This window comes from Thalassospira alkalitolerans, from assembly GCF_002115745.1.
Lineage (GTDB): Bacteria > Pseudomonadota > Alphaproteobacteria > Rhodospirillales > Thalassospiraceae > Thalassospira > Thalassospira alkalitolerans.
This window is the reverse complement of the sequence record NZ_JFKB01000005.1, coordinates 1-230686: the sequence shown is the minus strand read 5'-3', so window position 1 is coordinate 230686 and position 230686 is coordinate 1. Positions and strand designations below refer to the sequence as shown.

Below are 230686 nucleotides of genomic sequence, written 5' to 3'. Positions count from 1 at the left end.
AGACTGTGGCCGTCCGGCATGACAAATTCCGACATTTCGCCACCATGATCACCATCATGATCAAGAACGTCGCCGTCATCGTCAGCATTACGCTGCCAGAATTTCAATTTCAAGACACATACTCGCTAAACGGTTCTTAAGGGCTAAGGCCAATTGCAGACCGATTGCAGATCAATTACCGATCATTTCTTGCAAAATATGGCAAATACGCAAAAGTGACAACGTGTTAAGATTTGAACCATATGATCCCTGCCTCAGAATGAATATAAACGGAATATGATTTGAGCCCCCGGTTTCGGGATGTTTTTACGCGCAGGATGCCTATTCACGAATGAACCAAGATCATCTCGGGATTTATTATCGCCTGTTAAACATTGCGCCGGATGCCGGTGCAAAGGAAATCAAGCTCGCCTATCGCAAGCTTGCCTTTGAATACCATCCAGATCGAAATACAGATATTGATGCCGAAGAAAAATTCAAGGACATCACCGAGGCCTATGAAATCCTGATTGGCGAACGCAAGGCACCGGCCAGTTCACCACGCAACGCAAAATCCGGTGCATCGGCGAATGGTAAAAACACCGGCAAACAGCAAAGCGGCGCCTATGGCCCACAGGCCGCAGGCCCTGGCAAAGCAGACGCACACCGTCAGGGATTTGCAGGATCGGGCCGCAAGGCCGAAAACAACCGCGAAAGCGAAGAAGACCGGTTTGCTCGCGCCAACGAGGCCTATCGCCAGCAGCAGGAACGCAACGCAGCCCGCAAGTCAAACATTCACCCCGGCGCCAAACGCCACGCCAAACCCCGTGCCACCCCGGATCAGGCGGGCTTTATCCGCTGTGCAATCACCGAAGTCGTCTCCGCACAACCCCGGCAGGTCGAATTCACCATTGTGCGTGGCTTTCTGCATTCCCTGAAAATAGAAAAAATCCGTGCAAACCTTGCCCCCAAAGGGGCACGGCGCATGGCATTAAAGGCCAGCTTCAAAACATGGTTCCGGGGGTTCTGGGGCTGGCGCAGCTTCATCCCGGCATGGCGGGCGATCATTGGCAATATGCGCGGCGGCGTTTTCCCGCCAGAAGGCAATGCAAAACTGCTGTTTACACAAGCCACCGCATTTGAACGCAGCGGCAACAAACCCCTGGCGCGTGCCGTCCTGTTGCAGGCCAATGATTTCATCGGATCAAACCGTTCTGTCTTGGCCGAACAAATCCGCGCAAACCTGCGACGTCTGGATGACGGAAAACCGCCAAGACGTGTGCGTGATGAATGGAAACAGATCGGGATGCTTGATGCCCTGATGCATCTAAGCCCGATTTTCATTGTGATATTCTGTCTGCTGGTTGCCTTTGGCCCCGGCCAGGGATTTCTCACCCGTGACATCCCCGAACTGATTGCCGAAAAAACAGATACATTAACCCGCAAGGTCGAACAGATCATCGGGGTGGAACGTGATCCTTATTATATCGACCGCGATCTTTTGAATATGCGCAAAGGTCCGGGCATTGAATTTCCGGTCATGCGTCGATTGGCGCGGTTTGAAACCGTCTATATTGATGGTGCAAGCGACGCTTTTTGGATTCCAATCGAAACCAGCCTTGGCGAAACCGGGTTCGTCAATCTGGATGCCCTGGTGCCGGGCAGCGGGACCAAGGCGCGTGACGCATGGTGTGCCACAAACAGTTGCGACTGACCGCAAACACACGATCAGTCGCAACAAAATCTTGTTCTTTGGGTGCCAGATCCGATTGATCAGTTCTTGACCGGGACCGCCTTCAACGCCGCCAAAAGATAATCCCAAAACCGCAGAACACTTGGCACATGGACGCATTCATCGGGGCTGTGTGCGCGTTTGATTGTCGGCCCGAACGAAACCATATCCCAATGCGGATATTTTGAACCAAGCACACCGCATTCCAAACCGGCATGAATAACGCGAATTTCCGGGTCTTTGCCAAACATGTCGCGATGAACGGCTTTCATCATATTAACGACTTCGCTATCGGCATTTGGCTTCCACCCCGGATAGGCATCGCCCCAGGTAACCGTTGCACCGATATTTTCAAACACTGCCGTTGCCGTTTCACGGATGGCATCACGTGCCGAATTGATCGAACTGCGTGCGGATAAGGTCACATTGGCCTTGCCATCCGCAAGTTTGACAATGGCAAGATTGATCGATGTTTCAACCACGCCTTCAACGCTGGTGCTCATGGCGTGAACACCATTCGGTGCCCCGGTGACGGCATTATTGAAACGCTTGGAATCACCCGCACTCATTGCTGCCTTCGGAAGGTCCGCATCCTTGGCAGCAATGGCGAAATTGGGTTCAATCGTACCGATTTCGTCTTTTACTTCCGCGCCAAAACGCGCAACTGCGGCATCAAAATCATCGGCCTTGTCTGATGGCAACACAACGGTCGCAAATGATTCACGCGGGATCGCATTACGTGCCGTACCGGCATTGATTGTCACAATCCGAACACCGAATTCACGAATGGCTGTGCGCAGAAAGCGCGCCATCAGCTTGTTGGCATTGCCAAGGCCCAGAATAATATCGATGCCCGAATGACCGCCCTTAAGACCGGTCAACGCGATGTCACGCGCCACCTGTCCGCCGCCAACGGCTTCGGGCGTATAGGCAAAGCTTGCGACCAGATCGCCACCACCGGCACAGCCAACGCAAAGCTCGTATTCATCCTCGGTATCAAGGTTCAGAAGGATATCACCCTTAAGACGGCCCGGCTCAAGGTTCATCGCCCCGGTAAGGCCGCGTTCCTCGTCCACCGTAAACAGCAATTCCAGCGGACCATGCTCCAAACTGTCATCCGTCATAAAGCCCATCATGGCCGCAGCGCCAATACCGTTATCGGCCCCCAGCGTCGTATTATCGGCCGTGATCCAGTCACCGTCCATCACCATACGGATCGGGTCGGTATCGAAATTATGCGATGAACCGCTATTGGCCTGGGTGACCATATCGACATGGGATTGCAGGATGACCATCTTGCGGTTTTCAAATCCCGGCTTGGCCGGGACGGAAATCACAAGGTTGCTGCCGCTGTCGCGGAAATGACTGAAACCCTTGGCATCGGCCATCTTTTCCAAAAGCTGCAAAACAGCTTCTTCCTTGGTCGAGGGACGCGGGGTATCGCAAAGCTTCTGGAAATTATCCCAAATTGCGACCGGCGCAATTTTGCTGATCTCATTCACGGTGGCGCTCTCCTGTGTGGTTTATTTGCTATGCATTTCGTGGGCGTTCTTGCTGCTTAGCGTATCGGCGGGCGAATTTCCAGATGATCCAAGGGTTTTTACGCAGATTTCCGGCGATTTTCAGGCGATCCGCCAATGTAGCCCGGTTCAAGACCTAGTCGATGCCAACAAGCTTGCTGCGCCGTTCCAACAACAAGACATCACGCCACTGCCCCTGCATCGAACCATATGTCATGCGACCAAAACCATGGCGTCGGCACAGAATTTCAAAGCCATGCTTTTGATGAAGGGCAACACTGCCGCTGTTTTCCGGAAAAATACCCGCCTGCAACGTCCAGATGCCATGCTGTTCTGAACCTTCGACAAGCGCAGCTAATAACTGGCGGCCAATTCCCTGCCCCTGACAATCAGGATCGACATAAACCGATATCTCGGCCACACCGGCATAGGCACAGCGCCCTGATACGGAAGATAACCCGGCCCATCCAAGGACTTTTCCACCGCCATCATCCGCAACATAACGACAATGCAACAGGTGCCCCCCATCCCACTCCGACCACGTTCCGCCATTTTCCTGAAAGGATGCATGTCCGGAACGCAACGCCCGGTTATAGATATCAATAACCGCACCGCCGTCCGCCAATACCATTTCACGAATGATCATTGTTTGCCCGCCATATTACGCAAAGCAAAACGGTAATTCAGTCCGGATCAGTTGTCGACCTGATCATCGAATATCAGGAATTTAATGCCGTCTCGCCCCGCATCCTTGGCAGCATACATCGCCCGGTCGGCTGTCAAAAGTGCCTGATCAAGTTCGACAAACTGCCCACGCAATTCACCACCGACGGTAACGCCAAAGCTCGCCGTAATACTGACAGCTTGATCTTCAGATGCCTCGGCCGACACTTCGATGGCCCTAATCATCGTTGCCAGACGATCTGCAATGCGCTTGGTAACGGCCGCTGTTGCGGATGGCAAAAGAACGGCAAATTCCTCGCCGCCCAGCCGGACGACAAGATCGTCATCACGCAATGCCTGACGCAAAGTCAGCGCAACCTTTTCCAGAATACGATCCCCGGCGGAATGGCCATGGGTGTCGTTGACATTCTTGAAATGGTCAAGATCAAGCACCACCAGACCAAATTGCCAAACCTTGCCTTTCAACTGGCGAATTTCGCGCAGGCGACTGACCGCAGATTCAAACCCGCGCCGGTTCAAGGCACCGGTCAGCGGATCGGTCGATGCCAAAGTATCAAGGTGCTGTTCCTTGCGCTTGTGGCTAGAGATATCAAGTGCCGATACCATCACCCCGCCATCTTCCATCAAATTCATGCGGATATCGGCATGGCATCCAGATGGGGTTTGCGCACTTTCAATATTGGCATGCCCATGGCCACTTTTGATCATCAAGGCATACATGCCCCGCAGAATATCAATTTCAAATGTCAGCGGACCGTCGCCGTCCATATCCCCCGCCCCGAACAGGCGGGCAAATTCACGATTGTAATGGGCAACGTCCTGACGGGTATCAAGCATCCCGACGGCCGAGGGCACCATGCGGATGACTTCGGTAACCGCTTCTTCCAACCCGGCCTTGCTCCGCATCAATGCCTTGTTCATTTCGACTTCATCGCGCACATCATGCGCCGTGGTCAAAATAGCGGCTTGGCCATCATGCCAAAGAATACGTTCGTCGGTTAAATCACGCCAAACGGCACTGCCATCATCCAAAATGTCCTGCACCCGGTGACGCTCCCCTTCGCGATCGCCGTGCAGGATTGCCGCCACATGTTTAAGGGCGCGTTCCTTGTCGACTTCGGGGATAAAACGCAGGACATCGGGCTTTTCCATAAAGGCGCTGGCATTTTCAGCCCCCATCAAATGCGCAAAGGCATCATTGACATAAAGGGCCGTCATATCGCGATGAACCATCACACCGATAAAGGACCGACCCAGCATATGATCAACCTGCATGGCCGTTGTCCCGTTATCGATCAATTGGGCTGTGGTCAGGACCGCGTTGGAATCGCCCCATTCAACGGTTTCATCACTGATTTCCATCCAGACCGGTTTTCCGTCAGTCCGGATATTGTAAACCTTTTTCCAGCCGTGAAACCCGTTGGCGTCCTGAAACTCATAGGCCAGTTTTCCAGCTTCGAAATGGAAACTCGGGGGGATGTATTGCCGCAAATCAGGTTCGGACATGAAATCCTTCGTGTCCTTGCGGCCCAGCATATTCGCATAGGCATCATTGACGTACACAGCTATCAAATCCCTGTGTACGACAACTCCCACCCGCGATCGTCCATAAAGACGCGCAATTTCTGTCGGTTCGAATCGCATCAAAACCTTATTGTCCCCGGTAATGCGATTTAACGCGCCCCTTAAATCAGTTTAGCTTGCGGTCGCTCTGCGCGATATCTAATCAAAGGTTACACTATATTAAAAATGATTAAAATACGCACTTGCCCGGTCGCCTCGCTATTTGATTGCATCATTTTTGCCAAATGACTTTTGGCACGATATCCTGAAAGTCATCGGTTACCTGCGATGCAGAACTGCCCTCTTATCTTCACAAACCTGTTGTGAAACCATGATCTATATGTTGTCAACAGAACTGAAGTTCCAATAGCTTAGCCGGATAGAATTTATGGATCACATGGATTACGAAATCATCAGCCGCAAACGCGGTTGGGACGGACATTTCAAACTTGATGTCTATAAACTTCGGCATCGGTTGTTTGACGGCGGCCAAAGTGCGGTCCTTCAACGGGAAATCCTTGAACGCGGTCATGCGGTCGCGGTGCTGCCCTATGATCCAATCCGCGACGAGGTTGTCTTGATCGAACAATTCCGCCCGGGTGCTATTTCGGTCCATCAACACTTTCCCGACATGCCGCTTTGGTTAAACGAAATCGTCGCTGGCATTGTTGAAGACGGCGAAGAAATGCAAGACGTCGCCCATCGCGAAACGATGGAAGAATCCGGTTGCACGATCAATGGCCCGCTTGAATTGATTTCGCGCTACTATGTCACACCGGGTTGCTCAACCGAAACCGTCACCCTGTATTATGGCCCGGTGGATGCGACAAAGGCCGGTGGTCTTCATGGCCTTGCGGATGAAGGCGAAGACATTCGGGTTTATACGGTTTCAGCCGACGAATGCTTTGCCATGTTGCAAAAGGGGCAACTCTGCAATGCAACGGCGATGATTGCCATTCAATGGCTGATGCTGAACCGCGACCGATTGCGCGGAAATGCTCCGAAAAACACAAACAACACATGATTTGTGTTTATATAAAATTTGACACAATTTTTACGTGGTAATTTTTAAACCATATTGACTTTTGTGTATAAATAGCCCACTCAACAGGCAACAGAATTTAAATTTAACCACGCTTGGAGTCTGTCATGGACATTCGCAATGGCACCATCGAAGCCATTGGTCGCACCCCGCTTGTGAAACTTAAAAAAGTTTCCGAGCTGACGGGCTGCACCATTCTGGGCAAGGCGGAATATGCCAATCCGGGCGGATCGGTCAAAGACCGCGCTGCTCTTGCCATCATTCGTGACGCGGAAAAACGCGGTCTTCTGAAACCCGGCGGCGTCATCGTCGAAGGAACCGCTGGCAATACCGGCATTGGTTTGGCCGTTGTCGGCAATGCGCTGGGTTATCGCACGGTGATTGTCATCCCGGAAACGCAAAGCCAGGAAAAGAAAGACCTTTTGCGTTTGCTGGGTGCTGATCTGCGCGAAGTCCCGGCTGTGCCCTATCGCGATCAGAACAACTATGTCCATGTGTCGCGACGTCTGGCCAAAGAACTGGCAAAATCTGAACCAAATGGTGCCATCTGGGCCAACCAGTTCGATAACGTCGCCAACCGTCAGGGCCATATCGACACCACCGGCCCTGAAATCTGGGAACAGACCGACGGTACGGTGGATGGCTTTATCTGTGCGGTTGGCACCGGCGGCACGCTGGCCGGTGTTTCCATGGCACTTAAAGACCGCAACAAAAACATCCAGATCGGCCTTGCCGATCCGATGGGGGCGGCGCTTTACAGCCACTATAAATTCGGCGAATTGAAATCCGAAGGCAGCTCGATCTCCGAAGGGATCGGTCAGGGCCGCATTACCGCCAACCTTGACGGCATCACGATTGATCATCCGTTCCAGATTTCAGATGATGAAATGCTGCCGATCGTCTTTGACCTGCTAAAGGAAGAAGGCCTGTGCATGGGCGGATCAACCGGTATCAACATTGCCGGTGCGGTGCGCCTCGCCCGTGAACTTGGTCCGGGTAAAACCATCGTCACCATTTTATGTGACCTTGGCACACGTTACCAAAGCAAACTTTGGAACCCGGAATTCCTTAAGGAAAAAGGCCTGCCAAGCCCGGATTGGCTTTAGGTTCGGTCCCAGACAACAACCGAAATAAATCCCCGTCCAGATTGGCGGGGGTTTATTTTTGATATCCTTTTGACCCGCGGCAAAATCACCGATTACGCCACGGCCCCTTCCCGGCGTGCCGCACGCCAAAGATAAAGCCCGCAAATCGCAGCCCCGACCAAAAGCGTACCGGCAAAACCCGCCACCGCATTCCACCCGCCATGCGACCAGAACCAGCCCCCCACCGATCCCATGATGCTGGAGCCCAAATAATACGCCAGCAAATACAACGACGATGCATGGCCCTTGGATTGTTTGGCCATGCGCCCGACCCAGCCACTCGCCACCGAATGGGCAACAAAAAATCCACTGGTCAACACCATGATCCCGCCGATCATGCCCCAAAGACTGCTTAGCAGCGTTATCGCCACCCCGGCCCCGGCAATCACAATCCCGCCCAGCAAAACCGGCCCGCGCCCGACACGGTCTGACATCGCCCCGGCAATCGATGACGTCACCATGCCACACAGATAAACCACGAAAATCAGGCTGATCTGCCCCTGGCTAAGGTTAAAGGGGGCCTCGGACAACCGAAACCCGGCATAGTTATAGATCGTGACAAAGCACCCCATGGCAAAGGCCCCGATCAGGAACACAAACGGCAAACCGGGATGGCGCAAATGCTGTTCCCAGGCCCGAATATGATAGCGCAATTGAAAACCGGGCCGACGGACAAAATTACGCGATGGCGGCAACAACACGGCAAAACCAATCGCTGCGGCCAAACCAAGCGCCCCCATCGCGCCAAGTGCTAAATGCCAGCCAACCATATCGGTTAACAGTCCAATCACCACACGGCCACTCATACCGCCAAGGGCCGTGCCGCTGATATAAATCCCCATGGTGGTGCCAAGGCCGCGCGGGTGCATTTCTTCGGCCAAATAGGCCATGGCAACCGCCGGAACACCACCTAAAATCAGGCCTTCCAGCGCACGCACCACCAAAAACGCATGCCAATCCGATAACACCGGCGCGATCAGGTTTAACAATGACGCCCCGCACATCGACGCAAACATCAATTGTTTGCGCCCAAACGCCTCGGACACCGCCCCGGCCAGCAAAATGGCAAAAGCCAAAAACCCGGTGGCAAGCGACAGCGCCAGCGAACTTTCCGCCGGGCTGACGGCAAAATCCCGCGCCAGTTCCGGCAACAAAGGTTGCACGCAATAAATCAACGAAAACGTCGCATAACCCGCCAAAAACAGCGCCAGACTGATCCGCCGATATTCGGGGGATCCCGGCTCGGTATAGATCGGCTCGGCCATTGCGGGCGGTTGCACGCCATCAACGGTTAAAGGCTGCGCTGCGGGGATCTTTGCCCGATCTGCACACATGAAAAGGCCTCGTTCTTTTTTTATACTCGGATATGGCCACATGGTTGCAGCTTTGCCGATATCCGTCCAATATATACCACAGTCATTCATGATATGTTTTGGATATACCGGATGGAATTGCGCCATATTCGCTATTTTCTCGAAGTTGCCCGCGAAGGCAACTTTACCCGTGCCGCCGCCCGGATCGGCATCGGCCAGCCACCGCTTAGCCAACAAATCCGCGATCTGGAAAAAGAGATCGGCACACAATTGTTCCACCGTGTCCCCCATGGCGCGAATTTGACCCAGGCCGGGCTGGCCTTTCGCGAAATTGTTCAACATTTCCCCGAAATGGCCGAACGTGCGATCCGTGCCGCCCAGCGCGCCGGGCGCGGTGAAATCGGCTCGATCCGGGTCGGGTTTACCGCATCGGCAGCGTTTAGCCCCAGCGTCCCGCGCGTCTTCCGTGATTTCCGCCGGTCCTATCCCGGCGTTGACATGACGCTGGAAGAAAACAATTCCGCCCGTCTTTTGAACGCGATCCAGGATGAACAGCTTGATGCCGTCTTCCTGCGCCAAGGAACAACCCCCAATGATAATATCCGCCTGCACCGGTTAAAATCAGAACCGATGCTGATTGTTCTGCCCGCCGGTCATCCGGCCGCACTTGACGATACGGTCGCCTTGGAAACCTTGCGCGATGACGCCCTGATCCTGACACCGCGCCACGTCGGGCCAACGCATTTCGATATTGTCGTTGCCGCCTGCCGTGCTGCCGGATTTGAACCGGTGATGGGCCAAAGCGCGCCACAACTGGGATCGGTGATCAATTTTGTTGCGGCTGAACTTGGCTTTTCACTGGTACCTGCCGCCATGGCGCAATTACAGGTCAATGGCGTGGTCTATCGCAAGATCGCGGGCGATGTTCCGATGGCGCATCTGGCACTGGCCTATCGCGCCAGTGATATTTCAACGGTTCTTCGCAATTTCGTCAGCCGTACTCTGAACGAACACCGCATTGCCAGTGAACCCCCATCCGCCCCCGTCAACAACGCCGATTAACCAATTGGCAGGATCAATCTTTCTGACACCAAATCGACAAAGCATAAGCACGATAGAACATGGCGGAATGCCCCCATTTGGCGAAACAAAACGCAAAACCCGCTGTCATGGACTGGCAAGCATCTGATTTTAGGCTAGATTAGTCGTCAACGATGCAATCTGGCGCGCCCATATGTGGCCTGCGCCCAACAGGATATGGTTCATGATCCCCTTTTCCGTTCTCGACCTTTGCCCGGTCAACGAAGGCGAACATCCGCGCGATGCGTTGCGCAATACGCTTAGCCTGGCGCAACATGCTGAAAAACTTGGCTTTCACCGTTACTGGCTGGCCGAACATCACAATATGCCCGGCATCGCCAGTGCCGCAACCTCGGTCGTCATGTCCCATGTGGCCGCAGGCACCAAAACCATCCGCGTTGGATCGGGCGGTGTGATGTTGCCCAACCATGCCCCGCTTGTGATCGCCGAACAATTCGGCACCCTTGATGCGCTTTATCCCGGCCGTATTGATCTTGGCATTGGTCGCGCACCGGGGACCGATCAACGCACCGCCGCCGCCCTGCGCCGTGACATGCATGGCAGCGAAGACCGCTTTATTCAGGACGTGCTTCAGGTTCAGCAATTCCTTGCCCCGCTTGAAGGCAATCCGCCGATCCGGGCGGTGCCGGGATATGGATCACAAGTCCCGATATGGCTTTTGGGCAGCAGCCTGTTCTCGGCCGATCTTGCCGCCCGTCTTGGCCTGCCCTTTGCCTTTGCCTCCCACTTTGCCCCTGACATGCTGATGGACGCGCTGAACCTGTATCGTCATCGGTTTGAACCCAGCGATCAGCTTGATAAACCTTATGCCATTGCGGCGATGGGATTCTTTGCTGCCGATACCGACGAGGAAGGCGAATATCTCGCAACCTCGATGCAGCAACAATTTTTAAACCTTAGGCGCGGCACACCAGGCCAATTGCCCAAACCGGTCAAATCGATGGATGATATCTGGAACCGGGTTGAAAAGGCCGGGGTCGATCATGCCATGCGCTATGCCGCGATTGGCGGGCGCGACACCGTGCGCAAAAAACTGCGCGATTTCATCGATATGACCAAGGCCGATGAAATCATGGTGACGGCCAATATCTTTGACCAAGAGGCACGGTTGAAATCATTTTCAATTGCCGCCGAGTTACACAAAGACCTAAGCAGTGACGAAACCGGCCAACACAACGCCTGAAAACAAGCCCCTTGGGCATTCGTACGATGATTAAATCAAAGCCGGGCCGCCCATATGGCCCGGCTTTGTATTTCATCATACGAAATGCCATCACTGTTTTCTTGCGCTTGATCATCGGCTGGGACAAGATAGCGACCCGGTTGGAAACAACCTGCAACTTATTGTTCCAAAAGGTTTTGGTTCGCCCCGATGACAGATTTCCTTCTGGCTGCCCTTCCGATTGCCACCATTTTATTTCTGATGATCAAAGCCAATTGGGGGGCGGCGCGCGCCGGGGCAGCCGCATGGTTTGTCACGGTCGTCATTGCCATTTTCACCTTTGGCGCGCCGATCGATATGCTGATCATTGCCCAGGCCAAGGGCGTGATGCTGGCCCTGTATATTCTTTATATCGTCTGGGCTGCGCTGATCCTGTATTTCGCCGCTGACGAAGCCGGTGCGATCAAAACCATCGGGCGCGCCATCCGGCAATTAACCGATGACCGTCCGTTGCAATTGTTGATCTTGGGCTATGTTTTCGCCACCTTCCTGCAAGGGGTCGCGGGCTTTGGCGTACCGATTGCCGTGATTGCGCCGCTTCTGCTCGGCATGGGGTTCTCGCCGGTTCTGGCCGTTGCGGCCCCGATGATCGGGCATAGCTGGTCGGTTCTGTTTGGCAATATGGCGACCTCGTTCGAGGCCCTGATCGGTGTCACCGGCATTCCGGGCACTGAACTGACCCATTATTCCGCAATCCTGCTTGGCCTGTCGGGCTTTACCTGCGGGGCGGCTGTTTTGTGGCTGGATGGTGGTTTTCGCACCGTGCGCCGCCGGATCGTGCCGCTGGTGATCATCGCCGGTGTGATGGGGGTTGTTCAATATCTGATGGCCAATTACGGCGTCTGGACGCTGGGCGGATTAACCGCCGGGATTGCCGGACTTGTCACATCGATCATCGTCACCCGGTTCTGGAAACCCCATCCTGATGATGTCGCCGATCCTTCCGATGTCCATGATGATCATCACCATATGCCCTTGATCGAAGCCCTGACCCCCTATCTGGTGTTTATGGTGATTGTTGGTCTGGCCACCTTTGTTCCCCCGGTCGAAGATTTCCTGTCGGGCATTCGTCTGACATTTGATTTCCCGGCGGTTTCAACCGCACTTGGCTGGCAGATCAATGCCGAAAGTGCCAAGGCCATCGCCATTTTCGGCCATCCCGGCGCGCTACTGCTGTATACCGCCCTGATCAGCTTTACCTTTTTCAAAATACGTGGCCGTTATGACAACGGCATCGCCAAACGCATCTGGCAACGCACGCTTAAAAGCGGCCTTCCGACCAGCGTTGGCATGGTGCCGGTCATCGGCCTTGCCCTGATCATGGATCATGCAGGCATGACCTATGCCCTGGCCGAGGGCGGTGCCGCATTGTTTTCCGGCTCCTTTGCCATTGCCTATCCGGTGCTGGCCCCGGCAATTGGCGCCCTTGGCGCGTTCATGACCGGCAGCACCAATAATTCCAATGTCGTTTTTGGCATGTTCCAGCGCCACACCGCCGAACTTTCGGGTATTTCAACCGCCCTTGTTCTGGCGGCACAGGCCACCGGCGCATCACTTGGCAGCATGTTGGCCCCGTCGAAAATCCTTGTCGGCTGTTCCACCGTTGGCCTGTCGGGCAAGGAAGGCCCGGTACTTTCGGTCGTGCTTAAAACCGGTGTGATCCTGACCGCGCTTTGCGGTTTCATGGCGCTGGGTCTGTTGCTGATTTCAATGATGAACGGGGGTTAAGGCCATGAAACAGAAATTGCTGAACCCGGCCTTCCTGTTTATCGCATCGCTTTTATTGCCACTTGCGGCCTATGAAGCATTAATCAATGAAACCGCCGCCCTGTTCGGGGTTCCGATAAGCAGCGTTTTATTTGCATTGTTTGCCGCCGTCATGATCCTGATCATCGCCAGGAAATAGGCATCAAGCCATTGGACGGATCGTAACCGGGGGCACGCCAAGGTTACGGGCGGAACATCGCCAGTTTGATCCCAAAGACAATAAACACACTGCCCGTCACCGCCTTAAGGGCGCGCTGGAACGATCCATTGCGCGCCATCCCTGTTAACCGCGACAACAGCACAATCATGGCCGTAAACCAGATAACATTGATGCTGGCATGCACACAAACCAGCATAAAGGCCGATGTCATCGCCCCCTCGCCCACGGGCATGAATTGCGGAAATGCGGCAAGGTAAAAGATCGACACCTTGGGATTAAGCACATTGGTCAAAAACCCATCGCCATAGGCAACGGCAAGGGTGCGCCGACGTTTGGCCGGGGCGACTTCGGCAACGGTTTTGATCCCGCGCCAGGCATCACGCAACGCCTTGAACCCGACCCAGCACAAATAGGCCGCACCCGCGATTTTGACCATCAAAAACAATTGGGCGGATTGCACAAGGATCACGGAAATCCCCAAAATCGACAATGTGCCATGAACATAAAAAGCCGTCACAAACCCGGCAACATTGGCAAAGCCTGCTGCACGGCCCGATGTCGGGACGGTCTTGGCAATCAGAACGCCATTTGGTCCGGGCGACATCACCAAAAGCGACGTCACCAGCATAAAACTGACAAGCTGTGTCCAATCCATCCCAAAGGCTCCGCATCGGTGAAGATCGGGCAACTATAGATGGATTTCAAAAACCGGCAAGCACGCGAATGTATCGATACATTTTCCATTTCAGCACCGCTTCGCCCCGGGAACAATCATTCCCAAATCAAAACAGCCCCAGATGACAATTAAGCGTCCGCAGCAATAACGCTTGAATGTTCCTATTTTGTTCTATATCTTGAACTCATGCAAAACACCCCCTTACATCCGCCTGAAATGGCACCCGGCAATGCAACGGATTTTCCGGATCAGGATCAGATGGATCCCTCGTCTTTGGATCCCAACATCTTGCCAGCGCGCAAACAAAAGGGCCGCGGTGCGATCTCAAACAGTGATGGCCGTTACGAGAAATTCAGCCATCAGGCCTATGACGATGGCTGGATATCCGGCCTGATGGAAGATGCCGATACACCGCGCACCAAAACCACGCTTGGCATCGACGGCGCGCGCAGCGTCATCACCAGAAACCAAAGCCCGGATGTACCGTTTGACCGATCCATCAACCCCTATCGCGGCTGTGAACATGGCTGTATTTATTGCTTTGCCCGGCCGACCCATGCCTGGCTTGGATTATCACCCGGCCTTGATTTCGAAACCAAATTGTTCTGGAAACCCGATGCCCCGGAATTGCTGCGCAAACAACTTGCCGGGCGCAGCTATCAGCCCGCCCCGATTGTCATTGGCACCAACACCGATCCCTATCAACCTGTTGACCGCGACAAGCAATTAACCCGATCCCTGATCAAGGTGTTAAGTGACTGCCAGCATCCTTTTTCAATCATCACCAAAAGTGCGCTGGTTACCCGTGATATCGACCTGATTGCCCCGATGGCCCTTAAAAACCGTGCCTCGGTCGCGGTATCGGTCACCAGCCTTGATCACAGGTTATCAAACCTGTTGGAACCGCGTGCATCGGCCCCGCACCGTCGGCTTGATGCCATTCGAAAATTGTCCGATGCCGGTATTGCGGTAACGGCCCTCTGCGCGCCGATTATTCCCGGCCTCAATGATATGGAAATCGAAAATCTGGTCGCCGCCGTTCATGACGCCGGGGCAACATCGGTTTCCCATATCGTTCTGCGTTTGCCGCTTGAAATCGCCGATTTGTTCGAAGAATGGCTTGAAACCAATTATCCCGACCGCAAGGCAAAGGTCATATCCCTGATCAAACAGATGCGCGGCGGGGCAATCTATCAATCGGAATTTGGCACCCGCATGCGCGGCACCGGCCCGATTGCCGATCTGATTGCGCGGCGGTTTGATGCCGCCCGCAAAAAACACGGCATGACCGGCCGATCCCTTAACCTTGATAGCAGTGGCTTTATCCGCCCCAATGCCAATGGTCAGATGCAGTTACTTTAAATCCCATTGATCTGCTTGATGAAAGATGCCGACACGGCATAAGCCCCCGGCCTTGTGATCCTTTACAAGGCAAACAGCAAAACACCCGCCGGGCAAAGCCAAAGGCGGGTGTTGATAACGCGATATAAATACAGTCTGATAGCCTGTGGCCCCGATCAGCCAACCACCCGATACCGCGCGTGGGGGGCGGGGTCCGCTGTGATCGACGGATCGATCTGTTGCAAAACCCCGCCTTCCTCCGCGCCTCGGTATTTTGTCAGGTCGCCATTTTTTGCATCCGCATCGCTTATGGCCATCACACGCGCACTTTCAAAGAACCGAAGCCCGCGTTTTTCAAGCACATAAAGCGTTTCACCGCCCCATGCCCCGGTCCAGACCAGCCCCGAAAGCAATTCCATTTCGTCTTCAATCCGTGCAGGCGAAATCGGCCGTCCAAGACAGGTCGTCAGCAAAAAGGAAAGCTCGGCGGCGGTAACGCCATCTTCGCAGCATTCCTCGGCCAGAACCGCCATAACAGCCATGGTCACAACCCGAAGCGAAACCTTGCCGGGTTCCAGCCCCGGAAAACGGCTTTGCTGCAATCCGGCAATATCATTGGCGATGCGATCAACGCCCCCACGGATCACATATCGACCACGCCAAACCCTGCAGCTTGTCCGTACTTCCCATTCCCGCATTTTGTCCCCGCCTGTTTTCTTGTCCCACGTCAATAAATATACATTACCTATACATAACGTCAACCCATATATCGACTTTTTGTATCATTTAATACAAGCATTGCGAAACCATTGATAACCACCCCGGGCCACAACGTATCCCCCGTCATCGGGCACAGCTTCGACATAGCCGCGCGCAATCGCGGTCTGAAAATCACGGCCAAAATTCTTTGGCATACGCAGATGCTCCTGACGACGCAGAAGGCGGCGAAGATCATCACGGGTCACAACACTGCGCCCATCGCGGTAATGCAGCCAAATTGCTCCGATCAGGATCGTTTCGGCAAAGCCACGCGGCTGAAGCCGGGCCACCAAATCCCCCAAACTGCCAATATACCCCGTCAGGAAACTGGCCGGATCCGCCATATCCATCGGATCGAAATCGGCCATACCGCCCGATTGAGAAGCACCATCATCCGTACGGTCACCCGCCCCATCCACCGCCGGAACAAAAGATTGCGGCAAGCCTGTCCCTGCCCCCCCGGCAGCACCACTATGATCAACATCATGGGCCTTTGCCGCGGCACCGCCCCTTGGCAACGATGCCCCCGCAAGGTCGCCCGCCCCACCGGCCCGCAAGGCATTCGGGGAACCAAACAGGGCCGCCATCACAAAAGGCAAACGCGCAGGCGGGATCGCACATTCAAGATCGACCGGTCCGAAATCGCCCTCGCCCGTAAGTTTGACGTGAATAATAGCAGCCAAGTTTCAATAACCCCCAATTTTGCCCAATGAAATACCATACATTTCGTACATAAATCAACATGATTTACAATTATATGTACCAATACATACAAACCAGAAAAGCAAAAAGCCCTCGACAAAACACCACCATGCGCAGCACCATGATTTTCCCGCATGGTTTTCCCGATGGATATCAGGCGCAACCACGCATTGATCGCGCCTGCCCCGGCAAAGGCCGATCATCTGCCGCCGGATACCACACGCAGAAAACGCTCCGCCGATCTGAACGCCACCAAAAATGACCGAGAATGGAGAAACCCTTGACCCGCCTTTTGTTTCGCGAAGATGCCTATCGCCAAAGCTGCGACGCCAAAGTCACGGCAGTTTCGGATCGGGGCATCGGCCTTGATCAAACCGTTTTCTATGCCACTGCTGGCGGACAGGCCGGTGATATCGGCACCCTGAAAATATCAGACGGGCGTATCCTGCCGATTGCCACCACGGTCAAGGACCGCGAAACCGGTCAGGTTCTTCATATCATTGCAGATGGCCATGACTTGCCGACCGTCGGTGATACGGTCACGGTCGATCTGGATTGGGATACCCGCCATCGCCTGATGCGGTTTCACACCTGCCTGCATTTGCTATGCGCGATTGTCGAAGGCGATGTGACGGGCGGCAACATTGCCGCACACAAGGCACGGCTTGACTTTAACCTGCCCGATGATGCCCCGGACAAGGACGAGCTGACCGATAAACTAAACGAATTAATTGCGCGCAATGCCGACGTTTACGACGGCGAAATCAGCATTGCAGAGCTTAAGGCAAACCCGGAACTGGTGCGCACCATGTCGGTTCAGCCGCCGATGGATGGTCATTCCATCCGCACAGTCACCATCGAAGGCATCGATTATCAGCCCTGCGGCGGAACCCATGTCAAACGCACGGGCGAAATCGGCAAGGTTCTGGTGTCCAAAATCGAAAAGAAAGGCCGCCAGAACAGACGTATCAATATTGTCTTTGATGAATAGCGGCTCATTTCATTCCTGTTCATATCTGGCCCGAACATATCCACAATTTCAGTCAGGATATTGCCATGTGCGAACAGGAAGGCTAAAAAATAAAACAAGAAACATTTGAAACAGATCTGCGGAAACGCCCCGGATCGCGCAATACCCACCATTGCAAACCGGAGTCCTTTGATGACCAACACTTCTTCAGACGCACTGGTTTCCACCCAGTGGCTTGCAGATCACCTTGACGCACCCGACGTTCGCGTTGTCGACGCCAGCTATTATATGCCCGCCCAAAACACTAATGCGCGCGCGATTTACAACACGCAACACATCCCCGGTGCGGTCTTTTACGATATCGACGACATTGCCGCCGATGACAGTGCGCCGCTTCCCCATATGGTGCCCGATGCCATCAAATTTTCAGCCAAGGTTCGCAAGCTTGGCCTTGGCGATGGTGTGCGGATCGTTGTTTACGGCCAAACCGGGTCGGCCCTTGCCGCCTGCCGGGCATGGTGGATGCTGCGTCATTTCGGGCATCACGACGTTGCTGTGCTTGATGGCGGCCTGCCGAAATGGCTGGCGGAAAACCGCGCCGTTACCGATACACCAACATTGCCGCGCGAACGCCACTTTACCGCGCGCGCCAACAGTTTCCTGTTACGCGAATACGATCAGGTTCTGGCAAACGTCAAAAGCCATCGCGAACAATTCGTTGATGCCCGCGCCACCGAACGCTTTACCGGGCAAGGCAATGAACCATGGGGCAAGGCCGGGCATGTGCCGGGCTCATACAACCTGCCCTTTGACAGACTTCTGAACGCCGATGGCACCTTTAAAGATACCGATGCCATTCGCACGGCCTTTACCGATGCCGGTGTCAGTTTGGACAAACCGATTGTCACATCGTGTGGATCGGGTGTTACCGCCTGCGTTTTGGCGCTTGGCGCCTATATTGCGGGCAAAAAAGAAGTCGCGGTCTATGACGGATCCTGGGCCGAATGGGCCACGACCGAAGGCAGCCCCATCGATCAGGGCCCGGCATAACAGCCCGCATCATCAGATATGAAAACGCCCGGCTCATCCCCATCGCCAGAAAACAATCCCGTCCATGAACTGGATGCGGTGAATGGCAGCGGGGATAAAAGGCCGGGCGTTTTTCTGGAACGCCTGCAAAATCCAACATCCGGGAACATTGCCGCCATCAATACCCTTTGGCGCGATTGCAACCTGATCGCGGCCGATGACGATGCCGGGCGCGACATCGCAAATTGCCTGAATTCCGGGCGTGGCAGCGTGATTTTGGCCCGCATCAAAAACACAGGAAACGACACCACGATCATCGGCACGGTCATGGCCGGTCATGATGGTAACAATGGCTGGGTGCATTATCTCGCCGTTGCGCCCGCAGCACGCGGCACAGGCCTCGGGGCCGCTCTTTTGGCCCTGGCCGAAGACATCTTGACCGCAAGCGGCCAAAATACATGCAACGTCACGGTCGAAGACCCGACAATACGTGATTTTTACCGGCGTTTTGGCTATAAAACAGAAAAGCCCGTCTCACCCTCCAAACCGCAAACACCTGAAACCCAAACGGATTTCGTCGTGATGCGAAAAAGGCTGAAGTCATGAGTATATCCAATCCGCGCAAGCTGGAAGTTGTCGTCACCTTCCTTGAAATGCTTGAGCCACCCGAACGCCCTGCGGCCATCATCCCGCCGGGCAAGGTCGCCATCGTCCGGGCCGAAAACCCGACCCTGTCGTTTTACCGTTACCTGTATAATACAGTCGGTGAACCTTGGCTGTGGTGGTTGCGCCGCCTGATGGACGACGAAGACCTTACCCAGACCCTGGCAAGGCCCGAAACCCATGTTTATGTGCTCTATGTTGGCGGCGTCCCGGCGGGCTTTGCCGAACTTGACCTAACCGACCTTGAAGAAGACGGCGTGATCGACCTGCATTACATGGGCCTGATCCCCGATTTTATCGGCAAGGGCTTTGGCAAATACCTTTTGAACTGGACGGTCGACACCGCCTGGGCCCTTAAACCGCAACGCATTACCGTTAATACTTGCTCGTTGGATCATCCAAGTGCTTTGGGGGCTTACCAGAAGGCTGGCTTTGGTGTATACGACCAGCGAACAGATATTGTTGACGATCCGCGTGATACCGGCCTGATCCCGCCCATCGACCATCATGTTGATCATGATGCCAGTTCGGGCAACGGCAGAAATGCCGACAGGCTGCAGGAAAATGAAACTTCCGACACTTTGATCGTTGACTTTCCCGAGCGCGCACGGTAACAAGCGCGCCTGAGTTTACCCAAAGCCAGAGGATTATGACCCATGGCAGTGCCAAAGAAAAAAGTGACCAAGTCCCGTCAGGGCATGCGTCGCTCGCATGACAAGCTCGCCAAGGGCTCGTTCCGCGAAGACAAAGAAACCGGCGAACTGCATCGCCCGCACCACATTGATCCGAACACCGGTATGTACCGTGGTCGTCAGGTGGTCGAGCCCAAGATGTAATTCCGTTCCAAAGGGCCTTGGCTCTTTGGCGGTTTGCGACGCGACAAGTTTCCACGCCATCCGTTTTTCGGATGGCGTTTGGTTTAAAAAAGGACGAAGCCCAACGGCTTCGTCCTTTTTTATTTTATGCACAAGGCGAACCAAGCAAAATCAGCTCATCCCATCTGCACCGGTCCCACAGATAATCACACCAACCTTGCCGGGATTCTCAACACCAAGACGGCCTGCCATAATCGCCGCAATCCCGGCCGCGGCCGAAAGTTCGACCGAAAGTCCCAATTCCCGCCACAGCCAGCGCGCGGCATCACGCATCTCATCATCACTGACCAGCACAATACGATCAACATTCTTGCCGATCAGATCGACATTCAAGGCCGATGACTGACGCGGCGCCAAGCTGGTTGCGGCGGTATTGACACTTGGCAGTGTCGCGACCGTATTATTTTTCAGGCTTTCAAACAGGGTTGGCGCGCCTGTCGGCTCGACCCCGATCACCCGGATCGACGGGCGCAGCATCTTGGCCGCCGTCGCCACACCGGAAATCAGCCCGCCGCCGCCAATCGCCACCACCAGCGTATCAAGATCAGCCTGCTGTTCCAGCATCTCAAGCGCGATGGTGCCTTGGCCCGCAATCACGCGCGGATCCGCAAACGGATGGATATAGGCCATGCCAGTTTCACGCGCATGATCCATCGCTGCCCGGTTGGCATCATCCCAAACCGCCCCGACAAGCGCGACATCAACGCCCTGCTTGCGCAGTTTTTCGATCTTTGGCTTGGGCGTATTGGTCGGCAAAAAGATTTTGACCGCAACGCCCAGCACGCGCGCGGCATTAATCACCCCCATGCCATGATTGCCGCCCGATGCGGTACAAAGCCCGTTTGCCCGCTTGTCTTCATCAAGGGCCAGCGCGGCATTCATTGCCCCGCGCGCTTTGAACGATCCGGAAATCTGCATATTTTCAAGCTTAAGATACAAATCCGGAAGACGATCCCGATCCGGGAAAACCGATTTATCGCTATAATTTTTCGGCGCAAAGACCGGGGTCAGGCGCATATGGTCAGAAATGGCGCAGCGCGCCGCACGGAAATCCTGAAGTTCAAGCACGGGGCCTCCTTGATCATCAAATGTATGTCGATCTTTTGTAACTCGGCGCGAAATCCGATGCGAGGAATTCAGATAAGAACCTTGCACTCAAATATCGCAGAATGACGATTTCACAACTCTTTACGGTGAAAAAACCTTGAACCGGATGGGCTGAGATGCTTTGACTTATACATGAAATTCAAGGCGCCACGCCCAAGGAGAAAAGCCCCTAATGTCAGGTAATCGCCCCCAAAAGCCCGCAACAAAACTGGTGCATGCCGGTCGTCGTTCCAGCCAGTATCACGGTGTCGTCAACCCGCCGGTTTTGCATGCCTCAACCATCTTGTTTGAAAGCCTTGCCGAACTTGAACAGGCCGGGGCATCCAAGCCGGGCAAAGTCACCTATGGCCGCCACGGCACGCCAACGCGCTTCCTGCTCGAAGAAGCCGTTGCCGAACTTGAAGGCGGCTTTGGCACGCTCTGCGTTTCATCTGGCGTTGCGGCGATCACCAACACCATCCTCGCCCTTGTCAAACCGGGTGATCATATTCTGGTCACTGACAGCACCTATTTTCCAACGCGCAATCTGTGCGACACGTTTTTGAAAAAATTCGGCGTTGAAACACAATATTACGATCCGACCATCGGTGGCGATATTGCCGGTCTGATCCGCGATAATACTGTGCTTGTCTGGTGTGAAAGCCCCGGCTCGCTAACCTTTGAAATGCAAGATATCCCCGCCATCGCCAAGGCAGCCCACGCACGCGGGGTCAAGGTCTTGCTTGATAACACCTGGGCATCGCCAATTTTGTGCCGCCCGTTTGACATGGGGGTCGATATTTCGATCCAGGCCGGGACCAAATATATCGTCGGTCATTCCGATGTGATGATGGGCACGATCACCACCGCCACCGAGGAAGACCTGCTCACCTGCAAAAAACAGGTCGTTCTTTCCGGCGATGCGATTGGCCCCGATGATTGCTATTTGGCGCAACGCGGCCTTCGCACTCTTGGTGTAAGACTGCGTCAGCATCACGAAAGCGGCCTTAAAGTCGCCAAGTGGTTGCAAGGCCGCCCCGAAGTCAAACGTGTGCTGCATCCCGGCCTGCCCGATGATCCCGGCCATGCCATCTGGAAACGTGATTTCACCGGCGCATCGGGCCTGTTTTCCTTTGTCCTGCATCCGATCACCAAGCCACAGCTTGCCAATATGGTCGATCACATGGATTTGTTTGGCATGGGCTTTAGCTGGGGCGGCTTTGAAAGCCTGATCCTGCCCTCTGACCCGAAAAAGATCCGCACCGCGACCAAATGGGATGAAGACGGCCAGTTGATCCGCCTGCATATCGGCCTCGAAGACACCGATGATCTGATTGCCGATCTTGAGGCCGGGTTCGAACGGCTAAAAACCGTCTGACGTATTACCCTGTATCGCGCAATATGACCCTAATTGATGAGCTTGAGCGCGATATAGGGAACCACATTAAACACAATCACCAGCACTTTGAAAAACGCGAGATAGTTCACATATATCCGCTTAAGATCATCGGGTGCCAGCCCCAGTATCCGCCCATGCAGCGACACCATCGGTCGGCGAAAAACCGTCACACAGATGGTCGCACCTAACAACATCACCAGATTAAGAACGGTGCACCAACCCAGAAATTCGGTAAGGTTTTCCATCATCGGCTCCTTTTCACGTCTTTTTCCAGATAGGCGCTAATAACAGACCGTATCCAGTCACATCCGGCCGGCTGTCCCGTAGACCATCAACCTGCCATCAAACGAAAAGAAACCTGATATCTGTAAAACGATATATTATTGGCAACACTTAGGGCTCGCCGCAATCGAAGATCATCCTCAAGAGCAATGATCACGCCCTGAACACTTTGCCCCACTTCGGCAAGCTCACCTTTGACGTACCCCATATAACGTTGAATTTGACCAACAACGACGTCACTTGCTCGTCCGCGCTTCAATTCAACCACCAGCAAAGTTTTTCTATCCTTACTGATTGCCAGTATATCAAGCGGTCCCGTATCACTCGGATACTGTTGACCGACCAATTCACCATCCTCGCTATATATCTCGAAATTCGCCCCCAATTCAGTGTGTTGCCAGTTTGAAACAAGAAAATCTTCCAAATGTTTTTCCAAAGCAAAAACAGCAGGATCTTCTACATCAGCATCACTGTGAATAAGGGATGGGGGTTTCTTCCCCGAAAGCAAGATCTCAAGCTCCTCTGCATGCTTGGTTATGTTGCTAACAGTTCCAATCGAACCGGCAGAAGCCCTGAGTGGCTGACTTAACTCATCGCGTGACAAGCCATGGTCAAACCACTTTATCCGCCTTCTATGAGGCAGTATCTGACCTTCAACGTAATAATAATCTGAAACGATTTCGCCAACATAATACTGCCCTGCACCCGTCGGGCACAAAATCACATCACCAACAAGCATCCCCTTGCTGATCGTATAAAGCATGCCACACGCCAAACCAGCAGCGACCCGCGTCTTCTCTGGATTTTCCACCAGATAAACTGGAATGAATTCTCGATTAAAATCACGCCATTGCTCTGGCAGGAAACCTTCTAAATTCTGATGAATCCCCCAGTCACCACCAATGAACCCTCCCTTAAAGCACTCGTTTGCAAAAGCGCTCTTTGCGCCAGCCATAACACGGTAATAACTTCTATTAGGCACCATTGATTGCATCCATTTTAAAGCGAGAATTATGTTTTATGCATACACCTTAAAATGGGAGATACACAACAACACACCAAAAACAACATCGCCGCCGAAATCACAATACTTGGCCCGGCCGGGCTATCGATATGCCATGAAAGGCTGATCCCGCCCATCACGGCACCGGCCCCGAACAAGGCCGCACCAATCGCCATTTGTTCCGGCGTTCTGGCAAAGAACCGCGCACTGGCGGCAGGAACAATCAAAAGCGCTGTAATCAAAAGCACCCCGACAATCTTGATCGCCATGCCAATCACAACCGCCATCAGCAACATGAAAATCAGGCGCAGCCGTTCAACCGGGATACCTTCAGCCGCGGCAATTTCCGGGCTAACCGTCACCGCCAGCAACGGCCGCCACATCCAGATCAGCATCAACAATGCCGAACCACCGCCCAGCGCCAAAAGCCAGATATCGGCAACATTCACCGCCAGAATATCGCCAAACAAATAGGCCATGATATCAACCGCAACACCTTGGACAAAGGCCAGCGCCACCATGCCAAGTGCCAGGGTCGAATGGGCCAGCATCCCCAAAACCGTATCATTGCCAAGTCGGCTTTGCCGTTGCCCGATGGCAAGGATCAATGCCGCCGCCAAACAGGTCGCAATCATGCCGATCCGCACATCAACCCCAAGCAAAAGGCCAAGTGCAACCCCCAGCAAGGCTGAATGCGCCAGCGTATCGCCAAAAAACGCCATCCGACGCCAAACGATAAACGCCCCGAACGGCCCGCACACACAGGCCAGCAAAATACCGCCGATCACGGCACGGGTCAGGAAATCATCCATCATTTTACCTGTCCCACCCGTTCTTTTACACCCGCACCAGAATGCGCATGATGATCATGAGAATGGTCATGGTCGAGAGAATGATCATGGCCACATCCGTCCACCACATGCCCCGAAAGATCATGTTCGTGATCATGGGCATGATGATAAATGCCAATCGCATCGGCCGCCTGATCGCCAAACAGCGACCGGTATTCCGGGTGCTGGCGCACGGTTTCGGGAATGCCAGAGCAACAGACATGCCGGTTAAAACACACAACATGGTCGGTCTTGGCCATCACAAGATGAAGGTCATGCGAAATCATCAGGACCGCACAATTAAATTCGCGCCGGATATCATCGATCAGGCGATAAAGTTCCGCCTGCCCGGTCACATCCACCCCCTGGGTCGGTTCATCCAGCACCAGCAATTCCGGGCGCAGCAAAAGAGTGCGCGCCAACATCACGCGCTGGGTTTCCCCGCCCGAAAGGCTGCTCATCTGATTGTCAATCACATGGCTTGCCCCAACCTGAGCCAGAACTTTCTCGCAATCCGCACGCGATGCCGCCCGCGTTAGTGTCAGGAAACGCTTTGCCGTCATCGGCAGGACCTGATCAATCGAAAGCTTTTGCGGTACATAGCCAATGCGAAGGCCGGGTTTTCGAATAACCTCGCCCTCATCGGCGCGTTGAAGCCCCAAAAGGGTCTTTACCAGTGTCGATTTCCCCGCGCCATTCGGCCCGATCAGGGTCATGATCTCGCCGGCCGCGATAGACAATGTAACGTTATCAAGCACCCGTTCATTGCCAAAGGAAAGGCTCAGTCCCCGTCCTTCAATGAGTGGTGCAGTCATGGCACAGGCCTTTGATTTCAATGGTGGTGGCTTCGATTTTAAACGCGACCTGCTTGGCGGCCTTGCGCACCGCGATGCTCATATCTTCGTCCACGGCCTCGGCAACACGGCCACATTTTGTACAGATGAAATACTGCCCCAGATGATCACAATCAGGCTGATCGCAGCCGAAATAGGCATTCAGCGATTCAATCCGATGCACCAATCTAAGATCGGTTAAAAATTCCAGCGCCCGATAAACCGTTGGCGGCTGTACGCGCAGCCCTTCGGATTGCAAAATATCAAGCAACTCATAGGCCGTAACCGCCTTGTGCGATTGCCATATCAGGCTAAAAACCTTGCGGCGCATATCGGTAAATCGCGCGCTTTCCGCTTCACAGACTTTCTCTGCCTGCGCGATTGCGCTATCGATACATCTGTCGTGATCGTGGCCCTTTTTCGGGAAAAGGTCGGTCATGTCGCACATCCGAAGTCAGGCCATGGCATATAAAAGTACAAAAAGCCGTGGCACAGGGTGATATGTTATAATATATCATTTCTTGACGCGCCCGCCGCGAAAAGTCAACAACCATCGACCGGAGCCCCCCATGACCGCCGCCAATGCACAGATTGCCGACAAACTGAAATTCAATGAAAGCGGCCTGATCCCGGCAATCGCCCAACAACATGACAGCGGCGAAATCCTGATGATGGCATGGATGAACCGTGATGCGGTGATTGAAACGCTTGATACCGGGCGGGTTTGCTATTTCTCGCGCTCGCGGGGCAAGCTGTGGCGCAAGGGGGAAAGCTCCGGCCAGGTTCAAAAACTGATCGATTTTCGCTATGACTGCGATCAGGACACCGTGCTGGTGCAGGTCGATCAGCTTGGGGTTGCTTGCCATACCGGGCGGCGCAACTGTTTCTATTTCGCCGCGCGCGATGGCGTCGAAGTGGTGATTTCCGAACCGGAAGTTTCCGTCGAAGACCTCTATGGCAAGAAATAATCACATGTCGATTGCAAACGAACAGGCCGAACGCATCGCCACCACGGTCATCACCGGCTTTCTTGGCAGTGGTAAAACAACCCTGCTCAACGCCCTTCTTTCCCATGACGGCATGGATAAAACCGCCGTCCTGATCAATGAATTTGGCGATATCGGGCTGGATCATCTTTTGGTCCGCGAAGTCTCCGAAGATGTGGTTTTGTTAAATTCCGGCTGCATTTGCTGTTCGGTGCGCGGCGATCTGATTTCCGGCCTGCGCGATTTATTTGTCAAACGCACACGCGGTGAAGTTCCCGCATTTGACCGGGTAATCATCGAAACCACCGGTCTGGCTGATCCCGCCCCGATCCTGCACACTCTGATGACCGACCCGCTTCTCACCAGCAAATTTCGCCTCGATAGCGTCGTCACCACGGTTGATGCCCTGCACGGCGAAGGGCAGCTTGATACCCATCCCGAAAGTGTCAAACAGGCCGCCGTTGCCGACCGCATCCTGATCACCAAATCCGATCTGGCCGATAACGCCACCCGTTCATCGCTTGAAACCCGCCTGCGCCACCTGAACCCGGCCGCGCCGATCCATGTGGTATCCATGGGCGATATTGACCCCTCCAAACTTTTCAACGCCGGACTATATGATCCGACGACCAAAAGCATGGATGTGCAAAAATGGCTGCATGACGAGGCCTATGAGCAGCATGGCGATGAAAGTCATGAACATGAACACGATCATAAGCACGATCATGAACACAGCCACAATCACCCGCCCCATGACGTGAACCGCCATGATGATCACATCCGGTCCTTCTGCATTACCTTTGACGAACCGCTGCATTGGGATGCCTTTGTGACCTGGGCTGAAATCTTTACCCAGATGCGCGGCGAAAGCCTTTTGCGGGTCAAGGGCATCTTAAACCTTGTCGGGGAAAGCAACCCGGTTGCCATTCACGCCGTGCAGCATGTTTTCCATCCCCCCGCCACCCTGCCCGGCTGGCCTGATGATGATCATCGATCAAAGATCGTTTTCATCACCAAAGACCTTGGGCCGCAAGTCATCCGGGACTCACTTTATCATTTAAATGCCGCGGCTTCTGAAACAGCAGAAACCGCGACAACGCCGGGTCACGGCAAAAACCTGTAAAACTTTTGGGTCTTTGAGCCACATCAAGGCATTCAACCTAAAATTGGACCAGATTGGGTCTTGGCTTGATACAGCCTCACTCTAAGTCCTGAACTTTGGGCGGCCCATTTCTTGTGGCCGCTCTTTTTCTTGTTTGTTTTCAGGGCAATGTGCTACCGATCCCCTTCAAAAGAGGCATACCTCATCCAACCGTACAGGTTGCGATGCTCTTGTGGCGCACTAAATTTGGCGCAGGTTGGGAAAACTGTCTTTCGTTTTCCAACGCTCTCAAAACAATCAAACAAAGCAAAAGGGGGTAGAACATCATGATTTTCCGAAATTGGCAGGATACGAGCATTCCAGCCCTTGGGTTTGGCACCTACGAACTTGATAACGCAGCGGCTGAAAAAATGGTCGTTGCGGCGGCTGAAATTGGCTATCGCCATTTCGATACCGCCCAGATGTATCACAACGAAGAAGGCGTTGGTCGCGGCCTCAAATCATCGGGTCTTGCGCGCGATGATTATTTCCTGACGACCAAAATCTGGCCCGATAACTTCCAAAGTGGTGATTTGCAGACCTCGGTTGTTGAAAGCCTGCGCAAGCTTGACCTTGATCATGTTGATCTGCTGTTGCTGCATTGGCCGACCGAGGATGTCCCGCTGCGCGAAACCATTGCCGCCTTAAACGAGGTCAAAAACCTTGGCATGACGCGCCTGATCGGGATTTCCAATTTCCCGACCGAGCTGATCGAACGCGCCGTTGGTCACAGCGCCCTTCCGCTGGCCGTCAATCAGGTCGAATATCATCCCTATCTTGATCAGTCGAAGGTACTCGAATGCTTGCGGGCAAATAACATGCTGCTAACCGCCTATTGCCCGCTGGCCCGCGCCAAAGTTCTAAACGATCCAACACTTCGCGCCATTGGCGATGCCCATGGCAAATCCGCGGCCCAGGTCACCTTGCGCTGGCTTTTGCAACAGGATGACGTGATGGCGATCCCGAAATCGGGTTCCCCTAAAAACGCCAAGGCCAATTTCGAAATCTTTGATTTCAATCTTTCCGAAGCTGAAATGGCCGACATCACCGAATTGGCCATTTCAAACGGTCGCCTGATTGATCCCGATTTCGCCCCGAAATGGGATTAGACGGCCCGGTCCTTAAACTCCCTCGCGCATGAAACCACCAAGACCGGCTCTTATGGGGCCGGTCTTTTGCGTTTGCGCCCCCGCGCCCGCCACAAACCGGCGAATGATGCGCCCGTTTTGCACGCGACTTGTTTCGCACATGCGAAAAGCGTAATTTGACTTAATATTCAGTCATGAACCGGCGGTTTCGCAATGAACAACCCACCTGCAAAAACCACTCCTGACACTCAGAACGCACCCGACGGCATAAAACCGGATGCAAAATCCGATATTAGCCACCGCCTGTACGAAGACGTTCTGGCCCTTTTGCTGGGAACCATGGTGGTGTCACTCGGAGTGATGCTGTACAGCGAAAGCGTGCTGGTCACCGGCAGCACGGCGGGGGCTGCCCTTTTGATCGAACATGCAACGGGCTTTGGCTTTGGCGCGGTGTTCTTTGTGATCAATCTGCCATTTTACTGGCTGGCGCTCAAACGGATGGGCAAGGCATTTACGATCAAAACCTTCATTGCCGTTGGTCTTGTCTCGGGTTTCTCAAAACTGATGCCGATGTGGATTGATTTCTCGATGCTCAATCCGATCTTTGCCGCCATCGCGGGCGGTGCCTTGATGGGGATCGGTTTGCTGATGCTGTTTCGTCACCGCGCCGGGCTCGGCGGGATCAATATCCTGGCGCTATATTTACAGGAATATAGCGGGATCAGAGCCGGTTATTTCCAACTTGCCGTCGATCTGGTGATCCTCGCCTGCGCCTTTTTGGTCCTGCCGTTCGACAAGGTCCTGCTGTCGATCCTTGGCGCGGTCGTGCTGAACATGATCATCGCCCTTAATCACCGTCCGGGTCGGTATTTGGCAGCACGGTAAAAGCCTCAGCTTACAGCCTCCAACACAAACCAAATACACGTTGCATCAAGGCCATATTTATCTGTGCTATTACAATAAACCGTGACTTTCATCTCTCCCTTTGGCCAAGGAAAAGCAACGACAGATGCCGTTGTAACATTGCCCGTTTGCAATCCTTGTTCACCAACTAAAATCGTCGCCTCTGCAACGATATGCGCCCCTTCGTCATCGGGATCTTCGCCGGTAAGAACCTGTATCTCGACTTCGGTGTCATTGCGTGCCGCAACGCATATACCCTTTGCGCCCATCCACGGAAGTGGCCCATCGGTGGCGGGATAAGAATTTTTGTCTTCCCGATCCCAAAGGGCCACTTGGCCGTAGTGAACCAAACATTTTCCTCTATATATTTCGCTCACCCGACCCTCCGTTTACATGTTCAATAATAACACTGACGATTGCCACTCGGCAGGACCACGATGGTCAACTGGCCCGGTCCGCCCCCAATCGCAGGAACATTACTTGTCGTCACATTGTAGGCTGTGCCATTTACGATCCCATTGGCCAGATAGAACTGAGCCAAAGCACCCCCTTGGGCGTTATTTTCAAAGGCAGGGACGATAAGAGCCTGCGCACCTGCACCGCCTTGCAGCGAACTTGCGAACGGATATTCATCACAGGACGCTGGCGTGCCGGGGCCACCGGCAACATTAAGGGCCGCAACATCAGCAGCCGTCCCGCCGCAAGACGCTGCGCGGTTAGCGGCGATTGTAGCCGCATTTGTAGTCCGCGTCAGCGTGACCGGTCGCCCGGCGGCCTGTGCCGACGCAATATTGTAGGAAATACAAGGGAAGTTCAGACCATCAAAATTGATTGCAGCCTGAGCAAAGGCGTTGGACGCCACAAAACACGACAGTAACGCGGCAAAGCCCAATAGCTTGTTCATATCTTTCGTCCTTTTCTGTTGAAGCGTTATTCACGCGCTTCAGGACGAAAGACCTGCGTGGGATGTGAACTAATATTGCTCGTCACAACGGCCAGACACGCATTAACAAGGACTGGTTTATTGATACTGTTGCGCCATCGTGCCTGACTTGGCCGGACCAGAAACGATCTTTGACGGTATGCCGATCACAACAACAGCACAGCAAAACGGGGCGGAAAACCGCCCCGTTGTCGTAAATGCCCGAAATCCTGATATTTTAGAACGCGACGCTGGCGCTCAGCACCGCCTGAAACGGTTCGCCAATCTGGTTGCCCAGATTGTTCGTCCCGATTGAGGATGTGTAATAGACCTTGTCAAAGATGTTTTTCAGGTTGAGCTGGAAGGTTACCGGGTTGTCGGCATCAATGGTATAGGATGCAAACAGATCGGTGACGGCATACCCCGGCAAATCATAGGTATTGGTGTTTGTCCCCGGACGTTTGCCAACTGCACGCACACCACCGCCTGCGCGGAAGCTGCTTGCACCGGGCACGGCATTGCCAAAATCATAGGCAAGGAACAGCGATCCGGTATGACGCGCGACGTTGGCAAGACGTTTGCCTTTAAGCTCGGGATCATCGGTGACGCGCGTATCGGTCAGGCCATAGCTTGCGATGACGTCAAGATTGTCGGTCAGCGCACCGGCAATATCAACCTCGAAACCGCGTGAACGAACACTGCCAGCGGCTTTGACAACCGTTTCACCGCCAACCTCTTCGGAATAGGAAACGTTATTCTTGTCGCTGGTATAAACGGCGATATTTGATGTCAGGCCATGGGCAATCTGGATCTTGGTCCCGACTTCATAGGAAATGCCTTCTTCCGGGGCAATATTGCCGACATAACTACCAATCGACGATTGCGGGCGGAATGTTTTGGCGACATTGCTATAGATCGAGATTTCCGGCGTTGCCTTGTAAACAACCCCGCCATTGGGAATAAGTTCCTGCCCGTGACGTTCGGTATTGGTTACGAACGGACGCCCCTTACCCGCCAGAATATCATAATATTCAACGCGCATGCCGCCGACCAAAATCCACTGATCGTTCAGATGCAGGGAATCCTGTGCATAGGTCGAAACGGTTGACAATTTTTCGGTCTGATCACTGTCCTTCGCCGAAACACTCGTACATTCTGCAAGGTTGCCATAAACCGGACTGTAAACATTGAAATTCGAGTCATTGCTGCAACGGATCATGTCGGTGCGCAGGGTATCACTATGGTCAAACGACGCCCCAAACAGCACTTCATTTTTAAACCCGGCAATATCAACATCGCCCGTCAGATCGGTCCGCACCGCATGCTTGGTCAGGGTTGATTCCTGTGTGGCATCAGCACGGCGCGTCACAACGCCGGTTGCCGCATTATATGATCTTACACGGGCCTGATTATCGGCATATTGATTGCGGCTAAAGCTGTAATCAAAACCAAGCTGCCAATTATCCCCAATATCTTGATTGATCTCGATCTGGGCCGTATCGGTTTTGCCCTTGGTCACGTTATAGGGTTCGTCAAACCGGGTTTCCGGATCAACATTAACCGCTTTGCCCGTCGTCAGATCAAAGATGGTACCGCGATCAAACGGCACGCTGTATTTTTCATGGAAATAACTCAGCGTAACATCGGTGCTATCACCTTCCCACCGCAAAGACGGTGCGATCTGCTGGCGTTCGGTTTCGCCGAAATTGCGCCAGTAATCGGTTTTCTCGTAATCGCCAAGCAGACGGAATGACAAAGCGCCGCTTTCGACCAGCGCACCTGTCACATCAAATCCGGCACTGCCGCCGCCAAAGCTTGTCATGCTGCTGTTTACTTCGCCGCTAAATTCGGCTTCGGGCTTTTTGGTGACAATATTGATCATCCCGCCGGGATCGAGAATGCCATAAAGCGTCGATGCCGGCCCTTTGACGACTTCAACATGATCGGCGGTAATATTAAAACTGCGTGGGGTCGCTATTTTCATGCCGTTAACCAGGATCGAATCATCGCGGTTGGCCCCAAAGCCGCGCCGGATGATCGCATCCTGTGTTGCCCCCAGGTTGTTAGCCTGGGTGACCCCACTGATATTGCCCAACACATCATCAAGCGAGCGTGCGTTCTGATCTTTGATAACCTGCGATCCAACGATATTGACCACCTGTGGCACATCGATCAACGGCGTGTCGGTCCGGGTCGCAATGGATGTTGAAACCGGTTGATACCCATCAACATCCGTTTCCCCGGCACCAGAAATCGGACGGGCCGTCACGGTCAGCGGATCAAGTACGATTTCCGCGTCATCATCATCATCATCATTAGCACTGGTTTTCTTGGTTTGATCCGTTTGCGGGGCATCTGCGACTTGCGCCAATAACAAAGAGCGATCTGCATCCGCATCCGCCGCCGCCGCCTGATTGATCATAACCCCGCCCATCGATACCGACGCCAGCAACAAGGCCCCAAATTTGCTGTACCGCACCTTCATTCCTACCACACTCACGACTCCAGTTAATAACAATTCTTATTTAATTTGAGAGTGGTTATCATTGTCATTAATGTAGTAGTCAAATCCGCAAGCCATTACCAGCCCGAAAAACACCCCAGATTTCGGCTATATCCCGCCACAAATTGGCATCCAAACCGGGCATATTCGGGTATCTCGCCCTAAAATCAAAAAATAACACAGACGATTTCTTGACTACTACAGTCGCAAATGTTTCTCATTTGCTTCTATTTTCTGCGGCATAGCAAAGATCCATCCAATGATCGAAGACGGCCCTGACGGGGATATTGCCCCATTGGCAGCAAAAAAACTGCATGCTGCGTTCCGCGACACGACGGTTTTGCATGATATATCGGTCGAAATCCCCCGAAACCGGCTGACGGTTCTGGTCGGCCCGAACGGATCGGGCAAATCAACCTTGCTGTCGGCCTTGTCGCGCCTGATCACCCCGACCAATGGCACGGTGTATCTTGATGGCAAGAATATCCACACCCACCACACCCGCGATGTGGCGCGCAAGCTGGGCATTCTGCCGCAAACCCCGGTCCTGCCGGAAAATCTAAGCGTCTATGATCTGGTGTCGCGCGGCCGCTATCCGCATCAGGGCCTGTTCAAACAATGGACCAAGGCCGATGAGGATGCGGTTCAACATGCGCTGGCAATCACCAATACCGCCGATTTTGCCCAACAATCGGTGCAAAACCTGTCGGGCGGGCAACGCCAAAGATGCTTTATCGCCATGGCCTTGGCCCAGGAAACCGATATCATTCTGCTTGATGAACCAACCACCTATCTTGATCTGCGCTATCAGGTCGATGTGATGAATTTGATCGCCCGCCTGTGTCAGGATCACGGGCGGACAATCGTTGCCGTACTGCACGATCTGAATTTTGCCCTGCAATATGCCGATCACATGATTTTCCTCAAAGACGGCAAAATATATCAAACCATCGACGATCCCCGATCCTGTTCGGTGGATCTGATATCGGATGTCTTCGCCACCGATGTCGTGCGTCTGATCGAACCTGTATCGGGCATTCCCGTCTTTATGCCGCTGCATTCAAAAAGTGCGGATGTGCCTTGCCCATCCCGTGTTGCGATTTGATGAGCACCAAACGGCGGGGCGCGCCAAATGCGCCCATGGCTTTGCTGCTTGTCGCGGCATTGGTCATTGCCGCCTTGCTGTATCTGATTTCAGGGCCGCGCCTCATCCCCCCGTCAACAATCCTTTCTGCCGCAAACGCGTTTGACCCGAATAATTTTGACCACCGCATCCTGCAAAGCATCCGGTTTCCGCGCCTTTTGGCTGCGATCACGGTCGGGGCCTGCCTTGGTCTTTCGGGGCTTTTGCTGCAAGGATTGCTGCGTAATCCACTGGGCGAACCACATATCCTGGGCCTGAATGCCGGTGCAACACTTGCCGTTGTCGTCGCAACCGCCCTGCCGACTATTCCCATGTTACCCATGTTACCCATGTTACCCATATTCCCCATATTCCCCACCGGCATTTCCCTTGATGGCATGGCGCGACCGATTGTTGCGGCCTGCGGCGGGGGGGGTGTTTTTCTGGCGACCATCAGTTTTGCCTCTGCGGGCAAAAGCGGCATGACGCTGCTTAAAGTCACATTCTGCGGCATCGCCTTTTCCGCCCTTGCCGGGGCTTTGACATCGGCCATCCTTATTCTGGACGATGATACACTTGATAAAGTGCGTCTTTGGCTGGTCGGGGATTTATCGGGCACCCGCCTTGATACACTGGGCGCCTCGATGGGGCTTTTGGCCGTGGCGGTCGGGGCGGCATTTTATGTCTCGGCCCGGCTGAACGCCTTGGCCCTTGGCGATGTTGTCGCGACCAGCCTGGGGGTTTCGGTTCGCAGGGTGCGCTTTATCGGCATTATTGCCGCCGCCCTGTTTGCCGGTATTGCGGTATCGATTGCCGGTCCGATCGGATTTGTCGGGCTGATCGTTCCCAATCTGGTGCGGCGTTTTGCCCCGGATTATCGCGCATCCGTGCCCTTAACCGCCCTTTGCGGCGCGGTGTTATTGGTTTTGGCCGATCTGGCCGCACGTTTGATCATGCTGCCCCATGAAATCCCGACCGGCCTTGCCACTGCATTTGTCGGCGCCCCGGTTTTCATCGTGCTTGTGGCAAGGACAATCCGATGATCGTAAAAACCGGCACGTTAAACACATCTGGCTATTACCATATCCAGATTGGCCCGCTTGAATTTCGCCTTCATACCCGCCGCACAGCCATCCTTTGCCTCCTTGCCCTGACCGTTTTCGGGTTGGGCATTTTCGCATTGGGGCTGGGCAGTCAGGATATCGCACCCGCCGATATGCTGTCCGCGCTGTTTGGCGATATGAACCTGTCGCCATCCAACCATGCCATTTTATTTGAATTGCGCTTGCCGCGTCTGATCCTTGCCGCCCTGTGCGGTGCGATGCTGGGGCTTTCCGGGGCGGCGATGCAATCGCTAACCCGTAATGGCCTTGCCGATCCGGGGTTACTTGGCGTGCGCGAAGGATCCATCCTTGTCATCTTGCTTCTGATCCTAAGCTTCCCGGCCTTGCCGATGGTATTGCGCCCGGTGCTTGGCACGATTGGCGGATTGGCCGTTGCCGCGGCAACCGTTGTGATTGCCCGATCAACCTCCAGCCTGCGCTTTGTGTTGATCGGCATCGGGATTTCCTGGTTGCTCTCGGCCCTTGTTGCCATGATTCTTGTGTCGCTTGATAACAGTGACGCACAGCCGCTTTTGCTGTGGATTGCCGGAAGCCTGTCATCCGTGACATGGAAAATTGTTCCGGTCGCGCTTGGCCTGTTTTTGGTAAATAGCCTGCTGCTTTTTCTAACATCGCGATCATCCGAAATCCTGTCCCTTGGCGGGCAAAGTGCCGCCGGACTTGGCGTTAATCTGCGCAAAACATCCTTTATTCAGCTGGTGGCCGCCACCATGTTATCGGCAACCTGTGTATCGACCATCGGCGGCATCGGCTTTATCGGCCTGATCGCACCGCATCTGGCCAAACTGGTCACCGGCAACAGCAGCCAGATTTCCGCCCTAAGCGGATCGGCACTTTGGGGGGCTTTGCTTTTACTGGGTGCCGATACCATCGGCCGTGTGGCTTTTCTGCCATTACAATTACCGGCCGGAATTGTTCTGGCGGTTATTGGCGTTCCGGTTCTTTTAATCTTGCTATGGAAACGGCGTGATGAACTCTAGGGTCAGGACTCATTAATTTGATTGGAATGGCAGGTGTTATATTTGCGAAATCCAAGGAAAAGCCCGCTGATCGGGTCGGCATCCCGAACAAGGGATTTGACGCCGGAGTTCGCAAATATAACACCTGTCCTGTGGATCAATCGGATTTGCACGGGATACTTTGTCGCAAGACCTTGAAAGATAAATATCTTCCTGCGGTTTTGCTTCGCGTATCCGCACAAATCTGATTGACCATTTCAAACAAATTAATGGGTCCTGACCCTAGGAGCAATAGCGTGCCCAATTTCCGTTCTGTCATCATGATGATAACAACGATTTTGACCCTCTCGGCTCTTTGGTCCAACGCACAGGCCAAACCCTTTGTCGATGATCTGGGCCGCGAAGTTGACGTGCCCGACACGCCAAAGCGCATCGTGTCGCTTTATGATGTTGATGTAACCATCCCCCTGATCGAACTGGGCATCTTTCCAATTGCCAGTCACGGACGGATGGGGCTGGATGGCAAACCGCACCTGCGGTCATCACGTCTTTTGACCGGGGTTGATTTTGATAATTCCGATATTCGCTATATCGGATCGACCGAGATTGACCTTGAAACAATCACCGCCCTGGCACCTGATCTGATCATCACAGCCCCCAGTCGCGCCAGCGCGATTGAACCGCTGCAATCGATTGCGCCCACCGTATCGCTAGATGCCGCACGGCTGGGCGGGCCGCATATTTATCAAAAACTTGCCGAGCTGACCGGCACGCAAAACCGCCTTGAATTCCTAAAGGCGCGCTACCTTGCCAGTATCGATGCGATCAAAAACACGATGGACCCTGCGACCATAACTGTAAGCGTCTTTCAGCCCCTGAACGGCAAGATCAACATCTATCACACCTATCGTTCGCTGGGCCGTGTGCTGCGCGATGCCGGGTTCAAATTTCCCGATTTGATCGAAAACATGCCACCGGCCGGTCGCATGGAAGTCAGTGCGGAATATCTTCCCAAACTGGATGCCGACTTTATTTTCGATCCCTATCGCGATGACAAACCCGGTGGTGCCAAGGCAGAAATCAACGCCATGGAAGGCGTTTTTCCCGGCTTTTGTCGCTTTTTGCGCGCCTGCCAAGAAGGCCGCTTTATCCTGATATCGCGCGAAATCGCGATTTCGAATTCTTACGCAGCATTGGCAATGATGGCCAATCTGGTAAAATCACATATTGTTGCGCATATCCGCGTGACATCGCCGACACTGCAATAAGCCGCCAACCATCGCCGCACATCTGACCCCGGACATCGCCCGTGCACAAAAACTTTGTCGAAAACCCTGTTGATCGCTTTGCCGAACGCATCAATGCACGCGCAGATCGCCTGTCGCCCAGCATGCAATCGGTTGCCGAATATATTCGCGATAATCTAAGCGCCACCCTGTCGCAATCCGCCCTTGAAATCGCCCATATCACCGATACATCCGATGCCACGGTTATCCGCACGGTTCAGGCCTTGGGCTTTTCCGGCCTGCGCGACCTCAAAGACACCATCGAAGGCTTCTTTATCGCGACAAATTCGCCCACCGCAAAAATGGCATCCACCACCAGCGACATCGCAAGTGACGTTAATAACGCGATTGATTTCATGGTCGAAGACCAACTCAATGCATTGCGCGAACTGGCCGAACCTCACAACCGTTCAGGCATGCAAAATGCGGTAACCCTTTTAACCAAGGCCAACCGCATTGGTGTTTCCGGGATCGGGGCATCTGGCATCATTGCATCCTATGCCGCACGGTTATTTTCACGCAGCGGCTATCCGGCCTATGAACTGACCCGCACCGGCATTTCACTGGCCGAACAACTGATCCAAATGGCAAAGGGCGATGTGCTCGTCATGCTGGGCCATGGCCGACTTCATCGCGAAGCCAGCGCAACCCTGGCCGAAGCCGAAAGACTTTCCATTCCCTTGATTGCCATCGTGACATCGGATCAAAGCCCGCTGATCAAAATTGCCCAGGCATCCCTGATCCTGCCACGGTCAAAAAGCGATCAGGTCGCCCTGCATGCGCCGCTGATGTGCTGTCTTGAAACCATGATGCTGGGGCTGGCATCAACCGATCCGACACGACCGCTTCAAACGCTGGAACGCATTGTCGAAATCCGCAACCGCATCCGCCCCAAAAAATAACCGCCAGCTTCAAGGCTGAGGCGCGGTTAAAATCTTGGCGCTATATTTACAGGAATATAGCGGGATCAAAGCCGGTTACTTCCAACTCGCCGTCGATCTGGTGATCCTCGCCTGCGCCTTTTTGGTCCTGCCGTTCGACAAGGTTCTGCTCTTAAATAAAAGGGGACAGCCCCCCTTTTCTACACTTTTACCTGCACAAGAATAAACTTCATTAATGATCCTTTTTAGTCACCCCAAATGGATCATCAACAAACGGATGAACTTGCAGTATCTCTTCCTGCTCCGTTTTCATCCTCTCAGCCCATTCAGGAGATATTTTTGATATCTCCTCTACCGCTTTTGGGAACCATATTCTTCGAGGATCATTTGTCGAATGACGATGTTCAAATTCATACGCTTGACCACGAGAAAATGCAGCACCTTTGAATATCCAATACATTAGCTCGCATACGTCGTAAGTCTCATATCGACAGGTATCCCTGCCGCGATCAGTTCCTACAAAGCTAATTTTGCCAGAATCGTTGTATTCGATATGGTAGTAACCAGCATCATCACGGATGAAAAATTCAAAAGGAAACTTACCCGATTTTCCACTGAGCCGCTTGTTCAAGCGCGCGTAACATTCCTTAATTCTTTCTTCTAGATCGTTCATTCACCAAACTTCTCTATATATCCGCCTGCAATAAATCCTTTTATGCTCATCGGCAATTTAGATCATAAAAAGGGGACAGGTGCCTTTTACACGAAAACAGCACCACAGAAAATCACCGCAAGCTCAGAGAAGTCATAAAGAAAAAAGCAAGTGTAAGCAAAAAGGGGACAGTCCCCTTTTTGCTTACACTGATTAAGGCGGATTTTTGCTTTCTGTGGTGTATAGTCAACACAGTATTCAACCAAAAGTCACAGATAAGGCAAAATGGGCAATCTTTTAAAGCTGATCGCTGTTATCGAAATGCTTGGGGCAGTTGCGCTCGTGGTATTTCTATCGAAACAAAATGCGCAAAGCGGGAACTGCAAGGCAATCGAGGATATACTGGCTCGTATCAGGTGCGAGGAAATCGCTAACAATATCGCCTCGGGCCAAACCATGATCAATGTCTACATTATCGCGTCGGGTGCAGTTGGTGCTTTGATCTTCTTCTCACTCGGGCACATCGTCACAATGGTTGAGGAAATCCACAAGCGGACCTGTGAGAAATAGGAAAGCCCTTTTGGTGGTAGGTTCTGACGGGGTATTGCCTAGGTAAAAGACTAACACGGAACTCATTCCATTTTGTTACCTATACGCTACCTAAAACCGATGATTGCAAAATAGATATACCTTCAAGAAAAGAGAATTCCTTGCAAGTATCTGTTTTTGTTAAATAAAAATGGCGATCCCTGCAGGACTTGAACCTGCAACCTACAGATTAGAAGTCTGTTGCTCTATCCAGTTGAGCTAAGGGACCGCGATGGGGGCTGGTTGAGGCCCCGGGGCAATGGCATTGGACGCCTGCCCGGCAAAATCATATCAGTGTTTAACGTCTTGGGTCAGACAAACGGGGCGGAAACCGCCCCGAGTACATCGACCATCACATCAATGGCCGGAAAATCAGCTTACGCGTTTAAACGCGAAGTTATCGGCATAGGCCTGAACGCGGCGCACACGTGATTTCGGCTGTTCGATATCCGCAATCAGTTTGTGCTTGGCGGCAAAGGCCTGTGCTTCTTCAAGGGTATCAAATTCCATGCGAACCTGATCACGGGTATCGGTCGAACCGATCCAGCCCATAAGCTGATCAGCGACTTTTCGTGCACCCGGTTCAAATTCCATCACCCAGTGCTTGGTCGCAGCGCGACCGGACTGCATGGCGTTTTTGGCTGGCTTGTAAACACGGACCTTCATCGGGACCCTCGTCTTGACGCAGATAAGATGATTAACGATGCGGGGCTCTCTCAACACCCGCTGTCAGTTCATCTTTTACACCTTTTACAAGCACATGAAAACGTATCCGTGATGCAAAAGGGAAAGATGGTCGGGAAGGCGAGATTCGAACTCGCGACCCCCTGCTCCCAAAGCAGGTACGCTACCAGACTGCGCTACTCCCCGACACGGACGTGGATTTAGCACCATAATTCCAAGGGGGCAAGACCGCATTGCAGCTTTTTTGCTCTGGTTTGAAATAAAATCGACTTCAAAAACCAAAGGCCGCAGAAATCATCCGCGGCCTTGCTATTGCAGATTGAAAAAAGCGATCCCCGCCCATGCGGTTAACGCGGCAGTCCTTCAACCTTTTCCCCAACCTCAAGCCCGAAATGATCCGCCGAGCCCCCATTAAGTTCCAAAACAAAGCGCACAGGTCTTGGTGTTGGAATAATGGTTTCGGATTTTGGCACCGTGCGTTTTTCAATCCCGACAATCACGCCGTTTTTGTCAATAAACAGCATATCAAGCGAGATGAAGGTGTTTTTCATCCACATGGAAATGTCATGCGCACTTCCGAAATCAAACAGCATCCCCGCATCCTGGGCCATTTCAGTGCGGAACATCAAACCGCGTGACCGTTCATCGGGCGTTGCCGCCAATTCAACGCTAAAAACCTTGCCATCCACCAAAAGACGGGATCGTTCAAACCCTGATGCCTTTGCATTCAGCCCGGCAACAACCGCCGCGCTGATAAAACAAACCGCCAGAATCATCTGAATGATCGATTTCATAATCCATACCCCCTCAGTCTTCGAACACGTGTCCGAACGTCGTCCCGGATCGCGCCGCTCCGCCACGGGTCCACCAATGTTGTCAGCACTTCATTGGCAGGTTGTCTTCCATGGCGATGCGACCATTTTATGTCCCGCAGGATATTTTCCGCTGTGATGGGTAACACAGGGGGTATTTCGATTTCGTTTATGACCGCCCACACCCCGGACCAACAGCGCGCAACCCCATATGGATTATATCCTCCGCCGCCAAGGACAAGACACCTTGGCGCCATTTTGATCACCGCCCCGACAACATCCCATATGGACTGATTGCCCAGCATCTGCCCGGATTGTGGATCTTTTTCTAATATATCACAACCACATTGCAAAACAACGACTTGTGGCGCGAATTTCTGGGCAATCGGCAAAAAATACTCTTGAAGAACAAAACGCATTTCATCATCATGCATGCCGCTTGGCATTGGCAGGTTCCGCGCCATGCCGCCCGCGACATCTTCAATCAATCCGGTCCTTGGCCATAATCCTTCCTGATGCATCGAAACGGTTAAAACCCGGTCATCATCGGCAAACGCAATCTGCACGCCATCACCGTGATGGGCATCAATATCAAGGTAAAGCACCCGATCCAGCCCCGAATCGAGCAATTCAAGAATGCCCAGAACCGGATCATTGAAGTAACAAAACCCCGATGCTTTGCCCCGCAAACCATGATGCGTGCCCCCGGCCGGATGATGGATGATCCCGCCATCCGCAATTAACCGGGCTGCCAGAATAGATGATCCGGCCGCAGTCGCCGGACGCCGGAAAATTTCCGGAAAGATCGGATTGCCATTTTTGCCCAATCCGTATTGGGCCATCATATCTGGCGGCAAGGCCTGATCGCGTTCGGCCTGCATAACGGCGGCGATATAATCGACATCATGAAACCGCGCCAATTGGGCGGGGGTTGCGATGGGGCCGGTCAAATAGGTCTGATCATCCACCCATCCCAACGCATGAACCATATCAACCACCAGCGACACGCGCGGGATCGACAAGGGGTGTTTTGGCCCATAACTCGACCCGCGATAAATCTCAGACGCGATCATGCGCGGCCGGATGGCATCGCATCGTTTATCGGGATAATTCAAAACAGGATCAGACATGATTGATTGGTTTCAGACAACAATCTGGCACATATAGGTCCGAAATCTTGGTGAAACAGCTAAAGCTGACAGATCACGACCATAGAGAGACTCGACCAAAAAAAATATCACATTAGGTTGTGCTCTTGATCAGAAAAAAACCATTGATTGAATATGTAAAATCGAAAGAACCTTTTGGTGTTTTGAAATCAAAAAAAAATACCAAATTTTACGTAGAAAAACACATCCCACTAAAGTTTGTTAAGAATATATGACAATTTTGTTTCAATTTATTTGACGGAATTTTGGAAAGGGAATACGCAACCATTAGGTGAACAAGATAAATAAACACAACCTTTAAGGATCATTGCCGATGACCTCTATGCCCTCTCCAGAACGGCACGTTCCGATTAGTAAACGTGCTAGAATGCATATATCTAGTGAAAATCTGGTGATACAAGGGTCAAAAGCAGAGGTGCTCCAGCAGTTAAGGTCGGTCGCCACCACTTTTGAAGTACTACCGGTTTACAAACTTAAAGGGAACCGGTGGCAAGAAACGCCCCAAGATTGCATTGATGAAATTCTTGTCGATAAAAAATTAATACGTCCCTTAATTGTAAGATCAAGCTTTTCAAATGAAGATTCAGCTACTGAATCTCATGCCGGTGAATTTGAATCTGTTTTAAACGTAAGCACAGAGGAAGGATTGCGCACTGCTATCACTTCCGTTTTTGCCTCGTATTCATCTTCGATTGAACACGAGCACGTCCTGATTCAACCAATGGCAAAAGGGGTCGCTATTAGTGGCGTCCTCATGACAGCGGACCCCCATTCAGGAGCGCCTTACACTATCATCAATTTTGTTGAGGGAACTAACACTGAAGCGGTCACTTCTGGCCAGGGAGAAGTAAAGTCAGTTGTGTTTCTTAACGGCTGCGTATCCCTTTTACCGCTTGCACTCAAACCGTTACGCGATCCTATCGTCGAACTAACTGCTCTAATGGGGCACAGACCTATAGATGTCGAATTTGCAATAACCACCAGCGGCAAGGTTATTATCTTCCAATCGCGCCCAATCGTATTTGGCTCACTTACCTTTCAACTAAAGAATCATAACTTTGATGCAATCGTCGAAAATGCTCGGGAGCGATATAAGAATTTTGTAAAATACAACAACAGCAAATCTATTGATGGTTCGACGTTAGGAGTAATGCCAGATTGGAATCCTGCCGAATTGATCGGATCCAAACCTAGACCATTAGCTTACTCCCTCTATCGTTACTTAATTACCGACGGCCCTTGGGCAAAGGGACGAGCCCAACTCGGTTATCACGACATGAGGGACCATAGTCTCATGACTCTGATTGGCGGTGTGCCATTCATAAGTGTCGGAACAAGCTTCAACTCCTTCATCCCTAAGTCGGTATCTGCATCTGTTAGGAAAAAAATTGTCAACGACGCAAACGCAGCATTAAGAATCTCGCCTAGCCATCATGACAAAGTTGAATTCAAGATCATCCCGACAATTTACAAGCCAGAAATGCATCGCGGAGAATGGAGAGATCGGTTTCCCTCATTAACCGATGCAGAGTGGGAAAGTTACTTATCCTCTCTCTTGGACCTCACTAACAATATAGTAGACGAACATGGAAACTATTTTCGGCTAATGAAGAGAATAGAGTATGTAGAAGCCATATATGAAGAAAATATCGATTTATCTTCAGCAGAACTCATTGAAGTTAAAAGTATTCTTAATAAAGTCAGACAAGTAGCTACTCCGCTGTTTTCCGCAGCAGCACGCGCCGCCTTTGTAGCCACCGATATCCTAAAATCTCTTCAGGGCCTTGGATATATCTCTGCCGGATTAATTGAGGTTATCTCCAAATCGGCCAATGCCATTGGCGCTCAGATGGTTGACGACTATCGAGAACTGGATGCTTCCAAGTTTTTAGAAAAATACGGGCACATTCGCCCAGGAACATTTGATATTACCGCTCCCAGATATGATTCACCCGACGCCTCCTATTTTAGCGCCTTTGATTTCGATAAGAACCTAGATACAGATCCGAATAGAACTAATAATGATGAAGTCATGACGACAGAAAACATCAACAATATAAATAGTTTTTTTTCCGAAGTCGGTTACCAATTCAATTGGGAAAAGTTTCAGAGTTTTGCAGAAACATCCATCAATTATAGGGAAAAGATAAAATATCTCTACACAAAAAAAGTATCAGATGTTTTAGAAATTATTAAGAACATCGGAAGCCGATACGGTCATGATGTAGAGGTAATGTCTTTTATGACAATATCTGATATTGAGAATATGTTGGACTTGGGATTTGACCCACATCACCGCATAGCCGAAATATCTGTTTCAAACAAAATAATATGGCAAAAGAATCTTCCGGTCAGATTACCAGATTTATTGACTGATTTCGATGATGTCTATTGCTTCACTATAATGGATTCCATTCCGAATTACATAACAGGGAAAACTGTTGAAGCAAATGTTGCCGAAATAGGCGATGGGAATCTAGCAGGGAAGATTATTTTCATTGAAAGTGCCGACCCTGGATTTGACTGGATATTTACCCATCCAATTGCCGGTTTCATAACCAAATACGGCGGCGAAAATTCACATATGGCCATTAGGTCGCGTGAGTTTGGTGTTCCTGCTGTCATTGGAGCAGGCAACTACTTCGACAAATGGCGAAAAGCGCATCGATTGCGGGTTGAGTGCACAGCGAAACGTGTAGAAGTAATTTTATAAATCGGGGACAAAGAAGGCAGATAAAATTTCTACCTTCTTAGATTTAATACTATGAAATTTGAAAAATTTGGCTGGGCTTTTATATTTTTCCGTATCTGTAGAAATAGTTATTTCCATGTAGCTTTCAGCTTAATTTATTTTCAGAGTTTAGGTTTCACTCTGTCGCAATCACTGATGCTGGAAAGCTTCTACTATATCAGCAAAGCAATTTTCGAAGTTCCAGGAGGCATATTAGCGGATCAGTTTGGCCGAAAGAATGCATTAGTTGCCAGTGCCGTAATATCGGCTGTTAGTTATCTAGGTATCGGATTGTCATCGAGTTATCTTGTCTTGGCACTCTGTGAAATTGGCATCGGGATATCCATGTCATTTTCTTCTGGAACTGACTCCGCGTTGATATTTGACGAATACAAGGCTCAGGACAAGGTAGAAGAATATCAACGAGTGGAGTCAATCGGCTGGGGAATGAGAAACATATCCAGAGGAGTTGCATCTGCTTTTGGATCGATATTTGCAGCATGGTATTCTATGGCTGGAACTTTTATTCTTTCCTCTGTTGTAATAATTTTCTCCGCCCCAATAGCAGTGATTTACCTTAAGGAAATCAACAGACAACGCTCAAGTATATCACAAATATTTTACTCCATTATCTACTTGATAAAAAACAATCAAACTTACCGGCATTTTATTATTCAGTTTAGCCTGATCACGATGGGAGTAAAAGTTGGATTCTGGGCTTTTCAACCTTTCGCAACGGAACACGGCATTCCACTATCATGGGTGGGGGGATGCTTCACACTAATTCTGTTAGTATCTCTCATTGCATCCTTTTTTACAGAAAAAATTACGAATATTGCAGGTTATATTAATACACAGGTGGCACTAGGAGTATCTTGCTTCTTCTTTATGGGAATTTCTTTTTATTTTTCCGGTGTGGCAGGTATACTTATCATGGCGATAGGGTTCTTATTGCATGCCATTTTGCAAGGAATATCAGACCCTATCATGAGGATTAAGGTAAACAAATGCGCCGATTCAAGAAGTCGCGCAACGGCCATGTCTGTGACGTCAATGTTTGGTGATATTTCATTTGCCATTTTCGCACCAATATTCGGATATTTGGTTGAAAATTACGGCGGAGACATAGCAAGTTATATTGTTTCATTAATAGTAATGCTATCTTTATTACCATATTTATTTTTACAAAATGTAGATGTCGCTAGTACAGATTGATAAGCACATCGACTACCACACAGGATCGCCAGAAGATATTTCGCCCCGATATAGAGGCTATTTTCAATCAAGTTACAGTTACTCCGCCGCCCGTGGCCGAATGATCTTGCCGCTTTGGCGCTGTTCAAACAAATGCGCGATCCAGCCCGCCATCCGGCCAACCGCAAAAATGCCAAGCCCGGCCCCTTTGGGTAAATCAAGTTCGCGTTCCAGCAACGCCAGCCCGAAATCAAGGCTGGGATATTGCCCGGTTTCATCCGTCACACGCGCCGCAATCCGCGCCCAGAACGCATCGCCGACCTGACCACAGGATTGCATGATGGCGCGTGTGCGCGGATCCCCATCGGGATAAAGCGGATGACCAAAGCCGGGCGGCACGTTGTTCCCCACCGGATCAAAAGCCGGATCAATTTTGCCCTTTGCCACCTGATCCATCCATTTGCGGCATCGCGGGGTTAATCCGCCGTGCCGCGTGCCCGATAATGTCGCCAATCCCGCCAGCAACGATGCAGGTAAACTCGCCCCCGCCGATGCCGCCACCCGCACCGCATAGGCCGACGCATTCAGTTCATGATCAGCACATAAAACCAAGGCCCGGCGCAACAGTTCCGGCGCATCCGACCGGCTTTTCGCCCCCCAGGCCCGCGCCAATATCACATGGATCGGGCTTTCACCGTCATCGCCAATACCCGCCGCCGCCAAGGCCGCCAACCGCATCAATTTTGCCGCCATCGGGCGACCATCTCTGGCCGTTGGGCCTGTTACCTGCCCGGCCATCATCGCGATCACCCGGTCAAACGGCGTCGCATGATCGGCCGGGGCAAAATCCGGGGCGCCACACCGATCGGCATCAATCCGCAATCCGGCCAGATGGCGCGCAACGTCTTCCAATGTCATGGTATCGGAAAGCACCACCGCGTCTTTGCCGCGATAATAAAACTGACCATCGGCAATACGGGTGATTTTTGACACCAGAATGGGTTCGCCCCAATCAATCGTCGATGCCGCCACCGATTGCCGCGACCGGCCGCGTTTTTTACCCGCAAGGATTTTGCGCATGTCGCGCCTGTCATACAGGCTTTTGCGGCCATCGCCGGGATGGGCAATGGCGCGCACGATCCCGCGACTGACATAGGCATAAAGCGTCGCCCGCGAAATGCCGGTTGCCGCACAAACATCCTGTGCCGAAAGCGTAAAAAACGCAGTCTCGTTAAGGGGCGCATCATTATTTTTCATATTGATTATCTTGATCAAGATTGACGATTTGTCCAGCCCCGGATGATGCTTGCCCATCCCCTGCCCGCTTTGGGTTTGAAAAAGGAGCCGCATCATGACCAACCCGTTCATCGCCCCGATTGCCACCGCCCTTGATCATTCTGGCGGCATCGCGCCCCCGCCCGCGATCACAATCACCGGCACCGATGCCCTGCCATCGTTTTTTGCCGTGACCGATCTTGCCACCGCATCAATTGGCATGGCCGCTGCCATGATTGCGCGCTATCGCGGGCTTGAAACCGATGATCTTGCCCCGGTCACAATTGATCAACGTTTGGCCTCGAAATGGTTTGATATGACAATCCGCCCCGATGGCTGGGAATTGCCCGGATTATGGGATGCCATTGCCGGCGACTATCAAACCAATGATGGCTGGATACGCCTTCACACCAATGCCGCCCATCACCGCGCCGCCGCCCTTTCGGTTCTGGGCGATCATGCTGATCGTCAAAGCCTTGCCCCGGTTGTGGCACGATGGAATGCCGATGATCTTGAAGCCGCCGTGATTGCGGCGGGTGGCTGTGCCGCCACAATGCGCAGCCTTGAAAACTGGCAATCCCACCCACAGGGCAAGGCCGTTGCGAATGAGCCGTTGATTGATTGGCATCACCATGGCCCTGTCACCGCAACTGACCGGATTATTCAACCCGACCGCCCCTTGGCCGGTATTCGCGTTCTGGACTTGACGCGGGTTTTGTCAGGCCCGGTCGCCGGGCGATTTCTGGCGGCCTATGGTGCGGATGTTCTGCGCCTTGATCCGCCGGGATGGGACGAAGGTGCGGTTATCCCCGAAGTCACCCTTGGCAAACGCTGTGCCGGGCTTGACCTTACACAGGCATCTGATCGCCACCGGTTCGAAGAATTACTTGCCGGGGCAGACATCATCTTGCACGGCTATCGCCCCGATGCCCTGCCCCATCTGGGATATGATGCCGGGCAACGCCGCCACATCAACCCGGCCCTGATTGATATTACCCTTTGCGCCTATGGCTGGACCGGCCCATGGGCGACACGGCGCGGCTTTGACAGTCTGGTACAAATGAGTTGCGGCATCGCCGATTTCGGCATGAAAAACGCTGGTGCATCAAAACCCGTTCCACTGCCGGTACAGGCGCTTGATCACGCCACCGGCTATCTGATGGCGGCAAGTGCGGTAAAGGCGCTTTTAATCCGCCAGCAATCGGGCATTGTCCGTTCCGCCCGTCATTCACTGGCCCGCACCGCCCATCTTCTGTGCGACACGGCACAAAAAACCCGCAACCACATCATGCCCCCGGAAACGCCGGGTGATATCGACCCAAGGGTCGAGGTTACAAACTGGGGTGCTGCACGCCGCATCCGCTTTCCGGCTGTCATCGACGGTGTTCCCGCATGCTGGAACCATCCGGCAGGACGGCTTCGATCCAGCCCGGCGATGTGGTGGTAGGTGGTAGGCGATATGTACTCGGCGATATGTACTAGGCGATATATCGATTGCTCAGACCGCGTGGCGTTTCAGCACGGCAACGGTCTTGATCAGGAAATCCATCACGGTTCGGATGCGCGGTGCATGACGCAGATCATCATGCACCAGCATCCAGACCTCGCGCGGCGGGAAAACCTCGTCGGGATGAAGGCGCGCCAGTCTTGGATCGGCATCCCCGACAAAGCGCGGCAAAATCGCAACCCCCAGCCCCGACCCCGCCGCCGTGGCCTGTATGCTGGTATCATTGGTGCGCAGCACGACCTTGCGCCCGTCCAACCGCTCCTCGATCCAGCGATATTGCGGAATATTGGCCGTCGTTTCATCCCAACTGATAAAGTCCCAGACGTGCTCGGGCTTGTCATAGCCCGGCGCGCTGTAAAAACCGAACGGCATATCGGCCAGTTTGCGCACTGTGACCGCCGATTTTTGCGGGCGCGACAGGCGCAACGCAATATCGGCCTGCCGCCGGTTCAGGTCTGTTGACCGGGTTTCGCCCTGCAAGACAAGATCGATATCAGGATGCTGTTGCCGCAATTCCCGGACTTTTGGCCCGATGATCTGACTGGCCAGGGCGGGGGGTGCGCTCACACATACAGTTCCCGAAACATGATCGGCGGATCCCGCCGCAACACGTTCAACCGCCTGCATCGCCAAAACGGCCAGCCGCCCCTGTTCGGCAACCAATTTGCCATCAACCGTCAGCGTCACCGATTTCGGCAAACGATCAATCAACCGGACCCCGAATGTGGTTTCAAGCGCAGTGACCCGACGCGCAACCGTGCTGTGATCCACATCCAGTTCCCGTGCCGCCGCCGAAAAACTGCCTGTATCGGCCAGGGCCAGAAAGTATCGGTAGTCTTCCCAGTTCATTTGCGCATTTTTCCCCATCGACTATGCGAATATAGGGAATTTTCCCCAAGCAAAACAACAGATATTCCTGATTTTACATCAAATATCAGGAGTCGTTTATGACCAGAATCATCGAACTTAGCCAAATCGGCGGCCCGGAATGCCTTCAGGAACGCGTGATCAATTTACCCGCACCCGCCGCGGGTGAAGTCCGGATTGACCAAAGCCGGATCGGGGTCAATTTTGTCGATATCTATCATCGCACCGGTCTGTATCCATTACCAAAAATGCCCGGAATCATTGGGGTTGAAGCCGTCGGAACCGTTGCGGAAACAGGCCCGGACGTAACCGGATTTGCCATCGGCGACAAGGTTGCCTATGCCGGTTTTCCGGCCGGAAGCTATGTTTCAGGACGCAATATTTCGGCACGCCAATTGATCAAACTCCCCGATGATCTCCCCCCCAATCAGATCGCCGGTTCCTTCTTGCGCGGCATGACCACCTATTTTTTATTGGAACAAATTGGCCGCGTCACACCCGGCCAAACCGTTCTGATCCATGCCGCCGCAGGCGGTCTGGGCCAAATATTAGTCCGCTGGGCCAAGCACTTGGGGGCGACAACCATCGGAACAATCGGCTCGCCCGACAAGGCACAGGCCGCAAGATTGCAGGGGCTTGATCACGCGATCCTGTATCGCGAACAGGATTTTGAAACCGCCGTCATGGACCTGACATCCGGACGGGGTGTTGATTACGCGATTGACGGGATCGGCGGTGATAATCTGACCAAATCCCTGCGCACAACCAAACCGTTCGGGATTACCGCAACAATCGGTCAGATTGCCGGTGACATACCGCCGCTTGACCTGCGACATCTGACCAACCGGTTTCTTGCCCGGCCCAGTATCCTTGCCTATGTCACCGATACAGAAAACTATCACCGGGCCGCACACGCCTGGTTCGACATTTTACGCCTATATGATTTTCCGGCCGCGACCGAATATCCCCTTTCCAAGGCCACACGCGCCCATGCCGACCTTGAAGCAGGCCGAACAAGCGGTGCGATTGCGCTGCTAACGCAAGACAGCACATCCAAGTAATTAATTGCGGCCCTGCACAGGTCCACAGGCACCGACAAATCAATTGGTTGGTGCAAACCCATGCTGCAGGGCCGCCGTAATGCGCGCGGCAAGATCGGCGTGAATATCAACACGGTTAACATCGCCCCCATCCATGCAAATCGCACCGTCATCACCATCTTCACGCAGGATCATGACGGCCTTTGGCGTACAGGTCGCAAAGGCGCTAAACCGGCTGGCGGCATCGATGGTTTGATAACGGGCATCGGGAATAATCTGCGCCAATGCAGATGCATCAAGCCCCGGATGAATATCGCCCGGCTTGCCCAGATTGATAACGCTGATGGGAAGAATGATCGCACCAAGGGTTTGACGATCAAAACTGGTCGTCAGTTCCGGATCAACGGCAATCACCGTGGCAAGATCAATATTATGATGATCTTGCGCGGTAGCAGCGGCATCAACCTTGTGCAGATCAATGCCATTCTTGCCAAACCAGCCGCAATCAATCCCGGTGCCGCCGGTATCACAAGACGCAGCAAAGGCATTCGGGTCAAGCCGCGCACCGGCCAGCATCAAGGCAGATGTGCCGCCCAACTGGAACCCTAGAAATCCTATTCGGTCCGAATCGATATGATCATTAAACCGCGCATCACCTTTGACCGAGACAAGGGTCGCAACATAATCCTGCGGCCGCAACCAGATTTCGGCAACGGCATCACCGGCACGATCCGGCGCAATTTTTGGCGGACGCACAACAATTGCAACATAACCGGCCATGGCAAGATCATGCGCGATCCAGTCGCTGAGATGCGGGGCCGAACGCATACCGCCATGGGCAATAAGAACAGCGGGGAACTTACCATTGGCAAAACCGGCATCGGGTATGGCGGAAACACCATCAAAAACCGCATTGCCACCGATCATGGTTGTCGCCCCGGCCTTATCCGCCGGGTACCAGATTGATACCGCCACCGGATCGGACCGCATTGCGTTATTCGTCATGATCGTTTGAACACCAACCGATCCCGACGGTTCCGGCTGTTTCAGCGATGCCGCCGCCTGCGCCAAACCGGAAAACCCGGCAAACGCCACAACACAGCACGACAGAATTGCACCGATCATCCGGTTTAAAAAACGCATCTGGGCTCCAATCTTGGTGGCAGCATGAAACAACAATGCTCAACCTAACAGCGCAGAGAAAGCCCGACGAACCTATTTTGGTTTCATCATGATGAAATATCATCCCCCCGACCTTTAATCTGAAACCTTGACGTCCTGTCTTGATCTGCGCATAGTCCCGTCATCTCCAGGGGGGCCGATCGTAAGTCGGCTGAGAGGTTCGGTGTTGCCGAACGACCCTTTGAACCTGAACCGGTTAACACCGGCGTAGGAAGGATCGAATGCACACGATAGAACCAGCGCCCCTTTCGGCCCAATCCCCGCATAAACCCGTTCTTACCGGGGTTCAAACGCGGTTTGATATTCATCTGCATGACGGACGTGTGGCCTTTAACGGCGACGATATTTTTCACGATCTTGATCTGACCTTGCCGGCCAACAGTTTCACCTGTTTGCTGGGCCCATCGGGTGTCGGCAAAAGCACGCTGTTGCGATACCTCGCCGGATTGGTTGATGGCGATGCCAATGGTGACATCACTTGTTCGGATGCAAAACCGCTTTCCGGGCGCGTGGCCTATATGGCGCAACAGGATTTGTTGCTGCCTTGGCGAACCGTCCGCCAGAATGTGCTTCTGGGGGCGGTTTTGCGCAATCAACGCCCCGACCTTGATCGTGCCGATGCCTTGATCGGCGATGTCGGATTATCAGACGCCGCCCATCTGCGCCCGGCCGAGCTTTCCGGCGGGATGAAACAGCGTGCCGCCCTTGCCAGGACCCTGATGGAAGATCGCCCGGTTGTCCTGATGGATGAACCGTTTTCCGCCCTTGATCCGCTTAACCGTATGCGGTTGCAAGATTTGGCCGCACGGGTCTTGCGTGGCAAGACGGTGCTGCTGGTAACCCATGATCCACTCGAAGCGCTTCGGATTGGCGACCGGGTGCATGTGCTGCGCGGCGCACCGGCAACATTGGCCGATGCCATTATCCCCGATGGCAAAATCCCGCGTGATGTTACCGATCCCGATATTTTGCGCCATCAGGCCGAATTGCTGCGCCAACTGGGCGCAACACCGGCGGAACTGAACCGGGCGGAGGGCGCGTTATGACAAACTCAACGCCCCCCTCTAAATCCACCACAACACCCAAGCGCATCCCCCTGACCGAACGCCGCCTTCTGAAACTCGCACGGCCCTTGATCATCATCGCCGCCCTGATCGCGACATGGCAAATCATCGTCACCATCACCGGCGCACCGAAATATATGCTGCCGGCCCCTTATGAAGTTTGGGTCACATTGATTGCGCGTCATGACGTGCTGCTTGATCACGCAAAATATACCATCGCCGAAACCGTGATTGGTCTGTTTGCCGGGGCGACACTTGGGGCGCTCGCCGCCTTGCCGATGGCATTGTTTTCACCGATCCGCTTCTGGTTGATGCCGATCCTTTTGGTATCGCAAGCCATCCCGTTTTTTGCCCTCGCCCCGCTGCTGGTGTTATGGCTGGGCTTTGGTCTGGCATCCAAGATTGCGATGGCGGCCCTGATCATTTTCTTTCCGGTGACGGTGGCGTTTTTTGACGGGTTATCGCGCACAGAACCTGGCTGGCTCGATCTGGCGCGCACCATGGGTGCCAGCCGCTGGCGGCTGTTAACTCATGTGCGGTTACCCGCCGCATTGCCTGCCTTTGCATCGGGTTTTCGGGTTGCCACCGCCGTTGCCCCGATTGGCGCAATCATCGGCGAATGGGTCGGTTCCAGTCACGGGCTTGGCTATTTGATGCTGCATGCCAATGCCCGGGTTCAGATTGATATGGTTTTTGCCTGCCTTCTGATCCTGTGTGCGTTTTCGATCACACAATACTTCCTTGTTGACCGGGTCCTGCGCGCGGCCCTGCCATGGCAAGCCGATAGCCTGCGCCGCCCTGGACAATAACAGCCAAACAATTGAAATAATTGTGGAAAACCGCAACCTGAAACAAACATCATATCATATGATTAAGTTGATTTTCGAAGGAGGAAGACCCCCGATGTCACGCCTGAAATCCATGATCGCCGCGGCAACCATTGGCACCATTGCCTTGGGAACAGGAATGGGCATATCCAGCCCGGCCTTTGCCGCAGATAAACTGACCATCCTGCTTGATTGGTTCGTCAATCCCGATCACGCGCCGCTGATCGTTGCCAAGGAAAAGGGTTTCTTTGCCAAACACGACCTTGATGTTGATCTGATCGAACCGGCCGATCCATCCGCCCCGCCGCGCCTTGTTGCCGCCGGTCAGGGCGATGTTGCGGTGAATTATCAGCCACAGCTTCATGTTCAGGCCGCAGCGGGCCTGCCACTGACGCGGATTGGCACATTGGTCGCGACCCCGCTTAACAGCCTGATCGTCCTGAAAGATGGCCCGATCAAGGAAATCGCCGACCTTAAGGGCAAGAAAATCGGCTATTCGCTTGCGGGCTTCGAAGATGCACTTTTGGACACCATGCTGGGCAATCACGGGGTGTCGATTGATGATGTTGAACTGGTGAATGTGAACTTCTCGTTGTCGCCGTCGCTTTATTCCGGTCAGGTCGATGCCATTATCGGCGGATATCGTAATTTCGAACTGAACCAGATGGAAATCGAAGGCAAACCGGGCAAGGCATTTTATGTCGAGGAAGAAGGTGTTCCGCCCTATGACGAGCTGATCCTGACCATCCGCAATGATGCGGTCAATGACCCGCGCATGGCGCGCATGATGGATGCGCTGGAAGAAGCGGTTCAGTATCTGGTCAACCATCCCGATGATAGCTGGAACGCCTTTATCGCGGCCTATCCCAACCTTGATGATGAGCTGAACAAAAAGGCCTGGGCCGATACCTTGCCGCGCTTTGCCTTGCGTCCGGCGGCGGTCGATAAAAAACGCTATGCCCGTTTTGCCGATTACCTGAAAGAACAGGGCATCATCGAAACCACCCCGCCACTTGATAGTTATGTCGCTGTGATCGAGTAAGATTTCCGAACCTTACCAAACCGTCGCATTTGGGGCCTGCACACTTTCCCGGTGGAAGCAGCCCCAACCAAAAGGCCGGCCCTGCAAACAGGACTGGCCTTTTGCGTTGGCACATCACCACTTGCACAAAACCGGTTACGCGACACATTCATAAGATTGCAAACAACAAACGGCCGATCAGGGGATATGACCAGCGTGACCGATACCAAACGCCCATCACACCACACCGATACCGGGTTTGAAAATCGCCATCCCCTGCCCGAAGGCAAGAAATCATTCTTTACCTTTTTCAAACGCCGGTTCTTTGGCGAGGAAGACTGGCCCAAGGCCAAACATCAGCATGGTAAAACCCCGCATGAAGCCCCCGATTTAGCAGCGATCCACAATCCCGACCCGACACAGTTGCAGGTCACATGGATCGGCCATGCCACGGTTCTGGTGCAATATAGCGGGCTTAATATCCTGACCGATCCGGTATTTGCCAAACGCGCATCGCCGTTCCGCTATGTCGGGCCAAAGCGATACAGCCAGCCGGGATTGCGCATTGATCAACTGCCCAAGCTTGATCTGGTGTTGTTATCGCACAATCATTACGACCATTTCGATCTGGCATCCCTGCGCAAGATCGGCAATGCCCCGCGCTATATCTTGCCGCTTAAGAACGGGGCGCTTTTGCAAAAGGCCGGGATTGCGCCCAAGAATTATGACGAAATGGATTGGGACCAAAGCCTGTCGCATGGCGATGTCACCATCACCCATGTACCGTCCAACCATTGGTCAAGCCGCACCACCAAAGACCGCAAGGAAATGCTGTGGGGGGGCTATATCCTTGAATTCGCCGATGGCTATAAATTCTATTTTGTTGGTGATACCGGCTGGAACGAACGGCTTTTCACCGAAATGGGCGCGCAATATGGCCCGTTTGATTTTGGCCTGATCCCGATTGGCGCGTATGAGCCGCGCGACTTTATGCGCAATGCCCACACCAACCCCGAAGAAGCCGTTCAAATCATGCAAGTCATGGGCGTCAAACAGGCACTTGCGATCCATTGGGGAACATTCGTTCTGACATCGGAACCGGTTGATGAACCACCTGTGCGTCTGGCATCGGCCTGCGACGCCGCCGCCATTGCCAAGGGTGATTTCATCGCACCGCCCATCGGGGCCACCCGGTTTTTTGCCGGAAAAACCAAAACCGCGCGCATGGCAGACACCGCAAGCCCGACCGCCGCGCAATAACCCGCCGCATATATAAAGAAGGCTGGCAACGTGCAGTTGTTGCCAGCCTTCCAAAGCCGAAGCCATCAGACGTTCTTTGGGAGAACCCGTCGAACAGCTTCGGCCTTTCTTTTTGCCACAAAGGCCATTAGCACAGCACTTAAATGCTACGTTATAACATAACATTTAATGCCATGACAAATTTGATGCGTCAAGACCGTTTTCAAACGATCCTGACGCCGATGTATTCACCGATACATTTTATAATGGAAACGAAAGGCTAAACCCGCGTGCGCGGCCTGCGCACCGATCCGTCTTCAAACCGGGCCAATTCCATCCCGGCAAGGGTGATAGATGGCTGTCCGGTTGTGATCCAGTCGGCCAAGACCTTGCCGACCACCGGCCCCATGGCAAAACCGTGACCGGAAAAACCGGTAGCAACGAAGAAATGTTTGGGATTGTCGAACTGATCAATCACCGGCACCGCATCCGGGGTGACATCAATGTCCCCGGCCCAGCTATCGACGATATCGACCTTGGCAATCTGCGGGAACACTTTTTGCAGGTTGGCCATCGCGTTTTTCACCCGCACGTCATAGGGCTGCGCCTGGTTTTCGCGGCGGCCAATCATGGGTTGACGGGATGCTTCTGATCCCGGCATCCGATCGACCAGATCATCGATAAACCGCTTGTTTAGGTGAAACTTGAACGTCGCCCAGTTATCTTTAAGCCCCGGCATGAAATCCTTGGCAAATTTGAACCGGCCCAGTGTCAGATCAAGATCGGTCATGAATTCATCGGCAATATTCAATGATCCATCGGCGCGCTGGCGGAACGCCAATCCTTCGGCCAATGTGCCTGCCGCCGTGATCGGGGTAACCGGCGTTGTCCGAATGACCGTGCCACGCGTGGTTTGCTGTGGCAATCGGCGGCCAAATTTGGCAACGAATTTATGCGTCGCCGCCCCTGCGGCACAAATCACATATTTGCATTTGATTTCACCCCGTTCAGACACGACCGAACTGATCGCCCCACCCGATGTTTCAATGCCGATGGCACCGCATCCCTCGGCAATCACGGCCCCCAGTTCGCTTGCGCGTTTGGCAATCGCGGCGGCGGCCTTTTTCGGTTCGGCCTGCCCGTCAGACGGGGTGAAAATACCACCAACACCCGGTGCTGTGATGCCCGGTGCGACCTTGCCAACACCTTTGGGATCAAGAACCTGTGTTTCGATGCCAAATCCCTTGGCGTCTTCGATCCATTGTTCGTAATCGGCCATTTCCCCGTCGTCACGGGCGACGAAAAGAACCCCGCCCTGCCGCCATTCCAGATCGGCATTAAGTTCCTTTTCCAACCCTTGCCAAATCCGGTTGCATTCGATCATTAATGGCAATTCGACCGGATCGCGGCCTTGCTGGCGGACAAAGCCCCATGCGCGGCCCGACTGGTGCGATGCAATGGTGTCCTTTTCCAGCAACACGACCTTCATGCCCGACTTGGACAGGTAATAGGCACTGCTGGAACCATGAATGCCGCCGCCGATCACGACAACGTCGCATTCCTTGGGCAGTTCAATTTTGGGATAATTCGTCATGTGGGGCCCCTGAATTGATCGTTCTTTTGTTTTCGTTTTGGTATGTGGCGGGTTCCACGTTATGTTGCGCGGCAATAAATGACAACAAAATCAGGTGCCACCATGTCTGACGATAACAAGAAACAACACCCCGCGACGATCACCGCCCAGGCATTGGGCTGGGTCGAGGAAACCACCCGTTCGGTCACCCCGCCGATCTATCCCTCGACCACGTTCGAGCGCAAAACCGATCTTAGCTATCACGATGGCCGGTGCTATACCCGCACCGACAATCCGACGTATGATCAGGCCTGTGCGGTTCTGGATGCGCTGGAAGGCGGGGTTGAAACGCGCCTGTTCGCATCGGGTATGGCTGCCGCCGTTGCCGTATTGCATGCCCTGTCGCCCGGCGATCACGTGGTCGCGCCCAAGGTGATGTATTGGGCATTGCGCAGCTTTATGCTTGATAGCGGTGTGCGCGCCGGACTGACATTTGATTTTGTCGATAACGGCGACACGGATGAATGGGTAAAGCACATCAAACCGGGCACAACCAAACTTGTCTGGCTTGAAACCCCGGCCAATCCCGATTGGCAAATTACCGATATCGCTGCGGTCTGTGCTGCGGCCCACAAGGCCGGGGCAATTGTTGCCGTGGACAACACGGTCGCGACACCGCTTTTGACCCGCCCGATTGAAAAGGGTGCGGATATCGTCATGCATTCGGCAACCAAATACCTGAACGGTCACAGCGACGTTCTGGCCGGAACATTGACCACCGCAGATAAAGACAGTCAGTTTTGGCAGAATATCCGCAAACAGCATGCCGGTGGCGGTGGTGTTTTGGGCGTGTTCGAGGCATGGTTGCTTTTACGCGGCATGCGCACCCTTTCGGTTCGGGTTGAACGGGCCTGCACCAATGCCATGGCGATTGCACGTCATTTTGAAAATCACCCGGAAATCGAACAAGTCCAGTATCCCGGCCTTGAAAGCCATATTGGTCATGACATCGCCAAACGCCAGATGAATGGGGGGTTCGGTGGCATGTTATCAATCCGGGTCAAGGGCGGCGGCAAACGTGCGGTCGATTTCCATAATCAGTGCAAGCTGTTCAAGCGCGCGACGTCACTTGGCGGGGTTGAAAGCCTGATTGAACATCGTGCATCCGTCGAAGGCCCCACCAGCCCGGTTCCCGATGATCTTCTGCGTCTGTCGGTTGGGATCGAAAATGCAGATGATCTGATCAATGATCTTGAAACGGCCTTGGCGAACAGCAAATAAAAGCCGATTGTAAACCTGACTTCAAACGGACTGGAAACTCTACCCGTGATGAAAACAGCGTTTCGTGCCCGCACACGACACCGTTTCAAACAATCACTTCTGATCTGCCTTGCCGGTTTGGCACTGTCAGCGGTTTTTGCGTTTCCGGTCCGTTTTGCCCTGGCGCAAAGCAGTCCGACGATTAAATCATCCGATTTTCTGCATATGCCCGAAATCCCCGATGCCAATGCCCTGCCGCCTGCGCCGGGGTTGATCTTTGACATGACTGAAGAACGCTATGTCATGTTTGACGAAATGGTATCACAGATCGCAGGAACCAAATTTGTCCTGATCGGGGAAAAACACGATAACCCGATCCACCATCATCATCAGGCACAATTGGTCAATGCGCTAAGTGCACGTGACGGACTTGATCGGGCTGTGGTTTGGGAAATGTTCAATCGCGACCAACAGGGCGATCTGGATCAGGCATGGAACACCATGCCCCCCGAAGACCTTGGTGCGGCACTAAACTGGACCGAAAGTGGCTGGCCATCCTGGCATGATTACGCCCCGATTGCCGAGGCTGCAAAACACCATAAACTGGCAATGGTTGCAGGCAATCTGCCACAGAATATTTTGCGCCCGATGATCCGTGATGGCATTACGGCATTGCCCCCGGAACTGGCCAGATCCCTAAGCCTGCCGGACCTGCCCGATGACATTGCCCAGCGGTTCAATCACGAAATTGCGCAGGGACATTGCAATATGCTGCCCGATGCGCAATTGCCCGCCTTTGCCATGGTTCAATTTGCCCGCGATGCATCCCTGGCGCGCGCCATGATTGACAGCGCAAGCGCACACGGCCCCAATCCCGATGGGGCGTTTCTGATTGCCGGTGCCATGCATGTGCGTGACGATATCGCCGTACCGTATCATTTACGACGTTTTGCACCGGATCTAACGGATGACAATGTTGTCGTCATCATTTTGGTCGAAGCCGATGATCCGGGTGAAAATCCGGCAGGCGTTCGGGATTATGCCATGCGGATGGGATCGGAAAATGTTGCCGATTACCTTTGGTTTACCAACGATTTACCGCGTGATGACCCGTGCAAGGATTTAAAAATCGGCCCGGAAATCAAGAACGGCGAATAACTATTTGATGCGCCTAGGTAACCAATCAGTCGTCGCAACCGGTTTTCCCTTGTGCGAGCGCATAACGCGCGGGCGCACCACTTCCTTTGCTTCGGGGGTGGTGGCGGTTTTACGCACCGATGCATAGAAATCCACCATCACCTGAAACGGGATCAAGGTCCCCGGCCCTTCGCGATAAGCATCGACATAGGGGGGGTGATTGCGGACCGTGTCGCTTAGATGTTCGACCGAATGATGACCAAACTGGGACCAGATGCTTTCGATAAAATGCAGCGTTTTCGGGTCGGTCGGGCGCAAGCGCACCTCGGGGCGGCTTTCTTCCATCACCGCATAAACATTCGGTTCGATCGGGCCGATATCATCAGCAACAAACACCGCCGGCATCAACATACGGCCATGATAATTCGCCCCGTAATAGGCTTGTGCCAGATACAGCAAACGATGAAGTTTTTGCGGCTGCAGATATTCGTTGTCGTTTAACGCATGGTCAATCATGCGAAAAGCGGCTTCGAAAACGGAAAAAAGGACCGGCTTGTTCTGCATCTGGAAAATGCACCCGTAGAGCAAAAACACATGGCGAAGCCGCGATCATAAAGCTGAGCTGTCATGACAACAAGCATCACGGTCAGAACCGGTGCAGAATATTTTGAAGTTTGAATAAACGGCCCTATGAACCGTTAAACATAGGCGTCAACCCGCGTTCCGCGAACGCCCGCACCATGAACAACCGCATTGACCACCGCATAAAATGACGTGCCACTATTTGCGCCAAGGTCAAACGGGATTTCCGGATCAAGGAAACTGGCGAAATCCACATCGCTTTCCGATGAAATGGCACCTTCGCGGTCGCTGGCGCGGCGGGCTTGTGACAAACGGTTTTGTTCAGCGCGCTGGTTTTTTTGATCGCCGGGGTTGCCCTGTCCGGGGTGACGGTGCTGCCCTTCTTTGCCATCGATATAGGCATTGAACAAAATACCGTCATTGTCAGGGTCATAGGAATAATGCTGACTGGTCGCTTCGACCTGACTGCTGCGGTCAACCGTCGACACACCGCGCGCACCCGCAGCCATAAGTCTGCCGTGCTGGCTAACCTGACTGATAGATGGGCTATTGATGACGGGTGTGACCATTTTCCTTCCTCCGGGTTAAACCGGGATATGTTACAGCCTTATTCAACTGTAACATTATATCCCAATTGCGGCCCAAAAGAGACAAGAATCGTCATTTTTCCGGGTTTCAGGCCGGTTTTGACGGTTTAATCACCTTCAAACTCGACCAAATGAAACACATCCACACCCCGATCGCGGATTCTTTGTGCGCCGCCGATATCGGGAAGATCGATGATAAAGGCACAGCCAATTGTTTCACCACCGGCCTTTTCGATCAGATCAAGGGCCGCCAATGCGGTGCCGCCCGTGGCGATCAAATCATCCATGACCAAAACACGTTGGCCCGGCTTGATCGCATCAATATGCATTTCAATCACGTCCGAACCGTATTCCAGCTCGTATTCAACCTCGATGGTTTCGGCGGGCAATTTGCCGCGTTTGCGGATCGGAACAAAGCCAACACCAAGCGCCAACGCCACAGCCGGGCCAATGATAAACCCGCGGGCCTCGATCCCGGCGATCACATCAATGTTCTTATCCTGAAATTCCCCGGCAATGCTGTCGATGACCTCGCGCAGGCCTTCGGCATCGGCAAACAGCGTCGTGATATCGCGAAACATGATCCCTTTTTTCGGGTAATCGGGAATGGTGCGGATCAACGACTTGATCGACGTGTTCGTCATGCGGGAACTCCGGCCGGATGCGTTTCGGAAACGAAACTGGAAAAACAAAACCGCCACCTTTAACAACAGATGGCGGTTCAAAATCAAGCTTTCCGAAATAAGGGCAGAATATAACCGCCCCGTTACCGACGATCAGGCCGCATGCGCCGGGGTTCTGTACACCGCGACGTTGCGGGTCGCGGTTACAAAATCATTTGCCAGTTTCTTGCTGATTTCAGCACGTGTGCCACGTGGCATTCCAATACCGGCGGCCTGCCGGTTGCCCCATACCGCACGGTAAAGGCGATAGTCATGGTCATTGATCTGACCAAATACTTTTTCGACTTCCATCAAGGTCTGAACATAACTTTTGTTCATGTCAGCCATCCTGCTTGCTCGTGATGTTCCAAACGACAATTCCATTCGGAATGACAACCCCCGGTTTTTCCAGCGTGTCGTCAAGCAGCGATATAGTCCTGTTATCACCGCATCTCAACGGCAGGACGGTGACAAGATAGGGAAAATTTTGTGACAGCGCGCCTTAATCGAAGAATAGCGCGATAAAACAATCAGATATAAAATAGAACAAATCCGCCAAATAGCACCAAATCAGCCCGCCATCATATTTGATATATTGGCGGATACGCCCCTAGAGCCAGAACCTAGTGCAGTTTTTTCTGGGTGACGGCCTGTTTGGCATCTTCATCAAGTTGCTTTTGCAAGGCATCAGCATATTCACCGTAAATCCGGCCTTCAATCGACAGTTCAAGAAAGCGGATATAATCCTGCTGATTGTCGATTTTGGCGCGCGCTACGGGGATCACGTCGAACGGGCTTTCGGCATCAAGCTCGTATTTGCGGATCAGTTCCAGCATTTCGGCTGTGATCTGCTCAAGCTTTTTCTGCGCGTCGGTGAATGAAATGCTCATGCTTTTTTCCTGTCGGCGACCAGTGTATTGCCCGCTTATGCCCTGTCGCAATCGGCATGACAAGGTCGCTTGGCCCAAAGGATGCCCAGAAAAACCTATACCTGAATATAGGGACCTATCCGGATGAACCGACAATTTGAAACCCCGGCTTGAGACAAATCAATGCCCCGCCCGCCTCATACTCCGATGCTCTATATGGGACAGTTTAATAATACGGACCGCCTAGCGGTTTGTCATACGTGCATATGCATATGCTATTCGGGGATCAGAGATGAAGTTGTTATCTGCCTTCAATGCCATGGGCATTCGCAAACGTTTTATGTGGGCGTCGGCCTTTGGTGTCACGTCAACCGTGATCATCGCCCTTGCCATGATGATGTTCACCGAAGAAAAGGCAATGGACAACAAGCTGCATCAGCTTAGCCAGAACGAACTGACATCTTTACATGCTCTGATTGTCAATGTCATGGCTGCCCGCCCCGATGATGCCGACGATATCGGTATTGACGTTTTCAATAACTGGTTTGAAAGCCGCAATCTTGATTATCCCGGCGAACTTTGGTCGGCTTGGGGCCCCAAGACACTGGCCTATATGAAAGAATACGGCGACAAGGATTTGAAAACGCCACGCGACTCAATTGACCAGGAAGCAATTGATACCGGCGAAACCATTGGACGATACACCGATGAAGGCACCTATCGCCTGTCGATGCCTATCGTATTGGGTGTCACCAAGGGGGCTGATCGCGAGGTTTGTTTTAGTTGCCATGGCGCGATGGAAGCCGAAAAGGGCGACGTTATTGCCGTTCTGTCCTCCAGTCTTTCGGTTGCCCCAGAACAGGCCAAAACCAACCAGATTTTGATTGGTATCGTTATCGGTGGTATCGCCATCGCCCTGGCAACCATTGTCGGCATGCGTCTGTTACTGTCAAAAATTGTCACCGAACCGCTTAGCAAACTAAGTTCCGCCATGACCGAACTTGCCAATGGCAAAACCGATCTGATGATCCATGATCTGGATCGTCAGGACGAAATCGGTCACATGGCACAGTCAGTCGATGTCTTCCGGACCAATGCAATTGCCAAAAAGCGCATGGAAGCCGAACAGGAAACCGCATCGCGCAAACGCGAAGAACGCATGAACACCCTTGAAAAAAATATCGGCGGGTTCGAAGGTGTGATTGCCAAAATTGTCGGCGCTGTTTCCACATCGGCAGATCGGATGCAAAGTACCGCACGTGCCCTTGTCAGTGCCGCCGACCTTGCCAGCAAAAGCGCGACCACCGTTGCTGCCGCATCCGAACAGGCGACCGTCAATGTCCGCACTGTGGCCGATGCGGCCGATCATCTGTCACAGTCAATCACCCAAATCGGGGATCAGGCGCATCGTTCAACAGAAATCACCGCCGAAGCATCAACCGAGGCCGAAGTATCGAGTAAAACCGTCGCAGGCTTGTCCGAAGCTGCGGCCCGCATTGGTGAAATCGTCGAATTGATCAGTGACATTGCCGGTCAGACCAACCTTTTGGCCCTGAACGCTACGATCGAGGCCGCACGTGCCGGTGAGGCTGGCAAGGGATTTGCCGTTGTCGCCGCCGAGGTTAAAAACCTTGCCAACCAGACCGCGCGTGCAACCAGCGAAATCTCCGAACAGATTCAAGCAATTCAGGAAGAAACCGGCAAAACCGTGCAATCGATGAATGATATTTCAGATGTCATTTCGCGCATCACAAATATTACCAACACGATTTCCGACGCAGTCGGCGAACAGGCCGAAGCCACGGGTGAAATTGCCCGAAATGTCGAACAGGCTGCCATCGGAACACAGGAAGTCAGCAGCAATATTGAACGCGTCAGCGACACGGTCGCCGAAACCGATCAGGCCGCCCATCAGGTCCTGACCGTTGCCGAAGAACTTGGCCAGCTTTCAACCCAACTGCGCGGTGAAGTTGACCGTTTCCTGGTTAGCATCCGTTCCGCCTGATTTACGCAATGTCCCGTCATCAATACCCCCGCATCGTCATATGACGGTGCGGGGGTATTTTTTTTGGGGGGCTATTCGACCTTGCGGCACGCATCTGGACAAATGGATAAGGGCAGAGACAAGGAACGCCCCAATCGTCGCCCTATTGGACCTAAACCTAAACCGCCACGACCATTCCATCACGTGCGGCAAAAACATCGGACCACTGCGCACGGGCTTGTTGTTCGATTACGGTCATTGCCGTGTCGCTGTGATCAGGATCATGATGAAACAGCGCAAGACGTTTGACATTCGCAGCCCGGCAAAGACGAATGCCTTCTTGCCAGGTTGAATGCCCCCAGCCCACCTTGGCCGGGAATTCATCGTCGGTATAGGTGCTGTCGTAAATCACCAGATCTGCATCCCGGATAAATTCCAGCACCCCTTTGTCGGGGTGCCCCGGCACATGTTCGGTATCGGTGACATAACAAACCGATTTGCCGCCATGTTCCACCCGATAAGCAGTTGCCCCGCCGGGATGACGCAACGGTGCGGTTCGCACCAAAATGCCTGCGACCGGTTCCAAAACCGTTCCGACGGTAAAATCCTCGAAGGTCAATTTTGACTGCATCGCAGACAGCGGCACCGGGAATGTCGGGTCGGCCATTTGGGCGGAAAAAACACGTTCTACCCCGCCCTGTTTTGTCAAATGCCCGGCCAGCACACAAAACCGCGCCTGCGGGTTATAGGCTGGCACAAAAAACGGAAAGCCGTTGATATGATCCCAATGGGTGTGGGTCAGAAAAATGCAGGCCTTCGTCACCTTGCGATCAATCATATCCTTGCCAAGGTTGCGAATGCCGGTACCGGCATCAAAGATCAGGGTCTGATCGCCAATCCGCACTTCGACACAGCTGGTATTCCCGCCATAAACAACATGATCAGGCGACGGGCATGCGATACTTCCGCGCACTCCCCAGAACTTGACATCAATTGCCATGCATTCCCTTCCGTATTTTCCTGCGGCGGTACTCCGCCGGAAAATATTATTCGATCTGTTTGAAATATAACATTTATTTCAGGCGAAACAGGGGCTGGACCTGATTAATTATCCGGCCTCTATTTTTCTGGCCTGATAAAAACAGCGGTTCCAATTTCGGCACCGAAGGCCTGATCGGCACGTCCGCAATTTACGGCAATTTCGCAAAGTCCGATTGAATTGCGATAATGAAATCCTTGCCCCATTTCAACATCCGAAAATGTCCGTGCCGCAGGCAATGATTTTCCATTAACCAAAACAATCTGATTACGAGCCTGCCATCCCTTTGGGGCCCGTACCCCGCTCATCAAATTGCCATAAGTATCGACATAAATGATTTCGGCAAGATCATCCGGCCAGCTTTGTGGTGGAACATACCGATGATCGGCCTCTAGATCGCGCAGGGCGACGTCCTCGCCATTTGCAATCATGCAGGCGACAGGGGCAAAAATATCACGTCCATGGAAACTGGCCGATGTGTTTTCAGGCTGCCAGTCGATGACCTGAATGCGGCATGATCCTGCACGCCGGATCAGGATTTCAAACATCCCGTTATCCGGCCCGACATAAAACACGCCGTCACATTCAACAACGATACCGCGCCGCTGACTGCCAACACCGGGATCAACAACCCCCAAGACAACATCGCCGGGCTGAAATTCGCGCGACAGGGCCGCCAAAAGATAGGCCGATGCACGCGGATTGCGATCCGGGGCATCAACCATCAGATCGCAAACCATAACATCCGGCGACCGGCGCTGAACAACAGCTCGCATCGCCCCGCTATAAGGCCCGGTCACACCAAAATCGCTGAAAATCAGGATCATGTCAGCTTTCCGAATATTCAATCCCCCGCGGTATAAACACACAGGTCATACAACGAATTATTGATCACATCACAAATCGGGATAACGGCCAGATAAAGCCGCTATTTCACAGCTATTTCACATCGCAGAATTGACCGCTTCGTTTCAGTTCGGCACAAATCGATTTGGCTGAACTGTCGCTTAGCCCGGTGGCCATCAGACGATAATAGGTTCCCTTGCCGGGAATATCGGCACGTGTCACGCCATGCTGCAACGATGCCAGTTGACCAAACCGTTTGGTCAACACTTGCCAGCCTCGTTCTGCCTGTGCCTGATTCCGATAGGATGCCAGATGCGCGCTTTTCCCGCCAGATGATATCGCAGCAGAACCGGTTTCCGACGGTTTTCCCGCGTCCGCGCCCGACTGAACCGCACGGCTTTCACCGGTGGCGACCCGGCGAACAGGTTCCCCGGAATTAAGCGACATCACATTGGCCTGTGCCGGTTCGACAATTGCCGCTTCAATCGCATCACGTTCACGTTTGAATTCATCCGGCGTGATCAATTTCATCTGTGACAGGTCTTCGACACGCGCAATCTGACGTGCGGCATCCATCAATCCCTGTGGTGCGGGTGACGGTGTTGCACGCTGGCGCGGCTGTGCTGGCAAAAGAGCATCAAGAATCGCAGTCCGTTCGGCAACATGTTCCTGAACCGTGATCGCCCCGATCTGCAATGCGCGGTTAAGCTGGTTCAGGCGCTGTTCGATCTGTCGGCTGTCTGGTGGCGGGTTATCAAGAAATGCCGCCGGTGCCTGTTGGCTCATGGGCAACAACGCACCGATATTGGCCGAACGCCGCGCTGAATATTCTTCGGGCGTTACCAGTCCGGCTGCCTGTAAATCACGCAGGATAGAAAAACGTTTGGCAATTGCTTCGTCACCGGAACTTAGCGCGGCACCGGCGGGCAGGTCTGCACTGCGCATGCGAGGTTGTGATGCGGATGCCATCGGCGTTGCGGCTGGCTGTGCCATCGCACTTGGCATTGTATTACCAAGGCCTGAGGGTGCGGTTGCGATCTGGTCATTAATGCTCAGCGACCCGGGAAGACCGCGCTGCAACCGCATCAGGTTAAACTCGGCGGCATCGCGCAACGGGCGGGGTTGGGTTCCGTTTGCCGTTGTCATCAAAACCGTACCGGGCGGGTTCATTGCGACCAGCGTATCATAACCATCACGCGCCCGATCCGGACGGTTGGTATTTTGATACAAAACAGAACGCCACAAAAGCGCGTGACCATCCTGGGGATTTTTGCGCAAGGCCTCGTCAAACAGCTTTTCCGCCGAGGCATAATCCCCGGTGGCCAGTTGTTGCAGGCCATTGGCGGTATAATTTTCATCGGCAAACGATGTTGCCTCGTCCCAGAAATCCTGATCAAGCAGCGGCGCACAGCCAGACACCCATGAAACCATGCCGATAACGGCAAGGCCCCTGCCGCTAATTTTCAGCCAATTTCCGGTCCGCATTGCGGATACCTTCATGGTGCCAACCCCCTATTATTAAAAGACAATTCAGGGAGCACGATTAGCAGCCGCGCGTCAAGCTTCGGGCGCAAATATCATCGGGTTCCCTAATAGTTACCCAGTCTGCCCGATGGCTGCGAACAATTCGTTAAAAGCATTGTTCCCATGCAACAAACCATGCAACAGATACAAAAATACTGGCGCAAAATATAATTCGTAAAAACAAACTATCCGCCATTGTGATCTGTTAACACGACATTCAGGGACAATATGGTTTGATAGATGGTCTCATACCATTGTATGAAATCAGTATATTAGAACTTGCGCCTGTTTCTTTCGGGGAAGATAGAGTGATTGAACCGCAACAATTTGGCCAACAGGCCCTTCAGGAATACCTGATGCTTGACTATGTCCAGCGTCTGGAGCCCCGCAAGTTCGGGCACCGGGCTGTACATATTCATCTATCGCGGCTCAAACCCTTTCACCGAAAAGATTATCATATCCGGGTCGCGACCAATACATTCGAAAGCTATGTAAAGCTTTATGTCGGTCGTATCTTCGTCCTCAGCAATGATGATCTGCTGTTTATCTGGAAAGACAAATCGATTGCCGATGTCGAGCCGGGGGTTGATACGTTACGCTATCTGTTCCGCGACGACCCCCTGTCCCAGGACGAAAGCGAAGAAACCGGTTTCTGCACCTGGTACAATCTGAATACCGAATTCCAGGAATTCCTGCTTCTGTGCCAACATCTGGATGTACGTGCCAAAAAGTTGCAGCAAGCCCGCAATATGCGCCCGACGCAAAAACCAGAGAGCGTCCTGAGCCCGATCAACGCAGAAAATCTGGCCCAGCTTGAAGAAACCATTCATTCGGCCGATCTTTCCGAACATATCCGCCAGCAACCGGTTTGCGTTTTCGCCCGCGCCGGATCCAAGGAATTGCATCCGGTCTTTGACGAATTCTTTGTCTCGATCACCGACCTTCGCAATGCGGTCATGCCTAATATCGATCTGGCATCGAACCGATGGCTGTTCCAGCACATGACCGAAGTGCTCGACAAACGCATGCTGAACTATCTGTGCAAGCGAACGTTTAAAACCCATGCCAGCTCATTCTCGATCAACCTGAATCTGGAAACCCTCAATTCGCGGGATTTCGAACGATTTGACGAAGTCGTGCGCAAAAAATGGCCCGGCAATGTGATCATCGAACTTAATCAGGTCGATCTGTTCTCGAACCTTGAAACCTATTTGCGTGTACGTGACGAATTCCACCAACGCGGTTATCGCGTGCTGATCGATAACCTAAGCGTCGAAGCCCTGTCCTTTGTTGATCGCAAAAGCCTGAAGGCCGATTTCATCAAGGTCGCCTGGCGCGAAGAAATGACCGACAACGTCATCCGCAAGAAATATTCCGAAATGGATAACCTTGTAAAAGAATCAGGCCGTGAACGTGTCATCCTGTGCCGTTGCGATAGCCCGACAGCCATCAAATTTGGCCAGTCACTGGGCATTACCCTGTTCCAGGGGCGCTATATCGACAATATGATCGCCCGACAGCGCCGCGCCAAACGTGCGGCCGCAGCCAAGAAACCCTAGCCTTTTGCGCATGCAGTCTATGTTCAAAGCCGGTTGCCTTGCGACCGGCTTTGTTGTGTGCGGCCCAGATTGGTCGGATGGCAGGACACCGCGAGCTTGACTTGGCGGAGTTTTGACCGCGATTTGGCCGGGATTTAATCAGACAACAACCGGGCTCTGACCACTTTGGTCGGGTTCCCCGGCCGGGTCACACCCAGACCAAGGTTTGATCACGACCACACTCCTGACAGTTCCTGTCACCTGACGAGCCTGCACGCCACTTCTGCCCTTGGCAGACAGGGAACAAAAGCGGTACAAATAGACATGATCTATGCGCTGTGCCCTGAATGCCATCACAAATGGCGCCCCCACGAAAACCGGCTGCTTGCAAAAAGCGGGCCCGGGGCCTATACGCCCTGCCCGGTTTGCGGGGCCACGCGCGGCATTGCCCATGGCGAATTACCCGATCTTTCCATTGGCCATCTTGATTGCGATGCCTTTTATGCCTCGATTGAAAAACGCGACCGCCCGGAATTGATCGATCAGCCGGTGATCATTGGCGGGGGTCATCGCGGGGTTGTTGCGACCTGCTGTTATGTTGCACGCAAATTTGGCGTGCGATCCGCCATGCCGGCCTTCAAGGCCCGTGAACTTTGCCCCGACGGTGTATTCCTGAAACCCGACATGGCAAAATATCAGCGCGAAGGCTACAAAATCCGCGACATGATGCGCGCTGTGACACCCGATATCGAGCCCCTGTCGATTGACGAGGCCTTTATGGATTTGACCGAAGCACAGGCAATACACGGCAAAACGGCCGCTGAATGCCTGATCGACCTTCAGGCAAAAATCCGAACCGAAGTCGGCATCACGGTTTCAGTCGGCCTGTCCTATAACAAATTCCTTGCCAAGATCGCGTCTGATCTTAACAAGCCGTTTGGCTTTTCGATCATTGGTGCAGGCGAAGCCATATCGTTCCTGACCGATAAACCGGTACGCATGATGTGGGGCGTTGGACCGGCGATGGAACGCAAGTTGCACGACGATGGCATCACCACCATCGGACAGTTGCAAGAACTCAACATACACACCCTGCAGGGCCGTTACGGCAGCATTGGCAAACGGCTCTATCATTTCTCGCGCGGGCAGGACAACCGCCGGGTCGAACAAAGCACTGAACGTAAAAGCCTGTCATCGGAAACCACCTTTGACGAAGACATCGCCGCCCTTGATGACCTGATCGATATTGCCAAACGCCTGACCGCGCGCGTGGCAAGCGACCTTGCCCGCAAGGAAATCGCCGGACACACAGTGGTGCTGAAACTAAAATCATCGGATTTCAAAACCCGCACGCGCAATATGCGCCTGACCTATCCGACCCTGCGCGAGGATTTGATCCTTGAAACCGCGCTGACGCTTTTGAAAAAGGAAGTGGACGGCACAAAATATCGTTTGCTGGGTGTCGGTGTTGCCGATCTTTTCCCGGCCGAAATCGCCGATCCGGCGAATTTATTCGGCGAAACAGACGATGCATCCCCCATCGAACTGGTCGAAGACACCGGCGAAAGCGCCCTGCCCCCGGCCCGCCAAATACCGCAAATCCCGCGCCCGACGGCCGAGCAACTGCGCGAAAGCCTGACACGGCGCTATCGCCTGCATAAAAAAACATCGCGACAACATCGATTTGGGTTTTAGTTCCGGTAATTTCAGATCAAAAACAAAAAATGCCCGCCGATCCATCGTGCGAGCCGTACAGTCAAAACATCTATGTTTTGAAGAAAATGGCGTCCCCTAGGGGATTCGAACCCCTGTTGCCGCCGTGAAAGGGCAGTGTCCTAGGCCTCTAGACGAAGGGGACGCAGATCGCAAAGCGATTTTATGTGGACTGTGTTTCAGTGGCGTCCCCTAGGGGATTCGAACCCCTGTTGCCGCCGTGAAAGGGCAGTGTCCTAGGCCTCTAGACGAAGGGGACACGGTCACCAAAAACAGTCTGTGTTAACGAGTGGCGTCCCCTAGGGGATTCGAACCCCTGTTGCCGCCGTGAAAGGGCAGTGTCCTAGGCCTCTAGACGAAGGGGACGCAGCGCGTTAACGAGGCCGGTTTTTAGCGATTGGGTCGGGTAAGGTCAAGCGCGTTTTTCGCCGGTGTGACGTTTTTTTTAATCCCCCACCGAAAATGGGGCCATATCACGCCAAAAGCCGGGAAATCCAAGCATCGTTGTTTAACTGCAAGGATCAAGCAACAATCACGCCACGATCCCCCGGCAATTCCCCCAATATCGGCGCATACCACATAGCAGATGCATTCCTTTTGGCATGATGATCCAAACCAAAAGACGCAAAACCCTGTGATTTCAAGTCGCCCGCCGGCGCGTTCCCCACCAAAAAGCCCCCCCGGCAACCGCCAAACCGCATCCAAGGAAGACAAACATTACCTGATAACCTTCTGACGCGCCCGGTTCAAACCGGCCAATGATCACCCCGGCGATGCTTTGCAGAACAAAAAGCCCGCCAAAAGTCGCCAGATTGACCGTCGTCAGCGCCCGACCGATCAGATGTTCGGGCACCGCCGCCCGTGATGCGGCGTAGTTAAGCGTTGCACAGCTACCCAGAAGCCCGTGAGCCACCAGAAGCACCGTGGCCACCCCAAGAGCCGTCTGGCCAACCAGCGCCTGTAAAAAGCACAGTACAGCCGCCGCCAAAACAGCAAAGATAATAAGCCGATGCGCCGCCCCGCCCATCAGGCGCGACAACTGCCCATAGGCAGGCGGCCCGATGATCATGCCAATTGTCATCACCAAAAGGACATTGCCGACATCAACCGCGCCCAGATGGAACACATCCTGCAAATAGGGCCCGCCCCAAAGCCCCCGCACCGTCAGGATTGCCGGGTAACTGAAAAAGGCAACCCCAATCAAAAACCAGACCTGCCGGTTTTTCCATACTGACACCATACCGCGCAGCGCCTCGACCACGGTTTCGCCCTTGCGGGAATGAAAACTGTGATTGGGCGGCGCATCGCGCACCATGACAAACGTCAGAACAACCGAAAGCGCACTAAGCCCTGCCAGCCCGTAATAAGCTTCGCGCCAGCCGCGAAATTCAATCAATGCCGCCAGTGGCGTTGCCGACGCCAAAACACCCAGCAGGCTAAAGGCCACAATCAGCCCCGATGTCGCAGCGAACTTTTCCGGTGCGACCCAGCGTGATGCCAAAACCAGTGCGGCCATAAAAGCCGCAGAACAGCCAAGGCCGATCACCGCTTGGCCTGCCATCAATCCCACCACACTATGGGCATTGGCAAAAATCATCACGCCCACAACGGTGACAATCATCATCACCCCATTGGTCAGACGCGGCCCATACCGATCCAGCATCACCCCGACCGGAATTTGCATCAGGGCAAAGGCAAAATGGAAACTGCCTGATATCAGGCCAAGCTGTTCGGGGGTGGTGGAAAGTTCAACCCGAAGCGATTCCGCCAGCAATGCCTGGGCAGAACGGAAAAACTGGCTAAGCGAAAAGGCCAACAGGACCGGGGCAAGGATCCATATAAAGGCCCCCACCCCGTGCGTTTCCTGCTTTGGTGTTTTTATCTGATCAATCATGCCAATTGGCATAATCCGATCAGGAAGCCTCGGCAAGCCTTTGCGCGACATATCCCGGTGTATTGCCCTGATACGTCTTTGCTTTCAGATAGTTCAGGAACTTTTCACCAAAGTTTTCCGGTACCGAATGGATCACACTTTCACGCTTGACCAGACGATCCGCCCAGCCGCGCAAATTCGGATAACCCGGCAGATAATCCTCGTCCAAAGCGCGCTCAAGCAAAGCAAGACGGGCAAAAAGCGGTGCCCATGCGGCATCCACCAACGAGAATTCCGGACCATTAAAGAACGGCCCCTGAACCAGATCTTCGACCTGCTTGAAACCAGCAATGGTTGCCTTGCGATGGGTTTCGTAATCCGGTTCGGTTTGCGCAATCATCATCCGAAATGCATTCATGATCTGGTTCGACCCAACTTCGATCCACGACCGGTTATGGGCTTTTTCAAGCGGGTCTGCCGGGTGGAAGGACGGCGGATTGACCTCGTCGAGATATTCGTTGATCACCGCACTTTCAAACAAAACGCGATCGCCGATACGCAGGGTCGGCACCTTGCCCAAAGGCGAGATATCCAAAAACCACTGCGGCTTGTTCGCCAGATCAATATAGGTGACGTCAAATTCGACGTCCTTTTCAATCAGCGTGATCACCGAACGCTGCACAAAAGGGCAAAGATCGAAACTGATCAGTTCCGGTTTGATATGTGTCGTCATGAAAAAAAAGTCCCCTGAGATCGGATTAGGGCGCAGGCGCCCCGGCAATCTTCCTCAGATAAGACAAAAAGACCGTTATGCCAGCCCTGTTTTGCCCTGGAATCCGTTATTACCGCGTCATCGGTTCAAATTCAGGGGCCGGGGCAATGTCATCCCCATCATCGGGTACGGTCATGCCGTATTTGCGCCCAATTGCGGCAAATGTGCCATCACGATGCATTTCTTCAAGCGCCTGCTTCCACGGATAGATCACGAAATCCGGTGTCTGGTGCGAAAAGGCAAGATAAAGCGCGTAAGTGCCAAGATTAACCGCGGGCTCAACATCGGACAGGTCGAAATTGTATTTTTTGCGTTGATATTCCATGACCAGATCGGATGCTTCCCAAAGATCAATCCGCTCATTGGCAAGAAGTTGCAGCGCATTTCCCGGGGTATAAAGGGCAGCCAGGTTTTTAAAACCCTGTGCGCGCAAAAACTGTTCTGCGGCCCCACCCGCCTGCACGCCAATGGCGGCAACCTTGCGGGCGTCGTCCAATTCCTTGATATCAAGCTTGCTGCCGGTCATTTTATAAAGCCAGCCATGGGTGATCAATATCGGCCCCACCCACTTAAATTCGTCTTCGCGTTCGGCGGTGCGGACCATCGAGAAAACGGCGGCACCGGGCACACCCTTGACGATCTTTAAGGCCCGCTTCCACGGCAAGACTTCAAAATTCCCATTATGGCCCAATCGGCGGGCCATCGCCCGAACCATTTCGGCACCGGCACCGGTCAACCCACCGTCCGACATATAGTTAAAGGGGGCAAAATCCTCGGTATATATTTTTACCGATTGTGCTTCGGTGATGCTTTCTTCCGATAGCGGGGCAGAAAATGGTGCATGCGACCACAAGGCAACAACAATGAAAATTGCCACAATGATGGCGCGCCGCATGATCATGATGCTTCGCCGTTCTTTGACTTGAAAAAAGACACCCGTCCGTCGCATGCGTTTCCCTGTCAGCCGCGGAATACAACAAGCAGCAAAGAAGGAACCAAGTCGATCCAAGTAACTTATTGTCGCGTAACCTGTTTATTCAACAATGTATTTTCCGACATGTTGATTGCCAGTGACGCCGTACATATCTAGACTCTTTAAGGACCAACAGTCTGATAATAACGCCCCGTCACGTAAACGCATACGCGCCACATGCAAGAACGGATAAGCCTGAAAACGGCACCAAACTAACTTTAGAACTTGTTGATGTTGTATACTGTCTTCGAGTCTTTCGGCGCCCACTCTTCGCCGATCCCAAGATGAACAACGTCAGCGAACCCTTTGGTTAAAAAGCCAGTTAAAGTTGAACATGAGCAAGATTTATAACGAAAAAATTCGATATTCAACTAAAAAATTTCGATATTTCCGTTTTTCACGGAAAACGGGTAATCACGTCTCATCCCTTCAGAAATGTAGCCCGCGGCATGGCTAGGCCGCCCATAGTCAACTCCCTGCCCGCACTGGACAGTGCGCTGGGAGACCGTATCCGCTATGTTGTCGAATTGTTTGATCGCAAAAAAGACGCGGCACAAATCGCCGGCGTCATCCCCGAACAGCTGAACCGCTGGTGTCAGGCCCAATCAGAACCCCGGTTTGTCGGTATTACCCGCCTTGCCTTGTCACAAGGTGTCAGTCTTGAATGGATTGCCACCGGAAACGGAGAAATTCAATCCCACGCAAACGGCAAAACCACCCCACAGCACGCAACCCCGTCGCCAAACGACACACAACTTAAAAAACGCGATATCCTGATCGCAATTATCAGTGGTTTTCTGACCGCCGAGGACGTTGAAAACGGTCCGCAAATTGCGCAGGATATTATCGCGTCATATGATGAGATTGTCGAAAACATCGAAAATAATCGCGATCATAGCGAAATGGCCATCATCCTGTCACAGGTAATCACGGCCATCTTAACCCGGCAACAACAGCGTTCTTTTCGCAAAGAATGATGCAGGTTTTTCGCGTTAGAAATTCAGATCAGCCACAGCACAAATCAAAAGCGATAGCGCCGCAATCGCCCGCCATCGCGCCGGTTTCGGACTGAATTGACATCGCGATCAACGACCCCCTACCAAAACAAGGCCGCAGCCCGTCTTTATGACCGGTTGCGGCCTTGTTGCCTGGCTTATCTGCTGTGATCGCGGCAATCTTGTTTTTGCGACCCTATTGAGGGGCACGGGCATGCCACCTGATGACCTTTGCCACCGGGCGCCTTTCATAAACAGGTGCCGCCACTAGCCCAGAACCGGCAGAGCCACATCGTCAATCATCAACTGCACGCCTTCACGTCCCTGCCAGCTATCGCGGCGCAGATGACCAAGGATATGCAACGGACGCCCGCCATGCTTCAAAAGCGTCTGGCCCATATCGTTATCAAGGCTTCGAAACGCAATTGCCTTTAACCGTCCCTTGCCATTGCTGCCCGACAAAATGCACCGCACATGATCAGCCCCGACAACATCGGATTTCACCACCCGGCATTCCGGAAAAACAAAGCGGGGTTCAGCATTACCTGCGCCAAACGGCCCCAGTTTTTCGAGTGCCGTAATCAAGTCAACCGTGGCCCCCATGGCATGCATCCCGCCATCGACCGTCATGGTCGGGCGGATATCGTTTTCAGCAATGATTTTGGCAAACCGGGTTTCAATGAAGTCTTCAAACTCGGGGCGCTTTTCCGGATCAAGGGTAAAGCCCGCCGCCATGCCATGCCCGCCACCATTGATTAAAAGCCCTGTCTGACGTGCAGCAATGATCGCCGCCCCAAGGTCAATCCCGCGGACAGATCGCGCCGACCCCTTATACACGCCATCAACCATACCCATTACAAGGGCTGGCACGTGATAGCGGTCTTTAAGGCGGCTGGCGACAATCCCGATCACACCGGGGTGCCAATCCTCGCCCCCGACCAAAACCATCGCCCCGACTTTTGATTGGCTTTCGACAGCAGAGATCGCTTGATCAAGTACAATATCCTCAATCGCCTTGCGCTCGCGGTTGTATTCATCAAGCTTGCGCGCGATATCAAGCGCCTGCGCGGGGTCATCACCCGACAATAGCGTCGTGCCAAGGAAAGATTCGCCAACCCGCCCCCCGGCATTGACCCGCGGCCCCAGAACAAACCCCAAATGATAGGCACTTGGCGTTTCATTTACCCCGGCAATATCGGCAAGCGACGCCATGCCGATATTATGACGGTTGCGCATGATCTTGATGCCCTGGGTCACAAAGGCGCGGTTCAGCCCGCGCAGCGGCACCACATCGCAAACAGTCCCCAGCGCCACCAGATCAAGCCAATTTCGCAAATCCGGCGGACGAATCCCCGCTTGCTCCAACCAGCCACGGCCGCGCAATTCGCGCAAAATCGCCACACACAGTAAAAACGCCACACCGGCAGCACATAAATGCCCAAGCCCGCTTTCATCATCAAGACGGTTCGGGTTAACCACCGCCACAGCGGGGGGTAATTCCGGCTCGGCCGCGTGGTGATCGACCACGATGATTTCGATCCCGGCTTCCTTGGCATCGGTCAACGGTGCAAAGGCGCTAATGCCGCAATCCACAGTTAAGATCAAATTGGCACCGCGACGCTGTAACTCCAGCAAAGCCGGGCTATTTGGCCCGTATCCCTCGGTCAGTCGATCCGGGATATGCACAACCGCGTCACGGCCAAGGGCCGCAAACAACCGCTTTAACAATGCTGTGCTGGTCGCGCCATCAACGTCGTAATCGCCAAAGACCGCAATATTTTCGCCCTTGATCACCGCATCGGCAATCCGGGCGGCGGCCTTGTCCATATCTTTTAAGGTCGATGGATCGGGCATCAGATCGCGCAAGGTCGGGTTCAGGAAACTTTCGGCATCGTCCAGCCCGATATCGCGCGCCGCCATCACCCGGCCAACAATTTCGGGAACACCAAATCGCTGGGCAATTGTGGTCGCCAGCCGATCATCCAGATTGCGTTCCCGCCACCATTTGCCGGTAACGGACCGCTCGATCCCCATAAAAGTCTTTTCTTGCGCGTGCTGTGTCATGCCCCATGAAATAGCGCAATCTTGGACCTGCTTAAACTGGATAATTTTTTTACCCGCACAGCATGATCAAAACGGCGACCAAATCCACCAAGCGCCTTCACCGCCCCTGCGTCAAAGATCAGGCGTGCGGATTATCCCGACACCATTGCAGAACGTTCTCGGCATCCTGTGCCGGTGCGGTAACGGGATAGAAAACTTTGCTGATCTTGCCGTCCTCAAGGATCATGGTCAGACGTTTGAACAGACGCAGACCGTCGACATCAAAACCCGGCATCGCCATGGCTTCCTTGAACCGATGATCGGCATCTGACAACAAGGCAAAGGGAAGATGCAGGCGTTCGACCGCTTCTTTCTGATACGCGGTTGTCTGGCTTGAAAGCCCGAACAGGTTGGAAACACCAACCGCCAAAAGCTCTGTCGCATGATCACGGAAAGAACAAGATTGTGGCGTGCAGCCCTTGGCACCGGGAATTTCATCCCAGCCAGTGGGTGATGCTGTTCCGGGCTTTGATGTCCGTGGATAGGCATAGACAACTGTGCGCCCGGCAAGGACCGATAAATCAACGAACTGCCCGTTGGTTGCAGGTAACGAAAGTGCCGGTACGATTTGCCCGGTCAACCGTTCAATGACATGCGTGTCACTTTCCATATTCATCAACCATTCTCCCTGATTTCAATCGCGGACCTTCGCCTGCCGTTTTGGCCGTGTCCGTTACATTTGAAGATAGATGTGGTTGAACCAACAGAAAAGAAAGGGAGATTGCGCATGGTGGAAAACATCAGTTGCACGGCACCATAGCGTTTTGGATCACGGCTCAAGTGCACGCAAAATTTCCTGCCAGTTTTGTTGCCCCCCAAGAACACGCAAAATCACAATCTGATCGGGCTTGATCGTGTAAACAACAAGATGACTTTGGTGGCTATGAATATGGACGGGGGGTGAGAACTCTGGTCGTTCTCGTGCAATATTCGGCATCGCGACGATAGCGTCGAACACCTCAACTAACCCGTCAATATATGTATCCGCCTGATCAAGAGACCAGTTCTCTGCCGTGTAGCGCCAGACATCATCAAGGTCATCCAGCGCCCTTGGCGACAGCAAGTAATGCGTCGGCCTAGCGGACAACATGGCGCGTACGCATTCTCAATTTAAATTCTTGGGCGTCGAACGCTTGCGGCGCACCACTTTCAACACCGTCGGTTATGGCTGCTTGCAGAACCCCGATTGCTTTTTGACGCTCCTGATCTTTGCGTATCAAGTCGCGCACATAGTCACTTGCGTTGCTGTATTGTCCGGTATCGGCCCGATGTTCAACCCATTCCTTCATCAAATCAGGCAAAGAAACATTCATGGTTGCCATAACAACACCCTCCTTGTTCGGTAGAGGATAAAGCTAGATGACAAAAATTGTCAAATTTATTGACAAACTTTGTCATTAAGTGCTGGGCTTGAAGAACCCTGAAAGCTGTGCAAACTGACGACAGAAAAGAAATGGATACGCCAATGCCCCACAAAAAAGGCCTGCGGATCACCCTGACGATCCTGTCCATCCTTGGCGCACTTCTTTCACTGCCAATGGTGATGATGTCGCCGATGATGTTTGACACGCCGGGATCGGAAAACAACCCGGTCACCCAGATGCTGTTTTACAGCCTTCTGGCCTTCCCGGCCCTGTGCCTGATGGGCGGCATTCTGCCATGGGTGCTTAAGCGCCACCCGCAATCGATCTGGCTTTATGCGCTGAGCGGCTTGGCCGTTGGTCTATTTTTCGCAAGCATTGTGCTGCTGCAAATTCAGTGTGATGGAAGCTTTTCTTGCTTGTAAAAAAAATCCTCCCGAATGGCAGGATTTTAAATCAAACAATCCCCTCATCCGCCGCGATCAGCGCCAAGCCGTGTGCCACCGACAAGAACGGCTGACCGATTTCGATGCGATCTTTACCAAAGCCGTCTTCAAAGATTTTGCGCACGGCCGGGACATAGGATGTACCGCCGGTCATGAACACCTTGGAAACATCGCCTGCCTTTAAGCCCGCCTGATCAAGGCAGTGTTTGGCAGCGGCTTCGATTTCGGCCATATCGGGGGCAATCGCGGCCTCGAAATCCGCACGGGTCAAACGTTCTTCGATTTCCACACCGCCATGAGAAAATTGCAACAAAGCAGTTTCATTGTCAGACAATTCTGCCTTGGCTTTTGACACGGTTTGATAGAGGTGGAAGCCCATTTCCTCTTCGATGATCGCCACCAAATCTTCAATGTCATCCGGCTTGCTGGCCGAACGGATTAGGCTTTTGATTTCGTTGATGGTTTTGGGCTGATTCATCATGGCAAGTTCATGCCAGCGTGAAAACGCCGTGTAATATTGACGCGGCACCGGAAGTGTCGCCCCCATCGAACGATAGTCCGAACCGAAACCAAGGCGCGGCCAGACGGCTTTTTGGATGATGCGATAATCAAACCGGTCACCCGCCACCCCAAGGCCGGTATGGGCCAGTGGCTGCACACCGCGCATACCAAGCCCCGGCGTAAAGCGAATCAGTGAAAAGTCACTGGTCCCGCCGCCAAAGTCTGCCACCAGTACGGTTTCAGGTTTATCAAGTTCGCGCCCGTAATAATAGGACGCGGCCAAAGGTTCATAGACCATGGCTTCAACGTCAAAACCGGCCTGCTCATAAGCACTGCGCAGGCGCATTTCGGCAAAATCATTATCCGGGTTGCTGCCCGCAAAGGCGACAGGACGGCCGGAAATTACCCGTTGCCCCAACCAGCCCAGACTGTCCTGCGCCAGATGATGGATTTGGGTTAGGAATGTCGCGATCAAGTCTTCGATCGAATAAGTCGCGCCAAAGATATCCGTCCCGTCAAAATTCTTGGCCGCAAGGTAGGATTTCATCGACTGGATCAGACGGCAATCATGGCTTTCCTTGAGATATTCATTGATCGCAAACGGGCCAGAGCGACTTTGCAGATGCGTCGGCGCGCCCGGTGCGGTCAGTTCCTGTTCTTCCCAGAAATACAGGATGGTGCGATAGGTATCGAAACTGTTCTGCCCGACTTCAAAGGTCGCAGAACGCACATTACCGTTGCTATCAGCCACGGCAAGCACCGAGTTGGTCGTACCAAAATCAAGGGCGATTATTTCCGACATGCTGTGCTCCGGCAAAGGCGTTTCATTTTCAAGGGGGCGGAGGATGTAGCGCAGTCCGCCCCGGCCCGCAAGCCATAAACGAATAAAGGGAGTGCAAAGGCACTCCCTTTATTCCGCAATCGACAAAAACTGATTACTTGTACCAAATTTTCCGGCTGAAATCATGAACGGCGCGCACATAACGGACCGTGCCCGATTGCGAGCGCATCACGATGCTTTCGGTTTCGGCCCCATTGGCAAAACGGCGCACACCGCGCAACATTGCGCCATCGGTTACACCGGTTGCCGCAAACATCACATTGCCCTTGGCAAGGTCGACCAATTTGTATTTGCGGTTAAGGTCTTCGATGCCCCATTTCTTGGCGCGTGCGATCTCGTCATCATTACGGAAAACAAGACGGCCCTGAAACTGACCACCGATACAACGAAGGGCGGCTGCGGCAAGAACACCTTCTGGCGCGCCACCGGTACCCATGTAAAGATCAATGCCCGATGTTTTCTGCGAGGTCGCAATAACACCGGCCACATCACCATCACCGATCAACATGATGCGTGCGCCCGCTTCGCGGGTTTTGGCAATGATGTCCTGATGGCGTGGGCGATCCAGAATGCAAACAACAAGGTCGGAAACATCACACCCCTTGGCACGTGCAAGGCTTGTCAGGTTTTCGGCCGGGCTGGCGTCAAGATCGACAACATCATCGGGCAAACCACCGCCAACTGCGATTTTTTCCATATAGGTATCCGGCGCGTTCAGGAACCCGCCTTTTTCCGCCATGGCAACAACCGCCAAAGAGTTCGGGCCGCCGGTTGCACAGATGGTTGTGCCTTCAAGCGGATCAAGCGCGATGTCAATTTCCGGGCCTTTGCCCGAACCGACTTCTTCACCGATATAAAGCATCGGGGCTTCGTCACGTTCGCCTTCGCCGATCACGACAGTGCCGCGAATATCCATGCTGTTGAGCGCATTACGCATCGCATCAACGGCGGCCTGATCGGCTGCTTTTTCATCACCGCGCCCCATAAGCCCGGAACAGGCAAGTGCTGCGGCCTCGGTCACACGAACGGTTTCAAGCGCGAGATTTCGATCCATAACTTCATCCTCGTCGTTAACGCGGGGTCTGGGGGCCCCGTCTCTTTAGCTTCCCGGCGCATCCCGTCTGGGTCGGGACTTCTTATAATTACGCCTCGCGGTATTATACCTGCGAGGCGCATATGTCTTTTTTTTGTTTTGTTACGATGCGAAGTTCTCGATCCGCATCAAGACAGGTGGCTGCGAATTGCTTTCAAACGCCGAAATATCGGCAAGCGCCCCGGACATACCGGCTTCGCTGGTTTCGTGGGTGACAAACACCACCGGCACAACACCACCGACAGTTTCGGCCCGGCCATGCTGGATCATTGATGCCATCGACACCCCGTGCTTGGCAAGGGTCGCTGTGACCTCGGCCATGACACCCGGGCGATCCCACACCATCAGGCGCAGGTAATAAGGTCCGACATGCTTCTCAAGCGGGGCACGTACATTAGTCTTAAGACGATCCGCCGGAACACCAAACACCGGTGCGGTACGGCCAGCGGCAATATCAACAATATCGGCAACCACCGCCGACGCAGTCGGGCGTTCCCCGGCACCGCGTCCCTGCAAGATCACCGGACCGACATAATCACCTTCAAGGGCGACAGCGTTAAACACGCCTTCGACCTTGGAAATCTGAGTGGCGCGGTCCACCATGACCGGCGAAACGCGCTGTTCGATGCCCTCGGCCGTCTGTTTGGCAATGCCCAACAATTTAATCCGATAGCCAAGTTCTTCGGCCAGTTGAATATCAAGCGCCGAAACACTGCGGATGCCTTCAACCGCGACCGCATCAAAATCAACCTCGGTGCCAAAGGCAAGGCTGGCAAGGATCGCCAACTTGTGCGCGGCATCGATCCCGTCGACATCAAAGGTCGGATCAGCTTCGGCATAGCCAAGCTTTTGCGCCTCGTTCAGGACATCGGCGAAATCACGCCCCTGTTCACGCATTGTGGTCAGGATATAGTTGCACGTTCCGTTTAAAATACCGGTTACGCGCGATATGGCGTTGCCAGCAAGCCCTTCACGCAGCGCCTTGACCACCGGAATACCCCCGGCGACAGCGGCTTCATAGGCAATGGTGACATTATTTTGATCGGCGATCTGGGCAAGTTCCAAACCTTTAAGGGCAATCAGCGCCTTATTCGCTGTTACGACATGCTTGCCGTGTTCCAGCGCGATCTTGCAAACATCATAGGCAATGCCGTCCGATCCGCCGATCAGTTCGACAACAATGTCAACATTGTCATCTGCTGCCAGATCACGTGCGTCTTCGTGCCAGATAAGTCCTTCGGTCGAGAATCCACGATCACGAGTTCGGTCACGCGACGATACCGCTGTGACAACAATCTGGCGACCGGAACGGTCCGTCAGAATGTCGCGATGTTCGCTCAGCAGTTTAACGGTTCCGGCACCGACCGTACCCAGGCCAGCCACACCGATTTTGACGACGTCTTTCACGTGAACTCCTAAAGCCGTAAGTGGACCCTGTGTTTACATTTCGATGGCCTTAATACCATCCAATGCGCACACAAAACTTCGCCCGAGACATGTCCCAGGCGAAACAATAACTGCTTTATCGAATATCACGCCGATTTCTTCAACAGTTCACGTGCAGATTCTGCATCAGGACATTTTTGAAAGAACGATTTGATATTACGATTGGCCTGCCGGATGCGGTGTTTGTTTTCCACCAGCGCAATCCGAACATGGCGATCACCATACTCGCCAAAGCCAAGACCCGGTGCCACGGCAACCCCGGCTTCCTGCAAAAGAAGCTTGGAAAAATCAAGCGACCCCAGTTCTTCGAAGGCCTTGGGAATCGGCGCCCAGGCAAACATCGTTGCCGCCGGACTTGGAATGTCCCACCCGGCACCTTGCATACCTTCGATAAAGATATCGCGGCGGTCGCGGTACAGATTGCGGAATTCTTCAATACAATCCTGCGGGCCGTTAAGGGCCGCGGTTGCCGCCACCTGAACTGGGGTAAACGCGCCATAATCCAAATAGGATTTAATCCGCGTCAGTGCGTTGATCAGTTTTTTGTTGCCCGTCGCAAAGCCAATCCGCCAGCCCGCCATCGAATAGGTTTTCGACAGGGAATAGAATTCAACAGCAATATCCTTGGCTCCTTCGACCTGAAGGATCGAAGGCGGCGGATTGCCATCAAAATAGATTTCGGAATAGGCAATATCAGACAGGATATAGATTTCCTGTGCCCGACAAAAATCGACAACTTCCTTATAGAAATCCAGATCGACCACAAGCGACGTCGGATTGGACGGGAAGTTCAGCACCACAGCACTTGGTTTGGGTACCGAATGTTTCACCGCACGGTGCAACTGTTCCATAAAACTTTTGGCATTGAATTCACCCTGTTCGTCATAGCCCATCGGGATATGGCGTAATGCCGCCCCGGCAATGATGAAACCAAAGGCATGGATCGGATAAGATGGGTTAGGCACCAGAATGATATCACCCGGGCTGGTGATTGCCGCCGCAAGATTGGCCAAACCTTCCTTGGAGCCCAGCGTCACAACGGTTTCGGTTTCGGGATCGATATCCACCCCAAAACGACGTCCGTAATAGGCCGACAACGCCTTGCGCAGGCCGGGAATGCCGCGCGACATCGAATACCCATGCGTACGCGGGTTCTGAACCGTCTCGACCAGTTTGTCGACGATATGCTGTGGGGTGGCCGGGTCCGGATTGCCCATGCCGAAATCAATAATGTCCTCTCCCGCTCGCCGCGCCGCCGCTTTCATCGCATTTACTTCTGCAAATACGTATGGCGGAAGGCGTTTTATGCGGTGGAATTCCTGGGACATTATCCTACATCCTCGTCACGTCACCGATTTTCGAATTTTCTGCGAAAATCGGATCGTCGAATTGATAAAAATTGCGCGCCACACGACAAAATGCGGGTGGCGCGCCGTACAATTCGAAGGATGTACCTTTTTTAGGATCAATAATCCATAAAGATTTCAACACGGCGGTTTCCGGCTTCACCGGCAGGAATGCCTTCGTAATAGCGCGGATCAGCCGATCCATCGGCGCCAACAAAGATCGCATCAGGGTTAACACCGAGTGCGACAAGCTCGGACACCACCGCTGATGCGCGGCGTTCGGAAACCTGACGATTGATCGCCATGTGTTCTTCAAGGGTCATATTGGCCGTACGCATCGACGCGTGACCAATAATCCGCAAGATACCACCGGTCTGACGCCATGTCTGTGCTACCTGGCTCAGAACATTGTTATCAGATGACACAAGGTTCGAAGAACCGTGCCCAAACTGGATCTGGGCAACCTGAACGCCATTCACACTTGGCCCCAGAACATCAACCGACCGCACACCAAGGCGCGAAGCCAAGACTTCATTGGCCGTTTCGCCATTGGGCATGGCCGAATCCGACAGATAGGCATTGCGGCCACCGCCAAGCTGGCTTTCATCGACAATTACCGACCCATTATCGGAATAGACCGAATAATCGAAATCGCCACCCTGTCCATTCGGCGCAGAACTGCGCGCCGGTTCACCGGCAAAGACGCCCTGCCCTTCGGCCAGCCGACGATTATACTGATCCATCACCGGATCACCCGACGACGGGGTTACCGGTGCTGTTACCGGTGCAGATGCCACCGCATCGGCAGCAGAAGTAGCCTCAGCGACACTTTCTGCGGCCCCGGCCTTGGCCATTTCATTAAGAACTTCCGGCTTTGCGGGCGCGGATTGCGGGGTTGGAACCGGGCCGGATGCAGGGGCCTTGGCACTCCATTCATCCGCAATCTTTGATCCCGACTGTGCTGACGTCACCGCGCGCGTGGTTGCGGCCGTGGTTGCCGTGGTTGTTGCAGCAGTCACCGCCGCCTTTGGTTCGGCCATGGCGGAACTTGTAACCGGCGTTGTCGGTGCCGGACTGATCGTCGGCTGATCCGGCGTTACGACGGGTGCGGGCTGAAGCGCATTAACCGGCGATGAGCTTTGACGGCGGCCCGACTGGGTATATTGCGCATTGGCACGATCCGCAGCAAGACCGGCAACCAGTGCATCCCGTTCCGCATCGCCTGTCACAACCGGCTTGGCCGGTGTATCGGATAGATGCGGATAATCTTCATTTTCGCCGGGAATCGCTTCGTCGGATTTCGCCGTTGTTTCATCCTCACCGTCGAAAACATCCCCAATCGATTTTCCCCACTCGACGGGATTGATTGCATCGGGAACCGAAGAACAGGCGCCCAGCATCAACACAACAGCAAGTGCCGATCCGGTATGCAGCATCGGCCGCAACTTGTTTTTCGCTGACCTATGCTCCGACCACCGCCACACCGTCGATTTCAGAACGCCCATTTGATTTCGCTGCTCCAAACTAAGTTATGTGTAACGCTGCCGCCAAAAACTGCGACAAATCCGTCACCTTATAATTCTTGTATTACCCCTCATCAGCGAGCTAGGCTAAGGCCATGATAAGCTTGGGATCAAGCAGAGTTTCAACCCAGCGCGCCGTTTCGAGGCTTCGGATCATAAAACGGGAAAATAATTGCGATATTGCAAAGATCAAATTTCCTCTTTTATGTTTCGATATATCGCGGCCGTATCATAAGGGAATGCGCCATGACCAATCAACAGGCCAAAGAAACCGAAATTCGCCTTCCTGATCCCGAAGAACTGTCATCTTCCATGGCAGTAATAGCTGAAAGGAGTCAACGACTTGTCGCTGATTTCCTTGCCAAACAGGCTGAAGACCCCGAAATTTCGGACCCGGACCCGTTAAATATCGGTTCGGCTTTCGTCGAACTGACCAGCCATATGATGAAAAACCCGGCCAAACTGGTCGAGGCACAAATGGATTTGTGGCAGCAATATTATTTGCTTTGGCACAACACAACGATGCGCATGATGGGTCAAGACTCCGATCCGGTGGCCTTGCCACAAAAAGGGGATCGCCGTTTCCGCGACGAAGCATGGGAAGATAACGAACTTTTCGGGTTCATCAAGCAATCCTATCTGTTGTCGTCGCAATGGATGCAAAATGTTGTCCAAGATGTTGACGGTCTGGACGAAAAAACCGCGCAGAAAGTCGAATTTTACACCCGTCAGTTCGCTGATGCGATTTCACCGACCAACTTCATGATGACCAATCCCGAAGTCCTGCGCGCCACCATCGAAAGTGGCGGGGAAAACCTGCTTAAAGGCTTGCAAAACCTGCTAAGCGACCTTGAACGTGGCAAAGGTAAATTGCAAATCCGGATGACCGATCTGGATGCTTTCAAGATTGGCGAAAATGTTGCAACTACCGAAGGATCGGTGATCGGCAGAACGCCGTTGATGGAATTGCTGCAATACAAGCCCACAACCGACAAGGTTGCCAAACGCCCGTTGATGATCATACCGCCATGGATCAACAAATATTACATCCTTGATCTACGACCGGAAAATTCCTTTATTAAATGGGCCGTTGATCAGGGACATACCGTTTTTGTCCTGTCCTGGGTCAACCCGGACAGCAAACTGGCCGAAGAAAGCTTTGAAGATTATGCCCGTGACGGCATTCTGGCCGCGCTTGATCTGATCGAACAGGCAACTGGCGAAACCGAAATCAACGCGATCGGCTATTGCCTTGGCGGGACGCTTTTGGCTTCGACACTGGCCTATATGGCCAAAAAAGGCGACGAACGGATCAAATCGGCGACTTTCTTTACCACCCTGACCGATTTCGAAAAATCCGGTGAATTATCGGTCTTTGTCGATGACAAACAGATCGAAAGCATTGAAAATCGCATGGCAAAAGACGGCTATCTTGATGGCCGCGACATGGCGATGTCGTTTAATATGCTGCGCGCCAATGACCTGATCTGGTCCTTTGTGGTCAACAATTACATGCTGGGCAAGGACCCCTTCCCGTTCGATCTTTTGTATTGGAACTCCGACTCGACCCGTATGCCCAAAGCGATGCACAGCTTCTATCTGCGCAACATGTATAATAAGAACCTGCTGCGTGAACCGGGTGGCATCACCGTGCTTGGTGAAAAAATCGATCTGCGTGATATCAAGATTCCGGTCTATTTCCTGTCTACCCGCGAAGACCATATTGCGCCCTGGCAGGCAACCTATGCCGGAACCCAATTGATGTCAGGTCAGGTCAAATTCGTCCTGTCAGCATCGGGGCATATTGCCGGTGTGGTCAACCCACCCGCCGCCAACAAATATTGCCATTGGACTTATAACCGCAATCCGGCCAACCCCGATGACTGGCTTGCCAAGGCAACCCAACACGAAGGATCATGGTGGACCGATTGGCAAAACTGGATCAGTCGCCGTTCCGGCGGTCAAATCGAAGCTCGCAATCCCGGCGATGGCAAGCTTAAGGTGCTTGGCGCGGCACCGGGGGAATATGTTAAGGTACAGCTTTCCTAGGCAGCATTTCCTTAGATGCCCTTCGCATCTAATATAATCCGGCCCGTCCGCGATGACGGGCCGTTTCTTTACCTCTAGGGGATAGACCCATGACACAGAAAATCGGTTTCCTTGGCGCTGGACGCATGGCATCGGCGATGATTTCGCGCCTGCTGGAAAAGGGTTATCAAGTCAGGGTCTGGAACCGCAGCGCGGACAAAGTCGCCCCCCTGGCGGCAAAGGGTGCCATTGCTTGCGTTACCCCGGCGGATGCCGCAACCGGTGTCGACGTCGTCATATCGTTTATGGCCGATGACACGGCGGCCGAAACCGTCTGGCTGGGCAACAGTGGCGCAGTTTCCACCATGGAGCCGGGCACTGTTGCGATTGAATGTTCAACATTATCGCATGGCTTCGTTCTGGAACTGTCGGCCAAGATCAATGCCAATGGTTGCCCCTATATCGATGCACCGGTCACCGCTATCCCGGCACAAGTCGCCGCCGGTGAAACCATGTTTCTGATCGGCGCGGATAACGCTGTTTTAGATCGTGTTCGCCCGATCATGGACGCGGTTGCCAACCGAATTATCCATTTTGGCCCAATCGGATCAGGCACGGTCTATAAACTGATGAACAACCTTTTAGGGGCGGTCCATATCGCCGCCGCCGCAGAATTGGTGGCTGTGGCCCAAAAGGCAGGCCTTGATGGCAAACTGGTTGCCGAAGCCTTTACCAACGGGGCCGTCGCCAGCAGGGTCGGCGTTATGACGATCCCGGGCATGATCAGCGGCAACCACAAGGAAGGCGTCCATTTCACCACCGCCTTGCGCGCCAAGGATGCCGGTTATGCCATGTGGCTGGCCGACGAGTTGGGCCTTGATCTTCCGGTCGGGCGATCTGCCACCGAAATGTTTGATCGCGCCATCGAAGCCGGGTTGGGTGATCTGGGACAAAGTGCCGTGCTTGAAACGATCCGCGGCAAGTAACGCTATTTTTTCTTTGCGGCCGCCGCGGCTTCTTCCTGTTCTGCCAAAAGCGGCTCATAGCGCGCATCGGTCAGCGTTTTCAAAAACGCCACCAGCGCATTGATCCGCTTGGTATCAAGCGCGTCGCCTTGTTCCAGTTCTTTGACGGAAATGGTATCGGCAACTTCGGGGTCACCCCAAGGCTGTTTGGTTTCCGGATTGATCTGGGCGGATTTCGCACGGCTGTTGTATTTGTTGTAAAACTTGATCACGGTGCGCAAATCGGCAAACACGCCGTTATGCATATATGGCCCGGTGACCGCGACATTGCGAAGGCCCGGCGTTTTGTATTTGCCTTTATGGGCCACCTCATCAATCGCCGGATTATCAAGCAACCCATTGTCAGTAAATGCCGGGTCCTTGCCATGGCGGGATCGAATAGCAACGTTCCGGGGCACCCCGATATTGTGATATTCGTAATTGGTGAATGTTTCACCCGGTGCCGTCGGCGACGTTTTCAACTGGTGACAGGTATTGCAATTGGTGAATTGCTGCGAAAAGAAAAGCACCCGGCCAAGTTCTTCCTGCGGCGTCATCTTGTACTCGCCGCGCAGGAATCGGTCATATTTCGAGCTAAACGGGGAAAATTGGTCGGTACGCTCAAAGGCTGCAATCGCATCCGTCATCGCACCATAAGCCCGATCCGCATCCCCCCAGACATCGCGACCAAATAACGCCTCAAAACTTGCAATATAGTCGTCATTTTCCCGCAAACGCGCAACAACCGTGGCTTTATCAGGCATGCCCATTTCAACCGGGTTTAACGGTGGGCCACCGGCCTGTTCAGCCAAATCCTTTGCCCGACCATCCCAGAACTGGCCACCAACCGGTGTGCCGTCTTCCTTGAAATGGAAATCAGGCGCAAATTTCGCATAGGCTGCCATTGGCGCATTGCGATCACCAAGCGACACCCCGTCATCGCCAAGCGAAAACGCCCCGCCGGCAATTTCACCGCGCGGATCGCGAAACGCGGTCGTCGGTTCGTGGCAACTGGCACAGGCCTGTGTGCGATTCTTTGACAAATTGGTATCGAAATAAAGCGCCTCGCCAAGGGCAGCCTTGTCAGCAAAGGCTGGCGTGTTGCCTGCGATCTCAACCGGGCCAACCTTGTCGGCGTCATGGGCAACCCGGATCAGGAAATCTTGCTTCTTTTCGGCCGCAAATGCAGCCCCCCCGCTGCCAGTTGCCACCAGCAATAAAGTGGTCCCTAGCAAGCGGCCCAAGCGGGAAATCCCAGCACAGCGAAATTTGACCGGAAGCATAACGGGAAGCATGGCAGAAAACGGCAAGATGGGCATATTCGATTTCCGGTATTCACAACGGATCGCATGATCGCGACCAATAATCATTTACAGACCCTGACTGCACCCTGCTTTGATAAAGGTCAATGGGGTTGGCCCAATATTTCCGGGCCACAGGTCCAAATTCCCAGTCAGATCGCAACTTTCGACCGACGTCGGCCTATCATTGGCATCAACTGCACGCCAATAATCGCCGCAAGAATAACCCCGCAACCGGCATATTCAGCCGGTGCCAGCCGTTCGCCCAAAAACATCGCCCCGGCGATGGCGGCAAAGACCGCCTCAGCACTCATGATGATCGCGGCATCGCTGGATTCGGTATAATTCTGTGCCACCGCCTGCAGGGTAAAGGCGATCCCCGCCGACATAATCCCGGCATACAGAATTTCAAACCCGGCATTATAGATATCGATAAAGCTGAATGTTTCAAGCATCCCGCCCATCGCCATACCAAACAGGCCGGTGATAAAGAACTGAACCGTGGCAACAAGCGCCGGCGCATTGGTGCGCGTGACCATCACACCGATCATCACCACCTGTAGCCCCCAGAACAACGCACTGCCCATCACCCAGAAATCACCCGATCCAAGCGCCGACAAATTACCGCCGCTCAGCAAATATGTGCCCCAGACGCACATCACCCCGCCCGGCCAAACCGACCAATGCGGCTTGGACCGAAACGCGATAAACGCCAGAACCGGGACCAACGGCACATAAAACGCCGTCAGGAATGCCGCATTGGTCACCGTCGTGCCCATAATCCCGATTTGTTGCAGGATACTGGCCAGATACATCGAAATACCGGTTACAATCAGGCCCAGCTTGTCAATCCCCAACAATATCCGGCCTTCGCGTTTCATTTTGCGCAATTCACGCAGCGCAAAGGGCAACACAGCAAGGGTCCCCAACAGGAAACGCACGCCCGTAAAATATTGCGGGCCGATATTTTCCATGCTGGTTTGCTGGACAACAAAAGTCGTCCCCAAAATCAGGGCGACAAAGACGATAACGGCATTCGCCTGCCAACGCGTCATATTCCCGGTTCCGTTTCCTGATGCCGGGCGTGGTGGCGCGCGGCTTGTTTTTTATTTTGAAATTCCAGTTTCTGAAACGCTTGCTAACGCAGGGCACACATCCTGGCAAGCGTATCCTATATCCTTCGGCCCCTGACCCTAATCCTGTTTCAGGTCTTCGGGGATGGTGACCCGGTATTCCTGTGCCAGATCGGCATATCGGTCTGCCGATACCTTGAAAAATTCGATTTCTTCCGGGCGAAGGTCCCGCACCTTGCGCGCCGGAACACCGGCCCAAAGTTCGCCTGCCGGAATACGTTTCCCCGGTGCCAAAAGCGCGCCTGCGCCCAACATGGCACCCTGCTCAATCACGCAACCATCCATCACCGTCGCACTCATGCCGACAAAGCTTCTGTTTTCAAGTGTGCAGGCATGGATTACGGCCGAATGGCCGATGGTCACATCATCACCGATATAGGTCCCGAACTTGCCCTTGGCGACATGTACCATGGTCAAATCCTGAATATTGGTGCGCGATCCAATGCGAATTTCATGCACATCGCCGCGAATGATACAGCCAAACCAGATCCCGGTTTCCGCCCCGATTTCCACATCACCAATGATTGTGGCATTCGGTGCGATAAACGCTGTGTCGTCAATGATGGGGCGCACCCCGCGATAGGTCAGCAACATGTTCTGGCAATCTTTCTAAACGGGATCAAATTTCAATAGTCATCAAACACACACCGGCTGACGGTCCGACACGCCTTGATTTGACAGTTTAAATTCTAACATGTGCAATTGAAAACCCCGTTCTCTTTTAAATATGAGCATAAAATCATCCCATATCTTTTTGCCGCCAGTCCCGTCGTATTTTGCACGCATCTGTTTATCCCTGCCATGAATGTTAATCCCGTGATCTAACGCGCAAAATGTTTGGCCCCGGCGACACAGGCGACCACACCAAGAGTTACCGCAATCATCGCCCCGCTTACCGGCTCGGCCAATAATGCCGATGCCAGCATCAATCCCAGAAAGGGTTGCAACAATTGCAATTGGCCAACGGCTGCAATGCCACCGCGTGCTAGCCCGCGATACCAAAAGAAAAACCCGATCAACATGCTAAACAGCGAAACATAGCCAAGCCCGAGCCAGGCATTGACGCCGATATTATCAAAGGATGTTGGCCAGACCGCAAAACACAATCCCGCCATCGGGATCAATGAAATGACAAGCGCCCAGGAAATCACCTGCCAGCCCCCCAGACGGCGCGATAACCGCCCGCCTTCGGCGTACCCCAGACCGCACACGATAATCGCGCCCAACATCAAAAGATCGCCGCGAACTGCACCGCTATTGCCACTGCCGCCCGATGCGGCAAATCCAACTACCAGCGCACTGCCAAGTATGGAAAACAGCCAAAACACGGCACGCGGCCGGTCACCACCGCGCAACACACCAAAGATCGCCGTCGAAAGCGGCAACAACCCGATATAGACAACCGATCTGGCCGACGTGATATGTTCCAGTGCAAGGGCGGTTAACAGCGGAAAACCAACCACAACACCACCCGCCACCACCAACAGCGAAACCCATTCCGAACCTTCGGGCCGCGATGGATATGATTTGCGAGATGACTGCGCCACCAAAAGCAAGACCATCGCAATCGCCCCGGCAATCGTTGCACGTGCAACTGTCAGGAAAGCCGGATCAAAATCCATCACGGCAATCCGTGTTGCGGGCAAGGACCCGCTGAAAATCACGATCCCGATCAATCCGCTGATCCATCCACCATTTGCCCGTGCGATTGCAATTGCCATTCCAGCCTCCTTGTAATTGAAGCGCCATCTATGACTTGCCTGCACCACGCCATCCAGACACAATACAGTACAATTAAAACAAACTGTATTGGATACAGGGGCATTACAGTGACAATTGATATTGCGACCCAAACGCCGGAAACCCACACATTTATCGACCATGTCATGGCAACGATCCGGGCACGGATTGCCGCCAGATCCCTGCTTCCGGGGGACAGGCTGCCGTCCATTCGTGGCGGTGCCCGTCAGTTCGGCGTCTCAAACTCCACCATGGTCGAAGCCTATGACCGATTGGTCGCCGATGGCACCATATCATCGCGCCGCGGATCGGGATTTTTTGTTTCCGGGCATACGGCACCGCTGTCGATTGCCCAAATCGGGCCAAAACTGGATCGGGCAATTGATCCGTTCTGGGTGTCTCGCCAATCACTTGATGCGCGCCCGGAAATGCTCAAACCCGGTTGTGGCTGGCTGCCGCCTGACTGGATGCCCACCGCCGCCATCCGGCGTGCGCTGCGCAACATATCACGCAGCAAGGATACGATCTTGACCGATTATGCGCCGCCGCTTGGCCTGATGGCGTTGCGGCAACTTTTATCACGCCGAATGGCCGGTTATGGCATCGAAGCCGGACCGGACCAGATCGTCCTGACGGATTCAGGGACCCAGGCGATTGATCTTTTGTGCCGGTTCCTGATCAAACCGGGTGACACCGTATTGATTGACGATCCGTGCTATTTCAATTTTCAGGCGCTGCTGCGCGCGCATCGGGCCAATATCATTGGCGTGCCCTTTACCCCCATTGGCCCTGATGTGGATGCGTTTGCAAGGCTTGCCGCAATCCATAACCCCCGGCTTTACATCACCAATTCCGGCCTGCACAATCCAACGGGCACGTCGCTTTCACCCATGGTGGCACACAGGATTTTAAAAACAGTCGAAGAAAACGATTTGATCGTGATCGAAGACGACATCTTTGCCGATTTCGAAACCAGCCCGTCGCCACGCTATGCCGCCCTTGGCGGGTTTGATCGCATTATTCATATCGGCAGTTTTTCCAAAACGCTGTCGGCCTCGGTCCGATGCGGCTATATCGCAACACGTCCTGACTGGATTGATGGCATTGCCGATCTTAAAATCGCAACCGGATTTTCCGGGGCTAACCTATCGGCTGAACTTGTTTTATCAGTCCTGAAAGACGGCACCTATCGCCGCCACATGGAAAACTTGCATGCACGGCTTTCACGCGCGATGGACGTGACACAGACCCGCCTCAAATCCTTGGGCATTACGCCGGTGATCACACCCGATGCCGGAATTTTTCTGTGGTGTCGTTTGCCCGATGGGATTGATGCGGCCATTGTTGCACGCAATGCGCTGGTCGATGGTGTGGTTCTGGCACCCGGCAATGTGTTCAGCATCTCGCAATCAGCGAACAACCTGATGCGTTTTAATGTTGCCCAATGCGCTGACGACCACGTTTTTGATATTCTTGCTCGCGCTATGCAGACCTAAAAAGCTCAAAAAAAGGGCGCATCCGGTTTGGATACGCCCCTTTGGAATGATATCGGCTTTGTGCGATTACGGGAACAACGGCTCGATCTCAAGCCCCATGGTTTCCGGCAGGCCCAGCATGACATTCATGTTCTGAACCGCCTGCCCCGATGCCCCTTTCACAAGGTTGTCCTCGACCGCGACGATAATCACACGTCCCGGCACCCGGTCTTTGACCACGCCAATCAGAACAAAGTTCGATCCACGTACATGGCGGGTTTGCGGCGTTGTACCAAACGGCAACACACGGACAAACGGCTCGTCCGCATAACGTTTTTCAAGGGCTGCCTGAATATCCTCGGCCGTGGTGCCGTCGGTCATTTTGACATAGATGCTTTCAAGGATACCGCGGCTCATCGGCATCAGATGCGGGGAAAAATTCACCACCACATCGCGTCCGGCAGCCCAGGCAAGGCCCTGTTCGATTTCTGGCGCGTGGCGATGCCCGCCAGTGCCATAGGCATGAATGCCTTCGGTCACTTCTGCATACAGAATGCCTTCTTTTGGCGAACGGCCCGCCCCGGTAACGCCCGATTTTGCATCAATAATGATGTCGTCGGAATGGATCAATTTCCGTTCCAAAAGCGGCGTCAATGAAAGCTGAACCGGCGTCGGATAGCACCCCGGATTGGCAACAATACGGGCCTTGGCAATTCTCGCACGATGGAGCTCGGTCAGGCCGTAAACCACCTGTTTTTGCAAATCCTGTGCAGCATGTTCCGCACCATACCATTCCTTATAGGTATCGGGATCAAACAGGCGGAAATCAGCTGACAGATCGACGACTTTGACGTGTTCGGGCAGACCGGCAATCACTTCCTGCGTCGTACCATGTGGCAGCGCACAGAAAATCACATCAACCGTCGACCAATCCGCATCTTCGATCCGGATCATGGTCGGCAATTTCAAATGGGCAAGATGCGGGAAAACTTCCCCGAACGGACGTCCGGCGCGTCGGTCTGCGGTCAGCAAGGTGATTTCAGAAGCGACATGATGGGCAAGAATACGCACCAATTCCGCCCCGGTATAACCGCTGGCACCGAGAATTCCGACTTTGACCTTAACGTCGCTCATTTCAAATCTTGCTCCTAATAGGCACACCCCACATCCGGGGCGTTATCAACGCGCGGATGTTGGCAAACAACCCCCGCCGATGCAAGCCTTTAGGCGGTATTTTCCTTGCATTGCGGCATTAGGACATATGCAGCCATGACATGCATCACACTGTTCTTGTCATGCGGGCCCCCAATTACGGGCGTCGTGACTTGCGCACATTGGCCGGACAGGCGCGTTTATCTGCGGGCAAAACGGTATAAAATCGTTCGATCTGCTCGAACCCGGTGGGGGCTGCGACCGGGTAATCGGTAATTGTTCGATCATCGGAAAGGCCAAAATCACTGGCGCGAAGGCCGGATCGTTGCTGCCAGATGCGGCGATGGGTATCGGATAATATGACTTCCGGGTCATCAATCAGGAAAATCGCATCGCGCGCAATCCGGTCATTGTATTTATGTTGCGACGGCAACCACGCGGCCAATTGGCGGCGCAGGGTACCAGGGCTTGGCACTTTGCGCGTGCGGCTGGCGAAATTGACCATCTTGGCCGCCAGATCGGAAACATCGCCTGGCGGGGCCATGCCATGAGTTGCCCGATCAATGAAAAATGCCAAATCGATCTCGGTCGGATCGCGTCTGATGACCGGCTTAAGCGCGGCATAGACCTTAAAAAATCGTGCAATCTTGCCGCCATCGGCATTGGCCGCGTCATAAACCCGGCGATAAGCATGCTGGACTTCGGCAAGAGCACCATATTTTGCAAAACGGGCGGTAAAATCCACCCGGCGTTTCGGATCGATCCAGATCGCGCACAGGATATCAAACGCACTTTGATTATTACCCAATGCCAACCGGTGCATCGCATCGGTATGCGGACCAAAAACCGCCTTCAGCAAACCGGGATTGGCACGTTCAGCCGCAAAAACTATCTGTTGAATTTCCGCCCCCGCCCCGGCGGTCGCCCCGCGCGGCCCCCATGTCAGATAGGCATTGGAATCATTGGTGTAACACCACGGATCACCTTCCAGAAACCGCTTGCCGCTACGCGGGTTGCGCGACTGGCAAAAGTTGAACTGGATGGCATCATAATCGGTCCCTTCCAGCGCAAAGGTCAGGTGATTGGCGCGCTCTATCGCATCGGGATATGGTTGATCGGCTGGCATCAGCATTTTCCAAAGCCCGACTGTAATCGCCCCGGTGTTTCCGTCGCTATTCCCACCGGTATCCCCCATCCCGATGGCTGATTTGACATCTCTGTCAAGACAGGTCCGCAAATCAAGGATGGCTTGCCGGGTTTTCGCCCCGACGATCCCGTCTGCTTTACCATATTGCGACGGACCTGCCCCCGCACATCGGGCGGCGGCAACAAACAGATGTGTCTGAAAATCAGAAGCCGATCCATAACGCCCCAAAATCAAGGGACGGTCTTCAAACCGATACAGGACCTGTGCCAGGGAGCCGGTGTTTTGCAGGGTTGCGGCCTGTGCAGGACCAACCATTGTCAACGATGTCGGTGCGACAAGGCAAAGAGCCACACATGTACCAATGGTCCGGATATGTCGATCCAGCGAACGTCGAATGCCTAAAATTTTGCAAAGCCCGGACAGCACAACACATCTCGCAGTGGAAAACGCAATACCGGCGACAGCCACAACGCTTATAAAATCTTTCGAGTGAAACTCACTTGCGGATATTTCAGAATGCTTTGAAAGGCTTTTTCGCTCTGCTCTTTCAAATGCGTTTCATCGTTTACAAGATCACAAACCGTATCGACCAGCTGATCATAGGGCGCTGCCACAACCCCGTCGCGGAATCGGTCTTCAATCGTGGTGCCGTCATTGACCTCGGCCACCACCGGCTTGGCATTGGTCAACAAATAGAACACCCGGACGATCTCGAAAATCTGGCTTTCATAAAAATGATGATTAAGGATCACCTTCGAACGCCCGATCCATTGATCACGTTCGTTGCCATAAACGCCGGACAGAACCTTAAGCTTGATCCCGCGATCCACCAGCCCCTGAAGAACGGTTTTGCGACGTTCATTGATTGACCCATAAAACAGCACATCAACGTCCTGCACCTCGGGCGTGGCAATGCGTTTAAGTTCCGGTTGATAGCCGATTTTCAAAAGCTTGACGTTTTCAACACCCATGTCGCGAATGACATCAATATTGGCCGGGCTATAATCCCAAAGGCCAGTGCCACTTTCAAACCACTTGCCAAGCCGGTCCCGCCATTCGGAATACACGCCTGAAAGCTGTTCGGTATTTAAAATAACGGTATTGGCCGGGATCGAACCTTGTTTGTCAGGATCAAGAAGATGCGCCCCGATGATGATATTCACCCCATCCGGGCTTAACTGATTTTTCCTGACCTCAGCCTGATTGCCGGTATCGCGAATAGAATATAACAGCAATTCCGCCAGTTCCAGAAAGGCCATGGAATGCACATAGCCCTGCGGCTGGATGATGCAGATGTTGTAATTTTTTTTTTCAGTCATTTTGCATTCAAATTTTCAACTGGAACTTGTGATGTACGATGCTGCGACCTCCGAATCCTTCTTTAAACGCAGCAAGGCTTTCATTCAGGACACGACCGTTATCTTCGGTTGAAATACCAAAATCAAAGTAATCCTTGCCCGCATTACGGTAACGATCAATCAGCGTAAAAAACAAAAGATCCAGTGCCCCCTGTTCCATGCCCTGATCCGAGGCCGAAATATATTGGGCATGTGCAACCCGAAAGGTTTCGAAAATGACCGTCCCCCCACAGATATTTTCTTCTGCGTCCCGGACCACGAACAAACGAATTTCATCTGCAAAGCGCGATTTCAACAGCTTGATTTCATCACAGCTATGAACAGGGTTGCGATCATATTTATCGCTCAACCGTGCCGATAAAATGGCCCAAAAACCCTCGTAATTATTGCTTTCCTCAACGACTAACCCCGCAGAAACAGCCCGCTTGCGGCTTCTTTTGCGCAAATCCGAAGGTTTTGGCGAAGCATGAAGATCAACCGCAGTAGACACCTCAATTAAACACTCTGCCTGCCCATTACAGTTCAGAACGTAGAGGTCTCCCTCCGACGGAACACGATGATAAATCCAGGGAACAGGTTTGATAAATGCATGAGTAATATCGCGTACACGCAATTCATCCCAAAGCTGCTTGTAGATTTCTTGTAAAACACCAATTCGATTGAGCTTCGGCGACAGGAAAACCCCTCCAAATGTGAGCCCTCCATGGCTTACCCATTTGGCATCACTACGGTTTCCGGGAATAACGCCAACTATTCGATCCTTTTGTCGCAAGACAAACGACGAATCAGCAAACCGATCAGCATGATACTCCAGATATGAACGCTTAAACAAAAAGTGCCCATTATCTGCCTGATCGATGATCTCGTCCCATTGCTGAGCCAGCTCTGGCGCATAAGGAACAAATTCAAACATCCTCAACCTTGCAAAATTTGCGTGCCAGGATTTTGGAAATCTCCGTTTTAGGCGTCGAATACAGGGCATTCTCCGGCGTATTTTTTGAAATTATCGCGCCCATCCCAATCAGGTTATCGCACCCAACCTCAACACAATCGGCAATTGACGCATTCACACCGATAAAACTATTCATACCGATCTTGCAGTGACCGGAAATCACAACATGCGACGTGACAAAACAATTGTCATCAATAACGCTTGCATGCCCGATATGATTGCCCGCCCATAAGGTTACATTGTTTCCAATCTTAGCAAACGGCTGAATTGTATTATCTTCTTGGATAAAAACATGCTCGCCAAGCTGGACATTAGACCAGACAACCGCGCGCGAACTTACATAAGAAGCAAGTTTGTAACCTTTACGCGACGCTTCAGCCACTTTCCCCGTGCGCAGTCGATTAAGTTGCTGGGAACCTATAGCAACAAAAATTGAATGCTCTTCCGACGCGTAAAAATCCTCAATGGTTTCGAATGGAACGATTGGCTTGCCAAAAATCTCGGCTTTTTCCGGCACAAAATCCTTGTCCACCGTAAAAGCCACAACATCATAGTCAGAGTCATGAGTGAAATACTCATAGGCACACTCTGCGATATTCGAAAGTCCGAATATAATGAGTTTCGCTCTCATCGTTACCTCCGTTGGATTATTATATCGTCACGGCGATTATACATTGGAAGAGTACGTGGCTGAGGAACGATATAGGCATCGTTTCCAGTGGCATGCGCCCTTGCAACAATTGCATTTAGAACAGCGTCATCAATTGCATTGCGCTTGATCTCAAAGTGATCAACCACGGGATCTTCGTCTGTATTCATGAATTGCTTATGATACGCTATTCCCTCTTTGCTTGAAAACAGGCGCTTGCGTTTTGACAAATTTGGAATGTCACCGATCAGGGCAACACCTCCTGGTCGAAGGGCAAGGCATATCGCATCAACAAAATCAAAAATGCTGCCATCAACAATGATGTAGTGCAAGACACTATAGCACAGCAAAAGATCATACCCATCGGGAGCCTTTTCAAGGGCCTCATCAAGTATGTCCGGAAATTTTCCGGCTATCTTTTCAAACGAAAACTCACTTTCGATCAAAGAAAGCATTTCCGGAGAATCATTCATTGCCACAGATATATTATATTTGTGCGCAAGTTTAAGTAGCGCCGATGTCATCGGGCTCGCACCAGCGCCAATATCAAGCATTGACGCACCGGAACGATACTCGAATTCAAGTTTGGTCCGAATATCGTCAAGGATCGCGTTCTCAAAACCAGATCTGTAATGATCCGGAAATCCGATGCGTTCACGTTCAGAAAGATCAGCGTTCTTGGCAAGATCCCGAAACCTCTCGTAATTAAGTTCCGTCTTTGCCAGATCAATTTTCGCCATTATTCCTCCCGATGACCACAGCTACAATGCCAGATTACAATCTAAGACAATGACTTAAATTCAAATTAGCCGACAAGATAGTGACTTAACAAAACGCCCAACATTTACGTCACATGGCAAATCAATCGGACCAAATCGCCAGCCGCAACCCTTCACGTCCAAAATCATCGCCATTATAGAACATGGCAATTTCTTCACCCAAGTGAACAACAGAAGGAAAAGAAACGCTAGATTGTCCATCAATGGTCATCATATGATCAAATGCCTTTCCATCCGATGTCAGTTCACTCCACTTTGTCCCGTCCGGGGATTGTGAATACAACATATTCAAATATCGGCCATCCCACCCGCGGACAGGAAATAACCCTTCATAACCACCCTTTAATGTTCTCCAGATTGCACATCGACCATAACCAAGGACTTTTCCTGGTTGGTGCCTAAAGATCGCAAGCTGATCCTCCGGCCAAACAATGCCATCATTAGAAGCAACATATTCCAAATCATACACAGGTAAGGCCTTACCGTGATCATGGTGTATTCCCTTCTGCGTAGCCAACCAGCACCGGTATTTTCCATGCTCTCGCATTATGAAACCACCCGTTCTCAAATATTCACGATCATGCCTTGGACCTAAAATAGGCTTGTCGGAAAATCGCTCAAATCTGCTACCATCGGCATCCCCAATTAGCAGGCCAACAAATATTCGATATCGAATTTCTGGGTTAGCATCCCTTTTCCACCCTGCGTAATATAACCAAACTTCGGAATTATTCTTTACAATTGATAGAGGTGTCACTCCATCACAATCGAATCCCCCCACTGAGTCCTCAACCAAAGGTTTTTGTCCATACCCCATAACCACGCTAGGGTCGGACAGCGATACATCCACATAGCCAAGTCTCCCTCGGTGCCCTTGATCCCAGAAAGCAACATATACTCGAATACGATCGCGAAGCAGCAGGGTGGTCGGCACATAGGCATGAGAAAAGGCCCACGGCTCCAAACGATCAACCCTAAAGATTAAACCTTTATCTATCCATGCCATAGCTATCCCCCTCTAAATCGGAAGTTACTAGCTTGACCGACGACGCCAGACGCACCAGAAGGCTACCGAGGAAATTCAAAGTATTAAAACATCACAGAAATAATCATTCGTATGGTATCCTTTACTAAAGTTAATCATATACAAAGCAGTAAATCTTAGTCTCTTGAATCTCATATTTCCCCAAAGCCTGTGAAACAGGTAAATTTAGCTTCAAGCAGTGAGGGATGCACTTAATTCAATGTCAATCGACGCCTGCAAGATCATCGAGTTGCCAAAAATATCGAACCAACAGGGAAATCTGACCTTTGTTGAAGGACAGAATCATATCCCCTTTGATATCAAGCGCGTTTACTATCTATACGACGTCCCTGGCGGGGCCGTGCGTGGTGGACACGCCCATAAAACGCTGCATCAATTGATCATTGCCATGTCCGGCAGCTTTGACATCACACTTGACGACGGCAAAGACAAAAAGTCCTTTCACCTGAACAGATCATACAACGGCCTCTACATCGGCCCAATGATTTGGCGCCAATTGGACAACTTCTCCTCCGGCTCCGTTTGCATGGTGCTGGCATCAAATCACTTCGATGAAGGTGACTATCACCGTGAATATTCCGACTTCATCACGGCCTGCCGGAGCCAAGAATGAGTATCGCCTTTCTTGACCCGCACGCCAGCTACCTTGAGATCAAGGACGAAATTGACGCCGCTTATCATCAGGTCATGGACTCAGGCACATATATCCTAGGCGAAGCCGTCGAAAACTTCGAAAATGACTACGCGGAATACTGCAATGCCCGCCACTGTATTGGCATCGCAAGCGGCTTGGATGCCCTCCTGCTAAGCTTGCGTGCTCTTGACATCGGCGAAGGTGACGAGGTTATCGTTCCGTCACACACCTTTTTTGCAACCTGGCTTGCTGTATCGCAAGCAGGCGCAACCCCCATTGCCGTCGAGCCAGACATCGCCACTTATAATATCGATCCCGCACGGATCGAAGCCGCAATCTCGCCAAGAACCCGCGCCATCATTCCTGTACATTTATATGGGCACCCTGCCGATCTTGGCTCCATCGTTGAAATCGCCAAACGCCATGGTCTCTACGTAATAGAAGATGCCGCTCAGGCCCATGGTGCTCAATACAAAGGCCAGCGTATTGGCGCCCACGGCGATGCCGTGTGCTGGAGCTTTTATCCCGGTAAAAACCTGGGGGCCTATGGTGACGGCGGCGCCATCACGACGGACAATGCCAAAATCGCAGAAAAGCTGTCTGTTCTTCGTAATTATGGCTCACACGCCAAATACCAAAACGAAATCCTCGGATACAATAGCCGCTTGGACCCGCTGCAAGCTGCAATGCTACAAGTCAAACTACGCCACATCAACCGATGGAATGAACATCGCAAAACGGTTGCACAGCTCTATAGCGAAATTTTGGCCGAGACTTCACTGAAACTGCCAAATGTGCCAAATTGGGCCGATCCGGCATGGCACCTCTATGTTATTCGCCATCCGCAACGCGATGCTCTGCAAGACTTCTTGGCACAAAAAGGGGTAGGCACCCTGATCCACTACCCCATCCCACCGCATAGACAAAAGGCCTACGCCTTAACCGACCTTGCGCAAAAGTCATTCCCGATTGCCGAACAATGTTCACGCGAAGTCCTGAGCCTACCGATGGGGCCTCATCTTTCGGTCAAGGATACGCATACCGTCGCAAACCATATTATTGCGTTTCTGGATCAAAACCCAAAATAACACACGACCAAAACGCTTCCTACCACACCAAATCTCACGACAAGAAACCAGCATGACGGAGAAACCATTTGATGCGTGGCGAACAGAAAAAAAATATGGCACTGCAGATTGACGGCGCATTGCTGCAATCAATCAACGCATGCCGGGATGCCAACAAACTGTTCGAGCTCGCCGAATACTATGGAAAATTCCACTGGCTGAACACCACGGAAAGATGGTCTTGCCCGGAAATCGAGAACTTCATTTTCGCTTTGATTGCACCACGTCTGCCTGAATTCAAGGCAACAGGAAACCGCAAGGTTATCTCTCACGTGATTTCCGAAGGATACGATATCGGTGGGCATACGCCGCTGTGCGTAAACCTAATGAAAGAACAAAAACGCTTGGGTAATGACGTGCAACTCGTCATCACCAGAGGTGTCACACCGACCGTTTTAGAAGATGTGAAAGCATCAGGAATACCAATTGCAGCCCAGCAATCCACAGGGGTATCAAAGCTTCTGTTTCTGGCTCAGACTTTCATGCAAAGCAAAGCCGTTGTGTTGCACATCAACCCCGACGATATCATTGCATGCCTTGCCGCCATGATTGCCGAACGCGCTGGCATTCCATGCTATTTTGTCAATCACGCTGACATTCATTTCAGCTTTGCGACCTCACAATGCTCTGCCATCCTCGAAATTACCGGTGCAAGCTGGCTTGCAAGCCAACAGTTTCGCCACCCCAAGGCTCAATCATTTCTTGGCATCCCTTTCAGCACGCTTGACGGCGCCCCACAAGAAATTCGCCACAAAGACAAAACACAAGAGCCATATTTCATCACTGTGGGGGGGCCACATAAATATCGACTTGGTCGCTCCCCCGTCTTTACTGATTTCGTAGAAGTTCTATGCGGGGAACTTGGGCAAAAATTAAAAATGATCGGCCCTGATGATTATTCCAAATTCTCTCATCTTTCGGCCAAGGCACAGAATAACCTTGAACTTCTGGGAACCGTCGAACGTACAAAGACATTGAAGCTGATGGCCAATGCAACAGCTTATATCGACAGCTTCCCCGAAGGTGGCGGAACATCCGTTACCAACGCGATGCACCTTGGGTTACCGGTCTTTGGCTGCAAATCAAAAGCAGGAATGTATGGCGACGATTTCCTATCCCAGACCCCGCAAGAACTGTTCGCAGCGATAAAGCTATTTATCGAACATGGACCAGACTCCGAAACGCTCACAGCCCGCGCCCGTTTCATCAAAGATAACTTCTCGATCACAGCTTGCGCCAAACGCTTGGAAAACACCCTCAACGGCAATATGGAAACAATTCCGTACAGCTTCGATAAAAAAGCAATTGACCTTACATTTTACCAAAAGAAATGGCTTGAGACGGACGATTTCTACATCCCACCAATCATCAAGATTAATATGCCCTCTTCGCCAAAAGCGTAGGAAACAAAAAAGGAGAAAAAGCATAAACTTTCCCTCCTTTTTGATCTAATTAAGCCCCCTACCGATCAGTCATCACTTGCCAGCAACGCCAAACGATACACCCCGCAATGAGAAAACCCAATCGCTTCATAAGCCCTTGCCGCCGCCGGGCTATCGGTTGACAGGACCGCATGCGTAACACCGCGTGCGCGCGCCGCCAAAAGCGTTTTGGCAACAAGGATGCGGGCATAGCCATTGCTGCGATGTTCCGTCGGGGTCCAAACCGGACCGACCTGGACCATATCAGGCAACTCGGCATTAAAACCCGAAAGACTGACCGCCACACCATCAACGATCAAAGCCCACATATTGCGGTCATTAAGCGCATGGACCAATCGCCCTGCAACCCGGCTATCAAGTGCCGGGGTATCCTGCCCGCCCAGCGCCTCAATCTCATAATCCCGTAGCCAGCGCAAAAGGGTATTGCGATCAATCCGTTCGGCATCGACCATCTGAAAACTGTCCGACCGGGCATTTTGCGGCAGGATCAAGTTGGCAAGTTCAAGCCGGTAAAACCTATCACAGGCATTAATGGCAAACGGCGCATCGCCAAGCCCAAGCAGGTCAATCACCGCCTGAGCCTGATCGGCTGGGCCGAAAACCCCGGCAATCGTCTGGGTGTTTTCCAAACGAAAGGCATCCATCAATCCCGATGGAACCGACTTTCCCCCGGTCTGGACAAAGATATTGCCATTGCGAAAAATCGCCAGGACCGCATGAACACTTCCCTCGCCGGAAACCTCGCCATAATAGCAACCTGAAAGCGGATGATGACGTCGCCCAATGCCGATCTTTCGCAAATTGCTGCGCTGGATCATGCTGGTATCGGCATGAACAGCAAGAAATGCGTCAAGGGCATGAAGATCATCATCGAGCAGCTTTCTATACTGCATAGGCGTTATCCTTGTGATGAAGGTGGTAAGGAACAGGGCGAGAATGCCAGAATTCAGGCACAAAAAAAGATGGCCCGCTGAACCAGCGGGCCATCTTGAAATCGCGTATCGCGTAAGCGTGCCGGTTTAGCGCTTCGAGAACTGGAAGCTACGACGGGCTTTGGCGCGACCGTATTTTTTACGTTCGACTGCACGTGAGTCACGTGTCAGGAAGCCGCCAGCTTTAAGCGACGGACGCAGTGCCGGCTCAAAGGTGATCAGCGCGCGCGAGATACCGTGACGAACGGCACCGGCCTGACCGGACAAACCACCACCGCAAACGGTGCAAACGACGTCGAACTGATCTTTACGATCCGCAGCGCCGAACGGCTGGTTGATCACCATGCGCAGAACCGGACGTGCGAAGTAATCATCGAATTCACGGCCATTGACAGTGACTTTACCCGAGCCCGGTTTGATCCAGACACGTGCAATTGCGTTCTTACGACGACCGGTTGCATAGGAACGGCCCTGTGCGTCGATCTTCGGTTCCGGCAGGTTGGCTTCTGCAACAGCAGCAACAGCAGCAGTTTCGCCGCCCTGTGCCAGATCCTTGAGATCCTTGAGATCGTCAAGAGTTTTGGTGTCGGCCATTACTTAGCACTCCGCTTATTCTTGTCGTTCATTGCGGCAAGATCGAGAACTTCCGGCTGCTGTGCATCATGCGGATGCTCGGTACCGGCATAGACGTGCAGCTTGGAAAGAACCTGGCTGCGCAGCGGACCACGGGACATCATACGTTCAACAGCTTTTTGGATCACACGTTCCGGATGATCGCCATTCAGCAATTTGTCCATGGTGCGTTCTTTAATGCCGCCCGGATATCCGGTGTGCCAGTAAAACTTCTTGTTCTGAAGCTTACGGCCGGTCAGTTTGATCTTTTCAGCATTGACGATGACGATATGATCGCCACAATCCATGTGCGGGGTAAACATCGCTTTGTGCTTACCACGAAGACGGTTGGCAACAACAGCAGCAAGACGGCCCAGAACGACGTCTTCTGCGTCGATCACGAACCATTTGCGCTCGATGTCACTCGGTGTCGCAGAGAAGGTTTTCATTATTTCAATACTCGAAAACTGGGTTCCACTGAGGGAATCGCCCCTCGTTGAAAGTCGGCGCATTATGCCTGCATTAAGCAGGAAAGCAACAGTAATATTTCGTTGTATTTCAACGGCTTAAAGCAATAGGTATTATTTTACCACATTGATTCGAGCTATTTTCCGGTAGGTTCACCCATCATCGTGGTTCTGGCGGCATGGCATAGGTACCAATAACATGCGCACAAAGCGCCCCATCAACCGCAGATCGAATATGACATTCGGCAATCAAAAGCCGCTTGCCTGCTTTCAGGATTTTCGCATCCGCCAATAAATCCCCCGGTTTTGCCCCGGAAAGGAAATGTACAGTCGCCTCGGTTGTTACCGCAAGATCGGCCTTGGGCACCACAAGCCAGGCCACCGCATAAAGCGCAATATCGGCAAGGGCAAAAATCGCCGGGCCACAAATCACATTGCCCGGGCGAATATGGCGTTGATTAAACGGCAATCGCAACCGGGCCTGATCCGCCGAAAGCTGTTCGGTCACAACCCCCATATCCCCGACGAACGGGACTTTTTCGCGCATGATGGTATCGAAATCGGCCAAGGTTACGCCGGTGCGGGGCTGCTGGACTGTCATATGGTCATTCTCCCTGTCGCTGCCCTTGCCATGAACCATTCGGTATCGTCATGATGGCGGGCAGCATTATGTGCTTGTTCCCGACAGCCTGACATAACGTTTACGTTAACGTCAATATTTTCTCCCACCCCCGCCCCGCACAGGTATTTGATCCTGTCGCGCGGCAATCACCCTCTTGCGCCCGACAGATCAAATTGTGGGCAAAGTTGCAGCACAAGATTATGAGCCAATTCAAAGGTTGCTGTGGATCACGATCCCCTAGGGTGGCCCTATTAATTCGGGCGACCAAAGATCACGGCAAGTTCAATGACGGTCATCCAGACCACCGCACCAATAACAATCCCGGTAATCAGGAAGGATGCAATCCCGGGCAACCACCTTGCCATGCCCGCACGACGAACGCGGATTATGGACGGATGACGCCATTCCGACCCTTGGTAAAGAATATGACTTTGGCTATGGCTGCGTTTATGGCCTTGCTGCGCTTCCATTCCCGGAAAACCGTTATCCCTGTCATAGGGGCCAGATATCAGCCCATCCTGACCGGCCTTGTGATTGGTCGGTAATATTGACCCAATCAACGGCCAAAACACGCGCCCGTCACGCGGGCGTTTATCAAATCGAGAACCAGTTCCGATTTGCATCAATCCAGGGCTCAAAGCATTCTGACGTCCATTTTTCCCGCCAGACGGATTGGACGAACAAAACACACCGGACGACGCATCACGCCGTGCCGTCCGGGATTTTATTCCGGCGGAGACCACACGCGCAGGCAACACAGGATAAATGCCTGAAATCGGGATACCTTGGCTTTTCATCACTTGCCTCCGTTACCGGATTTTCCGGATGGTCCCCATCAACCGCCAGCCCCAAACCGCGTTCTCAGCGCGATAACAGCACGACCAGTTCCGCATAAGTCGCCAGAACCACACTTATAATGACAATGCCGACAATCAAGGATGCGCCAATCCGCGGAAGGTTGTTTTGCAACCAACGGTCCGTGCCGGAGTCAAAATATGACCCAAAACCCGGTTTGGCTGAATTTTTAGGGAATATTGGCCTGACCGGGCCACGCAGGATGGCTCTGGGCTTGTCCACTTCATCGTTGGACGCCCAATGATGCCGGTTTTCCGGAAGGTAAACCGGGTGGCGGTCTTCCTGACCTTTGACGTCACTTTTCATGGCGACTACGACGCTACCTTCGCCGTCTCCAATAAGGGTTATCGTCACATCAACGCCCGTACTGCCCGGCCTGCCGGACAACTCAAAGCGCCTTCCCCCTTATTGATCAATGCCCCGCCATCAATCTCGAAACTGCTTTATTCGATCTGCCTTATGGTTTTGCAAAAAGATACGGTCCGTTGCCGGGCATATATTTGCCCCATCACGTCCCCATCCTGATGCGCCCATCATGACAAAACAGAAAACACCATAGGCTTTGGATTCAGGCATGTTTGAGGCAAATTCTACCTTGGCGGTAACAAACTCGCAAAACGCCCGTTTTCAGTTGCCAATCAGCTTGGCAAGCTCGATATAGGTCAGCACTAAAATATAACCGACCACAATGGAGACCACCATATAGGCCGCAAGCTTGGGCAGCAGTTTATCAAGTTCCAATGCATTACTGCGTTCTTTGGCCTGCTTTGCCGCCTTGCGTTGCTTCGACGCTTTGGTGCGCTTCTCGAGTGCCGTCTGGGGCAAAGACGCCGCTTCTGATTTGCGGCGACCTTCTGCCTGACTAAGCCAGTTGCTTTTGTTGTCAGGCAGATCGATATTGCCAGAACTGTTCTGATTGGTGGCCTTAAGTTCATCAACACGCCCGGCGATACGATCATCGTGTGTCGCAGTGCTGCCGTAAACGTCTTCCACCGTCAGATCGTCCTGATAGTCCCCATCACTGGCATCATATTCGTCATGCCCAATGCGATATCCTGCCGCCGTCTTGGTTTGGAAAAGTGATGCATGCGATGCCACAACATGACGATTGGGCTTGGGCCGGGAACCAGATCGGGAACCGGGACCTGAATTTGATGCCTCGTGGCTTTGACCTTCGCCCGGTGCCGCCGGTTTGGGGCCTGTCATCGAAGGCCCCGAAATATCGCGGGCCACATCCTGGTCGATATTGACGATTTCATCGCCGTATTCATCCAAAGCCGGACGTTTGGGCTGAAGAATTTCAGGGACATCAAACCCACGGCTTAGCAATCGCGCACGCGCTTCGGCACGGCGACGCTCCATATCCCAATCAATGACCTCTTTGCGGTCATAGCGCTTCATCTTCGTCTCTGCGACCGGGGTTCCCCCCGGCTTGTACTTTTCGACGATCTGTTTACCGGTCATAAAGCGACCAGGTGCGCGCTGCGGTTTTCGTTTATCTTCGTTGCTCATATCCAACCGTCCTCAAAGGGGACCGTTACATCGGCATGCGCCGTTATTATTATATCTTCGGTTTCAAACAAAACCGTGACGTAAAACTCTACAACGATAATATATTGACGCAAAAGTAAAAAAACGCAGTGTGCGCCATCACAGGGAGGCAAAAATGACCAACACCAAAACCGACGAAACCACCATTGTCCTGCGCAACGATAACGGCCCCGTCGCGACTGTCATACTGAATGCACCGCGCAGCCGAAATGCCCTTTCCGGGGCGATGATGACGGCCCTTCACGCCGTGCTTGATGATATCGCTGCCGACACTTCCATTCGCAGCGTCATCCTTGCCGCCAATGGCCCGGTCTTTTGCGCCGGTCACGACCTTAAGGAAATGAACAGTATTAGCGCCTGCGACGGGCATGCCGCCCTGTTTGCCCAATGCAGCGCGCTTATGATGCGCATTGTCACCCTGCCTCAACCGGTCATTGCGCGCGTTCATGCCATGGCAACCGCCGCCGGGTGCCAATTGGTGGCCAGTTGCGATCTGGCCGTTGCCGGCAAGGCCGCAAAATTTGCCACCCCCGGGGTCAATATCGGCCTGTTCTGTTCGACTCCGATGGTCGCACTAAGCCGCAACATCGCGCGCAAACACGCCATGCGCATGCTTCTGACCGGCGATGCAATTGATGCCGATACCGCGTGGCAGATGGGGCTGGTATCCGATGTCGCCACCGATGATGATTTGATCATCGCAACCGACGATCTTGCTACCCGCATCGCCGAACGATCTGCAATGACAGTTAAACTCGGTAAAGAAGCCTTTTACCGACAACTCGAAATGCCGCTGTCTGGTGCCTATGATTATGCGTCAGGCGTCATGACCAACAATATGCAAAAACATGACGCCCGCGAAGGTATCGGTGCATTCGTTGAAAAGCGCCATCCCGACTGGCGTCATGAATAGCAGCACCAATATCACCACAAGCAGCCCCGCTCTGGGGCTGCTTTACTTGGCTGATACGGTTCCGAACAGACCAATCAACCCATCGGCCAGTGCCCCCCGCCACACCACATAATCGTGTCCCCCGGCATATTCCCGGTATTGCACGTCATATCCCCGGGCGATCAAAACATCGCGCAGGTGACGCCCGCTTTCAACAATACCGGCAACCCCCATCCGCCCGGTTTCAAACAATCCAGCCGTCATAAAGAACCTGATAGGTCGCCTTGGACCTGTCGCAACCTGATGGGCAACGAATTCGCCTTGATCAACCGGTGTATTTTGGGGATGCCACCAAAATGATCCTGACATCGAAATCGCATTCCCAAAAACATCCGGATGGCTCAACGCAACCGTTGCCGATGCCAAGCCGCCATAACTTGACCCGGCCAGAACCGTGCGCGCCGCCGCGAAATCGGTCCCGAACCGATCCCGCAAGACCGGCATTAAATCATCGGCCAGCATATTGGCAAAATCCGGATTTCCCGGCAATTCACGCCCGCGTGCGGCCCGGTCCGGATTGGCGATAAACGCCACACTGACCGGCGGCAATTTTCCCGCCGCAATCAGGTTATCCAGAATGCGCGGTGTCGGCACCGTCGTCAGATATTCCTTGGCATCAAACAATATCAGCAAAACATTATCATGATTGGCCGGATCAAATTGATAGGGCCGGTACAGCGTAATATCGCGACTATTGCCAAGGCGTTCACTGTTAAACACAAATGTCTCAAGCGTTCCTTTGTGTGCGGTCGTACCATTCATTCCCGGCTGATCAGGCGCATCGGGCAATTCAACAACGGAATCCTGATTGAACGCATCCGGGGCATCAACCGGCCAGGGATGCCGGTTGAACGGATCGGCCTGTATCGTTGCCAAAAGTGCGACCCGCTGCGATCTGAAATCGGCATCGAATTCCGGAACATCCCGCGCAATCTGATAGGAAAGCCGGGTACTGTTGGGCACAACAAAGCTTTTGAACCAGATATCACTGTTACCCAGCCGTTCGAGATATTCATGATCATTGCTGGGCGCGCCAACGATCCGCCCATTACGCTCCAATCCGCGCGCGACAAAGGTCATGATGACCTCGTCCTCATTTAATGGCTCGATCAACGGGGTGCCATCGCGCTGCACCCGGCCCCAAAACCCGTCGGTCACAATACCACGTGCCAGATCCTGCGCGGCACTGGCGATTGCCGGGCTTTGATAGTGTCGTGATGGCGCGCCTTGATCGGCAAATTCGACCATGAATTGCAGGTCAAATTCAAAATCGTTTTTCCCTGGGCCCATATTTGTCAGGCGCAAAACCGGCTGATCATTCGGCGCAACAATGCGAAAATTGATCTGCCCGCTTTGCTGATCGGCAAGACGGCGCATGGGTTTGCCATCGCCATCAAGTAATTCCAGCGTCACCGGGGCGGCGGTTTTCACCGCCCCGGCCACATATCCCCCTTGTCCAATATCAAGGATCAGGGAATGCACATCCCCCGCCCTGTCAAGCCGGCCACGCATGGTATCGTTTCCCGACAGTTGATCTGCCTTTACAAGGTTTGTTTGCAATAATGTCATGGACACCCACATCGTTATCAGCGCCAAGGCGCGACCGGCCTTAATCATCTGTTTCTACCAGTTATATTTAAGCGTTGCGGTTACAGCACGACCCGGACCATACCAACAAGCCCACGCCCCTACAGTACAAGACGAAACATATGTCTCATCCGATAAATTAACCGCATTCAACTGAACACTCGCCCCGTCCAGACGATTGGAAACCGCCCCCAGATCGTAGCTGAGCATCGCATCAAACAGCATATAATCCGGAACCTTGGTCGTATTCTTCCGGTCAAAACTGACACCGGTATAACGCACACCGCCGCCAATCGCGACACCATCAAACACCCCTTGGTCAAAGGTGTATTTCGCCCACAATGCCGCTTGGTCCCGTGGCGTATTCGATGTTTTCAATCCAACATTGGCCGGGTTTTCATCTTCGACCGTTTTTGCATTGATCCGCGCATAACTGGCAATCATCGACAGGTTTTTTGTCACATTTGCCCGACCTTCGATTTCAAAGCCACGACTTTCAATTTCACCAGTCTGATAGGTCTTGCTACTATCGGCCGGGTCTGTCGAAACGATGTTTTGCTGCGTCAGTTGATAAACAGACGCCGTGATCATGTACCCGCCATGATCTGGTGCATAACGAACCCCGGCCTCATATTGCTGTGCCGTCACCGGATCATATGCATCGTCGTTCTGATCTACGCCAACCTTCGGCTCGAACGATGTGCTGTAACTGGCATAAGGTGCAATGCCGTTATCAAAGCTGTAAACCGCCCCGACACGGCCGGAAAATGCCTGATCATCCTGGCTGGTTTTCGTGCTCTTCAGATAATTATCGACGTCACTATTGGCCCAGTCATGACGACCACCGAAACTGACATTCCATTTACCAAATTCGACCTGATCCTGTGCATAAACACCGGCTTGCCATGCTTCGGCATGCTGATCGGTTGATGTCCGGCCCAATTGCGTCAAACCGGTATAACGCGAAAGGTTCTGCCAGTTTTCATTGCCAAGGCTTTTGCGCCCGAACCATGAATCCTTGGTGGAATATTTGTAATCAACACCGAACAATACCGTATGGTCAAAATCGCCGGTTTCAAGGTCAAGCTGCGCCTGATTGTCGATGACATATTGATCAAATTCGTCACCCGACTGAACAGCTGCACGTGTGACCTGCGCCCCGGCAGACGTGAAATTATCCAGAATGACGCTTTTGAAATCGGCTTCTATATGGTTGTACCGTGCGTTCTGACGCAATGTCAGCGTTTCATCGACCGCATGTTCAAGCTGATAGCCAAACGACGCCTGGGTGCGTGACGATTCTTCCCAATCATAAGCCCCGACATAGAAATCACGCGGAAAATAACCATTCTCGGTCGGATACAATGTGCCTTCTGCCGACAGGAAACCACGCGTTCCAGCATCCGGATCGTTCTGATAAATCGCTGTAACCGTCAGGCTGGTATCGACATTGGGCGTCCAATTGATCGACGGCATAATGGCAATGCGATTTTTTTCGATATCACCGGCAACTTCTTCCTCGGTAATGCCCTTGGCAACAAGACGATATGAAAGGCCTTCTTCCTTGGAAATCACGCCAGAAAAATCACCTGCCGTTGAGTACAGATTGTTTGTCCCAACAGACAACTCGACCTCGTTCGATGTCTCGCCGGTCGGATGTTTCGTCGTCTGATTAACGACCCCGCCGGGATTAGCCTGCCCGTACAAGATTGATGATGGCCCACGCAAAAGCTCTACCCGTTCAAGCAGATAGGGCTCGATCTGGCCAAACGATGCTTCGCCATAGGTCAACCCGTCCAGATATTTCGGCACATAGGAAAACCCGCGCACATACATTTCATCATGCAGGTTCGACGTACCGCGATATTCAGTCACCACACCAGGCGTATATCGCAGGGCCTCGGCAACGGAACCTGCGGCCTGATCTTCGATCTGATCGGCGGGGATAACGCTGATGGATTGCGGTGTTTTTTCAATTGGCGTGTCCGTTTTGGTCGCAGAACGGCTGCGCTTGGCAACATAGCCCTTGACCGGACCATCCCCCTTCTCTGCCGTCTGGCTATCTTCGACCGTAATCGGATCAAGAACAATCTCGTCCTCAGTTGTTGCTTCCTGCGCCATGGCAACATGCGAAAGTGCCAGCATGCTGACACCAGTCATCAATGCATGACAGAAAAAGCGGTTCATCCCGGACCGTTGTCGCACCGTCAAACGTGCAATTTCCACCTTGGAATTTGTTGTCATATTCATTGTTTAGATATCCGTTTTCGGCTCAACCGGACGCACCAATCCCGTTCCCGCAATTCGCTCTGAGCGGCGGGCTGGGTGTTCCGGCTATAAAATTCTGATGATTATTTTAACGGGCGCGATGTCACGATTGATGTCATCCGCCCGATTGGCCCTATCACGTGATAATGTGTGACATTTCTTCCCCCGTTTTATGTATTTGGCCCGGCATGATTTACATAAATGCAAATCCAGCCCCTCGAACCGTTCCCCGATCATCGCAACGACCCCACCGCCTGTTGCCCATTATTATAAGTGAATAATTGATCGGAAATGTTGATATTAATTATCAACATCAATCGCAAGTACCACAAATGAAATTGCGAATCAATATCATTTGTGGTACTTGCGATTGATAGAGGAAACAGTGCATTAGCATCGAACACTTGCCCCGCCCTCACCCCGGGCTGGCATTTTCACGACCTCAGCAGATCGACGCACAAATCGCCCGTCGCACTTTGCCACCATCTGCGCAATTACCACGCTTTACGTACATCCTCGTTTTCGGCAAAATGTCACAACACCATTGGTGCCACTGGCATCAACAGCACCCCCACCACACTCCATGGCAGGAGAACAATCATGACACTGGAAATCTGGCTGGCCTTTGTGCTGGCCTGCACTATCGTTCTGGCCATTCCCGGCCCAACCATCATGCTTGTTGTCAGCTATGCCTTGGGCAAGGGTCGCCAAACCGCATGGGCCACCGTGCCCGGTGTTGCCCTGGGGGATCTAACCGCCATGACCATTTCGCTTGCCGGGGCGGGCGCACTTCTGGCGACATCGGCAAATGCCTTTACGGTCTTGAAGCTCTGCGGGGCGGGATATCTGATTTATCTTGGTATCAAGATGTGGCGCGAAAAACCCGGCAGGCTTGAAGACAACCCCGATGCCAAGCGCAACCGGCCGTCGCGCATGTTCCTGCAGGCCTATATCGTGACCGCACTGAACCCAAAGGGCATTGTATTTTTCATCGCCTTTGTCCCGCAATTCGTGAATGCATCGATGCCGGTATTGCCGCAATTTGTGATCATGACGGCAACCTTTGTTATTCTGGCGGCCATCAATGTTGCAATCTGGGCCATCATGGCCAGTGCGCTCCGGGCAAAATTCCGCAAACCGCAAACCATGCGCCGCCTAACACGCGCTGGCGGCGCGGTGATGATCGGTGCCGGTCTTCTGACCGCCCTTACCCGCCGTGCGAGCGCCGCGGTCTGACAAACAGGGTCGATGCGATCTGGCCGACCCATTCCCGGCCAATCGAATCGCGCCCGAAAAGGCTAACAACCGCCATAAACAGCCCGGTCAAAAGCACATTCCACGCCGGGCGCAATGGCCACATGACTTCAAAATTGGCCGCCAGAACCGCCGATGGCGGCACACCGGTTGCCAACCCGTACCAAGCATATTCAATCCCGGCAGTTATCAGGCCCGATACAACCGCGACCATGACCAGCACCAAGGGGGATCGCAATGACCAGTCACGCGCATGGGCAACCCGGTACAACATCAAAGCAACAAAGAACCCCGCCATCAGGGTGGCCTCGCTAACATCGATCTTGGACTGCATGAAAAAATGCACCGCGGCAAGAACGCCAATGCCATAGCTGGCTTTGTGTAAACGGGCCCAGTTTTTACCCAATTTGCGCATCGCCGATTTGGTCGAGGTCGCGCCAAGGATCACAAGCCCGGTCAACGCGACAAAGCCAATGGTCAGGTAAATACGTGCCAGAATTTCATTGGCAATCCGCAACACGTCCCAAGACTGGGTCAGCGCATAAAGCATTAAATGCGTTAAACCATACCCCAGTGCTGCCAGACCAACCTGGCGCCGAATTTGAACCAGTTTACTTGCCCGTGTCATCCGGCGCAGCGGCGTGATCAAAAGCGATATCAACACCATCCGGATCGCCCAATCCCCGCTTTCAAGGATCGCTTCCTTGACCGGAATGGTCGCCCCGCCCCCAGCAATCACCGGCCATAGGATGAAACACCCCGGCACCAGCAACAAAACAAACACTGTCAGTTTGAAAACGGAAAACCTGCCGGACGGATCACACCATGGATACATATAAAGCGACCTTCAAAACCTAGGATCAGGAACAAGCGTGACACATGAAATCCAATTCACGCTTAACCGGGTTACTCAAACCGTTTTTTCCCGCGCCGTCAGTTAAATCTGCCATCAACTTTTTGCGAGTTTCCCGGCATCACTGCATTCCAAAAACAAACCACAGAAGATTGCTGCCCGATCACAATGTCTTATGTATCATACAGCCATGATAACGGCACATCGCAAACCAAAGGCAGACGACATGAGCGAGTTCAACAATCCGAACGACAATGCGACAAAAGTGCTGCTTGAACGCACCCGAACCATCGCATTGGTCGGCGCCAGCCCCAAGCCCGAACGCCCGTCAAATGGCGTAATGAAATTTTTGCTGTCACGGGGCTATCATGTCATCCCGGTCAACCCCGGTCAGGCGGGTGGTGAAATCCACGGACAAAAAGTCGTCGCCACCCTTGCCGACATCACCGAACCGGTCGATATGGTCGATATTTTCCGCAATAGCGAGGACGCAGGCGGCGTCATTGACGAAGCCATCGCCATTGGCGCCAAATCCATCTGGATGCAGCTTGGCGTGATCAATATTACGGCCGCCACACGCGCACAGGAAGCCGGGCTGGACGTTGTCATGAACCGCTGCCCCGCGATTGAAATTCCACGTCTGTTTGCCCCGGGTTGGAAAGTCGCGTAACCCAACCCACGCGCTGACATACACAAACAAAAAGGCACCGCCAAATCGAACGGTGCCTTTTTGTATTGCCGTCTGCGGAATATAATCTAGCCGCGACCGCACATTTTCATAAGATCGGGCAAAAGCCCCTGATTGCCGATGAACACCGGCTGAACGGCACTGGTCACCGTATAAGTGGTGGTATCTTCCTTAACCAGCGGGTCGTAAAGCCCGGCAGTCTCCATCACCAGTGACATCACACCATCAGTTTTAATCCGAAGTGCGGCAAACCCATTGGCATATTCAGTACGCGCACATTCAGCGCCAAGGATTTGGTCAAACTTGGCAACAAGGCCATAACGCGGATTTTTCACCAAATGATCGGATTTTGCGACCGCCCCGGCAATCAGGCCCGGACGCGGCATATATTTGCCAAAGCGAGTCTGGGACTGAACAATGTAACCATCGGGGAAATAAACGGCGACGTCTTCGGAAAGAAGAATACGGTCACCAACAACCTGACCTGAACGCAACAGCGCCTTGATACGTTTGCCGGGAATCTCGCCAGAGAACGCGTTAAAGCGAAGGTATTTTCCATCACCACGCTCTGAGGCATAGAATTTCTCAAACGGAACGGGCGGAGTTTTATCGGCAGCCTGACTACTCTGGGCCAGACTTCCTGCCATGACAACAACGGCCATCGCAAAAATACCGGCACCGCACAATGAACGGCACAATGTTCTGATCATTTTCCCCCGCATCTCCCTTTGCAGTACGAATATCCTGCAGACATTAGGTGGATTGAATGCAAATTCAACTGTTATTCACGCAGCCCGACCTCCCATTTAGTCGAGTATGCATAAAAAACAACGAGGTGGCATGATGCCACCTCGTTGCCGAAGATTTGGTAAAGGACCGAAGTTTAATCGATCGAGATCGTTACACGACGGTTGCGCGGCTCACGAACACCATCCGGAGTCGGGATCAACAGATCGCTTTCGCCAACGGCTTCGCTATCGACCATGTCGCCTTTAATGCCACGTTTGGTCAACTCAGACAGAGCCGAAGAAGCACGACGTTCAGACAGGCCCAAGTTATAGGCCGACGAACCCGACGCATCAGCGTGGCCAACGACGGTAACGTTGCTCATGCTTGAAGCCCACTGCTGTGCAGCGGCGTCAAGAACACGTTCGGAAACCGGGGTAATGGCTGTGCTGTCAAAGTCAAAGAAGATGGTGAACAGGCGCGGTGCAGCTGCAACCGGTGCCGGTGCCATTGCTTCTTTCGGCTCTTCTGCTTTCAGCTCGGCCATTGCGGCTTCGAAATCTTTCCAGCACTGGCTAATCAGTTCAGTCTGCCAGCCTTCTTCGCTTTCTTCGATCCAGCAATCAAAACGGGCCTGCGCAATCGCGGCAGTATCCGGTTTTGCTTCACGCTTTCCATCATCCAGAAGCGCAATCAGTTCATCACGAACAGCGCGTTTCTGTGCGACTTCTTCAGCGTCGAAACGCCAATTCGCAGGATCTTCCGGAAGAATGGTTTCGTTCTCAGCAACTTTGCCAGCTTTCTTCGCAAAGAAATCGGCATCGAAGAAATCGTACCATTCATCGGCTTCACGCTGTGCGTAAGCGATGTATTCAGCTTTAAGCGATTTGCCAAATGCCGTGGTCGGCACGGCACCGCCAACGGCACTGTTTACAGAGCTGCTGTAGGTCAGAGGGTTACCACCATATGCGATAGCAGTACCCGAATTGTCGACGCTGCTACATGCGCTAAGAAGGGCGACGCCCCCGATAGCACAAACAAGAGACGGACGAAGCTGCATGTTTTTTGCCCCTATCATTAAGGTTGTTATTCAGTAGCATACAATATCACCAATGATGGTCATATTATGTCGCAAAACGACCGAAAACACGAAATGTTCCATGACATTAGGTTCAGGTGGTACCCCGACGTCACTTTTCAAGACCACACAAACCTGTAATGCTATTACCTCATACTGTAGTATGGGGTAATTAGACTACAACTTTGACACTGAGCAAGCGAGGTTTAAATTATGGAAACAGATGTGGCGACAATTGCCGAAATGCTAAAGGCATTTGCCCTTGGGTTTGGGGCGGATGTGCTTGGCGCAATCGTTATCCTGATTATCGGTTGGTGGGTTGCGGGACGTGCCGCGGCACTGGTGCGTCACTCTCTTAAGAACGCAACGTTCGTCGACTCGACGCTCAAACCCTTGGCCGCCAGCATCGTGCGTTACACGATCCTGATCTTTGTCCTGATCGCTGTCCTGTCAAACTTTGGCGTCCAGACCGCCAGCATCATCGCCGTCCTCGGCGCCGCCGGCCTGGCCATTGGCCTGGCCCTGCAAGGCACATTGTCCAACATTGCCGCGGGCGTCATGATGCTGATCCTGCGCCCACTAAAGGTTGATGAGTTCATCGAAGCCGGGTCTATTTCCGGCACGGTCGTTGAAATCACTCTGTTCACCACGCTTCTGAAAACACCAGACGGGGTTTATGTCTCGGCCCCGAACTCGCAAATCTGGAACAGCTCGATCAAGAACTATTCGCGCAATCCGACACGCCGTCTCGATATCAAAGTCGGGATTTCCTATGACGACGATGTCGATGCCGCACTTGATTTCCTGACCAAACTTGTCGCCAGCGACCCCCGCGTCCTTAAAGATCCGGAACCGATGAGCTTCGTCGCCACCCTTGGCGAAAGCTCGGTCGATCTGACAGCACGTGGCTGGGTTACCACTTCGGAATACTGGCCAACCTTCTTTGACCTGACGCGCAAATCGAAAACCGAACTCGAAGCTGCCGGTTTCTCTATTCCCTTCCCTCAGCGCGATCTGCATGTCATCGAAGGTGCGGAAATCGCATCATCTGCTTCTGCTGCCAAAGCGGCACCGGCGAAAAAACCCGCCCCCCGCAGCCGTGCGACAGCAACCAAAACGGCAACTAAAACAACAGCAGCCAAAAAACCGGCCGCTGCCAAACCGGCCACGCCAAAAAGCTGATCAGTCACAAAAATTTAACCTGATACAGGCGGCCCAAACGGGTCGCCTTTTTTGGTTTTCCCCCAATCTTTCGCATCATCCGTCACAGCAGAATTCACGCCGTAGTAGCCCGCTGTTACCCGTCCCCCCCGACCCTGCCCTATACTTATCCGACCACACCAAACGGGAGGATAAACAAATGTCAGCAAAGAAAATTCTGATGATCGTCGGTGACTATACCGAAGACTATGAAACCATGGTGCCGTTCCAGACTCTGCTTGCGGTTGGCCATTCGGTTGATGCCGTCTGCCCCGACAAAAAAGCCGGTGATATGGTCGCCACTGCCATTCACGATTTTGAAGGTGATCAGACCTATAGCGAAAAGCGTGGCCACAACTTTACGCTGAATGCTGATTTCGCCAAGGCCCGCGTCGAAGACTACGACGCCCTTCTGATCCCGGGCGGCCGCGCACCGGAATATCTGCGCCTGAACGAATACGTCATTCGTTTGGTCCGCGATTTTAACGATGCCGATAAACCGATTGCTGCGGTTTGCCATGGCGCACAAATTCTTGCCGCTGCGGATATCCTGAAAGATCGGCGGGTATCGGCCTATCCGGCCTGCGCACCCGAAGTCCGCCTTGCCGGCGGCACCTATGCTGAAATCGCGATCGACGATGCCTGTATTGACGGCAATCTGGTCACAGCACCGGCATGGCCTGCCCATCCTAAATGGCTGGCCGGGTTCCTGACACTGCTCGGCACCGAGATCACGCTCTAGCCGCACTTTGACACTGCAAACGCAATCACCGATTGCGTTTATCGGCCAGATGCCGGACCATACCCCTGTAACGACCACCGGCGTATCATCGCCGGTGGCACCAACAGGAGAGGTCGTCGTCATGTGTCAGATCTATTCCGGCACCAATCCCGAACTTTATCAATCCATCAGTCGCTCGATCCGCATCAATGGCGTGGTTACCAGTGTCCGGCTTGAACAGCGGTTCTGGCAAATCCTTGATGAAATTGCCGCCGGTGAAGGGTTCAGCACCCCGCAATTCCTTGGCAAACTGCATGACGAAGTTGTCAGCCAACGTGGCGACATTCCCAATTTCGCATCACTTTTGCGCGTCGTCTGTACCGTCTATCTGGAAAATCAGGCCACAAACACATTGGCGGCCCAAACAACAAAACCCGCCAATCGTCTGGCGGGTTAATGGGCCGGGTTTACCGGTCAGGCTAATCATACAGAGGCCAAATGCACGTCTTGGTGCTGCCCCAGGGCGGATCAATTCAGCCAGGATGAAATTTCACGTGTGCTAAAACCACCACTCGACATCATCGACGGAACGTTGGCCCGTTTCAGGGTCGGTTGCTGTGGTTTAATGATCGCGTTGCGGCTCTGCAAACCCGCTGCGGTCCCATAATCCAATGATGAACCATCAAACCAGTTTTTCGATGTTTCCGTCGCAGGCTCGGTGGTTTTTGCTCGGGCCTTGCTTTCATAGATCCAGCGCAGTTCCTGCTTCAGGGTCTGGTATTCCGGTGTCTCCGGGGCAGAGTTAACTTCGTTAACAATCTGCAATTTGACCATCTGCGGGAATTTGTCCAGACGCTCAAGCAACATGAATTTCACGCTTGGCCGCACCGCATCGGACCGCATCAGTTTCATCACCAGACGGCGATAGATCTCGATACGCAGATTACCATGCGATGCCAGCTCGATGAATTCCTCGACAAATTCACGCGCTGCCATCTTGCCATCTAAAAGCGCGCGTAAGTTGCCCGCCATCGCCCGGCGATAGGCTTCGCGAATTTCAACAACATGATTAGAGGCACGGTTGCGAACCAGCTGGAACGCTTCCGGACTAAACGCGTTGCGTGACAGAAGTTTGGCGCAATCAGCAACCAGTTCATGCTTGGTCGCATCTGAAACGACTTCGAAAACGCCGGTAATCAGTTCCTTGCATTTAGCGTGCGGTCCCATACGGATTGCAGCGGCCAAGGCCATCGGGCTTTCCGGGTCTTTGGTCGCAATCACGGCAAGTGCCAGTGGATCATCATACTGCAGCAAAGCCAGATCGTTGCTCAGCAGATGTTCCGGCATCAAAAGACGCTGCTGTGCGCCCGCTCCGGTAACGGTCAGCGGTTCGCCACTGCGATAATTATCCTTGATCGAAAGGGCATATTTCAGCCCGTCATAGGAGATCCCGAGATCCTTGCACATCCCGTTTATTCTCCCTTCGGCCCCTGGGGTCGATCATCCACCTGTCGGCGCGTGCGCACCGGTTGGTCGGAACTGCGCGACGCAGTGTTACTGACGGCCCCGCCACCACCGGCAACGCCAGCAGCCGACGCCCCACCAGCCGCACGCCCACGCGGACCGGATGGCTGAAGCTCGTTAAAGAAATCGATATACCAATCCATATCCGTCGCGGCCATGGCATAACGCCCGCCCGCAGCCGGACGTTCAATGTTTTCTTCGGGGATTGCGGCACTCATTTGCAGGACAATGGCCGACGGGGCTGTCATGCCTGCGCGCCATGCCAATGCGGTAATGGCGCGGGCGCTGCCCGAATCAAGAATCTTGGAAACAATGGCGGCTGGCATCTGCGCATAATGGGCCAATCCCTGAACCACAAGCGCATCTTCATTCCGCGACAGCGCATCAAGAACATATTGGTCAATGGTAACCGGTTCGGATGTTCCCGCCGGATCGGCGTCCTCACCATGCATCGCATCTTCAATATCACTGTCTGATGGAACGCTTGCCATGCGTGTCGGAATGCGGTTTTCAAGCTTGGCTTTTTCGATGCGCTGACGCACCGACTGGCGCATGGCGCGTGCCACCTCGGCCCGCATCCGGCCTTGCTCAACCAATGTGTCAAACAACGATGCCAGAATGAAATGTGCAATGCGGCGCTGTGCCTGACGGGAAATCTTGTTTCGACCATCTCGCATCTCGCCAAGCGGCGTTTTATCCGATGCGGGCCTTTTGGCGCCAAATTGCGGCGTCATCGCCACAACATTTCGCGGCGCGTCGTCCGAAGCCAGGAAACGGTTAAGCAGCCCGCCCTTTTCCTTTTCTGCACGATCCCGTGCAAGGCGGGCCTGCGCAGCGGCTTCCTGTTTGGCATCGGCCTTCTCAGAAGCAGTCTGAACAAATTCACCGCGCCCGCGCAAAATATCAAGAAAGTCCGCATCGCTTAGAAGTTCAACATATTCACCCAACGACACCCGGCCAATCGCCGCAATATCCTGACGCAGGCGCATTGCAGCCTGACGCGTCATATACGGTGTGTGGCTTAGTTCCTGTTCGATCAGGGCAATTACCTGCGGGCGATAACAATCGGCCATATTGCCGATCGCAGCCACGAATTCTTCGACCATATCAAGTCGCTCAGACGGGCTAAGCTCGCTCAGATGGCGGCGCAGGCGGCGCGCAACATCCATACGAACGTCGCTGTCAAAATCCGGCTGACCGTCTTCTTCGTCATCATCATCATCAACCAGATCGGCCGAAAGACGTGCGGCGTAATCAAGTCCGCTTTGGGCGGATGGGATATCAGATTGTTTTCTGCGCGGGATACGCCCGGAACGCGAAGACACCTGCTCGTTCGCGCCAAACTCGTCGGGCGCGATGCTGCGGACCGTCTCAGCCAAATCACGAAGTTTTGCTGCCGACTTGTCATCAAGCCCGCCGTCATCCTTCGATTTCTGCCGATTGAACATCCAGTTCAGCATTATCGCAGTAATTCCCCTGTCCCGTGCCTTACGGCATATTGGCGCCAACCCCTTGCGACACCAACGTTTTTTATTTGGTCTTTGAGTGCTTATAGCAAAGCAACCAACCCCAAACAACACCACAAGAGCCAAAAAGCTTTTAAACTCATGATCATGACCTTTCCTCATATCCAAAAGACACAAAGGCATCTGTCATGACACTTTGACTATCGGGGTAAACACTCAAAAAAACATTAACAATACAATCGCCTATCCGCAGTTTGTCGCGCAGCTGCCAGAGGCCCTTAAAATCAGCACAAAAAAAGACGGGCAGCAATTTGCCACCCGTCTGATTTCACAACGCTTTGAAACGTTTAATCTTTCGCCGTCAACCACGCAATGCGCAGGATATTGGTCGCGCCGGGCGTCCCAAACGGCACACCAGCGGTAATCACCAGCGAATCACCGGTTGCCGCGAATTCTTCACGCTTGGCAACTTCACAGGCAATACCGACCATCTCGGCAAAGTTGGTCGCATCACGGGTGAATACCGCATGCACACCCCAGCACAACGTCATACGACGTGCCGTCTGGATTTTCGGCGTCAATCCAAGAATCGGAACTTCCGGACGTTCACGTGCCGCACGAAGCGATGTCGACCCCGACGTGGTGTAGGTCACAACCGCCTTGGCACCAATTGTCCCTGCCACCTGACGGGCCGCCGCACTAATGGCATCCGGCGAGTTGTGTTCCGGATCGGGACGATTGGCATCGCGCATACGATAATAAAGGTCGTCCTGCTCCACCCGGACCATGATCCGGTCCATAATGCTGACCGTTTCAATCGGATATTTACCAACCGCACTTTCGGCAGACAACATCACCGCATCGGCACCGTCATAAATGGCGGTTGCAACGTCGGATGCCTCGGCACGTGTCGGGGCCGGGTTTGTCACCATCGAATCCAGCATCTGGGTGGCAACAATTACCGGCTTACCGGCTTCGCGACATGCCCTGATGATTCGCTTTTGCAGGATCGGCACATCTTCTGGCGGGCATTCAACACCAAGGTCGCCTCGTGCCACCATGATGATATCCGAAAGTGCCACGATTTCGTCGAGATGCTCAATCGCTTGCGGCTTTTCAAGCTTCGACACAATCGCCGCACGGCCATTGATGATCTTGCGCGCTTCGGCAACGTCTTCAGGACGCTGGACAAAGGAAAGCGCAACGAAATCAACGCCCATCTCAAGACCATAATCCAGATCGACGCGATCCTTGTCCGTCAACGGCGACATCGGCAGCATAACATCGGGAAGATTGACACCCTTGCGGTTCGACAGCGGTCCACCGGTTATAACGGTGCATTCTGCCGATTTGGCGTCACATTTATCAACACGCATCCGCAACTTGCCGTCATCAAGCAAAAGATTCGCACCCGGTTTAAGGGCCGCAAAAACTTCCGGATGAGGCAATGAGACACGGTTCGTATCACCTGGTGTTTTATCCATATCAAAATGGAATTTCGCACCGGCTTCAAGTTCGATCTTTTCGTCGGCAAAGGTGCCGCAGCGAATTTTCGGGCCTTGCAAATCCATCAGCACGCCAATAGGGCGGCCAAGCTTGGCTTCGACTTCGCGGATTGTTTCAAAGCGCGCCTGATGCTCGGCATGTTCACCATGCGAGAAATTCAGCCGGAATACATCAACACCCGCTCTTACGATCGTTTCCAGAGTATCCGGATGCGAACTCGCCGGCCCCAGGGTTGCGATGATCTTCGCCTTACGTTGTCGGCGCATCGGCTATTACCTCTTGTTATTAGGTTTCCATTAGTGCTCTTCGCGTCGGCCATGATTTCCCGGCGAGGCGTCGAGACGTCCTGATTTTTATCTGGGGGTATCCCCTTAATAGTCAATCAGCCCCTATTTGAACAGGGACTTTTCGTTTAATGCCTTTACAATAATGTGATTTTTCTCTGGACAATTACAAGCGGGCACTCCTTTAAAGAAGCAGTGCAGCATCAAATGCCCTTGCCTCACGGCCTGTCCGGGCAATCGCATTTGACAACCACACCACATACACAAATCAGGGTCCGGCTAAATGAGCAAATGGCATCATCGCTTCCTGGGACTGGCATCCCATATCGCGCAGTGGTCAAAAGACCGCAGCACCCAGGTTGGTGCGGTTGTCATCGGCCCAAAAAAGGAAATCCGTGCCGTTGGCTATAACGGGTTCCCGCGCGGTGTCGACGACACGATCGAAAGCCGCCATCAACGCCCTGAAAAATACGCCTATACCGAACATGCTGAACGCAATGCGATTTATAACGCCAGCTACACCGGCACATCGCTTGATGGCTGCGCCCTTTATGTCACCCATTTTCCATGTTGTGATTGCGCGCGCGCCATTATTCAGGCTGGCATCGCCGAGGTCTTTGTCGATAAGAGCAAACTGACCCCGGACTTCCTTGAACGCTGGCAACAAGACATGACAATCTCGACCGAGATGTTCGGCGAGGCCGGCGTTGCAGTTCAGGTCATTGACGACGAAGGCAGCACCGAACCGCTTTCCTAAGCTTTCCCCTTGTCATGTCAGATACTTCGCAGCGGCCCCTTTTAATTCCAAGGGCACCCCCAATATACGGGGCTCTGTCGAGGTACGAGCACGAACAAAAAAGAGCATAACTGCCATTTGTTCACTTCCCGCACGGGGCCAGAACTCAGAAAAAGTCAGTATTTGTCAGATTTGCATGGCAATAACTGACTGCTTTGGTCTTGCTGCAACTCAGACAAAGGTATAAGAATTTAGTACCGTGACAGTACGATCTTCACGAAAGATAAGGTCCTGAAAGACAACAAGGATCAGGATCGTGGCGACGCACAGGATAGTAAGGCCGGATGAGCGCAAAGATCGATTTCAGCAAAATCAGTTTTCTGGTCGTAGACGGCGACAAGATTTCGGCCCAAGTCGTTTTTGATACGCTCGCCTACTTAGGTGCGACGGCCGTTCAGCGTGTCAAATCACCGAACGACGCGTTTGAAGTTTTGCGGACCCAGAGGATTGATGTCATCGTCACCGAATGGCGGCTTAAGGGAATGGATGGTCTTGAATTCCTTGATGTCCTCAGGAACTCAATCAATTCACCCAACCGCTTTGTACCGGTGATCATGCTTACGGCACATTCGGAACAACGCTATGTTACGACGGCCCGCGACCTCGGCATTACAGAATTCCTTGCCAAACCATTCAATGCCAAGGCACTGTACAGTCGGCTTGTATCGGCAATCACGCGCCCTCGGCATTTTGTGAACACCGGCACCTATTTTGGGCCGGATCGTCGCCGCAGACAGGTTGATTTTGACGGGCTCGACAGAAGGAGCTCAGATGATAAATGACCCATTTTGATTGGGGGACCAGAGAAATCGTGACGCCTGAAAATAAAACCAATAAAAAAAAGGCCCAAATCATACCGCCTCAGATGGATCTGAAGCGGCGTGCGGTCAATTTCGTCAAGGGTTTCGACATTAACCTGTCACCCCAACAGCTCGAAGAGCTGGAACAAGTCGTTCAGCGCAGCAAGGAAACCTTTGTCCGCGACATCGGCAAGGAACTTACCGACTGCCGCAAAGTCGTGGTTGCCGCTGTTGGCGACCTGTCCAAGTCTCCCGGTGCGCTGGAACATAGTGCGGACCTTGCCTATTCGGTCAAGTCGCTCGGCGGAACGTTTCAATATCCACTGATGACCCAAATCGCCAAATCACTGGAAATCTTTGTTGCGGACCGGACAAAGGCCAATATGAAGCAACTACTGGTTATTCAGCTTCATATCGACTCTCTCTATGTCATTCTGGCCAGTCGCGTAACAGGCTTTGGCACCACGGTCGAACAGGCCACAGTTGCCGCCCTGTCCAAACTGTCCGAACGTTGCGAGCTCCCGCGCGAATAGGGTCTTCGCCGTTCACAGTCTTACTTTTTATGAAAACACGCGACATTGGTGTCATCGGGCAAACCTGAAGACATTACTTTGGCATATCTGCACCCCCGTCGATCACGAATGCCCAGATTGTTACCAACATTGCCAACACTGACCGTACGACCGGCAACCATATCGACGATATTATGGGTAACAGCGCTGTGGGTAACAAAACGGGCGATCTTGGCATCAATCCGGTCCAATCGCTCGATCACGGCGGGCAGACGTCCCATCACCCATTGCCGAACATCCTCGTTCTCGCTGCTCAATGCCGCGCTCTGCCCGCTCCAAAGCAAGACAAGACAGCGCAACATTCGAAGGTCGGCCACCTTATTTTCCCACATATAATCCGGCGCATCATCCCCTGGCACACAATTATCAAGTCGCGCAGCAAGGCCTGCTTCAATCTCGTCCAGAACGGCAAGGATTGTATCGGTCACATCGCGCCCCCAGCGTTTACTGCCCCGCTCTGCCTGTCCATCCCCATTTGGTCCACCCGCGCCTTCAATCGGCAACAGCGGTAAAATAACAGCTAGCAGCAGCTTCGTACCGTCCCAAAGCTTTACATACGCCCGCAGGTAGGAACTTTGATCAGCATCAAACACCATGAACGCGATCAACATGGCAGCAACGCTCTGGCAATACGTTAAAGGGATAACCCACCACCAACTCACCCTAAGGCAGCCCCACGCATCCCCAACCAGCCCTCAATATGGCAACCTCTGATCCCTATGCCTCTCCGGCCCCGCCCCCTCCAACACCACCTTTGGGGTACATTTGGCGCGACCCAAAACGCGCCATGGTGTCTGCGGCATGGTTGCAGCCAAAAAAGTACCCCAGCAGGGCAAAAAGGTCTTGCGCCCCCTCGGACCTGCTGTTAGAAACCGCGCCACACACCGAGCGGGTGTAGCTCAGTTGGTTAGAGCGCCGGCCTGTCACGCCGGAGGCCGCGGGTTCAAGTCCCGTCACTCGCGCCACTTTCCACCTAATGGAAAGTTCAAAAAAAGACGCCACGGTTCGCCGTTGGCGTTTTTTTTGTTTCCGATTTTAGCCAGCATTGCTTCAACCTGCCCCTGTGCTGTCCAGCGCGCCACGCCGTGAAGTTAAATCACTCATTCCCATCCAAACTTTTCATCCCCGTCACCACGGCAAAACACCCCATGCCCCGTCCGGTTCGGCTGGCACAATTTCCTGTTTATTCACCGCCCCGACGCCAACAGCCGAACCCGGTTTTCAACGGCTTTGACAAATACGATCCGATCAAGGGCAAAACAGGTTCATTTTTTTGAAAAAAAGCCCTTGCCAGACCGAACCTCCCCTTATATAAACCGCGCCACACCAAGCGGGTGTAGCTCAGTTGGTTAGAGCGCCGGCCTGTCACGCCGGAGGCCGCGGGTTCAAGTCCCGTCACTCGCGCCACTCTTCTTAAAGAGTACGGAAAGTCGCTTTGATAAGCGGCTTTTTTTGTGCCTGAAATCAGGCCCTCTCCCCCTGCGATTTCCTCCTAAACACGTCGCGCCATCTTTCACCGTGTCATCATGTGCCGTAACGGTACCACTGTGCTCGCCCCCCCCTGACACCTCCCTGCGCACTCAAAACACGCCCCAAGCACCTTAATGCGCAACCAATACGTGAACTCGCCCGATACCACACAGTATCTTGCGTGTTTTTTGGGCATTCCTGACCGTCTGGTCATTGATTAATCGTATAATTTATGCTTCGCTTCGGGGGTTCCAGAGCTTCGTTCTGGAAATATGGATCCTTCGGGGCACTTCACCCGACGTGTCGCGCCCAGTTAGACGTGTTACCAAAACACTGTCAAACCGGTCCATATTTCCGGGACGAAGTTCTGGCCCAAGATCACGCGGGCCGCCCCACTGAAATCAGGCCCACGGATTCAACAACAACATAACGGGAGGCGCAAAATGCGCAAACTGATCGCAGGGCTGGTTATGGGAACCGCACTGGTTACCACGTCAATGGCTGCCATGGCCGAAACGCCGAAAAATGCACTTGTCATGGCGTTTGCTATTGATGACATCATCACACTCGACCCCGCCCAGATTTTCGAATTCTCGGGCGCGGAATATGCCGGTAACACCTATGACCGTCTGATTGGTTTCGACAACGACGACGTGTCGAAAATGTACGGCGTCATCGCGACAAGCTGGGATGTCTCCGAAGACGGCAAAACCTTTACCTTCAAGATTCGCGACGGGATCAAATTTGCCTCGGGCAATGATCTGACCGCCGAAGATGCCGCCTTCTCGCTGCAACGCGTGATCCTGCTGGATCAGTCTCCGGCCTTTATCCTTGGCCAGTTCGGCTTTACCCCGGAAAACGTCAAGGACAAGATCCGTGCAACCGATTCTTCCACACTCGTCATGGAAGTCGATAAACCGTATGCACCAAGCTTCGTGCTGTATTGCCTGACCGCAGGCGTCGGTGCCGTTATCGACAAGGAAGAAGTCCTTGCCCATGAAAAAGACGGTGACCTTGGCCATGAATGGCTGACCACCAACTATGCCGGTTCCGGGCCGTTCGCGCTGAACAAATGGACCGCAGGCGAAAGCCTTAGCCTGACGGCAAACGAAGATTACTGGGACGGCGCACCGGCAATGAAACGCGTCATCATCCGCAACGTCAAAGAAGCCGCCTCGCAGCAGCTTTTGTTGCAAAAGGGTGATATCGATATCGCGCGTAACCTCGAAGCCGATCAGATCGCTTCGATCGAAAGCAACCCGGATGTAAAATTCCTGTCCAAGGGTAAAGGCGCGCTTTGGTATCTCGGCCTGTCACAGAAAAACGATTATCTGTCCAAGCCGGAAGTCCGCGAAGCTCTTAAATACCTTGTCGATTACGACGGTATTGCCAAAACCATTTTGGCCGGTCGCGCCCAAATCCATCAGGCATTCCTGCCCGAAGGTTTCCTTGGCGCCTATAACGAAAACCCGTATTCGCTTGACGTTGAAAAAGCCAAATCAATCCTGGCAGATGCCGGTCTTGGTGATGGTTTCAGCGTAACCATGGATACGCGTAACACCACCGCCATCATGGCGATGGCACAGTCGATCCAGGCAACCTGGGCGCAGGCTGGCATCAATCTGGAAATCATTCCGGGCGATGGCAAACAAACCCTGACCAAATACCGTGCCCGTCAGCACGATATCTATATTGGTCGCTGGGGCCCGGATTATCAGGATCCGCACACCAACGCATCCACCTTTGCCTGGAACCCTGATAACGCCGACGATGCAACTGCAAAGCCGCTTGCATGGCGTAATGCATGGAACCCGGGTGCAATGACGGCTGAAACCGATGCCGCAACCCTTGAACGCGATGATAAAAAACGTGCCGCAATGTATTTAGACCTTCAGAAAAAGGTTCTCGAAAGCGGTCCGTTCGTGATCATGTTCCAGGAAACCGAAATCGCATCCATGCGCAAGAATGTGAACAATTTCGTCCTCGGCCCATCGTTCGATAACAACTATTATCGCTTTATCACCAAGGACTAGGGAGAAAACGGTCGAATGTTCGCCGTTACTCGGAACGCACGAGACGGGCGCAAACGCGCCCGTCTCTTTTCCCGTACGGGCGCAAGTGTGCTCCGTATTATTTTTTCACTTCTCATTACGTTTCTCGGGCTTTTGCTGGTCACCTTCCTGATCGGTCGCATCCTGCCGATTGACCCCGTGCTTGCCGCCGTTGGCGATCATGCCAGCGAAGCTGTCTATCAGCGCGTCAAAGAGGAAATGGGCCTGAACCTACCCCTGTGGAAACAGTTCTTCCTTTATATCAGCAATATTTTTCAGGGTGATTTCGGGCGTTCTGTCCTGACATCAAACCCGGTACTTGACGATATCAAACGGGTTTTCCCGGCCACGCTGGAACTGGCCACGCTTGCGACCATTATTGGTGTTTCGCTGGGCATTCCGGCCGGTGTCTTTGCCGCGATTAACAAGGGTAAATGGCCCGATCATATCGTGCGCATCCTTGGCCTTGCGGGGCATTCCATGCCGATCTTCTGGCTGGGCCTGATGGGGCTTTTGGTCTTTTACATGAAGCTTGGCTGGGTTGCCGGACCAGGCCGACTGGATTCATTTTATCTTGATTTCATCGAGCCGACGACAGGGCTAATGCTGGTCGACACCTTGATCGAAGGCGACATGGACCTGTTCTGGAATGCGGTATCGCATATCATCCTGCCTGCATCGATCCTGGCCTATTTCTCGCTGGCTTATATTGCGCGCATGACCCGTTCCTTCATGCTTGAACAGCTTAGCCAGGAATACATCCTGACAGCACGGGTCAAGGGTATCTCCGAACATCGCATCATCTGGCGCCATGCGCTGGGCAATGTCATGGTTCCGCTGATCACCGTGATCGCGCTGTCCTATGCCAGCCTGCTCGAAGGATCGGTTTTGACTGAAATCATCTTTGCCTGGCCGGGACTTGGCCTTTACATCACCAATTCGCTGCTCAATGCCGATATGAATGCGGTTCTGGGTGGCACCGTGGTTGTGGGGGCGGTGTTTATCGGGGTCAATATGCTTTCCGATGTGCTCTATCGCGTTCTTGATCCCAGAGCCCGGAGATAAATTAAATGAATTCACACACCACCACCGTCAAACCGGGCCTGATGCAATGGCTAACCTCGGACACGCCGCAATCACGCTTTCAGGCCAAATGCGGCCGTACATGGCTGGGCTGGCTGAAACTGACGGAAAACAAGCTTGCCATGATCGGGCTGTCAATTGTGATGGGCTTGATCCTTGTGACGATTTTCGCCCCGCTTCTGGCCCCCTATGATCCATTGGCTGCCGATCTGGCTAACCGTATCCAGCCGCCCGGTGCCGAACACTGGTTTGGTACCGATCAGTTGGGCCGTGATATTCTGTCCCGTCTGATTTACGGCGCACAATACACCCTTTTGATTGTCGGTCTTGTCGCCATTACCGCCGCCCCTGTCGGCCTTCTGGTCGGGACGGCTGCGGGGTTCTTTGGCGGCTGGGTTGATGCTGTTCTGATGCGCGTCACCGATATCTTTCTGGCTTTTCCGAAACTGATCCTGGCACTGGCCTTTGTCTCGGCACTTGGACCGGGCATTGAAAACGCGATTCTGGCGATTGCGATTACCGCCTGGCCGCCCTATGCGCGTATTGCACGGGCGGAAACCATCACCGTGCGCAAATCTGATTATATCGATGCTGCCCGTTTACAAGGTGTATCGAACCGGGGACTGATTATCGGTCATATCATGCCAATGTGCGTCAGTTCGCTGGTCGTCCGTGTCACCCTTGATATGGCGGGGATGATCCTGATTGCGGCCGGTCTTGGTTTCCTTGGTCTTGGCGCACAACCGCCGATGCCTGAATGGGGCGCTATGGTATCGGATGGCCGTCAGTTCCTGCTTGATCAGTGGTGGGTATCGACCGTGCCGGGCATTGCGATCTTTGTTGTCAGTCTTGGCTTTAACCTGCTGGGCGATGGCCTGCGCGATGTACTTGATCCGCGTGGCGGGGATTAAAAGGGATTGAATATGAGTAACGAACCCCTTCTATCGGTCAAAAACCTTGCCATCACATTTTCCACCCCAAAAGGGCCGGTCAATGCGGTGCGCGGTGTTTCCTTTGATCTTGGCCGGGAACGGCTTGGCATTGTTGGCGAATCCGGGTCCGGTAAATCCCAGACCGGGCGCGCCATTTTGGGCCTGACCGCGCCAAACGGCAAAATCACCGCTGATCAGATGCAGTTCCACGATCTTGACCTGCGCAATTTGACACCACGTGCATGGCGCAAGGTGCGCGGTGCACGTATTTCCATGATCATGCAGGACCCGAAATACTCGCTGAACCCGGTGATGACCATCGGCGATCAAATCATCGAGGCTTACCGCGAACACCACAAGGTCAACGCAAAAGAAGCCAAGCGCCGCGCGATTGAAATGCTTGAATCGGTGAAAATCCGCGATCCGGAACGCGTGTTCAATGCCTATCCGCACGAAGTATCGGGCGGCATGGGCCAACGTGTCATGATTGCCATGATGCTGATCCCCGATCCCGAAATCCTGATTGCCGATGAACCAACATCGGCCCTTGATGTCACGGTTCAGCTTCAAGTGATGGCGATCCTTGACGATCTGGTACGTGAACGCGGCATGGCGCTGGTGTTCATCAGTCACGATCTGCAACTGGTCTCAAGCTTCTGCGACCGGGTACTGGTGATGTATCAGGGCCTCGTGGTCGAAGAAATCCGGGCATCCGAACTCGATCAGGCCAAACACCCCTATACAAAGGGCCTTCTGAACTGCCTGCCAAAAATGGACGGGAACCACGCCGAATTACCGGTCCTGACCCGCGAAGCAAGCTGGGCGGAGGCATAGAAAATGAATGCCATGATTGATATCAGCAAACTCAACGCGTGGTTTGATGACAACCACGTGCTTAAAGACGTCGATATTTCGGTCCCGGCCAATGGGTCGTTCGGGCTGGTCGGCGAATCGGGTTCGGGCAAATCGACCGTGCTGCGTACCGTAACCGGCCTTGTAGATGACTGGGAAGGCAACATTCTGGTCAACAACAAGGAACTGACCGGCACCCGCGACAAGGCGTTTTACCGCTTGGCACAAATGGTATTTCAGGACCCGTTCGGCTCCCTGCATCCGCGTCACACCATCGACCGCATCCTGACCGAACCGGTCAATATTCACGGGCTTGGTAATTCCGATGCCCGCGTAGTCGAAGCCCTTAATCAGGTCGGGTTGGATAATTCCTTCCGGTTCCGCTACCCGCATCAGCTTTCCGGTGGTCAGCGCCAGCGCGTTGCGATTGCACGCGCGCTTATTCTGGAACCAAAAATCCTGCTGCTTGATGAACCAACCTCGGCGCTTGATGTGTCGATCCAGGCCGAAGTGCTTAACCTTCTGACGCGCTTGCGCCATGATCTGGGCCTGACCTATATCATGGTCAGTCACGATCTGGCCGTAGTTGCCCATATGTGCGACGATATTGCCATCATGAACCATGGCCGCATCGTCGAACGCGCCACCGCCACCCAGCTTGCCGAAGGCAAACTTGACCATCCCTACTCTCAGCAGCTTTACAAGGCGGCTGCGGGTTATGACCGCGCTGTGGTCGACAGCTTCGTTGACTGGGATTAACGGCACCAAAACCAAAAGGACATCGCCCCGATGAACGTCACCACCGCCCCCGCCCCGACGGCCAATACCCGTCATCGTCCCGGCTTTATCTGGGATGCCCATGCCTGTTTGCCGCTGGATGTCAAAACCCCGATCAGCCTGCTCGACAATTATATTGCGGGCGATGTTGATTATGTCTGTGTGAATGTCGGCATGGATATGAATTCCATAGCCCATATCATGCGCGTGATCGCCTCCTTCCGCGCCAAGATCGCCGCCCATCCAGATAAATACATGCAGATTGAATGCTTTGATGATTTAGCAATCGCCAAGTCCAAGGGCTTGCTCGGCGTTGGCTTTGATCTTGAAGGATCGGTAATGTTGCAAGACATGCCCGAAATGATCCCGGTCTTTGCCAAGCTTGGCGTCACCCAGATCCACTTTGCCTATAACCGCAATAATTCGGTCGCAGGCGGCTGCCACGATACCGATATCCCGCTGACCGATCTGGGCCGGGAAATGGTCAAGGCGACCAATGCGGGCGGCATGATCATGGATTGCTCGCATACCGGGCGCCAAAGCAGCCTTGATATCATGAAGGTCTCGACCAAACCTGTCGTGTTTAGCCACGCCAACCCAAAGGTCCTGGGCGGTCATGAACGCTGCGTTGATGATGAGCAGATCAAAGCCTGTGCCGATACCGGCGGCGTCATCGGCATTTGCGGCTTTCAGCGTTTCATCAAGTCCCCCAATGCGCCCGAAGTCCCCGACATGATCCGCCATATCGACTATGCGGTGAAACTGGTCGGGATTGATCATGTTGGCATCGGTCTTGATACCATGCCAAGTGTTCCGGGCACCGATGACTTCCCCGATGGCATAGACCGCGCCTATTACTGGCCCGCCCATCGCGGATATGGCCCCGGCGCGGGCGGTGCGGCGGTGTTTGATCCGAAAAAACTCCCCGCTCTTGCCGACGCCCTGATCGTCGAAGGCTATACCCCCGACGATGTCGATAAAATCATGGGTGAAAACTTCCTGCGCGTGGCGAAGGAATGCTGGACGGTTTAAACGTCCGGCGCCTGCGCCGGCCGCGCCTCAATCCCCAAAGGCAGCGTCACATCGCTGCCTTTTTCATTACGGATGCTTTACCGTATTCCCGACCACATCGGGCAGGCGCACGACCATCTCCACCTCGCCAAAGCAACAAACAAGATCACGGGTATACATAGATGACGTATTCCTCCGTCCCTGCCCCGGCAAAAGAAAGCGACCTTCCGGCTCGCACATCGCCCGAAGGACTGGAACGTTTCATGCAAACGCACAGCCTTCTGGGCGGCAACAATGCGGCATGGAAAGATGTCTATATCCAGATATTTTCACATCAAAAGGTCAAGGCACCATTCCTTGTGCCATCGGTCGCCGAACCGATGATCGTCTGGGTCATCAATGGTGCCGCAACCGTCGAAGAACGCGAGCTGGGCGGTAAATGGATGTCGACCGATGTCCGGGTTGGTGATTTCTTCCTGACCCAATCTCCTGCCCCCTATGAAATGCGCTGGGAATCACATGGCGATCAGCCCTTTCAGGTGATGCATGTTTACCTGTCCATTCCGCTGATTAAAACCGTTGCCCGCGATCTGCTGGGACAGGGAAAAAGCCATGTCACCCTTCCCGATATTTCGGGCGCACACGATGAAACGATTTCACAGTTGCTACACCTGATAAATCAGGAGATTCAAGCCCCACAGCCGGAAAACCATTTGTACATTCAGGGCATCGCCCAAAGTCTGGCCGTTCACCTGATCCGTAAATACGCACAAACCGACACACGCAAACCCGCCGATGGCCCCAGACTGCCCGCGTTCAAACTGCGCCGGGTACAGGCATATATGGAAACCCATCTGGACGAGAAATTTGATCTCGGAAAATGCGCCCGCGAAGCCGGTTCAAGCACCTATCACTTTAGCCGCCTGTTCAAGAAATCAGCGGGTACTTCTCCCTCGCAATATTTCATCCACCAAAAGATGGCAAAAGCCCAACAGCTTTTGCTGGAAACGAATATGAGCATCCTCGAAATCGCCCTTGCCGTTGGCTATGAAAGCCCCGGTCATTTTTCACAGGTTTTCAAACGCGAAACAGGCCTGTCACCACGGGAATACCGGCGGGATTAGTTTTCCCCTTATCCGCAAAGAAAATTTGCGCAATATCGCGATAGTTTTCGCAATCCCCCAAAAGATAAGAACATCCCCTGGCATTAAGGTTCTTCCTGTCGAAAGCCCCCGGTGAACCGCCTTATGGTTCCGACGGGTTCAATCTTTGAAACAGGAGCCTGAAAATGACCAATATTGAAGGTAAAGTTGCCTTGATCACCGGTGCCTCAAGTGGCATTGGCGCCGCAACTGCCCGCAAGCTGGCACAGACCGGTGTAACCGTCGGCATCGCCGCCCGTCGCATGGATCGTCTGAACGAATTGAAAAATCAGATCGAGGCCGATGGTGGCAAAGCCATGGCCATCGAGATGGATGTGATCAATCCTGATGCGGTTGAAACCGGTGTCGCCCGGCTGGTCGAGGCGCATGGAACCATCGATATCCTGTTCAACAATGCGGGCCTGATGCCACTTTCTGATATTGATACATTCAAGACAGATGAATGGCATCGCATGGTCGATGTGAACCTAAAGGGATTGCTAAATACCACCGCCGCAGCCCTGCCTCACATGATCAAACAAAAGTCGGGCCATGTCTTCAACACCTCTTCGATTGCGGGGCGCAAGGTATTCAAGGGCCTGACTGTATATTGCGCAACCAAACATGCCGTAACCGCCTTTTCGGACGGTCTGCGCATGGAAGTCGGGAACAAGCACAATATCCGCGTAACCTGCATCCAGCCGGGTGCCGTATCAACCGAACTGTTCGAACAGATCAGCGACCTCGCCCTGCGTCAGCAAATGGAAGACCTGCGCAAACAGATGACCTTCCTTGAAGGCGAGGATATCGCAGATGCCCTTCTTTATGCCCTTCAGGCACCGGCACACGTTGATCTGGCAGAATTGTTCATCATGCCGACACAGCAAGAATGGTAACGCACCGCCATCCCCTTTGCCCTTGGGTATAAACCGCAGGGGCATTCGCGCAAAAGGCAGCGAAATTTCGCTGCCTTTTGCATTACTGCTGTTTTACCGTATCCCCGACTACACCGGGCAGACGAACAACCATCTCCGCTCCGCCAAAGCCGTGCACAAGATCACGAGCGCGGATGGTAACACTTTCGATATTGCTGGGTATTTCCACACCGGACAATGATCGGGTAAAGGGCTGTTCGTTTTCATGGGGATGGGCAAGGATACGTTGCCCCAGAATGGCTCCCTCCCGCCCGATCACCTGCCAGGCATCGGCATAATGATCCCAGCCGCTATCGTCATGGGCGACCATCACTGAAAACCGATATGTGTTCTGGCTATCACGCGTTACCGATACACCAACCGCATCGGCCTCACCCGCCTGTGCAAACGAATTAAAAGCCCCGCCTGCCAGCATCACAATTGCAAAAATAACATTTACCATCGGCTTGGATTTCATGGCGGGGCTCCTGAAACTATCTGGTGTTTTTAAACGCTGGCTTCATCCTTGCGCACCGGGCGCGGGCGGCCTTCGGCATCGATCGCGACAAAGGTAAAGGTCGCCTCGGTCACTTTGATGCGCGGCGGCTGATTACGGCGCAGCACCCAGCTTTCAAGATGCAGCACCATCGATGTATTGCCGATCCGTTCGATATCGCCGTAAACGCAGACAACATCGCCGACATAGACCGGGCGATGAAACGTCATGGCATCAACCGCAATCGTCGCAACGCGGCCCTCGGCAATCTGGCTTGCCATCACCCCGCCCGCGATATCCATCTGCGACATCAGCCAGCCACCGAAAATATCGCCACTTGGATTGGTGTCGGCGGGCATGGCAAGGGTCCGGGTGCACATATCACCACGCGGCATGGTGTTATCGCTGTTATGTGTGTTATCGCTCTCATTCACCATCAGACTTACTCCTGTCTGGGCCACATCATTTCTGCGGGCCTATATTATTTTTGGACCTCCCGGTCACGGTTCTTATCACGGCTTTCAGTACCGTTTTTCGCATTGCCACAACAAAATAGTGATCCCCACTCAAGACCACCGCTTGTATTTGAAGCCAAAAAACATTTTTATGGGCCGTATCAAACGACATATGATACTCGTTAAGTCTTAAGGCATCCAACCCCGTAAAATCGATCAACAGAGATTCGGTGTTGGACCTTGTTTTAACACAATAAAAGAAGTTGCGTTCCGGGGCATGACCGACCTTTTCGAAGAATCAAACCAATCGACCTCCAACGACTATTCCGCCAAGGATATTGAAGTTCTCGAAGGCTTGGAGCCTGTGCGCCGCCGCCCTGGTATGTATATCGGGGGCACGGATGATGCCGCATTGCATCACCTGGTTGCCGAGATTCTCGATAACTCGATGGATGAGGCCGTCGCCGGCTATGCCGACTGGATCGAGCTGGAACTCCGGCCCGACAACACCGTCATGGTGCGCGATAACGGGCGCGGTATTCCAACCGATCCACATCCGAAATTCCCTGACAAATCAGCACTCGAAGTCATTCTGACGACGCTGCATTCGGGGGGTAAATTCTCGGGCAAGTCATATGAAACCTCGGGCGGTTTGCACGGGGTGGGTATGTCGGTGGTGAACGCGCTGACCGACAAATTCCGTGTCGAAGTCGCACGTGATCGCAAACTGGTGTTTCAGGAATATTCCAAGGGTACCCCGCTGGGTCCGTTGCAAGACGGCGGTGCGGTTAGCAACCGTCGCGGCACCACGGTCATTTTCCGCCCCGATCCCGAAATCTTCGGCAACCGGGCCAAACTGAAACCAGCGACCATTTTCCGCATGGCGCGGTCCAAGGCCTATCTGTTCAAGGGCGTTGAAATCCGCTGGTCGGTCGATCCAATCCTGCTTACCAGCGATGACCCGACCCCGCAGAACGAAGTCCTGAAATTCCCCAACGGGATTCTGGATTACCTGAATATGACCATCGAAGGTCGTGATCTGGTAACCGAACGTCCGTTCGCGGGCGAAGCCAAATTTGCCGAAAGCACCGGACGGGTTGAATGGGCAATTGCCTGGCCCAATGGCGGCGAAGGTTATTTCCATTCCTATTGTAACACCGTCCCGACCCCGCTTGGCGGCACGCACGAAGCCGGTTTCCGCTATGCCCTGACCAAAGCGATCAAATCCTATGGCGATATGGTCGGCCAGAAAAAGGCCGCATCCATCACCGCCGAAGACGTCTTTGGTGGCGGCTGTATCATGCTGTCGGTGTTTATTTCCGATCCGCAATTCCAAGGCCAGACCAAAGAAAAACTTGGCACCGCATCGGCAACCAAACTGGTTGAAACCGCTGTGCGTGACCATTTTGATCACTGGCTGACCGGGGACACGGAAAACGCCAAGCGTTTGCTTGAAAGCATCATTTTCCGCGCCGAAGAACGCCGTCGCAACAAGGAAAAGAAAGAAACCAAACGTCAATCGGCAACACGTCGTCTGCGTCTTCCGGGTAAGCTTGCCGATTGTTCGCGTTCCATCGCGGCTGGCACTGAAATCTTCCTGGTCGAAGGGGATTCTGCTGGTGGTTCTGCCAAACAGGCACGTGACCGTGAAACACAGGCTGTTTTGCCGCTGCGCGGTAAAATCCTCAACGTCGCCTCTGCGACGCGCGAAAAAATGATGGCCAATCAGGAAATCAAGGACATGATCGAAGCCTTTGGCTGCGGTTCCGGGTCCGATTTCCGCATTGCCGATCTGCGCTATGAACGCGTCATCATCATGACCGATGCAGACGTCGATGGCGCGCATATCGCATCGCTGCTGATGACTTTCTTCTATCAGGAAATGACGCCGCTGATTGAAAACGGCAATCTCTATCTGGCGATGCCGCCGCTTTACCGGATTACCCAGGGCGGCAAAAGCATTTATGCGATGGATGACGCCGAAAAAGAAGAACTGCTCGATACCGAGTTCAAACGCAGCCAAAAAGCCGAAATTTCACGCTTTAAAGGTCTGGGCGAAATGCCGCCGCCGCAATTGCGTGAAACAACAATGGCACCGAAAAAACGCACCTTGCTGCGCGTCTGCCTGCCCGATGCCGCCGAACCCGATGCGCGCGATCAAACCAAAGATTTGGTCAATCGCCTGATGGGCAAAAAACCGGAACTTCGGTTCCAGTTCATTCAGGAACACGCCCGCTTCGTCGAAGACATCGACGTTTAGGCAATCAGAAATTCTACATCCAAAAAAACCGGTGCATGGCATCGGTTTTTTTGTCTCTCGACAACAAGGACCTTGCTGCCAAATCACCATTCGACCGATTTTTTAAGTGTCACTTCTGCCGTTTTCAAATGTGCCTCAAGCGCATTCTTGGCCTCTTGCGTATTGCGCAAAATGATCGCTTCAATGATCCGGATATGTTCCCTGGCGGCGGTGCAATTGCGTTCTTTTTCATCAACCTTGTTCCAGCGATAGTGGTAATGAAAAATCAACGCGATCACGTCCTGAAAACTATCCATAAACCGATTACGCGACGCCTGATTAAGCAAGCGATGAAACCGCGTATCAAGCTTTGGAAATTCCAGATAACGCTCTTCGTAATGTTTAAGAAATTCACGATGCTCTGTCAGCATCCTTGAAATCGAAGGCCAAAAACGATCTTCCTCGGGCAGGACGATCAGTTTCTCAATTGCCCGCATTTCGAACAAAAGACGCACCTCGTGAAGCTCGTCGGCATAGGCGCGATTGAAACCGTCAAACACCCAACTTTTACCGGGTTCCTTGCGGATAAATCCGAACCGGCTCAGCTTGATCAGGAATTCGCGCACCGAAGATGTTGATACATCCAACTGACGTGCGATCACCGCCTCGCGGATGCGCGCCCCCGGTCTAATATCTTCTCTGAGGATCAATTCCATAAACGCGCTTTCCAGAAAATCCTCTGTCGAGAGCACCACATCGTCAGAAAAATAGTCTGTCCCGATCGCATTGCGCAGCGCCTTAAAACCACCGCCCTGCTCAACAAGCAATCCATTGGCGCAAAGCGTTACAACAATCCGGCGTGCCGTATTCCGACTAACCCCAAGGTCACGCGCCAACCCTGAAATGCTGGAAACCTCCCAGCCCAGCGCCAACCGGTCAAGGCAGGCATTATAGGATCTTTTATAAAGTTTGTCTGATCGCGCCATTGCGTTCTGCTGCCTGTCCTTAATATGTCTTTTTTAGATTTAAGGTCAGTTGACACACCCTCATAAAGACTTTTATCGATTAAAGACAAACAAAAGCAAGAAAAACAAAATTCCACGTCATCAGGGAGGAAACTCATGACACCTTTTAAAACACTATCGAAATGTTTGAAATTTGGGGCCGTCACACTGGCCGCAGCAACCGGGTTTGCATCCATCAGCTCGGCACAGGAAATTCTGAAATTCGGGCATGTCTACGAATCAGCCACCCCATACCACCAAGCCGCCCTTCGCGCCGCCGACGCCTTCAAAGCCGCGACAAACGGCGCTTATGAAATTCAGGTTTTCCCCGCGTCACAACTTGGCAATGAAAGCGCTCTGAACGAAGCACTGGTTCTGGGCACCGTCGATATCATCTATACCGGCCCGGCTTTCATGGCGCTAAGCTATCCGCCCATATCGATTTCAGATTACCCGTTTACAATGCGCGGTTACGACCATTGGAAAGCCTATGTCAATTCTGACCTGTTTGGCGAATTGGCCCAGAATTATACCGATGTTACCGGCAATACCGTTGCGGCAATGACCTATTATGGTGCCCGTCATGTCACGGCGAACAAACCTATTCTGACCCCGGCCGATATGAAGGGGCTTAAAATTCGCACGCCGAATGCACCAGCCTATCAGATGTTCCCCAAAATAACCGGCGCCAATCCAACACCGATGGCTTTTTCCGAGGTCTACCTTGCCTTGCAGCAAAAAGTCGTCGATGCCCAGGAAAACCCGCTGCCGACCATTCAATTCAAAAAATTCTATGAAGTCCAGTCCAATATCAATCTGACCGGCCATATCCTGAATTCTCTGGGTCTTCTCATCTCGCAACAGACCATGAACAAACTCGGCGATGATGCCCCGAAACTGCAACAGGCCCTGAAAGACGCCGCCGCTTGGTGCTCAGAAGAAATCTATACATCTGAAGGCAATCTTGTCGAATGGTTCCGTGACCAAGGCGTCACTGTCAACGACGTTGATCGTGGGCCATTTATCGATGCTGTTGCCCCTGCCCTTACCGGAAGCGACATGCCCTGGGAACCCTCGGTCTACGAACGCCTTAAGGCAATCAAAGGCTGATCCTGATCCCACAATAAAAAGCATAATAGGGCCGGACGTCCGGATCATTTTCCGGGGTCCGGCCCCTTCTGGGAGGAAAAAATGCCCTTGTCCGAGAGCATTGAAAACATCATTGCCCAACAGGAAGAACGCGATAAATCCGCGCCACCTCGGGTCCCCTTCAAATGGTATGACCTGCCTGTTCTGGCGATTTTCCTGATATTATTTGCTGTTGTCTTTTTGCAGTTCTTTTCACGCTACGTGCTAAATGATTCGGTCGCCTGGACCGAAGAAATGGCACGTTATCTTCTGGTCGCCCTGGCCTTTGTCGGCGCGGTCAAATGCCAGCTCATAAAATCACATATTCGCCTTGAAATTCTGGGGGCAAAATCGCACCAGATCGCACGTTTTCTCGAAAGCTTCTCCTTGCTGGCAAGCGCGTTCTTTGCCGGGTTCTGTACTTGGTCCCTTTGGGTCCTGATCAGCAAAACCAGCTATCAGAAAATGGTCTCGCTCCCCTTCCCGAAATACTACCTCTATGCCGTTATCATGGTGGCATTGGTGGCCTTGACCTGTATTGCAATCTATCAGGCACTCCGATCGTTCAAGGGGGAAAAACAATGACCCTTTCCCTTTTGTTTGCCTCACTTTTCGTCTTGATGCTGTTACGGGTTCCAATTGCTTTCGCACTTGGGCTTTCCTCGGTCGGATATGTTCTGCTTGCCGGACTGCCGCCGGTTGTCCTGATGCATAATATGATCAACGGCATGAACAGCTTTCCACTGCTGGCAATTCCGTTCTTCATTCTGGCGGGCGCCTTGATGAATGCCGCGGGGATTACCAGCCGCATTTTTGGCTTCGCACGTTCGCTGGTCGGCTGGACCCACGGCGGCTTGGGCCATGTGAATGTCGGCGCCAGTGTCATTTTTTCAGGGATGTCCGGGGCCGCTGTTGCCGATGCCGGGGGGCTGGGCGCGATTGAAATTCGCGCCATGCGTGAAGCCGGATATGACGACGATTTTTCGGTCGGCGTTACGGCCGCTTCCTCGACAATCGGTCCGATCATCCCGCCCTCGCTACCCTTGGTGATCTATGGGGTAATGGCATCGGTTTCCATTGGCAAACTTTTCGTTGCCGGCATCATACCGGGCCTTCTGATGGCCGTTTCGTTGATGGTTATGGTGTGGTGGTATTCGTCGCGCCGAAACTATCCGCGCGATGTTGCCTTCCGCTTGTCCAATGTCTGGCGGACCTTTGTGTCGGCTTTCCTGCCCTTGATGACCCCCGTGATTATCGTGGGCGGGATTGTATCGGGTGCCTTCACGCCGACCGAGGCCGCCGTATGTGCGGCTGCCTATGCGCTTTTCCTTGGCACGGTTGTCTATCGCACTGTCGATTTACGAAGCTTTGTGCGTGTTTCGATGGAAACCATTGAAACCACCGCGTCGGTCATCATGATCGTCGGGGCGGCAACCGTCTTTGCCTGGATCCTGACCTCGAATCAGGCCGCGGCCCATTTTGCTGAACTTCTGTTGGGCCTGACGGATAATAAATATCTTATCCTGTTCCTGATCATGATGGTGGTTCTTGTCGTCGGCATGTTTATGGAAACCATTGCCGCCATCTCGATCCTTGTCCCGGTTCTGTTGCCGGTATCGGTTCAACTTGGCATTGATCCGATCCATCTGGGCATCATCGTCATCCTCAATCTGATGATCGGGCTTCTGACACCACCAGTCGGCATGGTTTTGTTCGTACTTTCAAAAGTTTCGGACGTCCCGTTCGAAAAATGTGTCACGGCCACACTGCCGTTTTTGATCCCGTTGATACTTGTACTGATTCTGCTGACCTATGTTCCGGCGATCACCCTGTATCTGCCTGACCTCCTCTATGGCGACCACTAAAAGGAAAAACGATGAAGGCCCTTGTTTGCAACACGCCAAATGCGCTTGATATCGCAGAAGTCCCGGCACCCGAATTGCCGGCCGGATGGGTGCCGGTCGACGTCCACAGGGTCGGTATTTGTGGTACCGATTTTCATATCTATGGCGGGCGACAACCCTATTTAAGCTATCCGCGCATCATGGGCCACGAGGTTTCCGGCTGCGTCGCAGCCGACTACACAGGCACCGATTTTCGCCCCGGCGAACTGGTGCTGGCCAATCCCTATATTGCTTGTGGCACCTGTCATGCCTGCCGCGCACAAAAACCCAATTGCTGCGAAAACATTCAGGTCATCGGCGTCCATCGTGACGGCGCCATGGCCGAACGTTTTACCATGCCGCCAGAAAACCTGATCCGCGCCAAGGGCCTGACTGCGGATCAGGCGGCCATGGTCGAATTCCTTGCGATCGGACGCCATGCTGTTGCACGCACACGCATCATTCCCGATGCAAAAACCCTGATTGTCGGGGGCGGCCCAATCGGTTTGGCCTGTGCATTATTTGCCCGGATCGACGGCGGGGATGTGACGGTTGTTGATATCTCTGATGATAAGCTGGCCATCCTTCGCGATGGTTTCGGCTTTAAAACCCTCAATACCGGCACCATCGATACATCCGATTTAACCAGCGGCTTCGAACACGTCTTTGACGCCACGGGGAATATCCACGCCATGAATGCCGGTCTAAAATACGTGGCACATGGCGGCACATACACCCTGGTCAGCGTCGTCAAAGAAGAATTGGTCTTTGCCGATCCTGAATTTCACAAACGTGAAACCACCCTTCTTTCAAGCCGCAACGCGCTTGCCGACGATTTCCGGTTTGTCATTGATGCCATCCGCGACGGCAAGATCAATACCGACCGGATCGGAACCCATCGGACAACGCTGGATGGCGCGGTCATCGATCTTCCCAAATGGGCGAATGATCGTGACAGCGTGATCAAAGCCATCATCGAAATACGGTAACCCATGTTTTTACAATTCGGCACCAGCCGTTTCCTGCAAGCCCATGCCGATCTGATCCTGTCCGAAGCCAATCTTTCACGCCAGATTTGCGTCGTTCAATCAAGTGGCAGCAGTGAAACATCGGACCGCATCACCCATCTTGCCAAAGACGATGGGTTTCCCGTTCGCATTCAGGGGCGGTTTGACGGCAAAACAATTGATCGTGAAATTCGGGTCACGTCAATCCGGCGCGCTCTGTCTAGCGCCTTGCAATGGGATGATGTGATCGCCGAAGCACTGGAATGTCGCTTTATCCTGTCGAATGTCTCCGAAGCCGGATACCGCCCACAAGCCCGCGACCATGACACGCATTTTGACAATGCCATGTCCTATATTGCCAAACTTCTTTTGGTCCTAAAGGCGCGTTTCACGGCTGGTCGCCCACCGGTCACGATCATGCCGCTCGAACTGTTTCCTTCCAACGGGTCGTATCTTAAAGACCGCGTTTTAACCCTTGCCAAAGAACGCAGCGAAACCGCCGATTTCGTCAATTGGCTTGCGGGCAATATCTGGGTTAATTCGCTTGTTGACCGGATCGTTTCCGAACCGCTTAACCCGATTGGGGCGGTCACCGAACCTTATTGTCTTTGGGCGATCGAAAAATCGGCAAAACTCAACCTGCCATTTACCCATCCGGCGGTTCGGCTGGTGGATGACCTTGGCACCTATGAACGCCTGAAACTTTATATCCTGAACCTAAGCCACACCTATATGGCCGAGGTATGGGAGGTACAAAACATGCCCAAAATCACCACAGTTCGCGACTTCATTTGTGAGAAAGCGCAGGTTCCCACCTATCGCAACATGATTGAAAATGAAGTTCTTCCGGCCTTCACCACCGCCAAGATGGGCGATCAGGCGGCGGATTACTTCATCAACACATATGAACGGTTTGAAAATCCTTTTCTCAAACATCAAATCGCTGACATCGCCAATGGACATCAGGCCAAAGTGCAATCACGTATCTGCGGCTTTCTCGATTGGGCAAATGAAATTGGTGACGGAACGCCAAAACCAATCCTGTCGGCAATCGCAAAGGGCAACCGGCCATGACAACGCTTCGCCTCCACCCAAACGACAATATCGAAGTCGTTCTGACACTTGACCCAGCGGGCAGCGGTGCGGCAAAACCGGTCCCTGTCGGCCACAAAATTGCGATCTGCGATATTGCTGCGGGGGCCCTCATCACCAAATTCGGTCAATCTATTGGTGTCGCCGGATCAGACATCCGCGCCGGTGATCATGTTCATGTCCATAACTGCATCTTTCGCGATGATCTTTCCCGCCATCGCGAACACAGCAATGCCACCCCCCTGCCCCTGCCATCGCGGCGTCATTTCAAGGGGTTCAAACGCGCAAACGGAACCGTCGGAACCCGAAACTTTATAGCCATCCTCTCGACGGTAAACTGCTCGGCGACCGTCTGCACCGCGATTGCCAAACAAGCCAACCTGACACTGGCGGACCGTTATCCTGAAATTGATGGGTTTGTCGCCATCGTTCACGAACAGGGTTGCGGCATGTCAGGTGCCGGAACCGAAGGCTATGAAACCTTAAAACGGACACTGTCAGGGTATCAAAACCATCCGAACTTCGCGGCAAGCCTGATCATCGGCCTTGGGTGCGAAGTTAATCAGATTTCCGCCTACCATCAGGACAACGCCCCGAAAACCCATTACATGACAATCCAGTCTGCAGGCGGAACCCACGCCGCAATTCAGGCCGGGCTTGCCATCTGTGAAACGCTCGCTGCCAACGCCGCACAGTTACAACGCCAAACAGTCGATGTATCGGGATTGGTACTGGGTATGCAATGTGGTGGATCGGATGGTTTTTCGGCGATCTCGGCCAATCCTGCGCTGGGAATTGCCAGTGACCTTTTGGTGGCCGCTGGCGGGACCAGCATCCTGTCGGAAACACCTGAAATTTTTGGTGCCGAGCATCTTTTGCTCTCGCGGATGGATGCCGCAAACGCCCATGCCTTGGAAACACGCCTTGTATGGTGGCGTAATTATGCCGCCATGAATGGTGCCAGTCTGGATAACAATCCAAGCCCCGGCAACAAGGCAGGCGGATTAACCACGATTTTGGAAAAATCACTGGGTGCGGTTGCCAAAGGCGGACAGGCCCCGGTTGCCGAGGTCATTGAATATGCCCAAAAACCATCCCGCGCCGGTCTGATTTACATGGACACCCCCGGATATGATCCGGTATCGGCAACCGGCCAAATCGCCGGGGGCGCCAACCTGATTGCTTTCACAACAGGGCGGGGTTCTTGTTTTGGCTCCAAACCGGCACCAACCGTAAAGCTTTCAACGACAACAGCTCTCTATAACGCCATGACCGACGATATGGATATCAATTGCGGCACGGTTCTGGATGGCCAGGTGTCGATGCGCGAACTTGGCGCGGAAATCTACGAAACGCTTTTGAATGTTGCATCCGGCGAAAAAAGCAAAAGCGAACTTAACGGACTGGGTGATCTGGAATTCGCCCCCTGGCGGCTTGGTGCTGTTTTGTAAAATATCGATTTAACGAAAACATCACCCTGGCCTCTCCGAAAAACACGCAACCGTGGCAGATTTCGCCGGTTTGATGCACCGCCATTTTTCGTTTTCAGGATGACCGATTGCGCAACCACGGCACATAGCGCGCCAGAACGTCATCATGACGCATAATATGATGCCAAAGGGCGGCGACAACATGCAGCACCACAAGGCTGACCAGAATGGGCACAAAGAACTCATGCACGTCTTCTGCTGCCTCATGCAGCCATTCGATACGGCCAAAATTGGGTAATTCGAACAATCCCGCCACCGGAAAATTGCGACCAATCGTTGTCATCGCAATCAGCCCCGTAATCGGAAGACCAACCATCACCAGATACAAAATCCCATGGGCGACACGCGCCAGAATGCGGATGATGCGCGGATCATCGGTTTCATGCGGGCGAGATAACCGAGCCACAGCCCAGATACGCGGGAAAAACAGCACCAGAACCGAAATCCCCACCAGCGCGTGATAGCCCATAATTTCAAGGCGTTGATCACGCGGCGTGTCTTCCATAATCTGGCCAATGGTAAACGCAGCAACCATCAGTACCGCCATAATCCAGTGAAAAGCCGGGACGGACCAGTGCGGCCAACGCGAAATTTGTGTTTCAGATGCGCCTGACATAATTGTGACCTCATTCGTGGTTACGAAACAACTGATCCCGGCGCATACTCTAACCGCAAAGTTTCGCAAGGATATGCCACAACTGTATCAAATTGTCGCAACTTCCCCGCGCACAGCCCAACAGCAGGAGCCCCCGATGAAACCCCGTTCTTCCGGCATTTTTGGCCGCCTTTCCCATCCGGGTTTTCTGATGTCACAGGATTTGAAGGGCTGGAAAAATTGGACAAGATGGACAACACATCTGACCATCCTGTCGGGTCTTGCGGCACTATCAGGCTGCAGCGGCATGTCCATACTCGAAGCACCGTATTATCAGGTCACTGACGTTCAGTCCTTCAAGACCTATGGCGCACCAAGTCAGGCCATGCGCATTGAAATCCATGATCGCGCATCCACCCTGCCCGATGCCGTCTGGGCACAGGCATTGTCCAATCATGGCTATCCGCCGCGCATCACATTTCTGACCGCGGATGATACCCCATCATCCGATCAAACCTTACGTGATGGCTATCGCGTTGTTGCCGTTGTTAATCCAACATTGGCGACCTCGCGCCAGAAAATGTGCACGTCGCCTGAAACGGCTGAAACCATTGAAACGGCTGGGACAACAGAAAAAGACGCGCGAGTAACTGTTCGCTTTGCCTTTTGTGCGGGCAAAGACATCATTTCCGAAGTCCGGGCGCATATTGTCAAAAACAATTTCGAACAGGAACTTGTCAATAACGCCGACAGCGTCAACTTCATGCTGTTCCCCCGCCAGATCCGCGACCGGGGCGACCGCAACTGCAACAGGTTTGCCCCCGGCTGCTAGGCTCGGCGGTTTGCGGCCCCCCCCTCGGATGACGGCCAGTTTGCCACCCATAATGGCAAACTGGCGCATCACACCCATTGACCAAAAAACACCAGATTTGCGGGTTTTTACGGATTTTTCAACGCCAATTCAGCCAGAATAGCGGCCATTTTATTGCCGACGAACCTTAAACCCGAAATAGCAATCGGTATAGGTTGACAACGAACCCACTTGCCTTGCACGTTTATTCCGGCCAACCTGCTTCAACTATTCAAAAGAATAGGCAAAGGGCGTGGAAACAAACGCCAGTCAAGATCGGGGAAGATCACTAGAATGGGGAAAAACCGTTGCCAGAAATGGCGCGTGTTGTGGGACTTCGCAGAAATGCAAAGAATTATAATTGCATGGCGGCGCCACGATGACTGACAGGGTATTCGTTAACCCGACATTGCGCCGGTTTGCGTGCATCACGGCAAGTATAGCAATCGCCATAACGGTGATCATCACCATTTGTGGTACCGGTACCGGCAACAACATAGTCTATGCCAATGAAACCGGGGTTGGGGCCACGGTTGGCATTGGTGCTGAACTGGCTGGCATCAATGCAATCAGCACCCGCCTGACTGTACTCGCCGATCAGGATGCCTTCCCGCAAAGCTATCAGATCAACGACCATCCGGCCGGTGTTCTCTATGACGTTTTGCGCGACTTCGGTAATCGGCAGAATATCCAGATGACCTTTCGCCAGCTTCCACTGAAACGCGCCCTGGAAAATACCGGCAATGGTCTGGCGGGGTTTGTCGGTATCAATAATTTCACCCCGACCGATCCCTTCATTCTTTCTGACGGCATCAGCGACACCAGCCTGATTGCCATCACCCTGAAACAACGCAAGATTGCCATTACCAAACCATCGGATCTTGATGGTCTTCAGGTCGGCTTGTTGCGCGGATTACCAATCCATGGCCCGCTGGCGCATGCCCGTGATGGCAGACGTTTTGATGTCACCTATTTCAGTTCAACCCGCCAATCGATTGCGCTTCTTCTGGCCGAACGCATTGATGTGGTCCTGATCTATCGCGGCAACGCCCTGAAAACATCGCTGCAACAGATTGCAAAGCTTGAAGACGAAGAATTTGCCGCCCTTGAAATTCATCCCGAACCGATAATGAATGCGGTCAATCAATTGGCCCTGCCGGCAAATCCAAAGAACGCCCGCCTGATGCGCCACTTTAACCGCTATCTGGCCACCAAACGCGACAGCGGTGCGCTTGAACAAATTATTGCCCGATATATGAACGGCACCGATAATAGCGACAATATTGAAACGGCTCAGTCGACCGATAATCTGGCAAGATCCGCCGCCCCCGCCCGTCCCTGATCAATCAGATCAATTAACGCCTTTGCGAAAATACCAGGCTGCTCCAGCGGCACATAATGTCCCGCACCGGCAACCTCGATCATTTTTGCCCCGATAATGGCCGACGCCATTTCGCGGTGGGATGCGGGCGAAATCACCCGGTCACCCGCGCCCGCCATCACGCAACACGGCATTTCAAGGCCGCGCAACATGTCCATGCTGTCAGGACGATGGGCAACGGCTGATATCTGACGTGTAAAAACATCCTGCCCCAAATCTTCGGCCATATCAGACAAAAGACCGATCAGATCATCATCATGACGATGATCGGGATGCAGCATGTCATCTAACATCGCCTCATTCACCCCCTGAAACGGCTGATGTCGCCCGGCAATCCGTGCCAGCAACAATCGTCTGCGTCGCGTCGCCGGGTCATCGGCCGTTGCCCGGGTGTTGACCAACATCAAATGCGAAACACGTTCATGCGCCATGCGCAGGATTTCAAGCGCCACATAACCACCCATCGACATGCCCACCAGAACAAAGCGTTCCGGTGCCTGATCCAAAACCGCACGCGCCATCGCCCCCACATCGTCCTGACGGCTTAAATCGGGGATAACCGGCATGATACCCGCCATAACGCCCGACTTGCCAGATGAAGCATCCGATTGCCCAGAACACGGCCCCAAAAGGTCAATCACCGGTTGCCACATCCGATGATCAGCCAGCATGCCGGACAGGAAAACCACCGATACCGGCGCCTGTTCCAATGTCGGCATCGGTCCCGACGATGGTATAAGCCCCGGCTCAGCAACCGCCACCAACTGCCCATCGATGTTTCGGGTCCGGCCTGTCATCATTTGATCAGCGCGCTCAATTCCTTGAATTCCGGGGTCCCGGCAACACGCAGCCATTCAAACATCACGCTTTCACGCGTTACGATTTTTGCCCCGGCATCGCGCATACGTTCCAGACCAAAGATTTTATCGGCCGTGCTGCGTGATGTCACCGCATCGGAAACCACATAAACCTCGCGCCCGCGATCAATCAGTTCCATCACGGTCTGCAAAACACAAACATGGGTTTCCATCCCGGCAATAACGATCTGATCGCGCCCCGGTGTTTCTTCGATCTTTTCCATGAAACCATCGGCAGGCACGCTTGAAAAACTGACTTTCGAAACAACATTTCCACCATCGACGGTACTGGATGACTTCATCACCAGATCAAGGATCGCCGGTGCCGTATGACCAAGACCTTTTGGATATTGTTCTGTCACAATCACCGGAACATCCAAACGGTTGGCACATTTGACAAGAAAACAGCATGCCTCAACCGTCTGTTCCGGCTCCTCGCAGGCAGGATAAAGTTTTTCCTGAACATCGATAATCACCAGACTGGCCCGTGACGCATCCATCAACACTGTTTTTCTCCCTGTTTCACTATCTATTTGGGGACTGACCCCAATTTAGGTTACGATGCCCGATTGTGGCAAACAAGCCTCTCAGATCGGGTAAAATTGTACTTTTGCCCCTTTTTCGAGGCGTTTTTCTTGACTTGATCAAGTCTTAGCTTTACGACCCAAGCTGCTTTATCAAAGCGATAACCACATATTAACGCATCTTATTGCGGGAAAACGAACCATATGAATTTCGCCGATCTCGGTCTGAGCGAAGATATCCTCAAAGCCGTCGCAGACGCCGGCTATGATACCCCGACCCCCATCCAGAGTCAGGCGATTCCGTCCGTGCTGATGGCACGTGATATCCTTGGCTGTGCGCAAACAGGTACGGGCAAAACAGCCAGCTTCACCTTGCCGATGCTTGATATCTTGCATCACGGCCGCGCACGCATGCGCATGCCGCGCTCGATCATTCTCGAACCAACCCGTGAACTTGCGACTCAGGTGGCGGCAAACTTCGACACCTACGGCAAATACATGTCGCTGTCCAAGGCGCTGGTCATTGGGGGGGAATCCTTCGTTGAACAGCAGAAAATCCTTGAAAAAGGTGCTGACGTCATCATCGCGACCCCGGGTCGCCTGATTGATACGTTTGAACGTGGCAAATTGCTTCTGTCGGACTGCAAACTTCTGGTGATCGACGAAGCCGACCGCATGCTTGATATGGGCTTCATCCCCGATATCGAAAAAATCGTAAACATGCTGCCTAAACAGCGCCAGACGCTTTTCTTCTCGGCAACCATGCCCAAGGAAATCCGTCGTCTTGCCGACAAATTCCTGTCCAATCCCAAGGAAATCACCGTTTCCCCGCCCGCGACCATGGCGACCACGGTTGAACATAAACTCCTTGTGCTAGATGATATGGACAAACGCGAGGCCCTTCGCCGTTTGATCCGTCAGGAAAACATCAAGAACGCCTTTGTGTTCTGTAACCGCAAAAAAGACGTCGATATCCTTTACAAATCGCTGACCAAGCACGGCTTTAATGCCGGTCGCATGCATGGCGATTTGGTCCAAAGCGAACGCACCGAAACGCTGGACAAATTCAAAACCGGTGAAATCACCCTTTTGATCTGTTCTGACGTTGCCGCACGCGGGATCGACGTTGCCGATGTATCGCATGTCTTTAACTTTGACGTGCCGTTCAACGCCGACGATTACGTCCACCGTACCGGTCGTACCGGTCGTGCGGGCCGCGAAGGCAAGGCATTTACCCTTGCCATGCCCGAAGATGGCAAACTTGTTGCTGCAATCAACAAGACCATCAACATGGAAATCCCGCTGACCGAAATTGATGGCATCGAGACACTTGAACTCGACTTCACCGGCAAGAAACGCCGCGCGAAGAAAAGCCGCAAAGCACCGCAGCGCGATGACCGTCCGGCACGCGACAACAACCGCGACAATACGCGTAACAATGGCCGCGATAACAACCGCAACGCCAACGCAAATACCAATAACCGCGATGACCGTGCAGAACGCGACACCAAAGCTGCCGCCCCGGCACCGGCACAGGCGACACCTGCCCCGCAGGAAGCCAAGCCACAGCCGCAACAGCAACAGCCGCGCGAAAACACGCAACAACGCGATGCAAGACCACGCAATGAACGTCCGAACCGTCCGGAACGGTCATCAGGCAGGTCTTCGTCGCGCCGTGACCGCGATGATCGGCACGACCGTGACGACAACAACAACAATAACAACAAACCGATTATCGGCCTTGGCGATCACGTTCCGGCCTTCCTTTTGACCCCGGTTCCGGCATCAAGCCTTGGCAAGCCCAAAGCCGCCGAGCCTGAAAAAAAGGCCCCGGTCCGCAAATCCCCGGCAAAGGCAGCAGCCACCAAAACGGCCAAGCCGCCCCGGACACGCACTCCAAGACCTCGCAAGGCAGCCGTTCAAAACGTTGAAACCCCGGCAGCCGAGGCCGAAACCACGGCATCGACCGCGGCTTCAGCACCGGCACCTGCTCCGGCCCCCTCTTCGGCGCCAGAGTCAGTACCGGAATCGGCACTGGCAACAGATGCCGTCGCTGCCAAGCCTGCAAAACCAAAACCCGCCCGTCGCCCGCGTAAAAAACCTGCTCCAAAAGCAGCTCCTGCGGCAAATACCGACGGTGCTGAAACCGGATCACCCACCAGCGAAAGCTGATCTGACCGGGATATCAAACCAATACGCAACAAGGCCGTCAGATTGCTCTGACGGCCTTGTTGTTTGATCTTATTTGCTCTTGATAGGTTGCGACCGTGAATGAGGGCCAGCTTTGCCAATAGGCAACGGCCTCAAACTGCGCGGAACAATCCGGTCGATGTCGGTTTTTCCGGGCGGCGCTTGCGCATCAATTTCAGCATGGTGTCGATTGAAATCGACAACAGCGTCGCATAGGTAATTTCCTCGATCTCATCCATCACCTGCGACAATGCAGCACCGGCATTGGTTTCTTGCACAATGCCGCTCGACGGGCCTGTACCGACCTCTTCGAACAGTTGCACCACGTCCAGCAACGTCGTGCGCTTGGCATTGCCACAAAACCGATATCCGCCCCCGGCGCCACGCACCGATTCCACCAGCCCCGCCCGACCAAGATCGCGCAGGACCTTCGCCAGATGGTTGGTCGAAATGTTGTAACGCTCGGCAATTTCGGATGCCGAAAGCTGCCGGTCGGTATCCTCGGCCAGTTCCAGCACGGCGTATAAGGCGAACAAGGTCGCCTTTTGCAAGGACATCATGGCGTTACGCCCCCTCTTCCATATCGGTTTCAAGCTGGATAAAGGGACCGGCCATCATGCCCTGTGCGCGGAAGAACGACATAAGGTCGGTCGCGTCGCGCGGTATCATGGTGCGGATTTTGGTGACCCCGGCCTTGCGGAAACAACGGCAGATTTCCTTGTAAAGAACACTGCCGATCCCGCCCATACGCAAATTCGGCTCGACACTGACCGTGCCGACCCAGCCACACGGGACCGAATTGAATTCCCACGACCGAACTTCACCGAAAATACAGCCCAGCAATGTATCGCCTTCTTCCGCAATCAGGAAAAAGCGCAAATCCTTGCGATTGCCAAAACGGGTAAACAGGTCATCCCAATAATCGGGCTTGCGAAGGCCCGTTGTGCGGTCATCAAGCGCCACCACATTGGGCAGGTCTTCCTTGACCGCCGGACGAATATTGATTTTATGCTCGCCAATCGTGACCAGGTTGTATCCCGGTGTGTCTTGCGCAGCGTCCACCACGTTTGCCTTTCGTGTCCTAAGGGTTGGTTCTCCAACCCTCGCTCCTGACAGGAGTAAAATACGTAAATTGGTACGATTATACTATACTGCCATTACCGGACGCGGCAATGATAAGTTCCGCTGCACCTGCTCACAAAGAAAAGCAATACAATGACTTGAATGACATAGCCCCGATATTTGATGCATGCAAGTCCTATCAGGGTGCATTGCAATACGCACATCTTGTGCTCAGGATCAAATTCACAATTTATTACCGTAAAAGATCATGCCATGGATCACGCAAAGATTGACAGAAACGCGAAGTCATGGCTTATCGCGAAACAGAAATTTTGCGCAACATGGCTGACTTTTGCAAAGATCAGCCCGGCGCAAATTCCACCTGAAATACAGTAACACTTATCGACCAAAGGAGTGGGGCACGCCATGGCGCGCAACGGTTTTGACGCAATTGATCGCAAAATTCTTCGCGAGATTCAGGAAGACGGGCGCATCTCGATGGTCGAATTGGCCGACAGGGTCGGCCTTTCCGTATCCCCGTGCCTGCGCCGCCTGCGCAAGCTTGAAGAAAGCGGTGTGATTCGCAAATATGTTGCCCTGCTCGCACCGTCGCATTTGAATTTGGGCGTCAACGTCTTTGTCACCGTATCTCTGACCCAGCACGACGAACCGTCGCTTAGGCGCTTTGAAACCGCCGTCCAGTCGCACCCGGAAATCGTCGATTGCTATGCCATGGTCGGCAATCAGGATTACATGATGCGCATCGTGGTTCAGGACCCGTCCGCCTATCAGCGCTTCCTGTCCGAAGTCATGATGAAACTGCCCGGTGTCGCCAATATCAAATCAAGCTTCACCCTGCACGAAGTCAAAAACAGCACCACCCTGCCCGTGCCTGACGCCTAGGATCGGGAATTTAGCGCCTGACATCCCGGAAAGATCCGCATCAATACGCCGCTATATTTCGTAAAATATAGCGGAAAAACATCGCGCCACGTCCTCAACTCTGTCCTCCGCACAACGTCAAACCACGCTGACACAGGCAACTTCCTGCCCCGGCAAACACCTACGCCATCTCTGATGCGCCGCCAAGCATATCGCAGCGAACTTGCCCCGCCCAATGCTCCCACAGCCCAACTTGACCGCTCTGACACGCAACCCGCAGCACTTACCGTCCAGAAATATCTACTCCGGCTCGCAGGGTTCTGGCATGCCGCCCCAGACTTGCGGCCTCCGACACCCAGTTTCAGCCATGCTGCCTCCAACATGTCGATGTGACCACCCGGTTCTGACTTGGCCGGTCCGCGTCGCCTTTGAGCAAGAAACTAAGCCCCGGCCATCCGTTTTTGCGGAATGATCGTCGGGAACAAAAGCGCAAGCGTCACCCCGCGCAGCAGGAAAAACACATTCAGCGCCGCCCACAACAAATGATTGCTGTCACACATCACCGCCCCCCACGCCAACCCGGCATAAAGCACAACCGATAACAGCATCATATTGCGCCAATGTTTGGTCTGCATCGCGCCCAAAAATACGCCGTCGAACTGAAATCCCAAAACGCCGGTCACCGGCAGGATCACCGCCCATATCAAATAACGATATGAAGCTTCGCGAACTTCGGGGATCGTCGTTAGCCCATCAATGATCCACGGCCCCGCCAGTCCGAAAACAATCGCCATCACCACGGCCGACACAATCGCCCAGACGGTCGTCTTGCGCACCGCCCACAGGAACTGTTTGCGCCGTTCCGCGCCATAGGCCTGCCCGACAAGGGTTTCCGCCGCATGGGCAAACCCGTCAAGGGCAAAGGACCCAAACACCAAAAAGTTCTGCAACACAGCATTGGCGGCCAGCGTCACCTCGCCAAAGCGGGCGGAAAAACTGGTAAACAACGCAAAGGCCGATGTCAGGGCCATCGTCCGCACAAAAATATCGCCATTGATTTTCATCAGACGTGCGATCTGTGCCCGATCAAAAACTCCGATCCCGCGCCATGTCCCGCCAAGCCGTTTCAGATGCGGTTGCATCAAAAACCAGCCCAGGACCACACCGGAATAATCGGCAATCACCGTGGCCCCGGCCACCCCGCTAACATCCCATCCGAACCCTTGGACAAACAAGATATCAAGGATCATGTTCAGACTGTTGAGCACCACCTGAAAGATAAACACAGCCCGGGTATCACGCATCGCCAGCAGCCAGCCCAGCATGCAATATTGCATCAGTGTCGCGGGCGATGCCCAGATGCGAATATGGAAATAATCCCGTGCCGATGCTTCAACCGCGGGCGACGGCGCAATCAGCGACATCGCCAACTCGATAATCGGCCATTGCAGCACCATCACCAAAAGCCCGGCACCCACCGCAATCAGGGCCGCCCGGGCAAAGACCGCACGCACCCCATTGGCATCGCGCCGCCCATGGGCCTGTGCGGCAAGCCCGGTGGTCGCCATACGTAAAAAGCCAAAGCCCCAGAAAACATAGGAAAAGATCAGCGCCCCGATCGCAACCGCACCAATATAATGCGGGCTGTCCAGATGGCCGACCACGGCGGTATCAACCGCGCCAAGCAATGGCACAGTGGCATTGGACAAAATAATCGGCAGGGTCAACGCCAGAACGCGTCGGTCCCCCTTGCCGAACCAGCGACGTCTACGGCTCATGGTCGCCTCGGATAATCGTTTAATCCTGCATCAGGATCGAATGGGGTAAATTCCGGATCGCCCGGATCACCCGGACGAATTCTTGTGACACAGTTTTCCATGCCACAAAAGATGCGTCTGACACGGACAATAATGTCCTCTGATACCAAAGAATCCACATTGAGGAATAATTTCGATGGCTTTATCACCCTTAAGGCGATTTCTTTACGCCCAATATCCCGGATGCGAAATCGCCAGCGCCCTGATTACACGTCATATTTTTTTCACAATCCCCAGCAAATGACTGTGAAACCGCGATATTTTTAAAACTCAACTTTTGACCAGATAATCAGGATTCCCTGATAGAACCCTATCCCAATGAATAGCACCTCGCGTCATAGTCCTTGGCGACTGACACAAATACTGATCAATTTTCCTTATACTGTGTCAACCATCCACAAAGTTATCCACAGGCCTCTGCCATCCGGGGCAAAGACACAATCACCCGCTGAATTTCTATTTCGGTTACCGTTTTCCCGACAAACAACCGGAATGCCTACGGCGATTGCTCTATACCTTGCTATGCTGTTATTCAAAGCGGTTATTAAAAACACTGGCCGTTACGCCGTTGCGTTGCTAATCAGATGACAAAGATAACCAAAGGGACCTGATCTGATATGACCGCCAAAACCGCATTGAATGGGCCCATCCTGCCCGCCGCATCGGGCACGACAAAAAGCATCGTGATCCTGCTGCATGGCTATGGCGCAGATGGCAACGATCTGATCGGGCTGGCACCGAGCTTTGCCCGCATCCTGCCCGACACTGCTTTTTATTCGCCCAATGCGCCCTTCCCGTGCGAAATGTCGCCTTTCGGGCGTCAATGGTTCAGTCTGGCCGAATACGATCCTGAATTCCTGCGCCGTCAGCCCGAAACCATGTCGGGTGCGCTGCGCGCCATGGCCGAAGGGGCCGCAAAAAATGCGGTCTCTATTGATGACTTTATCGATAGCCTTCTGGCCAAACATAACCTTCCGGCAAACAAACTGGCACTGGTTGGCTTTTCACAGGGCACGATGATGGCGCTGCAAACCGCCCCGCGTCGCAATTTGGCAATTGCCGGTGTGGTCGGTTTTTCCGGTGCCCTTCTTGGCGAAGAAGCCTTTGCCGGTGCCATCCGCTCAAAACCGCCAATGATACTGGTTCATGGCACCGCCGATCCGGTCGTCCCGATCGAAGCATCACGTCTGGCCCATAAAGCCCTGACGGCGAATGGTTTTGATGTTGAACTGCACGAACGTCCAAACCTGCAACATGGCATTGACGAAGAAGGCATCAATCTGGCGTCGGCATTCCTCAGCAAACATCTGGGGAACTGATCCCTGCCGATTGGGCGACAGAACCAATTCCCTGACAGCATTCTGATCCGGACGGCCGATGGCCTTGCCACCTTATCCGCCGTTCAGCCATCGGCAATGTTTATGCAAAACACCTAAAACCTAGAATGTGGCAATGACCATATTCCACAACATGATGACGTGCCGCACAAAGTTGCCGCACGTCATTTTTGCCTGAGGATGGTGATTTACGATGCCGGGTCCGGTATTTTTCATTCCCTTGCATCTTTCATGATCTGACGATGGGATTCCGCTTTGCAGTTCTCTCTATTTTTCTGAGGGTTTACACAGCCTCTACCCTACTTGTCTTTGTCTGTTCTTTGTTTAGCCATCGACGGTTACTACCCATTATTTCAAAATATTGGCCTCGTATCACGCCCCGCACAGCCTATTTCGCGACTTTGGATCATACAAACACCCAAAAACCTATATCTAAATAGCCAATTAGCGATAGACTAACCATCCCTTTGGATAGTACAAATTCTTCTAAAGTTTATTTCGGATTTTGAGATTTCCGAATACTTAAACTTCAGTCAGACATGCACATACCTTCTTAAACTATCGCGTGCACCTGCGTCTGCACCGTCCAGAATAGATGGCACCCCGGACAGTCACGCTGAATAGAATGCTGTGGTAAGGAATTAAGATGCTAAACAGTCTTCGTATTGGTCAAAAAATTACACTGATGTCAGTCATTGCACTTGTTGGGCTGATTGTCCTGAGTACTGTTCAATTGACGTCAATGCATGGCGCCTTGCTTGAAAGTCGCAAGGACAAAATCAAGACAACGGTTGACCTTGCCTATACTATTGCAGCCGGATATCAGAACCGCGCCAAACAGGGTGACCTTTCCGAAGCCGACGCAATCGCCCAATATTACACGTCGATGGTTGAAGGGCGTTTTGACGCTGGCGCAGGTTATCTTTTTGCCTATACCCCAAAAGGCATCAACCGCCTGCATGGCGCCAAACCGTCCCTGCACGGTACTGATATGTCTGGCGTCAAAGATCCCAACGGCAACTATATTGTCCGCGATCTTTTGGCGGCTGCGAAATCCCCTGATGGTGGTTTTTTCAGCTATTACTGGCCAAAACCGGGCGAACCGGATGACAAGCTGTATGAAAAGGTTTCCTTCTCACGTACCCTACCATGGGGTGATGCGATTGGAACCGGGCTTTATGTCGATGATCTGGAAAAAACTTTCTGGGAAAATGCGACCGTCATCCTGTTTGTTGTGGTCATTATTTTTGCCGTCCTCGCGCTGACCGGCCTTTTGATCGGACGCAATATCACGCTGGGCCTGCGCCAGCTTTCCCATCGTATGACCCTGATTTCGGATGGCAACTTTACCGGTGACATCGAAGGACAGGACCGTCGCGATGAAGTCGGCATCATGGCCAAAACGGTCGTCGCCTTCCGCGAACAGGCCCGCCATAATCAGGAACTTCAAGCCCGCCAGAAACAGCTTGAAACCGAAGCCGAAGAAAAACGCCGTTCCGGTGTTCTTGAAATGGCCGGCGCACTTGAAAGCCGGGTCAAAGGCCTGATCCAGTCGATTTCGAGCTCGATCGCGGACATGAAAAAAGCGACCGGCACCATGCAATCGGCGACCGAAATGAACAGCAAACTGTCGGGCGATGTCGCAACCGCAACCTCGCAAACATCGGTCAACGTTCAAACAGTCTCGGCCGCGACCGAGGAGCTGACCGCATCTTCTGATGAAATCGCCCAGCAGATCGCGCGTTCAGCCGATATTGCCAATCAGGCCAATGATGAAGCAACCCGGACCAATGAAACAGTGACCGGCCTTGCCGATGCGGCCCAGAAAATTGGTGATGTGGCAAAACTGATCGGTGATATCGCCGAACAGACCAACCTTTTGGCCCTGAACGCCACAATCGAAGCCGCACGTGCCGGGGATGCGGGCAAAGGCTTTGCCGTGGTCGCAAGCGAGGTCAAAAACCTTGCCAATCAGACCGCCAAGGCGACCGAGGAAATCAACCAGCAAATCCTGTCGGTTCAAAACGAAACCGGCGAAGCGGTTGAAGCAATCCGTCGCATTTCAGAAACCATCGCCAAGGTCGCTGACAGTTCAACCGCGATTGCCGCTGCTGTCGAAGAACAGCACGCTGCCATCGGTGAAATTTCGCGCAACGTCCAGGAAGCTGCCAACGGCACGCGCGAAGTGTCGGAACGAATTGAAACCGTCAATGACAATGCCGGTCAGGTTTCAAACGGCACCATGCAATTGGCCCAGACCGCCGAAAAACTGGTCGCCGAAGCCTTGTCGCTGGACGAAGCCGTCGAAACCTTCCTTGCCGATCTGCGCAGCAAGGCCCGCGACTGATACCGCTTTATCTCAGCCCAAAAGCAAGAAACGCTGCCGGTTCTCTGGCAGCGTTTTTTTATGGCAAAATAGAACTCAATAACCTGCATTTAGTCGCATCATGGCAGTCCCCCCATTGAAAAACACATCTATGGTTGCGGAACTCCTTGAAAGCAACGACACGAACACCAATACCTAAGTATTGAGAAAACTATTCGAAAGAACAGCAACACGGATCGTTTACCACCCAAAAGATGAGTTAGCATATTTCAATGCTCTAATATAAAAATTGCATACACCCACTTTTGCAAGAACAACCGGACCAAACCATATCGAGGGCCAAAAATGTTACAGAAACTCAAGATAGGGAGCAAAATCGCCAGCCTTTCTGGCGTCGCACTGATCGGCCTTATCGTCATTGCGTCAATTCAATTGATCAGCCTGCGTGATACCATGCTTGAGGATCGCAAAGACAAACTGCGTGCAGCAACGGAAATTTCCGCATCAATCGCAAGAAACTATCAGGCCCGCGTCGATAAAGGCGAGATTGAACAGCAACAGGCCATCGACGACTTCTATCGCTTTATGGCCCCCGCCCGCTTCGATGATGATATTGGCTATATGTTTGCCTTTACCTCAACCGGCGAAACGGTCATGCATGGCACCAATCCTGCACTGATTGGCAAAAACCTGAGCGGCCTAAAAGATTCCAACGGCGTCTATTTCACCAGCGAACTGGTCAAGGCCGGTAGTCTTCCGGGCGGTGGCTTTGTAACCTATTACTGGTCAAAACCCGACCAGCCAAAAGAAATCACCTTCGAAAAACTCTCATACGCCGCTCCACTGCCGTGGGGCCACATCATTGGCACCGGCATCTATATCGATGATCTGCAATCAGCCTTCTGGACAAATGCCACTTTCGTGATCGTCATTTGTGCAAGCCTTCTTCTAATTCTGATCCTGACCGGGCTGATTATTGGTCGCGACATTTCAGGTAGTCTGAAAAAACTTTCATCCCGCATGAACCTGATTGCCCGAGGTGATTTCAGCGGCGAGATCGAAGGTCGGGATCGCGGCGACGAAGTTGGCGAAATGGCTCATACCGTTGTTTCCTTCCGCGAACAGGCCTTGGAAAACAAAAGACTTCAGGCCAATCAGCGCGATATGGAACTCAAGACCGAAGAACAGCGCCGTAACGCGATCATGGATATGGCAAATTCGCTTGAACAACGCGTCAAGGGCTTGATCCAATCAATTTCCGGGTCGATCACCGAAATGCAGACGGCAACCGGCGACATGCAAAAAGCGACGAATATGAACAGCGAATTGTCCCGCGCCGTGGCAACCGCGACAACCGAAACATCAAACAATGTTCAAACCGTCTCTGCCGCAACCGAAGAATTAACCGCATCGTCGGATGAAATCGCCCAGCAGGTATCCAATTCCGCTGCCGTTGCCGCCGAAGCCAATGAAGAAGCCGCCAGAACAAACGAAACCGTTATCGGCTTGGCCGATGCGGCCCAACGTATTGGCGATGTTGCCAAACTGATTGGCGATATTGCCGAACAAACCAACCTTCTGGCACTGAATGCCACGATCGAGGCCGCACGCGCCGGTGATGCAGGCAAAGGCTTTGCCGTGGTCGCCTCCGAGGTCAAAAACCTTGCCAATCAGACCGCCAAGGCGACCGAGGAAATCAACCAACAAATCCTTACCGTTCAAAATGAAACCGGTGAAGCGGTTGAAGCCATACGCCGGATTTCGGAAACCATTGCGCGTGTTGCCGAAAGCTCGACTGCGATATCGGCCGCTGTCGAAGAACAGCATGCTGCAATCGGTGAAATTTCACGCAATGTCACACAGGCCGCCAGCGGAACCGAGGAAGTATCCCAGCGGATCGAAACCGTGAACGACAATGCGGCAAAGGTATCATCGGGCACATCCAGCCTTGCACATGCCGCCGAAAAACTGGTCGGCGAAGCCGTCGATCTCGATAAAGCTGTCGAAACCTTCCTTGAAGATTTACGCAGCAAGGCAAGCATCTAGGGAGAGGAACCCTCAGGCCCACTCCCACACAAAAAGCTGCCATCGTTCACCGATGGCAGCTTTTTTCATTCCTGAAAATGTCCAAAAATTACAATCCTGCATCTTGCACAGCCCGGCAACGCCGAACCGCAAAACACATCAAAATACGTTGCGATTAACGACTGGCGTCAATATCAATCTTGATGGTGACCGCGTCACCGACTTGGCTGGTGTCGCTCCACTGGCCCTGACCAACGCCAAAATCAGTGCGCTTGATTGTCAGCCTGCCTTCGACTTCTGCCTTGCTGTCGCTAATCTCAAGATCGAAAGGCAAAACCACTTCCTGTGTCACATCGCGAATTGTCAAATCGGCGATGGCTTCGTATTTTCCCGGTGCGACTTCGACAAAGGATTTGGTTTCGAATTTCGCCGTCGGCCATTGGCCCGCATCAAACCAGTCTGCTGAAATGATCTGACTATCCCGATCTGCATTACCGGTATCAGCAGATGCAATATCAATCAGAACACGAACCTTCGATCCGGCAAGATCATCCGGGGCAAAGGCGATTTCGGCGGTAAACGTCTTGAACTTGCCGTCAAATTCGGCGCCAAGCTGCGTCCCGGTAAATTCAATGCTGCTGTCATCGGCATTAACCTGCCACAGATCAGCCGCCAATACCGGGGCGGAAACCCCGATGACGGATAACGCAAAAGCCGGAACAATCACCGAAACCCGCAAAAGATTTTTAAAAGAAGTCATCATGATCAATTCCCCTTCGCCGCCCATGGGATCATCCGGCGCAGCGTCGCATCGCGATTGATAAAATGGTGTTTGAATGCGGCACCGACATGCAGTCCAACCAGACCGACAATCGACCATGACAATGCCCAATGGACGAATTTCAATTGCTCATAAAGCACCTTGTCCGGCCCCACCAGATCGGGAAGCGTAAACAGGCCAAACACACTGACCGAATAATTCGCCGCCGATGACATCAACCACCCGCTTAGCGGCATCGCCAGCATCACGGCATAAAGCGCCAGATGTGCGGCCTTGGCGGCACGGTGTTCCCATGCCACATCGCCAAGGGCTGTCGGTGTTTGTTCGGCCAAACGCCAGACAATACGTAAAATGGCAAGCAACAGGATCGTTACCCCGATGGATTTATGGCGCGAAATCCAAACCAGCTTTTCCATGCCCAACGGCAAAAGATCCATATACCAACCGATCGCAAACATCGTGGCAAACAGGATCGCCATCAGCCAATGAACGGCTTTGGTCACGGAACCAAAACCCGTTTGCGTGCTGCGTAGTGCCATAGGCCGGTCCTTTCATGGTCTTCCCGAAATAGAAAAACCGGCGGCTGTTCCGGCATTCGGTAATCAAAACCGAAAACCCGGTGATGCCGCCGGTTTGTCCGGAAATTATTTCTGCTGCAGGAACTCGGTCGAAATCTGCAATTCAACGTCGTCGCTGACGGCTGGCACCAGATAGGTCATGCCAAATTCCGAACGGGTAACCGTTGCGGTTGCGGCAAAGCCAAGGGTATGGGTGCTGCTCATCGGGTTGTCGCCTTCACCGGTCAGGGTCACATCAAACACAACCGGTTTGGTTTGCCCCAAAATCGTCAGATCGCCCGTAATGGTCGCTGTCGTTTCGCCGGTAAGTTCAACCGACGTGCTTTTGAACGTCGCGGTCGGATGGTTTGCAACATCAAAGAAATCAGCAGATTTCATATGATTATCAAGCGCCTCGACACCGCTATCGATTTGGGCAAGATCAATCGAAATACTGGCCGATGATGCTGCCGGGTTTTCGCGATCAAGCGTCAAATCACCGGTCGCACCGCCAAAACGGCCCTGGAAATTCGAAAAACCAAGATGGTTGACGACAAAAATCACGCTGGTGTGGCTCGGATCGAGTTTATAGGTCTCGGCTGCCTGTGCGCAAACAGCTGCCCCGGACAAACCCGCGACAATCGCCAGTGCAAAACCGGCCTTTTTCAGCGAAGTAAACATATCAACATCCCTTTTTATCAAAATTGTCCGACGCATCGTGCGGTCAGGACATAATATTGCATCGCAACAGAACTGGTAAAACAATGACAGCATGGCCCCCGCCCCTCAAGCCAGACAGGATGCAACACTCATTTTCCTCACAGGAAACAATAAAGCCAATTTGCGCCTTATTTTATCCAGAATGAGAACGCACTGATTTTGGGATAAGGAACGCATCCACGATGACCAGCCTGCTCAGAGCCGCCTTTTGCCACCCTTTGCACAACATTCCATTCCCATACAGACGTAGCGTCAAAGCCATATAAAAGCCGACCATCGCCCATCACGGCGATCCATCATCTTGATGTTGATGACATTTGGGAAACAATAGGAATATTTACCGCAGCTTTGACCACGGCAAGCCATACTGTGGCTTCAACTCTTGCAAGATACAGCTCGTTCAACAGCGCAACATGCCGCCAGATCAACCGGGCACCATGCCCTATTCGACCGGTGCAGGTTGCCCCTGTTCGGCGGTGTCATCGGCTGCCGGATCAACCGGACTAAGGCATTCCTTGACCCAGACGTCATAAACCGGGTGTTCCAATGCCGAAAGCCCCGGGGTCGATGCAAACATCCAGCCGGAAAACAATTGTTCGATCGTGCCATTGGCATCATCGCGCATATCGGAAATTTCAAGGAACCCGGCACTTTCCGGGCGTTCTTCGGGCGGGGTACGATAACAGGCATCAACCCGGATCGACAATGTGCCAAATTTCACCATCTGCCCGACCGGCACTTCGAACGTCGAAATGCGCGCGGTGATTTTATCAAGCCCCTGCAACTGGGCAATCTGGGCCGGGCGATAATCAAGCGCAAAGGCTGACGACAAGGCTGCAGCCGATGCACATATGGCAACAGCAGCGCCAAACAAAACTCTGGATTTCATGATGATTTAATCCTGCCCGTCTGGCTTGCCATAGGGATTGTGCAATTCTTCGACAACACTGCGCATCACCAAACGGAACTGTTCTTCGTCACAGCCCATCAGCAACGCATCTTCCATCGCTTCCTGCATGATTTCACGCAGCTCGCCGAAATTGTCGTTCAGAACCTTGATTTTCTCTACACAGGAAAGCGGCGACCCATCGGGGGCCTGCCATGTGGGAAAATGTTTGTTCATGCTGTCGGACTTGCTCATAAACCGGCTCCACTGCCTTTCAGGCTGATCTGGATATCGTCTGTCATGCTGCGTTTCGCAACCTTGTCACAGCCTGATCGGTAAAACCGGCAAAATCATGACCGGATAACCGATCGGTTCGTCCTATTCCGATTTTGCCGAAGAACTGCCCGATGAATAAATCACCTGTCCGATCAATTCCTCAAGGTTAACCGATCCTTGCGTATATTCAATCTCGCCACCTGGCACGATCATATCCACATCCCCGCCCGGCTCAAGCGAGACAAACTTGCCGCCCAGTAATCCATCGGATGCAATCTTGGCTGAACTGTCCAGCGGCAACTCAACGTCGCTTCGCACCGTCATCTTAACCACCGCCATATAGGTCTGGGGGTTCAGATCCTGTGCGGTAACCGATCCAACCTTGACGCCCGAAATACGCACATCATTGCCAACAACAAGCCCGTCAACCCGGTTAAAGCTGGCCGACAGCTCGTATCCGTCAACAGACTCAAGCCCCGCCCGCGAATAACTGAATGCGGCAAAGCCAACCGCCACTGCGATTACCGCTGCCCCGGCAAGGGATTCGATCAGTCTGTTGCTCATGGGCCCTATCCGTCTTCACTATCTTGTTGATCTGTATGCTGTCTTATTCTGCATATTGTCCTGCACCGTGCCAAAACACAACCGGATCAAAACAAAACCAGACAAAAACACACTCGGGCGCAAACAATGATGCTGCGCCCGAGTGTAAGATATAACGAATTAAATTCAGCCTTCCGGCGACCATGCCTGATAATCGCCGGTCGCCTTGGCGCGTTTTCCGCCGCTGTATTCATGGCCTTTCGGGCGATAGGCATGTTTGGTGCCCGTCAGGTTCGGCAGGTGTTCTTTCTGCCAGTCATAACGGTCTTCGGCTTTTTCAGACAGCGGCGCATCAAGGGTATAATGCAGCCATGCATGCCATTCCGCCGGAACCTTGGAGCCCTCGGCAATACCTTTATAAACAACCCAACGCTTTGTACGGCGACCTTCGGCCGCTTTCTTTTCGGTGTAATACACATTGCCGAAACGGTCTTCACCGACTCGTTTGCCAAACAGCGCGGTAAAAATGCGGGTCCCTACGGTGGCCATCTGCGGTCTCTCTCCAGAACTGGTTTTCCGCCCTTGGCGGCGCATAACACTTATGTTTGTGTCACACGGTCAATCAGGAACCTTATATGTCGTGATGTTACGACAAAGTCAATGTTTCAGGCACCTTCGCACCGCATTTCGGCAGGTCACAGGATAAGGCACACCATATGAAGCGATGCCCCCTTCATCGCCGCGTGATATCCGGTAAAAATCAACCCCAAAACAACCCACAACCCCTTGTGGGCATCCGACTCATTGAAACACAATCGTCACACCATCCTGTCCACCTGTTTATCCACAGTTACACAGGCGACGCCAGCGATTCCAAGTCCGTCCGGCCTTGAAAATTCATGCCATGGAAAAACATCAATTTTCATATAAATATCAAAATGTTACGTATATTTTCCATGATAGAAAACTCATCGAAATGCAGATGTCGGTGCTTGGTACTGGATTTGAAATGCAAACGGCGTTAGCTTGCTTTTGCGTTACGGGGATGTTGTCCCCCTGGCACTACATGTAGTCCGAGTCTTAGCGACCCCGGACGATACCGCCATCAGAAAAATCGCAGTATTCTGCGACCTTGGCGGGGATTCAAACAATCTTAACGAGATTTTTCAAATATCAAATAAGCGCCACATTGGCAAAAACACCACATCTAGTGATTAAATCGGTGTCAACCACAAAGTTTGGTGGACGCCCCCAGAAAACTACCCTTATAGTCAGCCTGACAAAAGGGGTGGTTCCAGCGGGGGGATCAGCACCAAACAACACAGACTTTCGTTTGTCCAAACATGACCAATTCATAAAGGTCAGGGGGCAGCGTTTGAGCATTGAGCAAACTATATAAAGTCAGACACTGTATGCGCAAACCCCGTGCGCGACATTTATGTTTGACCGCAACCGGAGCAGACCATGCGGATCACGAGAAAGTTCACCCAGGAAGGTGTCAGCCCTTACGCAGACATCGATTTTCGTAAGTCATCCTGCGTCATCAAAAACCCCGACGGATCGGTGGTCTTTGAGATGAATGACATTGACGTCCCCGGCACCTGGTCACAGGTCGCAAGCGACGTTTTGGCGCAGAAATACTTCCGAAAGGCGGGTGTTCCGGTCGCTTTGAAACCGGTCAAGGAAAAGGACGTTCCGTCCTGGCTCTGGCGTCAGACACCTGACATTGCCAAACTTGAAAAAATGCCAAAAGAAGGCCGCTACATCAGCGAAACCAGTGCCACTCAGGTCTTTGACCGTCTGGCAGGCACTTGGACTTATTGGGGCTGGAAAGGCGGCTATTTCGACGGCGAATCCGATGCACAGGCGTTCTTCGATGAAATGCGCTATCAGCTTTCGCACCAGATGGGCGCACCAAATTCACCACAGTGGTTCAATACCGGTCTGCATTGGGCCTACGGCATTGATGGCCCGGCACAGGGTCACTCCTATGTTGATTTCAAAACCGGCGAACTGACCAAATCGGCCAGTGCTTACGAACATCCGCAGCCCCATGCCTGCTTCATCCAGTCGGTTTCGGACGATCTGGTCAATGAAGGCGGCATCATGGACCTTTGGACTCGCGAAGCCCGCCTGTTCAAATTCGGTTCCGGTACCGGTTCGAACTTCTCGAATGTGCGCGGCGAAGGCGAAACCCTTTCGGGTGGCGGTCGTTCGTCCGGCCTGATGAGCTTCCTTAAGATCGGCGACCGTGCAGCGGGCGCGATCAAATCGGGCGGCACCACGCGCCGTGCGGCCAAAATGGTCGTGGTTGATATCGATCACCCCGATATCGAAAACTATATCGACTGGAAAGTCGTCGAAGAACAGAAAGTCGCGGCCCTTGTCGCCGGTTCAAAACTGGCTGAAAAGCACCTGACCGAAGTTCTCGCAGCCTGCACCAACTGGGATGGTGCCGCCGATTCCGAAGATCGTTTCCTGCCGCGCGCCAACCCGCAGCTTAAAGAAGCTGTTCTGGCCGCCCGCGCTGTGATGATCCCGGATTCCTATATCAACAAGATCATCGAATTCGCCCGTCAGGGCTTCACCGAAATCAACTTCAAGACCTATGACACCGATTGGGACTCCGAAGCATACCTGACCGTATCGGGCCAGAATTCAAACAACTCGGTGCGCGTCTCGAACGGTTTCTTGCAGGCTGTTCTTGATAACGGTGACTGGGAACTGATCCGTCGTACCGATGGCAAGGTTGATAAAACCATCCCGGCCCGCGAATTGTGGGACAAAGTCGGCGAAGCCGCATGGGCCTGTGCCGATCCGGGAATCCAGTACGACACCACGATCAACGAATGGCACACCTGCCCGAATTCGGGTCGCATCAATGCGTCCAACCCGTGCTCGGAATATATGTTCCTTGACGATACCGCGTGCAACCTTGCCTCGATGAACCTGATGAACTTCCGTTCTGATGATGGCGGGGTTGATATCGCGGCCTATGAACATGCTGTGCGCCTTTGGACTGTTGTTCTCGAAATCTCGGTTCTGATGGCTCAATTCCCATCGGATCGGATTGCTGAACTGTCCTATCGTTACCGTACGCTTGGTCTTGGTTATGCCAATATCGGTGGCCTGTTGATGAGCATGGGCATTCCCTATGACAGCGACGAAGGCCGTGGCATTGGCGCCGCACTGACCGCGATCATGTGTGGCGTTTCCTATGCAACCTCGGCCGAAATGGCGTCCGAACTCGGCGCCTTCCCGGGTTATGCCGATAACGCCGACGAAATGCTGCGCGTCATGCGCAACCATCGTCGTGCCGCACATGGCGAACAGGAAGGCTACGAAGGCCTGACCATCAATCCGGTACCGCTTGTTGCAGCCGATAGCCCCTATGCCGATCTTCCGGTTGCCGCGCGCGCCGCATGGGACAAAGCATTGGAACTGGGCGAAAAGCACGGTTACCGCAACGCTCAGACCACGGTTATTGCCCCGACCGGCACCATCGGTCTGGTCATGGATTGCGACACCACCGGGATCGAGCCGGACTTTGCCCTTGTAAAGTTCAAAAAGCTTGCTGGCGGCGGTTACTTCAAAATCATCAACCGCACCGTTCCGGTGGCACTGGCAACGCTCGGCTATACCGAACGTCAAATCCGCGACATTGAAAAATACGCGGTTGGTCATGGCACCTTGGTTGGATCCCCGTCCATCACCCATGATGATTTGAAGGCCAAAGGCTTTAACGACGACGCGATCACCAAAATCGAAGGCGCACTTGCCAACGCATTCGACATCAAATTCGTCTTTAACAAATACACCTTTGGCGAAGAATACTGCGTCAAACAGCTTGGCCTTGATGCCAAGGCGATCAACAGCATGAACTTTGACATGCTCGCCGCCCTTGGTTTTGATAAAAAGCAGATCGAACTGGCAAACACCTATGTTTGCGGCGCGATGACGCTTGAACAGGCCCCGCATATGCGTGACGAAGATCTTCCTGTCTTTGATTGCGCCAATCCGTGTGGCCGTATCGGCAAACGTTATCTGTCGGCTGAAAGCCACATCCGCATGATGGCCGCGGCTCAGCCGTTCATCTCGGGTGCGATTTCGAAAACCATCAACATGCCCAACAATGCCTCGATCCAGGATTGCAAGGACGCCTATATGTTGTCCTGGCGTCTCTGCCTTAAGGCAAATGCGCTATATCGTGATGGCTCGAAACTCAGCCAGCCGCTGAACTCGGCACTGGTCGAAGAAGACGATTACGCTGATCAGTCATCCTCGGCCAAAGTCGCCGCGGTTTCCGAACAGATCGTTGAAAAAATCATCGAACGTGTGGTTCAGGGCGAACGTCGTTCCCTGCCCTCTCGCCGCAAGGGTTACACCCAAAAGGCCACCGTTGGCGGCCACAAGGTTTACCTGCGCACCGGTGAATACGAAGACGGCAAGATCGGTGAAATCTTCATCGACATGCACAAGGAAGGCGCGGCGTTCCGCTCGCTTATGAACAACTTCGCCATCGCAGTGTCCATCGGCCTGCAATACGGTGTACCGCTCGAAGAATACGTCGAAGCCTTCACCTTCACGCGCTTTGAGCCATCAGGCATGGTTTCCGGGAACGACGCCATTAAAATGGCAACCTCGATCCTTGATTACATGTTCCGCGAATTGGCAATTTCCTATCTTGGCCGTAACGACCTTGCCCATGTTCAGCCCTCAGACATCCTGCCCGACACTGTCGGCAAAGGCGTTGCCGAAGGCGGACTTGGCAAAGAAGCCAAAGCCGAAGACCGCGCTATTGAAACCATTCGCAAAGTTGCCTCCAGCGGGTTTGTCCGTCGCAACCTTTATGTTGTCGATGGCGGCGCTCCGGTCGAAGAACATGTGACCACGCTAAAAGCAACCGGCACCGACCATGGCCATTCCCATGATCACGGCCAGCACGCGGCAACCGCAACGGCGACGATTTCAAGCACGACCACCGTCACCAGCAGCGAAACCGCGATCCTGAATGCCAGCGAAGAAGTCATGTCGGCATCGGATGCCAAAATGGACCGCATTCGCGAAGCGCGTATGAAAGGCTACGAAGGCGACGGTTGCCCCGATTGCGGCAACTTCACCCTGGTGCGGAATGGCACCTGCCTTAAATGCGATTCTTGCGGCGGCACCACCGGCTGCTCGTAAGGGCCCCGGTGACACCGAACGTCTGATTAAATACGCAAACCGGCCGGGATTAATTTCCCGGCCGGTTTTGTTTTAACGATCATCAGCTTGGTTTGGCAGGACCTATCCCGGCTGCCCATCGGCGCGCACGGATAATAGTTTGGGCACGAACACCACCAGATAAAGAACAAAGGCCAAAATCCACAAAACCGATGCCCCGCCGATCATCAAATCATAAGGGATAAAATCGATATAACTTCCCCCCACCCGCAGCACTGCCGACAGATTGATCAAAACAAGCGCCCCATAAAGCGCAACCGGGAACCGCAATTCCCGCCCGCTATGGCGCAGCCCGGCAATCCCCATAACCGTCAGGATCGCACTGCCCGCCGCACCAATCCCCAATCCATGCAGAAAATCAGTCCCAAGGCCCATTCCCCAAATCGCCGATATTCCGATCCCGGCAAAGCCAACCGCGATCCAGCCATGCCCCAGATACAGCCCCAAAACATAGGGCCGTCGCAAAACGCGCCCAACGTGAAAATCGCTTAGAACATCAAGTTGGGCGGCGGCGGCGGCAAGCGCGATCCATCCGCCAACCGCATGACCGGGGAAAGTTCCATCGACCGCCAGATACAGCAACACCACAAAATTCGCCAGATTTCGGCGCGGTGGTGCCGGGCGAAATGTCGGATCACACCCGTCTTGTTCCAGGGCGAAATTAACCACAACCATCGCAATTCGGGTGGTTGATAACACAATCAACACCATCATCAGCAAAAGGGCCGACCGCAGGCCGGTTTCGCCCCATCCGGCATCGCCAAAAAACCCGCCCGGCAAAAACCCACCGGCAAAAAACACAACCTGCGCCAGAAACAAACCGCCAATCGCCCAGACAAACCCGGCATGACGGCGCATCCGTGCCGCCATCATCGCGCGCGTCACAATCGCGCAAAGCACCGGCAAAAACGCAAGATTAACCACCGCCACCAATTCAATCGGCAATACAGCGGCGAAAATCATCGCACCCCGCCCGGCCAGCCACAGCCCGACAAGCAAAACCAGCCCCCGCCCACAAAGCGGCGCGGTTGCCGTCCAGCTTGGCAAAGCCGTCAGGATAAACCCGGCAAGGGCGGCGACCATAAAGCCGTAAATCATTTCATGGGCATGCCAAAGTCCGGGCGATGCCCAGGGCAACGGATCGACGCCATCAAACAAAACAAATAACCAGATCGGGATAATCGCGATGGCATATCCCGCCGCCAGCAGGAAAAACGGCCGGAACGCATAAGCCCAAAGGGGATGCAGATAAAAGCGATCCATCACAGCCTGTCTGTATCCTGTGCCCCGAATGCCCGCGCCACAACCGGCACCGCCAGCAAATCACCAACCTCATTGAAAATGTCGCGTTCTGCGCGGCAACCGGGCGTGCCGGACATTTGATGTTGATAAACAATCCCACGCGGATGCCGGTCCATCACAACGATAACATCGCTGATCCGGGCGGCTTCGATCAAATCATGGGTAATAAACACCGCCGTCAATCCGCGGTCTGAAATCTGGCGCACCATCAAATCCTGCAATTCCTGACGCAGGCCGACATCAAGCGCGCTAAACGGTTCGTCAAGCAACAACAAATCGGGTTCAATCACCAAGGCCCGGCCAAGGGCAACACGCTGGCGCATCCCGCCGCTCAGTTCATGGGGATATTTATCCAGATCGCGCAAATCAAGGCCAAGCGTGACGGCAAGCGCGCCAATCCTGTGCTGAAAATCAGCACGTCTTTGGCCCCGCGCAGCAAGGCCAAACGCCATATTGTCGCCCGCGCGTTTCCACGGCAATAAACGCGGTTCCTGAAACACCATTGCCGGATTGCGAAAATCACACTCAAGACTGCCGCTATCGGCATCAATCAACCCGGCTGCAATCATCAATAACGTCGTCTTGCCACAGCCCGACGGCCCGACGAGTGAAACAATCTTGCCCTGCCCGATCTCAAGCGAGATATCGGAAAAAATTTCCTGCCCCATCCGGCTGACCGAAACCGATTTCCACGCCAGCATCACATCCTCCGCATTTGGGCAGATGACCCTTGCCCGGCAGGGCGTCGGCGCCATGTTTCGGTGCGCCGTTTAAGGGGTTCCAACACAAGATATTCCACCGCCAGCAACAATCCGACCACCGCAACAATCCACGCCATGGTCGCGGCCGTATCAAGATTGACCCGCGCAGTTGCCATTCTGGCCCCGATCCCGTCCGAGGTCGCCAAAAGTTCGGCCATCACCGCAACCTTCCACGCCATGCCAAGCGCAGTAATCCAGGCCGGAAACAGATAGGACAGGATATGGGGCAGATGCACATCAACAAAAATACGCAACCGACTGGCGCGAAAAATACGCGCCATATCCTCAAGCTCGCGGTCAAGGGTACGCGTGCCTTCCACCGCCCCGGCAAAGGTGATCGGGATGCTGGTTACAATAACGGTAAACATCGGTGTCATACCGGTTGGCCCGAACCACAATAACGCCAGCACAATCCATGCAATCGGCGGAATGCCCAGCAACACCGTCACCACCGGGCGCACCGCACGGGCGGCTGTCATCGATAACCCGGCCATAACCCCGACCAAACTGCCAATCAGCCCGGAAACCGCAAACCCGCCAATCGCACGGATGGCGGTATCCGAGGCCGCCGATATAGCCGATCCATCACGAATAAACCCCACAAGCCGCGCAAACGCATCGGCCGGGGCCGGCAGGATAAAATCGCCATAAACCGCGTGCCCGGTTTCCCAAAGCGTAACAAACAGGAAAAGGCCAACCAACGCCCCCCAGACACTCCAAAAATAAACGGCAATGCCTTTGATAACGCCAATCACGCCTTTCCCTGCCTCCGATCAAAGTGAAAGATAGAATGCATCGGCGGGCAATTTCCCGCCGATAATATCGGGGGATTGCTGCGCCAGCGTTTCAAAGAAAAATTCAAGATCCGCCCGCGCATCCGCCGCCGAGACCACCCGTAAATTGGAATACGGAATGGATTTTTCGATCACCGGCCCGGCAATTTCCAGATAATCCTGCGCCAGTCGTCCGGCACTGGCCGGATTATTATTCACCCAGTCGGTTGACCGCGCTGCCTGTGCGTTAAATGTCGTTACAAAATCGGGCTTGCGCGCCAAAAGACCGTCACTCACCACCGCCCCGGCCTGTGGAATAAACGGTGCGCGCCCGGTCGCCCGTCCCCATTCATCCTGAAGGCTCAGGACCCGATTAACCGCAATCGATGCGCCAAGACCCTTAAGGATTGATGCCGTTGCAAGTGGCTCTGGCAAAATCGCGGTATCAACCCGCCCGGCCAACAAATATTGCACCGCCTCAAGCGGGGTCGCGGTGTAAAGGATGTTAACATCCTTATCCGCCGACATCCCGTTTGCGCCTAGAATATGGCGAAACACCAGATCGGGCATGTCATTGCGGAACGGCATGACAATCGTTTTCCCGCCAATATCAGAAAGCGACGTCACAGCCTTATCCGTGCTCATCATATAAAGCAGGCCCCAGGTCATCACATTCGCCATCTTGACCGGCAACCCACGATTAAACAGGTTGGCTCCGGTATAGGTCGGCACAATTGTGATTTCCATGTCACCCGATGCGACCCCGGCGCGCATTTGATCCGGCGTCCGCCAAACCCGAAAAACCGATCCGGGTGCCGCGTCTTGTATCGCGCTGCTTTCCGTCAAATGGGCCAGCGCAATCGACGGGCCGACCGGCGGCCCCCAAATACCAACCGCATCCGCCGATTTTTCGGCTGCGGCAAAAGCATAGCGTGATGAAAGTGCGACCGCGCCGCTGGTAACCGCCCCGGCCAGAAAAGCCCGGCGGCCAAGTTTTATTGCATCGAACATCGTCGTCTCCTTTAAACTGCACGATCATCCGTGCGGATTAGAAATTGCCCGACAAACGGACCCAAATCGCCCGCCCCGGTGCATATATCGTTGATTTTCCGGGGTTTTCGATGTGGTTGCCCTTGATGTATTCGCGGTAATCACGGTCCAACAAATTGTCGATCCCCGCACTCAGCGACATACGATCGTAAACCTGCATCCCGGCATAAAGATCCAGCACGCCAAAACCGCCGGTATGTTCGTCAAAGCCGCTTCCCGTGGCGGTGTCATCATCCAGCCGGTTTTGATCGGCGACCAACCGCAACCGCGACCCGACATTCCAGGTCCCAAGGCTGCCAAGACTTTCGTGATAATCGACCAGGATATTCGCCTCAAGCGGGGCTACCTGATAAACGGCCCGGTTGTCGGTTGTGTTCTCTGCCCGCTGCCAGGTTACATTCATCCGGCTTGATAAATTCCGCGTCGCATTCCATTGCAGATCGGCGTTTGCCGCCATCCAATTGGCGTCAACATTGCGAAAAACATAGGCCCCGTCGCTTAAAAGAACACCGCTTTGCCCGCGCGCCCGATCCAGCGTGATGAAATCATTGATCCGGTCGTAATAAACCGACCCGCTTAGACGGACCGATTGGAACAGGCCAGACCCCGGTTTTTTACGCTGATAATCAAGATAGGCATCATCTTCAAAGATCGTGCCGATTTCAAACTTGTGATGTTTTTCCGCTGAAAGCTGCGGATTACCGACCCAGCGTGATGTCGTTGCACCGCTAACGGCGTGGTATTTCTCGATATTATCTGCCGACCTTACAAGCCGCGATGCATCGCCATAAACCGTAAGACCGGCGGGATGAACAAGCTGCTCATAACGCAAGCGCCCGCTCAGATTGTTGTCCGTCGCGTCAAGGTCCGTGGTCCCGTAATAACTGCTGTAAAGGGTTCTGGGGCTGATATTGAACAATGCCGGGTTTGGCCCACCATCGGGCACCTCGTCGGCGGCCCCCGGTGCGGTATGCACCCGTTCAAACAGGATGCCCGCCTTTAAAGTCCGGTCCTGTTCGGCGCCAAAACTTTTTTCCGTATCAAGATTAAGCGCCAGCGTATCGCGATCAACATCTGGTATCCGCACGGAATTGACCTTGTCGTCATTCGTAACGTTATACCGTCTCGCGACATGGTTATCGTGCGTTCCGGTAAATGTCAGGGCGTTTTCCCAACCCGCCGTATCAAAGGATGCCTTGCCCTGCCCCTCCCAAATTCGGCGGTCAATCGCAACCCGCATTTTCTGGCCGCTATTGCTGCGCAGGCTGTAATTATCCGCACGGCGGGTTAAATCGATCAACTTGAAACCGCTCTCGAAATCAACGCCCGTGCCAAAAATATTGCGCGTCTCAAGGATCGCCCGACCAACCTTTCGATCCGTCTCAAGCAAATCCAAGCCATGATGGGGCTGCTTTTCGTCGGTAATATCGTCCTGAATCCCGATCAGTTTCAGCGACGCCAAGGGGGATGGTGTCCATCCGGTCACAAACTGGCGCACCTCGCGGCGATACCCGGCATCGACTTCTTCGCCATTGCCGCCTTCATAACTACCGGAATCTTCAAACCGATAGCCCCCCATGGCAAAACCTTCCGCCCCTTTGATCGCGGCTTGCCCGGCATAGGTTTTTGTATCCCCCGCCCCGTCAAAACGGGTTGTCACCTTTACCGGGCGTTTTGCGCCCAGAACACTGTCCTCAGCCCCTTCGGATTTTTCCAGCGCACCATGGCGAAACTGATGCATCGGGTCGGCTGTCAACAACGTTTCCGGTGTAATAAGTTTCGGCGGCCCGCCCTTGGCATGACGTTGCACCACCGTCGGATCAACAAACAACTCCTGGGCAACAACCTGCCCGGACAGCACCACAAAAAATGCACACCCCAAACCAAAAGCAGTCCCCCCGGACATACGCTTCATCAACCCCATATCAGTTCCCCATTCCCATGATCAGACGTCAGTTTCACTGACACAAACACGCAACCCTAAATGCAATTAGTTTTGCGAATCATTTTCACTTGGGATGAAATATAGAGCCTCCTCTGCCCCATCCTTGACTTTGGTCAAGAAACGATATTCGGTCTTAATCGCAAAAAACCTTCAACCTGAACAATAAGTTAGTTCTGATGGTTAAAACACGACTTTTGCGTGCAAAGCCCTTGTAAAAGGATGTTGAAATTTGCACACTGCCCGAATTGGAACACCTCGGCTGAAAGAAAGTGCTGTTTTGACCCCGCTTGATGCCACCACTGCCCTGATCGTCCTAGATGTGCAAAAGGCCATCGACGATCCGAAATGGAACAGCAAAAACAATCCCGGCTATGTCGATGCGATTGTGCGCTTGCTGGACGGGTTCCGCGCATCAAACCTGCCTGTCATTCATGTCCGCCACCAAGAAGCCAATCCGGCCTCAACCTTTTATGCCAATGGCCCCGGCCAACCGTTCAAGGATGAAGCAACACCGGTTGACGGTGAAACCGTCATCACCAAAACCGTCAATTGCGCCTTCATCGGCACCGACCTTGAAGATCAATTGCACGCACGCGGCATCAAACGGCTGATATTTACCGGCGTTGTCATTCACAATTCAATGGATGTGTCGATCCGCGCAGCACAATGTCTTGGTTTTGAAGTCTATCTGCCACTTGATGCCACCACCGCGATTGACATTACAGACGCCAATGGCAAACGGTTCGACGCGCAAACCGTTTTTGATCTCTATGCTGCTGTTCTGGCATCGGAATATTGCACATTAACCCGCAGTAAAGATGTAATCAGCGCCCTGCCCTGAACCATCTTTGTTCGGTACGAACCATCTATGACAACAGCGCTCAATATCCATTTTGCGCAGTCATTATCCATAAAACGTTAAAATTGACATGGCTCTTTCTTTCGCCATAGCCCCCACCGCACACTGCCGTTAAAGGTCCTACAACGAAGCTGCTCTGTCAGCAGCGCAGGGGGACGTTTTGCCATGAGAAGACGTAATAAAATCAGCCATATCTTCAAACGGGAACAGGCTAATCGCCCCCCCATCACCGGCTTGATGTCTTTTACAAGAAAATGGCTATATGCACTGGCTCTGACCGGACTGTCCTTGCCCTTTGCCAACAGCGCTTTCGCCCTGAGCGCGGGGTGTGCTGGTTGGAACACGTCAGCCACCAGCGATGGCATAGTAGCCAGCAACCAAGCGTTTAGCGCTTGGGAGGTCGCCAAGGTCACCTTCAAACACGTAGGCGGCACATCGCCAAACAATTATACCTATACCTATACGGATAACATAAACGCCGCCAATTCACGCGCCGCCACGGCGGGCAGCACCAGCATCGGCGAAACCGTCACCCTCACCATCCAGATTCCGGCTGACACGACCAACGCCAAGCTTATCATGTATGGCCCCACTGCGAGCTACAACTTAACGGTAACCTGCGTTGCCGGATCGCCACCGGCCGAGAAATCAACATCCGCTGCCAGCACTTCATCTGCAGTTATCGGTGCGGTTTCACGGTCCCAAACCACCGTTATTCAGCAAAACATCAAATCACGCACCTCCTCGATCATCAGTCCTGCCAACACATCCCAAATAGGGAACGTTCCTAACGAAACGATATCATCGGGCACCCCCGGCACGAATAACGCAAGTTTGATCGACAACCTTGCGGATGATGATCGGAACACCATCACCACCCGCAACAATGTGCTCCGCCGCCTTGCCATGACCGGCGATTTCGATAGTTCCCGGATGGCCGCAAACGGCTTTGGCACCTCCGCCCTTGGCCTTGGCCCAACCGATCGGGGCGATGTTGGTGGCGCTGGCGGTATTGACGGCCGATCTGCATTGCAAAACACCTCCCCCTTCACCGTTTGGGGGCATGGATCCTTTACCTCGGTCGACAATGACTTTGTCAGTGGCAGCACGGACAGCCGTTATAATGGCGATGTCTGGGGCTATAATATCGGGCTGGATTACAAATTCGCCGAAACCCTGACAGCGGGTCTGTCGCTTGGTTATAACGATACTGACCTGACCACCTCATTTAACTATGGCAGCTATCAGGAAAAGGGTTGGGTCGCATCCCCCTATGCCATTTACCGGCCAATTGCCAATCTGACCCTGGTCGGCGAAGCCGGGTTCGGGCTGGGCGATATTGATGTTGCACGCAATAACGACGCGGTTTCGGGCAAAACGGAATCAGACATGTGGTTTGCGGCGATCAATGCATCCTATGTCATCCACCCCGTCAAAACTCTGACCGCCGTCTCCCTGACCCCGTCACTGGCGTTTATTGCCGCACACAAAACAGTCGATGCCTATACCGAAAGCGACGGCACCGCAGTTAGCAAAACCACCGCAAACACCCGCCAGATTAATCCGGCCATCGAAGCCGCCTATGGCTTTGCACCAACTCAAAGCCTGACCGTGACCCCGTTCATTGAAACCGGTCTGATTTATGATTTCACCGATGAAATCAATAATGACAAAACCGCGTTTAATATCGGCGGCGGTGTGCGCCTGTCCGAAAGCACCACCGGGCTCAATGCCGCGCTTGAAGGCAATTACCTTGCCGGGCGCACCGATTACACCGAATACACCCTTAGCGGCACAGTCACCTATGGCTTTGCCCTGATGGGAGATGATGGGCAGGAAATGGGCATCGTCAAACCGTTTGTGGCGTGTAACCTCAACGAATACGGCAACCAGCGCGTCCGCACCGGGTTTGGCTTTGATACCGGCCCACTAACCAGCGAACTCGCCCTCAGCCATATGATGTCGGTTGCCAATGATGAAGATGACAGCAATAGCAGCGCGATTGAGATCAGCATGTCCTTGCCGTTCTGATCATCGACTAATACAGATATCCAAATGCAATCTATTGCACGCAAACACCCCTGACTATTGGTCGGGGGTGTTTGTCTTTGCGGTTACATTTACGATCAGCCCATAATTTTTCGCCCGCAATAATGCACATCATCGCCCCCGATAATGTCACGGCATCCCCCGATCAAAGCTCAAAATCTGAATTTCATCAATGAACGCGGAACAACCCTGCTTTCTCGGCGTTGTCGCTGCTATCATACGGATCCCAAATATGGGGCACGGACAAACGCAAACAACAACAGGAACAACCATGTCCATCAATCGTGTTATCGGCGCTGTCATTCTTGTGATTGGTCTGGGTCTTTTGATTTCCGGCTATAATGCTTCGGAAAGTGCCGCGGATCAGCTATCTGAAACCTTCCTTGGCAATTATACCGACGAAACCGTCTGGTATCTGATCGCCGGTGCCGCCGCGACCGTTGGCGGCTTCCTGTTGCTTATGTTCGGGCGTCGTCGCTAAATCGTTACGGCTGACAGCCTTAACCGCCGACGATATCAATTCTCAGGGTTTAAGCGCCTCAGCCTGAACCCTGAGCCCCAAAACCCGCTCATCGTCAGTATTATATGGCATGCGCTTCGCGCAACACTCAAATGGGCTTTATGGACATTATGGTCATTATGGCTATAATGTCCAAATCCATACGGAGGTAATCATGAGCCGCGTTTCAGCAACAGAGTTCAAAAACAACATCGGTGCATTTAGTGATGCTGCAATGCATGAACCGGTAATCATCACCAACCATCAGCGCGACCGCCTTGTTCTTATGTCTGCAGAAGAATATCGGCGCCTGACCAATGTGCCTGATACCCCGCCTGACGACCGTAAACGTCTGATCCGCGAACGGGCCAATTATCATCGCGATACGATTATTGAACTGGCGCAACGGTGACCGCACCCACATGGGTCACACGGGTCGATGTTGAAGCAATTCATGAAACCATGATTGAAATCGGTGGCGGCTCATACGGCTTACGCGATGCCGCCTTGCTGGAATCGGCCCTTGCCCGCCCGCAAAACCTCTATGCCTATGGCAAAACCAATATTTTCCTTCTGGCTGCCAGCTATTCAGAGGGGATCGCACGCAACCATCCCTTTATCGATGGCAATAAACGCACAGCCCTCCTCACCGCCGATCTGTTTCTTGCCGACAATGGCCTGCATCTGAACAAAGCCATTGGCCTTACATATGTTGAGATGATGGAAAGGCTCGGCCAAGGCCTGATGACGCGCGACGAAGCTGCTGATATTTTCCGCATGAATTGCCAACCTGCCTGACGGCTCTGGCAACAGACTGTTGACGAACAGCATCTGGTCTTGGGGCCCGCTTCGCATCATATTTGGTACAAATAATGAAACCAAAACAGGTGCTCAAATGACCAACGCGTCTTCGAACGCTACGGCCCCCAGCCTTACGCCGATCTTCATCTCGCACGGGTCGCCCATGCTGGTGGCGCGGCAAAACACCCCGGCCTTTGACTTTCTGGCCCATGAACTAGCACGGCAAACCGATGGCGCGCGGGCGATCCTGATGATCTCTGCCCATTGGCAAACAAAAACGCCAACCATCTCGACCGCGGCACGCCAGGAAACCATTCATGATTTTTATGGTTTCCCCGATCCGCTATATCGCCTGCAATATGATGTTGCCGGAAATCCTGAACTGGCATCTGAAATTGCGGATCTGATCGGGGCAGAAACCGATGCCAAACGCGGCCTTGATCACGGCGCATGGATGCCGATGATGCTGGCCCGGCCCGATGCCGATATTCCGGTATTTCAGCTTTCAATGCTCGGCCATGGCAGCCCGGCCGATCATTACGAACTGGGTAAAAAACTGCGCGACTTGCGCAACCTTGGCGTGCTGGTCATTGGCAGTGGGGCGATGACCCATAACCTGCGCACCCTTGATCGCAACGAAGGCCCGATTGATCCATGGGCCGTTGAATTTACCAACTGGATGCTGGGCAAACTTGGCAGTCACGATATCGATGCCCTGCTTGATTACCGTGCCCAAGCCCCCCATGCCGCCCGCGCCCATCCCGAAGACGATCACCTGATGCCGTTTTATGTTGCCCTTGGCGCGGCATCCGATGATTTCGTTGCCGAAACCCTGCATGACAGTTTTGAATTCGGCAATCTTGCCATGACCGCTGTGCGCTTCTACGATCAGGGCACTGTCACGGCGGCGGCCTGATCATATCTGATCCTGATGATGTGATTGCACCGGCTGCCCTAACCAATACGGGATGCCATGCTTTCGCAAGACCAGACCACGCTTGACATCAACACCACACGACAGGGCCTGATTGAAATCACCGATCAGGTCCAGTCATGGATCGCCCAAACCGGCATCACAACCGGGCAAATCACATTGTTTTGCCGCCACACCTCGGCCAGCCTGACCATTCAGGAAAACGCCGATCCCGATGTTGTGCTCGATATCGAAACCTTCTTTACCCAACTGGTGCAGGAAAACCCCGGTCTTTACCGCCATACCTGCGAAGGCCCGGATGATATGCCCGCCCATATACGTGCAAGCCTCACCGATGTGTCGCTGACCATTCCGGTATCACAGGGCCGCGCTGTTCTGGGGATCTGGCAAGGTATCTATCTGTTTGAACATCGCCACGCCGCCCATCATCGTCAAATCACCCTGCATCTGATCGGGGACTAAACGTTCAAGGCCCCAGCTCCGGCCCCGGTAGGCTTACCCTACCAATTCCGGCTGACGCAACCAGATACCCTTCATCTGAATTTCAAGCAATTCACGCAGCGTCGCACACATATCCTCGCAATCGTAATTCTCGGTGCCGACATGTTCGTGGATGGTGAATAAAAACAAAGCCATCGTGGTTTTGTGAATTGCCGCCGGATCGATTTCCGGGTTCAACTCGCCGTCAAGCTGGGCATCTTCGATCAGGCGCGTCATCGCTTCAATCAACCCGCTATTACGCATCAATTCCTTGACCGCCCCTTTGCGCGGGGTAAAGACAAGTTGCTGCAAAATCACCCGCCAAAGCCCCGGTTGCAGGGCAATCTGGGCAAACCGAAACGATGCGATATGCATCATCTTGTCCACAAAACACCATTCCGGGTCCATGGTGTGAAGGCCCTTCTTGATCGCATCGGCAAGATGTTCGCCAACACTTGAAATCAACAGGTCTTCCTTGGTCTCGAAATGGCTAAAAACTGTGCCTTCGGCCACCCCGGCGGTCTTGGCAATTTCACGCGTTGACGCCCCGTCATAGCCCTGCGCGTTAAAACATTTACGCGCCGCTTCAAGGATATTATGGCGCGTCTGTTCGCGTTTGCCTGCACGGGTATTCATCGGCCACCTCGGATTAACTGAGCACACTCATTGAGTTAACTCAATTAGTCCGATTGATGACCAATGTCAAACGCCGGATCATTTGGCGCAACGATGCCCCACCCAATGACACATGCCTGAGCAACTCAATTATCGGCAACATTCGGGTCAGTTTCACGTGCGGCCTGATAGGTCGCATTTTCACAAGACGCAAACATGTCCTGATCCTTGCGATAGACCGTCGTGCCAACCCGCATCACGCCCAGAACGGTTGAAAACACATTGTCATGGGAAAAGCTGCCCTTTTGCGCCTGATCACGCATACAGGTATTGTTCAATCCGCGATCATTGGCAAACCCGTTTGATGTCCAGATAAACATCGGCACATGGGTCTGTTCATCCGGGGCAAACATATAGGGTGCCCCGTGCAAATACATGCCGCTTTCGCCAAGCGATTCGCCATGATCGGATACATACAGCAGCACGGTGTTGTACTGGTCCTGATAGGACTGCAACCGTTCCACCAGCTTTGAAATTACAAAATCGGTATAGCGAATGGTGTTGTCATAGGTATTGACCAATTCTTCCTGCGTGCAGTTTTCAATGTCGCTGCGCGGGCAATCGGGCGTGAAAAAACGATGTTCATCAGGATAGCGTTTGTAATAGGTCGGGCCGTGGCTGCCCATCAGATGAAGGGTAATCAGCTTGTCGCCAGACATTCCAGCAATCTGTTCGTCCAACCCGGCCAGCATCACCTCGTCATGGCAAGTACCATTGCCACAAAATTCGGGAAAATCTTTCGGGCGAAGCTCAACACTTGGCGTCCGGTCACATGCGCCTTTGCATCCTTCGTCATTTTCTTTCCAAAACACCGAAACACCGGCCTTGGCCACAACATCCATCAGGCTTTCACTATGGCGGGCGACTTCGCCGTTGTAATTGTCATGCCCCATGGTTGAAAACATGCAGGGTACTGAAACGGCCGTGGCCGTCCCGCAAGACCGGACATTCTGAAACGCCAGCAAACCGGGGATTTTTTGGGTAAAGACCGATGTTGGTCGCGCGTATCCATTGGCCTGCACGCTTTGGGCGCGCGCGGTTTCACCAATCACCAAAAACATCAATGTCGGTTTGCCATTGGCGGAAATTGCCACAGTCTGATGCGCATCATCACCCACCGTGCGAAATGCCATTTTGGACGAAACATAGCGTCGTTTGAAATATTTCACCGTCCCGGCCACGTAATTGACCGGGGCGACTTCCTTGCCCAGCACTTTGTTATTGCGCCCGACCGATGCGTAATCCTTGAAATAAAGTCCGGCCAACCCGCCCAGCATAACAAGCGGCACCATGATCATCACCATGCGCCCCATGACACCGCGCAGGATCGTTTCCGGATAGCGGACCGGCATCAGGGCCAAAAGCACAACCGGAATCCCCCCGGTGACAACAAACCACATCGCCGATTGCAGATTAAGATAGGAACCCGCTTCACCCGGATTGGTTTCGACGACATTTTCGATCATGCCCCGGTCAAACACGATGCCGTATTTGATCATCGCATAATTGGCCAGCGCCCCGGTAATCAGCAACAGGGCAAAAAACGGCTTCATCAAATATTTGAACGAAAACGGCGTAAACAGCACGACCGAGCCCAGCAGCAACACAAATGGCGCACTGGCCGCAAAGCCCAGATCATAGGACTCAAGCGCCCCTAAAATACTGTAAAAATGGCCCAGAACCTTCCAGTTCAATACCAGAGTAAAATAAAGCGCAAGGCCAATGATGACAAAGCGGTAATCAATTCTGGGAAGGCTAAAACGGGACATCGGCACTCGCACACATAAGGGCTAAATGCCCCACGTCTGCGCTGCGATGTCAGTCCGCGTTTGGCAACGGAACCAACAGGGCCGGAATCAATCCGATACGTGGGGCAACCGGCCAAATCAACCGGTCCCCAATGCCTATCAGCCCAACCTGACAGCAACCTGAACACACAAGCCCCGCCCCGATATGGGCTAATGTTAAAAGTGATGTGGTGATCTTGATGTCAAAGCAGCGATTAAACCGCGGCCCTACGCAACCGCCTGCGGCTCTCGCGCAAGGCCAGATAACTATGTGTCGCCAATGTCACGATCACAATCACCCCGCAGACAAGCGTGGTCTGACTTGGCGCTTCATCAATCACCAGCCAGACCAAAAGCGACCCGAAAATCGCCTCGTTCAACATGATCAGCCCGGCCTCGGCCGCCGGAATTTTCTTGGCCCCGGCGGTGATGAACACAAACGACAACGGCAAAATCAAACAGCCCAGCAACACCAGCCACAGCATATCAAACCCGCTGACAAGACGGGGGTCGGCTGCCGGGGCAATGATCAATGTCGCCATCAGCGACCCGATCATCATCGCCCGGATTGCATCGATATGATTGCGCGTGCCGACCACGTTGAAATAACACGCCATACAAATCGCCGTGCCAAGGGCTAAAACATCGCCCAGCGTATTGGCCCCGCCAAACCCGGCCCCGACAATGGTTGCCAGCGCGCCAAACACCACAATTGATGCAACCCATGTCCGCATCGCTTGGGCACGTTTAAACACAAACACCCCGATTAACCCGGCCAAAAGCGGGGTTGCGGCGATGATCACCAATGTATTGGCCGCATCGGTATTGCGGATCGACAGGATGAAACACACACTGGTGCCGCCGTAAAACACCCCGGCAAACAGCTCGTCACGCGTTGGCAGTATCGCCCGGCCAAGGCTTTGACGCCGTCGCAAACCCTGCACCACCGCTACTGCAAAAAGGGTCGCGGTCAACAATGCCAACCGCCAAAACGCCGTCGTCGTATTCGGTGCCTCGACCAAACGCACCAAAAGCGCATCCGGGCTAATGATCATCACCCCGATCAGGACAAGCCAGCTACCATGCAGCGCAGGTTTGGAAATTTTGATCGCGGACATCGGGGCACTTTCATAAAACCAGTCAGGCACCAGACAAATGGCACGGGTTGGTTTTGCATTGGATTACGCCCGATGACAAATCCAAATTTCTCATCAATCGATCAACATTGCTTATGAACCTCTTCCCTCACACCCACGCAGGCATATGTCCATCGCACCGCAAGCGCAGCCCCCCGACAGGAACCCCACATTACCGCCGTCTTGATGCCCACCTTCACGGCCATGACGAAACTTGCGCACGCATATTCGCCTCTATCCTTTCTCTGCAAAGGCGGGCCATGTTGCCTCCTGCACCTTGCCAATCCCGCAAGGCCGTTTCACACAAAGAAATGGTTTTGTTTGCCCGCCAAGGCCGATAAGTTGAAACAGTTTCGCCACACCAGAAAACAAGGATCATCCCCATGACCGGAAAAATCGACGCCCGCCTTGCCGAACTCGGCATCACCCTGCCCCAGGCAAATGCCCCGGTGGCCAATTATCTGCCCTATGTCCGGTCGGGCAATCTTGTCCATGTATCGGGCCAGATCACCATGGAAAATGGCGAGTTGAAATTCCTTGGCAAACTTGGCAAGGAATTTAAGGTCGAAGACGGCCAGAAAGCCGCCCGCCTGTGCGCGCTGAACCTGATTGCGCAGGTCCGGGCCGCAATTGGCGATCTGGATAACGTCACCCGTGTTGTCAAACTGAACGCCTTTGTCAATTCCGCCCCCGATTTCACCGATCAACCCAAAGTCGTCAACGGCGCGTCCGATACCATGGTCGAAGTCTTTGGCGATGCGGGTAAACATGCCCGTTCGGCGGTTGGCGTCGCATCCCTGCCGCTTGGTGTTGCGGTTGAAATCGACGGCATTTTTGAAGTCGCCTGATCGCCCTTAAAAAAAACACTACCATCGCAAAAGCCGGGCATCATCACGCCCGGCTTTTGTCATTTCTGATCCAGTAAAATCAGTCCCTAATGCTTGCCCGCCACCGCGTTAAGCCCAACAACACCGCCGATAATCATTAACAAAAACATGCCTTTAAAGACGGTCATCGGCTCCTTGAAAAACACCATCCCGATCACCGCAATCGCCGCAGTACCAAGCCCCGACCAAACCGCATAGGCCGTACTGACCGGGATGGTTTTAAGCGTCATCGACAGCACCCAGATGCTCACCCCGTAAAGCGACAGGCTAAGGGCGGCAAACCGCCAATCGGAAAACCCGTTAGACAGCTTAAGCGACACCGTCCCGACCACCTCAAGAAGAATGGCCACAAAAAGATAAACCCACGCCAGCATATCCAAGCCTTTCATCACCAAATCATTTTTCGACCCCACCATGGTCAAAACCACCGCACCGGGCAAGCCCTCACACGCAGCAGCCCCCACAGACGACCCGAAATTAGCAACAGCTAAAAAACCAATTGCTATTAAACGGAGATTAGCACCAGTATAATGCGCGCATAAGAATACATTTAGGGGGGGTACTAATGTTCACACAACTATCGGCCTGGAGTCCGGCCTCTGGCAAAATTCCCACCATAATCAAGGCAATTTTGACCATAGTCTCCATCACTGCGGCCATTCCGGCCCATGCTGCGAACATGTCCCTCTCTGACGCTTTGGCCGACACGAATTGTCAGGGCGCTATATTGGCCAAATATGACGGCATCCCCATCCCACAAGGCATGAGCCTTCAAATCGGTGGCACATCTCCCTGCAAAGATGTCGTCATCCATGCCACTGATGCCCAAAGCGAAAGCAAGATCACCGCACCATTGCGCCCCGTCGTAATCGGCTCTGGCGGTACACTTTCCTTCGAAGACAAGTCCATGACCCTCTATGCCAACTCCTTCCTCGTCAAGGATGGCGGTCAAATGCTTGCCGGGTCGCGCGGTGCACCGATCCAAAACAAAATCAAAATTGTCATGGCTGGCAATTTGTCTGTATCCCCTGCCCCGAAAGCTATCGGGCCGTCACCAATCGTTACCACCACAAATGCAACACCAAATTCCCGCGATATTACTGTGATGGATGGCGGCAAGATTGCATTATTCGGGGGACATGGGCTGTCAGCATGGCCTGACGGCATCAATAACAACCCAAAAGCCAGCCCCGCCTTTATCAATACCCATCAGGGCACCAATAGCTGGAGCTACCTTGCTGCGCCCGCAGGGCCTGCAAGCTATAATGACAGCGCAAATGTCAGCGCCCCCGTGCCATCAACAAATTCCGATACAGTACTAACCTTGGCGGGTGACGTTGACTGGGTTGCGGGTGACTGGATTTCAGTCGCAACCACCAGCTTCTCGTCCCATCAGACCGAAATTGTCCAGATCAGCGCCATAACACCGGTCCGCGACCCCAATCAAAGCGCCATGACAATCACCGACGCAACCCATGCAACGCCGATTGTTGTCACCGCGTCAACTGCACCTGAAACAGGTGCAACCGTCACAATCACAGGTGTTAAAGGAAACACCGCCGCCAACGGAACATGGATCGTCACCAAACAAAGCGACACAACATTTGCGCTTAACACCGCAATCGGCAACGGGAGCTATACAAGCGGCGGCACTGCACAGACACAAGTCAGCCAGGTCACACTCAGTCAACCGCTCAAGCATTACCACTTTGGCGGCAAGGCCCCCACCCCCGGCTTTTTCCCTGCCAATACAACCCAATCCGTCATTACGGGCGCCAACCCGATTGATGTCAGTTTCCAAGCCAAAAGCTTCTATGACGGCCCGGATCAAAATTACGGCATTGATGAACGCGCCGAAGTCGCGTTGTTGTCACGCAACATCAAATTGACATCAGTGGCAGGGCGTTCTGGCGATGCAAATCACTTTACCGGCGGGCATCTGGTTGCAATGGTAAGCGCCCATGGCAAACCCGCACCGATCCTCAATCTGGTTGGTGTCGAGATCGAAAAATTCGGTCAGCCCTTTGTCGGGCGCTATCCGGTCCATCTGCATCACCTGCCACAAATGGCAATCACCGCCGCCACAAACACCACCCCAATCGTCGTCACCTCATCCATGGTTCCGCCTAACGGGTCCATGGTGCGGATTTCTGGCGCTCAAGGAAACAATGCTGCCAATGGCACATGGATGGTGGCCAATCCCACCACCACAACCTTTGCCCTCAAAGAATCAACCGGCAATGGCACCCTGATCGGCACCCCTGTCTGGACAATGGACAATATCCTTGTTCAGGATGTCAGCGTTCATCATGCCTATAACAAATGCTTCGTGGCCCATCACACGGCAAACGCAAAATTCTATAACAATGTCTGTGTTCGAACCGTCGGTCAGGGTGTCTATCTTGAAGACGGCACCGACATCACCGGCAACCAGTTCATACGCAACCACATTGCCGGCACCATGGCCGCCCAAAGCACCTATACCTATCCGCTCACCGGCGGCAGCCAATATTGGGATGGCGACAACCTTCAGGCCTCTAATGCCATCACGCCCAGCTGGTACACAATAAACGGAATTGCTGACACGTCTTTGTCTGGTGAGAATTCCTACATCTCAAATACCAATCAAGCACTTGGTCCTTATCAAGGTCCCGACACCTATCATCCGGGCGGCTTCTGGATCACCAATCCCGGCAACGTCTTTGTCAATAATTCCGTCGCCGGATGTCAGGCACAGGGACGTGGTTATTGGATCATCTCCCAGGACCCGTCACAAGAAAGCGCCTATCCCGAATTTACCGGTAACCGCACACATGGGTGTTATAACGGGATCGACACCGCGCCGGATGCAATTAACAATGCCTCTAACCCGGCACCGTTGCTGTCAACGGCGGCATATCAAATTACCGGCGCAACCAATCCCCCCATTATCGTCACCAGTTCCGGTGCGTTACCGACCAATCTGAACTCGGGCACCTATACCGTCACGATTGCCGGCATCGGAAAAAAGACCAATGGCACTTGGCCAATCAGCGATATTAATCAGGCGCAAAAATCTTTTGGCATAGAAAACGCCCATCTTACCGGGGCTCCCCCACAGGGCGGCACATGGACTTTCGAACAGCAACCAATCCTGAAGGCAAGCAAGGCAAGTCCCACAAGCCCGATTGTCATCACCTTTCCTGATACATCGTTTCCAGTTCCTCCAAATGGGGCAACCGTCATCATTACAGGGCAAAACTCGGCTGTGAATGGGACATGGAAGATCAAAGAGTCAACTTCCTCTGGCTTCACACTCAAAGATTCAGAGGCCAGCGGAACGGGTGGGCTATCGCACAATGGTGGTTCGTGGGCCATGCAAGGCGACATCGCCAGTATCGCCAACGCCCCAATCACAATCACAAGCAATAATGTCCCGCCGACCGGCACACAAATTACCATATCGGACATCAAGGGGAATACCGCCGCAAACGGATCTTGGACAACCACGAAACTCAGCAGCACGACCTTCTCGCTCAACGGTTCAAGCGGCAACGGATCCTATACCAGTGGCGGCAGTTGGAGCGACGCGACCTATCCCCCTGTTCTGGTGCTGAATGGCAACACATCAACCCGATCACGCAATCGGGGCCTATGGAGCCGTTCAATCTTTATGGCACTACACGATAACCGGTTCGCGACCAATCCTTACGGCGTCTCCCTTGCTGGCGGCGGTGGGCCCGAAGGCAACCTGCCGGGTTATTGGGATTTGGCCCATGCCAATGTCTTTGCCGGGATGAGCCGCAACAATGTGGATCGCTATCCGGCCTGCAGCTTCACGGGACAAAACGGAAATAATTGGGAAAAGGAATGCACAGATGTCGCCCTTCTGGCTAGCGGTCATTGGGGGAACTACCCCGATGCCAAGATGAACATTCAGGGCTACAGCTATTATGACGGCCCGGCCCGGATTGAAAACAACCGTTTTGTCAATTTCCGCGCTGACCCGACTGGCATTCACGCCAACGATCCTGCTGCCCGTCTGCTCACGACAATCGACATTGCCAAAATCCACCCAACGGGTCAGCTCGAAGGTCTCGTTAATTCCGCCCCGAAAGGTTCCGCACCATCGGCGAATTACAAAGGTTACGCTGGTGACCCCGCCACGGGCTGGATCCAATCAAACGCCCAATCCGTGCCGCCAACCCAATATATCAAGGGCAGCATCTGGGACAATGTCGACTTCAAGCATCAGGTCTATGATGAATCTGTCAATATGGGCACCTTTCAAGATGGCGATAAAACCACCGTCATCCTTGATATGGATGGCCGCCTTGCCGGGATGAACGTCGCCTGCACATCAAACGATGCTCATTGCACCCCACCCCCGGCGGTATCGCTAAACAACCTTACCTATTACGCCACCGATTTCACCGTGGACGAACCGCACTCCCGCGGGCCGAACAACTTCCTTGCCACGTCACTCATGAGCCCGCATCGCTATGCGACGCTCAATATTGAATCCGTGCCAAGCCCACCAAACATTCCGCCATTACGGGTGGAGATCACCCGCGACATGCCCGCCTACGGGGACACAACCTATCCAAACCTGTTTCTGAACGGACGCGGTCAGGAACCGATCTATGAACCCTTCGTGATGGACCGTATGGGATATACCGTCCGCGCCAAGAACGGCACTGAAAATCAACCTTCCAGCCAAAGCCTGCAAGCATTCGAACCAAAACTTCTGTTCAGCTATACCGATCCATCGGTGAAAAAGGCGGGCCAATTCTTTGTCAACCGGATTGGTGTCTTTGCACCGCTTTCTGAGCCGACCAGCATCAAAATCTATCGTATGAGACGCCAATGGGGGGACAAATATATGGGGGCCAATTGGCCCCCCGCCCCTTATGTCCCGCCGGTCGCCGCCCCGTCCTGTGATGGCACCTTCTTTAAGTTATCCTCAACACAACAAACCAGCGGTTGGCAGGATTGCGTCAACCGGGGTACCAATACCGGCAATTATACCGGCGGGACAACACTCACCCCGGCAACCAGCTGGACGGATTTTGAACAAAACTATACGGACCTTCTGGCCGGGACGACAACCATCGCCACCTTCATCGCCAACCAGACCTATTATTACGACACCACCAGCCAGACGCTGTATTTCTATATGATCGAAGACAAACCGGTCTGGCAGAACTATGCACCGCTTGGCACCTGTGACGCGGCAAATTATGCGACCGGCGAAAACTTTCTTGGCCGCATTCAGGCAATCAAGAGTTTCAGCAATCCCGGCAGTGTAAAAGCCGCCCTTGATGCCGCCTGTCTGGTCAATGGGGGTAGCCCGCAAAAGAACGATCTTTATTCCTGTCATGAAACAGGATGTGCGGCCTATGCCGTTGATCTAACCAATGCTGGGCTATCGACCGGAACGCTCCAGACAATCACCAATGCCACCACTGCCACCAGTACCAACCCGATTGAGATTACGACCGGTGTCGCCCCAGCAACTGGATCGCAAGTAACAATCAATGGGATCATCGGAAACACTGCTGCCAATGGCACGTGGACAGTCACAAATACCGGTGCAACGACCTTTACCTTAAACGGATCAACCGGTAAAAACAGCAACACCTACACATCCGGCGGCAAATGGATATGCGATAATTGTGCCCCACCACATCCGATTACGCGTACGGCCTATCACGGTTGGAATCAGTACAAGCTGGTCTATGCAACACCAACCCAACAGGCCAACGGCCTTCCCGTGGCAGTCAACTCCGCCCTCGGGAATACGGCCCCCCCGACTGACGGGACCGATCTGACCGGTCTGCAAATACCGCGTTTCAATGCCATACCACCACTTGGCAATCAGGTTACCTATAATTTCCAGCCGCTTTCGGGGCCAACCTTCCCGATAACCGAAAACTTCCCCTATCGCTGCACCCAAACACCACCTTGGTCGCCGGTCAATGCACGGGGAACTTACACATCTCCGACCTATCCAATCCATCATTCCATCTGCTCTGCATTCGACATCACTGCCGCAACCAATGCCAGTCCAATTGTCATCACCTCAACCGTCGCACCGCCGACCGGGACAAAGGTGACAATCACCGGCATCACAGGAAACACTGCTGCCAACGGCACATGGACCGTCACCAAGATAACCCCGACGACGTTCTCTCTGAATGGGACAACCGGCAACGTCGCTTATGGAAGTGGCGGCGCGTGGCAAATTGACTGACGTCGGACCTGTAACCGCACAATCGGGGAAATAATCAAACGGCGGATCAGTTTTACGATCCGCCGTTTTCTTTGCCCCATATCAATCCCTTGCCAAAGCCATTGCGTATAATCGCGTACCGGGGCACATTGCCGCACAATCACCAATATGCGACACTGCATCCGCATCTGAAGCAGGAATAAAACCATGATCGAAACCGATATTCTGATTGCTGGCGGCGGCATTGCCGGTATGAGTGCGGCGGCCCGGCTTGCCGCCGATGGCCATAAAATCATGATTGTCGATCCCGCCCCGGCTGACATCGGCGAAGGCAGCGATTTGCGCACCACCGCCTTTCTGGAGCCGGGCATCGAAACCCTTAAAAAAGCCGGTGTCTGGGGCGCGATCAAACCGACCGGGGCGGAACTTCGCGTCATGCGCATCGTCGATGCCGGTGGCACAGAACGCACGCCCCGCGAAACCGCCGATTTTGATGGTTCCGAAACCAAGCAGGGTTTCTTTGGCTGGAATGTCTCAAACAAGGCCGCCCGCGTGACTTTGATGGCAAAGCTCGCCACCCTGTCAAATGTCGATTTTCGTTTCGCCACCACCGTTACCGGTTTTAAAGCCACCTCGCGCTATGGCGAAGTCACATTATCCGATGGTCAAACCGTGCGCGCCAAACTGGTGATTGCCGCCGATGGTCGCAATTCATCGCTACGTGAATTCGCCGGGATCAAACATCGCCGCTGGGCCTATGATCAAAGTGCGATTGTCTTTGTCGTCACCCACGATAAATCCCACGACAATATCTCGACCGAAATCCATCGTACCGGCGGGCCACTCACCCTTGTACCGATGCCTGATCTTGATGGAAAACCCTGCTCATCCGTCGTCTGGATGACCCCGGCGGACCGCGCGCAGCATCTCAACGCCATGGATGATGAAACCTTATCCGCTGAAATCACCCACGAGACCATGAACCTGTTTGGCCCGCTGACCGTCGCCAGCCCGCGTGCAGTCTGGCCGATGATTTCACAAGTCCCGTCACGCCTGATTTCGGCCCGGCTTGCGCTTGTCGCCGAAGCCGCCCATGTCGTTCCGCCAATCGGCGCGCAGGGGCTGAATATGAGCCTGCATGACATCGAAACCCTCGCCACCCTGATCGCCAAAGCCAAACATAAGGGCGAGGATATCGGCGCGACCAGCCTGCTGAAATCCTATGAACGCCGCCAGCTTCCAAAAACCTTGGCTCGCGTTGGCGGCATTGATCTGCTCAACCGCGCCTCCATGTTCGAACCCAAAACACTGCGCGATTTGCGCTATATCGGCCTGTCCACGCTCAACCGCATCGGCCCGCTTCGCAAACTCGCGATCAAGGTCGGCATCGGGAAATAGGCAAAAACAGGCGGGAAACACCCCCGCCCACCTTGCAAAATCGCTTTAAACAATCAGCTTGCCATCCGCCCCGAAAAACGGATGCGGTCCGTCATAGCGGTCGATATAGGCCAGATGCGTCAAAAGGTTTTGGCTTGGCGTATCCCAAACATGCAAATGCATCGCCGGTGGTTCCATGACAAAGGCCGATGGTCCGTCATCGCGCAAATCAAACGCCACCTGATGGGCCACCGATGGGCCGATCATCAACGGCACCCCGGCCCAAATCGTATGGATCGGGCGATGGACATGGCCGCATATAATCGCCCGGATACGGTCGCGATGCTGCGCAACAATCGCCGCCAGTTCATCGGCCCCTTCGCCCAAATTCTGCGCATCCATATGGGCAATGCCGGTCACAATCGGCGGATGATGCATGAAGATCAGGCAGGGTCGATCATCCCCGTCACTCAGGACACCGCGCAACCAGTCAAGCTGATCTGCCCCCAAAACCCCGCCCGGTTTGCCTTCATCAAGGGTATCAAGCGCAATCAGCCGCAGCGGGTAATCATCGACAACATAATTGACGAATGCTGCTCCGTCCTTAACCGGGGTCGCATCCGGAAAAGCCGTGCGCAAGGGGGCACGCCGGTCATGATTGCCCGGCACCATGAAATACGGAAGGGTCAATTTGGTCAGGATTTCCGCCACCAGCCCATATTCTTGCTGGTTGCCAAGGTCGCCAATATCACCGGTAAACAGCACCACATCCGGGCGCGGATCCATCGCCATAACATGGTCCACCGCGTTTTCAAGCGCGCCAGCGGTATCGACCTTGCGATAGGCAAGGCGGCGGCCTGCCCCGATATGCAGGTCGGTCAATTGTGCAATCAGCATCTTTGTCGTTTCTTTCGTTCTTATGAATTGACCGCAACAGCGGGGAAAACCGTCAACCGGTCGGCATTAACCCGGCAATGCACAGGCGTCCCGGCGCTGATCACATCATCGGGATGGGTATCGACAATCACCGGCATGCTGCCAATCCCCGAAACGGTCAGGCGCAACCGTTCGCCCAGATACGAAACCGCCTCGACCCGGCCGGTGAAATCGGCATCCCCGGCTTCACAGGTCGAAAGCCCGTCAGCACGGAAATAAAGCTCGACCGGGCCTTGATCGATGATATCGCCATGGCGCGGATCAAACGCATCCACCGCATCAAAAACACGTTCGCCAATATGCAAACGTCCGTCATGCATTTGCCCGTCCAATCGGTTGGCCGCGCCGACAAAATCGGCAACAAACGGGCTTTGCGGTTTGCGGTAAATCTCGCGCGGGGTGCCGATCTGGGCGATTTTGCCTTTTTGCATCACCACAATCCGATCGCCCAGCGCCATGGCTTCTTCCTGATCATGGGTCACGTAAACCGCGGTAATGCCAAGCTTGCGCAAAAGCCCGTTAATCTCGGTCCGAAGCCGCACGCGCAATTTCGCATCAAGTGCGGTTAGCGGTTCGTCCAGCAACAAAACACGCGGCTGCACCGCAATCGCGCGCGCCAAGGCCACGCGCTGGCGCTGCCCGCCCGAAAGCTGATCAATCGCCCGGTCGGCCAGCATATCAATATGCATCATTTCAAGCATCGCGGTGACACGGGCATCGCGTTCGTCGCGCCCCACCCCATGCACCTTAAGGCCATAGGCAACGTTCTGCGCCACACTCATATTGGGAAACAACGCATAGGATTGAAACACCATGCCAACCCGGCGTTTTTCAATCGACTGACGGGTAACATCATCACCATCAAAGGTGATCTTGCCCCCGGCATCGGGGAATTCAAGCCCGGCAATCATCCGCAATATCGTCGTCTTGCCACAGCCCGACGGCCCCAGCAAAACAACGGTTTCCCCGCCGGTGATCTCAAGGTCAAAGGGCGCTAACGCCCGCGTGCCATCGGCAAATGTTTTTGCACAATCATGCAATTTGATTTGCGTGGTCATATCGTATCCTCCGCCGTGTCATCGCGTTTGGGCGGACGTTTTGCCGTATCGGCAAACGCCTGCATCGCGATCAGCAACGGCACAATCAAAACAAAGAAAATCAGGGTATAGGCACTGCCGATTTCAAGACGCATCGACGCATAGGCATCGGCAAGCCCAACCGGCAATGTTTTGGTAAGCGGCGTATGCAACATCCAGGTCAGGTTGAATTCGCCAATTGATAACGTCACCACCATCAACGCCCCGGCCAGAATGCCCGGCTTGGCATTGGGCACAATCACGCCAAAAAACCTGCGCCAGAACCCTGCCCCAAGGCTTGCCGCCCCTTCTTCAAGGGTTTTCATATCCATTGCCGCCATCACCGCCGCAACCGACCGCACCATAAATGGCAGGGTAAACAACACATGCCCGGTCAGGATGAAAAGCCAGCTCATGCGGTACTGGCCAAATCCGCCATAGGTAATCAAAAGCGCCAAGGCCAGCGCAAGCCCGGGAATGGCAACAGGAAGGGTTAGCAATTCTTCAAACAACCGGGTCAACCGGCCGGGCCGTCGCACCAAAACATAGGCCAGCGGCACACCGGCCACCAATGTCACCAAAAGGCAGGCTATCGAAATGCCAAGCGACCGCACGATGCTGGCGGCATAAAGGTCCCAGACCTCGAAAATCCAGCGCAGGGTTAACCCCGACGAAAGCCCCTTGAACACATTGACCGTCACCCCGGCAAGTGCCGACATCACAACCGGGATCATGATGAACAGGCACAGCACAATCGTCAGGCCAAGCTGGGCATAAAATTTCCAATCGCGCCCCATGATCATGCCCCCCCGCGGGCGGCAACATCACCGGAATTCCCGGCAAAATACCGCACGCTTGCCAAAAACGCCCATGTCATCGCGCCCAACGCAATGCTAAGCGATGCGGCCACCGCCACATTGGCATTGCGGGTAAATTCGGTATAAATCACCATCGGCAAAACATCGATATCGGTCGCAAGGGTAAAGGCGGTGCCAAAGGCCCCCATCGCGGTCGCAAAACAAATCGCGCCCGACGAAATCAAACCGGGCATTAATCCCGGCAATATCACATCCTTAACCACCCGCCATGTCGGCGCACCAAGTGACCTTGCGGCTTCTTCAAGCTGTGGATCAAGCTTTTGCGCCGATGCCATCACCGCCAAAATCACCCGCGGGATTGAAAAATACAAATAGCCGATAAACAGCCCGGAAATGTTATAGGCAAAGACCAGCTTTTCATCAAAAAGCGCATTGGTCATGCTGCCAATCGCCCCCTGCCGGCCTGCCAGCATGATCACCATAAAGCCAACAACCGTGCCCGGAAACGATAACGGCAAGGTCAAAAGCGCGGTGATCATATTGCGCCCGGCAAAGCGATTGCGCACCAAAAACAACCCGCAAATCCCGCACAGGACAAGCGCGCAAAACGTCACCCCGGCCGACATCACAAGTGTCTGGACCAGACTGGCGAAATACCGCCCATTGGTCAGGATCACGAAATACGTCGCCCAGCCATCCGGCCCATCCGCCACCCGCATCGCAACAAGCGCCATCGGGATCAGGAAAAACGCCGCCACAATCACCAATCCCGGCGTTATCAAAAGCAACAGGATCGCCGGGCTTCCGGCACCGGGCGTCGCTTGGCCAAAAACACGGGCCAATACGGGGCTAAGGAAAGAAGGGCGCGAACGCCCCTCTTTAATATTTTGCATCAAAGACACTTAACGTACCTCGGACAAATAACGCTCGCTAAAGCCAGCCTGAACTTCGGCCATTTTGGCGTAATCAACCGGTTTGGAACGTTCATATTCGGCCGCTGGCAGGAACTTTGCCGATGCTTCGGGCGACATCGCCGATGCAATGACCGGGCGCAGGAACGCATTGGCCCAATGTGCCTGACCTTCGTCTGACATCACGTAATCCAGAACCTTTTTGCCATTTTCGGCATGCGGGCCGTTTTTGACCAAGCTCATGACATAAGGAACCGCAACCGTGCCCTCGGCCGGAATGACAAAGGCAACATTGGCCTGGTCTTTGTATTTCGCACGATAGGCATTGAAATCGTAATCCAGCAGGATCGGAATTTCACCCGACAGAACACGTGCATAGGCAGTCTGTTTTGGCACAATCGGATCGTTTGCTTTCAACTTTTTGAAAAACTCGATCCCCGGCGTGAAATCGTCAAGCGAACCGCCCATAGCCCGGTTGATCGCCACCGCACCGGCATAACCGACAAAGGCGCTTGACGGGTCAAGATAACCAACCATGCCCTTGTATTCCGGTTTCAAAAGATCGGACCAGCTTTGCGGAACCGGCGCACCGTCAAGGGCCTCGGTATTAACGAAAAGACCAATGGTGCCGGAATGAATGGCAAACCATCCACCATCTTCATCTTTCAGGCCGGTCGGAATTTTATCGAAATTGGCCGGTTTGTAATTGGCCACAACGCCTTCCTGTTTGGCTTTGATACCAAATGACACGCCGTAATAGGCAACATCGGCAACCGGATTGGCTTTTTCTGCCAAAAGCTGTGACAGCGTCTGACCAGAGTTTTTATTATCCTGCGGCACCTCAATTTTAAGGTCACGGGCGATGTTTTTAAGCTGCCCGCCCCAATCGGCCCATTCCGGCGGGCAGTTGTAACAAATCGCAACATCATCGGCCAAGGCGGGCTGCGCGGCGACAACCGCAAACGCAGCACCCAATACAAGTTGTTTGAAACGCACTTTTGAACTTCCTATACTCAGGTTGATGAACGGCGTCGGAATGATCCAATGGATTCCCCGTCGCTTAGATGATGAGGCAGCAACAAACTCTGTGGGTTTGCCTGCCCCTTGATCAGACCGCGCAGGAATGCAAGCGCCTGCCGGCCCATCTCTTGGGTGGGTTGAACTGCCGAACACAGTTTTGGCGTGATCAGCCCACCCACCGAAATTCCATCAATACCGCCAACCGAAACATCGTCCGGTACCGATAATCCATACGACCGGCACGCATCAATCGCGGCAATCGCCAGCATATCTGTCGAACAGACAAGCCCGGTCACCGCATCCAGCCCGCATAACAAGTCGCGTAAATATGCCTTAAGGTCGGTTTCGCCAAACCCCACCTGCACCAGATGCGGCGTCTTGATCCCGGCATCGCGCAAGGCGCGGCAAAACCCGTCATAGCGCTGGCGCGACCGGTCTGAACTTTCAAACCGACCGGCCACCATCGCAAGCGACCGGTGCCCCTTGGCAATCATCGCATTGGTAATGTCGAATGCCGATTGCGCGTTATCGACGCTGATCGCGGCAATATCGGATCGCGCGGGCTGGTTAAACAGCAATACAAACGGGATTTTTTCCGCCAGCAACAAATCCACCACCGGATTGTTATCGGCATCGGCCAGCGTCAGGATCAACCCATCCACCCGATTGTTCAAAAGCGCTGAAACCGCGCCCATTTCACGATCCGGGTCATAACTTGATGATGTCAAAAGGACGGTCAGCCCCTCGGCATTGGCTTCCTGTTCGATGCCCTGCACCGATGTCGCAAATACCGGGTTGGCAAGCGTCGGCACCAAAACCCCGACGGTGCGGGTCTGGGTCATCTTTAACCGGCGACCATTGATATTGGGCCGGTAATTCAAATACCGCATCGCCGTATTAACGATCTCGGCGGTTTTCGCCGGAACATCACCGGGGAAATTAATCACCCGCGATACTGTCGCGATCGACACCCCCGCCTTGCGCGCAACATCACGCATGGTGGGTTTGGATGGCGGGGACGGCTGCAACGGCAAAGATGGCCGGGATGGCTCGGGCGTCATCGACTAAACTCCTGTAACGCCCCCACCATAGGCAAATTACAAGTCAGTCTGATAACGCATTTATTGCCGTTTTATGAATGTTTGAAACGTTTACATTGGCGGAAAGCTGCCACTTCTCTCATCCGCGATTTCCGCCAATTTCCCGCACTCCGGCTTGGCCTCTCCGCCGATTAAATCTGTTCTGCAATCAGATCACGCATACTGATCGGCGACCGGCCCAATATCTGCTTCAGCGTCGGGTCAACGGTGGCGAATTCACCATTGCGTGCGGCAATGTCACGGCCAAGTATAATATTGGCGACATGTGCCGGGATGCCGCGCCCGGCCAGCTTTGCCCGCATATCATCATCGGCAATAATCTTGTGATGGATCGGTTTGCCCAAAAAATCCGATGCAAGACGGGCAAGCCCCTTAAAATCAAACGACTGCGTCGGGGCAAGCGGCGATGTTGGCCCGCTTTTATCTGGTGCCTGGCTTAGAATGATGGCTGCCGCCTCGGCCAGATCATCATGCGCAACCCATGAAACCGGGCCATCTGCAGCAGTTTCGATCACGCCGGTTTCCAACGCATCCCTTATCACCGCAATCGCGCTGCTGGCATAAAATCCATGGCGCAAGGCGGTCCAAACCACTCCGCAATCTTGCAGCATTTTTTCGGTCGCCGCGTGATCATGCATTGGTGGAAACGCCGAATGGGCACTTGCCGCCATATGGCTGGTGTAAACGATCCGCGCCGCGCCAGCCGCCCGTGCGGCATCGATTGCATTTTGATGCTGGACCAAAGGATCACCGCCATATGCACGTGCATTTGACGACACGATCAACACCTGACTTGCCCCCTCGAATGCCCGCGACAAGCTTTCCGGCTTGTCAAAATCACCCCGCCTGACCTCAACCCCCAATGCGCTCAGATCCGCGGCCTTTTGCGGATCACGACAGATTGCCGCCACCTGATCGGCAGAAACAAACCCCAAAATCTTTTTGACAATAGCATGGCCCAATTGGCCATTCGCGCCGGTGATAATGAACATGACATTTTCCTGATCCGAACAAGCTACATTGTTATCGACGATAACATTTATTCGATATCATTGATTATCACCGGAAACAAGTATTTGCTATCAACGGAAATAAAATTGCGATATTCCTGTAATCATGATGCGATCAGACAGCAAAACCGATCCCGCTTTGCCTGAAAATGACATGCGCACCCGCATCGTTGTGGCGGCGGCAACGCTTATCGGGCACAGCAACCTTGATGGGGCAACCACCCGTGCTGTTGCCGCAGCGGCCGGGGTGCAGGCCCCAACCATCTATCGACTGTTCGGGGATAAAAACGGCCTTCTTGATGCCGTTGCCGAATATAGTCTTCAGGTCTATATCGCTAAAAAATCCACACGCCCGCCATCGCCCGACCCAATACAGGATTTACGCGACGGCTGGGATATTCATGTGGCGTTCGGCCTTGCCAATCCGGGATTGTTTGCAATTCTGATCGGCGATCCCGCCGCCGGACCTGCGGCACGGTCGGTTGAGTCGGGATTGGCGGTTTTGCAACATCGCGTCCATCGCATTGCGCTGGCCGGAAAACTGCGCACAAGCGAGGAACGGGCTGTAAATCTGCTCCGGTCGGTTGGAACCGGTACGGTGCTAACCTTGCTGAGCCAGCCGGAAAACACCCGCGACCCCGGCCTTTCCGATGCCGCACGCGAAGCCGTCATTGCCGCGATCACCGGCCCTGCTGATACATCATCACCGCCGGGCCCGAACGGGGCCGCGGCGGCCCTGCGCGCCTCTTTGGATCAAACATCGGTCCTTAGCAACGGCGAACGGCATCTCCTTGCCGAACTTCTTGATCGCATTGCACAATCCACCCCGTGATATATATTTCCTGCATCACCGCCACCTAACTCTGATGCAGCCGAAGCTCCGCCATAAAACCATCCACCTTGCCCGGTCGCGGGGACTGCAATGTCAATTTTCCGCCGGTATTGCGCATGATGGTTTCGACAATCGAAAGGCCAAGCCCCGCCCCCCCGGCCTTGGTATTGGATCGTTTGAACCTTGCGGTTAAATCCGCCATATCCGCCGGGTTCACAACATCGCCACCATTCGAAACCCGGATCGTATCGCTGCCGATAATCTCGATCAAAACCGGCTCATCCTGTCGGCCATGTTTAAGCGCATTTTCAATCAAATTACGCAGGCAAATCGCAAAGGCATCGTGATCGATATTCGCACGCAGCGCCCCAGCCGTCTGCGCATCAAATTCAATCCGCCCCGCCCCATCCGAAACCCGTTCAAGATCATCCATGACCATGCCAAGCGTCGTGCCAAGCTTTTGGTTCTCACCGGTCGGGCTGGTGCCGACCCCGGCCTCGGCGCGCGCCAGCTGAAGCAGCTTTTCCGACAACCGCGACAATCGTTTTAACGATTCCTCGGTCTGCCGGGCGCGTTTAAGGCCCTGATGATTTTCCGGCAGTTCCAGCAAAAGCCGCTGCGTCTGGGCAAGTGCGGCGGCAATCGGGGTGCGGAGTTCATGCGCACTATGCGCGGTAAAAGTCCGCTCGGCGCGAAGGGCGGCGTCAAGCTTTGCCATCAGCCGGTTGACGGCGGTGACAATCGTGCTGATTTCATCCGGCGCCTTGTCCTGTTCAATCGGCGAAAGATTGCCTTCGCTGCGCGCCTCGATTTCATCGCGGACATGGCGTACCGGTTTCAACCCTTGCCGCACGCCAAACATAATCGCGATAATCACCGCCGGAATCAAAAGTGCAATCGGCAAAAACTGTGCCGAAATGCTTTCCAAAATGGCCTCGTCGCGGTGCTCCATCGGCTCGGCGACTTGCATATAAAGGTTATGTTCGGCGATCACCGCCGTATAGACCCGCAAATCATCATCCTGATAAAATCCGCCCTGCAATGGCACGGGAAACGGCTCTGTCACCGAATTATGCGACCGTAATAAAAGGTCGCCGGTCTCACTGCGCAACTGATACATCAGGAAATCAATATCGATGATCGCGTCAACGTCGTCATCGCCCTTGACCAAGCCATCCGACGGGGCCGGAATAACAACAACACCGCCCGCTTCATCGGGCGCATGCGTACGCATATAATCAATGATAAGCGCCGACCCCTGCCGTGCTGTTTCGACAAGCCCGGTATCAGCCGCTTCTTCCATTTCCTCATACATGCTGTTGGCCGCCAACCCCGATCCGGCGATCCAAAAAATCGTCACAATAATCGTCAATCGCCGCGCCAGCGCAAATTGCAGGCTATTGGTGGCAAATTTCATCATACTTCCACCCGGTATCCAACACCGCGCACAGTCTTGATCAAATCCTTGCCAAGCTTGCGCCGCAGGCGACTGATGTAAACCTCGACCGTGTTGCTTTCAATCTCGGCGCCAAATTCATACAGCGCCTCTTCCAATTGCGCTTTGGATAAGGTCGCACCGGGGCGGCGCAACATCTGATCAAACAGCGCCCATTCCCGCGATGTCAGATCAATCTGCTTGCCGTTTAACAATATCGTCCGATTGCCAAGATCAACCTCAACCCCGCCCGGAAGCGTCATCAACGGATTGGGATTGCCTGAATAGCGTCGCGCCACCGCCAAAAGCCTTGCGGAAAGCTCGTTCAAATCAAACGGCTTGACCAGATAATCATCCGCCCCGGCGTTCAATCCCTCGATCCGGTCTGATATCTGATCCTGTGCGGTCAAGATGATGCACGGTGTGGTGCTGCGGTTGCGCCGAAGCCCGCGCAAAAGGTCAATCCCCTTGCCGTCGGGCAAATTAAGGTCAAGCAGCAAAACGTCATAGGGCGTACCGCGCATCATGATTTCGGCCTCGACAATACTGTCGGTCTGATCAACCGCATTCCCCGACGCCAGCAAATGATCGCGCACTGCTTCGGCCAAAAAGGCTTCGTCCTCAACTAGTAAAATTCGCAACCGTCCCTCGTTTTCTGCACATAACGCGATCCATCATCGGTCCATGTCTTTATCACAGACCTTTATATCGCGTGCTGTTATCCCCCAAAACTGTCCGCAAGCTGAACAGCAATTTTTTTGCGTTCAGCTTCGCGTCAGCAAGTCACGGCAAGATCAGCCTCGTTCGATATCCCCCCATCTATCCTACAAGGAACCCTATGATGAAAAGAACACTTTTCCCGACGGCCTCTGCCACTGCCCTTGCCCTGTCATTGCTGGCCGGAGCCACCATCGCCCTGCAATCAACCCCGGCCTATGCCGATGATGACAAAGAAACCTGCGACGCGCCTGCGGATAAATGGCTGCCCAAACAAGACCTCGAAGCCAAACTGAAAGCCGATGGCTGGACGATCAAAAACATCAAGGTCGAAGACGGCTGCTACGAAGTTTACGCCATCGACAAAGACGGCAAACGGGTTGAAGCCTATTTCGATCCGGAAACCTTCGAAGCCGTTAAAACCAAGGAAGACTGATCATGACCGCCGCCGTCAAGGTCTGGGACCCGATGGTCCGCATCTTCCACTGGGGACTGGCGACAAGCTTTGTCGTCGCATGGGTCACCGGTGATGAATGGGATGCCCTGCATCACTGGGCGGGTTACGCGGCGGCGGGCCTGATTGCCTTTCGCCTGATCTGGGGCGTGATCGGGTCCCGCTATGCCCGCTTTACCCAATTCATACAAAGCCCCTCCAAAACAATTGCCTATCTCAAAGACATCGTCACAGGCCGCGAAAACCGCTATCTCGGCCATAACCCGGCCGGGGCGGCGATGATTTTGGCCCTGCTGGCCGCAATGGCCGGATGTGCGCTGACCGGCTGGATGTACACAACCGATGCCTATTGGGGGGTTAACTGGGTCGAACAAACCCACAAATTCCTTGCCAATGCCTTGCTGGCCCTTGTGCTGCTTCATCTGGGGGGTGTTCTTTTGGCAAGCATGCGCCACCACGAAAACCTGATCCGCGCCATGATTACCGGCCGCAAACGCCGCCCCGGTCACGGGGACATTTCCTGAACCACACGACCTTTGATGTTTCCCTCAAACATCTTTGACGTTATTTGCCCCACTTACGGGCGGGATATTCCCGCCCGTCTTTTTGCGCATGGCCTGTAACCTCATGGTCGCAACTGCCAAAAATCAGGCTAAAAACGCGATAAAATCAATGTTGATCCGTTTTGTTCAGGGGTTTGTTTGACGACTTGTATCCGGCGCATCGGGCACCTTGTCCACCGCCTCGACAATGGTTTCCAACACCAACGGAATATTGAACGGTTTGGTCAGGTAATTATCAAAACCCGCCGCAAGCGCAGTATCAATATCTTGCTGCATGGCATTTGCACTAAGCGCAAAGATCGGGATATCCGCCGTCTCTGCGTCACTGCGGATCAGGCGCATCGCCTCAATACCGCTGATGCCGGGCAAATGAATGTCCATCAAAATCAGGTCGGGTTTTTCTGTCCGCGCCATTTCAACACCGGTTTCCCCGTCTGAGGCCGTAATCAGCTCAAGACGGTTATTCTTGGCCAGTATCATTTCCATCAGGGCCCGGTTTGAAAGGTTGTCTTCGACATATAGAACCTTGCGACGCGGCAGTTGCCCATCACCATCGCCATCGCCATCATTCGATACAACCGCCATATGCGCGACTTCGGCATCAAAATTTTCAATCTCGACTTCGCTGCCCAAAGGCAGCTCAAACCAGAATAATGCCCCCTCGCCCTCCGCGGAGGTAAAGCCAATATCGCCCGCCATCAAATGGATCAACTCGCGCGTGATGGTCAAACCAATCCCGGTGCCTTCGGTATCACTGCCTTCCGCCCCCAGACGGTTGAACGGGGTAAACACCTGATCATGTAAATGTTCTGGAATACCCGATCCGGTATCGCGGACTTCAACCCGGCACACACCATTTTCCGCCCGGCAACTCAGCGACAACGACCCGCCATCATGATTATATTTAATCGCATTGGACAACAGGTTCAGCAGCACTTGATGGAACCGGGTTTTATCCACCCGGACAAACAGCGATTTCGCCGCAGGCAGGTCACATTGAACATGAATATTCTTGGTTTGGGTCATCGCCCGGGTAATTTGAATGGCATCTTCAAGCACCGGCAAAACATCGACATTTTCAATCGATACCGTGAATTTTCCGCTTTCGATTTTTGCCAAATTCAAAACCTGATCGATCAGTTCCAGCAAATGGCGTCCACCGCGCAATATCTGGGAAACAGCATTTTTCTGCGTATCGGAAAGCGTTCCGCCCGCCCCCATTTCAAGGATCTGGCCAAATCCCAAGATGGCATTTAACGGGGTGCGCAATTCGTGGCTCATACTCGACAAGAATTGCGACTTTGCCAGATTGGCCTGTTCGGCCTCGACCCGTGCAACATTGATCCGGTCTTCAAATTCCTTGCGCTCTGAAATGTCGCGCATGATGCCGATATATTTCTGCTCGCCGTCCAATTCCATCGGCGACACCGTCAGTTCAAGCGGAAATGTACTGCCGTCCTTTTTCAAGCCCCAAAGGTCGCGTGACCGATTAATAATCCGCGCGGCATGCATCTCGGCATGCCGCAGATAAGAATCATGCTCGGCCCGGTCTTTTTTCGGCATCAGGATGGAAATATTGCTGCCGATCACGTCATCGGCGGCATAGCCAAATATCCGCTCGGCAGACGGATTGATTGTTTCAATCGTCCCCTGCCGCGACAGGGTAATAATCCCCTCGGCACTATTGGTGATGATGCTCTGATAGCGGAATTCCCGTTGCTCGATATCGCGCTGGGCCTCGCCTTCAAGCTGGCGATAGGCGCCGCGCAATTCATCCACAAGCGAATTAAACGCCTCGGCCAAATCGTCAATTTCATCATTATTGTCAGATGTAAACGATATGTCCTTGAAATCCCCCCCCGCCAGTTGATCGGCTTCGTGGCGCAACCGCACCAGTTTGCGGGTTTGCGATGTCGCAAGGAAAAAACTGACCAACAGCGCCAGCGCAAATATCAGGCTGCCACCGGTGGTAACATTAAACAGCAAGTCATCAAGCGGTTTCTCAACAAAGGATTTCTTGGCAACAAGGTGAACTTCCAGCGATGATCCATCGATGCTTTTGGGAAAGATCAGGTCCGTATGCACCATCGCCCCGGCATTTTGATCTGCCCCCTCCACCCCGCCCGCCATGACCGTTGCATCACTGGGCATGGCCCCTGCTGATACATTCAGCGTCATCGACGATAACCATGGCTGATCGACAAAAACACTGCTGATCGACGGAATATCCAGCCATTCCCTTAAATTAAGCTGAAAAATCAGCGCCCCTTCCGACGTCCCGGTGTTGCGGTAAATAATCGGCTCCGCCAACAACAAATAAGGATCGCCACCCGACATCACGATCCGCCCCGCTCCGCGGGCCTCTTCAACCACTGCCGCAATCCATGTCACGGGAACCAGCAATGTCGTATCTTCATGATTGCCTGCCAGCATCCGCCCCCGAAAATCGGTCATCACAACCGTCAGCTCAAAACCCTGTGCCGATAACAAGCCATCAATAAAATCACGCAGATAGACATCGCGCCCGCGATCATCCGCCAGCGCATTGGAAAACAGCGCATTGGCCGACAATTCCCTAAGATTATCGATCAGTGATAACACCCGGCCCTCAAGATCATGCCGAAGCGTTCTGGCTTCCCCCTCAAGCGACTGCCTGGCAACCTTCAATGTCATCTGCCGCAAGGCGTTATATGACAGCGCCGACATCACCAGCGTCAATACAAGCGAAAGAATTGCCATCGCAACCATGATGCGGGCCGCAACACCTTGCCACCAGGGTCGGGAAGTTGGCTGTTTCGCAGCGTCGCTTTTGGGGCGCTCGATCATTAAACCTTCACCCTATTGCGAAATCGGTACAAGGACACCGTCGGCACGATATTTGGTAAAAAATACCTGTTCCGGGCTTAATGCATCATGATTTTGGGCGGTAAAGGCCGGTTCATATGTCCGCACCAGCCCGTGATAAACATCCAGATTTTCCAAGGCATCCCGGATGGCGGTGCGGTCGGTCGAATTGGCCTTGTTAATCGCCATGGCCAAAAGATGCATCATGTCATAGGCCTGCCCAACCCCGACCGGAGATTTCAGCGAGACGACATCGTCGCTTCCGGTCAATTCGCCAAGTGTTTTTTGAAATGTCGCCAGCGGCCCGGGCATGGCTTTAAAAAAACTGAATGTCTGTACGACACTGAAATCAAGTTTCATCAATCCCGGCCCCGACGCACGGATCATATCACCGCCCGTCACCCCCCAATGCGAAATAATCGGCACCCGCGGGACATCGAGCGCATCGGACAACTGATGCACCAAAAGGGCGGCTTCAATATCGATGGCCACCAAAAGGACGGCCTCGGCACCGGCATCAAGAAGCGACTGATAATATTGCAACATGTCGCCCTCGCCCCAATTATACCAAATCGGGTCCATCACCTCGATCCCGGGGGCACGCGAAAGCGCCACGGCCAACGCGTTATCATTGCTGCGTCCCCACCCACTATTGGGCAGTAACACCCCGATTTTGCGGATGTTTTTGTTTTTCGCCTGCTCAAGCATGGCGGGCATCGCCCACGAATCCTTTAACGACACCCGAAACGTAAAGCTGGGATCGAAATCATGATCTGTGATCCCATCCGCCGCCCCCCAAACGTCAAGCAACGGCATCTTCAATTTATGGGTATGTTCCAGTTGTTGCAAAATGACCGGGCTGAAACGACCGGCAAATACCGCAACCAATTCCGGTATCGCGGCAAAATCTTCCAGATTGGCAATACCGCGCGCCGGGACCGAACGGTTGTCTTTGGTCACCAGCTCAATCAAACGCCCGCCCAGCACACCACCAGCAGCATTGATTTCATGGATTGCGGCCTTTAACCCCAGCTCAATCGCCTGGGCCGACGTGGAATTTTTAAGGGAATACGCCCCATCAAACCCGACCAAAACCGGATCAGGTGCGGCATGCGCCATGCGCCCCAACGCAAAAACACCCAACACCAATGCACAGAAATATCTAAAGCCTGTTTTCACGCATTCACTCCCCTGATCGCCCCAACCAACCTTGCATTTTTCTGCCGATCCGAACAATCAACTTAAAATGCAACAATGTCTGATTGTGCATATGGGATTACGCGCCCGGTTTTTGACCCCTTTCCGATTAAAATCCCTCGGAAACTTGGCAAAAAACCCGCATAAGAAAACAGGGCATTTCAAATGCCATCAATCTGATCGCGGCCCACCGATACCGCACCGCCTGATGACCGGGCTATCTCAAATCACCCGTGCCGGATTACCCACCACCGTCACACCGGGTGCAACATCCTTTGTCACCACCGATCCGGCGCCAACAATCGCATCATCGCCAATGCAAACGCCGGGCAGGATAATCGCCCCGCCGCCGATCCAGACATTTTTGCCAATCGTCACCGGCAATCCGATTTCAAGATGCTGTTTGCGCAATTCCGGGTCCTTGTGATGCTGGGCGCAATAAATCTGCACATTTGGCCCCAACATTGAATGATCACCGATGCTCACCAAAGCCGTATCAAGGATCGTACACCCAACATTGATAAACACACCATGGCCCAGTGTGATATTCACCCCATAGGCACAATGAAACCGGGTTTCGATCCGGGCATCTTCGGCACATGATGCAAAAAGCGCCCGCAGTTTCGGGGCAATATCACCGCGATCATCGGGGGACAGCAGGCTGTGTTCATACACCGCGTCATGGGCGCGTGCGCGCATGGCGTCCAGTTCCGGGTCAAGGCAGCTATACCACTGCCCGGCTGTCATTTTTTCCAGTTCACTGGGGGCGGATGTCATGATTACTCGAGGACGTTGTTGCAAAAAACAAAGGCGATGCAACACCCTATGCTGAACATCCCCCACAGGCAAAAAGAAAGCCCGCATGTATGGGGGTACATGCGGGCAAGTTGGCCGATTTTCCCAAATTGTCACAAATCGTTGCCGATCAGGGGGGAGACAATCACAAAGCAAACGCGGGAAAATCGGCCGTCCGGGCAAACAAAACAAACAGGGAAGAACCAAAAACCGGCTTACTTAACCACAAGCTTGTAATTGGGCGTCGTGTTTAGCGGACAGCTATACAAATATTCGCCGGGTTCAAGCGTCACCGCGTAATCCTTGGTTTTTCCCTTGAACAACCCGCCGCCAGAAACCGAAAGTTTCTGGCCCAAAACCTTATCCGTCCAGTCATAATCCTTGTCGCGCAGCCAAAAACCAACCTCATAGGGCACATTGTCATTGGCAACCCGGAAAATGTAATCACCGGGTTCCAGCGTCATCACCGCCGCACTTTCAAGCCGCTGATCGCCACTTTGCTTGTTGATCGCAACGCAGTCGGCTTTTTTGCTGCTGGTGTAATGATGATTGGTGGTTTCCGCTTCCAGAAACTGACACGGCACCTGGGTAATTTCGATAATCTTGGGGGCCGCCATGGCCGTACTGGCAAAGCCCGCCATCATCACCGCACCGGCAATACCTGCGGCAATTCCAGCAAAGGGGGCAATCACGGATTTGGGCATCTGTTCTCTCCGGCTGATCGCGCCGGTTCTTTGGCGCGACAATCAATTCATCTGCCTTCCGGTTTAACCGCCTTGCCGCATAATCGGAAATCAACCCGTCATCACAGCTTGGCGAGGTCGGCGCGAGGAACAAACCTGAACCGGATCAAAACAAGCCAGATCAACCGTCCTCACCGCCCGTCACCGCCGCCATTGCCCGCCTGCAAAAACGTCGGAAAACATAACCCCGCACCCGTTTTCCGGCCGCCAATTACCGCCGCTCCGCAAAGGCGGTGGCCCATCGCACCATATGCGCCTTTCCCGCGCATGGATGCCTGCCTGCGCTTGCTAACCGCCTATTCGTAATCCGGTGCAAACTGATCAAGATCAAGGCTCGGCCGCACGCCAATATCGCGGCGATGCTTTTTCAAAAACGCACTTGCCGCCTCACGCCCTGTATCGCGCAGCATGGTCATGAAATCCCATTGCGCATTCATTTTCGTTGAATGATCAAATTCCAGCATCGCCTCGCTGGCGATACAATGCATCCGCATCGCCCCCCATTTTTGGGCCTCACAGGCATGTTCGGGCGCACCATGACGCAGGATCGAAATCATCCGCAATTCCTTCATCAGGCTGCTGTTAAACGATACCTCGTTCAGGCGATTGGCAATTTCATGTGACGTTTTGGGAATACCGGGCCGTTTAACCGGATTGATCTGCACCAGAACCGTATCATCCGATCCGCATTCACGCACCAGCGGGCCAAGGCTTGGATTGCCGGAATATCCGCCGTCCCAATACGGCACGCCGTCAATTTCAACCGCCTTGTAAATCGTTGGCAAACAGGCCGATGCCAGCAGCACATCCACCGTAATATCGGGATTGCGAAACACCCGCCCCTGCCCGGTTTCAACATTGGTTGCGGTGATAAAAAGCTTGGCCGGGCTTTGATTAAGTGCCTTGAAATCCACAACATCCTTCAGGATTTCCGCCAGCGGATTATCCCCCGCCGGGTTCAGGTCATAGGGCGAAAACATCTTCGCACTCATATCCAGCCACTTGTACATCGGCGAATTTTCAAGCGACCAATTGCCAAATAAAATATCCATCGGACTGCGTTGCAGCGGGCTATAGCGCGCGGCCTCGGAAACCGCCTGCCAGAAAACCTCAAGGTCCTCACGCGCCCCCCGGTGCCCGCCCTTGGCAATCCCCGATGTCACCACGGCAGCATTCATCGCCCCGGCCGAGGTCCCCGAAATCGCCTCAACAACGATTTCCTCATCCTCTAACAACCGATCCAGAACACCCCATGTAAATGCCCCATGCGATCCGCCGCCCTGAAGCGCAAGGTTGATATTCTTCTGCGGTTTCTTGGCTTTGCCGTTGCCGTCACCGCTGCGCTTGGCCTTGGTCGCCTCCGGCTTTTTCTCCGGCTCTTTCGCACGCTCGCTCATACCAACTCCTGCTTCACAATCACATTGGGCCACCCGCCCGACGGGCCATGACCTCTCCCCAGATGATATGTCGCAGAATGTCCAATTTACCAGCTTGCAAAGATTTCCCTCGGAATATAGCTCCGGCCACAAACCCGGCTAATGTATATACCCTTGACATATACTAACCTGCACCACAAATTATAGACAACACGTATATACCACGCGGAGCCCCCCATCATGACCCAGGCATCAGTATTTCTGAACAACAAAACCCAGGCCATCCGCCTGCCAAAGGACGTCGCCTTTCCGGCGGGCACCAAATCGGTAGAGGTCATCGCGGTTGGCAATACCCGCGTCATCATGCCAACGGATCAGCTTTGGGACAGCTTCTTTGACACCCATAGCGTCAGTAACGATTTCATGAATGAGCGCAACCAGCCCGACATGCAAAAGCGCGAAGATTTCTAGAAAATGCTGCGTTTCATGCTCGATACCAATATCTGCATCTATACACTCAAAAACCGCCCGCCTTCGGTGCGCGAACAGTTCAACCGCTACAGCGGCGCAATGTGCATTTCCACGGTCACTCAGGCCGTACTGATCTATGGCGCGATGAAATCGGCACAGCCCGAAAACAACCTCGCCACCATCGAAGAATTCGCCGCTCGCCTGACCGTACTTAATTTCGACACCGCCGCCGCAGGCCATTACGGCGACATCCGAAGCATTCTTGAAAAACAGGGCAACATCATCGGCCCCTACGACCTGATGATCGCAGGCCATGCGCGTAGTCAGGGCCTAACGCTGGTGACGAATAATCTGCGGGAGTTTGAGCGGGTAGATGGGTTACGGGTTGAGAATTGGGTTTAAAATCAAACCATCAATCAAGAAAATAAATCTGTCCCCTTTTCTGAGATCGGCACCCCGTGCGGCCAGTTCCGACAACACCGCAACCCCGACACTTTGTGCGTAAAAAGGGGACGGCTCCCTTTTTACGCACAAAGAACTACTTCTGGAATATCTTATAAGCATATAATGACAACATGCTTGCGTGATGCATTGCAGCGAATATAGAAATAATTAAATCCATCTCACTTTTTTTATCGACAAAAAATATCAAAACAACAAAAAAAGATCCCACAAAAATATTCAAAAACAAACCAATCCAAAATTCTATTTTGAAATCCCAATCGAAAAGAATAATAAATCTATTATTGAAGTTTAACAAAAAGAACAAAACAAACATTGAAATGTATATTGTTACTTTTTGCCAATATTTTACATAAAAACTATCACCATACATAATTTGCACAGACAAAACAGCAAGTAATACTATAGAAATTGAAATTACAACACTTCTCTTTACATAATAATTACCAGAAAAATCATATATATAACTAAAAACCTTCCTGAAAGACTGCACGTCATCTCCCCCTCAAACTCTCATCCCGAGATCGCAACATCGGCCCAAAAACATATTCCAACAAACGATACTCACCAGTCTGAAATCAGAAATAAAAGGGGAGAGATTAATTTCCGCCTCACCCCCACTCAATCGCCGCAGGCAAATCCATTTCCGGGGCCTGTCCGATCACCATATCAAGGAAGATCTGCGCAATCGGCGACAGGCTTCTGCTCTGGCGGGTGATGATGCCAATCGGGCGTTTGCGGATCGGCTCGTTCAAAGGCACAAAGGCGAGTTTTCCCGGCACGGCAAGGTCGGCAACGCGCGCCGCCAGTTCCGGCAGGACCGTAATCCCGACCCCTTCGGAAACCATCGCGGCCAACGTAATCGTATTGGATGTTTCGACAATAGGGCGCAATTGAGCGACCAGATCGCTGATCGCGTTTCCTTGTCCGCCGGTGGTCTTGCCGCCCCGGTCCTTCTGGTTTTCCCGGTTTTCCTTTGTCAATTTGGCAACACGTTCCATCGCACGATCAGCATAAGCAGCGGTGCGCAGCACCTTTTGTGCTTCGCGCACACCAAGGGCCGCAGCACGGTGGACCGATGGCGAAAGTTCCCCTTCAACCCCGGCGGCCCAAATCCCCTGGCCTGCCATCATCGCACGCGTGCCCGATTCCGGGCCAAGCCCGACAAACGGATGCCCGGCCAGTTCCGACCAAGTAATCGCCGTGCGCAACGCAAACGGATGATCCGGGCGGCACAACACCCCGAACCGGTCGGAAAACAGCGGGCTGAACGCAATATCGGGCAAGTCCTGCCATTCCCCGGCAATGCCAAAATCGGCCTCGTTCCGGGCAACCGCCTCGTGAACCTCACCGGCATTGCGTTCATCAAGGCGCAGCCTGGCATCGGGATGTTCCGCCACAAACGCGCGGATCACACCGGGCAAAATACGGGTCAGGACCGATGGAGCGGCGGCAATGCGGATCGTCCCGCCAATCCCCTTGGACAGCGCATCCAGATCACCAAGTGCCTCTTCGAAATCACCGATCAACCGCCGCGCAATCGGCAAAAACCGTTCGCCGGTACTGCTCAGCGAGACATGGCGCGTTGTGCGGTCAAACAACGATGCCCCGGCCACATCTTCGAACTGGCGAATGGTGGCGGTTAATCCCGATGGGGTCACGCCAAGCGCCTCGGCGGCGGCGGTAAAATTGCCATGATCGGCCACCGCAACAAAAACCCGCATATGACGCAAACTAATTGATGACAGCATGTTTCATCCGCTAACTGATTGACCAGACTGCAACAATAACGGGTAAAACCGCGATTGTGCAGATATTCCTGCAATCAATCATCACCATCCCCGCCCCATGCACGGCGCGGATCACATCACACAAGTTCAAGCCGCAATTTCCGGCCAATCGCCTTGGCCCCGCGCTGGATGGTGTCAAGCTGGACCTTGTCATTATTGCCATCCAGCAACCGGTCAAGTTGCGCCCGGCTTGTCTTCATCCGGGCTGCCATCTCGGTCTTGCTTAGGCCCTGCTTTTCCATTTCCTGCGCAATCTGCCAGGCAATAACCCGCTTAACGGCAATCGCCTCTACCTCTTCGCGAATGCCGTCTTCTTCAAGAAAATCATCAAAAGAAGACCCAATATGCGCGTTGGTCATTTTTCCATCTCCTTCTTGCGACTTTTCGCAAGATCAAGGTCCGTTTTAGGCGTCTTCTGGCTTTTCTTGACAAAGCCATGCAGCAAAACCATCGCTTCATCTGCAATGCAAAAGATCACCCGCACGATCCGGCCATTTGAAATGCGGCTGCGAACTTCCCAAAGCCCGTTGCCCAAGGGCCGACAAGTCGGCATACCAACCGGCCAGCCAAATTCAACAGTGGCAACATCGGCACCGACAGTTTTGCGATCCAATGGATCAAGCTCCTTAAGGAACTCGCGGGCCGGTTCAATGCCACCCTGTGTTCGGTAAAACTTCGCCTGCAGCTTTTTCATGGCACCTCACGCGTACCTCACAAGGTACATATTCGGTTTTATTGACCGCGAAGTCAATAACAAAGCCAGCCCCTCACCCCGCCTGCTTCTTCGCCCCGATATAAACCGGATGCGCCTCGATCAAGCATTCGCGAAATTCGCGTGCCATGCGCGACAGCACCGCATGGGGAAAATGCGCCATGCACATGCCGATTTTAAAACTCAGGAAATCCGGGCGCAGCACCTTCATCTCGCCGCGCTCTTCCCACCGCGCGGCAAAATGGGTCGGCAGGAAACTGACGAACCGGCCGCTTAAAATCAAATGCGCCAGCCCTTCCATGTCATAGGCCGTTGCCGCAGGCGCATGTTTAAACAGCGATTGAAACGCCGTCGCCACCGAATAGCCACGCCTTGCAAAGGTCAAATCCGCCACGTCTTCCATCGGCAGTTTGGCCGTGTCCTGATCAAAAAGCGGATGGCGCGCCCCGCAATAAAGCCGCTGTTCCTCGTAAAACAATTGCTGCATCTGCACCGCGCTGTTCATCGGCTGATTGGGCACAATCGCCACTTCCATCTGACGGCTGAGCAACGCATTTTCGATCTGATTGGGCGACACGATCAAAAGGGTGACATGCACATCGGGTGCGCGTTGATTAAACGCCGCAATCGCCTGATCCAGCGAACAATTAGGATTTTCGACCACCGCATCAACCACACCAATGCGCAATTCCCCGACCAGACTGCCGCGGATCGCCCCGACCTCGGCGCGAAAGGAATCCTCGGCAGCAAAAAGCTTGATCGCCTCGTTATAAATCTTTTGCCCATGATCGGTCAGCGCAAAGCCCGACCGGCCCCGACGGCACAATGTCACGCCAAGCCGGGTTTCAAGGGCCGACATCTGCGAACTGATCGTCGATCGTGAAATGCCAAGCTGTTCTTGCGCCGCGCCAAAGCCATTGCTTTCAACAATCGCGCGGAAAATGCGCAACTGGCGCAGGTCAGCATCACTTAAGGGGGGAACATTTGCGGCCATGATAGGTTGGAAACTTCCGACGTTTAGTTTTGAAGTTCGATATTATTGGACACAAGCGCCTGTGGCAACGTGAATGCATCGCCATCACGGAGACGCCAAATGTCCAGCCCCGCCAAATCAGATAACGCCAAACCCCATACCGGCCCGGTCGTCCCCTCGTTCGAGCCACCTTCGGCGATGGAAACCCCGCGTTTTGCCGGAATCCCGACCTTTATGCGCCTGCCATTGCTGGGCCTGTCCGACACCGCCCTTGATGATGTGGATATCGCCATTCTCGGCGTGCCATGGGATGGCGGTACCACCAATCGCCCCGGCCCGCGCCACGGCCCGCGCCAGTTGCGTGATCTTTCCACCATGATCCGCCCGCGCCATCCGGTATCGGGGATCAACCCGTTTGCCATCCGCAATGTTGCCGATCTGGGCGATAGCCCGGTTAACCCGGCCGATATCATGGATACGCTTGATAAAGTCACCGGCTTCATATCCGCCCTTAAAGCCAAAAACATCGCGCCCCTATCGGCGGGTGGCGATCATTTGGTGTCCTATCCAATCCTTAAGGCCTTGGGCGCCGATCAACCGCTTGGCATGGTGCATTTCGATGCCCATACCGATTTGTTTGACAGCTATTTCAACGGCTATCGCTATACCCACGGCACTCCGTTCCGCCGTGCCATCGAAGACGGCTATCTTGATCCAAAACGTGTGGTTCAGATCGGCATTCGCGGCACCATGTATGACGGCGAAGACGTTGAATGGGGCTTGGCGCAGGGCGTGCGCATCATCCGCATCGAAGAAGTCGAAGATCGCGGTATTGCCGATGTGATGAAAGAAGCCCGCACCATCGTTGGCACCCAACCAACCTATGTCAGCTTTGATATCGATGCGATTGATCCGGCCTTTGCACCGGGCACCGGCACCCCCGAAATCGGCGGTTTCACCAGCCGCGAGGCCCAGCGCATGGTCCGCATGCTTGATGGCCTGAACCTTGTCGGGGCGGATTTGGTCGAAGTTTCCCCGCCGTTTGATCAATCGGGCGGTACGGCATGGCTTGGCATTTCGATCATGTTTGAACTGCTTTGTGTTCTGGCTGCGTCACCAGCAACACGCAATCCCAATAATAAATGACGTCAATAACAATCCCAAAAAACCACTTCATCAGTGACCTTCACAGCGGAGACTTGAAATGAAACATCTGTTTAAGGGGCTTTGCCTTTCGGCAATGGCACTTGGTGCCGTTTTCGGCGCAACCACCCCGGCATCGGCCAACGAAAAACTGACCATCGCCCATTCGACATGGGTTGGTTATGGCCCGCTTTACATCGCACGCGACAAGGATTTTTTCAAAGACGAAGGCCTTGATGTTGATCTTGTGATCATGGAAGACGTCAAAACCCGTATGCCCGCCCTGGCCGCAGGCCGGATTGATGTTGCCGTCACCACGATTGATACCGTTCTGGCATTTTATAGCCCCGAACACCCGCTTTCCTATCTGTTCGCACTTGATGATTCACGCGGCGGCGATGGCATTGTGACGGGCAAGGACATCAAAACCATTGCCGACCTCAAAGGCAAATCGATTGCCTATACCGAAGGTTCCGTATCGCAGTTTTTCCTAAGCGTGCTTTTGAAAAATGCCGGCATGAAGCTTTCCGATGTTAACTCAATGAATATGTCAGCCGGTGATGCCGGGGCGGCCTTTGTTGCGAAAAAGGTTGATGCCGCTGTCACATGGGAACCTTGGCTGACGCGTGGCAAGGCAACCGATCATGGTCATCTTCTGGTCGATAGCTCGACCACACCGGGCCTGATCACCGATATCATGGTCACCACCAACGACATGCTGGAAAAAAATCGCCCGGCCATGGAAGGCCTGTATCGCGCATGGTCCAAAGCCATCGCATGGCAAAAGGCCAACGAAGCCGAAGCTGATGAAATCATGGCCAAAGGCGTTGGCGGCTGGCTTGAAGACCCGGCTGTCTTTGCCGAAACCCGTGCCGGTATCGTTTTCTATGACGATGCGATGAACAAGACCTTTATGGACCCGGCCAATGCAGACGGTATTCTCGGCACCATCAAAAACGCCAAATCCCTTGGCGAAGAAGGCGGCCTGTTTACCATTGATGCCGATCCGGCAAGCCTGATCGCGGCTGATATCGCGAAATAAGCCACCAAAATAATAAGCGCTGCGGAGCAAGCACCATGTGGACCAGATCCCTGTTTTCGCCCAAGACCGAAATACCGAAATCCGCCTTTATCGGATTATCGCTCTGCTCGGTTTCTCTTGTCCTCGGTCTTTGGTGCTTGCTCACCTATGGCGGTATCACGCCAAAAGACTTCCTTGCCGCCCCGCATGAAGTGGTGGCTGCGGGTATCAAACGCATCGGCAATCTGTCGCTGTTTCACCATATCTGGGCCAGCCTGTCGGTCATTCTGTCGGGCTTTATCCTGGCCTCGATCTTTGCGGTTCCCATCGGCATTCTGATGGGCAGCTTCCGCGCGGTTCAGGCATTGGTCGAACCGCTAACCGGCTTCATGCGCTATATCCCGGTTTCCGCCCTGATCCCGCTTCTGATCCTTTGGGTCGGGATCGGCATCGAACAGAAAATCATGGTGATTTTCCTCGGCACCTTTTTCCAGCAACTGATCCTGATTTCCGATGTCTCGGCTCGGGTTTCCAAGGATTTGATTGATTGCGCCTATACATTGGGTGCCAATCGCAAACAGGTGGCCCTTCGCATTCTGGTGCCTGCTTGCATGCCCGGCGTGATGGATAACCTGCGCGTCACCATGGGCTGGGCTTGGACATATCTTGTCGTCGCCGAACTCGTCGCGGCCGATACCGGCCTTGGCTATATGATCCTCAATGCCATGCGCGGGCTGTTCACCGATGTGATTTTGCTGGGTGTCTTCACCATCGGCATTCTGGGCCTGATCACCGATTTCATATTCAAGGTATTGCGCAAAAAGCTGCTGCCTTGGTCTGCGGATTTCTGAGGATATTATCATGAGCATGCTCACCCTTAACGACATCACCGTCCGGTTCGAGCCAAAGGGAAAACCGCCGGTTCTCGCCCTTGATGATGTCTCGCTCACCGTCGCCAACGATACTTTTTCGGTGATTGTCGGCCCGTCGGGCTGTGGCAAATCAACGCTTCTGCGCTTGGTCGCCGGGCTCGAAGTCCCGACCGCTGGCCGCATGGAACTTGACGGCCAACCAATTTCCGGGCCCTCGGCTGATCGCGGCATGGTGTTTCAAAGCTACACCCTGTTTCCCTGGTTGACCGTGCGCCAGAACATCATGTTTGGCCCGCAGCTTAAAAAACTGCCGAAATCCGAATGCGAAGACATCGCCGATGACCTGATCCGGGCGGTTCACCTGACCGGCTTTGAAAATTCCTATCCCAAGGAACTCTCGGGCGGTATGCGCCAACGTGTCGCCCTTGCCCGCGCACTTGCCAACGACCCGCGCATTCTTTTGATGGATGAACCGTTCGGCGCACTTGATAGCCAAACCCGCCAATTGATGCAGGAACTGTTGCTCGACGTCTGGCAAAGCCGCCGCAAAACCGTGCTGTTCATCACCCATGATATTGACGAGGCAATTTTCCTTGGCGATGAAGTCCACGTCATGACCGCCCGCCCCGGCAAAATCAAACAATCGCTCGCGATTGATATCCCCCGCCCACGCGGCATCACGACCCTGACCTCGCCGGAATTCATGGCTTACAAAAAGACCATCCTGTCGCTGATGCATGACGAATCAATCCGCGCCGATACGCCAGAACCCGTTCTGGCGTGATCGCCCGGAATAACATCTAAAAAGGGATGATCCCGCTATAGGATTGTCCTTTTTTACGGCATTGGCGTATTTTCGTGATTAATCTGCGAAAGCTGCACCTCATCACCACGACGCAATCCCGAAAGCACTTCCACACCAGATGGAAATGAGTTTCCCAACTCAATGTCAACCATCATGATTTGCCCATCTCGCCGGATCCGGGCCTGATAACCGTCGACAGTTTCGATCACAGCAGAAGGCAAAATAATAATCGTTTCTGGGTTTGTATAAGTTTCAATCGTCATACGTGCCGACATGCCGATACGAATAGCTTTGTGCAAATTTTCATCGTCAACTGAAAAGACTGAAACAACCTCGAACGACGGCATGCGAGCACCATTTTGGTTCAAGCTTGCCTCAGCACTGACGCTGATGATTTCTCCACTGATTTCCCGCCCGGGGAAAACATCACTTGTAATAATGACCCGCTGTCCCGGCCTGACGCGATTGACATCAATTTCGTCTACTGTCCCGGTTACAACAAAACGGCTCGTATCCGCAATTGAGAACAGCGCGGTTCCCTTATGAACATGCGTTCCCGCATCCAAAGAAACCGGTAAACGCGCATCCTCCTCAACTGGCGGACGCACCACAATACCTGAAAATTCGGCTGTAACCGTTGTATTTGCCAATTGGCGATCAAGATCCTGAAGAGTGGCTTCTGCGTTATCAAGCTCAAGCTGTGCAAGGAACCGACCCTCTTCATCTCCCTGCGCCATGATGACTTCCAGCTCCTCCCTTGCGCCTTTAACCGCATCACGCTCCGAATTGCGTCTATCAACAATACCTTCATATTCATTGCGCGGGATAATGCCCAAATCGAGCAGTCTTTTAAGCTCAACAACCTGCTGTTCCAGCGAGGCAAGCGAAGCCTCCGTTGTTTCCAAAGCCCGCTTGGCGCGCATAACTTTTGGACTGACGCCCCAGTTTTTCAGAACATCAACGGCCATTGATGCCTTCAGGAAAGCGGACTGCGCATCTCTGTAACTGCGCATGATTTCCGTCGTATCCATTACCAGAAGAACATCACCAGTATCGACCTGATCCCCCATCCTTACAAGGCTTTCCTGTATCACCCCATCGAATGGCCCAGCAATTACAAGGGATTTTCCGGCAGAAATCGTTCCTTCGATATCAAGTTGCAACGTTTTTGCCTGAGGATTAACCCTCATCCATTCTTCACCCCTTGCCATAGAAGCCGAAGATTGCGTCAGTTCGCCCGATGGCAAAAACCAGGCCCCCGCGACCAAACATAAAATCAAAAGTCCCAAGGCCAGAAAAAAGACAAATTTGCGACGAGTTGACGCAAAGCCCCCCAATAACCTGGGCTCTTTCAAAGGCCTCATCAAATGGCCCAACTTCGGCTCACTCTGTATGTTTTCAGGATCGGAAGAATGCATGAACACTGTTTCAATCACTCAGTATAATTTGCCAGGTATCAAGTGTCGTTCCCAGTAACAGATCAAATCTGGTCTGAGCATTCAGATACCCTATACGTGCAGCAAGCAACTGAATCTCGCTCGTACGTAGACTATCCTCAAGCAACCGCACTTGAAAAGTCGTGGAACGACCGGCATTCAGTTTTATTTTTTCAATTTCAACGGCCTCGGCTGCAAGCTCGTGTGACCGCTTGGCAATCGAAAGTTGTCGCCACAAAAGGTCCATTTCCGAAGCACTGTTTCTAACCTGTGCTTCAATACCGGCACGAATAATTGCCAATTGCAGTTCCGCGCTCTTGTAACCGGTATCGGCCTGTACCAATTTTTGACGTCTGGGCAAATCATTGACCGGAATGGCAAATCGTAATCCACCCGTCACATCTGCAATGTTTTCATTTGATCGATCTTTTACCCATTCACGCCCCAGCTTGCCGCGACCAAACAACGAGACGTCCCAAAGCTGTTCATTCTTGGCAACAACGATTCCAAGTCGGTTCTGCTCAACGACAAGAAGCTGCCCCAGATAATCTTGTCGTTTCGCCAACGCGATACGGATAAATCCGTCGATATCGCCATCAACCTTTCGAGGTGTCGGCGCTTCAATCGCAGTGACACGACTCCCTAACTCCAACCCCAACAGATCAAGAAGGGCAAAGCGGGCGGTCTCGAGCTGCTGCCTGACCTGGAGAACTCTCAGCTTCTGGCTCTCCAGATCGGCCTCAGTCTGAACCGCATCCATTGCGGCCATTCGACCGGAGGCGATGAGCGTACGATTGATATCCAGCAAATTCTCCGCACGAACGACGGCATTTCTTGCAAGTTTCAGCTCTTCTTGGGCAAGAAGCAGGTCGCGATGTGCAAAAATAATATTTGCAACCGTTTCCGCCACCGTCGCTTTCAATTGCAATTGATAAACCTGTTCTCCCAGACGGGCCTGACGCAGCGGTGCCATAACAACATCACGACCTGCTCCACGTAAAAGCGGCTGTGTCGCCCCGACCTCCAGCGCCGATGTCAAGTTGCGGCTCCCGTCACCAAGCTCTACCAAATTGTTCCATGCAAAAGTGAAAGTCGCGCCGGTTCTGGTTTCCAATGTGACGCCCGGGGACACATCAATCGCCGTATTCGTTACATTTCCAATCCGATTGCGGGCAATCTCCCCGGAAATACTGAACTGTGGGGTGAATTGATCCTCTGCAACACGAAGATCAAATTTCTGAACAACACGATCAATATAGGCACTTTTTATCGTTCGATTGTCTCGCAAGCCAAGAAAGACAGCATCAGCCAACGTCAATGGCGTTCCGCCAGACTGCAATTCATCAAAACTGTCTCCCGGTGTTTCACATCGCCCTGTCCCTGATAGAACCGGCAGCAATATTAAAACAATCAAGATCCACCGCATCATTCGCCCCTAAGCGCAATCGCAGGGTCAAGACGGGCCGCACACACCGCCGGATAAATGCCAAAGAAAAGACCAACCACAAGAGCCATTCCAACCGCGACAGGTAACGTCAGCGGTGCCGGTTCGAAACGCCATCCCGACCCGCTTGCAAACACCCATCCCGTCAGATAGCCCAGAAAAGTTCCCCCCGCACTTCCAGCAATCGCCAGTATCAAGGCTTCACATAGAAACATCAGGCGGATATGCCCGCGACGCGCACCAAGCGCAAGACGCAGCCCAATTTCCTGTCGGCGTTCCATGACATTCATCAGCATGACATTCATGATTCCGACTCCTCCAACGACCAAAGAAACCGCGCCGATCCCCAAAATCAATGCCGCATAAATCCCCATTTGCCTGTCAATATTTTCAATCAGTTGCCGCGCTGTCCTGACATGCATCATCCCGCCTGACATATGTCGACTGAAGTATTCAGTAACGGCCTTGGCCGTTTGCGTGTCATCCGCCCCGGGCGAAAGAAGTGCTGCAACATTGCTGATATTTGGTGATGGCAACAGCCTGCGTGCCGCAGCAAAAGGCAGAACAATGGTCCGGTTGAAATCAATACCAAGGATCGGACTAATCGTTGCATCCCCAAGAATGCCGATAATTGTCAAAACTCTGGAACCGACATTGATCTTGTCTCCAATCCTGACAGGACGACCGGATGAGGCTGTCATTTCCGATGCAATCCCGGCACCGATCACGGCAAATGAATTCGCCGCATCCAGATCAGATGTCAGACGCCCCTGCCAAAGATGAACCTTGCCAATGGTATATATTTTATCTGTCGCCGCCAGAATGATGGCCTGAATTTGTGACCGCCCAAACCGGATGGACGTGCCGTACTGCACAACGGCCGCAACTGCATCAATCCCGATATTTTGCTCCGGAATCTTGACCACAGTATTCAACGGAACATGCGGTTTATCGCTATTTCCTGATACCGGTTGCATCATCACTTGATCCGTTCCCAGTATCTCGAACTGGCGGAGCGCGGCTTCCCGCGCATTATGCCCCAGATGAAGCATCGTAATAACCGCTGCTGTGCCGATGACAATGCCGATCAAGGCCAAAAGGCTTCTGCCTTGGCTCAATCTAAGGTTCCCGGCAACTTCGCGCGCCACCTCACGGCCAACGGTCCACTCGGACTTGCTCATAGGCTTTTCATATCGCGGTACTCACAGGATTCATCATTGCAAACGGTACCGTCCCGCATGACAATTCTGCGCGAACATTTTCCAGCAATTGCCAGGTCATGCGTAACAATGATGACCGAAAGCCCAAGAGCACTATTCAGGCGCAAAAGCATCGACATGACGTCGCCAGCAGCCCGACTGTCCAGATTTCCAGTTGGTTCGTCCGCCAACAAAAGCGACGGTTTCCCGACAAGAGCCCGTGCAATTGCAACCCTTTGGCACTGCCCCCCTGAAAGTTCCCCCGGATGATGGTGCATCCTGTCGGCCAAACCGACTTCAAACAGCAAACGTTCAGCACGTCTGCGTCTCTGCCTCTTCCCAACACCTGCATAAACAAGCGGCAACGCCACATTGTCCAAAGCAGTATAGTGCGGCAACAAATGAAAAGACTGGAACACAAAACCAATAGTTTTGCTGCGAATCTCCGACGTTGCATTCGCATTTAAAACGGATGTGTCCGTACCGTTTATCAAAATCTTGCCATCCGACGGACGATCCAACAAACCGATCAAATTCATCAGTGTCGTTTTACCTGAACCACTCACTCCCGTCAGCGCACAGAACTCTCCGTGCCCGACCGACAGGGAAACATCCTTCAAAACACGAAGAATGCGCCCTTCTTCATGATACTGTTTAAATACCCGTATAACGTTTAAAATATCCATATATTTTCAATTGACATGAATTCAATTAAGAGTTGTAGTTACCATTGTGCGCACATTGAGTTGCTTTTTCAACTATCAATAGACAGGTGATGATATGTTTTCCATGAAAAAGACCTGCCAGACACTCGTCGCAGCAGCAGCTGTTTCGGTTTTGGGGATTGGCAGTGCTCTTGCGAATCCAACCGCAACAGTCACTGTCCAAAATGACTTCAGTGAACTTGCCAACTTCTCTTCGCCATCCGGATGCGCTGCTACCAGCGCTTCTTTTGTGGACATTCCTGCTGGTCAATCAAGAACCGTTTCATTAACGAGCACACAGCCACGCAGCCAAGCCTGCAGCATCCAGTATAAGAAAAGTGGCTCCAGCGCTTATTGCCGCTTCCAAGTTTCTCGCCTTACAACCTTCAGTCTCGGCGTCTTTCGCTGGAACTACCCTCAGGTTTACATCACCAAAGGCGGCGGCGCAGACTGCACCTACACCTTTACATCGGTCTCAGACACCGGGGACATTGCGGATGGATCGAACGGTGACTTCAGCGTAACGCTCACTGTCGACGAATAACTTCATCTCGCTTATATGACCAAAGGCGCGGATTTAAAAACCTGCGCCTTTGGCGTCACGCACTCACATCAATATGACGCGCACCGTCATTCGCCTGCGACCACGCCATCAAAGCATCGCGATAGGCAGGCATATTCGCAAAATCGTTTGAATTCCCGTTGCGCGCAATTACCTGATCCCAGGCCTGCATCAGCTTGTCGATAATCGGATTGCCCGTCGAAAGATTCTCTGTCCCACCGCTCAGCTCATATGATTTTTGCGCCGAAGCACGCGTAACCGCCCAGTCAAAAGACGCTTTTTCATCGTCGCTTGCCGCGTCGTAAAACTCGATAATCGCCCGGTTCACGGCGACAGGATTTTGGTGAAGGGGATCGGTCGTATTGATGATGTCCGAAATTCTGGCTCCAACTTGAGATTTTGCGATCGTAACCTCCAAATCGGAGAAAAGACCACCTTCGTTACTGGAAATCGCATAAAGCGTTTGGCGGTCAAAACCCTTGAACCCGATTTCGTCCCACTCATCACCTGTCGTACGCGTGGTGCCAGTCGCCCCAAGTTTGGCATATCCGGCATCAATCTTTTCTCTTG

216 protein-coding genes, 7 tRNA genes, 1 pseudogene and 1 riboswitch (1 of these 225 cut by a window edge) are annotated in these 230686 nt (G+C 53.3%); of the genes and pseudogenes, 99 read left to right on the top strand and 125 right to left on the bottom strand.

Annotation, left to right across the window (positions count from 1 at the left end; all coding sequences use genetic code 11):
* Positions 1–113, bottom strand: partial view of a class I SAM-dependent methyltransferase gene (locus TALK_RS09330; protein ID WP_085618120.1) — the start only. Its footprint begins 934 nt before the window's first position; only the first 113 of its 1047 coding nucleotides appear in the window; its start codon is at positions 111–113; its stop codon lies beyond the left edge, outside the window.
* Between the two features lie 218 nt (positions 114–331).
* On the opposite strand from TALK_RS09330, the gene TALK_RS09325 reads away from it, so the two are divergent.
* Complete coding sequence (locus TALK_RS09325; RefSeq protein ID WP_085618119.1) at positions 332–1693, top strand: DnaJ domain-containing protein; 1362 nt, start codon at positions 332–334, stop codon at positions 1691–1693.
* A gap of 59 nt (positions 1694–1752) precedes the next feature.
* On the opposite strand, the gene TALK_RS09320 is transcribed toward TALK_RS09325, so the two are convergent.
* From TALK_RS09320 to TALK_RS09310, 3 genes are all read right to left on the bottom strand, one after another.
* Positions 1753–3213 (bottom strand): aminoacyl-histidine dipeptidase, encoded by a 1461-nt coding sequence (locus tag TALK_RS09320; RefSeq protein ID WP_085618117.1) that lies wholly within the window; start codon positions 3211–3213, stop codon positions 1753–1755.
* Between the two features lie 154 nt (positions 3214–3367).
* On the bottom strand, positions 3368–3877 hold the full coding sequence (locus TALK_RS09315; RefSeq protein ID WP_085618115.1) for a GNAT family N-acetyltransferase: 510 nt from the start codon (positions 3875–3877) through the stop codon (positions 3368–3370).
* Positions 3878–3924: 47 nt separating this feature from the next.
* The gene (locus tag TALK_RS09310; RefSeq protein ID WP_245829804.1) at positions 3925–5478 is read right to left on the bottom strand and encodes a sensor domain-containing diguanylate cyclase; all 1554 of its coding nucleotides are present in this window, start codon (positions 5476–5478) and stop codon (positions 3925–3927) included.
* Between the two features lie 388 nt (positions 5479–5866).
* On the opposite strand from TALK_RS09310, the gene TALK_RS09305 reads away from it, so the two are divergent.
* Together TALK_RS09305 and TALK_RS09300 are read left to right on the top strand one after the other, a co-directional pair.
* Positions 5867–6502: an NUDIX domain-containing protein gene (locus TALK_RS09305; RefSeq protein ID WP_085618112.1), complete on the top strand. Its 636-nt coding sequence runs from the start codon at positions 5867–5869 to the stop codon at positions 6500–6502.
* A gap of 125 nt (positions 6503–6627) precedes the next feature.
* Positions 6628–7626, top strand: coding sequence for a cysteine synthase A (locus tag TALK_RS09300; protein ID WP_085618110.1), 999 nt, complete (start codon positions 6628–6630; stop codon positions 7624–7626).
* A 92-nt stretch (positions 7627–7718) separates the two neighbouring features.
* Here the strand turns inward: TALK_RS09300 and TALK_RS09295 are convergent, their stop codons facing one another.
* A complete protein-coding gene (locus TALK_RS09295) occupies positions 7719–8999 on the bottom strand; it encodes an MFS transporter (RefSeq protein ID WP_085618289.1) in 1281 nt (426 codons plus the stop codon).
* Between the two features lie 111 nt (positions 9000–9110).
* Between TALK_RS09295 and TALK_RS09290 the strand changes: the two genes are divergently transcribed.
* The 4 genes from TALK_RS09290 (at position 9111) to TALK_RS22105 (ending at position 13207) form a co-directional block, all read left to right on the top strand.
* Positions 9111–10040, top strand: coding sequence for a LysR family transcriptional regulator (locus TALK_RS09290; protein ID WP_085618109.1), 930 nt, complete (start codon positions 9111–9113; stop codon positions 10038–10040).
* A gap of 202 nt (positions 10041–10242) precedes the next feature.
* Positions 10243–11262, top strand: a complete 1020-nt coding sequence (locus TALK_RS09285; RefSeq protein WP_085618107.1) for an LLM class flavin-dependent oxidoreductase — start codon at positions 10243–10245, stop codon at positions 11260–11262.
* A gap of 189 nt (positions 11263–11451) precedes the next feature.
* A complete protein-coding gene (locus TALK_RS09280) occupies positions 11452–13029 on the top strand; it encodes an L-lactate permease (RefSeq protein WP_085618105.1) in 1578 nt (525 codons plus the stop codon).
* 4 nt (positions 13030–13033) lie between these two features.
* Positions 13034–13207, top strand: a complete 174-nt coding sequence (locus tag TALK_RS22105) for a hypothetical protein (protein ID WP_169714989.1) — start codon at positions 13034–13036, stop codon at positions 13205–13207.
* A gap of 43 nt (positions 13208–13250) precedes the next feature.
* On the opposite strand, the gene TALK_RS09275 is transcribed toward TALK_RS22105, so the two are convergent.
* The gene (locus tag TALK_RS09275) at positions 13251–13883 is read right to left on the bottom strand and encodes a LysE family translocator (protein ID WP_085618103.1); all 633 of its coding nucleotides are present in this window, start codon (positions 13881–13883) and stop codon (positions 13251–13253) included.
* Between the two features lie 279 nt (positions 13884–14162).
* On the opposite strand from TALK_RS09275, the gene TALK_RS09270 reads away from it, so the two are divergent.
* Positions 14163–15266 (top strand): PA0069 family radical SAM protein, encoded by a 1104-nt coding sequence (locus TALK_RS09270; RefSeq protein ID WP_245829802.1) that lies wholly within the window; start codon positions 14163–14165, stop codon positions 15264–15266.
* Positions 15267–15421: 155 nt separating this feature from the next.
* On the opposite strand, the gene TALK_RS09265 is transcribed toward TALK_RS09270, so the two are convergent.
* Both TALK_RS09265 and TALK_RS09260 read right to left on the bottom strand, forming a co-directional pair.
* Complete coding sequence (locus TALK_RS09265; RefSeq protein ID WP_085618099.1) at positions 15422–15943, bottom strand: hypothetical protein; 522 nt, start codon at positions 15941–15943, stop codon at positions 15422–15424.
* Between the two features lie 84 nt (positions 15944–16027).
* Complete coding sequence (locus TALK_RS09260) at positions 16028–16687, bottom strand: hypothetical protein (protein WP_085618097.1); 660 nt, start codon at positions 16685–16687, stop codon at positions 16028–16030.
* Positions 16688–16986: 299 nt separating this feature from the next.
* Here TALK_RS09260 and TALK_RS09255 point away from each other — a divergent pair, with 299 nt between their 5' ends.
* The 5 genes from TALK_RS09255 to rpmF all read left to right on the top strand — a co-directional run bounded on the left by TALK_RS09255 (position 16987) and on the right by rpmF (position 20204).
* Positions 16987–17697: an alanyl-tRNA editing protein gene (locus tag TALK_RS09255; protein WP_085618095.1), complete on the top strand. Its 711-nt coding sequence runs from the start codon at positions 16987–16989 to the stop codon at positions 17695–17697.
* A 171-nt stretch (positions 17698–17868) separates the two neighbouring features.
* Entirely contained in the window at positions 17869–18726 is an 858-nt protein-coding gene (locus TALK_RS09250) for a sulfurtransferase (protein WP_085618093.1), read from the top strand.
* Between the two features lie 18 nt (positions 18727–18744).
* Positions 18745–19311, top strand: coding sequence for a GNAT family N-acetyltransferase (locus tag TALK_RS09245; RefSeq protein ID WP_085618091.1), 567 nt, complete (start codon positions 18745–18747; stop codon positions 19309–19311).
* Positions 19308–19982 (top strand): GNAT family N-acetyltransferase, encoded by a 675-nt coding sequence (locus TALK_RS09240; RefSeq protein WP_085618089.1) that lies wholly within the window; start codon positions 19308–19310, stop codon positions 19980–19982. The genes TALK_RS09245 and TALK_RS09240 overlap by 4 nt, the downstream gene beginning before the upstream one ends.
* 42 nt (positions 19983–20024) lie before the next feature.
* Complete coding sequence (gene rpmF, locus TALK_RS09235; RefSeq protein ID WP_085618087.1) at positions 20025–20204, top strand: 50S ribosomal protein L32; 180 nt, start codon at positions 20025–20027, stop codon at positions 20202–20204.
* 150 nt (positions 20205–20354) lie between these two features.
* On the opposite strand, the gene TALK_RS09230 is transcribed toward rpmF, so the two are convergent.
* The gene (locus tag TALK_RS09230) at positions 20355–21311 is read right to left on the bottom strand and encodes a threonine ammonia-lyase (RefSeq protein WP_085618085.1); all 957 of its coding nucleotides are present in this window, start codon (positions 21309–21311) and stop codon (positions 20355–20357) included.
* Positions 21312–21522: 211 nt separating this feature from the next.
* On the opposite strand from TALK_RS09230, the gene metC reads away from it, so the two are divergent.
* Positions 21523–22707: a cystathionine beta-lyase gene (gene metC / locus TALK_RS09225; RefSeq protein ID WP_085618083.1), complete on the top strand. Its 1185-nt coding sequence runs from the start codon at positions 21523–21525 to the stop codon at positions 22705–22707.
* A 29-nt stretch (positions 22708–22736) separates the two neighbouring features.
* On the opposite strand, the gene TALK_RS09220 is transcribed toward metC, so the two are convergent.
* The 5 genes from TALK_RS09220 to TALK_RS09200 all read right to left on the bottom strand — a co-directional run bounded on the left by TALK_RS09220 (position 22737) and on the right by TALK_RS09200 (position 26115).
* Entirely contained in the window at positions 22737–22973 is a 237-nt protein-coding gene (locus tag TALK_RS09220; RefSeq protein ID WP_085618081.1) for a DUF6868 family protein, read from the bottom strand.
* Between the two features lie 86 nt (positions 22974–23059).
* Positions 23060–23965, bottom strand: coding sequence for an endonuclease NucS domain-containing protein (locus TALK_RS09215; RefSeq protein ID WP_245829800.1), 906 nt, complete (start codon positions 23963–23965; stop codon positions 23060–23062).
* A gap of 56 nt (positions 23966–24021) precedes the next feature.
* Entirely contained in the window at positions 24022–24828 is an 807-nt protein-coding gene (locus TALK_RS09210) for an iron chelate uptake ABC transporter family permease subunit (RefSeq protein ID WP_211274792.1), read from the bottom strand.
* Positions 24825–25658 carry a zinc ABC transporter ATP-binding protein ZnuC gene (gene znuC / locus TALK_RS09205; RefSeq protein WP_085618075.1) on the bottom strand — a complete coding sequence of 278 codons (834 nt, stop codon included), beginning with the start codon at positions 25656–25658 and terminating at the stop codon, positions 24825–24827. The genes TALK_RS09210 and znuC overlap by 4 nt, the downstream gene beginning before the upstream one ends.
* A complete protein-coding gene (locus tag TALK_RS09200; protein ID WP_085618074.1) occupies positions 25639–26115 on the bottom strand; it encodes a Fur family transcriptional regulator in 477 nt (158 codons plus the stop codon). The genes znuC and TALK_RS09200 overlap by 20 nt, the downstream gene beginning before the upstream one ends.
* 130 nt (positions 26116–26245) lie before the next feature.
* Here TALK_RS09200 and hisI point away from each other — a divergent pair, with 130 nt between their 5' ends.
* The 4 genes from hisI to TALK_RS09180 all read left to right on the top strand — a co-directional run bounded on the left by hisI (position 26246) and on the right by TALK_RS09180 (position 29776).
* Complete coding sequence (gene hisI, locus TALK_RS09195) at positions 26246–26644, top strand: phosphoribosyl-AMP cyclohydrolase (protein WP_085618072.1); 399 nt, start codon at positions 26246–26248, stop codon at positions 26642–26644.
* Between the two features lie 4 nt (positions 26645–26648).
* Complete coding sequence (locus tag TALK_RS09190; protein WP_085618070.1) at positions 26649–27785, top strand: CobW family GTP-binding protein; 1137 nt, start codon at positions 26649–26651, stop codon at positions 27783–27785.
* A gap of 305 nt (positions 27786–28090) precedes the next feature.
* The gene (locus TALK_RS09185) at positions 28091–28912 is read left to right on the top strand and encodes an aldo/keto reductase (RefSeq protein WP_085618068.1); all 822 of its coding nucleotides are present in this window, start codon (positions 28091–28093) and stop codon (positions 28910–28912) included.
* A 192-nt stretch (positions 28913–29104) separates the two neighbouring features.
* A complete protein-coding gene (locus tag TALK_RS09180) occupies positions 29105–29776 on the top strand; it encodes a YitT family protein (RefSeq protein WP_245829798.1) in 672 nt (223 codons plus the stop codon).
* Between the two features lie 5 nt (positions 29777–29781).
* Here the strand turns inward: TALK_RS09180 and TALK_RS09175 are convergent, their stop codons facing one another.
* The 3 genes from TALK_RS09175 to TALK_RS09165 all read right to left on the bottom strand — a co-directional run bounded on the left by TALK_RS09175 (position 29782) and on the right by TALK_RS09165 (position 33195).
* On the bottom strand, positions 29782–30171 hold the full coding sequence (locus tag TALK_RS09175) for a hypothetical protein (RefSeq protein ID WP_139833772.1): 390 nt from the start codon (positions 30169–30171) through the stop codon (positions 29782–29784).
* Positions 30172–30191: 20 nt separating this feature from the next.
* The gene (locus TALK_RS09170; RefSeq protein WP_085618064.1) at positions 30192–30698 is read right to left on the bottom strand and encodes a NucA/NucB deoxyribonuclease domain-containing protein; all 507 of its coding nucleotides are present in this window, start codon (positions 30696–30698) and stop codon (positions 30192–30194) included.
* Between the two features lie 256 nt (positions 30699–30954).
* Positions 30955–33195: a TonB-dependent siderophore receptor gene (locus TALK_RS09165; protein ID WP_211274791.1), complete on the bottom strand. Its 2241-nt coding sequence runs from the start codon at positions 33193–33195 to the stop codon at positions 30955–30957.
* A gap of 283 nt (positions 33196–33478) precedes the next feature.
* Here TALK_RS09165 and TALK_RS09160 point away from each other — a divergent pair, with 283 nt between their 5' ends.
* The 5 genes from TALK_RS09160 (at position 33479) to TALK_RS09135 (ending at position 38613) form a co-directional block, all read left to right on the top strand.
* A complete protein-coding gene (locus TALK_RS09160) occupies positions 33479–34324 on the top strand; it encodes an ABC transporter ATP-binding protein (protein WP_085618062.1) in 846 nt (281 codons plus the stop codon).
* A 35-nt stretch (positions 34325–34359) separates the two neighbouring features.
* Complete coding sequence (locus tag TALK_RS09155) at positions 34360–35385, top strand: FecCD family ABC transporter permease (protein ID WP_211274790.1); 1026 nt, start codon at positions 34360–34362, stop codon at positions 35383–35385.
* A complete protein-coding gene (locus TALK_RS09150; RefSeq protein WP_085618058.1) occupies positions 35382–36446 on the top strand; it encodes a FecCD family ABC transporter permease in 1065 nt (354 codons plus the stop codon). Before TALK_RS09155 ends, TALK_RS09150 begins: the two co-directional genes overlap by 4 nt.
* 275 nt (positions 36447–36721) lie before the next feature.
* Positions 36722–37693, top strand: a complete 972-nt coding sequence (locus TALK_RS09140) for an ABC transporter substrate-binding protein (RefSeq protein WP_211274789.1) — start codon at positions 36722–36724, stop codon at positions 37691–37693.
* Between the two features lie 41 nt (positions 37694–37734).
* The gene (locus TALK_RS09135; protein WP_211274788.1) at positions 37735–38613 is read left to right on the top strand and encodes a MurR/RpiR family transcriptional regulator; all 879 of its coding nucleotides are present in this window, start codon (positions 37735–37737) and stop codon (positions 38611–38613) included.
* A gap of 211 nt (positions 38614–38824) precedes the next feature.
* Here the strand turns inward: TALK_RS09135 and TALK_RS09130 are convergent, their stop codons facing one another.
* Positions 38825–39265, bottom strand: a complete 441-nt coding sequence (locus tag TALK_RS09130; RefSeq protein ID WP_085618054.1) for an Imm63 family immunity protein — start codon at positions 39263–39265, stop codon at positions 38825–38827.
* A gap of 264 nt (positions 39266–39529) precedes the next feature.
* Between TALK_RS09130 and TALK_RS09125 the strand changes: the two genes are divergently transcribed.
* On the top strand, positions 39530–39814 hold the full coding sequence (locus TALK_RS09125) for a hypothetical protein (RefSeq protein ID WP_085618052.1): 285 nt from the start codon (positions 39530–39532) through the stop codon (positions 39812–39814).
* A 170-nt stretch (positions 39815–39984) separates the two neighbouring features.
* On the opposite strand, the gene TALK_RS09120 is transcribed toward TALK_RS09125, so the two are convergent.
* The 5 genes from TALK_RS09120 to TALK_RS09100 form a co-directional block, all read right to left on the bottom strand.
* Positions 39985–40061, bottom strand: a tRNA-Arg gene (locus TALK_RS09120).
* A 143-nt stretch (positions 40062–40204) separates the two neighbouring features.
* Positions 40205–40498: an ETC complex I subunit gene (locus tag TALK_RS09115; protein WP_085618050.1), complete on the bottom strand. Its 294-nt coding sequence runs from the start codon at positions 40496–40498 to the stop codon at positions 40205–40207.
* A 127-nt stretch (positions 40499–40625) separates the two neighbouring features.
* Positions 40626–40702, bottom strand: a tRNA-Pro gene (locus TALK_RS09110).
* A gap of 161 nt (positions 40703–40863) precedes the next feature.
* The gene (locus TALK_RS09105; RefSeq protein ID WP_085618048.1) at positions 40864–41310 is read right to left on the bottom strand and encodes a DUF192 domain-containing protein; all 447 of its coding nucleotides are present in this window, start codon (positions 41308–41310) and stop codon (positions 40864–40866) included.
* Positions 41307–42458 carry an acetoin utilization protein AcuC gene (locus TALK_RS09100; protein WP_085618046.1) on the bottom strand — a complete coding sequence of 384 codons (1152 nt, stop codon included), beginning with the start codon at positions 42456–42458 and terminating at the stop codon, positions 41307–41309. Before TALK_RS09100 ends, TALK_RS09105 begins: the two co-directional genes overlap by 4 nt.
* 352 nt (positions 42459–42810) lie before the next feature.
* On the opposite strand from TALK_RS09100, the gene TALK_RS09095 reads away from it, so the two are divergent.
* Positions 42811–45210, top strand: coding sequence for a PEP/pyruvate-binding domain-containing protein (locus tag TALK_RS09095; RefSeq protein WP_085618044.1), 2400 nt, complete (start codon positions 42811–42813; stop codon positions 45208–45210).
* A 51-nt stretch (positions 45211–45261) separates the two neighbouring features.
* Positions 45262–46443, top strand: coding sequence for an MFS transporter (locus TALK_RS09090; protein ID WP_085618042.1), 1182 nt, complete (start codon positions 45262–45264; stop codon positions 46441–46443).
* Positions 46444–46521: 78 nt separating this feature from the next.
* Here the strand turns inward: TALK_RS09090 and TALK_RS09085 are convergent, their stop codons facing one another.
* Entirely contained in the window at positions 46522–47679 is a 1158-nt protein-coding gene (locus TALK_RS09085; RefSeq protein ID WP_085618280.1) for a citrate synthase family protein, read from the bottom strand.
* A 94-nt stretch (positions 47680–47773) separates the two neighbouring features.
* On the opposite strand from TALK_RS09085, the gene TALK_RS09080 reads away from it, so the two are divergent.
* Entirely contained in the window at positions 47774–49144 is a 1371-nt protein-coding gene (locus tag TALK_RS09080; protein WP_085618040.1) for a CoA transferase, read from the top strand.
* 51 nt (positions 49145–49195) lie between these two features.
* Here the strand turns inward: TALK_RS09080 and TALK_RS09075 are convergent, their stop codons facing one another.
* A complete protein-coding gene (locus TALK_RS09075) occupies positions 49196–50053 on the bottom strand; it encodes a LysR family transcriptional regulator (RefSeq protein WP_169714987.1) in 858 nt (285 codons plus the stop codon).
* Positions 50054–50151: 98 nt separating this feature from the next.
* Here TALK_RS09075 and TALK_RS09070 point away from each other — a divergent pair, with 98 nt between their 5' ends.
* Positions 50152–51132 carry a quinone oxidoreductase family protein gene (locus TALK_RS09070; RefSeq protein ID WP_085618036.1) on the top strand — a complete coding sequence of 327 codons (981 nt, stop codon included), beginning with the start codon at positions 50152–50154 and terminating at the stop codon, positions 51130–51132.
* A gap of 39 nt (positions 51133–51171) precedes the next feature.
* Here TALK_RS09070 and TALK_RS09065 read toward each other — a convergent pair whose 3' ends face one another.
* Entirely contained in the window at positions 51172–52254 is a 1083-nt protein-coding gene (locus tag TALK_RS09065; RefSeq protein ID WP_085618034.1) for an alpha/beta hydrolase family protein, read from the bottom strand.
* 158 nt (positions 52255–52412) lie between these two features.
* Positions 52413–52524: riboswitch (TPP riboswitch) on the top strand.
* Here TALK_RS09065 and TALK_RS09060 point away from each other — a divergent pair.
* From TALK_RS09060 to TALK_RS09045, 4 genes are all read left to right on the top strand, one after another.
* Positions 52515–53339 (top strand): ABC transporter ATP-binding protein, encoded by an 825-nt coding sequence (locus TALK_RS09060; RefSeq protein ID WP_085618032.1) that lies wholly within the window; start codon positions 52515–52517, stop codon positions 53337–53339. It overlaps the preceding riboswitch by 10 nt.
* Positions 53336–54166 carry an ABC transporter permease gene (locus TALK_RS09055; RefSeq protein WP_139833771.1) on the top strand — a complete coding sequence of 277 codons (831 nt, stop codon included), beginning with the start codon at positions 53336–53338 and terminating at the stop codon, positions 54164–54166. The genes TALK_RS09060 and TALK_RS09055 overlap by 4 nt, the downstream gene beginning before the upstream one ends.
* A 94-nt stretch (positions 54167–54260) precedes the next feature.
* Entirely contained in the window at positions 54261–55226 is a 966-nt protein-coding gene (locus tag TALK_RS09050) for an ABC transporter substrate-binding protein (RefSeq protein ID WP_085618029.1), read from the top strand.
* Between the two features lie 195 nt (positions 55227–55421).
* Complete coding sequence (locus TALK_RS09045; RefSeq protein WP_085618277.1) at positions 55422–56465, top strand: MBL fold metallo-hydrolase; 1044 nt, start codon at positions 55422–55424, stop codon at positions 56463–56465.
* A 259-nt stretch (positions 56466–56724) separates the two neighbouring features.
* On the opposite strand, the gene TALK_RS09040 is transcribed toward TALK_RS09045, so the two are convergent.
* A complete protein-coding gene (locus tag TALK_RS09040; protein WP_085618027.1) occupies positions 56725–58038 on the bottom strand; it encodes an NAD(P)/FAD-dependent oxidoreductase in 1314 nt (437 codons plus the stop codon).
* Positions 58039–58140: 102 nt separating this feature from the next.
* Here TALK_RS09040 and TALK_RS09035 point away from each other — a divergent pair, with 102 nt between their 5' ends.
* Positions 58141–59298: a trans-sulfuration enzyme family protein gene (locus TALK_RS09035; RefSeq protein WP_245829796.1), complete on the top strand. Its 1158-nt coding sequence runs from the start codon at positions 58141–58143 to the stop codon at positions 59296–59298.
* A 48-nt stretch (positions 59299–59346) separates the two neighbouring features.
* Complete coding sequence (locus TALK_RS09030) at positions 59347–60435, top strand: ChaN family lipoprotein (protein ID WP_085618023.1); 1089 nt, start codon at positions 59347–59349, stop codon at positions 60433–60435.
* Here the strand turns inward: TALK_RS09030 and TALK_RS09025 are convergent, their stop codons facing one another.
* From TALK_RS09025 to TALK_RS09005, 5 genes are all read right to left on the bottom strand, one after another.
* Positions 60436–60978, bottom strand: coding sequence for a Panacea domain-containing protein (locus tag TALK_RS09025; protein ID WP_085618021.1), 543 nt, complete (start codon positions 60976–60978; stop codon positions 60436–60438). It lies immediately after the preceding gene.
* A gap of 134 nt (positions 60979–61112) precedes the next feature.
* Positions 61113–61565, bottom strand: a complete 453-nt coding sequence (locus TALK_RS09020) for a hypothetical protein (protein WP_085618019.1) — start codon at positions 61563–61565, stop codon at positions 61113–61115.
* 125 nt (positions 61566–61690) lie between these two features.
* A complete protein-coding gene (locus tag TALK_RS09015) occupies positions 61691–62227 on the bottom strand; it encodes an adenine phosphoribosyltransferase (protein WP_085618017.1) in 537 nt (178 codons plus the stop codon).
* 132 nt (positions 62228–62359) lie between these two features.
* The gene (locus tag TALK_RS09010) at positions 62360–62584 is read right to left on the bottom strand and encodes a hypothetical protein (protein WP_085618015.1); all 225 of its coding nucleotides are present in this window, start codon (positions 62582–62584) and stop codon (positions 62360–62362) included.
* 284 nt (positions 62585–62868) lie between these two features.
* Entirely contained in the window at positions 62869–63135 is a 267-nt protein-coding gene (locus TALK_RS09005) for a hypothetical protein (protein WP_085618013.1), read from the bottom strand.
* 271 nt (positions 63136–63406) lie between these two features.
* Between TALK_RS09005 and TALK_RS09000 the strand changes: the two genes are divergently transcribed.
* On the top strand, positions 63407–65119 hold the full coding sequence (locus TALK_RS09000) for a methyl-accepting chemotaxis protein (RefSeq protein ID WP_245829794.1): 1713 nt from the start codon (positions 63407–63409) through the stop codon (positions 65117–65119).
* Between the two features lie 157 nt (positions 65120–65276).
* Here TALK_RS09000 and TALK_RS08995 read toward each other — a convergent pair whose 3' ends face one another.
* The 3 genes from TALK_RS08995 to TALK_RS08985 all read right to left on the bottom strand — a co-directional run bounded on the left by TALK_RS08995 (position 65277) and on the right by TALK_RS08985 (position 68483).
* On the bottom strand, positions 65277–66098 hold the full coding sequence (locus TALK_RS08995; protein ID WP_085618011.1) for an MBL fold metallo-hydrolase: 822 nt from the start codon (positions 66096–66098) through the stop codon (positions 65277–65279).
* 119 nt (positions 66099–66217) lie between these two features.
* Entirely contained in the window at positions 66218–66964 is a 747-nt protein-coding gene (locus TALK_RS08990) for an SAM hydrolase/SAM-dependent halogenase family protein (protein ID WP_085618008.1), read from the bottom strand.
* Positions 66965–67076: 112 nt separating this feature from the next.
* On the bottom strand, positions 67077–68483 hold the full coding sequence (locus TALK_RS08985; protein WP_085618007.1) for a tetratricopeptide repeat protein: 1407 nt from the start codon (positions 68481–68483) through the stop codon (positions 67077–67079).
* Between the two features lie 332 nt (positions 68484–68815).
* Between TALK_RS08985 and TALK_RS08980 the strand changes: the two genes are divergently transcribed.
* Positions 68816–70066 carry an EAL domain-containing protein gene (locus tag TALK_RS08980; RefSeq protein ID WP_085618005.1) on the top strand — a complete coding sequence of 417 codons (1251 nt, stop codon included), beginning with the start codon at positions 68816–68818 and terminating at the stop codon, positions 70064–70066.
* 303 nt (positions 70067–70369) lie between these two features.
* Entirely contained in the window at positions 70370–71740 is a 1371-nt protein-coding gene (locus TALK_RS08975; RefSeq protein ID WP_085618003.1) for a DNA polymerase IV, read from the top strand.
* Positions 71741–71827: 87 nt separating this feature from the next.
* On the opposite strand, the gene TALK_RS08970 is transcribed toward TALK_RS08975, so the two are convergent.
* From TALK_RS08970 to TALK_RS08945, 6 genes are all read right to left on the bottom strand, one after another.
* A tRNA-Glu gene (locus tag TALK_RS08970) sits at positions 71828–71903 on the bottom strand.
* Between the two features lie 38 nt (positions 71904–71941).
* Positions 71942–72017 (bottom strand) — tRNA-Glu (locus tag TALK_RS08965).
* A gap of 31 nt (positions 72018–72048) precedes the next feature.
* Positions 72049–72124, bottom strand: a tRNA-Glu gene (locus TALK_RS08960).
* A gap of 274 nt (positions 72125–72398) precedes the next feature.
* On the bottom strand, positions 72399–73652 hold the full coding sequence (locus tag TALK_RS08955) for an MFS transporter (protein ID WP_245829792.1): 1254 nt from the start codon (positions 73650–73652) through the stop codon (positions 72399–72401).
* 19 nt (positions 73653–73671) lie between these two features.
* Positions 73672–74364 (bottom strand): glutathione S-transferase family protein, encoded by a 693-nt coding sequence (locus TALK_RS08950; RefSeq protein WP_085617999.1) that lies wholly within the window; start codon positions 74362–74364, stop codon positions 73672–73674.
* Between the two features lie 109 nt (positions 74365–74473).
* Complete coding sequence (locus tag TALK_RS08945; RefSeq protein ID WP_169714986.1) at positions 74474–75304, bottom strand: substrate-binding periplasmic protein; 831 nt, start codon at positions 75302–75304, stop codon at positions 74474–74476.
* Positions 75305–75825: 521 nt separating this feature from the next.
* On the opposite strand from TALK_RS08945, the gene TALK_RS08940 reads away from it, so the two are divergent.
* A complete protein-coding gene (locus TALK_RS08940) occupies positions 75826–76353 on the top strand; it encodes a bacteriophage CI repressor (RefSeq protein WP_139833770.1) in 528 nt (175 codons plus the stop codon).
* Positions 76354–76638: 285 nt separating this feature from the next.
* Here the strand turns inward: TALK_RS08940 and recJ are convergent, their stop codons facing one another.
* From recJ to TALK_RS08920, 4 genes are all read right to left on the bottom strand, one after another.
* A complete protein-coding gene (recJ, locus tag TALK_RS08935) occupies positions 76639–78405 on the bottom strand; it encodes a single-stranded-DNA-specific exonuclease RecJ (protein ID WP_085617994.1) in 1767 nt (588 codons plus the stop codon).
* A 148-nt stretch (positions 78406–78553) separates the two neighbouring features.
* Positions 78554–79090 (bottom strand): peroxiredoxin, encoded by a 537-nt coding sequence (locus tag TALK_RS08930; RefSeq protein ID WP_085617992.1) that lies wholly within the window; start codon positions 79088–79090, stop codon positions 78554–78556.
* Between the two features lie 153 nt (positions 79091–79243).
* Positions 79244–79537, bottom strand: coding sequence for a type II toxin-antitoxin system RelE/ParE family toxin (locus tag TALK_RS08925; RefSeq protein WP_169714985.1), 294 nt, complete (start codon positions 79535–79537; stop codon positions 79244–79246).
* 13 nt (positions 79538–79550) lie between these two features.
* Positions 79551–79796 carry a type II toxin-antitoxin system ParD family antitoxin gene (locus TALK_RS08920; protein ID WP_085617988.1) on the bottom strand — a complete coding sequence of 82 codons (246 nt, stop codon included), beginning with the start codon at positions 79794–79796 and terminating at the stop codon, positions 79551–79553.
* A 143-nt stretch (positions 79797–79939) separates the two neighbouring features.
* Here TALK_RS08920 and TALK_RS08915 point away from each other — a divergent pair, with 143 nt between their 5' ends.
* Positions 79940–80260, top strand: coding sequence for a hypothetical protein (locus tag TALK_RS08915; RefSeq protein WP_245829790.1), 321 nt, complete (start codon positions 79940–79942; stop codon positions 80258–80260).
* Positions 80261–80291: 31 nt separating this feature from the next.
* Here TALK_RS08915 and TALK_RS08910 read toward each other — a convergent pair whose 3' ends face one another.
* The 5 genes from TALK_RS08910 to TALK_RS08890 all read right to left on the bottom strand — a co-directional run bounded on the left by TALK_RS08910 (position 80292) and on the right by TALK_RS08890 (position 86944).
* Entirely contained in the window at positions 80292–81584 is a 1293-nt protein-coding gene (locus TALK_RS08910; RefSeq protein ID WP_085617986.1) for an Hsp70 family protein, read from the bottom strand.
* Between the two features lie 133 nt (positions 81585–81717).
* Positions 81718–82677, bottom strand: coding sequence for a class II fructose-bisphosphatase (gene glpX / locus TALK_RS08905; RefSeq protein WP_085617984.1), 960 nt, complete (start codon positions 82675–82677; stop codon positions 81718–81720).
* Positions 82678–82818: 141 nt separating this feature from the next.
* The gene (locus TALK_RS08900) at positions 82819–84123 is read right to left on the bottom strand and encodes a homoserine dehydrogenase (RefSeq protein ID WP_085617982.1); all 1305 of its coding nucleotides are present in this window, start codon (positions 84121–84123) and stop codon (positions 82819–82821) included.
* 125 nt (positions 84124–84248) lie between these two features.
* The gene (locus tag TALK_RS08895) at positions 84249–85490 is read right to left on the bottom strand and encodes an LL-diaminopimelate aminotransferase (RefSeq protein ID WP_085617980.1); all 1242 of its coding nucleotides are present in this window, start codon (positions 85488–85490) and stop codon (positions 84249–84251) included.
* Between the two features lie 137 nt (positions 85491–85627).
* Positions 85628–86944 carry an OmpA family protein gene (locus TALK_RS08890; RefSeq protein ID WP_245829789.1) on the bottom strand — a complete coding sequence of 439 codons (1317 nt, stop codon included), beginning with the start codon at positions 86942–86944 and terminating at the stop codon, positions 85628–85630.
* Positions 86945–87277: 333 nt separating this feature from the next.
* Here TALK_RS08890 and TALK_RS08885 point away from each other — a divergent pair, with 333 nt between their 5' ends.
* Together TALK_RS08885 and TALK_RS08880 are read left to right on the top strand one after the other, a co-directional pair.
* On the top strand, positions 87278–89080 hold the full coding sequence (locus TALK_RS08885) for a PHA/PHB synthase family protein (RefSeq protein ID WP_085617976.1): 1803 nt from the start codon (positions 87278–87280) through the stop codon (positions 89078–89080).
* A gap of 89 nt (positions 89081–89169) precedes the next feature.
* On the top strand, positions 89170–90045 hold the full coding sequence (locus TALK_RS08880; protein WP_085617974.1) for an NAD(P)-dependent oxidoreductase: 876 nt from the start codon (positions 89170–89172) through the stop codon (positions 90043–90045).
* A gap of 2 nt (positions 90046–90047) precedes the next feature.
* On the opposite strand, the gene TALK_RS08875 is transcribed toward TALK_RS08880, so the two are convergent.
* The 4 genes from TALK_RS08875 to TALK_RS08860 all read right to left on the bottom strand — a co-directional run bounded on the left by TALK_RS08875 (position 90048) and on the right by TALK_RS08860 (position 94218).
* Positions 90048–91274 (bottom strand): cytochrome-c peroxidase, encoded by a 1227-nt coding sequence (locus tag TALK_RS08875; RefSeq protein ID WP_245829816.1) that lies wholly within the window; start codon positions 91272–91274, stop codon positions 90048–90050.
* 242 nt (positions 91275–91516) lie between these two features.
* Positions 91517–92419 carry a DMT family transporter gene (locus TALK_RS08870; protein ID WP_085617972.1) on the bottom strand — a complete coding sequence of 301 codons (903 nt, stop codon included), beginning with the start codon at positions 92417–92419 and terminating at the stop codon, positions 91517–91519.
* Between the two features lie 138 nt (positions 92420–92557).
* Positions 92558–93091, bottom strand: a complete 534-nt coding sequence (locus TALK_RS08865) for a gamma carbonic anhydrase family protein (RefSeq protein ID WP_085617970.1) — start codon at positions 93089–93091, stop codon at positions 92558–92560.
* 227 nt (positions 93092–93318) lie between these two features.
* Positions 93319–94218, bottom strand: coding sequence for a DMT family transporter (locus TALK_RS08860; RefSeq protein WP_085617968.1), 900 nt, complete (start codon positions 94216–94218; stop codon positions 93319–93321).
* 108 nt (positions 94219–94326) lie between these two features.
* Here TALK_RS08860 and TALK_RS08855 point away from each other — a divergent pair, with 108 nt between their 5' ends.
* Positions 94327–95733: an aminotransferase-like domain-containing protein gene (locus TALK_RS08855; protein WP_425444022.1), complete on the top strand. Its 1407-nt coding sequence runs from the start codon at positions 94327–94329 to the stop codon at positions 95731–95733.
* Positions 95734–95799: 66 nt separating this feature from the next.
* On the opposite strand, the gene argC is transcribed toward TALK_RS08855, so the two are convergent.
* From argC to TALK_RS08820, 7 genes are all read right to left on the bottom strand, one after another.
* Positions 95800–96846, bottom strand: coding sequence for an N-acetyl-gamma-glutamyl-phosphate reductase (argC, locus tag TALK_RS08850; RefSeq protein ID WP_085617964.1), 1047 nt, complete (start codon positions 96844–96846; stop codon positions 95800–95802).
* A 175-nt stretch (positions 96847–97021) separates the two neighbouring features.
* Complete coding sequence (locus TALK_RS08845) at positions 97022–98326, bottom strand: hypothetical protein (RefSeq protein WP_085618269.1); 1305 nt, start codon at positions 98324–98326, stop codon at positions 97022–97024.
* Between the two features lie 158 nt (positions 98327–98484).
* A complete protein-coding gene (locus tag TALK_RS08840) occupies positions 98485–99330 on the bottom strand; it encodes a hypothetical protein (protein WP_085617962.1) in 846 nt (281 codons plus the stop codon).
* A gap of 7 nt (positions 99331–99337) precedes the next feature.
* Positions 99338–100282 (bottom strand): GNAT family N-acetyltransferase, encoded by a 945-nt coding sequence (locus TALK_RS08835; protein WP_169714984.1) that lies wholly within the window; start codon positions 100280–100282, stop codon positions 99338–99340.
* Positions 100275–100952 (bottom strand): acetyltransferase, encoded by a 678-nt coding sequence (locus tag TALK_RS08830; protein ID WP_085617958.1) that lies wholly within the window; start codon positions 100950–100952, stop codon positions 100275–100277. The genes TALK_RS08835 and TALK_RS08830 overlap by 8 nt, the downstream gene beginning before the upstream one ends.
* 2 nt (positions 100953–100954) lie before the next feature.
* Positions 100955–101710, bottom strand: a complete 756-nt coding sequence (locus tag TALK_RS08825; RefSeq protein ID WP_085617956.1) for a methyltransferase — start codon at positions 101708–101710, stop codon at positions 100955–100957.
* Positions 101711–101831: 121 nt separating this feature from the next.
* On the bottom strand, positions 101832–102755 hold the full coding sequence (locus tag TALK_RS08820) for a hypothetical protein (protein WP_085617954.1): 924 nt from the start codon (positions 102753–102755) through the stop codon (positions 101832–101834).
* A gap of 238 nt (positions 102756–102993) precedes the next feature.
* On the opposite strand from TALK_RS08820, the gene TALK_RS08815 reads away from it, so the two are divergent.
* The 3 genes from TALK_RS08815 (at position 102994) to TALK_RS08805 (ending at position 105958) form a co-directional block, all read left to right on the top strand.
* Positions 102994–103407, top strand: coding sequence for a sugar 3,4-ketoisomerase (locus TALK_RS08815; RefSeq protein WP_085617952.1), 414 nt, complete (start codon positions 102994–102996; stop codon positions 103405–103407).
* Positions 103404–104516, top strand: a complete 1113-nt coding sequence (locus TALK_RS08810) for a DegT/DnrJ/EryC1/StrS family aminotransferase (RefSeq protein WP_085617950.1) — start codon at positions 103404–103406, stop codon at positions 104514–104516. Before TALK_RS08815 ends, TALK_RS08810 begins: the two co-directional genes overlap by 4 nt.
* 71 nt (positions 104517–104587) lie before the next feature.
* Positions 104588–105958 carry a glycosyltransferase family protein gene (locus TALK_RS08805; protein ID WP_085617948.1) on the top strand — a complete coding sequence of 457 codons (1371 nt, stop codon included), beginning with the start codon at positions 104588–104590 and terminating at the stop codon, positions 105956–105958.
* A gap of 65 nt (positions 105959–106023) precedes the next feature.
* Here TALK_RS08805 and TALK_RS08800 read toward each other — a convergent pair whose 3' ends face one another.
* From TALK_RS08800 to TALK_RS08770, 7 genes are all read right to left on the bottom strand, one after another.
* Entirely contained in the window at positions 106024–106890 is an 867-nt protein-coding gene (locus tag TALK_RS08800; RefSeq protein WP_085617946.1) for a GNAT family N-acetyltransferase, read from the bottom strand.
* Positions 106891–107016: 126 nt separating this feature from the next.
* Positions 107017–107523 carry a 30S ribosomal protein S9 gene (gene rpsI, locus TALK_RS08795; protein WP_085617944.1) on the bottom strand — a complete coding sequence of 169 codons (507 nt, stop codon included), beginning with the start codon at positions 107521–107523 and terminating at the stop codon, positions 107017–107019.
* Complete coding sequence (gene rplM, locus TALK_RS08790) at positions 107523–107990, bottom strand: 50S ribosomal protein L13 (RefSeq protein ID WP_085617942.1); 468 nt, start codon at positions 107988–107990, stop codon at positions 107523–107525. Before rplM ends, rpsI begins: the two co-directional genes overlap by 1 nt.
* A gap of 178 nt (positions 107991–108168) precedes the next feature.
* Positions 108169–108609 (bottom strand): PaaI family thioesterase, encoded by a 441-nt coding sequence (locus tag TALK_RS08785; protein WP_085617941.1) that lies wholly within the window; start codon positions 108607–108609, stop codon positions 108169–108171.
* A gap of 272 nt (positions 108610–108881) precedes the next feature.
* On the bottom strand, positions 108882–109427 hold the full coding sequence (locus TALK_RS08780; RefSeq protein WP_085617939.1) for a hypothetical protein: 546 nt from the start codon (positions 109425–109427) through the stop codon (positions 108882–108884).
* A gap of 64 nt (positions 109428–109491) precedes the next feature.
* Positions 109492–109839 carry a hypothetical protein gene (locus TALK_RS08775; RefSeq protein WP_139833769.1) on the bottom strand — a complete coding sequence of 116 codons (348 nt, stop codon included), beginning with the start codon at positions 109837–109839 and terminating at the stop codon, positions 109492–109494.
* 273 nt (positions 109840–110112) lie between these two features.
* Positions 110113–110997: a hypothetical protein gene (locus tag TALK_RS08770; protein ID WP_085617935.1), complete on the bottom strand. Its 885-nt coding sequence runs from the start codon at positions 110995–110997 to the stop codon at positions 110113–110115.
* A 154-nt stretch (positions 110998–111151) separates the two neighbouring features.
* Here TALK_RS08770 and TALK_RS08765 point away from each other — a divergent pair, with 154 nt between their 5' ends.
* Entirely contained in the window at positions 111152–111949 is a 798-nt protein-coding gene (locus tag TALK_RS08765; RefSeq protein ID WP_085617933.1) for an enoyl-CoA hydratase, read from the top strand.
* Between the two features lie 42 nt (positions 111950–111991).
* On the opposite strand, the gene TALK_RS08760 is transcribed toward TALK_RS08765, so the two are convergent.
* Together TALK_RS08760 and TALK_RS08755 are read right to left on the bottom strand one after the other, a co-directional pair.
* The gene (locus TALK_RS08760) at positions 111992–113500 is read right to left on the bottom strand and encodes an alpha/beta hydrolase-fold protein (RefSeq protein ID WP_169714983.1); all 1509 of its coding nucleotides are present in this window, start codon (positions 113498–113500) and stop codon (positions 111992–111994) included.
* A 111-nt stretch (positions 113501–113611) separates the two neighbouring features.
* Positions 113612–115825: a TonB-dependent siderophore receptor gene (locus TALK_RS08755; protein ID WP_085617929.1), complete on the bottom strand. Its 2214-nt coding sequence runs from the start codon at positions 115823–115825 to the stop codon at positions 113612–113614.
* A 618-nt stretch (positions 115826–116443) separates the two neighbouring features.
* Here TALK_RS08755 and TALK_RS08750 point away from each other — a divergent pair.
* A complete protein-coding gene (locus TALK_RS08750; RefSeq protein ID WP_085617928.1) occupies positions 116444–117079 on the top strand; it encodes a LysE family translocator in 636 nt (211 codons plus the stop codon).
* Here the strand turns inward: TALK_RS08750 and TALK_RS08745 are convergent.
* Complete coding sequence (locus TALK_RS08745) at positions 117051–117932, bottom strand: protein-methionine-sulfoxide reductase heme-binding subunit MsrQ (protein ID WP_085617926.1); 882 nt, start codon at positions 117930–117932, stop codon at positions 117051–117053. The two genes, TALK_RS08750 and TALK_RS08745, sit on opposite strands and share 29 nt — an antisense overlap.
* Before the next feature lie 244 nt (positions 117933–118176).
* Between TALK_RS08745 and TALK_RS08740 the strand changes: the two genes are divergently transcribed.
* The gene (locus TALK_RS08740; RefSeq protein ID WP_085618268.1) at positions 118177–118620 is read left to right on the top strand and encodes a CoA-binding protein; all 444 of its coding nucleotides are present in this window, start codon (positions 118177–118179) and stop codon (positions 118618–118620) included.
* An 86-nt stretch (positions 118621–118706) separates the two neighbouring features.
* Here the strand turns inward: TALK_RS08740 and TALK_RS08735 are convergent, their stop codons facing one another.
* Together TALK_RS08735 and TALK_RS08730 are read right to left on the bottom strand one after the other, a co-directional pair.
* On the bottom strand, positions 118707–119348 hold the full coding sequence (locus tag TALK_RS08735; protein ID WP_085618266.1) for a hypothetical protein: 642 nt from the start codon (positions 119346–119348) through the stop codon (positions 118707–118709).
* Between the two features lie 173 nt (positions 119349–119521).
* Entirely contained in the window at positions 119522–120424 is a 903-nt protein-coding gene (locus TALK_RS08730; RefSeq protein ID WP_085617924.1) for an OmpA family protein, read from the bottom strand.
* Between the two features lie 231 nt (positions 120425–120655).
* Here TALK_RS08730 and TALK_RS08725 point away from each other — a divergent pair, with 231 nt between their 5' ends.
* The 3 genes from TALK_RS08725 (at position 120656) to TALK_RS08715 (ending at position 122820) form a co-directional block, all read left to right on the top strand.
* Entirely contained in the window at positions 120656–121624 is a 969-nt protein-coding gene (locus TALK_RS08725; protein ID WP_169714982.1) for a mechanosensitive ion channel family protein, read from the top strand.
* Between the two features lie 178 nt (positions 121625–121802).
* Positions 121803–122384 (top strand): DJ-1/PfpI family protein, encoded by a 582-nt coding sequence (locus tag TALK_RS08720; protein ID WP_085617920.1) that lies wholly within the window; start codon positions 121803–121805, stop codon positions 122382–122384.
* Between the two features lie 121 nt (positions 122385–122505).
* Positions 122506–122820, top strand: a complete 315-nt coding sequence (locus TALK_RS08715; RefSeq protein ID WP_085617919.1) for a ribbon-helix-helix domain-containing protein — start codon at positions 122506–122508, stop codon at positions 122818–122820.
* A gap of 71 nt (positions 122821–122891) precedes the next feature.
* Here TALK_RS08715 and TALK_RS08710 read toward each other — a convergent pair whose 3' ends face one another.
* The 3 genes from TALK_RS08710 to pyk form a co-directional block, all read right to left on the bottom strand.
* Entirely contained in the window at positions 122892–123830 is a 939-nt protein-coding gene (locus tag TALK_RS08710; protein ID WP_085617917.1) for a hypothetical protein, read from the bottom strand.
* Positions 123831–123835: 5 nt separating this feature from the next.
* Positions 123836–125347 carry a DUF2336 domain-containing protein gene (locus tag TALK_RS08705; RefSeq protein ID WP_085617915.1) on the bottom strand — a complete coding sequence of 504 codons (1512 nt, stop codon included), beginning with the start codon at positions 125345–125347 and terminating at the stop codon, positions 123836–123838.
* 353 nt (positions 125348–125700) lie between these two features.
* Entirely contained in the window at positions 125701–127125 is a 1425-nt protein-coding gene (gene pyk / locus TALK_RS08700; RefSeq protein WP_085617913.1) for a pyruvate kinase, read from the bottom strand.
* Positions 127126–127426: 301 nt separating this feature from the next.
* Between pyk and TALK_RS08695 the strand changes: the two genes are divergently transcribed.
* The 3 genes from TALK_RS08695 (at position 127427) to TALK_RS08685 (ending at position 129272) form a co-directional block, all read left to right on the top strand.
* Positions 127427–127900: a deoxycytidylate deaminase gene (locus TALK_RS08695; RefSeq protein WP_085617911.1), complete on the top strand. Its 474-nt coding sequence runs from the start codon at positions 127427–127429 to the stop codon at positions 127898–127900.
* 323 nt (positions 127901–128223) lie between these two features.
* The gene (locus TALK_RS08690) at positions 128224–128721 is read left to right on the top strand and encodes a response regulator (protein WP_085617909.1); all 498 of its coding nucleotides are present in this window, start codon (positions 128224–128226) and stop codon (positions 128719–128721) included.
* Positions 128718–129272 (top strand): transcriptional regulator, encoded by a 555-nt coding sequence (locus TALK_RS08685; RefSeq protein WP_085617908.1) that lies wholly within the window; start codon positions 128718–128720, stop codon positions 129270–129272. Before TALK_RS08690 ends, TALK_RS08685 begins: the two co-directional genes overlap by 4 nt.
* Positions 129273–129292: 20 nt before the next feature.
* On the opposite strand, the gene TALK_RS08680 is transcribed toward TALK_RS08685, so the two are convergent.
* Positions 129293–129922, bottom strand: coding sequence for a hypothetical protein (locus TALK_RS08680; RefSeq protein ID WP_085617906.1), 630 nt, complete (start codon positions 129920–129922; stop codon positions 129293–129295).
* 277 nt (positions 129923–130199) lie between these two features.
* Between TALK_RS08680 and TALK_RS08675 the strand changes: the two genes are divergently transcribed.
* The 10 genes from TALK_RS08675 to TALK_RS08630 all read left to right on the top strand — a co-directional run bounded on the left by TALK_RS08675 (position 130200) and on the right by TALK_RS08630 (position 139525).
* A tRNA-Asp gene (locus TALK_RS08675) sits at positions 130200–130276 on the top strand.
* A gap of 365 nt (positions 130277–130641) precedes the next feature.
* A tRNA-Asp gene (locus TALK_RS08670) sits at positions 130642–130718 on the top strand.
* A 506-nt stretch (positions 130719–131224) separates the two neighbouring features.
* Positions 131225–132814 (top strand): ABC transporter substrate-binding protein, encoded by a 1590-nt coding sequence (locus TALK_RS08665; RefSeq protein WP_085617904.1) that lies wholly within the window; start codon positions 131225–131227, stop codon positions 132812–132814.
* A gap of 15 nt (positions 132815–132829) precedes the next feature.
* Entirely contained in the window at positions 132830–133897 is a 1068-nt protein-coding gene (locus TALK_RS08660; protein WP_085617902.1) for an ABC transporter permease, read from the top strand.
* Positions 133898–133902: 5 nt separating this feature from the next.
* Positions 133903–134826, top strand: coding sequence for a nickel transporter permease (nikC, locus tag TALK_RS08655; protein ID WP_085617900.1), 924 nt, complete (start codon positions 133903–133905; stop codon positions 134824–134826).
* A gap of 12 nt (positions 134827–134838) precedes the next feature.
* The gene (locus tag TALK_RS08650; RefSeq protein ID WP_085617898.1) at positions 134839–135681 is read left to right on the top strand and encodes an ABC transporter ATP-binding protein; all 843 of its coding nucleotides are present in this window, start codon (positions 134839–134841) and stop codon (positions 135679–135681) included.
* Between the two features lie 3 nt (positions 135682–135684).
* Positions 135685–136458: an ABC transporter ATP-binding protein gene (locus tag TALK_RS08645; RefSeq protein WP_085617896.1), complete on the top strand. Its 774-nt coding sequence runs from the start codon at positions 135685–135687 to the stop codon at positions 136456–136458.
* Positions 136459–136488: 30 nt separating this feature from the next.
* Complete coding sequence (locus TALK_RS08640) at positions 136489–137508, top strand: dipeptidase (RefSeq protein WP_085617895.1); 1020 nt, start codon at positions 136489–136491, stop codon at positions 137506–137508.
* 161 nt (positions 137509–137669) lie between these two features.
* Positions 137670–138611: a helix-turn-helix domain-containing protein gene (locus TALK_RS08635; protein WP_085617893.1), complete on the top strand. Its 942-nt coding sequence runs from the start codon at positions 137670–137672 to the stop codon at positions 138609–138611.
* A 164-nt stretch (positions 138612–138775) separates the two neighbouring features.
* Complete coding sequence (locus TALK_RS08630; RefSeq protein WP_085617891.1) at positions 138776–139525, top strand: SDR family oxidoreductase; 750 nt, start codon at positions 138776–138778, stop codon at positions 139523–139525.
* Between the two features lie 82 nt (positions 139526–139607).
* Here TALK_RS08630 and TALK_RS08625 read toward each other — a convergent pair whose 3' ends face one another.
* Both TALK_RS08625 and TALK_RS08620 read right to left on the bottom strand, forming a co-directional pair.
* A complete protein-coding gene (locus tag TALK_RS08625; protein ID WP_211274786.1) occupies positions 139608–140021 on the bottom strand; it encodes a hypothetical protein in 414 nt (137 codons plus the stop codon).
* A 29-nt stretch (positions 140022–140050) separates the two neighbouring features.
* Positions 140051–140476 (bottom strand): acyl-CoA thioesterase, encoded by a 426-nt coding sequence (locus TALK_RS08620; RefSeq protein ID WP_085617889.1) that lies wholly within the window; start codon positions 140474–140476, stop codon positions 140051–140053.
* 295 nt (positions 140477–140771) lie between these two features.
* Here TALK_RS08620 and parE point away from each other — a divergent pair, with 295 nt between their 5' ends.
* On the top strand, positions 140772–142754 hold the full coding sequence (parE, locus tag TALK_RS08615) for a DNA topoisomerase IV subunit B (protein WP_085617888.1): 1983 nt from the start codon (positions 140772–140774) through the stop codon (positions 142752–142754).
* 83 nt (positions 142755–142837) lie between these two features.
* Here the strand turns inward: parE and TALK_RS08610 are convergent, their stop codons facing one another.
* Entirely contained in the window at positions 142838–143719 is an 882-nt protein-coding gene (locus TALK_RS08610; RefSeq protein WP_085617886.1) for a GntR family transcriptional regulator, read from the bottom strand.
* 135 nt (positions 143720–143854) lie between these two features.
* Here TALK_RS08610 and TALK_RS08605 point away from each other — a divergent pair, with 135 nt between their 5' ends.
* From TALK_RS08605 to TALK_RS08580, 6 genes are all read left to right on the top strand, one after another.
* A complete protein-coding gene (locus TALK_RS08605; RefSeq protein ID WP_085617884.1) occupies positions 143855–144847 on the top strand; it encodes a sialic acid TRAP transporter substrate-binding protein SiaP in 993 nt (330 codons plus the stop codon).
* An 87-nt stretch (positions 144848–144934) separates the two neighbouring features.
* On the top strand, positions 144935–145450 hold the full coding sequence (locus TALK_RS08600; protein WP_169714981.1) for a TRAP transporter small permease: 516 nt from the start codon (positions 144935–144937) through the stop codon (positions 145448–145450).
* The gene (locus tag TALK_RS08595; protein ID WP_085617880.1) at positions 145447–146730 is read left to right on the top strand and encodes a TRAP transporter large permease; all 1284 of its coding nucleotides are present in this window, start codon (positions 145447–145449) and stop codon (positions 146728–146730) included. The genes TALK_RS08600 and TALK_RS08595 overlap by 4 nt, the downstream gene beginning before the upstream one ends.
* An 11-nt stretch (positions 146731–146741) precedes the next feature.
* On the top strand, positions 146742–147737 hold the full coding sequence (locus TALK_RS08590) for a zinc-binding alcohol dehydrogenase family protein (RefSeq protein WP_085617878.1): 996 nt from the start codon (positions 146742–146744) through the stop codon (positions 147735–147737).
* Positions 147738–147740: 3 nt separating this feature from the next.
* Positions 147741–148829: a mannitol dehydrogenase family protein gene (locus tag TALK_RS08585; RefSeq protein ID WP_085617876.1), complete on the top strand. Its 1089-nt coding sequence runs from the start codon at positions 147741–147743 to the stop codon at positions 148827–148829.
* Positions 148826–150298 carry a UxaA family hydrolase gene (locus TALK_RS08580; protein ID WP_085617874.1) on the top strand — a complete coding sequence of 491 codons (1473 nt, stop codon included), beginning with the start codon at positions 148826–148828 and terminating at the stop codon, positions 150296–150298. Before TALK_RS08585 ends, TALK_RS08580 begins: the two co-directional genes overlap by 4 nt.
* A 94-nt stretch (positions 150299–150392) precedes the next feature.
* Here the strand turns inward: TALK_RS08580 and TALK_RS08575 are convergent, their stop codons facing one another.
* On the bottom strand, positions 150393–150953 hold the full coding sequence (locus tag TALK_RS08575) for a cytochrome b (RefSeq protein ID WP_085617872.1): 561 nt from the start codon (positions 150951–150953) through the stop codon (positions 150393–150395).
* A gap of 136 nt (positions 150954–151089) precedes the next feature.
* On the opposite strand from TALK_RS08575, the gene TALK_RS08570 reads away from it, so the two are divergent.
* Together TALK_RS08570 and TALK_RS08565 are read left to right on the top strand one after the other, a co-directional pair.
* Positions 151090–151764: a hypothetical protein gene (locus tag TALK_RS08570; RefSeq protein ID WP_085617870.1), complete on the top strand. Its 675-nt coding sequence runs from the start codon at positions 151090–151092 to the stop codon at positions 151762–151764.
* 397 nt (positions 151765–152161) lie between these two features.
* On the top strand, positions 152162–153124 hold the full coding sequence (locus TALK_RS08565) for a substrate-binding periplasmic protein (protein ID WP_139833768.1): 963 nt from the start codon (positions 152162–152164) through the stop codon (positions 153122–153124).
* On the opposite strand, the gene TALK_RS08560 is transcribed toward TALK_RS08565, so the two are convergent.
* Positions 153076–153963, bottom strand: coding sequence for an alpha/beta fold hydrolase (locus TALK_RS08560; protein ID WP_245829787.1), 888 nt, complete (start codon positions 153961–153963; stop codon positions 153076–153078). The two genes, TALK_RS08565 and TALK_RS08560, sit on opposite strands and share 49 nt — an antisense overlap.
* Positions 153960–154520 carry an isochorismatase family protein gene (locus TALK_RS08555; protein WP_085617866.1) on the bottom strand — a complete coding sequence of 187 codons (561 nt, stop codon included), beginning with the start codon at positions 154518–154520 and terminating at the stop codon, positions 153960–153962. The genes TALK_RS08560 and TALK_RS08555 overlap by 4 nt, the downstream gene beginning before the upstream one ends.
* A gap of 228 nt (positions 154521–154748) precedes the next feature.
* Between TALK_RS08555 and TALK_RS08550 the strand changes: the two genes are divergently transcribed.
* Positions 154749–156716, top strand: a complete 1968-nt coding sequence (locus TALK_RS08550; protein ID WP_085617864.1) for a DEAD/DEAH box helicase — start codon at positions 154749–154751, stop codon at positions 156714–156716.
* A 131-nt stretch (positions 156717–156847) separates the two neighbouring features.
* Here TALK_RS08550 and TALK_RS08545 read toward each other — a convergent pair whose 3' ends face one another.
* On the bottom strand, positions 156848–157294 hold the full coding sequence (locus TALK_RS08545; protein WP_085617862.1) for an Rrf2 family transcriptional regulator: 447 nt from the start codon (positions 157292–157294) through the stop codon (positions 156848–156850).
* 4 nt (positions 157295–157298) lie between these two features.
* Positions 157299–157796 carry a GNAT family N-acetyltransferase gene (locus TALK_RS08540; protein ID WP_245829785.1) on the bottom strand — a complete coding sequence of 166 codons (498 nt, stop codon included), beginning with the start codon at positions 157794–157796 and terminating at the stop codon, positions 157299–157301.
* Positions 157797–158222: 426 nt separating this feature from the next.
* On the opposite strand from TALK_RS08540, the gene TALK_RS08535 reads away from it, so the two are divergent.
* Positions 158223–158699, top strand: a complete 477-nt coding sequence (locus TALK_RS08535; RefSeq protein WP_085617858.1) for an Lrp/AsnC family transcriptional regulator — start codon at positions 158223–158225, stop codon at positions 158697–158699.
* Positions 158700–159118: 419 nt separating this feature from the next.
* On the opposite strand, the gene TALK_RS08530 is transcribed toward TALK_RS08535, so the two are convergent.
* Entirely contained in the window at positions 159119–160456 is a 1338-nt protein-coding gene (locus TALK_RS08530; protein WP_085617856.1) for an MATE family efflux transporter, read from the bottom strand.
* 656 nt (positions 160457–161112) lie between these two features.
* Here TALK_RS08530 and TALK_RS08525 point away from each other — a divergent pair.
* From TALK_RS08525 to TALK_RS08515, 3 genes are all read left to right on the top strand, one after another.
* Entirely contained in the window at positions 161113–161814 is a 702-nt protein-coding gene (locus TALK_RS08525) for an alpha/beta hydrolase (RefSeq protein ID WP_085617854.1), read from the top strand.
* 664 nt (positions 161815–162478) lie between these two features.
* Complete coding sequence (locus TALK_RS08520; protein ID WP_085617852.1) at positions 162479–164179, top strand: methyl-accepting chemotaxis protein; 1701 nt, start codon at positions 162479–162481, stop codon at positions 164177–164179.
* Between the two features lie 324 nt (positions 164180–164503).
* On the top strand, positions 164504–166204 hold the full coding sequence (locus TALK_RS08515; protein WP_085617850.1) for a methyl-accepting chemotaxis protein: 1701 nt from the start codon (positions 164504–164506) through the stop codon (positions 166202–166204).
* Between the two features lie 154 nt (positions 166205–166358).
* On the opposite strand, the gene TALK_RS08510 is transcribed toward TALK_RS08515, so the two are convergent.
* From TALK_RS08510 to TALK_RS08480, 7 genes are all read right to left on the bottom strand, one after another.
* Complete coding sequence (locus TALK_RS08510) at positions 166359–166946, bottom strand: YceI family protein (protein ID WP_085618260.1); 588 nt, start codon at positions 166944–166946, stop codon at positions 166359–166361.
* 2 nt (positions 166947–166948) lie between these two features.
* Positions 166949–167503 (bottom strand): cytochrome b, encoded by a 555-nt coding sequence (locus TALK_RS08505; protein WP_085617848.1) that lies wholly within the window; start codon positions 167501–167503, stop codon positions 166949–166951.
* 105 nt (positions 167504–167608) lie between these two features.
* Positions 167609–168202 (bottom strand): YceI family protein, encoded by a 594-nt coding sequence (locus TALK_RS08500; protein ID WP_085617846.1) that lies wholly within the window; start codon positions 168200–168202, stop codon positions 167609–167611.
* Positions 168203–168683: 481 nt separating this feature from the next.
* Positions 168684–169130, bottom strand: coding sequence for a DUF2155 domain-containing protein (locus TALK_RS08495; protein ID WP_085617844.1), 447 nt, complete (start codon positions 169128–169130; stop codon positions 168684–168686).
* Positions 169131–169136: 6 nt separating this feature from the next.
* Entirely contained in the window at positions 169137–169382 is a 246-nt protein-coding gene (locus TALK_RS08490) for a hypothetical protein (RefSeq protein ID WP_085617842.1), read from the bottom strand.
* 123 nt (positions 169383–169505) lie between these two features.
* Positions 169506–169967, bottom strand: a complete 462-nt coding sequence (gene mlaD, locus TALK_RS08485; RefSeq protein WP_085617840.1) for an outer membrane lipid asymmetry maintenance protein MlaD — start codon at positions 169965–169967, stop codon at positions 169506–169508.
* Between the two features lie 165 nt (positions 169968–170132).
* Positions 170133–170495, bottom strand: coding sequence for an NADH:ubiquinone oxidoreductase subunit NDUFA12 (locus tag TALK_RS08480; protein ID WP_085617838.1), 363 nt, complete (start codon positions 170493–170495; stop codon positions 170133–170135).
* Positions 170496–171410: 915 nt separating this feature from the next.
* On the opposite strand from TALK_RS08480, the gene TALK_RS08475 reads away from it, so the two are divergent.
* Positions 171411–175130 carry a vitamin B12-dependent ribonucleotide reductase gene (locus TALK_RS08475; RefSeq protein ID WP_085617836.1) on the top strand — a complete coding sequence of 1240 codons (3720 nt, stop codon included), beginning with the start codon at positions 171411–171413 and terminating at the stop codon, positions 175128–175130.
* 102 nt (positions 175131–175232) lie between these two features.
* On the opposite strand, the gene TALK_RS08470 is transcribed toward TALK_RS08475, so the two are convergent.
* From TALK_RS08470 to TALK_RS08450, 5 genes are read right to left on the bottom strand one after another with little or no spacing between them, the layout of a single operon-like run.
* Positions 175233–176432: an NnrS family protein gene (locus tag TALK_RS08470; RefSeq protein WP_085617834.1), complete on the bottom strand. Its 1200-nt coding sequence runs from the start codon at positions 176430–176432 to the stop codon at positions 175233–175235.
* Positions 176432–177172 (bottom strand): ABC transporter ATP-binding protein, encoded by a 741-nt coding sequence (locus TALK_RS08465; protein WP_085617832.1) that lies wholly within the window; start codon positions 177170–177172, stop codon positions 176432–176434. The genes TALK_RS08470 and TALK_RS08465 overlap by 1 nt, the downstream gene beginning before the upstream one ends.
* A complete protein-coding gene (locus tag TALK_RS08460) occupies positions 177172–177987 on the bottom strand; it encodes an ABC transporter permease (RefSeq protein ID WP_139833766.1) in 816 nt (271 codons plus the stop codon). The genes TALK_RS08465 and TALK_RS08460 overlap by 1 nt, the downstream gene beginning before the upstream one ends.
* Before the next feature lie 18 nt (positions 177988–178005).
* Positions 178006–179016: an ABC transporter substrate-binding protein gene (locus TALK_RS08455; RefSeq protein ID WP_085617831.1), complete on the bottom strand. Its 1011-nt coding sequence runs from the start codon at positions 179014–179016 to the stop codon at positions 178006–178008.
* Between the two features lie 37 nt (positions 179017–179053).
* Positions 179054–180970 (bottom strand): TonB-dependent receptor domain-containing protein, encoded by a 1917-nt coding sequence (locus TALK_RS08450; protein WP_139833765.1) that lies wholly within the window; start codon positions 180968–180970, stop codon positions 179054–179056.
* Between the two features lie 259 nt (positions 180971–181229).
* Here TALK_RS08450 and TALK_RS08445 point away from each other — a divergent pair, with 259 nt between their 5' ends.
* The 7 genes from TALK_RS08445 to TALK_RS08415 all read left to right on the top strand — a co-directional run bounded on the left by TALK_RS08445 (position 181230) and on the right by TALK_RS08415 (position 186604).
* Complete coding sequence (locus TALK_RS08445; protein ID WP_245829783.1) at positions 181230–181841, top strand: isochorismatase family protein; 612 nt, start codon at positions 181230–181232, stop codon at positions 181839–181841.
* 183 nt (positions 181842–182024) lie between these two features.
* The gene (locus tag TALK_RS08440) at positions 182025–183890 is read left to right on the top strand and encodes an autotransporter outer membrane beta-barrel domain-containing protein (RefSeq protein ID WP_085617827.1); all 1866 of its coding nucleotides are present in this window, start codon (positions 182025–182027) and stop codon (positions 183888–183890) included.
* A gap of 289 nt (positions 183891–184179) precedes the next feature.
* Positions 184180–184389 carry a DUF3185 family protein gene (locus tag TALK_RS08435; RefSeq protein WP_085617825.1) on the top strand — a complete coding sequence of 70 codons (210 nt, stop codon included), beginning with the start codon at positions 184180–184182 and terminating at the stop codon, positions 184387–184389.
* Positions 184390–184582: 193 nt separating this feature from the next.
* Positions 184583–184819 (top strand): type II toxin-antitoxin system Phd/YefM family antitoxin, encoded by a 237-nt coding sequence (locus TALK_RS08430; protein ID WP_085617823.1) that lies wholly within the window; start codon positions 184583–184585, stop codon positions 184817–184819.
* On the top strand, positions 184816–185205 hold the full coding sequence (locus TALK_RS08425; RefSeq protein WP_085617822.1) for a type II toxin-antitoxin system death-on-curing family toxin: 390 nt from the start codon (positions 184816–184818) through the stop codon (positions 185203–185205). Before TALK_RS08430 ends, TALK_RS08425 begins: the two co-directional genes overlap by 4 nt.
* 97 nt (positions 185206–185302) lie before the next feature.
* A complete protein-coding gene (locus TALK_RS08420; protein ID WP_085617820.1) occupies positions 185303–186124 on the top strand; it encodes a DODA-type extradiol aromatic ring-opening family dioxygenase in 822 nt (273 codons plus the stop codon).
* A gap of 57 nt (positions 186125–186181) precedes the next feature.
* Complete coding sequence (locus TALK_RS08415; protein WP_085617818.1) at positions 186182–186604, top strand: secondary thiamine-phosphate synthase enzyme YjbQ; 423 nt, start codon at positions 186182–186184, stop codon at positions 186602–186604.
* Positions 186605–186637: 33 nt separating this feature from the next.
* Here TALK_RS08415 and TALK_RS08410 read toward each other — a convergent pair whose 3' ends face one another.
* From TALK_RS08410 to TALK_RS08400, 3 genes are all read right to left on the bottom strand, one after another.
* Positions 186638–187258, bottom strand: coding sequence for a TetR/AcrR family transcriptional regulator (locus tag TALK_RS08410; protein ID WP_085617816.1), 621 nt, complete (start codon positions 187256–187258; stop codon positions 186638–186640).
* Positions 187259–187383: 125 nt separating this feature from the next.
* Positions 187384–189066, bottom strand: coding sequence for a phosphoethanolamine transferase (locus TALK_RS08405; RefSeq protein WP_085617814.1), 1683 nt, complete (start codon positions 189064–189066; stop codon positions 187384–187386).
* Between the two features lie 233 nt (positions 189067–189299).
* Positions 189300–190202: a DMT family transporter gene (locus tag TALK_RS08400; RefSeq protein WP_085617813.1), complete on the bottom strand. Its 903-nt coding sequence runs from the start codon at positions 190200–190202 to the stop codon at positions 189300–189302.
* 401 nt (positions 190203–190603) lie between these two features.
* On the opposite strand from TALK_RS08400, the gene TALK_RS08395 reads away from it, so the two are divergent.
* Positions 190604–191068 carry a RidA family protein gene (locus tag TALK_RS08395; protein WP_085617811.1) on the top strand — a complete coding sequence of 155 codons (465 nt, stop codon included), beginning with the start codon at positions 190604–190606 and terminating at the stop codon, positions 191066–191068.
* Between the two features lie 86 nt (positions 191069–191154).
* Here the strand turns inward: TALK_RS08395 and TALK_RS08390 are convergent, their stop codons facing one another.
* Positions 191155–191571 carry a DMT family transporter gene (locus TALK_RS08390; protein WP_245829781.1) on the bottom strand — a complete coding sequence of 139 codons (417 nt, stop codon included), beginning with the start codon at positions 191569–191571 and terminating at the stop codon, positions 191155–191157.
* A gap of 101 nt (positions 191572–191672) precedes the next feature.
* On the opposite strand from TALK_RS08390, the gene TALK_RS08385 reads away from it, so the two are divergent.
* Both TALK_RS08385 and TALK_RS08380 read left to right on the top strand, forming a co-directional pair.
* The gene (locus tag TALK_RS08385; protein ID WP_085617809.1) at positions 191673–197339 is read left to right on the top strand and encodes a G8 domain-containing protein; all 5667 of its coding nucleotides are present in this window, start codon (positions 191673–191675) and stop codon (positions 197337–197339) included.
* 186 nt (positions 197340–197525) lie between these two features.
* On the top strand, positions 197526–198716 hold the full coding sequence (locus TALK_RS08380) for an FAD-dependent oxidoreductase (protein WP_085617807.1): 1191 nt from the start codon (positions 197526–197528) through the stop codon (positions 198714–198716).
* A gap of 45 nt (positions 198717–198761) precedes the next feature.
* Here the strand turns inward: TALK_RS08380 and TALK_RS08375 are convergent, their stop codons facing one another.
* The 7 genes from TALK_RS08375 to TALK_RS08345 all read right to left on the bottom strand — a co-directional run bounded on the left by TALK_RS08375 (position 198762) and on the right by TALK_RS08345 (position 205548).
* Entirely contained in the window at positions 198762–199592 is an 831-nt protein-coding gene (locus tag TALK_RS08375) for a phosphodiesterase (RefSeq protein WP_085617805.1), read from the bottom strand.
* 20 nt (positions 199593–199612) lie between these two features.
* Positions 199613–200689, bottom strand: a complete 1077-nt coding sequence (locus TALK_RS08370; RefSeq protein WP_085617803.1) for an ABC transporter ATP-binding protein — start codon at positions 200687–200689, stop codon at positions 199613–199615.
* Positions 200686–201504, bottom strand: a complete 819-nt coding sequence (locus TALK_RS08365; RefSeq protein ID WP_085618252.1) for an ABC transporter permease — start codon at positions 201502–201504, stop codon at positions 200686–200688. The genes TALK_RS08370 and TALK_RS08365 overlap by 4 nt, the downstream gene beginning before the upstream one ends.
* A 2-nt stretch (positions 201505–201506) precedes the next feature.
* Positions 201507–202418, bottom strand: coding sequence for an ABC transporter permease (locus tag TALK_RS08360; protein WP_169714979.1), 912 nt, complete (start codon positions 202416–202418; stop codon positions 201507–201509).
* 9 nt (positions 202419–202427) lie between these two features.
* On the bottom strand, positions 202428–203432 hold the full coding sequence (locus tag TALK_RS08355; protein ID WP_139833764.1) for an ABC transporter substrate-binding protein: 1005 nt from the start codon (positions 203430–203432) through the stop codon (positions 202428–202430).
* 17 nt (positions 203433–203449) lie between these two features.
* Positions 203450–204517 (bottom strand): LacI family DNA-binding transcriptional regulator, encoded by a 1068-nt coding sequence (locus TALK_RS08350; RefSeq protein WP_085617799.1) that lies wholly within the window; start codon positions 204515–204517, stop codon positions 203450–203452.
* A 170-nt stretch (positions 204518–204687) separates the two neighbouring features.
* The gene (locus TALK_RS08345) at positions 204688–205548 is read right to left on the bottom strand and encodes an NAD(P)H-binding protein (RefSeq protein ID WP_085617797.1); all 861 of its coding nucleotides are present in this window, start codon (positions 205546–205548) and stop codon (positions 204688–204690) included.
* Positions 205549–205720: 172 nt separating this feature from the next.
* On the opposite strand from TALK_RS08345, the gene TALK_RS08340 reads away from it, so the two are divergent.
* Positions 205721–206398, top strand: coding sequence for a TetR/AcrR family transcriptional regulator (locus TALK_RS08340; RefSeq protein ID WP_211274785.1), 678 nt, complete (start codon positions 205721–205723; stop codon positions 206396–206398).
* Between the two features lie 25 nt (positions 206399–206423).
* Here the strand turns inward: TALK_RS08340 and TALK_RS08335 are convergent, their stop codons facing one another.
* The gene (locus tag TALK_RS08335; RefSeq protein ID WP_085617793.1) at positions 206424–207818 is read right to left on the bottom strand and encodes a sensor histidine kinase; all 1395 of its coding nucleotides are present in this window, start codon (positions 207816–207818) and stop codon (positions 206424–206426) included.
* The gene (locus tag TALK_RS08330) at positions 207815–208474 is read right to left on the bottom strand and encodes a response regulator (protein ID WP_085617791.1); all 660 of its coding nucleotides are present in this window, start codon (positions 208472–208474) and stop codon (positions 207815–207817) included. Before TALK_RS08330 ends, TALK_RS08335 begins: the two co-directional genes overlap by 4 nt.
* 200 nt (positions 208475–208674) lie before the next feature.
* On the opposite strand from TALK_RS08330, the gene TALK_RS08325 reads away from it, so the two are divergent.
* On the top strand, positions 208675–208986 hold the full coding sequence (locus TALK_RS08325; RefSeq protein ID WP_085617789.1) for a PepSY domain-containing protein: 312 nt from the start codon (positions 208675–208677) through the stop codon (positions 208984–208986).
* A gap of 2 nt (positions 208987–208988) precedes the next feature.
* Entirely contained in the window at positions 208989–209528 is a 540-nt protein-coding gene (locus TALK_RS08320; RefSeq protein WP_085617787.1) for a cytochrome b/b6 domain-containing protein, read from the top strand.
* A 165-nt stretch (positions 209529–209693) separates the two neighbouring features.
* Here the strand turns inward: TALK_RS08320 and TALK_RS08315 are convergent, their stop codons facing one another.
* The 5 genes from TALK_RS08315 to TALK_RS08295 all read right to left on the bottom strand — a co-directional run bounded on the left by TALK_RS08315 (position 209694) and on the right by TALK_RS08295 (position 216543).
* On the bottom strand, positions 209694–212393 hold the full coding sequence (locus tag TALK_RS08315; RefSeq protein ID WP_085617785.1) for a PAS domain S-box protein: 2700 nt from the start codon (positions 212391–212393) through the stop codon (positions 209694–209696).
* Positions 212394–212405: 12 nt separating this feature from the next.
* A complete protein-coding gene (locus tag TALK_RS08310; RefSeq protein WP_085617783.1) occupies positions 212406–213590 on the bottom strand; it encodes an ABC transporter substrate-binding protein in 1185 nt (394 codons plus the stop codon).
* A gap of 240 nt (positions 213591–213830) precedes the next feature.
* On the bottom strand, positions 213831–214385 hold the full coding sequence (locus TALK_RS08305) for a sugar O-acetyltransferase (protein ID WP_085617782.1): 555 nt from the start codon (positions 214383–214385) through the stop codon (positions 213831–213833).
* Between the two features lie 233 nt (positions 214386–214618).
* Positions 214619–215107, bottom strand: coding sequence for a hypothetical protein (locus TALK_RS08300; RefSeq protein WP_085617780.1), 489 nt, complete (start codon positions 215105–215107; stop codon positions 214619–214621).
* A gap of 335 nt (positions 215108–215442) precedes the next feature.
* Positions 215443–216543, bottom strand: coding sequence for a patatin-like phospholipase family protein (locus TALK_RS08295; protein WP_085617778.1), 1101 nt, complete (start codon positions 216541–216543; stop codon positions 215443–215445).
* Positions 216544–216762: 219 nt separating this feature from the next.
* Between TALK_RS08295 and vapB the strand changes: the two genes are divergently transcribed.
* Both vapB and vapC read left to right on the top strand, forming a co-directional pair.
* Positions 216763–216993 carry a type II toxin-antitoxin system VapB family antitoxin gene (gene vapB / locus TALK_RS08290; RefSeq protein ID WP_085617776.1) on the top strand — a complete coding sequence of 77 codons (231 nt, stop codon included), beginning with the start codon at positions 216763–216765 and terminating at the stop codon, positions 216991–216993.
* A gap of 3 nt (positions 216994–216996) precedes the next feature.
* Entirely contained in the window at positions 216997–217395 is a 399-nt protein-coding gene (vapC, locus tag TALK_RS08285; RefSeq protein WP_085617775.1) for a type II toxin-antitoxin system tRNA(fMet)-specific endonuclease VapC, read from the top strand.
* Positions 217396–218066: 671 nt separating this feature from the next.
* Here vapC and TALK_RS08275 read toward each other — a convergent pair.
* The 4 genes from TALK_RS08275 to TALK_RS08260 all read right to left on the bottom strand — a co-directional run bounded on the left by TALK_RS08275 (position 218067) and on the right by TALK_RS08260 (position 220951).
* Positions 218067–219206: a LysR family transcriptional regulator gene (locus TALK_RS08275; RefSeq protein WP_085617771.1), complete on the bottom strand. Its 1140-nt coding sequence runs from the start codon at positions 219204–219206 to the stop codon at positions 218067–218069.
* 116 nt (positions 219207–219322) lie between these two features.
* A complete protein-coding gene (locus TALK_RS08270) occupies positions 219323–219604 on the bottom strand; it encodes an XRE family transcriptional regulator (protein ID WP_085617769.1) in 282 nt (93 codons plus the stop codon).
* Complete coding sequence (locus TALK_RS08265) at positions 219601–219939, bottom strand: type II toxin-antitoxin system RelE/ParE family toxin (protein ID WP_085617768.1); 339 nt, start codon at positions 219937–219939, stop codon at positions 219601–219603. Before TALK_RS08265 ends, TALK_RS08270 begins: the two co-directional genes overlap by 4 nt.
* A 73-nt stretch (positions 219940–220012) precedes the next feature.
* Positions 220013–220951 (bottom strand): LysR family transcriptional regulator, encoded by a 939-nt coding sequence (locus TALK_RS08260; protein WP_085617766.1) that lies wholly within the window; start codon positions 220949–220951, stop codon positions 220013–220015.
* Positions 220952–221050: 99 nt separating this feature from the next.
* Here TALK_RS08260 and speB point away from each other — a divergent pair, with 99 nt between their 5' ends.
* From speB to TALK_RS08240, 4 genes are read left to right on the top strand one after another with little or no spacing between them, the layout of a single operon-like run.
* The gene (gene speB / locus TALK_RS08255; RefSeq protein ID WP_085617764.1) at positions 221051–222076 is read left to right on the top strand and encodes an agmatinase; all 1026 of its coding nucleotides are present in this window, start codon (positions 221051–221053) and stop codon (positions 222074–222076) included.
* Between the two features lie 58 nt (positions 222077–222134).
* The gene (locus TALK_RS08250) at positions 222135–223115 is read left to right on the top strand and encodes an ABC transporter substrate-binding protein (protein ID WP_085617762.1); all 981 of its coding nucleotides are present in this window, start codon (positions 222135–222137) and stop codon (positions 223113–223115) included.
* A gap of 35 nt (positions 223116–223150) precedes the next feature.
* On the top strand, positions 223151–223945 hold the full coding sequence (locus TALK_RS08245; RefSeq protein WP_085617760.1) for an ABC transporter permease: 795 nt from the start codon (positions 223151–223153) through the stop codon (positions 223943–223945).
* 10 nt (positions 223946–223955) lie between these two features.
* On the top strand, positions 223956–224750 hold the full coding sequence (locus TALK_RS08240; RefSeq protein ID WP_085617758.1) for an ABC transporter ATP-binding protein: 795 nt from the start codon (positions 223956–223958) through the stop codon (positions 224748–224750).
* Between the two features lie 53 nt (positions 224751–224803).
* On the opposite strand, the gene TALK_RS08235 is transcribed toward TALK_RS08240, so the two are convergent.
* The 4 genes from TALK_RS08235 to TALK_RS08220 are packed head-to-tail and all read right to left on the bottom strand — an operon-like array spanning position 224804 to position 229536.
* The gene (locus TALK_RS08235; RefSeq protein ID WP_085617757.1) at positions 224804–226207 is read right to left on the bottom strand and encodes an efflux RND transporter periplasmic adaptor subunit; all 1404 of its coding nucleotides are present in this window, start codon (positions 226205–226207) and stop codon (positions 224804–224806) included.
* Positions 226200–227636, bottom strand: coding sequence for a TolC family protein (locus TALK_RS08230; protein WP_085617755.1), 1437 nt, complete (start codon positions 227634–227636; stop codon positions 226200–226202). Before TALK_RS08230 ends, TALK_RS08235 begins: the two co-directional genes overlap by 8 nt.
* The gene (locus tag TALK_RS08225; protein ID WP_085617753.1) at positions 227633–228832 is read right to left on the bottom strand and encodes an ABC transporter permease; all 1200 of its coding nucleotides are present in this window, start codon (positions 228830–228832) and stop codon (positions 227633–227635) included. Before TALK_RS08225 ends, TALK_RS08230 begins: the two co-directional genes overlap by 4 nt.
* Complete coding sequence (locus TALK_RS08220; protein WP_085617751.1) at positions 228829–229536, bottom strand: ABC transporter ATP-binding protein; 708 nt, start codon at positions 229534–229536, stop codon at positions 228829–228831. Before TALK_RS08220 ends, TALK_RS08225 begins: the two co-directional genes overlap by 4 nt.
* A gap of 94 nt (positions 229537–229630) precedes the next feature.
* Between TALK_RS08220 and TALK_RS08215 the strand changes: the two genes are divergently transcribed.
* The gene (locus TALK_RS08215; RefSeq protein ID WP_085617749.1) at positions 229631–230098 is read left to right on the top strand and encodes a hypothetical protein; all 468 of its coding nucleotides are present in this window, start codon (positions 229631–229633) and stop codon (positions 230096–230098) included.
* 55 nt (positions 230099–230153) lie between these two features.
* Here TALK_RS08215 and TALK_RS22100 read toward each other — a convergent pair.
* Positions 230154–230686, bottom strand: a pseudogene (locus TALK_RS22100) (hypothetical protein); the annotation flags it as partial.

Excerpts from the sequence above, each read along its gene's own strand:
- TALK_RS09325 (WP_085618119.1), top strand. The coding sequence starts at position 332 with ATGAACCAAGATCATCTCGGGATTTATTATCGCCTGTTAAACATTGCG.
- TALK_RS09315 (WP_085618115.1), bottom strand. The coding sequence starts at position 3,877 with ATGATCATTCGTGAAATGGTATTGGCGGACGGCGGTGCGGTTATTGAT.
- TALK_RS09305 (WP_085618112.1), top strand. The coding sequence starts at position 5,867 with ATGGATCACATGGATTACGAAATCATCAGCCGCAAACGCGGTTGGGAC.
- TALK_RS09300 (WP_085618110.1), top strand. The coding sequence starts at position 6,628 with ATGGACATTCGCAATGGCACCATCGAAGCCATTGGTCGCACCCCGCTT.
- TALK_RS09295 (WP_085618289.1), bottom strand. The coding sequence starts at position 8,999 with ATGTGTGCAGATCGGGCAAAGATCCCCGCAGCGCAGCCTTTAACCGTT.
- TALK_RS09290 (WP_085618109.1), top strand. The coding sequence starts at position 9,111 with ATGGAATTGCGCCATATTCGCTATTTTCTCGAAGTTGCCCGCGAAGGC.
- TALK_RS09285 (WP_085618107.1), top strand. The coding sequence starts at position 10,243 with ATGATCCCCTTTTCCGTTCTCGACCTTTGCCCGGTCAACGAAGGCGAA.
- TALK_RS09280 (WP_085618105.1), top strand. The coding sequence starts at position 11,452 with ATGACAGATTTCCTTCTGGCTGCCCTTCCGATTGCCACCATTTTATTT.
- TALK_RS22105 (WP_169714989.1), top strand. The coding sequence starts at position 13,034 with ATGAAACAGAAATTGCTGAACCCGGCCTTCCTGTTTATCGCATCGCTT.
- TALK_RS09275 (WP_085618103.1), bottom strand. The coding sequence starts at position 13,883 with ATGGATTGGACACAGCTTGTCAGTTTTATGCTGGTGACGTCGCTTTTG.
- TALK_RS09270 (WP_245829802.1), top strand. The coding sequence starts at position 14,163 with ATGGATCCCTCGTCTTTGGATCCCAACATCTTGCCAGCGCGCAAACAA.
- TALK_RS09265 (WP_085618099.1), bottom strand. The coding sequence starts at position 15,943 with ATGCGGGAATGGGAAGTACGGACAAGCTGCAGGGTTTGGCGTGGTCGA.
- TALK_RS09250 (WP_085618093.1), top strand. The coding sequence starts at position 17,869 with ATGACCAACACTTCTTCAGACGCACTGGTTTCCACCCAGTGGCTTGCA.
- TALK_RS09245 (WP_085618091.1), top strand. The coding sequence starts at position 18,745 with ATGAAAACGCCCGGCTCATCCCCATCGCCAGAAAACAATCCCGTCCAT.
- TALK_RS09240 (WP_085618089.1), top strand. The coding sequence starts at position 19,308 with ATGAGTATATCCAATCCGCGCAAGCTGGAAGTTGTCGTCACCTTCCTT.
- rpmF (WP_085618087.1), top strand. The coding sequence starts at position 20,025 with ATGGCAGTGCCAAAGAAAAAAGTGACCAAGTCCCGTCAGGGCATGCGT.
- metC (WP_085618083.1), top strand. The coding sequence starts at position 21,523 with ATGTCAGGTAATCGCCCCCAAAAGCCCGCAACAAAACTGGTGCATGCC.
- TALK_RS09220 (WP_085618081.1), bottom strand. The coding sequence starts at position 22,973 with ATGGAAAACCTTACCGAATTTCTGGGTTGGTGCACCGTTCTTAATCTG.
- TALK_RS09215 (WP_245829800.1), bottom strand. The coding sequence starts at position 23,965 with ATGGCTGGCGCAAAGAGCGCTTTTGCAAACGAGTGCTTTAAGGGAGGG.
- TALK_RS09210 (WP_211274792.1), bottom strand. The coding sequence starts at position 24,828 with ATGATGGATGATTTCCTGACCCGTGCCGTGATCGGCGGTATTTTGCTG.
- znuC (WP_085618075.1), bottom strand. The coding sequence starts at position 25,658 with ATGACTGCACCACTCATTGAAGGACGGGGACTGAGCCTTTCCTTTGGC.
- TALK_RS09200 (WP_085618074.1), bottom strand. The coding sequence starts at position 26,115 with ATGACCGACCTTTTCCCGAAAAAGGGCCACGATCACGACAGATGTATC.
- hisI (WP_085618072.1), top strand. The coding sequence starts at position 26,246 with ATGACCGCCGCCAATGCACAGATTGCCGACAAACTGAAATTCAATGAA.
- TALK_RS09190 (WP_085618070.1), top strand. The coding sequence starts at position 26,649 with ATGTCGATTGCAAACGAACAGGCCGAACGCATCGCCACCACGGTCATC.
- TALK_RS09185 (WP_085618068.1), top strand. The coding sequence starts at position 28,091 with ATGATTTTCCGAAATTGGCAGGATACGAGCATTCCAGCCCTTGGGTTT.
- TALK_RS09180 (WP_245829798.1), top strand. The coding sequence starts at position 29,105 with ATGAACAACCCACCTGCAAAAACCACTCCTGACACTCAGAACGCACCC.
- TALK_RS09170 (WP_085618064.1), bottom strand. The coding sequence starts at position 30,698 with ATGAACAAGCTATTGGGCTTTGCCGCGTTACTGTCGTGTTTTGTGGCG.
- TALK_RS09160 (WP_085618062.1), top strand. The coding sequence starts at position 33,479 with ATGATCGAAGACGGCCCTGACGGGGATATTGCCCCATTGGCAGCAAAA.
- TALK_RS09155 (WP_211274790.1), top strand. The coding sequence starts at position 34,360 with ATGGCTTTGCTGCTTGTCGCGGCATTGGTCATTGCCGCCTTGCTGTAT.
- TALK_RS09150 (WP_085618058.1), top strand. The coding sequence starts at position 35,382 with ATGATCGTAAAAACCGGCACGTTAAACACATCTGGCTATTACCATATC.
- TALK_RS09130 (WP_085618054.1), bottom strand. The coding sequence starts at position 39,265 with ATGAACGATCTAGAAGAAAGAATTAAGGAATGTTACGCGCGCTTGAAC.
- TALK_RS09125 (WP_085618052.1), top strand. The coding sequence starts at position 39,530 with ATGGGCAATCTTTTAAAGCTGATCGCTGTTATCGAAATGCTTGGGGCA.
- TALK_RS09115 (WP_085618050.1), bottom strand. The coding sequence starts at position 40,498 with ATGAAGGTCCGTGTTTACAAGCCAGCCAAAAACGCCATGCAGTCCGGT.
- TALK_RS09105 (WP_085618048.1), bottom strand. The coding sequence starts at position 41,310 with ATGAAATCGATCATTCAGATGATTCTGGCGGTTTGTTTTATCAGCGCG.
- TALK_RS09100 (WP_085618046.1), bottom strand. The coding sequence starts at position 42,458 with ATGTCTGATCCTGTTTTGAATTATCCCGATAAACGATGCGATGCCATC.
- TALK_RS09095 (WP_085618044.1), top strand. The coding sequence starts at position 42,811 with ATGACCTCTATGCCCTCTCCAGAACGGCACGTTCCGATTAGTAAACGT.
- TALK_RS09090 (WP_085618042.1), top strand. The coding sequence starts at position 45,262 with ATGAAATTTGAAAAATTTGGCTGGGCTTTTATATTTTTCCGTATCTGT.
- TALK_RS09085 (WP_085618280.1), bottom strand. The coding sequence starts at position 47,679 with ATGAAAAATAATGATGCGCCCCTTAACGAGACTGCGTTTTTTACGCTT.
- TALK_RS09080 (WP_085618040.1), top strand. The coding sequence starts at position 47,774 with ATGACCAACCCGTTCATCGCCCCGATTGCCACCGCCCTTGATCATTCT.
- TALK_RS09075 (WP_169714987.1), bottom strand. The coding sequence starts at position 50,053 with ATGAACTGGGAAGACTACCGATACTTTCTGGCCCTGGCCGATACAGGC.
- TALK_RS09070 (WP_085618036.1), top strand. The coding sequence starts at position 50,152 with ATGACCAGAATCATCGAACTTAGCCAAATCGGCGGCCCGGAATGCCTT.
- TALK_RS09065 (WP_085618034.1), bottom strand. The coding sequence starts at position 52,254 with ATGCGTTTTTTAAACCGGATGATCGGTGCAATTCTGTCGTGCTGTGTT.
- TALK_RS09060 (WP_085618032.1), top strand. The coding sequence starts at position 52,515 with ATGCACACGATAGAACCAGCGCCCCTTTCGGCCCAATCCCCGCATAAA.
- TALK_RS09055 (WP_139833771.1), top strand. The coding sequence starts at position 53,336 with ATGACAAACTCAACGCCCCCCTCTAAATCCACCACAACACCCAAGCGC.
- TALK_RS09050 (WP_085618029.1), top strand. The coding sequence starts at position 54,261 with ATGTCACGCCTGAAATCCATGATCGCCGCGGCAACCATTGGCACCATT.
- TALK_RS09040 (WP_085618027.1), bottom strand. The coding sequence starts at position 58,038 with ATGACGAATTATCCCAAAATTGAACTGCCCAAGGAATGCGACGTTGTC.
- TALK_RS09035 (WP_245829796.1), top strand. The coding sequence starts at position 58,141 with ATGTCTGACGATAACAAGAAACAACACCCCGCGACGATCACCGCCCAG.
- TALK_RS09030 (WP_085618023.1), top strand. The coding sequence starts at position 59,347 with ATGAAAACAGCGTTTCGTGCCCGCACACGACACCGTTTCAAACAATCA.
- TALK_RS09025 (WP_085618021.1), bottom strand. The coding sequence starts at position 60,978 with ATGCAGAACAAGCCGGTCCTTTTTTCCGTTTTCGAAGCCGCTTTTCGC.
- TALK_RS09020 (WP_085618019.1), bottom strand. The coding sequence starts at position 61,565 with ATGGTCACACCCGTCATCAATAGCCCATCTATCAGTCAGGTTAGCCAG.
- TALK_RS09015 (WP_085618017.1), bottom strand. The coding sequence starts at position 62,227 with ATGACGAACACGTCGATCAAGTCGTTGATCCGCACCATTCCCGATTAC.
- TALK_RS09010 (WP_085618015.1), bottom strand. The coding sequence starts at position 62,584 with ATGAACAAAAGTTATGTTCAGACCTTGATGGAAGTCGAAAAAGTATTT.
- TALK_RS09005 (WP_085618013.1), bottom strand. The coding sequence starts at position 63,135 with ATGAGCATTTCATTCACCGACGCGCAGAAAAAGCTTGAGCAGATCACA.
- TALK_RS09000 (WP_245829794.1), top strand. The coding sequence starts at position 63,407 with ATGAAGTTGTTATCTGCCTTCAATGCCATGGGCATTCGCAAACGTTTT.
- TALK_RS08995 (WP_085618011.1), bottom strand. The coding sequence starts at position 66,098 with ATGGCAATTGATGTCAAGTTCTGGGGAGTGCGCGGAAGTATCGCATGC.
- TALK_RS08990 (WP_085618008.1), bottom strand. The coding sequence starts at position 66,964 with ATGATCCTGATTTTCAGCGATTTTGGTGTGACCGGGCCTTATAGCGGG.
- TALK_RS08985 (WP_085618007.1), bottom strand. The coding sequence starts at position 68,483 with ATGAAGGTATCCGCAATGCGGACCGGAAATTGGCTGAAAATTAGCGGC.
- TALK_RS08975 (WP_085618003.1), top strand. The coding sequence starts at position 70,370 with ATGATCTATGCGCTGTGCCCTGAATGCCATCACAAATGGCGCCCCCAC.
- TALK_RS08955 (WP_245829792.1), bottom strand. The coding sequence starts at position 73,652 with ATGATTGATCAGATAAAAACACCAAAGCAGGAAACGCACGGGGTGGGG.
- TALK_RS08950 (WP_085617999.1), bottom strand. The coding sequence starts at position 74,364 with ATGACGACACATATCAAACCGGAACTGATCAGTTTCGATCTTTGCCCT.
- TALK_RS08945 (WP_169714986.1), bottom strand. The coding sequence starts at position 75,304 with ATGATCATGCGGCGCGCCATCATTGTGGCAATTTTCATTGTTGTTGCC.
- TALK_RS08940 (WP_139833770.1), top strand. The coding sequence starts at position 75,826 with ATGGCTAGGCCGCCCATAGTCAACTCCCTGCCCGCACTGGACAGTGCG.
- recJ (WP_085617994.1), bottom strand. The coding sequence starts at position 78,405 with ATGGGGATCGAGCGGTCCGTTACCGGCAAATGGTGGCGGGAACGCAAT.
- TALK_RS08930 (WP_085617992.1), bottom strand. The coding sequence starts at position 79,090 with ATGAATATGGAAAGTGACACGCATGTCATTGAACGGTTGACCGGGCAA.
- TALK_RS08920 (WP_085617988.1), bottom strand. The coding sequence starts at position 79,796 with ATGGCAACCATGAATGTTTCTTTGCCTGATTTGATGAAGGAATGGGTT.
- TALK_RS08915 (WP_245829790.1), top strand. The coding sequence starts at position 79,940 with ATGCCCCACAAAAAAGGCCTGCGGATCACCCTGACGATCCTGTCCATC.
- TALK_RS08910 (WP_085617986.1), bottom strand. The coding sequence starts at position 81,584 with ATGTCGGAAATAATCGCCCTTGATTTTGGTACGACCAACTCGGTGCTT.
- glpX (WP_085617984.1), bottom strand. The coding sequence starts at position 82,677 with ATGGATCGAAATCTCGCGCTTGAAACCGTTCGTGTGACCGAGGCCGCA.
- TALK_RS08895 (WP_085617980.1), bottom strand. The coding sequence starts at position 85,490 with ATGTCCCAGGAATTCCACCGCATAAAACGCCTTCCGCCATACGTATTT.
- TALK_RS08890 (WP_245829789.1), bottom strand. The coding sequence starts at position 86,944 with ATGCTGCATACCGGATCGGCACTTGCTGTTGTGTTGATGCTGGGCGCC.
- TALK_RS08885 (WP_085617976.1), top strand. The coding sequence starts at position 87,278 with ATGACCAATCAACAGGCCAAAGAAACCGAAATTCGCCTTCCTGATCCC.
- TALK_RS08880 (WP_085617974.1), top strand. The coding sequence starts at position 89,170 with ATGACACAGAAAATCGGTTTCCTTGGCGCTGGACGCATGGCATCGGCG.
- TALK_RS08870 (WP_085617972.1), bottom strand. The coding sequence starts at position 92,419 with ATGACGCGTTGGCAGGCGAATGCCGTTATCGTCTTTGTCGCCCTGATT.
- TALK_RS08865 (WP_085617970.1), bottom strand. The coding sequence starts at position 93,091 with ATGTTGCTGACCTATCGCGGGGTGCGCCCCATCATTGACGACACAGCG.
- TALK_RS08860 (WP_085617968.1), bottom strand. The coding sequence starts at position 94,218 with ATGGCAATTGCAATCGCACGGGCAAATGGTGGATGGATCAGCGGATTG.
- argC (WP_085617964.1), bottom strand. The coding sequence starts at position 96,846 with ATGAGCGACGTTAAGGTCAAAGTCGGAATTCTCGGTGCCAGCGGTTAT.
- TALK_RS08845 (WP_085618269.1), bottom strand. The coding sequence starts at position 98,326 with ATGGTTGGTCCTGCACAGGCCGCAACCCTGCAAAACACCGGCTCCCTG.
- TALK_RS08840 (WP_085617962.1), bottom strand. The coding sequence starts at position 99,330 with ATGACTGAAAAAAAAAATTACAACATCTGCATCATCCAGCCGCAGGGC.
- TALK_RS08835 (WP_169714984.1), bottom strand. The coding sequence starts at position 100,282 with ATGTTTGAATTTGTTCCTTATGCGCCAGAGCTGGCTCAGCAATGGGAC.
- TALK_RS08830 (WP_085617958.1), bottom strand. The coding sequence starts at position 100,952 with ATGAGAGCGAAACTCATTATATTCGGACTTTCGAATATCGCAGAGTGT.
- TALK_RS08825 (WP_085617956.1), bottom strand. The coding sequence starts at position 101,710 with ATGGCGAAAATTGATCTGGCAAAGACGGAACTTAATTACGAGAGGTTT.
- TALK_RS08820 (WP_085617954.1), bottom strand. The coding sequence starts at position 102,755 with ATGGCATGGATAGATAAAGGTTTAATCTTTAGGGTTGATCGTTTGGAG.
- TALK_RS08815 (WP_085617952.1), top strand. The coding sequence starts at position 102,994 with ATGTCAATCGACGCCTGCAAGATCATCGAGTTGCCAAAAATATCGAAC.
- TALK_RS08810 (WP_085617950.1), top strand. The coding sequence starts at position 103,404 with ATGAGTATCGCCTTTCTTGACCCGCACGCCAGCTACCTTGAGATCAAG.
- TALK_RS08805 (WP_085617948.1), top strand. The coding sequence starts at position 104,588 with ATGCGTGGCGAACAGAAAAAAAATATGGCACTGCAGATTGACGGCGCA.
- TALK_RS08800 (WP_085617946.1), bottom strand. The coding sequence starts at position 106,890 with ATGCAGTATAGAAAGCTGCTCGATGATGATCTTCATGCCCTTGACGCA.
- rpsI (WP_085617944.1), bottom strand. The coding sequence starts at position 107,523 with ATGGCCGACACCAAAACTCTTGACGATCTCAAGGATCTCAAGGATCTG.
- rplM (WP_085617942.1), bottom strand. The coding sequence starts at position 107,990 with ATGAAAACCTTCTCTGCGACACCGAGTGACATCGAGCGCAAATGGTTC.
- TALK_RS08785 (WP_085617941.1), bottom strand. The coding sequence starts at position 108,609 with ATGACAGTCCAGCAGCCCCGCACCGGCGTAACCTTGGCCGATTTCGAT.
- TALK_RS08780 (WP_085617939.1), bottom strand. The coding sequence starts at position 109,427 with ATGAAAAGCCAAGGTATCCCGATTTCAGGCATTTATCCTGTGTTGCCT.
- TALK_RS08770 (WP_085617935.1), bottom strand. The coding sequence starts at position 110,997 with ATGAGCAACGAAGATAAACGAAAACCGCAGCGCGCACCTGGTCGCTTT.
- TALK_RS08765 (WP_085617933.1), top strand. The coding sequence starts at position 111,152 with ATGACCAACACCAAAACCGACGAAACCACCATTGTCCTGCGCAACGAT.
- TALK_RS08760 (WP_169714983.1), bottom strand. The coding sequence starts at position 113,500 with ATGCGTGGCCGGCTTGACAGGGCGGGGGATGTGCATTCCCTGATCCTT.
- TALK_RS08755 (WP_085617929.1), bottom strand. The coding sequence starts at position 115,825 with ATGAATATGACAACAAATTCCAAGGTGGAAATTGCACGTTTGACGGTG.
- TALK_RS08750 (WP_085617928.1), top strand. The coding sequence starts at position 116,444 with ATGACACTGGAAATCTGGCTGGCCTTTGTGCTGGCCTGCACTATCGTT.
- TALK_RS08745 (WP_085617926.1), bottom strand. The coding sequence starts at position 117,932 with ATGTATCCATGGTGTGATCCGTCCGGCAGGTTTTCCGTTTTCAAACTG.
- TALK_RS08740 (WP_085618268.1), top strand. The coding sequence starts at position 118,177 with ATGAGCGAGTTCAACAATCCGAACGACAATGCGACAAAAGTGCTGCTT.
- TALK_RS08735 (WP_085618266.1), bottom strand. The coding sequence starts at position 119,348 with ATGATCAGAACATTGTGCCGTTCATTGTGCGGTGCCGGTATTTTTGCG.
- TALK_RS08730 (WP_085617924.1), bottom strand. The coding sequence starts at position 120,424 with ATGCAGCTTCGTCCGTCTCTTGTTTGTGCTATCGGGGGCGTCGCCCTT.
- TALK_RS08725 (WP_169714982.1), top strand. The coding sequence starts at position 120,656 with ATGGAAACAGATGTGGCGACAATTGCCGAAATGCTAAAGGCATTTGCC.
- TALK_RS08720 (WP_085617920.1), top strand. The coding sequence starts at position 121,803 with ATGTCAGCAAAGAAAATTCTGATGATCGTCGGTGACTATACCGAAGAC.
- TALK_RS08715 (WP_085617919.1), top strand. The coding sequence starts at position 122,506 with ATGTGTCAGATCTATTCCGGCACCAATCCCGAACTTTATCAATCCATC.
- TALK_RS08710 (WP_085617917.1), bottom strand. The coding sequence starts at position 123,830 with ATGTGCAAGGATCTCGGGATCTCCTATGACGGGCTGAAATATGCCCTT.
- TALK_RS08705 (WP_085617915.1), bottom strand. The coding sequence starts at position 125,347 with ATGCTGAACTGGATGTTCAATCGGCAGAAATCGAAGGATGACGGCGGG.
- pyk (WP_085617913.1), bottom strand. The coding sequence starts at position 127,125 with ATGCGCCGACAACGTAAGGCGAAGATCATCGCAACCCTGGGGCCGGCG.
- TALK_RS08695 (WP_085617911.1), top strand. The coding sequence starts at position 127,427 with ATGAGCAAATGGCATCATCGCTTCCTGGGACTGGCATCCCATATCGCG.
- TALK_RS08690 (WP_085617909.1), top strand. The coding sequence starts at position 128,224 with ATGAGCGCAAAGATCGATTTCAGCAAAATCAGTTTTCTGGTCGTAGAC.
- TALK_RS08685 (WP_085617908.1), top strand. The coding sequence starts at position 128,718 with ATGACCCATTTTGATTGGGGGACCAGAGAAATCGTGACGCCTGAAAAT.
- TALK_RS08680 (WP_085617906.1), bottom strand. The coding sequence starts at position 129,922 with ATGTTGATCGCGTTCATGGTGTTTGATGCTGATCAAAGTTCCTACCTG.
- TALK_RS08665 (WP_085617904.1), top strand. The coding sequence starts at position 131,225 with ATGCGCAAACTGATCGCAGGGCTGGTTATGGGAACCGCACTGGTTACC.
- TALK_RS08660 (WP_085617902.1), top strand. The coding sequence starts at position 132,830 with ATGTTCGCCGTTACTCGGAACGCACGAGACGGGCGCAAACGCGCCCGT.
- nikC (WP_085617900.1), top strand. The coding sequence starts at position 133,903 with ATGAATTCACACACCACCACCGTCAAACCGGGCCTGATGCAATGGCTA.
- TALK_RS08650 (WP_085617898.1), top strand. The coding sequence starts at position 134,839 with ATGAGTAACGAACCCCTTCTATCGGTCAAAAACCTTGCCATCACATTT.
- TALK_RS08645 (WP_085617896.1), top strand. The coding sequence starts at position 135,685 with ATGAATGCCATGATTGATATCAGCAAACTCAACGCGTGGTTTGATGAC.
- TALK_RS08640 (WP_085617895.1), top strand. The coding sequence starts at position 136,489 with ATGAACGTCACCACCGCCCCCGCCCCGACGGCCAATACCCGTCATCGT.
- TALK_RS08635 (WP_085617893.1), top strand. The coding sequence starts at position 137,670 with ATGACGTATTCCTCCGTCCCTGCCCCGGCAAAAGAAAGCGACCTTCCG.
- TALK_RS08630 (WP_085617891.1), top strand. The coding sequence starts at position 138,776 with ATGACCAATATTGAAGGTAAAGTTGCCTTGATCACCGGTGCCTCAAGT.
- TALK_RS08625 (WP_211274786.1), bottom strand. The coding sequence starts at position 140,021 with ATGAAATCCAAGCCGATGGTAAATGTTATTTTTGCAATTGTGATGCTG.
- TALK_RS08620 (WP_085617889.1), bottom strand. The coding sequence starts at position 140,476 with ATGGTGAATGAGAGCGATAACACACATAACAGCGATAACACCATGCCG.
- parE (WP_085617888.1), top strand. The coding sequence starts at position 140,772 with ATGACCGACCTTTTCGAAGAATCAAACCAATCGACCTCCAACGACTAT.
- TALK_RS08610 (WP_085617886.1), bottom strand. The coding sequence starts at position 143,719 with ATGGCGCGATCAGACAAACTTTATAAAAGATCCTATAATGCCTGCCTT.
- TALK_RS08605 (WP_085617884.1), top strand. The coding sequence starts at position 143,855 with ATGACACCTTTTAAAACACTATCGAAATGTTTGAAATTTGGGGCCGTC.
- TALK_RS08595 (WP_085617880.1), top strand. The coding sequence starts at position 145,447 with ATGACCCTTTCCCTTTTGTTTGCCTCACTTTTCGTCTTGATGCTGTTA.
- TALK_RS08590 (WP_085617878.1), top strand. The coding sequence starts at position 146,742 with ATGAAGGCCCTTGTTTGCAACACGCCAAATGCGCTTGATATCGCAGAA.
- TALK_RS08585 (WP_085617876.1), top strand. The coding sequence starts at position 147,741 with ATGTTTTTACAATTCGGCACCAGCCGTTTCCTGCAAGCCCATGCCGAT.
- TALK_RS08580 (WP_085617874.1), top strand. The coding sequence starts at position 148,826 with ATGACAACGCTTCGCCTCCACCCAAACGACAATATCGAAGTCGTTCTG.
- TALK_RS08575 (WP_085617872.1), bottom strand. The coding sequence starts at position 150,953 with ATGTCAGGCGCATCTGAAACACAAATTTCGCGTTGGCCGCACTGGTCC.
- TALK_RS08570 (WP_085617870.1), top strand. The coding sequence starts at position 151,090 with ATGAAACCCCGTTCTTCCGGCATTTTTGGCCGCCTTTCCCATCCGGGT.
- TALK_RS08565 (WP_139833768.1), top strand. The coding sequence starts at position 152,162 with ATGACTGACAGGGTATTCGTTAACCCGACATTGCGCCGGTTTGCGTGC.
- TALK_RS08560 (WP_245829787.1), bottom strand. The coding sequence starts at position 153,963 with ATGATGACAGGCCGGACCCGAAACATCGATGGGCAGTTGGTGGCGGTT.
- TALK_RS08555 (WP_085617866.1), bottom strand. The coding sequence starts at position 154,520 with ATGGATGCGTCACGGGCCAGTCTGGTGATTATCGATGTTCAGGAAAAA.
- TALK_RS08550 (WP_085617864.1), top strand. The coding sequence starts at position 154,749 with ATGAATTTCGCCGATCTCGGTCTGAGCGAAGATATCCTCAAAGCCGTC.
- TALK_RS08545 (WP_085617862.1), bottom strand. The coding sequence starts at position 157,294 with ATGATGTCCTTGCAAAAGGCGACCTTGTTCGCCTTATACGCCGTGCTG.
- TALK_RS08535 (WP_085617858.1), top strand. The coding sequence starts at position 158,223 with ATGGCGCGCAACGGTTTTGACGCAATTGATCGCAAAATTCTTCGCGAG.
- TALK_RS08530 (WP_085617856.1), bottom strand. The coding sequence starts at position 160,456 with ATGAGCCGTAGACGTCGCTGGTTCGGCAAGGGGGACCGACGCGTTCTG.
- TALK_RS08525 (WP_085617854.1), top strand. The coding sequence starts at position 161,113 with ATGACCGCCAAAACCGCATTGAATGGGCCCATCCTGCCCGCCGCATCG.
- TALK_RS08520 (WP_085617852.1), top strand. The coding sequence starts at position 162,479 with ATGCTAAACAGTCTTCGTATTGGTCAAAAAATTACACTGATGTCAGTC.
- TALK_RS08515 (WP_085617850.1), top strand. The coding sequence starts at position 164,504 with ATGTTACAGAAACTCAAGATAGGGAGCAAAATCGCCAGCCTTTCTGGC.
- TALK_RS08510 (WP_085618260.1), bottom strand. The coding sequence starts at position 166,946 with ATGATGACTTCTTTTAAAAATCTTTTGCGGGTTTCGGTGATTGTTCCG.
- TALK_RS08505 (WP_085617848.1), bottom strand. The coding sequence starts at position 167,503 with ATGGCACTACGCAGCACGCAAACGGGTTTTGGTTCCGTGACCAAAGCC.
- TALK_RS08500 (WP_085617846.1), bottom strand. The coding sequence starts at position 168,202 with ATGTTTACTTCGCTGAAAAAGGCCGGTTTTGCACTGGCGATTGTCGCG.
- TALK_RS08495 (WP_085617844.1), bottom strand. The coding sequence starts at position 169,130 with ATGAAATCCAGAGTTTTGTTTGGCGCTGCTGTTGCCATATGTGCATCG.
- TALK_RS08490 (WP_085617842.1), bottom strand. The coding sequence starts at position 169,382 with ATGAGCAAGTCCGACAGCATGAACAAACATTTTCCCACATGGCAGGCC.
- mlaD (WP_085617840.1), bottom strand. The coding sequence starts at position 169,967 with ATGAGCAACAGACTGATCGAATCCCTTGCCGGGGCAGCGGTAATCGCA.
- TALK_RS08480 (WP_085617838.1), bottom strand. The coding sequence starts at position 170,495 with ATGGCCACCGTAGGGACCCGCATTTTTACCGCGCTGTTTGGCAAACGA.
- TALK_RS08475 (WP_085617836.1), top strand. The coding sequence starts at position 171,411 with ATGCGGATCACGAGAAAGTTCACCCAGGAAGGTGTCAGCCCTTACGCA.
- TALK_RS08470 (WP_085617834.1), bottom strand. The coding sequence starts at position 176,432 with ATGGATCGCTTTTATCTGCATCCCCTTTGGGCTTATGCGTTCCGGCCG.
- TALK_RS08465 (WP_085617832.1), bottom strand. The coding sequence starts at position 177,172 with ATGCTGGCGTGGAAATCGGTTTCGGTCAGCCGGATGGGGCAGGAAATT.
- TALK_RS08455 (WP_085617831.1), bottom strand. The coding sequence starts at position 179,016 with ATGTTCGATGCAATAAAACTTGGCCGCCGGGCTTTTCTGGCCGGGGCG.
- TALK_RS08450 (WP_139833765.1), bottom strand. The coding sequence starts at position 180,970 with ATGAAGCGTATGTCCGGGGGGACTGCTTTTGGTTTGGGGTGTGCATTT.
- TALK_RS08440 (WP_085617827.1), top strand. The coding sequence starts at position 182,025 with ATGAGAAGACGTAATAAAATCAGCCATATCTTCAAACGGGAACAGGCT.
- TALK_RS08435 (WP_085617825.1), top strand. The coding sequence starts at position 184,180 with ATGTCCATCAATCGTGTTATCGGCGCTGTCATTCTTGTGATTGGTCTG.
- TALK_RS08430 (WP_085617823.1), top strand. The coding sequence starts at position 184,583 with ATGAGCCGCGTTTCAGCAACAGAGTTCAAAAACAACATCGGTGCATTT.
- TALK_RS08420 (WP_085617820.1), top strand. The coding sequence starts at position 185,303 with ATGACCAACGCGTCTTCGAACGCTACGGCCCCCAGCCTTACGCCGATC.
- TALK_RS08415 (WP_085617818.1), top strand. The coding sequence starts at position 186,182 with ATGCTTTCGCAAGACCAGACCACGCTTGACATCAACACCACACGACAG.
- TALK_RS08410 (WP_085617816.1), bottom strand. The coding sequence starts at position 187,258 with ATGAATACCCGTGCAGGCAAACGCGAACAGACGCGCCATAATATCCTT.
- TALK_RS08405 (WP_085617814.1), bottom strand. The coding sequence starts at position 189,066 with ATGTCCCGTTTTAGCCTTCCCAGAATTGATTACCGCTTTGTCATCATT.
- TALK_RS08400 (WP_085617813.1), bottom strand. The coding sequence starts at position 190,202 with ATGTCCGCGATCAAAATTTCCAAACCTGCGCTGCATGGTAGCTGGCTT.
- TALK_RS08395 (WP_085617811.1), top strand. The coding sequence starts at position 190,604 with ATGACCGGAAAAATCGACGCCCGCCTTGCCGAACTCGGCATCACCCTG.
- TALK_RS08385 (WP_085617809.1), top strand. The coding sequence starts at position 191,673 with ATGTTCACACAACTATCGGCCTGGAGTCCGGCCTCTGGCAAAATTCCC.
- TALK_RS08380 (WP_085617807.1), top strand. The coding sequence starts at position 197,526 with ATGATCGAAACCGATATTCTGATTGCTGGCGGCGGCATTGCCGGTATG.
- TALK_RS08375 (WP_085617805.1), bottom strand. The coding sequence starts at position 199,592 with ATGCTGATTGCACAATTGACCGACCTGCATATCGGGGCAGGCCGCCGC.
- TALK_RS08370 (WP_085617803.1), bottom strand. The coding sequence starts at position 200,689 with ATGACCACGCAAATCAAATTGCATGATTGTGCAAAAACATTTGCCGAT.
- TALK_RS08365 (WP_085618252.1), bottom strand. The coding sequence starts at position 201,504 with ATGGGGCGCGATTGGAAATTTTATGCCCAGCTTGGCCTGACGATTGTG.
- TALK_RS08360 (WP_169714979.1), bottom strand. The coding sequence starts at position 202,418 with ATGCAAAATATTAAAGAGGGGCGTTCGCGCCCTTCTTTCCTTAGCCCC.
- TALK_RS08350 (WP_085617799.1), bottom strand. The coding sequence starts at position 204,517 with ATGACGCCCGAGCCATCCCGGCCATCTTTGCCGTTGCAGCCGTCCCCG.
- TALK_RS08345 (WP_085617797.1), bottom strand. The coding sequence starts at position 205,548 with ATGTTCATTATCACCGGCGCGAATGGCCAATTGGGCCATGCTATTGTC.
- TALK_RS08340 (WP_211274785.1), top strand. The coding sequence starts at position 205,721 with ATGCGCACCCGCATCGTTGTGGCGGCGGCAACGCTTATCGGGCACAGC.
- TALK_RS08335 (WP_085617793.1), bottom strand. The coding sequence starts at position 207,818 with ATGATGAAATTTGCCACCAATAGCCTGCAATTTGCGCTGGCGCGGCGA.
- TALK_RS08325 (WP_085617789.1), top strand. The coding sequence starts at position 208,675 with ATGAAAAGAACACTTTTCCCGACGGCCTCTGCCACTGCCCTTGCCCTG.
- TALK_RS08320 (WP_085617787.1), top strand. The coding sequence starts at position 208,989 with ATGACCGCCGCCGTCAAGGTCTGGGACCCGATGGTCCGCATCTTCCAC.
- TALK_RS08315 (WP_085617785.1), bottom strand. The coding sequence starts at position 212,393 with ATGATCGAGCGCCCCAAAAGCGACGCTGCGAAACAGCCAACTTCCCGA.
- TALK_RS08305 (WP_085617782.1), bottom strand. The coding sequence starts at position 214,385 with ATGACATCCGCCCCCAGTGAACTGGAAAAAATGACAGCCGGGCAGTGG.
- TALK_RS08300 (WP_085617780.1), bottom strand. The coding sequence starts at position 215,107 with ATGCCCAAATCCGTGATTGCCCCCTTTGCTGGAATTGCCGCAGGTATT.
- TALK_RS08295 (WP_085617778.1), bottom strand. The coding sequence starts at position 216,543 with ATGAGCGAGCGTGCGAAAGAGCCGGAGAAAAAGCCGGAGGCGACCAAG.
- vapB (WP_085617776.1), top strand. The coding sequence starts at position 216,763 with ATGACCCAGGCATCAGTATTTCTGAACAACAAAACCCAGGCCATCCGC.
- vapC (WP_085617775.1), top strand. The coding sequence starts at position 216,997 with ATGCTGCGTTTCATGCTCGATACCAATATCTGCATCTATACACTCAAA.
- TALK_RS08275 (WP_085617771.1), bottom strand. The coding sequence starts at position 219,206 with ATGCTGTCATCAATTAGTTTGCGTCATATGCGGGTTTTTGTTGCGGTG.
- TALK_RS08270 (WP_085617769.1), bottom strand. The coding sequence starts at position 219,604 with ATGACCAACGCGCATATTGGGTCTTCTTTTGATGATTTTCTTGAAGAA.
- TALK_RS08265 (WP_085617768.1), bottom strand. The coding sequence starts at position 219,939 with ATGAAAAAGCTGCAGGCGAAGTTTTACCGAACACAGGGTGGCATTGAA.
- TALK_RS08260 (WP_085617766.1), bottom strand. The coding sequence starts at position 220,951 with ATGGCCGCAAATGTTCCCCCCTTAAGTGATGCTGACCTGCGCCAGTTG.
- speB (WP_085617764.1), top strand. The coding sequence starts at position 221,051 with ATGTCCAGCCCCGCCAAATCAGATAACGCCAAACCCCATACCGGCCCG.
- TALK_RS08250 (WP_085617762.1), top strand. The coding sequence starts at position 222,135 with ATGAAACATCTGTTTAAGGGGCTTTGCCTTTCGGCAATGGCACTTGGT.
- TALK_RS08245 (WP_085617760.1), top strand. The coding sequence starts at position 223,151 with ATGTGGACCAGATCCCTGTTTTCGCCCAAGACCGAAATACCGAAATCC.
- TALK_RS08240 (WP_085617758.1), top strand. The coding sequence starts at position 223,956 with ATGAGCATGCTCACCCTTAACGACATCACCGTCCGGTTCGAGCCAAAG.
- TALK_RS08230 (WP_085617755.1), bottom strand. The coding sequence starts at position 227,636 with ATGATGCGGTGGATCTTGATTGTTTTAATATTGCTGCCGGTTCTATCA.
- TALK_RS08225 (WP_085617753.1), bottom strand. The coding sequence starts at position 228,832 with ATGAGCAAGTCCGAGTGGACCGTTGGCCGTGAGGTGGCGCGCGAAGTT.
- TALK_RS08220 (WP_085617751.1), bottom strand. The coding sequence starts at position 229,536 with ATGGATATTTTAAACGTTATACGGGTATTTAAACAGTATCATGAAGAA.
- TALK_RS08215 (WP_085617749.1), top strand. The coding sequence starts at position 229,631 with ATGTTTTCCATGAAAAAGACCTGCCAGACACTCGTCGCAGCAGCAGCT.